Consider the following 230,686-nt stretch of genomic DNA (forward strand, 5'->3'; position numbering starts at 1 on the left):
CTGCCTACCGCAAGCAGTTGCCCGCTGAGATCGGCTCCGACGCGGTGCTGGAGTCCCTGCTGCACATGCACCACAACCGGGTCCTCGGCGTTGATCGCACGAGCGAGGCCGCCTGCCGCCGCATGGCCCGTCAAGCCGCCCTGGCCTGGCACGCCCGAGGTGCTCGGTGACCACGTTGACCAATACCTCGCTGCCAACTGCGCAGCCAGGTTGGGGACAGGACTTGAGCAGGGGAGCGGCAGGAATCGCCCTGCTGCACCTGGAGAACGGCCGGTGGGACACCGCTCAGCCGTGGCTGCGCATGATGACCGAGCACCCCATCACCGCTGAACCCTCTGCCTGCGGCTTGTACCGAGGAGCACCAGCCGTTGCCTTCACCCTGCACGCGGCCCGCCGAGCGGCCGGGAAGCCGGTCTCCCAGACCGCGCTGAACACCCTCGACGAGCACATCACGACCCTCACCCAGCAGCGCCTCGCCGCTGCCCACGACCGCATCGATCGGCGCCGGCTCGCCGAGGTCCGCGAGTTCGACCTGATCAGCGGTCTTACCGGGATCGGTGCGTACCTGCTGCACGCCCACGGCAACACCGAACTGCTGCGCCAGGTCTTGACCTACCTGGTCCGGCTGACCGAACCCGTGGTCGTCGACGGCGAGCAGCTACCCGGCTGGTGGAGCGGCAACGGACCAGCTGGTCGCCCGGGAGACCGCTGGTCGGGCGGGCACGGCAACGTGGGCATCGCCCACGGCATCACCGGCCCACTCGCCTTGCTGGCCACCACCGCGCGACGCGGCATCGCAATACCTGGTCAGCACGAGGCGATGGAGCGGATCTGCACCTGGCTCGACGACCTGCGCCAAGGCCCGGTGGACACCCCGTGGTGGCCAGGCATCGTGTCCCGCGCCGAACACCGGAATCGCGTCGTTCACCAACACGGTCCGCAACGTCCCTCCTGGTGCTACGGCACACCGGGCCTCGCTCGTACCCAGCAGTTGGCCGCCCTCGCCCTGGAGGACCAGGCTCGCCAACACACTGCTGAACAGGCCCTCGTAGGTTGCGTGAACGACGAGCGCCAACTCGCGCAACTGCACGACGCCTCGCTGTGCCACGGCTGGGCCGGACTCCTGCACACCACGCGGTGCACGGCTGCGGACGCCACCGACGATCGCTTGGCCGCCGGCCTGCCCGCGCTGCGCACCCGTCTGCACGACCACCTCGACCGCCACGGTCCGCCGACCTCACCCGGCCTGCTGGAAGGCACCACCGGAGTTCTCCTGACCGACCGAGCTGGTGCCGCGCCGGTCACCCGATGGGATGCCTGCCTGCTGCTCAACGGCTGACATCCACCGCAACCCAGCGCGGTGCCTGGCGCACGCCGCTACCATCCGCCCGCCCGCACCGAAAAGGAACTGATGAACACCACCACCAACTCCTCGCCCGAGGCCCTGCGCGCCGCGATGGTCGACCGCATCAAGGCCGCCGGCCACGCCCGCACCGCCGCGGTGGAGCAGGCCCTGCGCGAGGTTCCCCGGCACCGCTTCGTGCCCGCCGCGCAGCTCACCGACGCCTACGCCAACCAGGCTGTGATCACCAAGCGCGCCGCCGACGGCGCCGCCCTGAGCTGCGCGTCCGTGCCCACCGTGGTCGCCATGATGCTCGACCAGCTCGACGTGCAGCCCGGTCACCGCATCCTGGAGATCGGCGCGGGCACCGGCTACAACGCCGCCCTGCTCGCCACGCTGACCGGCCCGACAGGCCACGTCACCACCGTCGACATCGACCCCGAGGTCACCGCAGGCGCCCGCGCGGGCTTGGACGTCACCGGCTTCGCCGACGTGGAGGTGATCACCGCCGACGGCTCCCTCGGCGCACCCGGCAACGCCCCCTACGACCGGATCATCGTCACCGTCGGCGCGTTCGACATCCCACCAGCTTGGCGCGAACAGCTCGTTCCCGGTGGTCGCCTGGTCGTCCCCCTGGGCTGGCGCGGCCAGACCCGCAGCGTCGCCTTCGTCCGCGACGACGACCGGCTGCGGTCGGACTCGGTCAAGCTGTGCGGCTTCGTGCCCATGATCGGCCAGGACAGCGAGCGCTCCGCCCACCTCGACGACGATGAACAGGTCACCCTGTACTGGGACGCCGACCAGGACATCGACCCCGAACTCCTGCACGGCGTCTTGAGCACACCGAAGACCGAGGTCTGGTCCGAGGTCACCGTGGGCGGCTCCGAACCGTTCGACGGCGTCTGGCTGCGCATGACCGCCACTGAGCCCGCCACCTGCCGCATCGCCGCCGACCAAGCCGCGGTCGACAGCGGCCTGTGTACTCCCGCCATTCCGAGCCGCAGCCCTGCCCTCGCCGAAGCCGACTCCTTGGCCTACTTCACCTACCGCCGCGTGGACCCGGATCAGAGCAGTGGCGTCCGCGCTGAACTCGGCGCGATCGGCCACGGTCAAGCTGGGGAGCGCCTCGCGCAGAGGCTGTGCGATCAGATTCGCGCCTGGGGAATGAATCGCACTGATGAGCCGGTCGTGATCGCCCACTTTGCTGAGCACCCCGTGGAAGGCCCGAACGTCATCAAGCGCTGGATCAATTTGACCATCGCATTCTGAACCGGCGAATTCCTCAGTGTGCAGGTGAGCGGTTTCCGCCTTTGCTGACGGCCCGGTCCGGGCGGTGACGGTGTCGACCGGGCCGTCAGCATCATCTGCGATTCAGGTCAGAACAGCCTGTCCGAGAACTCGCTGTCGCGGGCGGTCGCGCATTGGCGGGCCAGTGGACACCCCTCGCACATCGGTGCTTGCTTGTGGCAGTGGAGCTGGCCGACCAGTCGCAACGCGGCCATGCGCAACGGTGCCTTGGCGTCACCTCCCACCAAGCGGGACAGGTCGACCCTGCCGTCGGTGAGGCTGTTCGCTCGTTCCGAGCTGGTGTTGAGCACGCGTGACGACACGCGGATGACCGGTTGGCTGGTCAACAGGACGTCGTCGCCCGCCAAGAGCTTCAAGAGGACGGTCTTCCCGGGTGGAAGGGCCAAGACCTCCGGCATGTCCTGGGGGTGCAACCAGAGTCTCCGGTCATTCTGCAACTGCCGCAAACGCGTGACCGCCGCAGCGGCCACGCGCCTGACTGCCGCCTGCTCGATGAGGTCCACCGCTTGCTTGGTGACCCGCCTCTTGCTGGCCACTTCACGGAGGCCGGGAGTGTACGCGGCCAGTTCAACGGGTGACGGGTCCAGCATCGCCACGACCGCGGCGACCGGTGGGGTCAACTGCTCCCCGGGGAGCACGCACCAGTAGTTCCCGTCACGCCGCTCCTCGGCCCAAGCGGCCAAGTGGTTGGCGAGAACGCGCCACCGGTTCTGACGGGCTTTGTCGATAACCGGTACCGGGGACAATGCGATGGCTGCGGCCTTGCCCAGCATCGGTGGAACGGCGTTGCCGATCTGCTGGAACGCGTGGCTGCGGCTGCCCGCGAAGCGGAAGTCGTCCGGGAACGTCTGGATGCGGGCGGCCTCGCGAACGGTGAGGGTGCGGTTCTCCGACGGGTGGATGTACCAGTAACCGTCTTTGGCGATGTGCGCTGTGATGGAGCGGCTCAGCTCGTCCCAGTCCAACCGCTTGTACTTGTCGTCGAACGTTTCCGCCGTGTACCTGCGCAAGCTGGGGTCGATGTGCGCGTAGAGCGTCTTGGACGTCATCGAGGCGAAGATCTCGCGATCATCGTCGCGAACAGGTCGGGTCATGTGGTCCCACACCGTCTCCTCATTGGTGCCGCGCCTCATCACCTTGGCGAAATCCGACACCTCACCAGTGGGTGAATAGCTCAGCTCTCGACCGCCCGTGGTGAGGCCGAGGTCGGGTAAGTCGGCGATCGCGTCCCGCACGGTCACCGCTTTGCCGGGGCTGGGCCAGGTGAAGGTGTCGCTGTCCAGGCGGGCGAGCAAGATCAAGCGCTTGCGGTGCTGGGGAACGCCGTACTGCCAGGCGTCGACCAAGCGCAGGTTGGTCCGGTATCCGACGTCTTCCAGCATGTCCACGATCCGTCGCACGACGTGGAAGTCGTCGCCCAAGGCCATGTCGGGGACGTTCTCCATGAGCACCGCACGGGGCTTCACCTTGAGCACGACGTCGACGTACGCCCGCCACAGCTCCTTGCGCTCGTCGAACTCGTCGCGCACACCCGCGTCCACCAGACTGCGGATCTTGCTGCGCCCGGCCCTGCTGAACGGTTGGCACGGTGGTCCACCGGCGATGAGGTCGATGTCGACGCGTTTGAGCCTCCTGATCAACGCGGCGCGCTTCTTCGGGTCTCCCAGGTCCACGTCGAGCGCGAGGCCGGGGAAGTTCGCCCGGTGGGTCTGGAGCGCGAACTTGTTGTGGTCGACCGAGGCCGCGACGGTCCACCCGGCGTCGGTCAAGCCCAGGCTCAACCCACCGCCACCGGAGAACAGGTCGACCGCGAGCCGGGCGCCGTTCGCCACCCGCTCGGCGCACCACTGCTCGAACGTCTCCTCGGTGCACGCGTCGGGGTGCACCGGCAGTTGGAGCAGGTCGCTGCGTTCGAGCTTCACCGCGTAGACCGCCACGTCGCCTCCCGTCCACCGAACAGGGACCCGCGCGGGACCTCCACCACCGACGATCTGGTTCTGCTCAACTTCTTCCATGCCACTTCCCGGGACCGGTCCGCTCGGCCGCCCCGACGCGCGAACGATGAAAACGGGGATGAAGTCGCCTAGCCGGCGAGTACGTCGGAGGGGGGAGCCCAGCCCACGGCGCGGACGCGGTCCCAGCAGGCGGTTTTCTTCGCCCACTCCGTGATGTTCCCCCCGCTCGGGGGAGAGGTGAGCACCCGCCGCACCGCCTTCGCGACATCGGGCACCGCCGTGGCGATCGCCTCGGGCAGCGTCTGCTCGCGCCAGAGCCGGTCCAAGTCGAGTCCACCGAGCGTGTGCACGATCAGCGACACGGTGTGCGCCGCAGTCTGCCCCAGGTAGCCGCCGAAGTTCTGCTTCTGGATGATCGACCTCACCTGGCGGAACAGGATCCCCTTTGCGACCAAGTGGCGGAAGTACACGTCGTCGGGGGCTTCGCGCTCAGCCAAGCCCTCGTCCGACGTCCACGTCCGGAAGCACTTCTCGGCGCCCTGGCACACGACCTCCGGCCGGAGCGAGTAGGCGTACTCGTACTTCGCGGCGTCGGTCTTGCCGAACCGCTGCCGCACGGGGTTCTCGCGGTCGAACTTGCGCCGCGCGGCGGCGGTCGTGAACTTGTTCTTCTCGACGTCGTACTGCCCACGCACGCGTTCGTAGTACCAACGGGTCTGCTCGACGTCGACACCGAGAGGGGTCACCCAGGTGGTGCGGGACCAACGTTCCAGCCCCACGTGGAAGCGGCTGTTGCCCTCGAAGTCGGCCGGGGTGACGGCGTTCTGCGAGTTCGCGTAGCGGGAGATCTCCGGGACCATGCTGTCCAACCGGTCGTCGGGGATCAGGGTGATCTTCGCGGGCACGGTGACCTCGGACAGGTCGATCCCCTTGCGGGCCGCGTGGTGCAGCGAGGCCGTGGTCTGCCCACCGTTGACGATCTGCAACTCGGTCAGGGTCCGCAGCACCAGTCCGTTCGACGTCCGTTCGAGGTCCGCTGCACGAGCGGTGGCCGAGACGCCGTTGTTGTAGGCCAGGAACCGGCCGGGCTGTTCCTTGATCGTCTCCGCGATCCCCTTGTTGACCTTCCCCCGGGCCTGGAGGTAGGCGCGCACGTTGCGCTGGAGCAGGCGGCTGTGGTGCTCGTCGTACAGGTCGGCGAGCAGCTTGCCGGGCAGCATCGCCATCAGGCAGCGGTACCCGTCGGCCTGCTCGGGTGACTCCAAGCACTGCACCTCGTACCCCATCTTCGCGACGTCGATGAGGATGTCCTCCTGCTGGGCCCCCGAGCTGATCAGCTTCTGGAGGCGGCTGACGTCCCACACGTTCACCAGGGTCGGGAGACCGGCGACCGTGGCTTCCTCCGCGCGGCGCAACCCGGTCTTCCCGTCGGTGAAGACGAAGATTTTGATCATCTGGAGCTGGGACCACGCGCTGTGGATGCGCTCGACCATGTCGTACGCCGGACTCGACCGCTCCAGCTGCTCGTGCAGGCCGTTGCGGCAGAACTCCGCGAACGCGCCCACGTAGCGGACCAACTGGGTGAGCCGCTCTCGCTTCAACGGCTCGGCGTCCATGCCGTACTCGGACGTGACGAGGTGCAGGATCGTGCCGTCGCCCGTGATGTCGTACCCGGCGACCTCGACGCGGCGGTTCTGCCAGGGCATGAACAGGTAGCAGGTGTCCAGGTCGTCCAGCGCCCCGTCGTCGATCAGGTGCTCGCCGACCAGGGTCACGAACGCGTCCCGCGCCATCAGCTCCGGTTCGGCCTGGACCCGGTCGTCCACCCTGCGCCGCAACTCGGCTGCGAAGGCGGCGAGCTCACCGTCCGTCACGTCGTCCCCCCAGTTCGGTGTCGTTCGATCACGAGTTCGGACTTGCTGCGCGCTATGCGGGCGAGAGCGGCCAACCTCGGCCGGAGCGGCTCCGGCGGCACGACGGTGGCACCGGGGTGATCTCCACCCCACGTGGCGCGCTGTTCGGGCGGCACCTCGACGAGCACCCTGGCCAGTGCGGTGCCCTCCGCCATGTCCAGGCCGTCGAGCCCGAGCCAGCCGCCGCGGGAGAGGTATCGACCGTCGCACCGCACGTAGAAGCCCTGGCTCATCCGCCAGTCGGAGGGATCGCCCACCGAAGCTGTGTCACCCGCCCGCAGAGCTTCCGGGTGGGGGAGGACGCGAGGGCTCGCCACCACCGACAACCCCGCGGCGGTCACCCGTTCCTCCCCGAGGTGCTGACCGGCCGGGTTGCCCCACAGGAAGGGGTCCTGAGCGGTGACCGCACGTCCGTTGACGTCGATCTCGACCTTTCGCCGCAACAACTCGCCGAACACGACGCCGAGGTCGCGGACGCACCGGTCGAGGACCGCACCGACGCGCGCACGTGCGACCTGGGGCCGCGGGGCCCGGAGCAGCACGACCGACCACCGATCGGACTTCATCCCGGGCAGCAGTCCTGTGGGCAGCCTGCGCGTGGCGCGGTGCAGCCACCAGGCGTCGGTGTGCGCTGCGGAGGTGAGGACCAGGCAGGCCGAGGAGGTGTGGGAGTCCCAGGCGGTGACCTCGTCGTAGAGGGCGGCGGCGACACCGAGGGCCGCGGATCCGCGCGACACCTCCTGCCCTTCGCGGAGGGTCGAGAGCAGCGCGTACCCGGCGAAGGCGGCTCCGTCGTGGACCAGGGCGAGCCTGGAACTCGTGCCTGCGCCCGCGGTTCTGATCCGGATGTGACGGGCACCGGACGACAATGCGCGGTCCGCCAAGGCGATCAGCAGGTGGCCGACAGCGCTGTCCTCACCCGCGGCGCCGAGCCGTTCCACCAAACCTGTCCCCGTGGCGATCTCCGTGCCGAGCGGCCGCCGTTCGCGGACAGGTGTCCGCACGACGCTCAACCGGCGGAGCGAGACCTCCTTCGAGGGAGTGGAGGTCGTTCCGCCGGCGGTGAGTCCCACGTCCGCCAGTTTCCCGACGAGCTTGCTCTTCGCCTTGCTCTCGATCTGCCGTATCCGCTCGCGCGTGACCGAGAAGTGCTCGCCGATCTTCTCCAGCGTACGGTCGTCACCACCGTCGAAGCCGAACCGCAACCTCAGCACCTCGGCCTCGCGCTCCTTCAGCTGCGACAGGGCTTTCCGCACGAGTTCGGCGCCGAGTTCGTTGTCGATCACGTAGTCGGGGTTCGAGTGGTGTTCGAACGGAGCGGGAACCAGTTCCGCGAACGAGATCTCCCCGTCCGCGCCCAGAGGTGCGTCCAGGCTGATCACGCCCCTGGACAACCGCAAGCAGTCCACCACCTTCTCCCGGGAGAACCCGGTGCGCTTGGCGATCTCCGCGATCGGAGCGTCCTCCTGCTCGAGGAGCAGCCTGTTCCGGACGGCGCGGACCTTGCGGACTTCCTCGTACTTGTGGACCGGCAACCGGATCGTCGCGCCTTCGTCGGGAACGGCGCGACCCATGTGCTGGTTGATCCAGTTCACCGCGTAAGTGGAGAACTTCAGCCCCCGCGAGCCGTCCCACTTCTCGATCGCCCGCATCAGGCCCAGCAGCCCGTGCTGGTACAGGTCCTCGTAGTCGAGTCCCGCGCCGAGGTGCCTGCCGATGCACGAACCGACGAGACCGGTGTTGTGCAGCACCATCGCGTCGAACGCTCGGGCCCGCACGTCGTCGTCACGCAGGGTCGAGCGGAAGCCCTTCGGCAGTTCGTCCGACAGGGCTTCGTCGGCTGAACGCATGAGCTGTGCCAACCCGACCTCCTGGTCGGCGGTCAGCAGGCGCTTGGACCGGGCGTTGCTCCGCATCGGGACTGCGAGCAGGGCGCGAGCGCTGTCGACCGCCGACCGGGTGGGCAGAACCGGTTGCTCCGGCACGGCGGCACGAGACGTCGGGAACTCGAAAGTCGGGTCTGCCTCCACCCATTCGCCACCAGGCGCGTCGCGGGTTCGGTCGTCGAGCAAGGCCGGCGTCAGCCCGCTCAACGAGGTGGGTCGTCCGACACCGGAGTAAGAGAGGAACAAATCCGAACGTGCCGTCGGACCGAGTACCCGCAGCGCGTTCTCCAACCGGAAGCGGTCCTCCACGTGGTCGAGTCCCGCCAACACGATGTGGTCGAACCGCATTCCTATGGCGCTGACCCAGGTCAACACCTTCACGCCGGGGTCGGACCAGGTGATCGCGGCGTGCTTCGGGGCCTTGACGCCCGAGAGGTGCCATTGCGTCTTGCCGTCGAACAGGTCTCCGATCCCGTCCTTGAAGACCTGGACCAGTTCCCGGGTCGGGAGGAACACACCGATCTGCCGGTCGCGGTGCGCTGCCGCCTGCTCCACGACGAACCGGATCTCCTCGTCGACGTCTTCGTGGTCGACCAGCACCGGTCGTGGGCCTTCGCGGTGAGGCGCGGCCACCGGGAACGACCTGTCTCCGATGTGCGCCAGCAACTCGTGGATCTGCGCCGTACCGCCGTCAACCTCGTGGGAGGTGGTGGCGGTTCTCGCGCCGAGGAGAGTGGTCAGGTCCTCCAGCGTCGTGCCGGACTCGTCGACCGTCTGCACGGGGTCGACGAATACCGTCGCCTCGATGCTGAGCAGACGGAGCACCGTGTAGAAGTCACGCGGCAGTTGCTGCCCTTGGACGACGATGACGTGCCGTCGGTCCAGAGGTCGGACGTAACGAGCCCGGAGGTGTTGCTTGAACTCCCAGAAGTCGATGTCGTAGTCATCCGCCTGCGGCTGCTTGATCCGCAGCACCGTGCGCCAGACGTTGGCGAAGTACGAGTGGTACGTCATCACGGTGTCGCCGCGGCTCTCGAACGGCATCAGCGTGCGGATGCGGTTCGTCAGCACGCTCGACCGGGTGATGACGTGCAGCTCTTTGCCATGCCCCCGCAGGCGGCGGTAGGCCGCGACGGCTTCGCGTGCCTGGTCGACCGCAGGTGCGGCGACCACCACAGCGTGACGGGGCGCCTCGTGGACCGAGGCGTGTAACGCGGCGCTCACAGGAGGTTCCCCGGGACACCGCCGACGGTTGCGGCCAGGTCCTTGAAGAACCCGAACTCCGGGTCGACCAGCAGGCGTCGGTCCAGCAGCCGGTTCGTCGCCTCACAGCTCGTCTCCGGCGTCAGCGAGCACGCGTGGCACGCGGCCAGCGACAGCCCGTCGGGCCCTTGGCCGGGGTGGTCCGCGCACACCGGGTCGAACGAGCACCACAGGGCGGTGGTGATCGACATGTCGAGGAGTCTGCCCAACCGGGGGAACTCGCCCATCCTGACCAGGCCGCCCAGCGTGCCCTCCGAGTCACCAGCCGCCGTGTAGATCAGCACGCCGGACATGGGGGGACCGCCACCGTTCTTCGTCACGTACAGGCGCTCGCGCAACGAAGATGTCGAGTAGCCGGCTTCGAAGGCGGTGTTGCGCAGGAGCAGGTGCGCGAGGGTGTGCAACAGCACGAAACGCGGCGTGGGCTCGGGGAGCCACGTCGCACCCGTCAGCTCGCGCCGGTCGGCCAATCGCCGGCACCGGGTCACCACCGGAGCGGACTTCTCCCACCGAACGAGGGGCTCCTCGTCGAACCTGAGGAAGAACCCCTCTCCGAACACCTCGACGGCCGGCAGGAAGTCGGGGTCGTCGCTCAGGTTGGACGGCACCTTCTCCTCCATCGCGTAGCGCTCGAAGTGCGTCAGCACCCGAACCTCGCGGAGGCGGTCGACCAGCACGACCTCTGGGATCAGCCGGCTCCAGCCGTTCACGGTCCCACTCGCGGGGCGCAGCGGGCGATCGGCCCGTCGTGAGATGAACTGGTCCTGGTGGTGGTGCTCCTCTTCCCTCGGGTTGATCAGAGCTGCCCACTCGTCCGGGCGGATGTTCTCGGGTCCGCCATCGGGTTGTGCGTGGGATGCGCTCATCTCGTTGGCCAGCGCCGCCTCGACCTCGGCGACGGACAGGCCGTGCTCGTCGGCGATGACCTCGATCATGGCCTTGGCCAACTTGTAGCCCGGGTTGTTGACGAGGAACTTGAAGTCGTCTCTCTTCCTCAAGACCGCCAAAGGCTCGCTGACGGAACTCCAATCCGAGTCGGGTGGGATGTCGATCGCGCTGACCACGTTCGGGAAGTACACGCTCGACGCGCCGCGCTGCATCGCCACCACCTGCTTCGCGCACACCTTCGCGTCTTTTTGGTCCTGCCACGGCTGCCTGCCTGTGCACTTGCTGCCGATGTGCTTCAGCCCGACGCTCGTGGTGAGCCCGTCCAGCGTTCTCTCACCGCCGCAGGGCACGCACCGCACGACGAGGGAGTTGAGGCCGCCGCCGACGTTGGCCTTGCTGAGGAACTTCAGGTCCGATCGCTGGCACTGGTTCTGGTTGCGGTCGCGGCGATCGGCCGAGTGCGCCCAACGGACCCAGTCGACGTCCGACAGGTGCCCGTCGGCGCACACCGCCACGAACCGCATGGGGATGAGTTGCTTTCCGGCGGGGCAGTGCTCGCACTTCGGAGGGGTGTTGGCGACTTCTCTGGTGTACGACCACCGGCTCATGCGCCGACAGGCCGGGCAGAACAACCACTGCGGGAACCTGTAGTAGGGGATTGGCCTGCCCGGCATGGGCGAGGCCAGGGAGTTCACCCCGAGGTACGAGGCGAGCCTGGGGAAGTCGACGGGCACGCGTTGACGGGGCCACCTGCCCGCGTCCTCCACCACGAAGGACTCGCCGACGAGGTCGATGATCGCCCCGGGTCCGAACGGGCTGATGACCTGTGAACGTCGAACCTTGCGCACGGTCACTTGCGAGGCCCCCTCACTTGCACGTGGACCTCGACGTCGACGCTGCGCATCGAGTCGAGCGTCGCCCAACCATCACCCCGCTCGGTGAACCGCTTGAGCAGCTTGGGGCGCTCACGCCCACCTTGGCTGTAGCGCAGCCCGCCGAGGGGTTCCGCGTCGGCCGCCCGCTTCACCCACCTCTCGATCAGGGTGTCCAAGTGGGTCTCGACTCGTTTGAGCTCGGTCGCATCCGCCCGTTCCACGCGGCTGAGGAACCTCCTGAGGAGCGTGGCGAAGCGCTCGTCATCGGGGTCGAACGACGCAGCTTGCTGATCGCCCGACAGGCCGAGCGCGTGGCGTACCAGCACGACCAGGTCAGCGTGGAGGGCGCGCAGTCGCGCCGGCACCGAGAACGGGGTCACCGAACTCGGTTCCACCGAGCGGTAGAGGCTCGCGTGGTAGGGGGTGAACGACTCGTAGTGGGACCGGTCGCGCGGCTTGGACGGCGAGTAGACCGTCACCACGAGGCCGGGGCGGTCGACGTTCCGCCCCACGCGGCTGGTGGCCTGGATGTACTCGGCGGTCGTCTTCGGTTGGCCTACGACGGTCATGATGCCCAGCCGACCGACGTCGACGCCGACGGAGATCATGTTGGTGCTGGCCAGGAAGGCGACGCCACCGGGCGCGTCGTGCGGCTCCTTCAGCCGGTCGAGGCGTTTCGGGATCTGCGCGGAGGCCACGTTGCTGGTCAGCTCCACCACGTTGTCGTCGTGGAGCTGCCGCACGTGGTCCTCGGCCCGTGCGATCACCTTCAACCGCGACGGGATGTCGTCGGCTGCCAAGTTGATCGTCTTGCCCAGCTCGCGGAGGCTGTTGTGGTAGACGACGAGGGTGGAGTACGCGTCCTCGGCCGCGGGCGTCAGCTCGACCTCCAACGGCGCCTGCAACTGCGCCGCGGCGACGTGGATGAGCGCGGTGAGCGGTGTGTGGCCCTGCGGCATGACACCCATGTAGGCGCGCCCGGGTGCTGAGTGGTTCGTGCGCACGAAGTACGAGTCGGTGGCGTCGAGACCTGCGGGTGGGAACAGCGAGACGGACCGCCCGAAGACACCCCTGGTCTGCTCGTCGGCCCGGCGGATGGTGGCTGTGGCGGCAACGATCTTCGGCTTGTTCCCCAGGTGCTCCATCAGCACGTCGAAGGCCGCTTCGTAAAGGCCGACGATGGTACCCAGCGGACCGGAGATGAGGTGGAACTCGTCCTGGATGATCAGCGACGGACCGGGGTCGCGGCCCGCCCCGAAGAACACGCCGGTGTTCTCGTTCCACACCGTGCGGGCGAACTTGTCGACCGTGCCGACCAGCATGGTGGGCGGGTTCTGGTAGAGGTCCTCGTCCACCGACGACATCGGCAGTTCCGTGCGGAACGGGCACTTGTCGTTCAAGCACCGCACCCGGAATGAGTTGTTGGTCGCCGAGATGCCCCACCGCTGTTCGTCGTCCTGGTCGCCGGGGACGATCCGCGTTCCGCACCACGGGCAGGACTCGATCTGGAACCCCTTGTCGCCCGCCGCACCGTCACGCGCTCGCGCGAGTAATCGGCGGGCGTCCACGAAGCTGTTGGGGCTGTTCTCGCCGCCGACCCACAAGCCGATCGACACGGGGCGGCTGCCGAGTCGTCCGTTGGAGTCGCGGCGCACCAGCTCACAGGCGGCGATCATGGTCGCGGCTCGCTGGAACTGCTGGCTGGTGAGCAGCCGCAGGGTGTACCTGGTGATGACGGCGGTGCCCGCTCCGCCCTCCCCCAGGGTCAGCCTCCGGTGGAAGACGGTGAACGCGGCGAGCCCGAGGTACGCCTCGGTCTTGCCACCGCCGGTGGGGAACCAGATCAGGTCGACCAGGTCCCGATCCTCCCCCTCCTGGACCACGCCCTTAACGGTCATAAGCAGGAAACCGAGTTGGAAGGGACGCCAGGTGGGGTTGAGCGAGTCGTAGTCGACCCGCGGGTCCGGCGCTTCCGAGGGGGCGTGCGGTGAGCCGCCGAGGTGCGGCCGGCTGTGCGCCATCTGCATGGCCATCACCCTGTTGGCGAGCGCGAAGGCTTCGAGCGCGTCCGGGTCCTCGCGCAGGAAGTCCAGGCCGGAGAGCATGCGATCCCTGGCCCGGATCGCGCGGTCCCGCAACCGCTCGGCCGCAGGGCGGAGGCGCGGGTCGAGGTCTGCCGGCGCCGCGTCCCAGGTCTTCCCGATCCAGTCGGAGTACCGGTCGACGAAGCGGGTCAGAGCCGCGAACACGGGCTCCGGAGTGGTGGCGATCTCAGCGAGGCCGTTCAAGCGGACGGCGTCCGCCACGTCGGGCAGGTCGAAGGCGACATCCGGCACGACGTGCACAGGGAGGAACGACGTGCCGACCCACTCGGGCCGTTCGCCCGCGGTGTCCCAGCGGGCTGCCGTTCCGTGGCCGACGGCGTACACGGGCACATCGCGGTACTGGAGTTCGAGTTCTTCAGCTTCGTCGTCGCTGTGGGCCCGTGCCTGCGTCGGATAGCGGATGATGGCGCTTCCCGCAACCCGGCAGCGGAGCCCGACTTGGAAGAGGCAGTCCTCCGGAGCCACCGCCCGGCGCTGCTCCTGCACCTTGCGGTTGACCAGGACGACGGTGACGATCACCCCACCCGGATGTGGACGCCAGGTGACCTCGGCGCTGGCGGCCTCGCCCCACAGGTTGACCTTCCGGTGAATCCCGGAGGACGGGGGCTCGACCGTCAGCGCGGCACTTCCCACGAGGTCGAGCGGTTCGCGCTGCCACTCGTCGTCCTCGTCCGAGAAGCGGTGGTACCGCGCGGCCCGCACCTCCACGCTGATCGCGGACCGGTCCGCGATCATGAAGCTGATGCCGGCCGAACTCGGTCGGCTCTGCCCTGCGAGGGTGATGGGATCGTCGTCGTCGTCCTCGATCAGGGCGCCCGCCTGGTCGTCGACCTCCTCCGCGTCATCCGCCGGACCGCTCGCGTCGGCGGTAAGCGGGGCGAGCGACACCGGGTACAGCACGGCAGTCAGGTACCGGTGCTGCGGCGCCTTCTCGTAGAGGACTTCGTCATCCCCGTCGACCGGGCCGACCAGCTGGTCGTGCAGGTACTCGAGCACCCTGTCCCGGTCCGGGAACCCCGTGGTGTGCACCTCCGTCACCCGTCCACTCCCGTTCCACCCGGCTTGAAGACCCACAGGGCGGCCTTGGCCCGGGTCATGCCCACGTACAACTGCGCACGTGCCGCCTTTTCGTCTGCCGTGTCGTCCACTTCCAGGAGGACGTACCGGCTTTCCAGCCCCTTGAAGTCGGCCACTCGGGCGAATCCGACGCGACCTCGACCGGGCCGGCGCATGCGCATCAGGTCCAGCACATCGATGCGTTCGAGCCATTCCGCAGGCAATTCGACGAAGATCGATGCGTTCAACTGGTGCGGTGACAGCAGCACGACCTGCTCCGAAGGCACATCGTGTTCTTCGAGTTCGGTCAAGGCTGCCAACACCGCGGCGACCGCCTTCTCGCGGACCTCCTCGACCACCACGACCTCGCGGCCGTGGCCCGCCTCGGTCACCCCCAGATCGGCTCCTGTGCGCTCCTGGGTGGCGCGGACGATCTCGATGGTGTTCCGGCAGTTGTCCATCAAGTCGACGTTGGTTGGGCGGTGGGAGTCCAGCCTGGCCTTCGCATCGTCCTCGTAGCGACCGACCAGCCCCCGCTGGTTGTTGGAGTCGAGGAAGAACGCCCAGCGGCCGTCCGCCAGGCCGCCCACCAGCACGGTGTCCAGCACGTCGAGGTCGTGCCCGTTGACGACGTCCTGCCCCTCGTCCACCACGACCACGTCGAAGGTGTCCGCGTCGAAAGCCGACACCTGGTCGAACGGGACTGCGGTGATGCCGTCCAAGTCCTGCTGCGAGCGGATGAAGGCGGCGAGGACGTGGCTTCGGCAGGTCAGCAGGACACGTTCGCCGGAGACCCGGGCCCGCCTGCACATCTCGACCGCCAGCATGGTCTTGCCCGTTCCGGCACCGCCCTCGAACACCACCCGCGGGTTCCTGCGGTGCTGGTCCAGGGCCTTGTACTGGCTCTTGGTCAGGGCGACGAGTTCCTTCTCGACCAGGTCGTCGAGACGGCGCAGGGACAGCACGCGGTCGAAGTCGGGGCGGAGGACGTTGAGGTAGCGCTCGATGTCATCGGGTGACAGAGGTCCCCGCCCGCCGAGCTTGTTCTCCCAGAACGCGCCCAACCGGTCGAGGCAGTCCGCCCATCCCTCGGACGCCAGTCGGACCTCGTTGATCACCATTTCCGGAGCCCATTCCACGCTGACCGCGTCGAACTCGCTGTCGGGGAAGACAGCTCCGTACCCGAAGACCGTGCGGTCGACCAAGTCCGGGTCGGCCGTGGTTCGGCGGAGGACCTTCTCCAGGGCGAACATGCTGGTCTGCGCTTGGTCGAGAGGGCTCTCCTTGAGTCGGTGCCGATTGCCCTTGAGGTCGCGCGTGTGCCACACACCCTTCCTCAACAGGATCTCGCCACCTTTGACTTCGAGTACCAGCAGGCCGCGTTCGCCGAGCAAGAGGAAGTCGATCTCGCACACCCGCTTGCGGTCGTGCTCGGGCAAGTTGGTGCTGTGCATGGCATATTCCCACCCAGCCACTTCGAGTGCAGCCAACTGGGAGAAGATCTCCTGCTCGGCCCGGCTGGCACCGGGATGCACCGAATCCGGGATCATGCGCACGGTAACCTGCCTGCTCTGCGACGAGTGGGGGAAGTGGTCGAAAGTGTGTTCGAGCAGTTCAGCGAAGTCCCCCTCTTGGATCACCTAAGCAGTCGTGCGCGAACGATCCATCGCTCGTTCGGGTGACATGGTTACACGGCAAAAAATGTGAGCTTTAGTCACGTGTGCATGTCGGGCTCGTCATTCGATCAGAACACTTTGAGTGTGCCTGCGAACCCGATTTTTGCGGTCTCATGTTGCGTCGTACGAGTGGTGAAACACCCATGTAGGGGCACCTGTGAACAAGCTCGGCGCGCTGAAGTCGGCAGTTGCTCGGACGGGGCTGCTGCTACCAATCGCGCCATGCGGGGCAACCCTGAGACCGCCCTCATTTCGCAAGCGGTCGGTATCCGCGAAGTCATGTCGACCGATGTCGAGGTGGGCCAGGTTGTCGGGGGTCACAGGCAACATGAGGGCGTGTACACCTACCTCGATCCTGGGCCGGCACCTCCTGCAACACGCCAGGCCACCGCGAAGGTGCTGCGCCGCATGAAGCGGTCCGGCACGCGGCCCGAGCTGGCGTTGCGCAGTGCGCTTCACCGCCTGGGTCTGCGCTTCGTCGTGGATCGCGCTCCGCCCGGGACGGATCGCCGCAGGCGCGTTGACATCCTGCTGCGCGGTGCGCAGATCGCCCTGTTCGTCGATGGGTGCTTCTGGCACTCCTGTCCGGTACACGGTCAACTCCCGAGAGCCAACCGCACGTGGTGGCGGCTGAAGTTGCGGGGCGTCGTGTTGCGCGACCGCGACACGGACGCCCGGTTGACCGCAGCCGGGTGGTTGGTGGTCAGGGTGTGGGAGCACGAAAATCCCGCAGAAGCTGCGGAGCGCATACGCGGTCTGGTCGCGATGCGCACCACACATGCGCAGATAGGGGGAGGATGACATCGGGCTTGACTTTCTGATGGCGCCTGCGCACCGCTTGCTGAGGCCAGCAGCGCGGCTCGCGGATCCTCGGTCGACGACTTGGCTCGGGAATGGGCGGTGTCATGAATTCTGGTGCGGTTGAGGCGGTGGTAGCTGCTGCTATCAGGCTTAGGTTGCACGCAGTCCCACGGGTTCTGCACTCGCCGAGACGGCGAGAACTCCTCAACGGGACCGCTGGTCACATCACCCGTTCTGCGTCGCCCAGCTGAGGGATCGTGTGGCCAGTGGTCCACGGGCACAGTGAAGCAGGTGAACGTCCGACGTCTCGAAGTCCTGTTCCCCGCTCACGTGAATACCCGTGAGTACGCCATTGCCTGTGCGGTGTGGAGTGCGCTCGCGCCGACCGGGCCCATCGAGGACAACTCGTTGCGGTCCGACAAGGGCATGGGCGACGTAGAGTCGCGCGAGGTGTTCGACGAGGGTGTTCCTGGTTCCTCGTGAATGCCACAACCGGTGCTTGACTCAGCAGACCGGACAGATGTGTCGAGCTGCAGACCGCGAGGTTGTTCAGCTGTGCTCCGGATCCGCGTCGCTACGGGCGTTGCCACCTGAGCCAGCGGTGCCGACGCAGAAGTCCCGGCTACTGCACGAGGATCGGAGCTTTCACCAGTGGTAGCGCAGTATGGGGCGGCGGTGAGTTGGAGGTGGGTGCGGACTCCCTGTGCCCACCTCCAGCGATGTTCCGGAGGGTTGGAACGAGAGACCTTCGACAGGTCTGCAGGAAGGTGCCGGAGCAACTGCAGTTGCTCCGGCAAGACCGGAACAAGACCTGTTCGAGCAGATCAGAACCTTTTCTTATCGTCCCTGCAGGGTTGAACAGCCAAGTGGGGTCGGCACAACTGTGCCGACCCCGTTCCGGCCTCAGCTGCCGTGGATGGCGGCGCGGATCGTGTCCAGGTCGGCCACGCTGACCGGGTTGTCGTGGCCCGGCATCCGTCGCTTGCCCGCTGAGGGAACTCCGGCGGCGCGCAGTGCCTCACCGAACGCCTTGACCTCCCAACCGATGCGCCCGGCCAGCTCCGATCGAGCTACCAGGCCGTGCTCGTCTTCGCTGATCACGTTGGCCAGCAGCGTCAGCACTTCCGGTGGTTCGCGTCCCGGCTCGGCACCTGTGAGTTCTGGTGTACCGGCGGTGGCGGTGGCGACCTCGGTGGTCAGGCGTGCGGCTGCCGTCGGATCGAGCACCGCCAGGTCGTGCTCTCCGGAGGCGTCCCCGGTCAGCGTCCCGGCCTGCTCGCGCAGCACTCGGCCGCGTTCGCAAGCGGCGCGGATCGCGGTGATGTGCAGCAGGTGCGTGCGCACCGTGACCGCCTCCCTGGCTGACAGCTCGGTCTCACCGTCGGCACCCAGCAGCAGGCCGACGCCCTTGTGGCTGGTCAGCAGCTTGGAGGCGTCCATGCCGGCCTTGTAGGTGCCAGCGCCGAGGATGGTCTCCGATGCCTGCCAGGTCATGGTCTTCAGCGCGAATCGCGTCCCGAGCTGGCCGCGCAGCCCGTCCGGGATGACCTGGGCGTCCGGCTTCTGGGTAGCCAGGACCAGCGAGTAGCCCGCGGCCGGACCGGTCTTGGCGATGTAGGTCAGGAGTTCGCAGATGCGTGCGCCCACCTTCTTGCCCTTGGGGTTGTCATCGTCCAGTGGCACGTCGAGGCCGAGGAAGTTCTGGACCTCATCGATGCCGATCACGGTCAGCGGCATTCGGTGGGTTGGGTCGCGGGTGATCTCCGGGGTGACCTTGGACTCGGGGCACAGTTCGTCGTCCATCTCGGCGAGCCGGTCGAACCGGTCGGCCACGTCCGCCGCGCACTCCTCCAGCACGCTGATCAGCCGGCGGGCGTCGGCCTCCCGGGAGCCTCGGATGAAGCGGTGTGCCACCTGTTCGAACGGTCGGAAGTCCTTGCCGCCCTTGCCGTCGGCGATGATCAGCCGCACGTGAGGGTCCAACGCCGCGGCGGTGAGCGGGAGGCGGGCGACGAACGTCTTGCCTTGGCGAGGGATCGCACCGATCAGCAGGGAAGTCCACACCACCGGCAAGTTCACGGTCGCACCGCGGGCGGTGGTGCCGAAGGGTACTGGCTGCCACAGGTCCCAGCTCGGCGCCGACGCGAGCGGGCTGGGGATCGGGTCGGTGGCGTACGGGTCGGCGTCGCCCACCCACAGCGCCAGCCGTCCGGCGTGGCCGTCGTCGCCCCGGACGCGTTCCACGATCAGCCGCACCTCGTCCACCGCCAGCGCCGAGGCCAGGGCTTCCCGCCTGCCGATCACGTCGGACGCCTTGCGCGACGGTGGCAGGTCGAGTGTCAGCGCCCATCCGGCGCCGTCGTGGCGCGGGGCCTTGACCAGCATCAGCGACTCGTCGCGGCCGATCAGCTTGGCGTCGCGGAACGCGGTGACCAGGTGGTCGCCGTTCATCAGCCACGCCAGCGACCGGGAGCCCAAGCGGGTGCTGCGTCCACCCGCGCCCTCCCGGCTTCGACCGGCCGCCGCCAAGACCGCAGACATCGCGCCAGCAGTGACCAGCAGCGGCAAGGAGCCGACAGCCAGTTCGGCGACCAGGCCGGCAAGGCTGGCCGCGCTCATCCCCACCAGGGAGATCACGCCTCGACGGCGGCGCACGACGGCGATCTCCTGCCACTTGTCGGCCAGCCGGTCGGCGGCCTTGGACGCCTCGTAGAAGTCCGTCACCCGTACCCAAGCCCACCAGGCGCGGGCCGACACCGCCAGGCCGCGCCCGACCGCCGCCGAGTAGCGCATCGGCACCAGCAGCGCTTGGTTCACCAGTTCAACCCCGGCCTGGCGGGCGGACTCGGGGGTCTGCCACTGAGTGGGCAGGCGGGACACCGCCGACTCGGCCAGGCGGCGGACGCGAGAACGCTGGTACTCGGCTTCGGTGATCAGCTCGCCGTCCAAGGCAGGTGCGGTTGCTTCCACCGCACCTGCGTCCTCGGCGTTCCCCTCGACGGGGGCGTTCGGGAACGGAATCAACTCGCCGCCCCTGTCGCCCTGCATCGTCAGGCTCATGCAGCACTCCTGCGGAGGGCATCACGGACCTCGCGGGCCGTGTCGGTTCCGCACCCCAGCGCCTCCCGCAGTCGCGTGGCGGATGGGTCGGCGGACAGGTGGCCGGCGGCGATCATCCAGCGGGCGCGGTCTACCAGTAGGGCCACTCGGTCGCCGGTGGTCCCGCGCTGTGCTGCTGCGGTGCCAGGCGTGTTTTGCCTGTACTCGGGGCTGGTGGGGGTAGGAGTAGGGCCTACCGGTAGGCCGTGGTCGAGGTCGGCGAACGCTGTCCAGATGATCGGCAGCACCGCCACGGCGCCGACCGCGACCAGTGGGCCGATGGCGTGGGCGAGGAGTTGCATCGGGTCGAACCGTGCCCACGGCACCGACACCCACGGCAGGTACGGCCACACGTTGAGGGTCAGCGTCACCGTCAACGCGCCGTACTCGACCACCGCCAGGTGCGGGTGGTGCAGCACCCGGCCGCGGGTCGCCAGGAACGCCCGCGCGCCGACGACCACCAGCAGCACCGTCGAGATCACGGGCTCCACCGCCCAGGCGCCCCACCATGCGGCGGTGCGTTCGACCATGCCCAGGGTGAGCGTGTGGTGAACGCCGGTGGTGGACCACGCCAGTGCCCCGACCAGTGCCGTCAGCGCTGCGGCGGTGAGCACCAGGCGCACCCGTGATGCCTGCCAGGCCCGTGCGGCCGGGTCTTGGGCGAGGGCGTGGAGGCGGGCGGCTTCGGCGGCGCGTTTGCGGCTGCGCCGGACCCGGTCGGTGTCCACCAGCAGCGGCGCGGCGTCGGCCTGCAACTCCAGCAGGAGGTGGGCCTCGTCGACCTCGGCACGGAGGTCGCGGACCCGCTTGGTGGCCGGTGCGGCAGCGGGTGGAGCCGGGTCGGCTGCGGCCGGGGCGTGGGCGGCGACGTAGTTCTCCAGCTCGGCCACGGCGCGCTCCACGTCGTCGTCGTTCGGCTCGGGGAAGGGCGTGGAGGTGTTCATCGCTGCACTCCGCAGTCGTCGCCGGGGCAGTCCACGATGTGCCAGGTGCGGCGCGCGGTGGCGCTGCGGCCAGACAGCAGGTTGGTGGCGTCGCGCAGCCGCTCTGCGGTGGTCCGGTCCTCCAGGCAGTGCGGCGAGGAGCGCCAGCCGTTGGGGTGCGCGATGCTCGGCGGCTCCTTGTAGAAGAGGTGCACCCGGCTCATCGGGCACCCCCGTTTCGCTGCGGCGCGCAGCGCGGGCACGGCACCGACCGCGTGCGGTCCTCGTCCAGCCACAGGACGCGGGCGCTGACCGGGTCGGAGTCGCGGGCGTCGCACTGCCCGCACACCGGTGGCACCGCCGAGCGCCCGGTAGGGGGCGCGCTCGGCGCGGGACGGTTATCTGGACGGTTGAAGGACGGTTTGGGCGTCGTGGTGACGCCCCCGCTGGTCGCTGCTGACGCCCCCAGGCGCTTCTGCTGACGCCCCCTGCTGGTCAGGGGGGCGTCATCCTGACGCCTCTCGTCAGGGGCTGTGGACAACCTGGTGGACAGCGCGAGGTTGTAGACCTGGGGCCGCGAGTTGGCTTCCGGGATCTTGGCGTCGCGCACGTGCGTGTTGCCCGGCTTGATCAGGCCCAACTCCTCCAGCGACCGCAGCGAACGCTGGATGGTCCGTCGGGACAGGCGGGTGTAGCGCATCATCCGCTCGACCGACGGGAACGCGTCGCGGCCGTCGGGACCGGCGTGGTTGGCGAGCGCGATCAGCGTGATCGCCAGCGTCGAGGCATCCTTGCGGTCGGTGGGGATGGGGGCGTGGTTGAGCGCCCAGCTGATGGCTTCGACGCTCACCAGGCACCGTCCACGGCGCGGGCGCGGTAGAGGAGGCTGGCGACGGTGCCGACCACCGAGGTGTCATGGGTAGCCAGCCACTCGATGACCCGCCGGTCGTGCTCACCCAGTTCGACACCGTCCAGCGGCTCCAGGAGAGCGATGACGCGGTCGGCGTGGCGACGAGTGCGCCGCCGGTCAGTGGTCTCGCCCGGCTGCTGGCTGTCGACGGGCCCGCTGTCCTCCATGTCGAAGGGCGGGCGAAGGCGCCGCGGTGGTCGTTGGAGCGGCGTAGTTGAGGTGGGGGAGGGGGTGGTGTTCATCGTGAACAGGACCTCTGGTGCTCGGGTCCCGTCTCACAGGCATCTCACGGACCTGTTGGACGGGGCCGGACTGGAGGCCCTGACCTGGACTGCCGTCGGACTCGACCAGCCACAACGGACCCGACAGGACCACTGTGGACACCCCTTGTCCCGCTGGGGGTCAAGGGGTCGCAGGTTCAAATCCTGTCGTCCCGACGGTCTGAAGAAGCCCGCTGGCTTGGAAAGTTTGCCCAGGTCAGCGGGCTTTTTCGTGTGTTCGCGATGATCTTTGGTTGGTCACGGGACGGTAACTTTCCGATCTTGGTGAACGGTGTATAGGAGCGAAATCGGGAGCGGGCGGCTCCCGATCTTTGACCAACGCCAAGTGGGGTCGCCTCGAACGGGTGAATCCGCCCAACCGACGCCAAACATCACCCGGTGGGGTGAACCATCCTCAAGGTCCGTCAACCGCCCCTGCCTGTCCTGAGCGGCGTCGTAGGCTCGCCGGATGACCGGAACCGACGCGACCGGGCGCAGGCTGAAGGTGACGGCCGAGGTCCTGATCGAGGTCACCGATCCCGCGGCGTTGGAACCGGCCGCGCTGCGTCGCATCGACCAGGCCGACTACTGCCTGGACGACACCGGGCAGACCCTCGAACAGGTGCGCGCCGACGAGCGGGAAGTGGTGCGCGGTGATGTCGAGGCCGCCCTGCTGGAGGTGGTCGACCCCTTCCTGATGGTCGAGGTCGACGGGGTGGAGGTCTCCGGCTCCGAGTGCCAGGTCGCCGAGGTGGACGAGCACGATCGTCCGATCCCGTCGTGGCCGGACTTCGCCTCCCTGTTCGCCGTGTGCGGATGCGGTACCGCGGACTGCGGGGACTGCGCGTCCGATTACGTCACACCGCGCACGGCGGCGGTGCTGTGGGGCATGGCCGGACTGCTGGCCGACCACGCCTACGACGACGTGACCACCCACGGCGACGACCCGGTGGACCCCGACGACGGCACCTGGTCGGTGTTCGACGAGTTCCCGCGGATCACCTGGCGCCAGGACGCGATCTGGCGACGGCGGGCGGCCCGCGCCTTCGACGACCTGGCCGCCGATCTGGCGACGGGCCGGTGGCCGCGACCGACGTGTCCGGCGGAGGAGATGGCGCTGCACCTGATGCTGCGCTACGGCGAGGAACTGACCGACGACGGCGTCTCGGGCCTGGAGACCCACTTCGCCGGCCTGGTCGGCAACTGGGCCGGCGTCCTGGACATCACCGCCGCCTGGACCGGCGCCCGCTGGGGCGAACTCGCCGGACTCCAACGCATCAACACCCACCTCGACGACGGCTGCCTCGTCGTCGCCCCCGACATCGGCGCCCTCCATGAAGTCGACGGACAGCTCGAACTCGGCCCACCCAAACCCCCGAGTCCGCCCGCACCATCACCCTGCCCCCGTTCCTGATCGACCTACTGCGCCACCACCTCGACACCCACGACCACCCCCACGTCTTCGCCACCGCTGACCACCAGCTGCTGCGCCGCTCCAACTACTCCCGCCGCGCCATGCGCCCCGCGGCCGACGGCAACCGCCACCGCTACAACCCCGCCATCCGCCTCAACCCGGTCAAACCCGGCCTGACCTTCCACGGCTTCCGCCACAGCCACAAAACCTGGCTCATCGCCGACGGCATCCCCGAAGTCGCCCAAGCCCGCCGCCTCGGCCACAAACTCCCCGACAAGATCCAGGAGATCTACTCCCACGTCGCCCCCGAAGTCGAACACCGCCTCCTCCACGCCCTGCGGAAGCGGTGGACCGACGCCCTGACCGGGCTCCAACTCACCACCAGCCACACCGCAACCCCATGGCCATCCCCGGCGCTGCCTGCGGCCTGAACATGCAGTCGACAGCGACACGGACCCACGCCCTTCCGTGTACTTCTCGGAAGGCGCCGACGGTGTAGCGGGCAACGCACACCGGACACCGACACAGAACCTGCATGACGAGCAAGTTCACCAACAGGGGAGGGGCGCTCACCCGGCGTCGGACGATCGTAGAGGCAAGACACGTCGCCGCCCGCCCTGCGATCAGTGCAGCCGACGGCATATGGGACCGTGGATGCATGGGAGCCGAGCAGCGGACGATCAACAAAAACGAAGTGAATGAGAAACGCTGTTTTGGTTCGTAAAGCCGCTGGTCGCGAAGCCTCGACCCCGCGCACGCGGGGGTGTTCCGTCCAACTTCTCTTGCTCGATGTCCTTGTCGCTCTCGATCCCGCGCACGCGGGGGTGTTCCTGAGGCTGCGGATGGCTTCGCAGGATGAGTTGCCGTCGGCGAGTTTGCGCCGGTAGTAGGCGCGACACCTGGATGTCGTGGCGGAGTTGCACATTGGCCATGATGTGCAGGACGCGGTTGATGCGGGGTGGTTGCCAGCCTGGGAGAGGCGATGTCGGCGTTGGTCACCGCTGGAGGCGTCGATAGGCGCGGTGCCGTTCCAGCTAGCGAATCGTCCGCGGTCGGGGAGGCGGCTGATGTCGCCGACGTCGCCGAGGATCCTGGCGGCTGGACGAACCGATGTCGTAGAGTTTGCACAGGTCGCTGCCAGCCGTGTCGAGTAGTTCGGCGGGTGCTTGTTGGCGGAGGTCGTCTTCCGGTCGATCGTGGCCAGTTCCGAGATCAATTCGGCGGCGAGCTGTCGTAGGGTCTTGTCAACTACGTCCCGCGGGCGGGACGCCGGTGAGCAGAGCGCGTGCCTGGGGCGCGGACAGGAACTTCTCGGCGTCGGGAATCAGCTCGGTCAGCAGCTTGCGCAGGCGGTTCACCGTGTCGGTGCGAGTTCGTCGCGCCGGTCGACCAGCAGCTGCAGGGCCCCGGTGTGGTCGTCGGCGACGACACGGTTCAGGCCGCGCCGGTGCGCAGTGCGACCAGGGCGATCGAGCGGGCGTCGGTGGTGTCGGTCTTGCGTGCCTGTCGCGTGCCGAACACCCGTGCCCGCGCTGCGAGCTTCGCGGGCACGTCTACGACCGGTTCACCGTCGGCGACGAGGCGCTGCGCCAGGGGCTTGCCAACACCGTTGCAACCCTCGACCGTCCAAACCATGGCCGGCCGGTTGCGTCCTTCTTCAAGCATCCGTCGGTAGCTACCGTTGTCGGTGCCGAACTGTCCTTGTCCGATGGTTCGTTACGGGTCGTCGATGATCTCGGTCGTGCCCGGGTGCTTGTGCGGGTCGACACCGATGACCACGGGACTCACATCGGCTCCTCGCCTGTTCAGGGCACCTGACAGACGGGAGGGCAACGCTACTTCGAACTGGACGGACCCCTCTTGAGTCACAACCCCGCCTCGATGCCCGGCGCGACACACGTCATAGATGAGCCACACCGCCGCATACGCAGGTGGACAGCCGATGAGAGAGCGTCCCGCCCAACATCTCGATCGAGCCTGGTTTGGCATCGGCCGTGGCACCAGTCAACAGGACCAGATGAGCGGACGGTCGGTGATGTCGAACCCTGCCTCCGCTCGGCGCGGAGCTCAACACGCCTACTTGACCATGCGAAAACTGGTGTACGCCGACGACCTACCGGCGCGGCTGCTGTGACCGGCGACCAACCGTGAGGTAGCAGAGATTCCACACTCGGTGGACTCTTCCGCTGTCGGAGCCTCAGCAACACCACGGGCGAGCACCTCCGCCGGTGGATCGGCCACGAGTTCGAGGCCGGCCCGGGTCGCCCGCGTGCACCTGGCAGGTCACCGTCCACAGGAGACGATCGCCGTCCATAGCAGCCTCGGCGACAGCGTCGTAGCGCCTGCGGCCCAACGTACGGCCCGCGGGGCGGACGACGACCACAGCATCCGGACGGTGTTCTCGTCGTCGCCCAGGACTCTTGACGAGCGGCATACGCGGCGTCGCCGGTGGCCGAGCCCGAGGAAGTGCCCCACCTCTTGGTTCACCCCGTAGATCCGGTAGCCGCGCAGGTCGTCGCCGCAGGCAACCGGGGTGCGGGAGGTGCGGCGGACTGGTTCCGGCAGAAGCATGATCAATCGCCGAAAAGTTTCGGAGCATTATTTCTGTGCACTACGCCCAATGTTGCCAGTCTCCGTGCATGATCGACTCACGAAAAACTTTCGGAGATCCGGATTGTTTTCGGCGGTGATGCATGTCACACGAACTGATCTTTCTGCTCATCGGTGACGCCGCTACGGTGGTGACTGACGGTGTTTGCATGGTGTGTCACCGTCATCTATCGGGGGACAATAGATCGGTCCGTTGAGGGCTGGTCATATCTGTGCGCACGGCTGTGCCGTCTGCGCGTAAGCAAGTTGCTTCGGGGGGTAGTTCAGTGTATTCACGCTGGGCAGATTCAGCGAGAACTCTGCAAGTCGGCGGCATTCCGGTTACCATCAAGCCGGACCGGACCCTGCGCGCCAAGGTAACGGACTCCTGCGGTCTGACCTGTACCTTCTGTCACAACGAAGGCACGCCGGTCACGGTCGACAATCGGGGTCGGAGCTCGCGCACTTTCCTTGCGTCGGGGCGTTCCGGGAGGTCGTCCATTTATCTCGGTCGCAATGGGGTGGATTTCCTCGCCGCGACGATGCGCGCGGACGAGGACCTGCGGCAGGCGCTGGAGTCGATGGCCGCCGGCCTGGATCTCGACGAGCTTCACCTCACAGGCGGCGAGCCGACCCTGCACCCGACTATCGCCGACATCGTCGCACTGGGCGCAGCGGCCGGTTACCGCGTCTGCATGACCTCGAACGGTGAGAACGGCGAACGGGTGATGAGGGCCTGCGCGAAGGCGGGTCTCGACCGCGTCAACCTGAGCATCTTCGGGACGACCCCGGAGGAACTCGCCGAGGTCCAGGAAGAGCGCTTCCGGGACGTCCGCCTGGCTGCGAAGAAGATCGAGGCGCTGGAACGAACGATTGACGCTGCCTTGACGCACGGCGTGAGGGTCAGTGCGAATATCGTCGTGCCCGATCGGACCCACATACCGCGGGTGCACCGCCTCTTCGAGGCGTACTCGGATCAACTCTCCATTCGCCTGCTGAACTCACTCGGCGACGGCATGGAGTCCATCCGAAGCATCAACCAGGTGCTCGACGAACTCGGCGCCAGGCCGGTCGCGCACCACGCGACCGCTGGGGCATCCGGTTACCGGACGGAATATGTCCTGCCGAACGGGCGCACCGCCTACTTCAAGAAGATCCGTCCGACCAGGCTTTCAAAAACCTGTGCGACATGCCGCTTCCGTGACCCCGCCACGTGCGAGGAAGGGTATTACGGGCTTCGTCTCTACCGATCCACCGACGGTCGCTACCTGACGGGTGTGTGCATCCAGCGGATGGACTTGTGTCTGCCGGTGGAGGAATTCGTGTCGAGCGCCCTGGCCGACGAGGTCCGCGAACTGAGGGAACGGGAACTCGCCGACCCCGAAGCGATACTCAACCACCTGAGCGTCGAATTCGAGCAAGTCTAGAGCCTCGAGAGGGTTTGTTTAATGTCCAGGAATGAAATCGCGGTCGTCGTCCTCGAGTACAATCGGCACAAGCGTCTGCAGTTGATCCTCGAACGGCTGACCGAGCAGGACATCGGCCAGGACAGGTTCCGCGTCGTCGTCGTCGACAACGGTAGCGCCGAACCACTCCGCCCCGTCGTCGACGACTACGCCTCCAAGCTCTCGATCGAGTACCTCCGCATCGAGAAGCCGGTGAGCAGGGGCAAGGCGAGGAACTGCGGCATCGAAGCTGTGCGAGAGCCTGCGGTGCTCATCCTCGACGGTGACACGCTGCCGGACCGGGACCTGGTGCGACGCCACCTCGAGGTGCTCGCCGACCCTGACGTCGCGGTGAGCCTCGGCTCACGGCGAGAGCGCCGGGTCCGTTCCTTGACGACCCCGGTGCCGCTCGACCACGACTCGCCCACCACCTTCGCGGCGTTGCACGAGCAGGCGGAGCGTGATCTCCGGGTACCCGACATCGACCAGCCGGTGATCCAAGCCAACTTCCGCAGGATCGGCTACTTCTTCTTCTACAGCCACAACATCGCCGTGCGGACGGACATCGCCAAGGCGGCGGGGGGCTTCAACGAGGAGCTGGTCGGCTGGGGGTTGGAAGACCTCGAGTTCGGGTTCAGGATCCGGGAGGTGTTGTCCGGGGGGCAGACGATGAAGTGGTCTCCGCAGGCGGGCTCGGTGCACGTCCCGCACCTGCGTGACTTCGTCAGGAACTTCGGCGACTTGAAGTCGAACCAGGAGAAGCTGCACCAGAGCTACAAGTCGTTCCACTGGGAGGGGCACAAGTTCGCGACTCCGTTGCTCGAGTGTTTGCGCATCATGATGATCGAGGAACTCACCGAAGCGTTGCCGCACGACGCCGTCCTCCCGGAACTGCCGGAGATCGAACGTTGGGTGGGCGACGTCGAGTCGGGCGACTCGTGGCTTCTGGGAATCGGCAGGGTCGCTGGGTGGCGCGGTATTGCGCCGCAACTGCGCTCGTCTCTTGTGGACTGGCGTGATCCCGCCGTGCCGAGTTTCTGTGGCACGCAGTTCCTGCACCAGGACAACACGTTCCGCAATGTGATCAACCTCGATGTGTGGCGCGCACTGCCTTGGCACCACGTGTCGGAGGCACTCGGCGAAGCCAGGCGCGTCTCGCAGTTTCCGATCTTCGTGGCGACCGCGGCACACGACGCGAATGTCGCGGGCCTGGAGTCGAGCCCGGGCCTCGACCGGAGCGTGCCGCGGTTCGTCGAGGACGCCGAATGGCTCGCGGCGGCCGTGCGCGACTTCGGTCTAGCGTGTGAAACCACGCGGACTGCGGAGGCGGTCGCGGTGCGGGTGCTTCCGGTCGGGTACTGACGAACCATGGCCGAGGTGCTGACACCGGCAGGGAAGAGGTCGTGGCCGTTCTACGTGGCGGGGTTCGTGGACTCCGTGGGCTCCGGTCTGTTCCTCCCTGTCTCCATGCTCTACTTCATCCGAGTGGTGGGTCTGCCCGAGTGGCAGGTCGGCACCTTCATCGCGTTGTCGAGCGTGATCGCGCTCGTCGTGCCGGCATTGGTCGGATCGTTGATCGACCGGGTCGGGCCGCTGCGAATCATCGTCATCGGCCAAGTCCTGCAGGCAGTGGGAACGGCGGGCTACCTGCTGGTCGGCAGCCCGTTCGGGGTGCTGGTGGTGACGATGCTGTGCGCGGTCGGGCAGCGTGTGTTCTGGTCCTGTTTCTTCGGCCTGGGCGCTCAACTGGCGGGTGATGGCCCGAAGGAGAAGTGGTTCTCGGTCGCCTCGACCATGCAGGCCGGGGGCGCGGGCATAGGTGGACTTCTGGCGGCGTTGTTGTTCGTTTCCGACACCGCGGCCAGCTACGTGCTCCTGATCGTGCTCAACGCCGCCAGCTTCGCCGTGTCGGCGGCGCTGCTACTCGTCATCCGGGTGGGCAAGACCGGCACATCTCTCGACACAGGCGATGGCGTATCCGGGAACGGGGGATACCGGCTGGTGCTCCGAGACCGGCGATACCTGCTGATCGTCGTACTCGGCACCGTCCTGGCGATTCCGAGCACTTTCTTCGCCTCGGGGCTTCCGGTCTACCTGACCCAGGAACTGGACGCGCCGTCGTGGATCAGCGGCGGGCTGTTGACGACGGTCACCGTGCTGATGGTTGCGTTGCAGATGCTGGCCGTGCGCGTGGTACGAGGCGTCCGGCACACCACCACACTGGCCATCTGCGCCTTCTTGTGGACGGCGTGGGCGATCGCGATGGCGGTGGCCTCGACCGTGGACGACTCCGTGCTGGTGGCGTTCCTGTTCGCGGTGACCGGCTTCTACATCGTGGCCGACCTGCTGCACGGACCGATCGTCAACGCACTCGTCGAGGAGATCGCTCCTGGGGGGATGAAGGGCCGCTACCTGGCCTTCTTCCAGTATTCGTACAACTTCGCCGCAGTGCTGTCGCCGCTGTTGGTGGCGGCGTTCGCCTGGGGCCCCGCGCTGCCGTGGGGGATCTTCGCCGCGCTGAGTGGTGCTTCCGGCTTGCTCTTTCTGATGCTCAACGTGGGGGGACGTCGTGCCAGGAAACCTTGACGAACCACGACGCCGTCGTGCGCTGGTGTATTGCACCTTCGACGGTGTGGCCAATCTCTATCACGGGATCGGAACACAGACCAGGTACCTGATCTCCTGTCTGGGTGGTCACCGCGCCGAACTCGTTGACGCGGTAGGGGAGTTCGACGTGCACCTGCTGGTACCGGACGCGAGCTACTCGCGTCCCGGTTACGCGGTGGACGAAGCGATGCTCGCCGCCAACCGCTTGCGGGTCGAAGCAGCGGACATCACGTTGTGGGAGCTCGCCCACGACGACTCACGGCTGTTCCACATCGACAAATGGCACCAGGTGTCCGCCGAGGCGGCCAGGGTCGTCAGTGTCCTCGCGGAGCGCTACGACGAGGTGCTGGTGGTCGCTGTCGACGCCATCTACTGCGTGGTGGGCGACCACCTGGACCGGCTCCTGACCCCAGGCCAGTGGGAGCGGACGTCGCTGGTCTACACGCTCTACAGCAGTTCCCGTATCCCGGGCACCACTCAGGAGCCGGGACGCGACGAGGGCGAGCTCGCCGCGGTGATGCGGGCGAACACCGACCCGAGGGTGTTCTTCGCCGATGTAGGCACCTATTTCTCCGCGCATCTGGTGGAGGACTTCGGGCTCGACCCCACGCGGCTGCGCCCGTTCATCCAGGCGCTGAGCCTGGACGACCCTGAGCTGCAGCGACGTGATCGCGCCGAAGCGCTCGAAGAGGTCCGGTCCTGGAACATCCCGCTGGACCGGCCGATCGTGCTGTCGATGGGCCGCGCGGATCCGATCAAAGGACTGGATCGGGCGATCAGGGCGGTGACCCCGCTGCGCGAACGGCTCCACTTTGTACTCATCGCGGCGCCGTACACACCCGAGGACGCCGAGATCCGCAAGTACCGGACGCTTCTGGCCGAGTCGGGCCTGCGGCACACGCTGGTCCCCAGGTTCGACAGAACTCTGCCGCGTAGCCTGTGCTCGTTGCATGAGACGGCTGCGGTGCTGTCCGCATCACTCGGCGAACCGTGCGGACAAGTGCCCCAGGAGGCGGCGCTCTGGGCGCAGGGCGGCGGCCCGGTCGTGATCGTGCCCGACGAAGGTGGCCTTGCGGCGCAGATCATCCCGGGCACGACCGGGTTCGTGTTCCCCCAGGGCGACATCGGGGCGATGACCCGCATGGTCGAGACCGTTCTGGACCAGACACCCGAGGAACGGGATCGGATGCGCGCGGCAGCGACGCGGAAGGTCCTGCAGGAACGCGACTTCACTCGGTCGCTGGGCACGTTCCTGAAATCGGTGTGGGGTGTTCGACAGGCGGTGTCGCATGGCTGAGTCGACGGTGTTGGTCGTGGGCGGAGCCGGGTTCATCGGCACGAACCTCGTCCGCTATTGGCTGGACGAGCACCCTCGGGACCGGGTCATCTCGCTGACCAGTCCGCGGCACCGCAAGCACGCGCACGACTCCGCTGTGAACGTCGAGTGCGAGCTGGACAATCCTGTCCGCATCCGAGAGGTCCTGTCCGAGCACGACGTCGACACGGTGATCAACTGTGGTGGTTGGTCGGACAACGCCAGGGCGGTACGTGATCCGCTGGGCTGTTTCCGCGCCAACGTGGCCGACTGCGTGAACGTTCTGGAGGCTTGCCGCACCAGCGGTGTGCGCCGGTATCACCAGGTCTCCTCCGCGGAGGTCTACGGAGACATCGACGACCGGGCCACCGCGGACGTCGACGAGTCGGCGGCGCAGCGCCCGTTCACCCCGTACAGTTCGACGAAGGCGGCCGCGGACCACCTAGCTCTCGCGTATGGCCGGACCTACCGGTTCGACGTGACGATCACGTTGTCCTCAAACAACTACGGGCCGGCCCAGCTACCGGAGAAGTTGATCCCCCGCTTTGTGATCCGGGCACTGCTGGGGCAACAGCTCCCGATCTTCGACTCACCGGGGTCGAGCAGGGAGTGGTTGCACGTCAAGGATCACTGCCGCGCGATCGACCACATTCTCGCTCATGGCACCCCGGGACAGCGGTACAACGTCGGCAGTGGGGAGAGCGCGGATGCGCATCAGATCGCGGACCTGATCCTCGACTACCTCGGCCTGCCTACGGCTTTGAAGACCCTCGTGCCCTCGCGGCCTGTGCTGTTGCGCCGCACGGGTGTGGACTCGGGCAAGCTCCGCACCGAGGTCGGCTGGCGACCGGAGAAGCACTTCGCGACCGCCCTCAAGGAAACGATCGAGTGGTACGTCGACAATCGCACGTGGTGGCTTCCCCACGTCGACCTCGTGGGGGCTCGATGATGATGGCTCGGCTCACTGGCAAGGGGGTGTCCGACGTTGGCTGACACCTCACAGCGCGAGCGCATCGCCGCCTTCGATCCGGCGTACTGGTCGCTGGCTGCCGTGTTTCTCTTCAACGGCTTCCAATTCAGCACCTGGATCAGCCGGGTTCCGGCCCTGACCGACCAGATCGGCGCAGACGTCGGGGGTATCGGCCTCGCGCTCACCATCTCGGGTGCGGGGATGCTGGTCGCCACGCCGTTCGCACCTGGCCTCTGTGGGTGGCTGGGTCTGCGACGGGCGGTCGTCGTTCCCGCGCTGATCGCCGTGCTGCTGCTGCCGGTGGCCGGGCTGACCCGGTCCGTGGTTCAGCTGTCCTGCGTCTTGTTCTTGATGAGCGCTTGCATCGCAGTAATGAACGTGGCGAGTAACCTGAGCGGTCTGGCGCTGGCCCGTCGGCTCGGCCGACAGGTGATGCCGTTCTTCTACGGGGTAGCCGGGCTCGCGGGGCTCGGTGGCGCCGCAGTGGCCTCTGTGCTGTCCGGCGCGGGGTGGTCACCCCTAGCGCACTTCTCGGCCGCCGCGGCGCTCATGGCGCCCGTGTTGCTCATCGCCTCCCGCTTCCTACCGGTCGAGGAGTCGGCGGAGCAGGACCGCACGCCTCACGTCCGGGGACTACCTGTGCGTCGTTTCGCGGGGTACGCGATCGCGGCCTTCGTGATCACCTTGGCGGAGTCCACGACGCTCGACTGGTTCGGACTGCTGCTCACCCGTGAACGCGGAGTGACGGAGGCAGCGACCGCTGCGGGCCTCGCGGTGTTCTCCCTGTCGATCGCCGGGTTGCGGTTGGTCGGCTCATGGGTCGAGGCGGCCGTGCCGGTCAGGGGCCTGCTGGTCGTCGGAGCCGCGTTGGCGGCGTCGGGGATGACCCTGCTGGCCGTCGGCCTGGTGCCCGGATCGGTGTACGTGGTCTACGTGCTGGTCGGCGCCGGACTGGCCTACCTGTACCCGGCGGTCGTCGGACAGGTCGGCAGGAACGACCCGCAGGCGGCTCGGACGAACATGGCGGTCGTAGCCTGGGCTAATTCGCTGGGTTACGCGGTCGGTCCGATCGTGGTCGGAGCGGTCGCCATGGGGTGGTCCATTCCGATCGCGATCATGATGGTCGCCGCACTGCTGATGGGCGGCGTGCTGCTCGCCGTGTCGACGGCGGTGGGGAGATCGGTGAAGTGATACACGGACCACGAACGAGCTTGCTCGACACCGCCACGGGGCGGTACCGGACCCCACGCGGACGCGTGGCGGCGATCGACCGGTTCGAACCGCGCGGAAGCGTCCTGTACTTCGCCGCACCGGAGGTGGACAACCCTCGTCTGCGCTCGCTCGAGTGCTGGGTGCTCCCACACCGGAGTCTCCGCGTCCTCCGCTGGGAACTGCTGGATCCCGCGACAGCCACCGAAGCGGATTTCGACTACTACATCGACTTCTGCCGGATCGACACCTTCCCGGGCAGGGTCGAGATGACCGATGACTACCTCGACGTGAAAGTGTGGCACGGGAAACGGCTCTCGGTGGCCGACGTGGACGAACTGCTCGCCGCGGTCGCTGCGGGGTTCATCGGGTCCGACGAAGCACAACGTGTCATCGAGTCAGCTTTCGAGGTCGCAGTGGCGGTGACCGCCGCTGGTTTCCTCGTGCCCGAGTGGCTGGCGCAGGAGGGAGGGAAGTGATTGTCGTGATGGAAATCCTCGAGAAGTTGCGGTCCATCGCCGTCGACACCGCGCGAAACGCATACGTGCCCTATTCCGAGTTCCCGGTGGGTGCGGCTGCGGCGACGTCGACCGGCGAGATCTACCGCGGGTGCAACATCGAGAACGCCTCGTTCGGCATGACGTTGTGCGCCGAGGCGTCGCTCATCGGCTCCCTCGTGAGCAACGGCGGCGAGGGGATCGAGGTGATCTCCTGCCGCACCGTGGCCGGTGTCGCCCTGGCGCCGTGCGGCCGCTGTCGACAGATGATCATGGAGATCGCCGGGCCGGCCTGCCTGGTCGATCTCGGCGAGGAGTTGGTCAGACTGGACACGCTGCTTCCCGTCGCGTTCACCGGGCGGGACATGGACATCGAGACGACGCTCAAGAACGGAAAATGGAACCCGTCCAATGGCAATTGAGTTCGAAGCAAAAGTGCTCGACGTAGATCCCGTCGCGAGCGAGCAACTGATCCTCGCCCGTGGCGGGGTCAAAGTGGGTGACCGGCTGTTGCGGCGCTTCGTCTACGACATCCAGCCGGGCGACCAGTCGCGCTGGGTGCGCCTGCGCGACACCGGTGACGAGATCACGCTGACCGTGAAAGAGATCCGGTCGGACGCCATCGGCGGAACCATCGAAACGGAAGTCGTGGTGGACGACTTCGACAAGACGAACGAACTTCTGGGTAAACTCGGATACGCGCCGAAGTCGTATCAGGAAAATCGCCGATCCAGCTTCACGCTCGACGAGGCCCGGCTTGAGATCGACCACTGGCCGCTCATTGCTCCGTATCTGGAGATCGAGGCGGATTCAGCGGAAGAGGTCAAACGCGTGGCCACAGCGCTAGGCTACGACGAATCCGAGTTGACCACTGAGAACACTGTCGCGGTGTACGCCCGCTATGGCATCGATCTCGCCACTCTCGCCGAGGTCCGGTTTGAGTGACCTGCCGCGTTTGATCGCCACCGATCTCGACGGCACCCTGCTTAACGACGATTACGCCGTGTCCGCTCGCACTCGCCGCGCATTGGAGGCGGCGGGTGCGGCGGGTATCGAAGTGCTGTTCGTTACGGCGAGGGCGCCACGTGCCGTCCATGACATCGCCGATCAAGCCGGTCACGAGGCGCACGCGGTGTGCAGTAACGGTGCCATCCTCTACGACGTGGGTACCCGGACGATCCTGCTGACCGACTTCATCGCCAAGGATCTGGTGACCCTCGTATGTCGCCGACTTTCCGAGGTGCTGCCGGGCTTGCATTTCGCCGTCGAAACGGGCCAATCCCTCCAGACGCTACCGGGCTTCGTCGTGCCTTGGAACGACGAGTGCTCAACGGTCGACCACTACACCGATTTCGGGCCTGCTGGCAAGCTCTTCGTCCGGCTGGAAGGACTTGACAACGACGCCCTCGTCGCCGTCGTGCGTGATGTGGTCGGCTCGCTGGTGACCTGCACCCACTCGGGTGGTCAGGGGTTCGTGGAACTGACCGCCGCCGGAGTCTCGAAGCTCGACGCCGTCATGGACTATTGTGCAAGCCGCGGGATCGATCGGTCGCAGGTGCTCGCCTTTGGTGACATGCCGAATGACCTTGACTTACTCGGGTGGGCGGGGGGCGCGTACGCGCCACGCAACGCACACACCAGCGTACGCGCGCTGATTCCAGTGATCGACGGCAACAATGAGGACGGGGTCGCCAAAGTCCTCGAAAACCTCTTGAGCGCCACGGACTCGACTGGATAGCGTCATTCCATTTGTCCGTGACCTGGCTTACCGGGTTGAATCAATCACGTTAATCGGACCCTGTGCGACAGATGCGGTATGTCAGGGCCTGAGTTTGGGGGGCAAGTGTCCTTCTATCGAGTTGTGGTGGTCGGGGTCGGCTATGTCGGTCTGACGACGGCGGCGTGCCTGGCCTCGCTGGGCCACCACGTGGTGTGCGCGGACATCGACGAGGCCAAGGTCGCGGCGCTGCGCGAGGGCCGGGTATCCATCCTGGAGCCGGGGCTAACCGAGCTGGTCGCCAAGGGTTTGGCGGCTGGACGGTTGGAGTTCGTGGTGGGCGCGCGGGCGGCGGTGGGGGAGGCCGAGGTGGTATTCCTGTGCCTGCCCACGCCGATGGGCGCGGGCGGCGCGGCGGACCTGTCGGCGGTGGAGGCGGTGATTGCCGAGGTGCGCGGGTTGCTGCCGCCGGGCTGCGTCCTGGTGACGAAGTCGACGGTGCCGGTGGGCACGGCGGCGCGGGTGACGGAGCTGCTGGGCCGTGGGGACGTGGCGGTGGTGTCCAATCCGGAGTTCCTGTGCGAAGGCAGCGCGGTGGATGATTTCATGCACCCGGACCGGATCGTGGTGGGTTCGGACGTGCAGCACGCCGCGGAGCGGGTCGCGGCCTTGTACGCGCGGGTGGGTGTGCCGACGGTGTTGATCGACGCGGCGTCGGCGGAGATGGTGAAGTACGCGGCGAACACGTTCCTGGCGATGAAGCTGTCTTACGTCAACGCGATGGCCGAGCTGTGCGAGCGGTTGGGCGCGGACATCGCGGACGTGGCCGAGGGGATGGGGTTCGACCACCGGATCGGGCAGTCGTTCCTGCGGCCGGGGCCGGGATGGGGCGGGTCGTGCCTGCCCAAAGACACCCATGCGCTGTTGCGGATGTCGGAGGCGGCTGGGTTCGACTTCTCGCTGTTGCGGGCCACGATCGAGACCAACGAGGGGCAGCGCGACCGGGTGGTGGAGAAGGTGCGCGCCGCGGTCGACGGCAGGCTGGACGGCGCCCGCCTGGGGCTGCTGGGGCTGGCGTTCAAGGCGGGCACCGACGATCTGCGCGACTCGCCCGCCCTGGCGGTGGCGCATCGGTTGCGGGAGGAGGGTGCGGAGTTGGTGGCGTTCGACCCGGCCGTGCCCGCGGCGGTGGTCGGTGTGACCGACGACGTGGCGGTGGTGAGTGACGCGGGGCAGGCGGTCAAGGGCGCGGACGCGGTGGTGGTGCTGACCGAGTGGCCCGAGTTCCGCAAGCTGGACTGGGCGGACATGGCTGGGCGGATGTCGGGTCGGGTCGTGGTTGACACGCGCAACGTGCTCGACCAGGACATCCTGGGCTTGGCCAACCTGAGCGTGATCGGCATCGGCCGCTAGGGCCTGTCCTCAAAGCCAGATGAGCAGCGTGGCCAGGTCGAGCATGCCTCGATAGGACACGGCGGTCTTGTCGAAGCGGGTGGCGATGGCGCGGAACTGCTTGAGCCGGTTGAAGCAGCGTTCGACCACGTTGCGGCGCTTGTAGGCAATCGGGTCGAAGGCCGGTGGGCGTCCGCCGGCCCGGCCGCGGCGGCGCCGGTTGGCCTGTTGATCGCGGCGTTCGGGGATGGTGGCCGGGATGTGGCGTCGGCGCAGGTAAGTGCGGATGGCGCGGCTGGAGTACCCCTTGTCCGCGATCACCCGGCTCGGCCTGGTCGCCGGCCGTCCCGGTCCCGGCCGGTCGAACCGGATCCCGGCCAGTACCTCCCCGATTCCGTCAGGGCCTCTGATCGTCGTCTCGACGGATCCGTCCTGCAACGCGTCGGCTGATCGACGAACTGATAATGAGAGAAAGGATCTGCGGTGATGCGAGCGGTAGTCATGGGGGGTGCGGGCTTCATCGGCTCGCACCTGGTTGACCGGCTGGTCGCCGATGGGTGGCGGGTCGTCGTGCTGGACGACCTGTCCTCCGGGCACACCGCGAACATCGCCGGGCACCTGGAGCGGCCGGGCTTCGAGTTCCACGAAGTCGACATCTGCGGCGACTGGGAGGTCGCGGGCGGGGTCGACCTGGTGCTGAACTTCGCGAGCCCGGCCTCGCCGCCACGCTACCTGCAACGGCCGTTGGAGACCTTGGACGTAGGCTCGACCGGCGTGCGGCGGGTCGCGGACTTCGCCGCTGCCAAGGGCGCGCGGTTGGTGCACGCGTCCACCAGCGAGGTCTACGGCGAGCCACAGGTGCACCCGCAGACCGAGACGTACTGGGGCAACGTCAATCCGATCGGCCCGCGCAGCGTCTACGACGAGTCCAAGCGGTTCGCCGAGGCGCTGCTGGCTGCCTACCACCGGCTGGGCCGGGTGGACGTCGGGTTGGTCCGGATCTTCAACACCTATGGGCCGCGACTGCACGCATCCGACGGGCGCGTGGTGTCGAACTTCGTGGACCAGGCGCTGCGGGGCGAGCCGCTGACCGTCTACGGGACCGGGCAGCAGACGCGCAGCTTCTGCTACGTCGACGACCTGGTCCGCGGCATCCTGGCGTTCGCCGCCGCCGGGAGCGAGTTCGGCCCGGTGAACCTGGGAAACCCGCACGAGGTCACCGTGCTGGAGCTGGCGACGTTGGTGGGCGAGCTGACCGGCACCGAGGTGAATCTGGTGCACCACGACCTGCCGGTGGATGACCCAACCCAGCGCCGGCCGGACATCACCCGGGCCAGCGAGCTGTTGGGCTGGAAGCCCGAGCACTCGCTGCGCGACGGCCTCGCGCATACCGTCGACTGGTTCCGCGAACGATCCAACAGCAACGCGGTCAAGGTCTTTGCCGAAGGCGCCAACTGCTCGGGCCACTGATCGAAGATGATGACCTTGCGGGGCTGGATCGTCGTCGACCCGGCGCGCGCACCCGCCGTGCTGGATGTGCTCATTCCAAAAAGACGGTTCACTGACCGCCCACCAGGCATGCCGCCAGTCCGTACCGTGACACAGATGAGCGCCTGGTCAAATAGGTCCGACACCAGGCGTTGGCCGTGCGATCAAACCGCGCATAAACACCTGTGGGGTGTCAAAAGTCGGCCACATGCTCTGACCTGCAGTTAGGCTGCTGCGGGTTCGTACTCGTTGATCAGGTCGCCGAGGACTGGTCGACGGCGTTGTGCCTGTCGAAAACCTCGTCCGTAGGGACTGTACAAATGTCGGCTCTGGCCCGTAGTCGGTGGTAACGGTGAGTAGCCGGTCACGGCCGTGACCTTGCGGTGGAGATCGATCCCCTTGCCGGGAAGGTGCTTTCGGACTGTCGACGCCTTTGTCATCGCAGCGCCGGGCATCGGACGGCACGGCCACAACCCGGACAGGGGACCGCGACCACTGCCCTCCGCCCCGCATCCAACGACCAGAACCGACAGTCCGGAAATGCTGTCCCGCAAGGGGGTCGGCATTCATCATAGATCACGAACCGACCGGCTACTCACCGTTACCACCGAAAGTGCACCAGAGCCGACAACTGGACAGACCCACGAGACTGCCAAGGCGATGGCCAGTCAGGGCATCAGCAAGGAGGACTACGAGCGGGCCCTGGCCGATGCCCACAAGACCAAGTGGGATGTGATCAAGGAGGTCGCCTGGGACGTCCTGAAGGAGATCTCGGGCTGGAACGACATTGTCGACTGCTTCACCAAGGGTGACATCTGGGGTTGCGCCGGCATGGTCGCGGGCTTGGTCCCGTGGGGCAAGGTCGGCAAGATCCTCGAAGCCGGCTGGAACGCCATCAAGGCCGTCGACCGACTCACTTCCATCGTCAGCAAGGCGCAGGGCGTGCTGCGCCGCGTCCAGGGCATCACCGAACGGGTGACTCAGGCTGTCACCGAGAAGTTCCAGAAGCTGGGCTCTCGCGGCGGCGACGTCGGTGAGAGTTGTGTGCTGCACAGCTTCGTCGGCGCGACCCTGGTGCTGATGGCCGACGGCTCGACCAAGCCGATCTCCGAGGTCGAGATCGGGGACGAGGTCAAGGCCACGGACCCGGCCACGGGTGAGACCACCGACCGCGAGGTCGTCGCCACCATCGTCCACAACGACGAAGGCGACATGACCAAACTGACCGTGGCCGGTGAGGACGGCACCACGGGCAGCGTGAGCGCCACCTCCTGGCACCCGGTCTGGGTCGACGCCGAAGGCCGCTTCGTCAACATCGGTGACCTCGAACCTGGCCAGCGCCTCGCCTCGGCCGACGGCGGTGGCGGCGGCGTACCGACCGTCACCGACGTTGACCGCTACACCCACTACGAACCGGTCTACGACCTCACCGTTGAGGGCGTTCACACGTACTACGTGCTGGCGGGGACCACGCCGGTCTTGGTTCACAATTGTGGCAATGCCGTCAGCGTCAAGCAGGTTAAAATGGCGGTGGGCAGGGCTGACATGAGCGTTTCCCAATACGACATAGTGCACGTTCCAGAAATTCGCACCACGGGTGATGGTATTCCTGCCTACGGGAACAGTCCTCACGACGGCAACGGGAGGCCGAATCTGGGCCCGCGAGGACGTCCGGTGATCCAAATCTCAGACATGGGGCTGGCCGACATGGACACGGCAGTGGCGACGATCTTCCACGAGGTCTACCACCATCGGATGTATGCCACTCGGCGAAGCTCCATGGGAGGCACGGAGGCCGACGCAGAGGCATACGGACAGGCTATGCTTGGTGTCTTCAGGCGGAGGACGAGTTGATGAATCGAATTACGCGCTTCACGTCCCAGGAGTTGGAGGCCCTTGGGCGGGAGCGGAACTTTCTCCGGGACCAGTCGGAATGGCTTTGTCCCGCATGTGGCGAGATTTCAGTTCGCACCTATCTCAGGAACGCGCAACACGCAGGTCGTCCTGCGGTGATCGGTTACACGTGGTGTGCTGCTTGCCGCAGGATGTCCGGCTCGACCGGTCCGCTGCCACCCGGGCTGGTCATCTCCGATCCGTGGCGAGAACTGGACAGGGCGGCGTGGGAAGAGTTCGACACGAGCCTGCCCAGGCTCTTCGCCAGGCTTGACCGGCTGTGGGAGGACGGGGTGCTGCCGCAAGGCATCAGTTGGAGCCGGCGGTAGGTCGGCGACGTTATAACCCGAGCAAGCGCAGGTCCCGCCAGGTCCGTCTTGGCGGGACCTCTCGGCCTGAACGTTCCTGATCGGCACACCGCCCCGTCGCATAACGGATCACATCAAGATGCCGCCTGCCCGCCGCGAGGCCGGCACCCCAGTAGCCGGTCCCGCAGCTCCGGTCGGCAGGTCACCAGGTCGGGGATCAGCGGGGCCAGGTTGCCGTACACCATCGACCTACCATCCAACCGGGAGCGTGCGCCCCGGCGGCCTGTGCATGCCGAAAATGTCATCCGCGCAGGTCTGGCAACGTGGTGGTACTCGTTGAGGATGCTGCCCAACCGCCGTTGTTGGCGGAGGCGATGTCGGACAGCGGATACGGGAACAATCGGTCCAGCGCTGCGGCGTTGTGCTTGGGCGGGTCGTCGCCGGACTGAGTGCGGCCTTAGCCACTTGATTTCGTGGTCAAGTGAGCAGGCTCCACCGGGATTAAGCACTTCAGCGACACGGTCATGCCTGTCGTACGGCTCGTGGATGGCGTGACCGACCCGACGTGCCCCGACGCGCTGTGCGTGACGTTCGCTCGCGTCGAGCATCATGCTGTTCCCGCACCCGCTGTCCGGCCGGTTCGACAGCGCCTTCGGCGACGACAGCGGTCGGACAGTACTCTCAACGAGCACCATCATGCTGTCTGACCTGCACGGACGACATTCTCGGCAGGCACAAGCCTTGCGGCTGGCTGGTTCACTTCTGGAGTTCAGGTGCTCTCGCGCGGCGCTACCCAGGTGGCGTTGACAGCGCCGCCCGCTACGGCAACGGGATCCGTCTCGGAACGCGGAGCCCAGGGCTGGTCGGCGCGTCCTCGGCACCGACGAGGCCGAGCTTGGCGAGCGCTCTGGCCAACCGCCGCGAGCCGTGGTCCCCGCCGCCCACGCGTCTCATCAGCGAGAAGAACCGCTGCACCTCCGCCTGCGACCCCAGCCGTGCCTCCAGCGCCACGTGCAGCGGTCGCCACCGTTGGTCGAGGTATGCGTGGATCATGACATCCTCGCCGACCACGCCCGCTAGTTGTTCCACGACGCGGACGTTGCGGTCGTAGGCGTTGCGCACAGTGGCCGCGCCGGACCACCGGCGAGCCAGCCACTCGGTGACGCCCTCGTTCCAATAGGTGCCGAGCAGGACGTTCGTGCCCGACCGCTGCGACGCCCAGTGCAGCATCTCGTGGAACACCTCGTGGTCGGTGGCTCCCGGCGGCAGGTGCAACGCCCCGCGCACGTGCACGACCAACTCCTCACGCGCCCGCGAACGCAACGGACGTTCGCGGAAGAACGCGCCGACGTCTTGCGGCGCCACACCACGTACCGGATCAAGGGCATAGGTCGCCTCGAACGACTCACGTGACGGATGCGCTCGCACGACGCTGCGACTGGGGCCCGGCCTGCGCACCGTGCGGAGGAAGCGTTCCAGCACGCGGTCCACCCGGACGTCGGCAGGCTGTCCCGCCGACGGGGCGGTGGCCTGCGTCCTAGGCACTTCTTGTTCTACCTCCTCGACCTGGTGCAGGACTTGGTCCACTTCGCGCTGGATACGCTGCCGGGAAGCGCCGGTCGACTCGAGCCCGCGGCAGCGGTCGCGAAGCCCGCGGAACACTTGCGGCGTGGACCTGACCATCCGGGCCATCCCGTACACCAGCACCAACTGGTTCACGGTGTCCCAGGCGCGCAGGAACTGCCGACCCTCCGCCGTACACCCCAGGTCGTCGCGCATCTCCCGCACGGCCAGGTCCGCCGCGCCGTACGCGAGGTCCACCGCGGCGACGAGCCTGGCCGCGCGAGACCCGGCGGCGATGACGCCGTGACCGCCCATCGCCAACGCGGCGACGTCGGCCACCGTAGCCATCTCCTGCCGGAACTGCTTGTTACGCAACGAGAACAGGTTCACTGCCGGCAGGTTGACCACGTCACCGGACCGTGCACCGACCTCCGGCTCGGCGGCGAGGAACCGCACCGCGACCAGCTGGAGCGGGTCGAGGTCCCACGTGCGTCGCCACACCCGCACCGGTCCGACAAGGGCGTCCAGGCACAGCCGCAACCGCCCCGCGGACGTCCACTCGAGCACCTCCACGTGCACCCGCTGCCGGAACCGCGCGGCCTGGGACAGAGGAGGATCGGCCCATGGGATCTCGGGCGCGTTCTCGGCCTCGACCAACGCCCGCGCCGGGTCCAGCGCGCCGAACGTCAACCGCCGGAGCTCACTGTGCAGAGCGCTGTTCTCCGTACCGTCGACCACCGCCTCCAACCGGCGCAACAGCGCCGACCCGCCCGATCGGAGCCGGGCGACGAGCGTCGGCCGGTCGGCGGTCCCGGTCGTGGCGAGTAACCGCACGATCTGCCGTTCATCGTCGTCCGCGACGACGACCCCGCCGGCGAGGTCGGAGAGCAGCCGGACCCGGTCATCCAACGGCAGCGAACGCACCTCGTCGTCATTCAGCTGGTCGATGGTGATGAGACCGCGCCGCAGCTGCTCGAGCCTCTCGGCCACGCGTTGCTCCGCCGGAACCGGCCGCCGCCGCACCCACGCCTCGATCCTCAGCAACGCCGAGACCGGGTGGTCGAACACCTGTCGCTGCGCCGCCGCGTCCAGCCGGAACAGCTGGAGCGCGTCCAGACCGGCGAGGTGCCGCTCCTGCTCATCCGCCGTCCACGAGTAGTACAGCGCGGCCGCGCGGTCCCAGGCGCCACCGGCGACCGCCGACGCCCAAGCCGACTCGCCCTGGCCTCGGCTCTGCCGCTGCACCACGGTCTCAGGCCGGCTCCCTGCCCGAATGGCGCGGGCCACGGCCCGGTTGCCCGCCGTGCGCTGCAACGAGTCCCATGCGCCCAACGGCATCCGCTGCACAGGTTGCCCGTCCTGGGTAGGGTCCAGCGCCGACCGCCCGCTGCCAGGCCACCGCCGAGTAACCACGCAGCCATGGTGCTCCGAATGCCGATGCCGCCGTACGCAATGCTGCGGATCGCATGCGACCACACGTATGCGAACCCTTATAGCCGCGCGGCCGTCGTGGGTGACTCCGGTCGTGGTTCTGCTGGTCGAGCGGGGTGATCTGGCCGGCGCGATGGGCGTATGGCGGTGTGCTTGCCGAAAATGTCATCCGCGCAGGTCAGAGAGCATGGTGGTACTTGTTGAGGGTGTCGCCAGACCGCCGTCGTCGGCGGAGGTGCTGTTGGACCGGTCGGACGGCGGGTGGGGGAACAGTTGATTCTGGGCAACATCGCGTGACTGGTCCCAGTGTGCACGAGGTCGAGGTGCTCCACCGGGAACGCTGGCGCTCGGCGGGGGAACACCCCCGCGTGCGCGGGGTCGAGGCAGATGGCAGCCGTGCCCATGGGCGCTTCGAGGTCTTGAGCTCCGCACGCCTTCCACCTGCGTGGACGAAGTTACCGGCAGGCACGAGGCGTAAGGCAAGCCGGAGCAGCACGGTCGGCCATCATGCCGCGTCAGCCGAGGGAACTGCTGAGCTGTGGCCGCACCCGGAAGTTCTTCGACCCCTCATGCTGTGCATAGCTTCAATCTGCATGGATGGAGTTGTCGGCAGGCACAGAGGCGGTGACGGCGATCTGCTGCAGCAGCCGCTGGGCCTCCCTCATCCGTCGACTACGGACCGGAGCCGCTCGTCTTGCAGTCCCGTTCCCGGTGCCGGACACCGCAACCGCGCACTGCGACTGATGGCCGCCGGTCCCGACCGTGCCTGGCGACCCCGCGAACTGGCCAACGCCTCGGGAATCCACGGCACGAAGAGCTTCGGCACGCAGATGCCCACGTGGCCGGCCGAAGGATTCCTCCGCGAAATCCGTCGCGGCACCTACGCCCTCGCCGACGTCTGGCAACCACGCGCGGAGGACTTGACGGCCCCGTCATCCCTCGACTGCGCGGCCTTGGGGCAAGTCCCTCGAGTCGCCGCGACGCGGTCCGCGATGTGGTCGATGACCACGTTGACCGCGCGGCGGTACGGGGTGGCGTCTTGCTGCACCTGGGACAGGAGCATGCCGCCCTGGATCGCGGCCAGCAGCGCGACCGCGAGCGCCGAAACGTCCTCGTCGGCTCCGAGGTCGCCGCGCTCGCGCATGCGAGTGAGCCCGGATTCGATCGCCGCCTGCCACGCGGCGAATCCCGTAGCCAGGCCGAGGCGAGCCGAGGGGTCGATGTCCGACAGCTCGCTCGCGAGCGAGCCGATCTCACACCCTCCGGCGCAGCGCACCGCGTCCAGGCGGACGGCGGCGCGTTCGCACCACTCACGCAGTGCCTCGATGCTGTCGAGGTGGTCGAGCAGGGGCCGCTGCTGTTCGAGCTTCACGGTGTTCTGGTACTCGATCACCGCCGCCGTGAGGCCCTTCTTGTCCCCGAAGTAGTGATAGATCTGCGAGGCACTCACCTGAGCACGGCGTTGCACGTCGGGGATGCTCGTGCCGGCGACGCCCTGCTTGAACATCAGCTCGGCGGCGGCGCGCAGGATGCGGTCCCTCGTGCGACGACCACCCTCGGTACTCGCTGCCTTGACCTGGGCTTCGGCACCGCGTGTCGGCATGGGAGCGAGCCTACCAAGATTGGAATTGACTTTCCAATTTCGCGATGCCTACGGTTGGAGTGTTCATTCCAAGATCGCTCCGGTGCCCGCGAAAGGTGGAGCTCATGGCCCTCAACCCCCAGATCCAGACCGTGCTAGACGGCTTGGCCGCGACCCCCGCGCCCGCGGCCAACACGCTCACCGTGGCGGAGAACCGCGCCGCCGGCCTCGCGTTCGCCTCGTTCGCCGGTGACGTCGTCCCGGTTCGCGAGGTTCGCGACACGACCTTCCGCAACGGCGACCACGACGTCCCGATCCGCATCTACACGCCCGAGACGATCCCGACGAGCTCGCCCGCTCCGGTGACGGTGTTCTTCCACGGCGGCGGCTGGGTGTTCGGCGACCTCGACACCCAGGACCACTTCGCCAGGGTCGTCGCGACGCGCTCGAAGACCATCGTCTTCTCCGTCGGCTACCGGCTGGCGCCGGAGCACCGGTTCCCGGCAGCCGTCGAGGACACCTACGCGGCGCTGCGCTGGGTTGAGCGGAAAGCGAGCACCTTCGGCGGCGATTCGAAGCGCATCGCCCTGTTCGGAGAGAGCGCGGGAGGCAACCTCGCCGCCGTCACCGCACAGGAAGCGAAGCGACGCGGCGGACCCGCCGTCACCTTCCAAGCCCTCGCCTACCCTGCAACCGACCGCTTCGACGACAGCGCATCGATGTACGACCACGCCGCCGGCCCCCTGTTGACGTGGCCTTGGCTCGAGTGGTTCTGGGGCGCCTACCTGAACACCCCCGACGAGGGCGCCGACCCCCGCGTCTCCCCGCTGCGCGCGGGAGACCTCACCGGGCTCCCGGCCACGTTCATCGTCACCGCCGAACTCGACCCACTGCGCGACCAGGGCATCCGGTACGCGGACGCCCTCCGCGAGGCCGGGGTGCCGGTGACGCACCGACCGGTCGAAGGGGTGCCCCACGCATTCCTGTGCTTCACCCGCGACGTCCAGGTCTCGCGTGAAGTGCTGGACGAGATCGGCGACGCCATCGGCGCGGCCTTCGCGTGACGGCCGGCCAACGGTTCGCCGAGGCGCCCGCCGCGGAGCCGATGCCGAGTGGAGCGCCGACCGGCACACCGCGACCACGAGCCACACGACCAGAAACCCGGGCACGTTCGTCACCGTCGTCGAGGCGAGTGGCAGGGTCGAGGTGCTGCGCACCGACCGCCGCGACCGCAGATTGCGCGGCAAGAGCGACACCATCGACGCCGAGAACGCCGCCCGCGCCGTGCTCAACAACACCGCCACCGCAGTACCCAAGACCAACGACGGCACGGTCGAGATGCTGCGTCAGATCAAGGTCGCCAAGGACGTCGCGGTCAAGGCCCGCACCTCCGCCATGATCACCCTCAAAGCCGTGCTCGTTACCGCCGACCCCGAACTGCGCGAACAACTCCAACCACTGACGAAGACGGCGCTGATCCACCGCCGCGCCGGCCTGCGTCCCGGCACGGTCGACAGCGTCACCTCAGCGACCAAACACACCCTGCGCGCCATCGCCCGCCGGTGGCAGCACCTCGACGAGGAGATCAAGGCCCACGAGGCGTTGCCGGGCGAACTCACCACCCGGCTGGTGCCACAGCCGGTCGACGCGTTCGGCATCGGCGCCGACACCGCCTCCGAGATGCTCATCGTCGCCGGCGACAACATCGACCGCGTCCGCTCCGAACCGGCCTGGGCGCGGCTGTGCGGCGTCGCCCCGGTCCCGGCGTCCTCCGGCATGACCCACCATCGTCTACGTCGCCCGACGAACCACAGTAGGAGCGTCTGTGACTGTCGCGGAGGAACCGTGGGACAGCGCGGATGGCCTCCGGCTGCGCCGCGCTATGCAAACCGAGTTGGCCGCCCGGTACGACATGCCCGACCGGGAGACCGAGCCGACCACCGCCGAAACGATCAGCGTGTTCCTCATCGCGCGCGACGCGGGAGGCGACGCGACGGGCTGTGGCGCGCTGCGCCTGCTGGGCGACGGCGGGGCCGAGATCAAACGGATGTACGTGATCCCGGAGGCCCGCGGCACCGGCGTGGCGACCCGCGTCCTGCGTGCGCTGGAGGACCACGCCCGACGGCACGGGACCGGCTCGGTGGTGCTGTCGGCCGGCGTGGAGCAGCCCGATGCGATCCGGTTCTACGAGCGTGAGAGCTATCAGCCGATCGACGGTTGCGGGCCGTACTTCGGCGAACCGCCGGCCAGGTGCCTCACCCTTGAACTCGGCTGAACGAGGCACCCGCCGAGCCGGACCGGCCGGGGGCCGCTCGGAGCCGGAGGCGGGTGCCCCGACGTCGTCAGGTTGGGGAACCTATTCGGAGAACATGGTGAACGAGCGCATCTTGTCGAAGCGCTTGGCCGCGAGGTCCTCGAAGCTGATCAGGAAGCATCCGTAGTGAACGTCGCTCTGCGTGTAGAACTGGGCGAGTGGCACCCACTCCCGGATCAACCGGTGCTCCTCCGCCTGGATCAGGGGAAAATTCCACGTCTCCGCACGGTCGAGGCCCGCTTCAGGTCGGTTCTTGAGGTTCGCCACCGCCATCTGGTGCCACGGGCCGTCGCTACCGCCTATCTCCATGCAATGCCCGCCGATGCGGAGCGTGGACATGCGGCGGCCAGGCCCCGGCCAGAGGCTGTCGACGATTTCACACAGTTGGTCGAAGTGCTTCAAGTCGTTGAACAGCTGCCTCACGTAGCCCGGCTGGAGTTCCATGTCGGACTCGTCGGTTTCCTCCATCCACTCCGGCAGATCCGCCTCGACCCACGCGGAAAGCTCGTACTCGGGAATGAGGAGCGGCATGCCGTAGACGTCCATCCCGTCGAGCTCGGGCGGCAACGGCGCCACCACCGTCTCCGCGCCCGCCGGGACGTACAGAAGCCGCGCGTACTCCGGCTGCTCGTCGGGGCTGAAAGGCTCCAGTGAATCTTCCTCGTACTGCAGGAACAGGAGGAGGGAGCCGTCCGTCGGCAGGGGAAGCCCTTCGACCCGCGGAAGGGCCGCGCAGTCGACGGAGGCGATGAACGGCAACGCGTACCCGTTCCCGTCGGTGGGCCATTCCGTGCCCACCGGCAACCGGGGCAGCCCTCCGGCCTGTCCGACGACCTCCTGGTCGGAGCCCGCGCCGCCCAGCCAGACCGCGAATCGGAGCTGATCCGCGAACTTGCTGATCTCGTCGTTCGGGATACCCTGGCTGGTCGCCGCTTGGCGGAATTGCTCGTAACGGTTCGTGGTCGCATCGTCGTACATCGATGAGAGCGCTCTCTTGGTGGGATCCGCATGGGGATCGTTTTCCTGCCCTGCGGCAGGCGACAGCTTTCTTCGGGAAGGACGGACTTCGGCGGACGGCAGTGCCTCCTCGCGGGGAACGTCCGCCAGGGATCAGGGTCCGAGGTGATCGGTGTTGTTTTCGGTCATGTCAGCGGTCGGGCAGGAGTCGGCCGGTGGCGATGGTGAAGCCGATTGCCGCTCCGCCCCCGGCCCGGTTCCCGGCGAAGGTGGTTCCGTCGTGCGCTTCGGCGATGCCGGCCACGATGGCCAGGCCGAGACCTGAACCGGGTAGTGACCGCGAGGTGTCCGCGCGGTAGAACCGGTCGAAGATCCTGCCGAGGTCGTTGGTGCCGAGTCCGGGTCCGCGGTCCGACACGGTGATCGTGCCCGCGCGAACCTCGACGCCGATCGGGGCGGTGCCGTCGGTGTCGAACTTCGCGGCGTTCTCCAGCAGGTTGCCGACGGCGCGTTCCAGGGCGAGGCGCTGTCCGCGCACCCGCGTCCGGTCGGCGTCGACGGTGATCTCGCGTTCGGTCCGGCGCCGTGCCCGTGCGGCCGCGTTGCGGACGACTTCGGCGAGCTCGACTTCGGCCTCCTCCTCATCGGTCCCTCTCGCGAGTGCCAGGGTGATCAGTTCGTTGACGAGGTGGGAGAGCTCCCTGGTCTCTCCTTCGACGTCGGCGAGCAGGCGCGCGCGGGACTCCGGCGGGAGCTGGTGGAGGCGGTGCAGGACGTGGGCGTTGGTGCGCAGGCTCGTGAGGGGCGTGCGGAGCTCGTGCGCTATGTCCTGGATCAGTCGTTCCTGCGCCTCCCGTGCGTCCGCGAGCCTGCGCAGCATGGTGTTGAACGACGACGACAGCCGAGCCACCTCGTCCCGCCCCTCCACCGGGACCTCACCGGCACCCGGTCCGGTGGCGCTGACGTCCTCGGCGATCGCGGTCAGCCGCACCAGCCGCCGGGTGATCCGGCGGGCCAGCACCCAGCCGAGGCCCGCGGCGACCGCGGTCACGAGCAGGGTGAGCACGGTGATCTCCTTGGCCATGCCGCTCATCACCTGCCGCGACTGGTTGACGTCGATGCCGACCTGCACCGCACCGGCACCGTCTCCCAGCGAGGTGGTCAGCACCCGGTAGGTGTCGTGCTCCACGATCACCTCCGCGGTGTTCGTGGAGCCACGGGCGGATCCGGTGGCGAGGGCGCGGTCGGCCTCGCTGACCGGGAAGACCACAGCCCGTCCGCCGAGCGGTGTGACGCCACCGTCCGGCTCGATGCGCTGTGCGGTCAGCGGCGGGGGCTGCTCCTGTCCCGCGTCGCCGACGACATCGCCGTCCGGGTGGTGCAGTACCCCGTGATGCCCGTCGATGATCGCGGCGGAGGCGGTGTGCAGGCCGCGGTTCACCTCACCGATCACGCGTTCGACCGCGGAGCGGAAGGCGAGCACGCCGACCACCCCGGCGGTGAGTGCGACGACGAGGGCGAAGGCGAGTGCGAGCCGGGTTCCGAGGTTCACGGCTGCCGCACCGCGTAGCCGATGCCGCGCACCGTGTGGATCACGGACGAGGCGCCCGCCGCCGCCAGCTTGCGGCGCAGGTAGCCGACGTAGACCGCGAGGTTCTTCGAGTCACCGCCGAAGTCGAAGCCCCAGATCCGGTCGTAGATCGACGTGTGGTCGAGCACGACCCCCTCGTTGCGCATGAGCAGCTCCAGCAGGTCGAACTCGGTCTTGCTGAGGTTCAGCTCGGTCGTGGCCCACCACGCGCGCCGACTGGCCGGATCGAGCCGCAGCGCCCCGACGGACAGGGCACGATCCCCGGTGCCCTCCGCCGGGACGGCCCTGCGCAGCAAGGCCCGCAGGCGTGCCAGGAGCTCGTCGAGCTCGAAGGGTTTGGGCAGGTAGTCGTCGGCGCCGGCGTCGAGGCCCGCGACCCGGTCGGAGGTCTCGACCCGTGCCGTGAGCATCAGCACCGGCACCCGATCACCTTCCGCTCGCAGGAGCCGGACGACGCCGAGCCCGTCGAGCTCGGGCATCAGCACGTCCAGGATGAGGACGTCGAACCTCTGCCGGCGGACCCGGGTCACCGCCTTCACCCCGTCGTCGACGTCGACGACGGAATAGCCCTCGAGCTCCAGCGCACGGACAAGCGACTCACGAATCGCGCGGTCGTCATCGGCGATCAATACGGTGCACGTCACCCGGTTCCCCTCTCCCGACTCGGCCACTGCGGATGATTCTCGCGGAGCGACACACCGCGCCGCACAAAAGTTCACCCTGAGAAGGGTAGGAACTCGGTGAGAATCCACCGGTGAGGAGCCCTTCGCCGTTGCCGCCGGGTGAGGACGATTCTTACATTCGGTCACGAGCGAGCACTTTCCCGCGGTCCGCGGGTGCCGCACCCCCTCACCCAAGGAGTTTCGTGGATACCACCATGAGCACTCACGCCCCGCCGGGCACGCCACCGCACACGCGGTGGAACCCGCGGCTCGTCGGGCAGATCGCCGCGTTGCTCCTGGCGAACGTCACGGCGGACTCGGTGATCGTCATGCCCCTGTTCGTCCTGCCTCAGATGCTCGACCACTTCGACACCACCCAGGCGGCGTGGATCGGCTCCACCGCGATGCTCGCGGGGGCGATGTGGGCGCCGCTGTTCGGCAGGAGCGCCGACATCCACGGCAAACGCCGGATGCTGGCGGTCGCGTTGCTCGTCGCCTGCGGTGGTGCCGTGGTCTGCCTCGTCGCGCCCAACCTCTGGATCTTCGTGCTGGGGCGAATGCTGCAGGGCGCCGCGGTGGCGGCGGTGTTCCTGACCGTCTCGCTCGTCCGCGACCTGTGCGCACCGCGGATCGCGATGCCCGCGGTCGGTGCGGTGACCACCTGCGCTGGAGTGGTGGGCATCGCCCTGACCTCCAGCGTCGAATCGCTCGTGGCGGAGTTCGGGTTCCAGGTGGTGTTCGTGGCCTCGGCGCTGTCCGCGACCGTCGCGGTGACCTGCATCCGCGCCTTCGTCCCGGAATCGGAGGTGAGGACACCGGGACGGGTCGACGTCAGGGGAACGCTCCTGCTCGGCGGAGGCGTCATCGCGGTGCTCGGCTACATCAGCCTCGGATCGGACATCGGCTGGCTCAGCGCGGGCGCGCTCGCGCTGCTCGCCGCCGGCGTCGCGGCGTTGACCCGGTGGTACCTCGTCCCGAGCCGGGCTCCCGAGTCGGTGATCGACCTCAGGAACCTCGGCAGGCCGATGGTGCTCACACTGCTCGTGGTCGTGCTCGCCACCGGTGCGGGGCAGAGCATGGACCAGCTGCTCAGTCTCATCGCCCAGGTCTCGCCGGACCAAGGGCTCGGCTACGGGCTCGACGCCCAGGGCTCGCTCGCGCTGCTGTTCGGCCTGCCCGCCATCGGGATCATGGCGGGAGGACTGCTCTCGGGCCGGCTCGCGGCCCGTACCGACCCCGCCGTGGCTCTGGCCGCAGGCGTCCTGGTGGGCACCGTGGGAGCCCTCGGCATGTTCCTCGGCGCGTCCTCGTTCCCCGTCGCCGTCTTTTTCGTCCTCTTCCTGAACCTGAGCATGGGATCGCTGCTGGCCTCCGGGTTCAACATGGCGGCCGTCCTCACGGCGCCGCACCGCCAGGGCGCGACCGCGAGCATGGTCTCGGTCACGAGCGCGATCGGGTCGGTGGGGGTGAGCTTCGCCGGTGCGGCAGTCCTCTCCGGCACGAGGGTCACGGTCGACGGCAGAACGGTCAACTCCGCCACGGGCGTGTACAGCTACATCGCAACCTCAGCTGGGCTGTTCGTGATCGCCGCTGTGCTCGCCCTCCTGCTGCTCGCTCAGCGGCGCGCCGAGCAGCCACGGCACTGAGTGACGTGCTCGAGCTGGTGGAGGGCAGGCGGAGCCTGCTCACGGGTGGCCTGATGCTGTCACTGGTCCGACCTCCTACCTGCATGTCGTGTCGGCAGGTGGACTCGACCCGGTCACCGACGTGATCGGTGACGACGTGTTCGTGCACAACGGCACCGGGTGGCTGGGGGCTGCTCCTCCGTCGCCGGCCGCGGTGAGCGGCCTGCTGGTGTGGAGTCTGCGCCACGGCGCCGGGCCGGCGAGGTGGCTGATCGCCATCGCCGCCGACACGTTCCCGCCGGACGCCAACGGTGCGGCGCGTTTCGCCCAGAGCCTCGCCACCGGCCTGGCCGAAAACGGTCGTGATGGCTTCTGCCCGCCGTGGCGGGTCTCCCGCGAGGCCGACGAGCTGCTCGGCGCCTACGCCCGCGCCGACCTGTTCGTCATGTCCGGTGTCGCCGAGTCGCAGGGCCCCGCCACGATGGGGGCGGTGGCCGCGGGCAAGCCGGTGATCGCCGCGAACGCCGTGGCCCCGCCGCCCTCGTGCGCCCCGGCCGGAACGGCCGGCTGTTCGAGCCGGGAGACGTGAACCAGCCGGCCCGGCGCCTGCACACGCTCGTGCACCACGTGCCGATGCGCGCCCGCACGCAGCGGAACCACCTCCCACCACGCGCTCGCTACGACGCTGGAGCGGTTCGACGCCCTGTACGCACGGGCGATGGGCCGCACGGCGCCCGTGAGCACTCCCGCGCCCCGATCTTTCGGGCCTCCCTGGCCCGAGTCACTTCAATCCAGTTGAGGAGTTCCCTTGTCCAACACCGACCCAAGCCACCCGGACGCGAAGATCCTGTCAGTCCACCAACGTCTCGCCACATCCGGCGCCCGCAGCGCACACGTGTTCCGAACCGACCGCGGACTGCATCTCGTCGTTCCCCAGTTGGCTGAGGACGTACCAGGACGGGCGCCGGACATGAACGGTGGCAACGCCGACGTCGACGCGCTCCTCTACCGCTGGGAGGAAGAGCGGTTCGTCGAGGTGAACCGCCTGCCCTGCCCGAGCGGCGAGGACGCGCTGAGCTTCCGCAGCGGAGGGAGGAACTACCTGGCGTTCGCCAACCTCCGCACCGGGAAAGGTCCCTATGAGACCGACGTCAACTCGCTCATCTACCGCGAGGACGAAGACGGGGAGTGGGTCGTGGACGAGGCGCTGCCCACCTTCGGCGCCAAGCAGTGGCACCACTTCTCGATCGACGACCGCGAATTCCTGGCGCTGGCCCAGGGCCTGACCATGCCCGGCCTCACGCCCAAGGGCCACGGACGTTCGGTCATCTTCGAGCGCATCGACGGGCGGTGGAAGGAGTTCCAGGTCCTGGGAGGGCGATGGGGCTACAACTGGACCGACTTCCAGGTCGGCGGACGCCACTTCCTGGCTTATGCCGACCAGGTCACGCCAAGTGTCGTCTACCGCTGGGACGGGGACTCCTTCATCCCTTACCAGACTTTCGCGGAGACGTCCGGACGGAGCTTCCGGCACTTCTCGCAGGACGGCGGGGACTGGCTCGCCTTCGCGTGCATCAGCGGTGACTCGACGCTCTACCGCTGGAACGGCGAGCTCTTCGAGCCGCACCAGTTGCTCGGCGGCCCCGGAGGCCGCGAGTTCGCACTCTTCCGCCACCACGACGACCTGTTCCTCGTCCGGATCTGCTTCGTCCGCGGAAAGCCTCCCGTCGCCAAGACCGATCTGATGTCGCAGCTGTACAGGTGGGACGACGGGAAGTTCGAAGTGATCGAGGAGTTCCCCACCTTCGGCGGCACCGACGCGAGCTTCTTCGAGGCCGACGGCAGAACCTTCCTGGTCGTCGCCAACAGCCTCACCCCGGACGTGCGGTTCCGCCAGGACAGCATCGTCTACGAGCTCTCACTCGACAACGCCTGACCCGTAACGACAAGGAGAATCCGATGCGCTACCAACCCAACCCGCACTTCATGCGGCTGTTCGAGATGTTCACCTCCGCCCCGGACAGCATCGGCCAGAACCTGCAACAGCGACTGGGCGAGGCCCATTCCGACTCGCCGTTGCTGCTGGCGACGGGCACCGACCTGGTGCTGTTCCCCGGCGGCGGACGCCCGCCCACGTCGGTCGACATCAGGAAGGGCACCAAGGGGTTCTTCGAGATCACCGCGGTCTCGCACCTCGGCCTCGCGATCCCCTACCTGGCCCGGCTGCGCGAGCTCGGCGACCTCGGCTGCAAGACGGCCGCCAGGGAGCTGATCGCGCAATGTCGCGTCGTGCAGGACTTCAACAGCGTCTCTTACTGGCGTGACGAGGTCGCGGTCACCGCGTGGCGGGGGCACGAGGAGAAGATCACCGATCTGGTCGACTACACCTGTGCGACCACCGCGGACTACCTGGAACGCGCGGTCGAGAACCCGAAGCTCCTGAACTTCGAGTACATGCGCGCGAACCTGCTCGAAGGCGACGGGGCGGACGCGGTAGCCGTGCCGTTCAACGACATGATGGCGGCGACCTTCGCCCTCTCGGCACTGGACTCGCTGCACCGGAGCCTGAAGTGGCTTCACGAGCAGTCCATCGACTGGGCCCGGCTGATGGTGATCGTCGCCGGTCGTGCCGGACGCCCGAGCGCCGGCCTGACCTGGCAGACCAACAACGTGTGCCCGCTGCTCTACGAAGCGTCGAACCACGAGCTCGATCCGGCCAGGCTCATCATCGCCCCAACCGCCCCGGCCATCGAACTCGAGCAGCTCACCGACAACGAGGCCAGCGCTCGCGCCGAGGCGCAGTACCGCAGGTTCTGGTACGGCTGCTTGTCGTCGGTGGAGATGAGCCGCCTCATGTGGCCGGGCTACCCGGCTTTCCGGAAGGGGATCGACCAGACGCCCGTGGTCGACTCCGACACGGAGGTGGTCGACGCCATGCCGCGTGTCCGGTCGGTCCACGACAAACGAGCCATCGTCACCAGGCTTCGCTACGTCATGGAAGACCCCGGCGCGCAGATCGCGACCGCCGGTATGCAGTTCGTGCTCGACCAGTTGAGCGTCAACGGGAACCGCCCCGAGCTCGTCGAGATCCCGGGTTTCACCTACACCACCTACCCGGTCGGGTCGCGGAGGTAGGACCCGCCCGCGCCGGTGCGGATCGGGCCTCACCCGGTCCGCACCGGCGTGTTGCCGGTCGGCTCGCCTTCGGTGTCCACTTCCGGTGGTTGCCGAGAAGTGGATGACCAACGCGTTCGCCGTGCTCGACGAGGTCCTGCTCCAGTCGGCGGTTCTCCCGCCGCAGCCCGACCAGCTCCTCGCGCTCGTCGCCGGTCAACCCGTCGGTGCGGGTCCACGATCTCGGCCTTGGACTCCGGGGTGAACGACCGCCGAGGCCGCCGCTTCTTCCCGCCCAAGGACTCCATGATGGGACATCCTTCCGGGGACCGGTGTCCCCTGATCCCGGATGATCCTCCCCTGGTTGTTCGGAGTCGGGTTGCTGGATGATCACTCATTTCAGTAGCCGGAGGACAGCACACGATGCCCGGGCGGTACCCACCCGAGTTCCGTCGCAAGGTGCTCGACCTGGTCGCTGATGTCGAGGTCCGCCGCGACCTGGGCGACGCGGCAGACCTCGACATCAGCGACCAGACCACCTACGCCTGGCGCCGCCAGGAGCTCGTCGACACCGGACAGATGCCCGGAACGACCAGCACCGACAACGCCGAGCTGGTCGCCGCGCGTCGAGGGATCGCCGAACTCGAGGCCGAGGTCGCCGTCCACCGCCGTGCCGCCGAACTGCTCAAGGAGGGCAGCACCCCACAAGACGGTACGAGGCGGTCACGGTGATCGCCGCCGAGGGCCGGTCGATCCAGCTCGCCTGCCGCGTGCTCGGGGTGTCGGAATCCGGCTTCTACGACTGGCGAGGGCGTGCGCCCTCGCCGCAGGCGGTCCGACAGGTCTGGCTCGTCGACCTGATCCGCCAAATCCACGTGGAGTCGTTCCAGGTTTGCGGCGCGCCGCGGGGCATGCCGAGCCCACCCTCGGCCGCGGGATCACCGTCGGGCACAACACCATCGCGCTTCTCATGCGCCGCAACGCCAATCAAAGGGCTGCCCAACCGCCGTCGGCCGCGCCCGAAGCACGACACGCCCACCTCGGCGGACCTGGTCGACCGCGACTTCGCCCGCGCCGCGCCGAACCAGTTGCGGGTCACCGACATCACCGAACACCCCACACGTGAAGGAAAGGTGTACCGCGCGGTCGTGCTCGACGTGCACTCCCGCCGCGTCGTCGGGTGGTCGATCGACTCCAGCCAGACCGCCGCCCTGGCCACCAACGCGCTCGGCATGGCGATCTCCAACCGGTCCCCGCTGTCGGACACGGTGATCCACTCCGACCACGGAGTCCAATTCCCATCATGGTCTTTCACCAGACGGGGACTGTAAGACGAGCGGCTCTGGCACACTTTCGGTGGTCACGGTGAGTAGCCGGTCGGTTCGTGATCCTGTGATGGATGCCGATCCCCTCGCGGGGACGGCATTTCCGGGCTGTCGGTTCCGGTCGTCGGGTGCGTGGCGGAGGGCGGTGGTCGCGGTACGTGTCCCGGTTGTGGCCGTGCCGTCCGGTGCCCGGGGCTGCGATGACGAAGGCGTCGACAGTTCGGAAATACCGTCCCGGCAAGGGGGTCGATCTCCGCCGCAAGGTTACGGCCGCGACCGGCTACTCACCGTGACCACCGAAAGTGCGCCAGAGTCGCTCGTTTGACAGACCCCCACCAGATTGGGAACGACTTGGTCATGGAGGCATCTCAGTGGTGGCCGTGGCTGACGAGGGCATCGCCGGTCTCCTGCCGGGCACCGGTTCTCGTCGAAACCGCTCCGGAAGTCCAAGCGGTGTTTCCGGCGTACCGATTGGCACGACGGCATCGGTCGAGGTCGTGCGATTCCTTCCGCCCGCTCCGCGGTGCGGGGGTTCTGGACAGGCGGCGCGCCGGCGCCTCCCGGTCGGGGGCTACACCCCTGTGGCAGCCGTCTCGGCGGCCTCGATCGCCGACTTGAAGTCGGGGGCGGCTCCGATCTGGGCGAGCATCACGCTCGTCGCGTTGTAGCAGTTGAACCTCGCGATCTTCCCCTCACGGAGGTACCAGAGGTCCGCCGCCGGCATGTCGATGCGCCTACCGGTCGGGCGGATGTCGCCGATCGGGGTCGGGAACCCGCCGAGGTGCGTTCCCTGGATTCGCAGTTCGACGGCAACGACATCGCCGAGCGCGCGGACTTCGAGCAGTTCGCGGTGGATGTCGGGAAAAATGCCGGCGAGGCCCGTCAACGCCTGAGGGATCTGGTCCCCGCGGAAGGTCTGGGAATTCGGCACGTCGTTGAACGTCCCGTCCTCGGTGAACAAGGCGCGAAAACCGGCTCCGTCGAGGACGTTCCCTTCCGCCAGCCGGTACGCCTCGCGGACGATCTCTTCGTTGCTCTTCACTTCTGCTCTCCTGTGATCCTTCGCATCGCTGCGGGGAACAAGTCGCCGCCGCCCGGGCGGCGGCGCGGGCCCAGGGGCTCGCGGGCGGCCCGGGGTCGGGCAGGAGTCGGGTGACGATGCCGTCCGCCAGGGCGACGACGCCTCCGACGTGGTCTTTCCGATGCGCGCCCAGTCAAGCTAGCAAGTTTTTGACCATATGGTCAATAACGTAAGCTTGCTCACGTGCCTCGTCCCCGCAAGTTCCGCGAGAGTGATGTCATCAGCAGCGCCGGCGAGGTGTTCGCCGTGCGCGGCCTCGCCGCTGCGACGCTGGATGACCTGGTGCGGGCGACCGGCCTGGGGAAGCAGAGCCTGTACAACGCGTTCGGCGGGAAGCGGGAGTTGTTCTTCCGGGCGCTCTCCGAGGACCGGGAGGAGGCGACGCGCGCCGTCTCGGAAGCGCTCGGGCACGATGGCGCTTCGCCGCTGGAACGAATCCGGGGCCACCTGCTCACGATGGCGATCGAGTTCAGCAGCAGTGATCGGCGGGTCTCGCTCACCACGCGTGCGCTGGTCGAATCGACCGGTGAGGAGGACCCGCTCTCGACGGCCACGAAGGCCGGCATCGAACAGCTCGCCGGGGTCTACGCCCGATGCCTGGAACACGCGCGGGAGAACGGGGATCTCGCGGAGGACGTGAACGTGCAGTCGCTGGCGCTCTACTTCGTCGCCGTCACCCGGGGGATGGAGTTGCTCGGCCGCGCCGGTGTCGGCCGCGGCGTTCTCACCGCGGTCGCACTCGACGCGCTTCGCGCGCTCCGCGGTCAGCGCATGGAAGAGGCCGGTGATCGCCCGTCTGTGCGGGAGTGACCGCCGACGTCCGGCCGCTGCCGAGGTGAACCCCCTGCGACAGGTCCGCACACCCGCCGCCGGGTCGGTTGTCACCGGTCGTGGAAGTCACTGCGATCCGGCTGGATGTCGAGCACCTGCCCCGTACAGCGACACCGAAACCGTTGTGGCTCTGGTGCTCGACGACCGGTCGGGAAGCCACACCCACCGCGGCCCGGATGGATCGGTCGTGGCAGACGTTCCTGCTTCGGTTCGATCCGGAACACACCTTCGGGTCCCTCGAGCAGACCCCGGGTCGGAGCACACGGGACTTGACCCAAGGCCGGGTAGTTGACGTTTTCGCTGGTCACGCGATCGAGTGGCAGGAGTCGCGACGCAGGACAACGGAGTTCGTTGGTACAGGCAGTCGACCAAGACAGCTTGTTCCCGAGGAACTCCGTTGCCCTCTCATTGTGTCCCGCCGCCTGCGCTGACGACCATCACCCGCACGGTCACCGTGGCCGCGGGCCGGTTCGCTCCCGGGTACCTGGGGGAACTGACGCGAGTGGTCCCGTTCGATCTCGTGGACGCGATCCTCGCGGAGACCAGGACGGTCCAGTGGCGGCTGCGTGACCTGCCCTCGCGGGTCGGTGTCTACTTCCTGCTCGCGATGTGCCTGTTCCCCGAGGTCGGCTACCGGCTGGTCTGGCAGAAGCTGATTGGCGGACTGACCGGTCTTATCGCATGGTCTCCTTCGACGGCTGCAGCTCGATCAAGGTCCCCGACACCGCCCGCAACCGGGCCTGGCTCGATTCCCCGGGCAACGGCGGCCACCCCTGATGGAGCGATGACACTGGTCGAGACCGACTACACCAGACGCCTGCTGCACCTTCTCACCCCGGACATGGTGGTGTTGTGGGACAAGGGCTTCGACAGCAACGCCTTCCTCGCCGACGTGCACGCCACCGGCGCGCGGATCCTGGGGACGGCTGCGCGACAACCGGCGCATCCCCGTCCTGGACCGTCTCGTCGACGGCTCCCACCTCTCGACGATCGGCGCCGTGCGGGACCACGTTCACCGGGACCTACCGGCTGGTCACGAGCCTGACCGACGCCCGCCGCCACCCCGCCTCCGCCCTGAACGCCCTCTACCACCAGCGGTGGGAACACGAATCGGCGTACCACGCCCTGCGCCACACGATCACCGCCGGACGCGTCCGGCCGGGCTCGAGCAGGAGATGTGGTCCCCGCTCACGCTCTACCAACTCCTGCGCACCGTCATGGTCGACGCGGCGCAATCCCGGCCCGGCACCGATCCCGACCGCTGCGGGTTCACCATCGCCCTGCACGCCACCCGCGACCAGGTCGTCCAGGCGACCGGAATCACCGTCGACAGCAACGAAGAATCCTGTGGGGTGCCAGAACTCTGCACTGAGGCGCTTGAGCTGCGGCGATCGCGCACCACGAGCTGTAGGAGCATGATCGTGAGGCGTGGTGCTACGACTGCTTTACCTGATCTTCGTCCGGGTCGTCGGCTGATTGGTTCTGTTGGGTCGGTCACCGGCGGCCAAGGACGTGGAGTTGCTGGTGCTGCGGCACGAGGTCGCCGTGCTGCGGCGGGCCAACCCGTGCCCACGACTGGATTGGGCCGATCGTGCGGTGGCACCGGCGCCTGGTCGCGAAGAAGTGGACCTACCCGAACCGCACCGGCCGACCACCGATGGACGATGCCGCGGTGGTGTTGATCGAGCGGATGGCCCGGGAGAACGCCGGCTGGGGCTACCGCCGCATCCAAGGCGAGCTGCTCGAACTCGACCACCGAGTAGCCGCTTCAGCGGTTCGCCGCGTGCTCAAGCGCCTGCGACTTCTTCCACGTCGACTGCGCCGTGACGCTCAAGCGGGCCTACGTGCTCTTCGTGATGGAGTTCGCCACCCGCTACGTCCACATCCTCGGCACCACCGCCAACCCGGACGGAGCATGGACCACGCAACAAGCCCGCAACCTGCTGATGAAGTTCGGCGACCGGGCAGACGACTTCCGGTTCCTCATCCGCGACCGGGCCGGTCAGTTCACCGCCTCGTTCGACGCGGCCTTCTCCGGCGCCGGCATCAAGGTCGTGAAGAGCCCACCACAACCACCGCCGACCCCACCGAGCACTGCAACTCGCACCACCACGACCGGACCGGCCGATCGCAGAGCCGGGCTGTACCTCGATACGCCGCCAGCCGATTCTCGGCGGCCTGATCAACGAGTACGAACCCACAGCCGCTTAACCGCAGGTCAGACCATACGGCCGACTTCTGGCACCCCACAGGGAGCCGGCGTTTGCGGCTGCATCGTTGCGGTCCTTTCCGAGAGATGCGGATCAGCAGTGCCCGGCGCGGACGGATGTGGGCGAGACCGCGCGCACGTTCGCCTTCAGGCCACCGACCTCGATGTGGCGATCCGCGAGCAGGTGAGCGGGATCAGGCTCGAACCCGCTCACCGGGCGAAGTAGCGGAGCTCAGGAATCCAGTCCGGGCAGATAGCCGCCGGCGGCGCCGCGCACGGCACTGTCGACGAGCCTCCTGATCTCGTCGGCGGGAACCGCGGCGCCGGGGTTGTTGACGAACCAGCGGTAGACCTCCTCCGGCTCCGCGTCCTGAGGCCGTTGTCCCGCGAAGTAGGGCTCGACGTAGACCGGGCTGTTGGGCTCGCTGCGCCAGCTGTCCGCGAGGCCGCCGATGTCCACGGCGTCGTAGCCCAGCTTGTCCAGCAGCACGGACACCTCCTTCTTGGCGGCGTCGTCGTCACCTGCGATGGGCAGGGCGCTGCGGTCGGGCGCTCCCGCAGGCCGCGCCCGGCTGCCGAGGCTGGCGTAGACGATGCTGTTGAACGCCTTGACCACAGCGGACCCGGCCAGGTGCCGCTGCACCAGCTGGCTGGACGTCAGCTCGTTCGAGTCCAGTTCCGCGATGCGGCCGTCGCGCTGCGGGTAGTAGTTCATCGCGTCGACCACGATCCTGCCGGCCAACGCCTCCGCCGGAAGCGACCGGTAACCGTGCAGCGGGATGGCGACCACCACCAGGTCACCCGCTCGCGCGGCGTCGGCGGGGGTGCCGGCACGGGCGTGGTCCCCGAGATCGGCGACGAGATCGGCGAGGGTTTCGGGCCCGCGCGAGTTGCTCAGGACGACGTCCAGACCAGCGGCGATGGCCAGGCGGGCCACCGTCGTGCCGATCATGCCGGAACCGATCAAACCGAGGGTTGTGCTCACGTGCTTCCTCCAGTCCACGTTTACCTACATCTGTAGGTTAGCCTACAAATGTAGGAAAGATAGACTGGTGGGTATGGCCAGGACGAAAGGCGGCCCTCCCGTGGTCGATCGCCGGGTGCGGCGCACCCAGGCGGCACTGCAGTGCGCGCTGATCGACCTGGTCGAGGACCGGGAGCTGTCGCAGATCAGCGTCGCCGACGTGGCCGAGCGCGCCGAGGTGAGCCGCTCGACCTTCTACGACCACTACCGGGACGTGCACGAACTGGCCGAGGCCGCCTGCACGGAGATGCTCGACGAGCTGATCAGCCTGGTGAGCGCGATCGGCGGCGATCCGGAAAGAGGGGGACCGACGGGGTCGTTGGAAACCTTCTTCGCCACCCTCGCCAAGCACGCCGGCCTGTACAAGAGCCTGCTCGGACCACAGGGAAGCGCCCGCATCATCGACCACATCCGGCGCCGCATCACCGCGGAAGCGCTCTTGACGTCCACCGGCAAGGCAACGCCAACGAAGGACGATCCAGACAACGTGCACGCCGCGTTCGTCGCGGGCGCGCTCATCGGGCTGGCCGCCGACTGGCTGCAACGCGACTGCGCCCACACGCCGGCGGAGATGGCCGCGCTCGCCTGGCCCCTGCTGTCCAGCTGCCGCTTCGGCGCGGACGGCGTCCGCGCCACACCCGTCTGCGACGGTTCGCACACCTGATCAGCTTTCGCTTGCCGGCCGGAAGATTCCGGCGTGCCGTGTCAGCCGAGGACGCTGCGGACCTGCGGTCGCACTCACGAGCAACTCGGCCCTTCACGCTACGTACGGCTTCAACCTGCATGGACGGGGTTATCGGCAGGCACAGCGTTGCCGCACCTTGAGCACGTGTGGTCCGGTCGGCAGCTCTCCGACGAGGTCGTCGCGGCTGTCGACCGGGTCCAGTGCCACGCGCACCAGCCGTTCTCGTGGGACCGGCCGACGTCCACGGCCGCGGGCGGTCGCCGGCTCACTCCGTTCGGGGATGAACTCCGGATCTCGGGCTGAGGGACTGCGGCCGCAGCCGGGAAGTGCTGGAGCGCACTGACGACGTCCCTCACCCGAACACGTTGCTCATCGCCCGGTACGACGCCGATGCCGTGAGTGGGCTGCCACGCGACCACGGGCACATGCGGCCGGGCCAACCGGCCCGAGCACCGTTCTAACGGTCGTCTCAGGTTCGCTCGGTATGAAATGGGCATCGCCGGGCGACGCGGTCCCGTCCTCGCCGGACATGCGCGCTCCACGGCGGCACGGTCGGCGCCGGTCCCGCACCGGACGGCGGCTGGACCGTCCACGCGACCCCGAAAGGCAGCCGTTCATGATCTCCGTGCTCGTGGTGGACGCCCAGCCGCTGCAGCGCTTCGGGTTTCGCGTGCTGCTGGAGAGCACCCCCGACACCGAGGTCGTCGGCGAGGCCGAGAACGGCGCCGAGGCCGTTCGGCGGACCACCGAGCTGCATCCGGACGTGGTGCTGATGGACATCCGCATGCCGGGCGTCGACGGGATCGAGGCCACCCGGCGCATCGCCGCCGCCGGTGGGCGTTCGCGGATTCTCGTGCTGGCGACGTTCGACGTGGACCGGTACGCGTTCGCCCTGCTGCGGGCCGGGGCGAGCGGTTTCCTGCTCGAGGACACCCGTCCGGAGGAGCTGCTCGCCGGCATCCGGGCCGTCGCCGCCGGGGACGCGGTGATCGCGCCGGCGCTGACCCGGCGGCTGCTCGACACGGTCGCCGACCGGCTCGACGACGACCTCTGCGGGCCCGTGCGGAAGGATCCCCGGCTGGACTCCCTGACCGGCCGCGAGCGCGAGATCCTCGTCGCCGTCGGCCAGGGCCTCACCAACGGTGAGATCGCGCGACGGTTCACGCTGTCGGAGTCGACGGTGAAGACCCACGTCGGGCGGATCCTCGCCAAGATCGGGGCGCGGAACCGGATCCAGGCCGTCATCCTCGCCTACGACCTGAGACTCACCCGGCCGGTTTAGCGCTTCCTCTCGCGGGTTCGAGATCCCGCCGGACCTCGAAGACGTCATCACCGTCGTGGGTCGAGCGACACCGACGAACAACGTCTCCGAGGCCGAGCTGTTCCTCAGGCGAGCACGACCTGGCCCTCGACGACCTCGACCGGGATCTTGACCAGTGGCTCGGGTGCCGGACCTCCGGTCACCTCTCCGTTCCCGCCGTAGGTGGCGCCGTGGCAGGGGCACCGGAATCCGGGGCCGACGTAGGCGACCGGGCAGCCCTGGTGGCTGCAGGTGGCGTTGAACGCCAGGAAGGTGTCCGGCGCCGGGCGCAGGAGATGGGCGGGCGTCCCGTCCGGCATGGTGAAGCTCGCCGACGAGCCGACGGCGATGTCGTCGACGGCGGCGATCACCGGGCCGTGGCCCACCGGGTCCGCCGGCGGCCCGGCGGGGCGCCGGGCGAGCGCCAGGGCGCTGCCGGCGGGAATTCCGGCAGCGGTCGCGGCCCCCGCGATCAGAGCGCCCCGCAGCACGGTGCGCCGCTCGACGTCGTCCCGCACTGTCCCGTCTTCCTCCGGCGTGGGGTGCACCGGCAGGCCGAGCCGGTGCCGCACCTTCGCGCGCAGCCGGGCACTCAGTGACAACACCCCGGCGTCGCCCGCGATCAGCAACGGCGTCCAGGCGAAGGCGAACACGATGTCGGCTCCCAGGTAGTACGGCCGAGTCGTCCAGCTCACCGTCAGGAAGAAGCCGAGCGAGAGCAGGACACCGCCGAGCGCGGCGAGCCGGGTGAACAGCCCGAGCAGGGTGGCGAGCCCGACCGCGACCTCCCCGAGAGCGACCGCCAACCCGATGACGGTCGCGTGGTCGGCGGCCGGCGAGACCAGCGGGCCGATCGGGGAGGTCGCGGCGGCGTTCACCATCTGCGCGTGGACACCGAGCGGGGAGGTGTCGTCCAAGTAGTGCGCGTCGAAGAGCTTGGAGAGACCGGCGTAGGCGAAGGTGCCACCCAGAAAAGCACGCAGCGGCAGCAACACCCAGACCGGCGACCGCCTCGGGGAGTCCAAGCGCAACCGGGTCATGTCGTGGCCGGGTTCACGGTCGTGGCCTGAGGCACCTCAGTGGGTTCACGCATGTCCGACCCCCACCTCAGGACTTGCGGGGGGAGACCGTCATGATGCCCGTGCACATCTCGTCGCTGGTGCCGTCACCCCACACCACGTAGCGCGGCGGCAGCTTGCTCAGCTGCGGCAGCTGTTTGCGCAGCCCCGCGTCGTGCGTGCACGTCACCCGCAGCGTGTCCCCCGGACCGACCTCCACCGGTGACGGCAGCTTCACCAGCCGCTGGTTGTCGAAGTCGAACTGCGGCACGTCCAGCACGACCTCGGCGTTCGGCCTGCCCGGGTTGAGCTCGACCTTGATGGCCCGCCCGAGCAGGTGCATGTGGCCGAAACCGGCGAACAGCGTCACCGGCTCCGACACCTCGTGGTCGCAGGTCTGGGTGTCGCCGGGCTTCGGCGCGCTCTGGCCGCACTCCTCGAGCTGCTCGTCCGCGGTGGCGCCGACCTCCGCCCCGAACCGCTTCGTCACGTCCGCGATCGAGGCCGCCCGGTCGCAGAGCGGACCCGACTCGTCGGCGGCGCAGGGCAGGTCGGTCGGCGCGTCGAGCGGCAACGTGTCGAGCTCCCGGGTCTGCGGCGTGCCGTCCGTCAGCCGCAGCCGCACCGCCGAGCGGTCCGACCCGGCGGGCTTGCCGTCGGTCGCGAGCAGGTTGTAGTGCATCTGGAGGACGATCAGGCTGCCCGGCTCCAGCTTGAAGCCGACGTCCTCGGTGAACAGTGTCTCCGTGGCGCCCGGCGCCCAGGTGTCCACCCACGCCGCCTCCCCCTCTTCCACCTCGGCGCCGGCCACGCCGGTCCCGCCGAAGCACTGCCAGCCGAGGCCGGGGGTCTTCGCGTCCTGCTCGCGCACCGCGGCAGCACCGCCCGGCGGCACCGCGTACACGATGGCGTGGTGCGCGATGGCGACGTTCTCGGGCGTCACCTGGGTCCCGGTCAGGAACGCCGCCTTGGTCAGGCCCGGATCGATCACCTGGCACCGGTACTCGTCCGTGCCGCCGCCCTCCGGCGGCGCGGGCGTGTACGCCTCGGCCATCTTCAGGTCGAGGAACCGCTCGCCGGCGCGCAGCGGCTGCGGCGCGGACGACGGCTGGGCCGCGTGCGCGTTGTGCGAGCCGGCCGGAGGGGGCACCGCACCGTTGCCGGCGTTCGACCCGCAGGCGACGACGGCGAACGCCGTCGCCAGCGCCGTGGTGGCCGTCCCGAGCCTCCACAGTGGACTAGCAGGTTTCGTCATGACCTGAACGCTAGGCCCGATTCCGTCGCTTTTCGTCGTACCGCGGTCGTCACTTCGGGAGAGAGGCGGTACGACGGTACTACGCCGAGAAGTCCCCTTGTGACTGTCGACGGGCCTGAGCGCCGCATTAACGCAGTCAACGCAGCGCCGTCCGGGAAAGCGCCGGCCGGTCGGCCGGCAGTCCACCGAGGTCGCGGTGCTGGAGGACAGCCTCCCCGGCGGGGAGGACGACACGTTCGTCTTCGTGTACCACCGCGACAGCGGCATGACCGACGCCGACCGCGCGACGGTCGAGCGCCACTACGACACCCTTGCCGAGCGGTACCCGCCGAAGGTGGCGGCCCCGACCGGTGAGGAGGACGAGGGCCCGCGGACGAGACCCTCCACCGACGGCAAGGCGATGATGTCCACCCTCGACGTGAGCACGACCTACGGCGCACCGGAGACCATCGTCGTCGTCACGCTCCTGCTCATCACCACCTACCGCAGCCCGGTGTTGTGGCTCGTCCCGCTCGTGGCCGTGGGCGCGGCCGCACTGACCTCGATGGCGACCGTCTACCTGCTCGTCACGGGGTTCGGCATCGTGGTCGACGACCAGAACTCGGCGCTGCTGACGATCCTGGTGTTCGGCGTCGGCACGGACTACGCGCTGCGCGGCGCGGCGCCGGCCATCGTCGCGTCCGCGGCCACCGTGATCGCCGGCCTGTTCTGCCTGCTCGTCGCGGACCTGAACAGCACCAGCGGGTTGGGCCCGATCGGCGCGGCCGGCATCCTGTGCGCGCTGGTGGCCGTGCTGACGCTGTTCCCGGCGATGCTGGTGGTCCTCGGCAGGCGGATCTTCTGGCCGGCCATCCCGCGGTTCGGCACGGCCGTGCGGGAGAAGCCGGGGCTGTGGGTGCGGCTCGGCGCCGCCATCAGCCGCCGCCGGTGGGTGGCGGCGCTCGGCTCGCTCGGAGTCCTGGGCGTGCTCGCCATCGGTTTGACGGGCAGCACCGGCGCCCTGGGGGAGCAGGACCAGTTCGTGTCCGCGCAGGAGTCGGTCACCGGCTTCACCGCAGCCGATGACGATCTTTACGCGGCCGGCGCACCAGGAGCGGGTGCTCGCCGTCGTCAAGGGCACTCCCGGCGTGGCAGTGGCCGTCCCGGGCGAGTCCCGCGGCGGCTGGGCCGACATCTCGGTGTTCCCGACGGACGCGCCGGACACCGCCGCGGAGTACGACACGATCAAGCGGGTGCGCACCGCCGTGCACGCGGTGACCGGCGCCGGGGGACGGTCAGCCCATCGCGGCGTCGTCCCCGGCCGTGAGCCGCGCGATCGGGGCGGCCGGGAGGTCGACCCGGAGCAACGCGCCGCCGCGCGCGGAGCGGCCCACGGTGGCCTGGCCGCCATGGGCGTCGACGACCCGCTGCACGATCGACAGCCCCAGACCGGATCCCGGCAACGCCCTGGCGCTGTCGGCGCGGTAGAACCGGTCGAACACCCGCGGTACGTCGGCGGCGTCGATGCCCGGCCCGGCGTCGTCGACCTCGAGCACCGCCGACGCGCCCCGGGCACGGAGCCGGACCTGGACCGGCTGGTCCGCGGGGGACCACTTGACGGCGTTGTCGACGAGGTTGAGCACCGCCCGTTGGAGCGCGGCGGGACGCCCGCTCACCCACACGGGGGTCACGTCGAGCGCGACCTCGATGTCGGGCGTGCGGGAACGCGCCTGAGTCGCGGCGGCCACCACCACGTCGGCGAGGTCGAGCAGTTCGGTGCTCTCGTCGCTGACGTCACCGCGCGCCAGGTCGGTCAGCTCGGTGGCGAGGGTGCTCAACTCGGCGACCTGGGCGCCGAGATCGTTGAGCAGCCGGGTCCGGCTCTCCGAGGGCAGTGCGCTGTCCAGGGTGCCGCGCCGATCGAGCCGGATCAGCAGTTCGATGTTGAGGCGCAGGCTGGTGAGCGGGGTCTTGAGCTCGTGGGCGGCGTCCTCGGCGAGCAGCCGCTGGGCCTGCCGGGAGTCCCGGAGCGCGGCGAGCATGTCGTTGATCGACTGGATCAGCTGCCGGATCTCCCCACCCCCCTCGTCCGGGATGTCGGCGTCGAGGTCCCGGGTGCGCGCGACGCGGACCGCGGCGGCGGCCAGCCGGTCGATCGGTGCCAGCCCGGTCCGCGCCACGGCCCGCCCGACGAGGGCGCCGCTGGCCACGCAGAACAGCCCGATCAGCAGCATGCCCAACCCGAACCGGTTGATCAGGCTGTCGTCGGCGACGCGGGCCACCTGGACCGCGCCGCCGCCTGCCCGCAGCGTGTAGACGAGGTAGCCGTCCTCGTCGCTGTCGCCCGACTCCATCAGGTCGGCCGACACGCCCCGCGCCACGCGCCCGGCGTGCTCGCTGACAGGCGGCAGCGCGGGTTGGCCGTCCGGCGTCCGGGTCGAGCCGTCGGGCAGGACGACCCGCACCAGCGGACCCGATCCGGGATACGGCGGTAGCCGGACCTGCGCCAGACCGGCGAGCTCCGCGTTCGTCGCCAGGACGCGGCAGTCCACGCGCAGCTGGTCCTTCGCGGTGTCCTGCAGCTCCCAGGCCAGCAGCTCGCTGGCGACCTGGAAGGACGCGAACACGCTGACCGCGATGGCCGTCGCCGCGATCACCGTCAGCCTGGTCCGCAGGGACCGCCGACGCCACCAGCGGGCCGGCCGGCGCGAGCCCCGGCCGGCGGACCCGCTCACGGAGGGGTCTCCCGCAACGTGTACCCCAAGCCGCGCCGCGTGTAGATCAATCGCGGCTCACCCCCGGCCTCCATCTTGCGGCGCAGGTAGCTCACGTACACCTGGAGGTTGTTGGAGGTGACGCTCATGTCGAAGCCCCAGATCGCCTCGAACAGCTCGCCTCGGGTCAACACGCGGTTCGCGTTGCGCACGAGGACCTCCAGCAGGAAGAACTCGGTCCGGGTCAGGCGGAGCGGCCGCCCGCCCCGCCACGCCTCGAACCTGTCGGGATCGACCCGGACGTCGGCGAACGTCAGGACCTGCGACTCGTCGTCACCCGACGCCCGGCGGCGCAGCAGGGCCCGGACCCTGGCCAGCAACTCCTCGGTGGCGAACGGCTTGGGCAGGTAGTCGTCGGCGCCCGCGTCCAGCCCCGCGACCCGGTCGGAGACCTGATCCCGGGCGGTCAGCATCAGCACCGGCAGGTCCCGGCCGGCTGCCCGCAACCGCCGGCAGGTCTCCACCCCGCCGAGGCGGGGCATCATCACGTCGAGGATCAGCAGATCCGGCTCGTCGCCCTCGACCCCGTCGAGCACGGCGAGACCGTTGGCGACGGTGCTGGTGTCGTAACCCTCGACCTGGAGCACCCGCTCCAGCGACTCGCGGATGGCCGCCTCGTCATCCGCGATCATGATCCGCACGCCGCCCCGCCCCCTCCGGTCGATGCTTCAGCCGCTCATCGTCCCGGATCAACCTGAGGCCAGGGTTAGAGCGCCGCCGCTCTGGTGCCCGCGGGTCATGCCCTTGCGAACGCCTGAGCGGTCCGCGCCGTCAGTTCGTCAGGCTGTCCAGACCGCCGGCGTCGATCCGGCTCCGCGTCGACGATCCCGTTGTCGGCTTGGCGGAGGCGACCGGCGCAGAAAGCAGAGGGGCTCAGCGCCCGAACTGAGACTTCACCTGCTCGGGGACGCGCTCGCCCTGGACGTGGTGTGCGGCCACCTCGATGCGGTGCAGGTCGCCGGACGTCGGTTCGACATCGAGCGCCGCGACCACCCAGGTCGTCGCCGCGGTGGTCACGGCCGGCACGATGGCGGTGGTGCCGGTCCTGGTGGTGTTCGTGCCGGCGCAGCGGCGGTTCATCGAAGGGCTGGCGAACACCGGTGTGAAGGGATGACGACCCCGGGCTACCGGCCCAGCACGTCGCGCAGGACGCCGGTCGTCTCGTCCGGGCTCTCCAGCGGCCAGAAGTGCCCGCCGGTCACGTAGCGCACGTCGACGCCGGCCGCGTGCGGGATGTGCTCGGCGGCGTCGGCGAAGAACTCGCGGGGCTGCGTGCGCGAGTCCCAGCCCTGGAGCAGGGTGATCGGGCTCCGCCAGCGCGGGATCAGGTCCCGGCGCCGCTCGAGCCACTCCTTGCGGAAGGTGGACGCCATCGCGTAGCGCGGGACGGCCCGGTCGATCCCGGGGTAGGAGAACTCCTGGATGACGCGGCGCAGGTCCGCTTCGGTGATCGGCAGGCCGCCGACCATGGCATGGGCGCGGACGACGAACTGACCGGGATCCGCCAGCATCCCGGTCCACGGGGCTTCCGCGAGGAGGTCGTCGTGCGGGGAGAGCGCCGGGTGGAAGTGGTGCAGGTGCTGCTCGCCGCGGACGTAGTGGCGGACCCGCGTCGGCTGGGCGGCCGCCACGTGGTCGCCCAGCACGGTGCCGCGGTCGTGGGTGACCAGCGCGAACCGGTCGATACCGAGCGCGTCGAGCAGGTCGACCAGTTGCCGGGCCACGCCCGCCTGCCGGTAGTCGCCCCTGCCCTTCTCCGACTGCCCGTAGCCCTTGAGGTCCACGGCGATGCAGCGATGGGAGCCGGCCAGCGCCGCCATCTGGTGGTGCCACAGGAACCACGAGTCGGGCATGCCGTGCAGGAACACCACCGGGTCGCCGGTCCCGGTCTCGACGTAGTGCCAGCGGACCGTCTCCTGGTCGCCGGGGACCTCGGCGAAGTGGTGGTTGAACACGACCCCGTCGAGCACCTCGGTGTCGCCTTCGCGGTCCGCGGGGCGGGGCCGCACGTCGGCATAGCGCCGCAGGTGCTCGGCCACGAGGGCGTCGGGCGGCAGGAAGTCTTCGATCGCCCGCCGCGCGCGGGCGGGGAGTTCCGTGTACTGCGGGGTGTCGTCGTCACGCATGGGTCCAGTGCACCGGAGTTCGGTCAGCACGTCCAACGATGTCTGCTGATGATCGTCAGCATGATGAGTGATAATCGGCCCGTGGAACTGCGTCACCTCGAACACTTCCTCGCGGTCGCCGACACCGGGAGCTTCACCAGGGCGGCGGCGCGGCTGCACGTCGTCCAGTCCGGGGTGTCCGCGACGGTCCGCGCCCTGGAACGGGAGCTGGGATCGGAGCTGTTCGACCGCAGCGGCCGGCACGTCACGCTCACGGCGGCCGGGAAGGCGTTGCAGCCGCGGGCCCGGGACACCCTCGACGCCGCGCGGGCCGCCAAGGACGCGGTCCACCGGGTCCAGGGTGCCCTGCACGGCACCGTGACGGTCGGCACGCTGACCGCGATCGACGTCGTCGACCTGCCGGGGCTCCTGGCGGAGCTGCGCGCGGAGCACCCCGGCGTCACGGTGCGCCTGCGGGCCGCCATGGCGGGCTCGGCCGGCCTGGCCCAGCACCTGCGCGAGGGCAGGCTCGACGTCGCGTTCCTGGCCCTGCCCGACCCGCGGCCCTCCGACCTCGACACCCGGCTGCTGGCCACCGCGGAGCTGGCCGTCTACGTGCCCGGTTCCCACCCCCTCGCGGGCGAGCACCGGGCGACGCTCGCCCGGCTGGCCGAGTTCCCGTTCGTGGACACCCCCGTCGGGTTCGGCAGCCGCACCGTCGTCGACCGGGCGTTCGCGGCCGCGGGGGTCGAGCGCGAGGTCACGGTGGAGGTCGCCAACGTGGCGACGGCGGTCGACTTCGTCCGGGCCGGCCTGGGCATCGCGTTCCTCGCCGACCGCCTGGTGCCCGACCCGAGCGGCCTGCACGTCGTCCAGGTCGCCGACGGTGACCTGCACTGGCGGTTGACGGTCGCCACCGCCGCGGCACGCCGCCCCAGCGCCGCCACGCGGGCGTTCCTCGACCTGCTCCACGAACGGCATCCCACGCCGGTGACGCCGCGGGGCTGAGGGAGGTCGCATCCTCCTCGTCGAGTTCGCCGCTACCGACCGTTTCGTTTCTGGGTGACGGTTGGTGGTGGTCTGACCGCGAAGCAGCGGGCCCAGCGGGAGCGGGTCCGGTTCGAGGCCGCCGGGATGTTCGCCCGGGGGTGTGGCTCCGCCGCGGGTGGCGCGGCTGTTACGGGTCTCGCGCAAGTCCGCCTACGGCTGGCACGCCCGCTGGCGGACCGGCGGGGTGGAGGTGCCGCGGTCGCGGGGCCCGTGCGGGCGGCGGTCGCGCATGCGCCCAGACCTGGCGGATCCTGCGGCAGATGGGCTTCACCCCGCAGCTGCCGGTCCACCGGGCCGCTGAGCGCGACGAGTCCGGCGTGGCCGCCTGGGTGCGCACCACCCAGGCGGGTCGGGTGTCCCTGGCCGGCACGGTCTGCCGCAAACCCGATTTCGCCGTCCTGCTCGACGCCGCCATGCGCGCACTGATCGCGACACGGCTGTGGTTGACGGTGTTCCGGCTGCCGCCCTACGCCCCGGACCTGAATCCGGCCGAGGGCGTGTGGTCTCACCTGAAACGCAGCCTGGCCAACCTGGCGCCTTTCGCGCTCGACGGGCTGGTCGCGGTGATCCGCAACCGCCTCGGCAGTACCGCCCCGTTCAGCTCGCCGGCGGCATCAGCTTCGTGTTGGAGCGCTGGCGGGTCATCCCGGCGCAGGTGGGGGAACACGAGGCCCTCGATCGTCTGTCGGTGATCACGAAATGGGCGGTTGTTGCCGTACTGCGTCGGCAACAACGGCGTGATCCGCTCCCACGTCTGGTCCGACAACACCTGATCACGGGTCACGCGCCCAGCTCAGCGCCTTGCCGGGGAGTACGCCCCAGTTGACGGCGCAGCCATGCCGCTCGGGCGGCGATGGCGTCCTGCGAGATCACGGCGTGAGGAACCACGACGTCGAACCCGTGGAACCCGCCAGGCCAGACGTGCAGTTCGACGTGGCAGCCCGCCTGCCACATGCGGCTCGCATGGGCAACGTCCTCGTCCCGGAACGTTTCGGCCGACCCGACGTCGACGAACGTGGACGGCAGGCCGGAGAGGTCCGCGGCACGGGCAGGCGCGGCGTACGCGGACACGTCCGGTCCTCCGCGCACGCTGTCGCCGAGGAGCGCGTTCCACCCGGTCTCGTTCGAGGAGCTGTCCCAGATGCCGAGGCCGCGCATCTGCTGGGCGGAGGGCGAGTCGTTGCGGTCGTCGAGCATCGGCGACAGGAGCAGCTGGGCCAGGACGGCCGGGCCGTTGCGGTCGCGCGCCATCAAGGTGACACCTGCTGCGAGGCCGCCGCCGGCGCTCGCACCGGCGATGACGATGCGCCCGGGGTCGATGTCGAGCTCGTGGGCGTGCTCCGACACCCACACCAGGCCCGCGTAGCAGTCCTCGACGGGACCGGGGTGGGGTGTCTCGGGTGCGAGCCGGTACTCGACCGAGACCACGGCCACGCCCATCGGTTCGGCCAAGTCCAGCATCTCGACGAGGCCGAACCGGTTGTCCCCGACGATCATGCCGCCTCCGTGGACGTGGTAGATCACCGGGGTGGGGGTCGCCGCGTGCTTCGGGAGGCAGATCAGCAGCGAGATGTCCGGTTGCCCGTCCGGCCCCGGCACCACCCGCTCCCGCACGCTGTAGGCGCCACCGCGTGAGAGGACCTCGTCGGTCGGGGTCTCCACGCCGGGAACGGGCTCGCGCATCTCCACGATGTTGTCCGGGCGGTACGCGTCCGGTGGGCGCAGGCCGGTCAGCACCTCGAGGACGGGGGCGAGCTCTGGATCGAAAGGTGGTGGCGGTCCGACCGGCTGGGCGGAAGACCGCTCCGTGACTTGCTTGGTCATGGGTTCTCCTTGCGGCAGGAGACGCGATGTCCGCCTGCCGCAGGTCACAGGTCATCGGTGAATGCGGGAGGAGTCCGGCTCAGACGGTCGGCACGGTCCCGCCGTCGATCACGTACTCGGCTCCCACGATCGCCGAGGCGCGGTCCGAGACCAGGAACCCGACCAGGTCCGCGATTTCCGCGGTGTTCGCGAACCGTCCCAGCGGTACTCCTCCCAGGGAGTCGTAGATGGTCTGCTTGGCTTCCTCACGTGTGAGTCCGTTGCCCTCGGCGATCCGGTCCACGAACCTCTCGTACGCCTCGGTCTCGATCCCGCCGGGGCTGATCGCGTTGACCCGTACGCCGCGCGGCGCGAGTTCGTTGGCAAGTCCCTTGCTGTACGTGCGCAGAGCGGCCTTCGCTGCCGCGTACGCCAGGGACGCGTCGTACTGGGGCAGTTCACGCTGGATCGAGGTGAAGTGCAGCACCACGCCCGCCCCGGACTCGATCATCGCCGGGAGAAGCGCTCGATCGAGCCGCACCGCTCCCAGGAAGTTGAGGTTCAGCTCCGTGAGCCACTGGTCATCGGTGATGACCGCGAATCCACCGGCCGGCGTCGACGCGCCTCCGACGACGTGCACCAGGATGTCCAGTGCGCCGCCGACCTCGGCGATTCGAGCGGCCACCGCGTTGGTGCCCTCGACCGTCGTCAGGTCCGCTTCGATGAATCGGTCTGGGTGCTCGTACCCGTCGGGCATCGTTCGCGCCGTCACGTAGACGTCGGCGCCCATCTCTCGCAGCCTCTGCGCGACGGCCTTGCCCGAGCCCTTCGAACCGCCCGTGACCAGCGCCCGGCGACCGTCGAGACGATCGCGGTCGGAACCAGACATCTTTCTCTCCGCTGAAGATCGGTGTGGCACGGGTTCGGTCAGGCGGTGTGGTTGGCGATGACGAGTTCGGCGACGAGGCCGCCCCGCAGTGCGAACCGGTAGTCGAGCTCGGCGACCCCACCCGGGAAGGTGCCTTCGAGCCGCACGGTCACCACCCAGTGGGCGTCATCGACGCGCCGAGCGCCGATCTGCTCGGTCGTGTACTCGAACTCGGACCCGGCGTCCCGCAGGAACGCGTGGACCGCTTCCCGGCCGCGGAAGGTCTCTTCCTGGTCCACGACCACGACGTCCTCGGTGAGGAACGACGAGGCGGTGTCGGCGTCGCGGGCGACGTGGGCGGCGAAGAACTCGCGCACGGTGGCCGGGAGCAGGTCGGACGGAAGATCGGTGTGCTGTGTCATGACCCCACCGTGTGGCCTCACGGCGCGAGAGGGTCAAGCCGTGGACTCTCCCCCGGGGAGAGGGTCCAGAATGCGGGGATGTTGACCATCGGAGAGTTCTCGCGGCTGACCCACCTGAGCGTGCGGACCCTTCGCCGGTACCACGAGGCGGCCCTGCTGGAACCCGCCGTGGTGGACGAGAGCACCGGCTACCGCTACTACGCCGTCGACCAGATCCCGACCGCGCAGGTCATCCACCGGCTCCGCGAACTCGACGTCCCCCTGGGCGATGTGCGGCGAATCCTCCGGACCCCCGACCCCGGTGTCCGGGCGGCCCTGGTCGCGGACCACCTGCAACGCCTGGAGGACGTGCTCGACCGCACCAGGACCGCGGTCGTGTCGCTGCGGCGCCTGCTCCGGCCCGACCCCGCGCCGATCGACGTCGAACTGCGCGCGGAGCCCGCCCGGACGGTCGCGGCGGTGGAGGCCGTGGTCGAGCACCACGAGGTCGCTGCCTGGTTCGCAGGCGCGATGGCAGAACTGGAGGCGGCCGTCGGCTCCGCCGTGACCGGACCGCCGGGCGGCTGCTACGACAACGCTCTCTTCGAACAGGAGCGCGGTCACGCGCTGGTCTACCTGCCGACCGCCGCGCCACCTCGCACCGGACGCGTGCACCCCGTAGTCCTCCCGGCCGCGGAACTGGCCGTCACCACTCACGTCGGCGAGCACAACGGCGTCGATGTCACGTACGGCGAACTCGGGACCTGGGTGGTGGAGAACGCGATGTCGGTGGCCGGACCGGTGCGGGAAGTCTACGCCGTCGGTCCTCGTGACTCGGGCGATCCCGCCGCGTGGCGCACCGAGATCGGCTGGCCGGTCTTTCGCGTCACCTGAAGCGGTCGGCAGAACGACGAGACAACCGCCTTGATCGGGGAACCAACGCCGAGGTGGGCTTCGAGTCATGTTAAAAGGCCAGTGGCGGCGGCATTTCGTCGGTCGGTTAGTGATCTGGGTACGTGCCGCCGCCCTGGCCGGACCTCGCGGAGGGCGCCACCCCACAACGCAATGCCCCTGGGTGCAGGGCGAATAGGCCGCCGCCGACCGCGATGCTCGCGGCGGTCCTGACCGCATCCAGTTGTGCGCCGGCCTTCTTGTCCGCGTCGGCCAAGGTGGCACCGTCCACTGCGCCCGAGTCCTCCGCGAGGTGGCGGGCGGCGACGGCTTGGGCTTGGCGAGGTCATCGGTCGTAGAAGAATCATCGTGTCGAGCGCGAAAAGCGTATCCGCCGCGGCCTTGGCTCGTTCACGCCGAACGCGTGGTACATCGTCATCAATCGTGGCAGCAGCTACCACCTCGGCGCCCTGCTGGCCCGCATCGAACTCCGGACGGCGCTGGATAGGTTCACCAGCCGCCTGCCCGTCCTATGCTCGGTCATCCCACCCGTGTGGCTCGTTGCGCGGGCGACGAGCCCACCGAACGTGTGATGGTCTATTCGGTGGCTTTGGGATGAGCACCTGCGTACTGCACCCACACGGTGTGCTTGTCGGCGTCGAGCAAGTACCAGATGCGGTCGCCGCCGGTGACCTCGATTTGCCAGCGGTGCAGGGTTTTCCCGTTGTGCGTGCCGTGGGCGAGGCTGCCTTTGAGTTGGTGGTGGCGGTTGGTCGGCTTGCCGGGCCCCGGGCCGGGGTTGCCGCGCATGGTCTCCCAGGCTTGGCGCAGGTTGCCCGAGGCTCGGGTTTCGAGGTCCTGCCAGCCCTTGACCGCCTCGGTGGTGCAGTAGCGGATGCGCCACTCGTCCCCGATGGTGGGCGGGGCGACCGGGTCGCCTTTCTTCGGGCTCACGCGGTGGCTGCCCCCGGTGCGGGGACGTCACCGAGGTCTTCGCCGTCCTGGCGGAGGATCGCGAGAAGTCGTGGGTCGGCGTGGACTTCGGCGGTGTGCTGCCACTGGGTGATGAGTTGGGTGACCGGGGCTGGGGTGCCCAGCGAGTCGGCGGCTTGCAGGGTGTCGACGAGTTCGACGACGAACGCCTGCATGTCCTCGCGCGGCAGGAACCGCACCCAGGGGAGGGCCGTGGGCATCACGTCGGTTACCAGGTCCCGGACGCTCTCGCTGTGCTGCATCAGCGCCACGAAGAGGGCGGTGGTGGTCGAGACGACCTCGCGGACCTCCCGTGCCCGGCTGGCCGTGGTGAGGACCAGGTCCTCCTCGTCGCCGCGGCGGTGCACGAGCAGTGTCCGGCTCGGCGACTCCTGGAGCTTGCGGACGGAGTCGGCCGGCTTGTTCGACAGATCGCTGAAGTTGATCTCCGACGCAGCGATGGACATAGTTGCAAGGTACCTTAAAACTCGTCGGCGTGCCAGGTCGTTGCGTCTGTGGCTGTCGAAGCGACCGTCACGGCTCTTGTCCGCGGCGATGTGGCCCTCGTTGATCGAGTTCGCTGGTGCGATGGCCGCTGGCACTGCGGCGCTGGCGGCGTTGGTGAAGGTCGGTCGCTCGATGAGCGCACGAGTGTTCGATGTCCGCACCGGTCGATATCAGCTCGCCGTGGGAGGGGGGTGGGAGGAAATTGGGAGAATTCAACTTGAATGAACTGGCGTGAGTTGCGCCGAAGTGCGTTCAACTGCATCTTCGCTACCTGTCGATTTGCTATTTCCGCAGATCGGGACAGGATTTGGGCAATTCTGGGGGATGAGTCTGTGCGACTTACCACGTGGATAAGTGGTCGTCTCTTCGGATTTGGCTGAGGTCGACCTGGGGAAGTGCGGTCGGATCGTATCGCGGTGCTGTCCGGGACGGCTGTTGGGGTGTTGGGCGACATCGCGCGACTGATTCCCTGCGTGCGCGAGGTCGAGGCGCGTTTGGCTTTGTCGGTGACAAGTGGGTCCTGGCCCGTCTGCGCTGCGGCGACACCTACACCCGTCGCGCCGCCGACTTCGGCATCGGTAACGCCACAGCTCACGATCCTGCCCTGGGGGTCCAGAGGGCAGGATCGCCGCAGCTCAGCAGTTCTGGAGCCCCGCAACCTGCACTACGGCAGCGACTGGTCCGCCATGCCGGTCGACGAGATCGCGCTGGCCGCCGAGGCGCTGGACACCGATCCGGCGCCGGACCACGCCCGACGGGCAGCGGTCAGCCACCACAACACGGCGATGCCTTCCCTCGACCGGCCTGACAGGAGGGCCGGTCGAGCCGGTGGCCGTGCCGACCCCACCCGGACCGCACAGCCCGAGCGCCGAGCGCGTCGCGCAGGCGACGCCATCCACGTGCCCACCGCCGGTCGGGCGCACGGCAGCCGATTGCGTCAGTTGATCTTGCACTGCACCACGTACTGGTCCTTGGCCTCCTGCTCCAGGTTCCACTCTTTCGGCGTCACGGAGTTCAGGATGAGCTTGTCGCCCGCCAGGTCCAGGGAACCCGCGGCGGTGTGGGCGCCGTCCGCCGTCATCTGGATCTTGTCACCGGTCTTCATCTCCACGGTGACGTACTTGCTGGTGCTGTTCCCGGGCTGGAGGGTGAACGTCGCGACCGACACGCCGTCGAGGAACAGCGCCCAGCTCTGGGTCGCGGTGCCGGACAGGTTGGTGAAGCCGAGCTTGAACTTCATCAGGATCTCCCTCGATCGATGGTCGTCGGTCCGGGCACCGCACGACGAACACGACCCGTCGACCACGTCGTGGCGGTGGGCCGTGTGCCGCAGCGCGACGGCGGCCGTGCGGTCGGACCGTGCGGGGAGCGGCGTGTCGGGCGGATGTCGCGAGCCGGGTGCGGTTCGGTCCGGACAGGACTCGGCGGCCCGCGCCCCGGCGCACCGCTTCCAGGGCACGTCGCCCGGTCCCGTGGCCGGGCGGTTCCTGTCGCCTCCTCCGGACCGAAACGGAGGTTATGAAAGACGCGGCGGCGCGACCACGTCCGGAAGGGCACCAATGCGGGCACTGCCGGCTTCACACCGCCGGTCGTAGGGGGTGTCGACGTCGGCAACATGGTCTGACCTGCGGTTAGGTGGCTGCGTGTTCGTACTCGTTGGTCAGGCCGCCGAGGACTGGTCGGCGGCGTATCGGCACGCGGCCCGGTTCTGCGGTCGGGTGGTCCGGTCGTGGTGGCGAGAGTCGCGGTGCTCGGTGTGGTCGGCGGTGGTTGCAGTGGGCCGCGTAGCGGTTCAGCACTGCTCGCAGGTGGTGTTCGTTGATGATGAGCAGTCGGTCGGTGACTTCTCGCCTGGTGGTTCCAACGAACGGCCGGTCCGGTCGCGGATCAGGAACCGCACGTGTCGGCCCTCGTCTTCGAAATCCATGACGAGGTTCCTGGCGGCTGGGGTGATCCAGGAGGTGGTCGGGTGCGCGGTGGCGCCGAGGATCCCGGTTCGGCGGTTGGCGTGTTCGACGACCGCGAATACGTACAGCCGGGTGCCGCTCAAGGTGGTGGTCTCGAAGAAGTCGCAGGCCGGCAGGGCGTCGGCCTGCGAGCTGAGGAAGGCCGGCCAAGTTGTCGAGGCGTGCTCATGTGTTGGGTCGATTCCGGCGTCCTTGAGGATCTGCCACACCGTGGACGCGGCGATCTTGATGCCGGGCGCGAGGAGGCGCCAGTGCAGGACCGTCTTCGGACGCGCCAACAGCCGAAGCTGACGAAGCGCCTATCGTCCTTGGCCCGGGCGCACATGGGCAGCAGGAACAGCGGCGAAGGCGTTGGCCACGGTCAAGTGGGCCGGCCGGACTTCTCCCGGCATGTCGGAACGGAACCATGATCACGAGTGCGGCTGGAACGGGGGAGTTGCCGCTGCCGTTGGTCGTGTCTTCAATCGGCCGACGGTGCCGGGGCGAACGGGACGGGTCAGCGGTCCACCGACCGCAGGTGCTGCCGCCACACCTGACGGGTGTCGCTGCTCGCGCACGTCACCTGCGTGAGCGCCGTGCCGGTCGGCTGGCCGCGCAGGCACTTGCCGCTGTTGACGTTGCGGAGCTGGACGTTGAACGACCCGTTCGGGTTCTCGCTGACCAGCGGCAGTTCCCACACCTGGTGCGCCGCGCCCGTGCAGGTGAGCTGCTGGGCGATCGCGCCGTCCACGAGCGAGCCGCCCTGGATCTGCATGCATTTGCCGCTGTGCATCGCGACCAGTAGGTACCCACCGGTTGTGGCTCGGGTCTGGAACCGCTGGTTGCCCGACCCGCTGGCAACCGGGTTCTTGCACCCGGCCTCCTGCAGGATCGCCCCGTCCGCGCTGGAGCCGCCCGCGACGTCCAGGCACAGGCCGGTGCCGCGGTCGGAGTACTGCAGCCACCAGTCCGACGCCCCGGCCTGGGGTGGAAGGACGAGGGACATGCCGAGAACGCAAACCGCGACGAGCAAGCGCGCGACCATGGCGACCACCACTCCCAGGCACGGGTGAAAGAGGAGAATCCCAAGAATATTGCGGAAACCGGTGTGCGACAGGCTGTCATCAGGTGGCTGTCACTGCGGCGAGCGGCGCAGCCGCCGCGTACCTCGCGGTCAGGAGCTTCTGCTGGTGGACTCCCAACGGCCATGGGGAGTTCGGGATTCCGCTGGTCCTGGGGCCGATCACCTGGTACTGGGATCGCGGGTCACGGCAAGCGGGCAGCTGTACCGGGCGGCGAGCACGGGCGTGTGGAGTGCCCAAAGTCGGCATCCCTGGTCTGATCTGCAAGCCGGCCGCCGCGGTGCCGAACTTGTCGATCGAACCGCGTCGGTGGGAGGTGTCATGGCCGCAGCGTTCTCGGTGCCGGCGGAAACTCCGGTCACTTGATCTGCGCGTCAAGTGCGCACACGTGTGCCTGACGGCGATGGGGCAGGTGGACCAGAACGTGCCGGGTGGCGAGTTCTTCGCCCAGGAGGCCGAGTTCCAGCGGCACGCGGCCTCCGGCGCTGCCCTGGACGACCCGGACCGGGCCTCCCCGCGGCTGAGGGTCGGTGACCGGGCCGTCAGCCGCGAGCGTTTCACCGTGGTTCAAGGTCGTTCGTCCAACTGACTGCCGGATTCGGGGTTAGCCGAAGACCACGGTCCAACCGGTCCCGTGGAAGTGGACGTGGGTGGTCCGGCAGTCGACGGTGTGAACCAGCCCGTCAATGAGTACAGACAAGCCTTGTGACCAGATGCGATGACTTTCCGGGCGGCACAGGATGACCCCGGCGTGCACGGGATCGAGCCGAGCACGGCTCCGTGGCCGGAACCCCGGTGCTGATGGCCGGCGGCACGACCATACCGATCTCCGAGGTCGGGATCGGGGACGAGGTCGAGGCCACCGACCCTGAGACGGGCGAGACCACGGACCGTGAGGCCGTCACCACCATCGTCCATGACGATGAAGGCGACATTACCAAGCTGACCGTCACCGGCCAGGACGGCACCACCGGCAAGGTCGACGCCACCTCCTGGCACCTGGTGCACGATTGTCGAGATGAGGTTTGGGAGCCGTTCCGCGGAGGCGTCGACCAAAGCTTCCAGGGACCTCTTCCGGCAGGTGCAGGGATTTCGCCGGGGTCATCTCCGGTGGAAGGTGGGTGTGCTCGTGGCAGGAACGTTCGACGTCGATGCGGGCGGCATGATTTCCAGGATCGGCAACTTCGCCGGCCATTGCCGTCCGACGGATCTTCCGGGTTCCGCTCCATTGTTGGACATCACGCGCAGTGCATTCCGGTGGCACGGTTGGAGCTTTGGAGACGGTGCTTGGGATTACTGTGCAGGGCTACCGGGTCGCTGAGATGGCGCATGTTCCCGTTGGGTTGGTCTTGTGGGGCTTGCTCCGGGTGGGCTCGGGTGGCGACGGATCTCGCGATATAGCGGTGGTGATGGGAGAACAGGTGTACCCCGGGCCAAGTGTGCTCCTGGCGCGTCTCGTGCGGGCGTGAGAAGATCGTCTTCTGCGGAGTGGGAAGTTTTCGACAGGTGAACTTTCCCCGATTCCTGCTGGGCAACCTCCGGGTGAGGGGTTCCTCCGTCGACTGGCGGAGCAGGTCGGGATGCAGGACCAGGATCTCTACCTCGTGGCAGGTATTCCCGTTCCGGACGACGCGTTGCGCTTCGACGAGGCGGCAGGCCGGGAACTTCCTGAACTGGTACGTCGCGCTCTGTCCCTGCCCGCTTCGGGTAGGCAGCGGTTGCGTGAACTCGCCCAGTCCTTGCCTCTGCTCCCGCGAGCCGCGTCCCCGGGGAATCTGCGCCCTTACGAGCAGTCCTCCCCGGGTTTCGGCTCTCTTCTCGTGAGGGTGCTCGCCCTCCGGAATCTGGGGTGGTCTTCGGCGGCCAAGGTCATGTACCTGATGTCCGGCGTCTACCCGTCAGCGGCGACGATCGGGGCAGTGGGACGCGGGGTGAAGAACCCGATGCCGAGCTTCTCGGCGGATTTTCTGCTGTTCTCGGCATTTCGGTCGAGGTTTTGGGGGGTCTGGTCGGGATGTCTGAACCGGTCGTGAGTGGCGAGCTTCCCGGGGAAACTTCCGACACGGCTGCGCTGCTCTGGGACGTTCGGCACCTGGCCGCAGCGCAGGTGCGTGAAGTTCGTCAGTTGGCGAAGGCATTGGGATGAATCATCGATGCTGATGTCGGGCGGGCGATGCCGTGTCGATTCGGGTGGATGTCGAGGTCGAGCGCAGGTGTGTTGAACGACCTGTCGTTGTAGGAAGCTGGTCGAGTGTTCGAACCGATGACGAGCTGAAGAGAGTTGCGGGACCCGTGGACCGGTGTGCGTCGCTGGTGGGTGAGATCAAGTCGGCGCTGGCGCGGAAGTGGCCTGGGCCGTTGGTGCGCCCTCGCGGGTACCTCCGCGCCCCGCGGGGGCGGTGCCTGGGGGCGACGCTGTCCGGGGCTCGTGTCGAGGTCTTCGAGGCGGTGCACGGCATTCGGTTGCCGCCGCCCTACCGGGCATTCCTGAGCTCGGTGGGGGACGGTGGGGTCGGGCCCGGGTACGGGCTTCAAGGGCTCAGCAGGTGGCGCAGCGTCGAGCTGCCGGGTGGTCTGGCCCGGGTCGAGTTGGGCGACGCGGCGGCCACGGGGCTGCGGGTGGTCGATGCGGGCGGGGTTGAGGCAACCGTCCTGTTGGTGACGGGGCCGCATTCGGGCCGGTTGGTGGACGTGGGGGCGGGTGTGTCCGCGCGCCTGCGGCCTGAGGAGGACTTCCTGTCCTGGTACGCCGCCTGGCTGGAGTCCGCCGATCTGCCGGGTGTCGCACCTCGCGGGGAGTCGGTGCTGGTCGAGGTGCTGTCCACCGCCGATGAGGCGGAGCGGATCCGCGCGGTGCACGAACTCGGGGCGCTCGACGCGCTCTCCGACGACACCGTCGGGTTGGTCGGATCACTGGCCTTGCGCGACCCGAGTTCGAGGGTTCGTTATCAGGCGGTCGAACTGCTCGGGGAGTTGGGAGACGAGGTGGTGGGCGTCCTGGTCGGAGCCGTTCGGGATGGGAAGCGCTCGGTCGGCCGCCGGGCGCTGGTCCACGTCATGCGCCTGGCCGGTGCCACGCCCGCCTGGCAGGAGGCCCTTGGCGCCATGCGCTCGACCGGCGACGACGTCGGTGTGCGGATCGCCGAGGATCTGGAAAGCCGTCGGCTCCTGGGTGCGGTGTTGCCGCCGGGTGGGGCGTGACGCTGATCGAACCGCTGCCGGGTGTTGTGGCGGGAAGGCGATGTTCACGCTCACAAGCTCGGTGTGGTGTGGTGGGGCTTATGCTCGTCCGAACGGGCGAAAATCGACGATGTCGTGAGGGTGACCAGGTTTGTCGAATCGCGATTCGACTGCGTGAAAGCGTTTGCTGCTCAAGTTAGCGCTAACAATTTTAGCATTGACGTCCGACTTCGGTTGTGGCTACGTTGCCCTCGGAACCCGTCCTTGACGACCTCGAACGCGTCGATCGGCCGCCACTTCGGCCGTCCACCGCGAACCCTGGATCACACCAGCTCGGAGGAAGCTCGATGGCGCTGCTCGGTGGTCGAGGTCGGCGGCGAGGGGCCCGCCTGCTGCGCTCTCCACTTCCGGGTCGGGCGGTGGGGGAACTGCGCCGGGTGGTGTCGGATTCCGGGTCGATCGCCGTTCTCGTCGGCGGCTGCGATCGCGGACAGCGCCGTTTGAAGCTTGCCCAACGTCCACAGACGAGGAGATGTCATGTCAGTGCAACGACGCAGCTTCATGACCAGGTTCAGAGCGGCCAACGTCGCCGCCGCGTCGGCGAGTGCCGTGGTGCTGGCTTCGGCGGCGGTCCTCGTGGCGATGCCGGCCGGTGCCGCAGCCGCGGGCTGTTCGGTGAACTACGCCGTGGCGTCGCAGTGGGAGGGTGGATTCGGCGCCAACGTGTCGATCACCAACCTGGGTGATCCGGTGTCCGAGTGGACGTTGACGTGGTCGTTCGGCGCCGGGCAGACGGTGACGCAGTCGTGGAACACGACGTTGACGCAGAGCGGTGCGGCGGTGACCGCGAAGAACGTCAGCTACAACGGGTCGATCGCCACCGGTGCCACGGTGTCGTTCGGGTTCAACGGTTCCTGGACGGGGAGCAACCCGAGTCCTGCCAGTTTCGCCCTGAACGGTGTGGTGTGCACCGGTGGCACGACTACGACGACCACCACGTCCAGCACCACTTCCACGACGACGACCACGTCGACGACCACCACCACGACGACCACCTCGCAGGGTGGTACGTGCTCGCTCCCGTCGCGCTACCGCTGGACGTCCACGGGGTCGTTGGCGAACCCGAGGTCGGGGTGGGTGTCGCTCAAGGACTTCACGCACGTGATGTACAACGGCAAGCACCTGGTCTACGCGACTACGCACGACACGGGGACGTCCTGGGGGTCGATGAACTTCGGGACCTTCACGAACTGGTCGGACATGGCCTCGGCCAGCCAGAACGCGATGAACTCGGGCACGGTGGCGCCGACGCTGCTCTACTTCGCCCCGAAGAACATCTGGGTGCTGGCCTACCAGTGGGGGCCGACCGCGTTCAGCTACCGCACGTCCAACGACCCGACCAACCCGAACGGGTGGTCGGCGGCGCAGCCGCTGTTCACCGGCAGCATCTCCGGTTCGGGCACCGGCCCGATCGACCAGACGCTGATCGGTGACGGCACGAACATGTACCTGTTCTTCGCCGGTGACAACGGCAAGATCTACCGGGCCAGCATGCCGATCGGGAACTTCCCGGGCAACTTCGGCTCGTCGTACACGACGATCATGAGCGACTCGACGAACAACCTGTTCGAGGCGGTCGAGGTCTACAAGGTCCAGGGCCAGAACCAGTACCTGATGATCGTCGAGGCGATCGGGGCCAACGGCCGCTACTTCCGGTCGTTCACCTCCAACAGCCTCAGCGGCTCGTGGACCCCGCAGGCCGCCACCGAGAGCAACCCGTTCGCGGGCAAGGCCAACAGCGGCGCCACCTGGACCAACGACATCAGCCACGGCGACCTGATCCGCACCAACCCCGACCAGACCAAGACCATCGACCCCTGCAACCTCCAGTTCCTCTACCAGGGGCGCAGCCCCAGCTCCGGCGGTGACTACGGCAAGCTGCCCTACCGACCGGGTGTGCTGACGCTCCAGCGCTGACCCCGAGGGGCAACCCCCGGCCCGGCCGCAGCCGCTTCGAGCGAGCTGCGGCCGGGTTTCTTCGTGTTGGGGTCCCGGCTCGCGTCGTGAGGGATGTGGATGTCCGTCTACCTGGTCTGATACACGGTTCCTGGCACGGGGTTCGGTGTGCGGACGTCGGGGCTGCGGGAGTCCTGGGCCGATCGAGTGGCTGTTGTTCCAGGAGACCCGGACGAAGGTGATCCTTGCTCCGAATCGGGTTTCACGGACTTCGAGAGGTTGGGACTCAATGTCGAGAACCGTTCAGCGGGTCGCGTCGGTGGTGTTCATGGTCCTGGCACTGGCCGGGGGCGGTGTGGTGGGCGCGCAGGCGTCGGCGGACTTGGTGGAGCGGGATTTGGTGACCCTGCCGGTGCCACCGCTCAAGCCCGCCGAGGGTGAGGTCGAGGCCGCGTCGGTCTTCTGCGTCTGGCGGTACTCGCCCGGCCGCAACTCCACCGTCTGGGCGGACTGCTACCAGATCGGCGGCGGCGCGTCCGGTTTCTCCGTGTCGGTGTCGTGCAGCGACGGCAGCGTCCACAGCAGCAAGGTGACCCGGTTCGGGACCTCCGCGGTGGCCTACTGCCCCGGGGCGACGACGATGCTCAGCTTCACCCTCCGGGCCCACTACTGACGGTCGCGGCGCCGGTGTCGGAAAGGCGTTTTCGGGCGTCCGCGCCGTGATGACAGGATCCGGGGCATGTTCTCCGGCGATTTCGAGGTGCACCTGACCGGCTCCGCGGAGGAGGCGGACGCCCTGGCCGCGTTCGCCTCCCGGAGGGGCGCGAAGTTCACCCACATCCTGCTCAACCGCGGCGACACCCCTTCCCAGCCGATGCTCACGGTGCGGGGCAGCGGCACGCTGGAGGACCTGCACCGCCTGGCCGAGGGGTGGCGGGCGGACCTGGCCGCGGCGGGGCTGCGGGTGGTCCGGGTCAAGATCGAGGCCGCCCCGTGGAACGAGGGGGTGCCCGCGTCCGACCTGGACGCCTCCGACGAGCTGTACTTCGAGCACCACGTGAAGGTGCTGCTGCCCTCCGACGACCGCGCCGCGGTCGACCGGTTGAGGTGGGCGATCGCCGACAACGGCGCGAACGTGTCGCGCAACGCCCGGCGGCGGCGCGGCCGGCACGAGGAGCGGTTCGTCACGCAGCGGTGCCGCGGGGTGGGTCGGGCCACTGCCCGCGCCCGGCTCGACGCGCTGCTGGCCGCGCTGCGCGACGGCGGGTATGAGGTGCTGGAGGTCGAGGAGGAGTACGTCGTCCACGACGACGCGCTGCACGTCGACAGCGGGTGGCTCGAAGCGAACCGGTGGGGCGATCGGCAGACCGTGCGCGACGACCTGCTCGGCAGCGCGACGTCCCGGGGCCGCGGTCTGCCGTCGACCTTCCGGCCGCTGGTGGCCGAGGGGCGCGACGTCCGGCAGCACCGGGTGTTCGACCCGGCGCTCAAGCACTTCGACCACGCCTTCCGGGCTGGTGAGCCGGTGTTCGGCGACCCGGCGGAAGGCTCCCGCTGGTCGGCCGCCCGACGGGCCGCGATGGCGCACGTGCTCGCGGTCCTGGCCGCCTCGCCGTGGGCGGGGAACCTGGTGCTGCGCGGCAGCGTCGCGCTGCGCGCCTGGCTCGGCGAACTCGCCCGCGAACCCGGCGACCTGGACTTCGTGGTGGTGCCGAAGACCTTCGCCCCGGACGGGCCGCAGGCGCGGGCGATGCTGGAGGGCCTGGTGGCCGCCGTCGCCGCCGATTCCGGTCCGGGCCTGCGCGCCGACCGGGTGGTGGCCGAGCACATCTGGACCTACGAGCGGGTGCCGGGCCGGCGGCTGGTGTTCCCGTTCGACGTCGACGGCCTGCCGCGGGGGGCGGTGCAGGTGGACCTGGTGTTCAACGAGGACCTGCCCGACGCGCCGGTCACCGTCGAGGTCCCGCCGCTGGGCACGCGGGTGCTCGCGGCGTCGCCCGCCCTGTCGCTGGCGTGGAAGCTCCAGTGGCTGGTGACCGACATGTACCCGCAGGGCAAGGACCTGTACGACGCCGTGCTGCTCGCCGAGCGCACCTCGACGTCGCTGGATCTCGTCCGTGAGCTGATCCGCCCCGAACTCGGTGCCGGGGCGGACGACTTCACCTGGGCGTCCGTGCTCGACCTCCACGTCGACTGGGAGAACTTCCGCGCCGAGCTGCCCGGCGTCGACGGCGACGCCGGGCCGTGGCTGCGCAGGCTCGCGGACGCGCTGGGCCGCTCGTGAGCCGGTGACGCGTCCGCGGTTGCTCAGAAGGAGCCGGCGATCGGCTGGTCGCCGACCTCGCCCCAGTTCTCGGCCATGACGGCGCCGTGGCGGTACCAGGTCTTGGTGCTGGGGCGGAAGACGCCGGGTTCGTCGGTGCCGTCGCCGTTCCAGTCGCCGGCGATGGGTTGGTCGCCTGGTTCGCCCCAGCCGGTGAGCATTGCGGCGCCGGGGCGGTACCAGGTTTTGGTCGATGGGCGGAACACGCCTGGTTCGTCGATACCGTCGCCGTTCCAGTCGCCTGCCAGGGCGATGTCGCCTTCGTCGCCCCACCCGGTGAGCAGGGTGGCGCCGTGGCGGTACCAGGTTTTGGTGGACGGGCGGAAGACGCCGGGTTCGTCGGTGCCGTCGCCGTTCCAGTCGCCGACGATGGGTTGGTCGCCTGGTTCACCCCAGCCGGTCAGCATTGCCGCGCCGACGCGGTACCAGGTCTTCGTGGACGGACGGAAGACGCCTGGTTCGTCGATACCGTCGCCGTTCCAGTCGCCCGCCAGGGCGATGTCGCCGGGTTCGCCCCATCCGGTGAGCATTGCGGCGCCGGGGCGGTACCAGGTCTTGGTGCTCGGGCGGAACAGCCCCGGGCCGTCCGGGCGGGTGCCGCAGTTGGCGCTGGTGACGTACCACGTGCCGTTGTTCGACTGGCCGTAGGTCACCCCGTTGAACACGGGGGCCACGCGTTCGTCGTTGGGGTAGCCCCACTCCGCCCGGCCGTCGCCGTTGCGGTCTACGGCCATCTCGAAGTGCAGGTGCGACACGCCGTTCGACGTCTCGCCGGTGTGCCCGACGCGGCCGATCGGCGTGCCCGCGGCCACCTGGGCGCCTACGCCGACCGCGCGGGACTGCAGGTGGATGTAGGTGGTGAACCAGCCGCCGCCGTGGTCGATCTGGATGATGTTCCCGGCTCCGGAGGGGTTGCTGTACGACTGGTTGACCCGTCCTGCTGCCGGTGCGATAAGGGGTTCGCCCTCCGTCGCCGAGGTCGGTACCCGGAAGATGTCCAGTGCGGGGGCGTGGCCGAAGGACTCCATCCGGATCTGGCGCCCGCACTGGAACGGGGCCTGGAAGGCGGGGCGTGCGGCGGCTTGGGCCGGTGGGCCGAGGGGTAACAGCACTACGGCGGCGATGACGGGTGTCAGCGCTCGCGACCACCTTGTGGTGCGGGGCGTGCTCGTCATGGCTGTCCTCCCGGGTCTGGGTACGTCGCGGTTGGCGAGCCTATTGGCAATGTTGGTTACCTGTTGACCTCCAATTGGGGGTGTTCGTGGGTTACTGACGAATCCTGGTCTCTGCCATGATCTGCGCTTCGCCCACTACCACGGGAGGCACCATGACCCGCACCAGCCGGAACACGCTCGGTACGGGGTTGTGGGTCGGGTGCACCGATGGGCGGGTGGTCCGGGCGGCCGCCGGTGGTGGGTTCGACTGGGCGTGCGTGGACGAGCAGCACGGTGGTGCCGCCGGTGGGCGGGAGAACACCGATCTGATCGCGGCCGTGCGTGCGGCGGGTGTGCCGGCTTTCGTCCGGGTGGCCTGGAACCGGCCCGAGCTGATCGGCAGGGCTTTGGACAGCGGGGCCGACGGGGTCATCGTGCCCATGGTCGACGGTGTCGAGCAGGCGCGGGCGGCTGCCGCGGCGGCGCGGTTCGCGCCGCGGGGTACCCGCAGTTTCGGGCCGATCCGGTCCGCCGACGCGGTGACGGTCCCGGTGCCGGAGCGGGCGAACGCGGATGTGCTGTGCCTGGTGATGGTCGAGACGGCGCGTGGTCTGGACGCGGTCGACGACATCGCGGCGGTGGACGGGGTGGACGGCATCTTCGTCGGTCCGTTCGACCTGTCGTTGGCGCTGGGGCTGGAGGTGGCCGAGTTGCTGGCCGATGGTGGTGAGGACGCCCCGCTTCGGCGGGTGGTTCGCGCCTGTCGGGCCAATGGCCTGGTGGCGGGTGCGTACGCGGGGGCGGTGGAACGCGTCGGGCCTCTTCGGGCGGCGGGGTTCACGATGATCGCCGCGGTCGACGACCTGGCGATGATCGCGCGGAGTGCGGGCGAAGCGGCTGCCGCGGCGAAGCTGCGCTGATCACGGCCGGCTGCGGCGACCCCGCTGGCGCCTGCTTCGTCGGGGCTGGGATTCGGCCGCGTGCGCCCGGGATTCCGCTCTGGGTTCACGTGGTGTTGCTGCTGGGGGCGGCCGTGGTGGTGGCCGGTGTGGTGGGTCTGCTGCTGTGGGGTGTGCTGGGAGGACCGGCCGTCGGGGTGCTCGGCGCGTCGACGGCGACGGAGTGGGAGGTCCGAGACCGGCTGGAGGCGGTGAAGGTCGTGCTGGCGGTCGTGGGCGGTGTCGGGGCGGTGGTGGCGTTGGCCGTGGCCTATCGGCGGCAGCGCCTCGACGAGGTGGAGGTCTACCGGGAGGACGCCAAGGTCCTGCTCGACAGCGATCCGCGCACCTGGCGCGGCCACGACTTCGACTTCACCGGCGCCGTCTTCGACGGTGGCGACTTCGTCGGTGCGACGTTCACCGGCACCGGTGTCGTCACCTTCGCCGGTGCCACGATCATCGGGCGGCTGTCGTTCGACGAAGCGACATTTGCTGGTGAGGCATTCGTCTCGTTCGACGGTGCCCGGTTCGTCGAGGGCGGGATCTCCTTTGAGAACGCCAGGTTCAGCGGGGGTGTCGTCGACCTGGAGAAGGTCGATCCGGCACGACCGCCCACGAGGCCCGAACCGTGGCCGTCGGGCACCCCGGCGCCCACCGGCCTGCGATTACCGCCGCCGCGAGTCGCACCGCAGTAGGGGTGAACCGCGTCCCCGCCCAGCGCAGGGGGAACGCGTCCGGTGTCGACGTGCGCGGCTGGGGCGGGCTGCGCGGTGCCGTAATCGGTCCGTAACGCCTCGGGGTGCGGTTGAGGTCGGGGTTTTTGCGGCCGGCAAGGGGTGTGCAAGGCGGTGGCGAGGGCGGGTTCAGCGGCGTGGTGAAACTCGGCCGAACCCGGCCCGGAAGTGGGCCGCACCCGAAACCCCGGAGCCAGTCGTGACCAACCTGAACAGCCCCGTCGTGCCCTTCTCCCGCCGCCCGTCCTCCTCGTCCGAGTTGGCGACCATGCGCTTCCACGTCGACCGCCTCGCCGACCTCGTGGACCGGTTCCCGGGCACCGGTGTGGAGGACGAACCGGTGGAGGAGGTGGTCGACCGGCTCGTCCGCCAGGCCGCGCGGCGATTACCCGAGGTGTGGACCAACTACGCCACCTTCCCGCTGCCCGACGGGCTGCGGGAGTTCCAGCGGTTGCAGGCGGTGCTGCTGGACGGCAACCGGCGGGCCCGCGTGGTGGTCGCGCGGGACCTCGTCGTGGAGGACGTGTTCGGGGCGCTGCCCGACGTGGACGTCCGGGTGCACGGCTCGGCGCTGCCGACGATGACCCTGGTGGACGACCGGGTCGCGCTCGTGGCCACCGGCGGCGGCCTGGCGGTGGTGCGCGACCGGGCAGTGGTCGGCGCGGTCCGGGCGCTGTCGCGGGCCGTGTGGGAGGACGCGGTCGACCTGCGGGCGGTGCGGCGGGCGGAGCTGGCCTGGCCCGAGGGCAGCGCGTCGCGGCAGGTGCTGGAACTGCTGTGCGCCGGGTACATCGACGAGGTGGCCGCGCGGCGGATGGGGTTGTCGGTGCGCACCTACCGGCGGCACGTGGCCGACCTGATGACCGGGTTGGCCGCGCGGTCGCGGTTCCACGCCGGGGTGCTGGCCGCCCGGCTGGGGCTGGTCCGCGGTCACGCGACGGCGGCCAGCAGCGCGTCGATCGCGGCGGAGTAGGCGTGGCCGGGTGGCGTGGCGTACCCGACGACCAGGCTGGGCGGGCGCATTGCGGCGGTACGGCTGTAGGCGCTCAGCGGCTGCACGCTCACCGACGCCGCGCGCAGCCGGGCGGTCAGCTCCGCCTCCCGCGCGCCGGGCAGCTCCAGGATGGCGTGCAGGCCCGCGGCGATGCCGAGCACGCGCGCGGTCGGCACGCGTTCGGCGGTCCTGGCCGTGAACAGGTCGCGTCGCCGCCGGTAGGCGAGCCGGGCCGCCCGCAGGTGCCGGTCGTAGCCGCCGGAGGTGATCAGGTCCGCGAGCGCGAGCTGGTCGAGCGGCGGGGTCTGCCGGTCGGCGAGGCGCTTGGCGGCCACCACGTCGTCGACCAGCGCGGGCGGGCAGGCGATCCAGCCCAGCCGCACGGCCGGGCCCAGGGACTTGCTGGTGGAACCGACGTAGGCGACCCGGTCGGGCGCGTGCGGCTGCAACGCGCCCACCGGGCGGCGGTCGTAGCGGAACTCGCCGTCGTAGTCGTCCTCGACCACCCACGTGCGGCGCGACGCGAGCAGCCGGGCCCGGCGCTCCGGGGACATGCTCACCCCCAGCGGGAACTGGTGGGCCGGCGTGCACACCACCACGTCCGCGCCGCTCACCGCGTCCAGGACCATGCCGTCGCCGTCGACGGGCGCGTCGAGCACCCGCATCCGCTCGGCCAGGATCGCCACGTGGTCGGGCATCGCGGGGTCCTCCACCGCCGCCGTGCCGGCGCCGCGGCCGGCGAGGGCGCGGGCCAGCAGGTTGAGCGCCTGCGTGTAGCCGGAGCAGATCACCAGGTTGGCGGGGTCGACCCGGACGCCGCGCACCCGGGCCAGGTAGCCGGCCAGGGCGTCGCGCAGCTCCGGGCGGCCGCGCGGGTCGGCGTAGCCGAAGACCTCGGTGGGCGCCTCGCGCACGACCCGCGCCACCGCCCGCGCCCAGGCCCCGCGGGGGAACGCCGAGACGTCCGGCCGGCCGGGGAGCAGGTCGTGCCGGGGCGCGGCCTCGGCGGGACGCGGCGCGGTGCGCCCCGGCACCGGGACCGCGGCGCCGGCCACCCTGGTGCCCGCGCCGGCCGCGGCGGTCAGCCAGCCCTCCGCGACCAGCTGCGAGTACGCCTGGGTGACGGTGCCGCGGGACAGGCCGAGCCGGTCGGCCAGGTCGCGGGTGGAGGGCAGCCGGGTGCCGGTGGCCAGGCGACCGGACCGGACCGCCTCGCGCAGCGCGTGCTCGACGGCGTGCCGCAGCCCGCCGGGCCGGTCGACGTCGATGAACAGGTCGGGGGTCGGTGAACTTGGTCCATCGCCACGGGTGCTCACTTGGACCATTGTCGTGTACCAAAGGCCGCTAGCGTAAGGGCGTGACCTCGCCGACCCCCACCGGGACGCAGGCCGCGCCGGGCGCGGGGCTGCGTCGCTCGCTGATGCTGCTCATGGCCGTCGCGTGCGGCGTGGTCGTGGCCAACCTCTACTACATCCAGCCGCTGCTGCCCGACCTCGCGCGGGACTTCGGCGTCGCGCCCGGCGCGGTCGGGTCCGGCGTCGTGGTGACGCAGGTCGGCTACGCGGTCGGGCTGGTGCTGCTGGTGCCGCTGGGCGACCTGGTCGCCCAGCGGGCGCTCGTGGTCACCATGCTCGCCGCGGGCGCGGTGGCGCTGGCCGCGACGGCGCTGGCCGGCGGGCCCGCCGTGCTGCTGGCGTGCCTGGCGGTGGTGGGCCTGGCCAGCACCACCATCAACGTCCTGATCCAGCTCGCCGCCACGCTGGCCCGCCCGCAGGAGCGCGGCAAGGCCGTCGGCACGCTGATGACCGGCCTGTTCCTGGGCGTGCTGCTGGCCCGCACCGCCTCCGGGGCGCTGGGCGACGCGGCCGGGTGGCGGGCGGTCTACGCCGGCGCCGCCGTGCTGCTGGCGCTGCTGGCCGCGGTGATGCGGGTGGCGCTGCCCGACCTGCCCGCGCGGCGCGGCGCGAGCTACCCCCAACTGCTGCTGTCCGTGGTCGCGCTCGTGCGCTCGGAGCGGTTCCTGCGCCGCCGCATGGCCTTCGGGCTGCTCGGTTTCGCCTCGTTCCAGCTGCTGTGGACGTCGCTGCCGTTCCTGCTGTCGGAGGAGCCCTACGGCTACTCGTCCACCGTCATCGGCATGTTCGGCCTGATCGGCGCGGCGGGCGTGCTGTGCGCGCAGGTGTCGGGCCGGCTGCTGGACCGCGGCCTGGCGCACCCGGTGACCGGGGTGCTCGTGCTGCTGCTGGCGGTGGCCTGGGCGGCCAACGCCGCCGGCGCGACGCTGCTCGTGCCGCTGCTGGTGGGGATCGTGCTGCTCGACATCGGCGTGCAGGGCGTGCACGTGCTCAACCAGACCCGGATCTACACCTACCCCGACGCGGTCCGGTCGCGGGTGACCACCGCGTACATGACCTCCTACTTCCTGGGCGGCGCGCTGGGCGGGGGACTGGCGGTGCTGCTGGTGCAGCGCGCGGGCTGGCCGGGCGTGTGCGTCGCGGGCGGCGTGCTGGCCCTGCTGGCGGGCGCGCTGTGGGTCACCGACCGCCGGATCACCCCGGTGCTGACCTGAGGCACCACACCGAAAAGGGCGCCGGGGCGAAAGGCACCGGGACAAAAGGCATACAACAAGGAGAGAGCTGCCCACCATGCGGATCTTCGTTGCCGGCGCGACCGGCGCGATCGGCCGACGCCTCGTCCCGCTGCTGCGCGCGGCCGGGCACCAGGTGACCGGCACGACCCGGACCGAGCGGGGCGTGGCGCTGCTGCGCGACCTGGGCGCCACCGGCGTGCCGGTCGACGTGTTCGACCGCGACGCCCTGATCGCCGCGGTGGCCGCCGCCGCACCCGACGTCGTCGTGCACCAGCTCACCGCGCTGTCCGGCGGGTCTCCGGTGGACAACGCGCTCGTCCGCCGCGAGGGCACCCGCAACCTGGTGGACGCCGCCGGGGCGGCGGGCGTGCGGCGGATCGTGGCGCAGTCCATCGCGTGGGCCTACGAACCCGGTGACGCCCCGGCCGACGAGGGCACGCCGCTGGACCTGTCGGCGGGCGAGCCGCGGTCGGTGTCCGTGGGCGGCGTGCACGCCCTGGAGACCGCGGTCGCGGAGCTGGCCGAGCACGTCGTGCTGCGGTTCGGCGCGTTCTACGGGCCCGGCACCTGGTACGGCCCCGACGACCTGTTCGGCCGCAAGTTCCGGGCGGGCGAGTTCACCGCCAACGAGGGCGTCACGTCGTTCGTGCACGTCGACGACGCCGCCGCGGCCACCGTCGCCGCGCTGGACTGGCCGTCCGGTCCGGTCAACGTGGTGGACGACGAGCCCGCCACCGCCCACGAGTGGGCCCCGGTGTTCGCCGCGGCGGTGGGCGCGCCGGCGCCGCGGCGGGTCACCGGTCGGGCGCCGTGGGAGCGCGGCGCGCGCAACGCCCTGGCCCGCGGTCGCGGCTGGGAGCCGCGCTTCCCGTCGTGGCGCAAGGGTTTCGCCGAGCTGGGATGAGCACGCGGCGGTCCGGGGGCCACCCCGGACCGCCGCGGCGGGCTCAGGTGCCGTAGCGGCGCAGGACCCGGTCGGCCAGGGCTTCGGCGGCCCCGGTGTAGCCCGCCGGGTCGCACAGGGCGCGCCAGTGGTCGGCGCCCCGCTCGTGGCCGCGCTCGCGCAGCGCCGCCGCCAGCACCTCGGGCAGGCGCTCCGGCCGGTCGGCGGTCGCGGCCGTCGCCTCGGCCAGCACGGCCTTGGCCTCGGCCTTGCCCAGGACCGGCGCGAGCACCGCGCCCAGCCGCTCGGACACGATCGCCCCGCCGGTCAGCTCGGCGTTGCGCCGCATCCGCTCGGGGAACACGACCAGCTCCGAGGTCAGCGCGGCCGCGTTGCGCGCCGCGCCGCACACCAGCCGCAGCGCTTCCCGCAGCGGCTGCCACTCGGCGTGCCAGCCGCCCGCCGACCGCTCGTCCTCCACGACCGCGCACTGGTGCAGCACGGCCACCAGGCCGGGCACCTGCCGCGCCGCGGCGGCGATGGCGGTGCTGCGCACCGGGTTGCGCTTCTGCGGCATGGCCGACGACGCGCCCCGACCGGGCGCCGACCCCTCGGCGACCTCGCCGACCTCGGTGCGCGTCAGCACCGCCACGTCCACCGCGATGCGGCCGAGCGCGCCGCCGACCACCGCCAGGGCCGCGGCGACGTCGGCGACGGGCGTGCGGGTGCTGTGCCAGGGCACGTCGGGGGCCGCCAGGCCGAGTTCGGCGGCCAGCGGCCCCACCAGGTCCAGCACCCGGGCCGGGCCGAACTCGGCGTAGGCGGCCAGCGTGCCCGCCGCGCCGCCCAGGGACACCGGCAGGCCGCCGTCGAGCACCCGCTCGACCCGGTCCAGGGCGTCGAGCACCCCGGACAGCCACCCGGCGGCCTTGAGCCCGAACGTGATCGGCACCGCGTGCTGGGTCAGCGTGCGGCCCGCCATCACCGAGCCCCGGTGCGCCCGCACGTGCCCGGCCAGTGCCCCCGCGGTGCTCCGCAGGTCGTCGCGCACGCGCTCGAACGCGTTGCGCACCACCAGCATCGCGGCCGTGTCGAGCACGTCCTGGCTCGTACCGCCCAGGTGCACGTGCTCGGCGGCGGTCGGGTCGACCCGGCGCACCAGGTCGGTCAGCTGGCCGACGAACCCCACCACCGGGTTGCCGGTCTCCCGGACGCCCCGCACCAGCGCGGCCCAGTCGAACCGCTCGGGGTCGCCCGCCTCGGCGATGGCCTCCGCGGTGCCGGGCGGCACCACCCCGGCCTCGGCCTGCACCCTGGCCAGGGCGACCTCGAAGGCGATCATCGCCTCCAGCCAGGCCCGGTCGCCCAGCAGGTCGTCCGGCGCGGTGTCCGCCCAGCCGGGCGAGAGCAGGCCGGTGTCGGCGTGCATGGTGAACCTCCTCGTTCGGTCGTCGCGCGGCGGTCACACCGGCAGCCGGTCCCCGCGCCGCGCGGTCAGCGCCAGGCTCTCGCGGGCCACCGCGTCGGCATCCGCCAGGATCACCGAGTTCACGCCCGGTCGCACGCCCGCCGCCGTCGCCCAGTGCACGCCCTCGGTCGGCACGCCGAACGCGAACCGCCTGGGGTGCGCGCGCCACGAGCGGTCCAGCAGCCGGTAGGGCCGCCCGGTCACCGCCAGGCCGCCGAACTCGCGACCGGCGCCGTCGCGGTCGGCCACCCGGTACGGCGTGCCGTCGCCGCGGTCCAGCAGCCGCCGCAGCAGCGGGTTGGTGGTGCGGCGCACGTCGGTGTCGGGCAGCCGGGCCTCCAGCAGCACCCGCGCCCGGTGCACCGCGCCGCGCACGAGGGGGCTGTGCGCCTCGAACCCGAGCCCGTCGTCGCGGACGCGCACGACCATCCCCGGCCCCACGGCGGTGAGCACGCCCGCTTCCAGCAGCGCCGCCATCTCCTCGATGCGGCGCGCGGGCGGGCCGATGGACAGGAACGCGTTGAACGGGGTGTACCAGCCCTGGAGGTCGGCGCGGTAGGAGTCGCCGGCGAGGCCGCCGTGGTCGACCACCAGGCGGATCTCGTTGCGCAGGTCCCGCAGCACGTCCAGCGCCGCCTTGAGCGGGCCGCGCACGTTGCCCAGCCGGGCCTGCCGCACGTCCTCGCGCAGGTACCCCACCAGCCACCGGCGGAAGTGGTCGGGCCCGGTGAACCGGGTGTCGCGGTGGGGCCGGGCCACCAGGTCCCAGTCCCAGCGCGCGGTGATCCCGTGCTCGTCCAGCAGCGCCTCCTCGGCGGCCCGGTCGCCCGCGACCCGGGCGAACCGGTCGGTGAACCGGGCGCCGTCGCCGGTGCGGGCCCCGACCAGCGCCGCGTAGTACACCGCCCGCACCTCGCGGTCGATCCACGGCCACAGGTCGGCGCGGAAGTCCAGCGGCTCGCCGCGGTCGGCGCGCAGGCGCAGCGCGGCGAGCCGGTCGGGGACGAGGAACAGCGGGGTGTGCCGCCCGAACGCGCCCTTCTGGTTCTCGCCCCGCGCGTGGTGTGGCACGCCCCGGCGCGACCCCGCGACCAGGCGGGGTTCCGCTCCCGAGGCGCGGTAGCGCAGCCACCCGTCGTCGCCGCGCTCGAAGCGGCCACCGCGCCCGGAGGTCAGCAGCGCGAGGTGGTCGAAGAAGTTCAGGCCCAGGCCGCGCAGCAGCACGGTGTCGTGCGGCGCCACGTCGCCCAGGTCGACCTCGGCCGGGCTCGCGGGCGGCAGGTGGCGCAGGCCGCGGGCGTCGGCGAGCGCGCCGAACCGCCGCGCCCCGGGTTCCGGCAGGTGGTCCAGGTGCCCGAGGGTCAGCACGACCGCGGCCAGCCCGGGTATCCGCCGGCCGCCGGCGAGCACCACCGTCTGCGGGCCGTCCGGCTCGTCCTCCAGCACGTCCACCGCCAGGTCGCCGTGGCGCACCACGGTGACGTTGGGCGGTGCGGTGCGCTCCAGGTGCTCGCGCACCCACACCAGGTAGTGGCCGTAGAAGGCGCGGGTGGGGTAGGTGTCGGGGCCGAGCCGGGCGGCCTCGGCGCGGACGTGGTCGGGCGGGCCGGTGATCCGGCCGGCGGCGACCGCGCGCGCCCAGTCGTGCAGGCCCGGCCCGGGCACCACCGGGCCCGCGCACTCCACGCTGTCGTCGAGGAACAGCGTCACCTGGGAGGCGACGGTGTTCATCAGCAGGTGCGGCGACTGGTCGGTGCGCCACACCCGGCCGCCCACCTCCAGGTGCGGGTCGACCAGGTGCAGGCGCAGTGGCGGGTCGGTGGCGTCGGTGTTGGCGCACAGCCGTTCCACCACCGACAGACCTCGGGGGCCCAGGCCGACCACGCAGACCTCGCGGACGTCGTCGGCCGGGTGCACGATCGCGGAGTTCATCACGGTGCCGTTCTCGGTCGGTGCGGACGGGGACGGGGGCGCGTGAACGGGGTCAGACGACGTCGAAGTCGATGGTGACGCGCTCGCTCAGCGGTGTGGCCAGGCACGCCAGGGCGTAGCCCGCGGCCCGCTCCCGCTCGTCCAGCGCCAGTGAACCGGGCATGCGCACCTCGCCCTCCACCACGCGGACGCGGCAGGTGCCGCAGACACCGGTGCGGCACGAGTAGGGCAGTTCCGGGCGGGCGGTGAGCGCGGCGTCCAGCAGGGCGGTGCCCGCGTCGGTGTCGACCCGGGTGCTGCGGCCGTCCAGGCGCACGGTCAGCGCCCGGTCGCCGCCGGTGGTGGCGGGCGGGGGCGCCGGTGCGGCGTGGAACAGCTCGGCGTGCACCGCCTCGGCGGGCACGCCGCGTCCGGCGAGTGCGCGCCGCACCCGGTCCACGACGCCGGCGGGGCCGCAGGTGAACCACTCGTCGACCTGGTGCGGCGGCAGCAGGGTGGTGAGCAGCCCGTCGAGCGCCGCGTCGTCCAGGTGCGTGGCCGCCAGGCCCACGTCGAGGCGTTCGCGGGAGAACAGCCTGGTCAGCGCGAAGCGGGCGGGGTAGCGGTCCTTGAGGTCGGCCAGCTGCTCGGCGAACATCGTCGAGTCGGCGGTGCGGTTGGCCAGCACCGCGGTGAACGTGCTGCCGGGTTCGGCGGCCAGTGCCGCGGTGGCCAGCGCGAGCACGGGGGTGACGCCGGAGCCTGCCACGACGGCGGCGTAGCGCCTGCTGCGCGCCGGGTCCGGCGAGGTGGTGAACGCGCCCAGCGGCGGCATGGCGTGCACCGTCGCGCCCGGCACGAGGGCGCTCGCCGCGTGTCCGGAGTAGACACCGCCGGGCAGCAGCCGGATGCCGATGCGCAGCGTGCCCCGTCCGGTCAGCTCGTCGGGCGGCGAGCACAGCGAGTAGGAGCGGCGGACCTCCGCGCCGTCGACGGTGGCGCGCACCGCCAGGTGCTGGCCCGGGGTGAAGGAGAACAGCTCCCGCAGCGGGGTCGGTACGCGCAGGGTGATCGCCAGCGAGGCGCCGTCGGCCGAGGCGGTGTCGCGGTCGACCACGGTCAGCGGGTGGAACCGGGTCCGCGCGGCGGCGGTGGCGCGGTTCATCAGAACTCCTTGAAGTGGTCGAAGGTCTCGCGGCAGTCCGCGCAGCGGCGCAGGGACTTGCAGGCGGTGGAGCCGAAGCGGGCGATCTCCTCGGTGGCGGTGCCGTCGCACCGCGGGCAGCGGGTGACGGGCCGCGGCAGCGCCAGCGGCACCGCCCCGGCGCGCCGGGCGGGTGGCGAGATGCCCGCTTCGCGCAGCTTGCGCCGGGCGTCGTCGGTCAGCCAGTCCGTCGTCCACGGCGGCGACCAGGACGTGACGACCTCGACGTCGGCGAACCCGGCGTCGCGCACCGCCGCGGCGACGCCGGCGCGGATCGCGTCCATCGCCGGGCAACCCAGGTAGGTGGGGGTGAGCGTGACCGTGACGCGGTCGGCACGGACCTCGACGTCGCGCAGCACGCCCAGTTCCGCGATCGACAGCACGGGCAGCTCCGGGTCGGGCACCGAGCCGGCCGCGGCGCGTGCCCGCGCTTCCGCCTCCGGCGCGCTCACCAGCGGACCCCGGGGTGCGCGCGGTGCAGGACCTGCATCTCGCCGACGAGGTAGCCGAACGCCTCGGTGTGCGCGCCCGCCCGGCCGCCCGCGGGCGCCCAGCCGTCCTCGGGGCGGCGCAGGGTCGCCTCGGCCAGCACCGCCCCGATCCGCCGCGACCAGTCGGGGCGCAGGGCGGCCGGGTCGACCGCGGAGGCGGCGGCGCGGGTCACCTCGTCGGGGGTGAACAGCTCGTGGGTGTAGGGCCACACCTCGTCCACGGCCGCCTGCATCCGGCGGTGCGACTCGTCGGTGCCGTCGCCCAGGCGCACCGCCCACAGCGCGGCGTGCTCGACGTGGTAGGCGGTCTCCTTGACCGCCTTGGCGGCGATCCCGGCCAGCACCGGGTGCGCGACCGCCGACAGGGCCCGGTAGAGCAGGTTCTGGTAGGCGGCGAAGAACAGCAGCTTGGCCGTGGTGACCGCGAAGTCGCCGTTGTCCAGCTCCACCAGCAGCGCGTTGCCGAACTCCGACTCGTCGCGCAGGTAGGCCAGGTCGTCCTCGTCGCGGCCCGCGCCCTCCTCCTGCCCCGCCAGGGCGAGCAGCGCCCGCGCCTGCCCGAGCAGGTCGGCGGCGATGTTGGCCAGCGCCACGTCCTCCTCCAACTCGGGTGCCCTGGTGCACCACTGGACGAGCCGCTGGGCGGCGATGAGCGCGTCGTCACCCAGCCGCAGCACGTACCGCGCGTCGGCGTTCACAGGTGGCGCACCCCCTCGGGCAGCTCGAAGAAGCCGGGGTGGCGGTAGACCTTGTCCGCCGCCGGGTCGAAGAACGGGTCCCGCTCGTCGGGGCTGGAGGCCACCACCGCCGCCGAGGGCACCACCCAGATCGACACGCCCTCGCCGCGCCGGGTGTAGAGGTCGCGGGCGTGCTGCAACGCCATCCGCGCGTCCGCGGCGTGCAGGCTGCCCGCGTGCAGGTGCCCCAGGCCGCGCTTCGCGCGGACGAACACCTCCCACAGCGGCCACTGCGACCTCTCGCTCACCACTGCTCCTCCTCCCGGTGCTTGGCCGCGTACGCGGCGGCGGCTTCGCGCACCCACGCGCCGTCCTCGTGGGCCCGCCTGCGGTGGGCCACCCGCTGCCGGTTGCACGGGCCGTCGCCGGCCACCACGCGCCGCAGCTCCTCGAAGTCGGGCGGGGTGAAGTCGTGGTGCCCGCGCCCGGCGTTCCACCGCAGCGCCGGGTCGGGCAGCGTCACGCCCAGCGCCTCGGCCTGCGGCACGCACACGTCGACGAACCGCTGGCGCAGCTCGTCGTTGGTGTGGCGCTTGATGCGCCAGCGCATCGACCGCTCGGAGTGGGTGGACTGCGCGTGCGGCGGCCCGAACATCGCCAGGGCGGGCCACCACCAGCGGTCGACCGCCTCCTGCGCCATCCGCCGCTGCGCCGCGGAACCGCGGGTGAGCACCCACAGCGCGGCGAAGCCCTGCCGGTGGTGGAAGGACTCCTCCTTGCACACCCGCACCATCGCCCGCGCGTAAGGCCCGTAGGACGACCGGCACAGCGGCACCTGGTTGACGATCGCCGCGCCGTCGGTCAGCCACGCCAGCGCGCCCGCGTCCGCCCACGTCGGCGTCGGGTAGTTGATGAACGACAGGTACTTCTGCCTGCCCTCGTGCAGCGCCCGGAACAGCTCCTCGCGGTCCACGCCCAGCGTCTCCACCGCCGAGTACAGGTAGAGCCCGTGCCCGGCCTCGTCCTGGACCTTGGCCAGCAGGATCGACTTGCGGGCCAGGCTGGGCGCGCGGGTGAGCCAGTTGGCCTCCGGCTGCATCCCCACCACCTCGGAGTGCGCGTGCTGCGACATCTGCCGCACCAGGGCCCGGCGGTAGTCCTCGGGCATCCAGTCGCGCGGCTCGATCTTCTCGTCGGCGTCGATGACCGCCTCGAAGCGCGCCAGCAGCTCCTCCGCCGAGCCGCCGCGCGGCTCCAGCGGTGCCCGCCCGCCGGCGCGGGCACCGGCCTCGGCGGCGCGCACCTCGTCCAGCAGCTCTGCGGACCCCGGTGGCTCCGGTGCCTCGAAACCTCGGTAGCGCAAGGTGTTCCCCTCACCGCGAAGTGACCGCCCCACGGTAGGAACGCGGCGGCCGGCGGTCCGCCCGGCTTGGCAGCAATCTGCCGCGGCCGGGCGGGGGTGACAGGAACGTGCCCGCACGGCCCGCAACGGCGCGGGCCGGCCGCGATGCTCGGTCGCACACAGCTCCCGGCACGAGGGAAGCCCACCCATGAACGAGGTACCGACCTTCTGCATCGGCGAGATGTTCGACCAGGCGGCGGCCGCGCACGGCGCGGCGACGATCGTCCTGGACGCGCCGCTGCAGTTCGCGCCCGAGGACGGCACGACGTTGACCCTGGCGCGCGTCGCCGAGCACGTGCGCACCCTGTCGGCCCGGCTCAAGGCCGCCGGCGTGCGCCGCGGCGACCGCGTGGCGCTCTACAAGACCGACAACTTCGACATCGCCCTGCTGGCAGCCTCGGTGCAGCGCCTCGGCGCGGTGCCCGCGCTGCTGTCGCCCGCGCTGGGCGCCGAGGTCGTGGCGGCCCTGCTGGAACGCCTGGAGCGGCCGTGGCTGCTCACCGACCGCGCCAAGCTCGACGCCTCCGGGTTGGACACCTCCGGTGCCCGCGCGGTGCTGCTGTCGGCGGGCGAGGGGACCGGCGACTGGTCGCCGCTGGCGCGGTTCGACGGCCCGGTCGGGCCACCGACGCCGCCGGACCGGTTCGACCCGGCGCTGATCACCCACACCTCGGGGACCACCGGCCTGCCGAAGCTGGTCGTGCAGACCCCCGACGCCCTGGGCGAGCGGCTGCGCCCGCAGAAGGTCGTGGCCCGCCGCACCTGGCGGCACGAGCGGGTCGCGCTGTGCATGAGCTTCGTGCACGCCCGCTTCTACAGCGCCCTGTACCTGGGCCTGTCCTACGGCAACACCCTGGTCGTCGCGGTCGACCCGGACCCGGACCGGATCGGGCCGCTGTTCACCCGCACCCGGCCCGGCGCGGTGGAGACCCAGCCCAACACGTTCGTCGACTGGGAGGCGCTGGCCGACGCGCCGGGCGCGCCGCTGTCGAGCGTGCGCTACTACAGCGCCACCTTCGACGCCATGCACCCGCGCACGATCCGCGTGCTGCTGGGCGCGTCGCGGCGCAGGCGGCCGTACTTCGTCCAGCTCTACGGCCAGACCGAGACCGGGCCGGTGACCGCGAACCTCTACAGCGCGCGCGGCGCCCACCGGGCCGACGGGCGGTGCGTGGGCTGGGCGTTCCCCGGCGTGGTCAGGCTGCGCGTCGTCGGCGACGACGGCCGGGAGGCGCCCGCGGGCCGCGTCGGGCACATCGAGGTCAAGAGCCGCACCCGGGCCATCACCTACCTCGGCGAGGACGACCGGTTCCGCGCGCAGCTCACCGACGGCTGGTGGCGGATGGGCGACCTGGGCTCGAAGGACCGCTGGGGCCGGGTGAGGCTCTACGACCGCGAGGTCGACCGGGTCGACGACGTGGACAGCAACCTGCGGGTCGAGGACGAGCTGATGTCGCGCCTGCCGGAGCTGCGCGAGGTGGTGATCGTGGCGGGCGAGGGCGGCCGGGCGCTGCCGGTGGTGTGCACCCGCGGCGACGTCGAGCTGGACCCGGGGCGCTGGTCGCGGGCGACCGCCGACCTGCCGCCGATGGCGCCGCCGCGCCGCATCCCGTTCGACCGCGTGCCGCGCACGGCCACCTGGAAGGTCCGCCGCCCGGAGCTGGTGCGCTCGCTGCGGGACGGCGTCTATGACTAGCCCGTCGGTGACCGGGACGTCGGCGACCGGCTCGTCCACGACCGGCTCGTCCACGACCGGCTCGTCCACGACCGGCTCGTCCACGACCGGCTCGTCCACGACCGGCTCGTCCACGACCGGCCCGTCCACGACCGGCCCGTCCACGACCGGCGAGGTCCCGCGCGGCGACCTGGAGAACCGCCTCGGCCTGACCGTCGCCGAGGCCGGCCCCCGGCGGGTGGTCGGCTCGCTGCCCGTGGCGGGCAACACCCAGCCGTTCGGCGTGCTGCACGGCGGCGCGTCCTGCGTGCTGGCCGAAACCCTCGCCTCGGTCGGCGCGTGCCTGCACTTCGCCGCCGACGGCGGCACGGCGGTGGGCACCGAGATCAACGCCACCCACCACCGGCCCGCCACCGCCGGCCTGGTCCGGGGCGTGGCCACCGCCGTCCACCTGGGGCGCGGCCACGCCACCTACGAGGTCGTCATCACCGACGAGCGCGGCAAACGCGTCTGCACGGCGCGGATGACCTGCGTCCGCGTCCCGGCCTGACACATCCCGGAGCTGCCATGCGACCGCTCACGCCCTCCGCGCACATCGACACCTTCGCCCGCGACCGCCTGCCACCGCCGCGGGAGTGGCCGGTGCTGGACCTCGCGGGGCTGCACCACCCCGACCGCCTCAACGCGGCGGTGGAGCTGCTGGACACCACCATCGCCCGGTGGGGCGCGGACCGTCCTTGCCTGCGCGCCGGCGACGGCACGACCCTGACCTACGGGCAGGTGCGCGAGCGGGTCGACCGGATCGCGCACGCCCTGGTGGACGACCTGGGCGTGGTGCCGGGCAACCGGGTGCTGCTGCGGGGCCCGAACAACCCGGCGCTGGTGCTGTGCTGGCTCGCGGCGCTCAAGGCCGGTGCCGTGGTGGTGACCACGATGCCGCTGCTGCGGCGGCACGAGCTGCGCACCGTCGGCCGCGACGCGGCGGTGCGCCTGGCGCTGTGCGACCCCCGGTTCACCGAGGACCTGCTCGCCGCCGGGGTCGACGGACTGCGGGTGGTGACCTTCGGCGACGACACCGCCGAGCTGGAGGGGTTGGCGCGGGCCAAGCCGGCGGAGTTCGCCGCGGTGCCCACCGCCGCCGACGACGTGGCGCTGATCGCGTTCACCTCCGGCACGTCCGGGCAGCCCAAGGCCACCGCGCACTTCCACCGCGACGTGCTGGCCATCGCCGACACGTTCTCCGCGCACGTGCTGCGGCCCACGCCCGACGACGTGTTCGCCGGGAGCCCGCCGCTGGCGTTCACCTACGGGCTGGGCGGCATGGTGGTGTTCCCGCTGCGCGCCGGCGCCTGCTCGGTGCTGCTGGAGCGCGCCGGGCCCGAGGAGCTGTTCGGCGCGGTGGCCCGGCTGGGCGTGACGGTGCTGTTCACCGCGCCCACCGCCTACCGCGCGGTGCTGCCCTCGATCGACCGCCACGACCTGCGGGGGCTGCGGCGGTGCGTGTCGGCGGGCGAGGCGCTGCCCGCCGACACCTGGCACCGCTTCCACGACGCCACCGGCCTGCGGATCGTCGACGGGATCGGCGCGACGGAGATGCTGCACATCTTCATCTCCGCGGCCGAGGACGACATCCGCCCCGGCGCGACCGGCAGGCCGGTGCCCGGCTACACCGCCGTCGTGGTCGACGACGACGGCCTGCCGGTGCCCGACGGGGTGCCGGGCCGGCTCGCGGTGCGCGGGCCGACGGGCTGCCGCTACCTGGCCGACCCGCGGCAGCGCGAGTACGTGCGCGACGGCTGGAACATCACCGGCGACACCTACGTGCGCGACTCGGACGGCTACTTCTGGTACCAGGCCCGCTCCGACGACATGATCGTCTCCGCCGGCTACAACATCGCCGCGCCGGAGGTGGAGAACGCGTTGCTGCGCCACCCGGCGGTGGCCGAGTGCGCGGTGGTCGGCGCGCCCGACCCGGACCGCGGCGCGGTGGTGAAGGCGTACGTGGTGCCGGCCGCGGGCACGGTGCCGTCGCCCGGCCTGGTGGGGGAGTTGCAGGACTTCGCCAAGCGGGAGATCGCGCCCTACAAGTACCCGCGGGTGGTCGAGTTCGTGGACCGGTTGCCGCGCACCGGCACCGGCAAGCTGCAACGCGCGCTCCTCCCCGAACGGCGGACCGACGCCGCTCGCCCGGCCGTGGGTTCGGGCACCGCGCGGGCCGGCACCGCCTGACCCGCCGCCCGACGAACTACTCCCGAGGAGAACGGATGTCCCTGCTCGACCTGGTCCAGTCGCCCGGCTCCGCGCAGCGGTGGCCCACCCGCGCCGGGGTCGCCGTCACCCGCACCACCGAGTGGGCCGCGGGCGCGGCGGCGACGCGGGCCCGCCTGGAGGACGCGCTCGACCACCGGCGCGGGATGCTGCTGTTCCGGGGCGACGACCGCGCGGTGGGCTACGTGGACCCGCCGGTGGAGGTCGTGGTCCGCTCCGGGTGGGTGGCGGTCACCGCGCTCAACGACCGCGGCCTGGTGCTGCTCGACCCGCTGCGGCGGGCGCTGCGCGAGGTGCTGCGCGACCTGCGGGACGACGAGCACGGGTTCCACGGCATCGCGCCGCGCCCGGCGCCCGGTTTCGCCGAGGAGGACCGCACCCGCCACGCCGGGGTGTTCCGGGCCGTGCGGGCGCTGACCGCGGCGCTGGCGTCGCCGCGGGACCCGGTGCTGGGCCTGTACGGCGCGTTCGGCTACGACCTGCTGTTCCAGGTGGAGCCGGTGGAGCTGCGGCAGCCGCGCGACCCGATGGACCGCGACCTGGTGCTGCACCTGCCCGACGAGGTGCTGGACTTCGACTTCGGGCGCGACCGCGTGGCGCTGCACCGCTACGAGTTCACCACCGCCGGCGCCTCCACCGAGGGCCTGCCGCGCGGCACGTCCTCGGCGCCGTTCGTGCCGGCCACGCCGGTCGCGCCGCGCGACCACGAGCCCGGCGAGTACGCGGCGGTGGTGCGCGAGGCGATGCCCCGGTTCGCCGCGGGCGAGCTGTTCGAGGTGGTGCCCAGCCAGGTGTTCCGGCGGTCGTGCCCGCACCCGCCCGCGGAGCTGTTCCGCAGGCTGCGCGACCGCAACCCCGCGCCGCACAGCCTGCTGGCCAACCTGGGCGAGGGCGAGCACCTGGTGGGCGCGTCGCCGGAAATGTTCGTGCGGGTCCACCGCGGCGAGCGCGGCCTGGTGGTGGAGTCCTCGCCGATCAGCGGCACGATCGCGCGGGGCCGGGACGCCCTGGAGGACGCCGCGCGGGTGCGCGAACTCCTCGACTCGGCCAAGGACGAGACCGAGCTGACCATGTGCACCGACGTGGACCGCAACGACAAGGCGCGGGTGTGCGTGCCGGGCACGGTGCGGGTGACCGCGCGGCGGCGCATCGAGACGTACTCGACGCTGATCCACACCGTGGACCGGGTCGAGGGCGTGCTGAGGCCCGGCCTGGACGCCCTGGACGGGTTCCTGGCGCACCTGTGGGCGGTGACCGTGACCGGGGCGCCCAAGCTGGCCGCGGTGGAGTTCGTGGAGCGCCACGAGCGCTCGCCGCGCCGCTGGTACGGCGGCGCGGTGGGCCGGGTCGGCTTCGACGGCGGCCTGGACACGGTGCTGACGCTGCGCACCATCCAGGTGCGCCACGGCGTGGCGATCGTGCGGGCCGGCGCGACGCTGCTGCACGACTCGGTGCCGGAGGCCGAGGAGGCGGAGACGGAGCTGAAGGCCAGGGCGCTGCTGGACGTGCTCGACGACCTGCCCCGCCGCCCGGTGGTCGCGGCGGCGCCGCGCGGCGGGCGGGACCGGCGGGTGCTGCTGGTCGACCACCGCGACTCGTTCGTGCACAACCTCGCCGACTACCTGCGGCAGACCGGCGCGGAGGTGGTGACCTACCGGGCCGGCGCGCACCTGGGTCCGCTCGCCGAGCAGCCGCCGGACCTGGTGGTGCTCTCACCTGGGCCGGGGCGCCCGGACGACTTCGACGTGGCGGGCACCCTGGCGGAGGCCCGGCGGCTGGGCGTGCCGGTGTTCGGGGTGTGCCTGGGGCTGCAGGGCGTCGTGGAGCACCTGGGCGGGTCGCTGGGCGTGCTGGACCGGCCGGTGCACGGCAAGTCGTCGCGGGTGCGGGTGCTCGACGCGGGCAGCCCGCTGTTCCGCGGCGTGCCCGACGGGTTCCGGGTCGGCCGCTACCACTCGCTGCACGCGGTGGCCCTGCCGCCGGGGCTGCGGGTCACGGCGGCCTCCGACGACGGCGTGGTGATGGCCGTGGAGCACCGGGAGCTGCCGTGGGCGGCGGTGCAGTTCCACCCCGAGTCGATCCTGACGTGGGACGGCGGGGCGGGGCACGCGGTGATCGCCAACGCGGTGGCGTCGCTGGCCGGGCGGGGGGCGGGGCGGTGATCGCCACCGAGGCGCCGGCCGTCCTGGACTCCTGGCGCGGCCTGCCCGCCGCGCAGCAGCCGCCGTGGCCCGACGAGGGCGCGTTGCGGGAGGCGGTGGCGTGGCTGTCGGTCGCGCCGCCGCTGGTGACCGCCGAGGAGACCGACCGGTTGACCTCGCTGCTGGGCCGGGCGGCGCGCGGCGAGGCGTTCGTCCTCCAGGGCGGCGACTGCGCCGAGCGGTTCGACCACGTCACGCCGGAGCGGGTGGCCGGCAGGCTGGGGACGCTGGCGCGGATGGCGGAGGTGCTGGAGGCGGCGGCGGGCGTGCCGGTGGTGCGGGTGGGCCGCATCGCCGGGCAGTTCGCCAAGCCGCGCTCGGCGCCGGCGGAGACCCGCGACGGCGTGTCGCTGCCGTCCTACCGGGGCGACATCGTCAACGGGGCGGAGTTCACCGGCGCGGCCCGGACGCCCGACCCGTGGCGGATGGTGCGGGCCCACCGGGCGTCGGCGGCGACGCTGGAGCTGGTGCGCGCCTCGGGTGTGCCGGTGCACACCAGCCACGAGGCGCTGCTGCTGGAGTACGAGGGCGCGTTGACCCGCCGCCGGGCGGGCGGCTGGTACGACACCTCGGCGCACCTGCTGTGGATCGGGGAGCGCACCCGGGACCCGGGCGGGGCGCACGTGGAGTTCGCGGCGCGGATCGCCAACCCGGTCGCGGTGAAGCTGGGGCCGGCGGCCACCGCGCGGGAGGTGCTGGAGCTGGCGGACCGGCTCAACCCGTGGCGGGTGCCCGGCCGGTTGTCGTTCATCGCGCGGATGGGCGCGGACCGGGTGCGCGAGGCGCTGCCGCCGCTGGTGCGGGCGGTGGCGGCGAGCGGCGTGCCGGTGGTGTGGCTGTGCGACCCCATGCACGGCAACACGGAGACCGCGCCCAGCGGGCACAAGACGCGCCCGGTGGCGCGGGTGCTCGCGGAGGTGGCGGGGTTCTTCGAGGTGCACCGGGCGGCGGGCACCCGTCCCGGCGGCCTGCACCTGGAGATGACCGGTGACGACGTGACCGAGTGCGTGGGCGGCGCGGTGTCGGAGCGGGACCTGCCGCTGCGCTACGAGTCGGCGTGCGACCCGCGGTTGAACCGGGAGCAGTCGCTGGAGGTGGCCGCGTACGGGGCGGGGCTGCTGCGCGGCTGACCGTCCCCGTAGGCCGGGTCGGGGTCGGCGGGGACGGGGTCCGGGTCGAGCCGGGCGTGCTGGATGGCGTCGCGCAGCTCGCGCAGCGACCAGCAGGGTTGCAGCCGCATCTCCGCCCACAGCGCCGCGCGGGTGCGCTCGTAGACCTTCAGGGCCTCGGCGCGGCGGTGCGCCCGGTGCAGCGCGCGCATGAGCTGCGCGGCGAACGCCTCGTGCATGGGGTTCTCCGCCACGACCGGGTGCAGGGCGCAGATGACCTCGTCGTTGCGGTGCAGCGCGAGGTTGGCGGTGGCGGCCAGGCCGACGCACTCCAGCCGCAGGGTCTCCGCCCAGTCGGCGAAGCGGGTGACGACCGGGCCGCCGGACACCTCGCCCAGCGGCTGGCCGGGGCACAGCGCGAGCGCGCGCCCGACGTGCCCGACGACGTCCTCGTGGGCGTCGGCCCTGGCCAGGGCGCGTGCCCGGTCGAGCAGGCCGAGCAGCTCCAGCACGTCCAGCTCGTCGTCGCCCAGGGCCAGCAGGTAGCCGGTGTTGCGGGTGACCACGGCGTTGTCGGCGCCGAGGTCGGCGAGCACCTTGCGCAGCCGGGACACGTGCACGTGCAGGGCGGCGGTGACCCGCCGGGGCGGGGAGCCGCCCCAGATCTCGGTGATGAGCTCGTCGGTGCTGACCACTTGGTCGTGCCGGATGAGCAGGGCGGCCAGCAGGACCTGCGCCTTGCGGGTCGGGAGCGCGCCGACCACCCCGTGCGCGCGCACGAGGGGCGACGGTCCGAGGACTTCGTACCTCACGCGCCCCCCGCCGGGGCGATTGGTGGTCATGTCCACCACTTGTACCCGGCACGTCGGAGCGGCGCAGGGAGCCCGCCCGGTGGGATTGCTACTCGACGTCCCCGTTCTGCTCCGACCATGCGGGACGTTGATCCGTCCGGATCAGGTCGAGGGCGATTTCGACCGAATTCGCCACCTGTTCGTGAGCGTGGCGCGACACCGGGTCACCTGCTTGAACCCGTATAGGCGTATGGCATGTCTGCGGACTGACGAAGGGTGACGGTCGTCAAGCGGATTTGTCCTCCGAGAGGGGGAGCGGACGGGACTATGCGCAATCGCGACGAAAAGGACGCGGAATTCGTTGTCCGGTCACTCGGGCCTCGGCCTGGGCGCCCACGCGATCAGGTTCGCGAAGATCCCGCCGAGGACGAGGAGGCCCAGCACGCCGCCCGCCACCAGGTGCGCCTGGTCGTTGTCGGCCAGGGCGGCGGCGACCACCCGGCCGTCCGCCAGGTCGTAGCGGACCGCCACGCGCTCGCCGGGGTGCCGGGCCGGTCCGTTCTCGGACAGGGTCGCGACCTGGCGCGTGCCGTCGGGGAGCGGGTACTCGACCTCGACCGAGTAGCTCCTGCCCGACCGCAGCCGCTCCCGCACGGTCCCCTCGGCACTGGGCCAGGACCGCTGCTCGGCCGACGACCGGAGCACGAGCACCAGCCCGGCGACCGCGCCGGCCAGCACGATCCCGGCCACGACCCGGCCCGGCCGGGACTTCAGCGATTTCGCCACCACGCCTCCTTCGCACACGTCATCGCCGCCGGGTGCCCGGGTGTGACAGGCCGGTCGACGCGCGGCCGGTGCTAAAGGAACCGCCCGCACATTTAGCGGCTCGGGCGCGTTGACGGCCTGAACGGCCCGTGGCTACATTGACGTGCCGATCGAGATTGATCGGTTTAAGTGTCGAAAGTTTCGACCGCCGGTGGGTGCCCACCGCGGTCGCATCCCGATGACGACGCGCCGGGAGTCCCGCGATCCCCGGCCGCGCGGGGGCCCACTTGCCCAGGCGCCCCCGTGCGGCCGGTCCCGACACCGATGTCAGGAGACGACACGATGCCAGCACCAGCAGGACGCGCTCGCCACGTCCTCGCCGCGACGGCGGTCGCCGTCGCGGGCGCGCTCGCCGTCGGCACGGCGGTCGCCGCGCCCTCCCCGGCGGAAGCCGGGTCGACCCTCGGGCGGCTCGCCGCCGCCAAGGGCCGCTACTTCGGCTCGGCGACGGACAACCCGACGTTGGACAACGCCCCCTACACCGCGGTGCTGGGCAGCGAGTTCAACCAGATCACCGTCGGCAACACCCAGAAGTGGCAGTACACCGAGCCCAGCCGCGGGCAGTTCGACTTCACCCAGGCCGACCGGATCGTCGCCTTCGCCCAGGCGCACGACCAGGTCGTGCGCGGCCACACGCTGGTGTGGCACAACCAGTTGCCCGACTGGGTCAACGACGTGCCCGCCGGCGAACTGCTCGGCGTGGTGCGCAACCACATCTCCGCCGTGGCCGGCCACTACCGGGGCCAGGTCGTGCACTGGGACGTGGTCAACGAGGCGTTCGAGGAGGACGGCACCCGGCGGCAGACGGTGTTCCAGCAGAAGATCGGCGACGGCTACATCGCCGAGGCGTTCAAGGCCGCCCGCGCCGCCGACCCGCACGCCAAGCTGTACTACAACGACTACAACATCGACGGCATCGGCGCCAAGAGCGACGCCGTGTACGAGATGGTGAAGTCGTTCAAGCGGCAGGGCATCCCCATCGACGGCGTCGGCCTCCAGGCCCACCTGATCCTCGGCCAGGTGCCGAGCACGGTGGAGCAGAACATCCGGCGCTTCGCCGAACTCGGCGTCGACGTCGCCATCACCGAGCTCGACATCCGGATGCGCACGCCGCGCGACGCCGCCAAGGACGCCCAGCAGGCGCAGGACTACCGGGCCGTCGTCAACGCCTGCCTGGCCGTGACCCGCTGCGTCGGCATCACCGTCTGGGACTTCTCCGACGGCTACTCCTGGATCCCCTCGGTCTTCCCGGGCGAGGGCGCCGCCCTGATCTACGACGAGAACTTCGCCAAGAAGCCCGCCTACTGGGCGGTCTACGAAGCCCTCGGCGGCACCGTCACCACCGACCCGCCCGCCGGCTGCGCCGCCACCTACCGCGTGACCGCCCAGTGGCACGGCGGCTTCCAGGCGGAGGTCACCGTCCGCAACACCGGCACCACCGCCACCACCGGCTGGACGGTCCGCTGGACCCTCGCCCAGGGACAGGCCGTGCGCAGCCTGTGGAACGGCGTGCTCGCCACCAACGGCCAGGAGGCGACCGTGCGCAACGCCCCCTACAACGGCCGGCTCGCCGTCGGCGCCGCCACCACGTTCGGCTTCATCGGCAGCTCCACCGGCACCAACCCCGTGCCCGCCGTCACCTGCGCCACGGCCTGACCGGAGACCGCGGTGGGGCGTGATCGGCCGATCACGCCCCACCCTTCCGGCGGCGGGGCGCGGCCGAGCGGGGCGGTGTCGAGCGCATGTGGTCGCGCACCGGTGCCAGCAGGGCGGCGAGGGTCCTGACGTCGTCGCGCGAGAGCGGTTCGAAGAGCAGGCCGCTGACCACCTCGACGTGGCCGGGCAGCACCCGCGCGAGCAGCGCGCGGCCGGCGTCGGTGATGGTGACGGTGGTGCTCCGCTCGTCGTCCGGCGAGGGCGCGCGCACGACCAGGCCCGCCTTCTCGAGCAGGCTCGCCTGGTAGGTCAGGCCGCTGCGGCTGTAGACGACGCCGTCGGCGAGGTCGGTCATCCGGTGGCTGCCGGTGGGGGAGTCCCCGAGCCGGGCCAGCAGTTGGAACTGCACGTAGCTGAGGTCGCCGGCCTCCTTGAGCTGCTGCTCGACCGCGTGCCGGAGCAGGCTGGTCACCTCGACGAGGGCGAAGTAGGCGCCGAGCTGCACGGGGTCGAGCGAGGGCGGGGAGTCGGGCATGGCGCAAGTCTACTGCTTCGAATTCGAAGGAGTGGTGTCGCACGTCACTTTGCTTCGAATTCAAAGCACCAGTAGCGTGATCGGCAGATGCTTCGAGTTCGAAGCAAACCCGATCCGAGCGAAGGTGTGACCCCCGATGAAGGCAGTGCGCTTCCACGAGTACGGCGACCCCGACGTCCTGCGCCACGAGGACGTGGAGCAGCCGGTCCCCGGCCCCGGGCAGGTCCGCGTCCGCGTCGCCGCGACCTCGTTCAACCCCGTCGACGGCAACATCCGCGCCGGCTTCATGCGCGGCCCCATCCCGGTGGTGCTGCCGCACACCCCCGGCCTCGACGTCGCCGGCACGGTCGACGCGCTCGGCGAGGGCGTGACCGGCGTCGCCGTCGGTGACGAGGTCGTCGGCTTCCTGCCGATGGGCGAGGACGGCGCGGCCGCCGAGTACGCCATCGCGCCGGCCGAGGTGCTGGCGCCGGCGCCCAAGGGCATCCCGCTGCCCGACGCCGCCGCGCTGCCGCTGGTGGGCCTCACCGCGTGGCAGGCGCTCTTCGACCACGCCGGGCTGACGGCCGGGCAACGCGTCCTGGTCAACGGCGCCGGCGGGGCGGTCGGCGGGTACGCCGTGCAGCTCGCCAAGCACGCGGGTGCCCACGTGATCGCCACGGCCGGCCCGCGCAGCCGCGAGGCGGTCGAGTCGGCCGGTGCCGACGAGGTGGTCGACCACACCACCACCGGGGTGACCGGGGCGGTGACCGAACCGGTCGACGTCGTGCTCAACCTCGCGCCGGTCGACCCGGCGGAGCTGGTCGCGCTGGTCACCCTGGTCCGCCCGGGCGGTGTCCTGGTGAACACGACGGTGTGGATGCCCGCGCCCGGCGACGAGGAGCGCAAAGTGCGCGGCATCGACCTCTTCGTCCGCAGCGACGCCGACCAGCTGTCGCGGCTGGTGGCGCTGGTCGACCGCGGCGAGCTGCGCGTGGACGTCGCCGAGCGGGTGCCGCTGGCCGAGCTGCCGGAGGTGCACGCCCGGGCCGCCGCGGGCTCGCTGCGCGGCAAGGTCGTCGTCCTGCCCGCCTGAAACCCCGCCTCACCGGTGCAGGGGCACCGCCGGGGTGGCGGGGCTCCCGCCGGTCGCCTGGCGCAGCAGCGCGAGCGCCGCCGCGGACGGCGAGCCCGGCGCGGTCGTGCACACGATCAGCGACTGGCCGGGGGAGCGGGCGATGGACAGCGTCTGCTGCGTCACGGTCAGCGCGCCCACGACGGGGTGGCGCAGCTCGTGGGTCGCGGCCTCGCACGGCGTCACCCGGTGGTCGGCCCACAGGGCGACGAACTCCGGGCTCCTCATGGTCAGCTCCCCGACCAGCTCCGCGAGCAGCCGGTCCCCGGGGTGCCTGCCCACGGCGATCCGCAGGTTGCCCACGACCGCCCGCGCCTTGCGCCGCCAGTCCGGGTACAGCTCCCGGAAGTGCGGGTCCAGGAACAGCAGCCGGCTCATGTTCGGGCGCCTCGCCGGGTCGCCGGGGCCGTCGGGTGCCAGGTGCCCGGCCAGCAGGGCGTGCCCGAGCGCGTTCCACGCCAGGACGTCCGTGCGCCGGCCGAGGACGAGCGCGGGGGCGTCGTCCAGCACCCGCAGCAGCTCGCGGGTCTCGTCGGCGACCTTCTCCGGCCGGGGGCGGTGGGGCCGGGGCGCCCGGCGGGCGGCGTCGGCGAGCCGGTGGAGGTGGTCGCGCTCGTGGTCGTCCAGGGCCAGGGCCCTGGCGACGGCGTCGAGCACCTCGGCCGACGCCCCTCGGGAAGTCCCCTGTTCGAGCCGGGTGTAGTAGGAGGCGCTGACGCCCGCGAGCTGGGCGATCTCCTCGCGGCGCAGCCCGGCGACCCGCCGCCGCGGGCCGACCAGGCCCAGGCCGACGTCCTCCGGGCGCAGCCGCGCCCGCCGTGCCCGCAGGAAGTCCCCGAGCGGTCCAGGTCCGTCCACCCCGCCAGTATTCGGCCGCCGCGGTCGGGTCAGCCACACCCCGCGAGGGCTAGGACCGGGCGGGGCTGGTCCGTCGCGCCGGTCCCGCCGCAGGCTCGGGAGCGATCCCGTGCCGAGACGTGAGGACCGCGATGCCCGACCAGATCACCCTGGGGGACGTCACCGTCACCCGCATCCCCGAGTACTGCGGCCCGGTGGGGATGACCCCGGCCGAGTTCTTCCCCGACAGCCCGGGGGCGTCCTGGGCGGCCAACCGGGACTGGCTGGCCCCCGACTTCTGGGACCCCCGGACCGACGGGTGCCGCTCGGCGGTCCAGACGTGGCTGCTGCGCAGCGAGGGCCGCACGATCCTCGTCGACACCGGTGTCGGCAAGCACAAGGAGCGGCCCTACGCCCCGGTCTGGAGCCGGCTCGACACCGGGTTCCTCGACACCCTGGAGGCCGCCGGGGTGCGGCCCGAGGAGGTCGACGTCGTGGTCAACACCCACCTGCACCTCGACCACGTCGGCTGGAACACCCGCCTGGACGGCCGCACCTGGGTCCCGACCTTCCCCAACGCGACCTACCTGGTGCCCCGCCGGGACTTCGACTTCTGGGACCCGGCGGGCGGGCACCCGTCCCGCCTCGGCCGCGGCAACCAGAACGTCTTCGAGGACAGCGTCGCCCCCGTGCACGAGGCCGGCCTGACCCTGCTGTGGGACGACTCCCACCGCATCGACGCCAACCTGCGGCTGGAGCTCGCGCCCGGCCACACGCCGGGGTCGTCGGTGCTGCGGCTGGAGTCGGGCGGTGACCGGGCGCTGTTCGTCGGCGACCTCGTGCACACCGCCCTGCAGGTCGTCGAGCCGGACACCAACTCGTGCTTCTGCGAGGACCCCGCCGCCGCCCGCGCCACCCGCCGCAGGCTGCTCGGCGAGGCGGCCGACCGCACCGCCCTCGTCTTCCCCGCGCACTTCGGCGGTCACGGCGCCGTCCAGGTCAAGCGCGCCGGCACCGGGTTCGCCATCGAGGGGTGGGCGGGCTTCCCGCGCCTCGCCTCCGCATCGTGAAGGAGAACGCCTTGTCCCACCAGGGAGATCCGGTCGTGCGGACGCCCGCGGGCGCCGTGCGCGGGGTCCGTGACGCGGCCGGGGAGCTGTACCGCGCCATCCCGTACGCGCAGGCACCCGCCGGCGCCGGCAGGTTCCGCGAGCCCGCGCCCCACCCGGGGTGGTCCGGCGTCCGCGACGGCACCCGGCCGGGACCGACCGCGCCCCAGCCGACGCGCGACTTCGGCCGGCTCGACCTGACCCCCTTCTTCGGGCCAGGCTGGGTCCGCGGCACCGACCACCTCACCGTCGACGTCCGCACGCCCGCGGCCGACGGCGGGGAGCGCCCGGTGATGGTCTTCGTGCACGGCGGCGGTTTCGTCACCGGGTCCACCCGCGCGGCGCTCTACGACGGCCGCGCCTTCGCCCGGGACGGCGTCGTCCTCGTCACCGTCGGCTACCGGCTCGGCATCCCGGGGTTCCTGGCCCTGGACGGCGCGCCCGACAACCGCGGCCTGCTCGACGTGCTGGCGGCCCTGCGCTGGGTGCGCGACACGATCCCCCTGTTCGGCGGCGACCCCGGCGCGGTGACGGTGTTCGGCCAGTCGGCGGGCGCCACGCTCGTCGGCGCCCTCCTCGCCGACCCGCGGGCGAGGGGCCTGTTCCGCCGCGCGATCGTGCAGAGCGGCAGCGGCACCGGCGCGTTCACCCCGGAACAGGCACGGCGGGTCACCACCGCGGCCGCCACCGCCCTCAGTGTCGACGGCACCTCCGACGCGTTCGCGGACATCCCCGACGAGCGCTTCCTCGAAGTGCTGCCGGCACTGTCCGGTGTGGACCTGCGCACGGACACCGCCACCGACCCCCTGGTGGGCCTGAGCCCGTTCGGCCTCGTGCTGCCCGCACAACCGGCCGACTCCCTGGCCGCGGGCCCCGCCGCCGAGGTGGACCTGCTGATCGGCACCAACACCGAGGAGGGCAACCTCTACCTCGTCCCGCAGGGGGCGTTCGAGCGCTCCACCGACGCCGACGTGCTCGCCGTCGCCGCCGCGACCCACCCGGACCCGCACGCCGCCGTCGAAGCGCTCCGCGCGAGCCGCCCGGCGGCGACGGCCGGGGAGCTGCGCTCGGCACTGCTGGGGGAGGCCCTGTTCGGGGCCGGGTCGGCACGCCTGGCCGACGCCCACGCCCGCCTCGCGGACGGCCGGACGCACGTCTACTCGTTCGCCCACCGGTCGACCGCCCTGGGCGGCCGGCTCGGCGCCGCGCACACCGTCGAACTGCCGTTCGTGTTCGACCTGGCCGACGAACCGTCGCTGCACGGCGACACGGGCCTGCTCGGTCCCGACCCCGCGCCGGCGGGCCTGGCCGAACACGTGCACGGTGCCTGGATCGGGTTCGCGCGCACGGGCGAACCGGGGTGGGCGCCCCACCCGGAGGTGCACCGGTTCGGCTCGTGAACCGGGGTCACCCGGCAGGCGGCCGCCGGGGCGTCCGCAGCACCACCACCGTCGCGGTGAGCGAGGTTCCCAGCAGTACGGCCGCGCAGCCGGCGGCGACGGCGACCAGCGCGCCCCATGGCAGGTCGAGCGGGACGTCGAGCCCGGTCGCGCGCAGCGCCTGCCACAGGCCGCCGACCGCCAGCGCGGTGGCCGCCGCGCCGAGGACCAGCCCGGTGGCGGCGATGCCGACGGCCTCCCACAGCGCCACTCGCAGCACCTGACCCGGGCTCGCGCCCAGCACGCGCAGCCGGGCGAACTCGGCCGAGCGCCGCGCGAACGACATGACGACCGTGTTGGCGACCGCGAAGAGCGTGTAGAGCAGCGCGAACCAGGACAGCAGTTCGGCGCCGAGCCGCATCCCGTCCTCGCGACGCCCGGCCGAGGAGGCCAACCAGTCCTGTGTGGACACAACAGTGGCACCCGGCACGTCCGGCCGTCCGCCCCGCACGAGCAGCGCGGGCGGTGGCCCGCTCCCCGCGCCGACCAGGTCGGCGGGCAGCAGCACCGGCCCGGTCAGCGGCGGCCCCTCGTAGAGGGCGACCACGCGAACCCCCAGCCGGGTCCCGTCCGCCAGGGCCAGGTCCAGCACGCCACCCAGCGGCACGCCGAACGCCGCCGCCTGCCGGGCGGGCAGCGCGGCGGTGTCGCCGGTCAGGGCGTCCAGGTCGCCGGTCACCGCGCCGAGCCCCAGCACGTCGGCGAGGTGCTCCCGGGTGACGCCCAGCGCGGCCACCGACCGCGAGCCCCGGTTGACGAACGCGGTCACCGAGGAGTCGACGGCCGGCACCGAGCCGGGCACGGCCGCCGGGTCGAGGCGCGGGCCGGTGACCCGGTAGTCGGACGTGTGGAGCAGCGCCGCGTCCGCCCGGCTCGCCGCGCCCAGCAGGTCGGTGCCCGCGAGCAGCGAGCCGGTGATCCCGATGGTGGCCAGCACGGGCGCGGCGCACGAGGCGGTGCGGCGCACGGCGGTGCGCAGGTTCTGGCGGGCGACCAGGGCCGTCACCCCGGCGAACCGCTCCAGCGGCGCCACCGCCAGCGCGGTCGCCCCGGGCACCACGGCGGGGCCGATCAGCGCGAGCCCCACCACCAGCGGCTGCGCCACGAACAGCGCCAGCGGCAGGCGCCCTTCGACGGGGACCCGCGGCAGCAGTGCGAGCAGCCCGAGACCCGCGCCCAGCGCCAGCAGGCCCAGCACCCAGCGCCCGAGCGGTACCGGCCGGGTGTCCGCACCCGCTTCGCGGAACGCCTCGACCGGGCTGATCGCACCGGCCCGGCGCGCCGCCGGCCACGCGCCCAGCACCGCCACCACCAGGCCGAGCCCGAACGCCAGCAGCAGCGGCCCGGCCACCCCGGTCACCGGCAGCTCCACGCCGCCGGGCACCACGCCCCGCGCCTTCAGCACCGCCACCAGCACCGACCTCGCGGGCAGCCCGAGCACCGCGCCGACCAGCGCGGCCGCCGCGCCCAGCACCAGCGCCTCCGCCTGCACCACCCGGAACACCTGCCCCGGGTCCGCACCGGCCATGCGCAGCAGCGCGAACTCCTTGCGGCGCAACGACACCGTGAACCCGACCGTGCTCGCCACCACGAACACGGTGAGGAACGCGCCGAGCCCCGCGAACAGCGCCAGCAGGCTGCCCGCCTCGGACCACGCCGGGTCGTCCCCGGCGGCCGAGACCACCAGCCCCGCCGCCGACACCAGGGTCACGCCGAACACCAGGGTCAGGAACGCGCCCGCGAACGACACCCGGCGCTCGCGCAGCGACGCGAGGGCCACGAGCAGCACGTCACCCCACCTCCGACGCCGTCATCAGCTCCGCCACCGCGCGCGGGGTCGGCGCGTCGAGGTGCCCGGAGACCCGGCCGTCGGCCAGGAACGTCACCCGGTCGGCGAACGAGGCGGCCACCGGGTCGTGCGTCACCACCACCACGGTCTGCCCGCGCTCGTTGACCAGCGACCGCAGCAGCCCCAGCACCTGCCGACCGGTGGCGCTGTCCAGCGCGCCGGTCGGCTCGTCGGCGAACAGCACCTCGGGCGAGGTGGCCAGGGCGCGGGCGATCGCCACCCGCTGCCGCTGCCCGCCGGACAGCTCCCCGGGCCGGTGCCGCAACCGGTCGCCCAGGCCGACGTCGGCCAGCAGTCGGCGGACCGTGCCGGGGTCCACGCGCCGCCCGGCCAGCCGCGGTGGCAGCGACGCGTTCTGCTCGGCGGTGAGCGACGTCAGCAGGTTGGCGCCCTGGAAGACGAACCCGACGCGGCCCCGGCGCAGCCGGGTCAACTCGCGCTCGGACAAGCCGTCGATCCGCGTGCCACCCAGCCGGATTTCGCCGCCGGTCGGCCGGTCCAGCCCGGCCATGCACTGGAGCAGCGTGGTCTTGCCCGACCCGGACGGGCCCGTGATCGCGGTGAACGTGCCCCGGTGGAGCACCAGGTCGACCTCGTCCAGCGCGACCACGTGGTGGGGCGGGCGGCCGTGCACCTTGCTCAGGCGGGTCACCCGGATCGCCTCGGCGGATGTCATGGCCCCAGGCAACCGGTCCCGGCGCGGCATGTCACCAGTGCCCGGTCCACCGCGGGGGTAGAGCCCGCGCTACCCCCGGTCGGGTCAACCGCGCCCGGGGGCGGCCCGCTTGCCTAGGCTGGGGGAGTGGACACCTCGCGGCTGCTCGGGACGTCCCGACCGTGGCGGTCGCTCGCCTACCTGGCCTCCGGTGTGCCGGTGGGGTTGGCCTGCTTCGTGGTGATCGTCGTGCTGGCCGTGCCGGGCGTGCTGCTGCTGCCGGTGCTGCTGGGCGTGGCACCGCTGGCGGTGTTGGGGCAGTTGGGCATCCCGGTCGCGGTGCTGGAACGGGCCCGGTGCCGGTGGGTCGACCCGCGCCCCGCGCCCGGCCCGCACCCCGTGCTGCCGGACGTCGGGTGGTCCCGCCGGGCGAGGATCCGGTTGCGGGAGCCGGCCACGTGGCAGGAGTTCGCCTACGCGGTGCTCACGGCGACCCTGCTGTGGGTGGTCGACCTGGTGGTGGTGCTGGCGGCCGTCGTGGTGCCCGGGATCATGCTGCTCGCCCCCGTCCTCGTGCCGTCGCTGCCGCCGGAGGCGGTGCCGGCGGGCACCGCGATGGCGCGGGCCGGGCTGCTGTGGACCACGATCCCGCTCGGGCTGGTCGCGCTGGTGGCCGCCGCGTACCTGGTGACGCTGGTGGCGTGGGGCCGGTCCCGGCTGGCCCGCGCGCTGCTGGTGCCCGGGAAGGCCGCGCCCGCCGGGGAGCTGGTGGAGGTGCGGAGGTCGCGGGCGCGGGTGGTGGACCGGTACGAGGCGGAGCGGCGGCGCATCGAGCGGGACCTGCACGACGGGGCGCAGCAGCGGCTGACCTCGGTGACCATGCTGCTGGGGCTGGCGCGGGCGCAGCTCGACCCCGACCACCCGGCGGCCGAACCGGTGGCCCGCGCGCACACCGAGGTGACCAACGCGCTGGCCGAGCTGCGGGACCTGGTCAACGGCATCCACCCGAAGATCCTGGCCGACCGCGGGCTGGACGCGGCCCTGGGCGGGCTGGCCGACCGGTGCGCGGTGCCGGTGCGGGTGGACGCGGCGGTGGGGCGCAGGCTGCCCGACGCCGTGGAGAGCGCGGCCTACTACGTGGTCAGCGAGGCGCTGGCCAACGTGGTCAAGCACAGCGGAGCGCGGCGGGTGCGGGTCGGCGCGCGGTGCGAGGACGGGGTGCTGCGGGTGGAGGTGCGCGATGACGGGCGCGGTGGTGCGGACCCGGCGCGCGGGGCCGGGCTGACCGGGCTGGCCGACCGGGCGGCCGCGGTCGGCGGCACGGTGGCGCTGGCCAGCCCGCCCGGCGGGCCCACCGTGCTGCGGGTCGCCATCCCGGTCGAGCGGTCGTCGTGAGCGGGCTGCGGATCGCGGTCGCCGAGGACTCGGTGCTGCTGCGCGAAGGACTGGTGCGCATCCTGGAGTTCTTCGGGCACCGGGTGGTGGTGTCCGTCGGCACGGCCGTCGAGCTGGTCGCGGGCGTGCGCGGGACCGGGGTGGACCTGGTGGTGACCGACGTCCGGATGCCGCCGGGCCACGGCGACGAGGGCCTGCGGGCCGCGCTGGAGCTGCGCCGGGAACGCCCCGACCTGCCGGTGCTGGTGCTCAGCCAGTACGTCGAGCAGACCTACGCCGCCGAACTGCTCCGGTCCGACTCGGCGGGCGTCGGCTACCTGCTCAAGGACCGGGTGGGCGACCTGGAGGCGCTGGCGTCGGCGGTGCGGCAGGTCGCGGGCGGCGGCACGGTCGTCGACCCGCAGGTGGTGCGGCAACTGCTGGCGCGCAACCGGGAGCGCCCGGCGCTGGGCAGGCTCACCGCCCGCGAGGTCGAGGTGCTCGGCCTGATGGCGCAGGGCCACAGCAACACCGCGATCGCGCACGACCTCGCGGTGAGCGAGGCGGCGGTGGCCAAGCACATCGGCAACGTGTTCGCCAAGCTCGACCTGCCGGTCGCGCCGCAGACCCACCGCCGGGTGCTGGCGGTGCTGGCCTACCTGCGCGAGGCGCCCTGACCTCGGGTTTCCCGGCCGTGTCAGCGCCGTGTTCGTCCCGTGTGAGCGGCCCGTCCCAGCCTTCACGTGTCACAGCACCACGAACGACGGAGGCAGCAATGACCGGGACGGACGACGGCTGGGTGCGGAGCTGGGGCGCGTCGCCCCAGGCGGCCCACGACGGGCTCGGCTCGTTCGACGGCCACCCACCCCTCGCCGACGTGACCCTGCGCCAGGTGGTGCGGATCAGCGGTGGCGGGGGACGGGTGCGGGTGCGCTTCACCAACGAGTTCGGGACCACGCCCCTCACCATCGGCGCGGCGCGGGTGGGGCTGGCGGAGCCCGGCGGCGGGGTGCGGGCGGGCAGCGAGCGCGTGCTGACCTTCTCCGGCGCGCCGGGCGTCACGGTCCCGGCGGGCGCGCCGGTCCTCAGCGACCCGGTCGACCTGTGCCTGCCCGCCCTCGCCAAGCTGTCGATCAGCCTCCACGTGCCGGGGCGGGTGGAGACCTGCACCTGTCACGACCCCGCCCTGGAGACCGGCTGGGCGATCCCGGGTGACGCCGTCGCCGCCCCCGCCCTGCCGGGCGACGCCGTGCCCCTGCCGGTGCGGGCCCTGCTCTCCGCCGTCGAGCTGGTGCCCGACGTGCCGGCCAGGACCGTCGTCGTGGTCGGCGACTCCCGCGTCGACGGTGCCGGGTCGACCCCGGGCGCCAACCGCAGTTGGCCGGAGCTGCTGGCGGAGCGCGGTGTGGCCGTTCACGTCTCCAACCAGGGGATCAGCGGCAACCGGATGCTCAACAACGGCATCGGCCCCGCCGTCCTGGCCCGCTTCGACCGCGACGTGCTGGCGACGCCCGGTCTCGGCTACGTGGTGCTCTCCGTGGGCGGCAACGACATCGGCATCTCCTTCGCGCCGCGCGACGCCTCCCTGGCCGACTTCCTGGCGATGTTCCCCGGTGCGCCGGTGACGGTCGACGACGTCATCGCCGGCTACCGGCAGTTGGTCGGCCGTGCGCGCGAACGCGGCGTGAAGGTCTACGCCACCACGATCGCGCCTTACGGGGGTTCGGAGATCTACAGCCTGGAGGGCGAGAGCGCGCGTCGGGCGGTCAACGAGTGGATCCGCACCGGCGGTGCGTTCGACGCCGTGCTGGACTTCGACGCCGTCTGGCGCGACCCGGACCACCCGAGCCGGATCAGGGAGGACTTCCACGCCGGCGACCACCTGCACGGCAACGACGCGGGGTACCGGGCGCTGGCCGACTCGGTGGACCTGTCGCTGTTCGGCTGAACCGGCCGGGACCGGTCCGCCCGCCGGTGCCGCCTCCCGGGCGGGCGGTACCGGTACTACCGTGGTTCCCGGGTCGACGCGCGGGGGTGCTGCTGGATGTCCGATCAGGAGAACGGCGTGCGGGTCGAGCTGTTGGGGCCGGTGCGCCTGTGGGTCGGGTCGCGCGCGGTGGACCCGGGGGCGCCCCGGCCGCGCGCCGTGCTGGCCGTGCTGGCGTCGCACCCCGGCTCGGTGGTGCCGCGCGACGACCTGGTCGCGGCCGTGTGGGACGCGGGCGCGCCGGCCACCGCCGTCGGGAACCTGCACACCTACGTGTCGGCCCTGCGCAAGGCGCTGGAACCCGGGCGGGGACGGGGTGAGCCGTGGCGGCTGCTGACCTCCACCGGTGCCGGCTACCGGCTGCGGGTGGCGCCCGGCGCGGTGGACTCGGTGGAGTTCGCGCGGCTGGTGGAGCAGGCGCGGGGGCGGTTCGCCGAGGCCGACGTGCACGGCGCGTTCGCCTCGGCCGACGCCGCGCTGGCGCTGTGGCGCGGCGAGGTGATGCCCGGGTTGCCCGGTCCGTTCGTGACGGCGCAGCGGGCCAGGCTGGAGGAGCTGCGGACCGCCGTCGTCGAGCTGCGGGCCGAGGCCGGGCTCGCGGCGGGGCGCCACGCCGAGCTGGTGGACGGGCTGGCCGCGCTGGTCGCCGAGCACCCGCTGCGCGGGCGCCCGCGCGAGCTGCTGATGCGGGCCCTGCACGCGTGCGGGCGCGGTGCCGAGGCCGTGGACACCTACCGGGAGTTCCGGGCCGCCCTGGTGGACGCGCTGGGCATCGAGCCGGGGCCCGAGCTGCGCCGGCTGCACGACCGCATCCTCGCCGACGACCCCGCCCCGCTCATCTCGGCACCCGGCCCGGCCGCGCCGAGGAGCGGGGTGCCGAGGACGGCCGTGACGGGAGCGGGGGCGCCGAGAGCGGGGTTGTCGGTGGTCGGGTTGTCGCGAGCGGGCTTACCGGGGACCGCGGCGCCCCGAGTCGTGTCGCGGGCGGCCGCGGTGCCGGCCGCGCCGGTGCTCGCGGGTCGCGCGGCGGAGCTGGCGGTCGTCGAGGAGCTGGTCCGCGACCTCGGGTGGGGGCGCGGCGGGCGGCTGTGGGTCGAGGGCGAGCCGGGCATCGGCAAGTCCGCCCTGGTCGCCACGGTCCTGGACCGCGCGGCGCGGGCGGGCGCGCGGGTCGCCCACGGCGTCGCCGAGGAGCTGGGCAGGCGCTTCCCGCTCGGCCTGGCGCTGGACTGCCTGGACATCACCGGCCGGTCCACCGACGAGCGCGGCGCGGCGATCTGGCGCGCGCTGCGGGACGACCGGGCGGGCCAGTCGGTCCTGGTGTCGATCGACCCCGTCTTCAGCGTGATCGAGGACATGGTGGCCCTGGTCGCCGCCCGGTGCGCGGACGGACCGGTGGTGCTCGCGCTCGACGACCTCCAGTGGTCCGACGACGCGAGCGTCGTGCTGTGGCACCGCCTGCTGCGGCTGACCGAGCACCTGCCGCTGCTGCTGGTCGGCGCGACCCGGCCGCTGCCGAACCGGTCCGACCTGCGCAGGCTGCGCCGGGACGTCGACGCTTCCGGCGGCGCGCTGTTCGACCTGGCCCCGCTGGACGACCACGCCGTCGCCGCCGTCATCGGCGACGTGGTCGGCGCGCCGCCGGGTGCCGGGCTGCGCCGGGTCGCCGAGCGGGCGGCGGGCAACCCGCTGTACGTGCGGGAGATCGCCGACGCGCTGCTGCGCGACGGCGTGGTGCGCCTGGACGAGGGCGTGGCCGACGTGGCCGCGGACTCCCTCGACCGGGCGCCGCGGTCCCTGGTCTCCGCGGTCACCAGCCGGTTGGGGTACCTGACCGACGCCACCCGCGACGTGCTGCGCTGGGCGGCCCTGCTCGGCGGCGAGTTCACCGTGGGCGACGTGGCCGCCGTGCTGGGCAAGCCGGTCACCGACGTGGTCGAGCCGCTGGACGAGGCCATCGCGGCGGGCGTGCTGCGCGACGCCGGGCTGCGGCTGGCCTTCCGCCACCCGGTGATCCGGCAGGCGCTCTACGAGGGCACGCCGCTGGCGCTGCGGGTGGCGCTGCACCAGCAGGCGGCCCGGACCCTGGCGCGGTCCGGCGCGCCGGTCGAGCACGTCGCCGGCCAACTGCTGGCCGCGGACGGCGGGTCCGGCGCCTGGGTGGGCCGCTGGCTGGCGGGCGCGGTGCCGCTGCTGACCTACCGCGCGCCGCTGGTCGCGGTGGAGCTGCTGCGCCGCGCGGTCGAGCCGGGCGTGGACCTCGGGGACCCGGCGCGGGGCGCGGTGCTGACGGCCCAGCTGGCGAGCGTGCTGTTCCGCATCGGCCGCGACGCCGAGGCCGAGTCCTGCGCGCGGCGCGCCCTGCCGCTGCTGGCCGACCCGGACCTGGCCGCGCAGACCCGGTGGATCCTCGCCTACGTGCCCTACCGGGCCTCGCGCGCCGAGGAGGCGCTGGTCATCCTGGACGACGCGCTGGCCGACCCGGCCCTGCCGGAGGCGTGGCGGGCGCGGCTGGTGTCGCTGGTGGCGCTGGTGCAGCGGGCGGGCGTCGGCGAGGTCGAGCGCTCCGCGGCCAGCGCCCGCGAGGCGATCGCCCTGGGCGAGGCCGCGGGCGACCGGTTCGCCGTCGGCCAGGCGCTGGAGGTGCTGTGGCAGGTCGACGCGGTGCGGCGGGACTACGCCGGCGCGGTCGGCCACCTGGACCGCGCCCTGGACGTTGTGGGCGTCGACGTCGGCCTGACCGACCTGCGGCTGGTGCTGCTGGACAACCGGGCGTTCACCCTCCAGTGCCTCGACCGGCTCGACGACGCGACCGCCGACCTGCGCCTGGCCGCCGAGATCGCGGGCCAGGGCGCCCCGGCGGCGGGCGTGCAGGTGGCCGGCGCCGTGCACGACTTCTGGCTGGGGCGCTGGGACGACGCCACCGCGCGACTGTCCGCCGTGCTCGACGACGACCCCGCGTTCACCGGCTTCGGCCTGCGCGAGGGCGGCCCCGTCCTGCTGCTGCACGGCGTGGGCGCCCTCATCGCCGCGCACCGCGACGACCAGGCCGCCCTGGACCGGCACCTGGAGGCGGGCACGACCCTGCCGCTGGTCACCGCCGCCGACCGGGAGAACTGCGACTTCCTCATGGCCGCCCGCGCGGTGGCCTGCGCGCGGCGCGGTGACGTCGCCGAGGCGATGGCCGTGCTGCGCACCATCCTGGACGCCAGGTACGCGCAGATGATGCTGCGCCACCAGTGGCTGCCCGACCTGGTGCGGCTGGCGCTGGACCACGGCGACGACGCCACCGCGCGCGCCGCCACCGAGGCGTGCGAGGAGGAGGCCGCCGTGGAGACCCGCCCGGCACGGGCGGCGACCGCGGCCCTGCGCTGCCGGGCCCTGCTCGACGGCGACCCGGACGGCATGGCCGAGGTCGTGCGCCGCTACCGCGCGGTGGGGCGGCTGTTCGAGCTGGCGCAGTCCGTCGAGGACCACGCGGTGCTGCTCGGCCGGGCCGGTCGGGCCGAGGAGTCGGCGGACGTGCTGCGCGAGGCGGTCGCGCTGCACCTGCGGCTGGGCGCGCGGTGGGACGCCCGGTGCGCGGCCGAGCGGGTCCGGGGGCGCGGGCTCGGCGCCGGGGCCGGCCGCGCCCTGGAGCGCAGCAGGGCCCGCTGGTCGCCCAACCGCTCGTAGCCGTTGCGCGGACCTCCCCGCGGTCGACCCGGGCGGTGCGCGCCACCGCCGCGTCGACCGGGAGGCCGGCGACCGCCCGGACCCCGATCACGCCGAGCAGGTCCGCGGCTCGCGGCGTGGTCGGCGGTGGCCCCGGGCGGCTGATCCGTTTTGGCGTTCACCCCTCCGGGTAAGGATTCCGAGGCCGCTGTACCAAGTCGGCGTTCTGGCTCGCCGGCTGCGATACGACGGATGGAGAGACGGATGACCGAAGCGAACCGGCCGCCCCTGTCGATGGCCGAACTCGCCGCCGAGGGCGGCACGGCGTTGCCGGACAAGGAGGTCTACTCCCTGCTCGACCTCAACGTCGACCTGGACCTCGGGCTCGACCTGGCCGCCCCGATCGACCTCGCGCTGGCGGCGAACGCCAACGTGGCCGCGCCGATCGACGCCGCGGTCGGCGCGAACGTGCTGTCCGACGGCTCCACCGCGCAGGCGCTGTCCGACCAGGGCGTCCTGATCGACCAGGGCATCACCGGCGAGGCGATCGCGAACTCCACCCAGGACAGCACGATCGACCAGACCGAACCCGCGCCGCAGGTCCCCCCGGCCGGCAACGCGGGCCAGGTCGAGGCGCTGCCGGACGACACGGCCGCGGCGCTCGACGGCGGCCTGCTCAACATCGACGTGGACGTCGCGGCCGACCTGGACCTGGCGGCCCCGATCAACGGCGCGGTGGCGCTCAACGCGAACATCGCGGCACCCATCGACGCCGCCGTGGCCGCGAACATCGGCTCGATCGGCTCGGAGGCGACCGCGGTCGCCCAGCAGGACGCCATCATCAACCAGGACATCGACGCCATCGCCGAGGCCAACGCCGACCAGAGGTCCGACATCGCGCAGTGAAGGGGCCGTTGATGAGCGTCACCTCCGGTCCCGGCACGTCACCGGGGCGGGGCACCGCGGTGCCCCGCCCCGGCGGTGCGGACCCGACCACGCCGGACCCGACCACCGCGGACCCGGGCGGTGCCGACGTGCCGCACCTCGCCGACGGCGTGGAGCTGATCGGCGAGGTGCCGGGCTCCGGCCACCGGCGCCCCCCGGCGCTCGTCCGCCGCGGCGACGGGCAGGTCGTCCAGCTGACGCCGCTGCTGTACCGGGTCCTGGCCGCCGTCGACGGGCAGCGCGATTACGAGCGGATCGCCGCGGTGGTCGGTGCGTCGGTCGGGCGTCACGTGACGGCGTCCGACGTGCGCCTGCTCGTCGAGGACAAGCTCGCACCGCTCGGCCTGCTGCGCGGGGCCGACGGTGCGCAGCCCCGCGCCGCCAAGGCCGGGCCGCTGCTCGGGCTGCGACTGCGCTGCGTGGTGTCCCGCCCCGAGGTGACCCGCCGCGTCACCGCCCCGTTCGCCCGGCTGTTCCACCCGTTCGCGGTCGTCGCGTTCGTGCTCGCGTTCGCGGTCGTGTCGTTCCGGGTCCTGTTCGAGGTGGGTTTGGCGGGTGCGACGCGCCACGCCTTCGAGCGGCCGGAACTGCTGCTCCTCGTCTTCGCGGTGACAATCGTCTCCGCCGGCTTCCACGAGTTCGGGCACGCCGCCGCCGCGCGCTACGGCGGCGCGACGCCCGGCGCCATGGGTTTCGGCCTGTACCTGCTGTGGCCGGTGTTCTACACCGACGTCACCGACAGCTACCGGCTCGGCCGCGCCGGCAGGCTGCGCACCGACCTGGGCGGCCTGTACTTCAACGCGATCGTCGCGGTGGCGACCTACGGCGCCTGGTTGGCCTCCGGGTGGGACGCGCTGCTGCTGGTGGTCGCGACCCAGCTCGTGCAGATGGTCCGCCAGCTCACGCCGGTCGTCCGGTTCGACGGCTACCACGTGCTCGCCGACCTCACCGGGGTGCCCGACCTGTTCCGCCACGTCAAGCCCACGCTCGCGGGGCTGCTGCCGCACCGCTGGGGCTCGCCCGAGTCGAAGGTGCTCAAGCCGTGGGCGCGCGTGGTGGTGACCACCTGGGTGCTCCTCGTCGTCCCGCTCCTGGTGCTGTCCACGGCGCTGGTCGTGATCGCGCTGCCCCGGATCGTGGGCACGGCCTGGCACCAGGTGGCGGAGCGCTGGAGGTCGGCGGGCGCCGACCTCGGCGAGGGCGACCTCGCGTCCCTGCTGCTGCGGCTGCTCTCGATCGCGGCCATCACCCTGCCGCTGGTGGGCCTCGGCTACCTGCTGGTGCGGCTGGTCGGGCGCGCGGTCGCGCGCGTCCGGGGCGCGACCGGCGGCAAGCCCGCGCACCGGTTGGTCGCCGGCGTGGTCGCGGTCGCCGTCGTGCTCGGGCTGGCCTGGGCGTGGTGGCCCGAACCCGACCGGTACCGCCCGATCCGGCCCGGTGAGCGCGGCACCGTGGCCGACGTCGTGCGCAACGCCCGGAGCACGCCCCCGGTGGTCCCGGACGGCGTCGCGCAGGCCACGCCCGACGCCGCGGTCCGGACGGTGTGGCCCGCCGGGACGGCGTTGCCGACCCGGGACCGGCCCGCCCTGGCCATGGTGCTCGTGCCCGTGGAGCAGCCGGCCGGCACCGACGCGCCGACGTGGGTCTTCCCGTTCGACCGCCCCGAAGCGCCCGGGCCGGGCGACAACCAGGCGCTCGCCGTGAACACCACCGACGGCGGGGTGCGCTACGAGGTGTCGTTCGCGCTGGTCTGGGTCACCGACGGCGTCGTGGACAACCGGAACGAGGCGTACGCGCTGGCCAGTTGCCGGGGGTGCACGACCGTGGCGGTGGCGTTCCAGGTGGTGCTCGTCGTCGGTCGGGCGAACGTGGTGGTGCCGGAGAACGCGGCCGTCGCGGTCAACCACTCCTGCGTCGACTGCCTGACCTACGCGTTGGCCTCGCAGCTCGTGGTGAGCCTCCCGGACGGGTTGAGCGCGCGGGCGACCGCCGAACTGGCCGAGGTCTGGGCCCGCCTCGCCGACCTCGCCCGCAACCTCCGCGGCATGTCCGCCCAGCAGGTCCAGGCGGCGCTGGAGGGCGTCAAGTCCGACATCCTCGACGTGCTGGGCGAGGAGGGCGCGGCGATCGGGACCCCGACGCCGACCGGTGCGCCCGGCACGACCGCGACGAGCCCGCCGCAACCCCCGCAACCCCCGTCACCCGCGCCGACCGTCCCCGGTTCGACCACCGCCGGTTCGACCGCCCCCGCGCCCTCCGCGACGAGCACGGCGCCGACCACCGGGACGACCGCGCCCGACCCCACGACGTCCGCCCCGTCGCCGTCCGGCGGAACGACGGTGCCACCGCCGGAGTAGGTCTCCGGCGGTGGCACCCCGTCAGGAACGGGCCAGTCGGTAGCGGCGGGCCAGCGGGACCACGTTGAGCGCCAGGCCGACCACCGCGACCGCGGTGACCAGGTTGACGCCGGGGTGGAACTGGCCGAAGTCGGCGGCGTGCGGGGTGCCGGCCACCAGCGCGGTCACCCCGGCCAGCACGAGGGCGGCGCCCACCTGGCCCGAGGTCTGGACCAGCCCGGACGCCAGCCCCTGCTCGTGGTCGGCGATGCCGTCGGTCGCCTGCGCCATGATCGAGCTGAAGCCGAAGGCGAAGCCGCCGCCCAGCAGGATCATGGTGGGCAGCACCGAGACCGCGTAGTCGGGCGCGGTGCCGGCGGTGAGCAGGAACCACGCGTAGCCGAGGCTCAGGGAGACCATCGAGGTCAGGATGAGCGGCGCGGTGCCGTAGCGGTCGATGAGCCTGCCCACGAACGGGGAGCCGACGGCCACCAGGACGCCCGCGGGCAGCAGGGCCAGGGCCATCTGGAGCGGGGACCAGCGCAGGACGTCCTGCAGGTAGATCGTCATCATGAACTGGAAGCTCAGGTACGAGCCGAACAGCGCCACGAGGCTGAGGTTGGCCCGGACGACGCTGCCGACGCGCAGGATGCCCAGGCGGATGAGGGGGTGCCTGATCCTGCTCTCGGTGATGAAGAACGTCGTCAGCAGCGCGGCCGCCAGCAGGGCCGAGGCGATGGTGGTGAGGCTCAGCCAGCCCTGCTCGGGTGCCGCCACCACGGTGTAGACGGCCAGCAGCATGCCGCCGGTCAGGGTCGCCGCGCCGATGAGGTCGTGGCCGCCCTCCGCCTCCGGGCGGTCCCTCGGGATCAGGCGGTGGCCCACGGCCAGCGCCAGCAGCGCCAGCGGGACCGGGGTGAGGAACGTCCAGCGCCAGCCCGCCGTGGTGAGCAGGCCGCCCAGGATCAGGCCGGAGGAGTAGCCGCTCGCGCCGAACACGGTGAAGATCGACAGCGCCCGGTTGCGGGCCGGGCCCTCGGCGAAGGTCGTGGTGAGGATGGACATGGCCGTCGGCGCGGTGAAGGCCGCGGCCACGCCCTTGACGAAGCGCGTGACGATCAGCAGGGTGCCGTCGTCGACGAGGGCGCCGACCAGTGACGCGGCCGCGAAGACGGCCAGGGCCACCAGGAACACGCGCCGGCGGCCGAGCAGGTCCGCGGTGCGGCCGCCGAGGAGCAGCAGGCCGCCGTAGCCGAGGACGTAGCCGTTGACCAGCCACTGCAGGGACGTGGTCGTCATGCCGAGCTCGGCGCCGATGGAGGGCAGGGCGACGCCGACCATCGAGACGTCGAGGCCGTCGAGGAACAGGACCAGGCACAGCACCGCCAGCACGCCCCACAGGCGCGGCGACCAGCACTGCGCGGACGTCGGTGCGGGGACTGCGAGGTGATCGGTCGTGGACACGCCGGCGAAGCTACATGCGGCGGCATTTTATGCACAAGCATTAATCCCAGAAGCACTTAATGCTTTGACATATTTTGTCGACGCATGGTACGGTGCCCGGCATGTCCGCGGAGTCTCGCCTCGTCGACCGGTGGCGGGAGCTGTCGAGCTGCTACCACGACCTCGCCGGGCGCCTCGACCGCGCCCTGGAGGACGGGCACGGGGTGAGCCTCAACGAGTTCGAGACCCTGGACCGGCTGGCCGCCCACGACGGCGAGAGCTGCCGGATGCTCGACCTCGGCGGGGTCATCCACCTGAGCCAGAGCGCCCTGTCGCGCACCGTCGCCCGGCTGGAGCGCGACGGCCTGGTCGAGCGCGCGATGTGCGCCGAGGACCGGCGCGGCGTGTTCGTCCGGATCACCGAGCAGGGGCGCGCCCGGCACGCCGAGGCCCGCCGGACCCACCTCGCGATCCTCGCCGACTGCCTGGGGGCGCGCGGCTGACCGCGGCCGCTACAGGTCGGAGCGGAACTCGGCGGCCGGTCGGTCGGGGCCGAAGTGCGGGCCGGTGGCCAGGTGCGCGCCCGCGTCCCGCCACCGGGCCGCCTGCCCGACCGCGGTGATGCCGTCGACGGTGACGACCACGCCGCTGTCGCGCAGGGCGGGCACCAGGGCGCCCGCGGTCGCCGCCCGGAGGTCCGCCAGGCGCCCGGCCACGCGGACCGCGTCCACCTCCAGGGCCCGCGCGGCGGCCAGGTCGTCCGGGCCGAGGCCGAAGTCGTCCAGCGAGGTCCGCACGCCCATCTCGGCCAGCACGCCGAGGTTGTCCGCCGCCTCGGGCACCGCCGCCGCGGCCACCGGGATGCCCACCACGAGGCGGTCCGCCGGCAGGCCGGTGCGCTCCAGGACCCGGACCACCCGCGACACCAGGTCCGCGTCGGACGCCTGGTGCGCGGTCAGCGCGACGGTCAGCGGTCCCGTGAAACCGTTGCGCCACCACTGGACCCGGTGACCGGCGGTGTCGAGCAGCCACTCGCCCAGCGGCAGGATCAGCCCCGTCTTCTCGGCCAGCTCCACGATGCGCCCGTGCGGCACCTCCCCGCCCTCGCGGTCCCAGTGCAGCACCGCCTCCACGCCCGCGACGGCGCCGTCGGCCAGGCGCACCACCGGGCGGTAGCGGACGGTGATCTCGCCCTGCTCCCACGCGCCCGGCATGCCGACGGCCAGGGCGTGCGCGGTGCGGTCCGCCAGGTCGCGGCCCGGGTCGAACAGCTCCCACTGGCCGCGCCTGCCGGTCCTGGCCCGACGCAGCGCCTGGTCGGCCGCCCGCAGCAGCTCGGTCGGGTCCTGGTCGCGCGACGTGCCCCGCGCCACCCCGATCGACGCGGACAGCGCCAGGCCGTGCCCGTCGACGTACACGGGTTCGGCCAGCTCCCGGTTGACGGCGGCGGCGATCGTGGCGATGTCCGGTGTGCCCGCCGTGTTCTCCACCAGGATGCCGAACTCGTCGCCGTCGAAGCGGGCGACCATCGCCTTCTCCAGTGCCACCACGGACTTCAGCCGCCGCGCCACGTGCACCAGCAGCTGCTCGCCCGCGCGCCGGCCGAGGCCGTCGCACACCATGCCGAACGCGTCGAGGTCCAGGTGCAGCAGCGTCACGCCGTGCGCCGGGTCGGCCCGCCGCACCGCGCTCTCCAGGTGGGTGCCGAAGAACTGGCGGTTCGGCAGGCCGGTGAGCACGTCGTGCAGCGCCTGCCGGTTCAGCTCGCCCTGCAGCAGCATCAGCTCGGTGCCGTCCTCGACGACCGCGACGAAGTGGCTCGGCGCGCCCTCGGCGTCGCGCAGCAGGGACGCGGTCAGCGAGATCCGCGCGACGTCGCCGTTGCGGCGCAGCAGCCGCTGCGACTGCCGGACGCGGTCCAGCCTGCCCTCGACCGCGGCCCGCATCGCCTGGCGCAGCATCCCGACCGTGTCGGGGTGGACGAGGTCGAACAGGGACGCGTCGACCAGCTCGGCGGCTTCGAGGCCGAGGATGTCGCCGAGCGCGCGGTTGGTCCGCACCAGCCGCCCGTCCAGGTCCACGACCATGACGCCGCTCGCCGAGGACGTGACCACCTCGTCGAACCGCGCCTGGGTCTGCCTGAGGTTCCACCGGGCGTCGCGCACGGCCTTGAGCAGCGACAGCTGCATCCGCTCCTGCTGCTCGAACACGGCCCGCCGGTTGGCGGTCAGGAAACCGGTGGCCAGCGCGCCGATCACGAGGGCGATGCGTTCCGCGTGCGCGTCGACGGGCTGGAACTCGGGCAGTGCGGGGAGCCCCTTGCCGAGGACTTCGGCGGTGCGGCGCAAACCGTCCTCGCCGACGTAACCCAGTGCGACGACGCGTTCGCCGACCAGCTCGACCGCGGCGGCGTCGAGGGGATCACCGGTCACGGCCGAGCACAGGGCGTCGAGACAACCGCGCAGTTCCGCGTCCAGTTCCTCCGCGGACAGCGGGATCACCGCGACGCCGCTGAGCAGGTACGCCCATTTGCGCGCCAGGAGTTCCCGGGCGCGCCCGGCGTGCCGGGAATCCGGTCGGGAATCGGGTACGGGATCCGGCTGCGACATCGGTTCAGTCCTGCTCCGCATCGGTTGCGCGGCAGCTTACCCGCCGAAAGGCGGTGTGCGTCCGCGCACAAGGGTGAAACCCGGTCCGGTTCGGTGATCCGCGGGAACGAAAAAGGTGATCTCCGCGAACGCGGGGGATGATCCGCGCGAACGGTGTGCGCGCCGTCAGCGTTTTCGGGCGACACCGCCGTAGATCACCATGTTCATCTGCGGGGTGTCGGAGATGTCCCCCGGCCCGGTGGGCCGCCACCCCGCGCACCCCACCAGCCCCGGCTCGGCCAGCTCGAAGTCGCCGAACAGCTCCAGCACCTCGTCGTGCGAGCGCTCGGTGAGCTGGTCGGCGCTGCGGCTTTGCCTGATCAGGCCGGTCACCTCGGTCAGCCGGCGCTGGTCCTGGTTGTCCGCGGTGACGTGGGTGATCGCCAGGTGGCTGCCGGGGGCCAGCGCGTCGCGGTAGCGCGCCACCAGCTCGCGGGGACCGGCCTCGTCCGGCAGCCAGTGCAGCATCATCAGCATCAGCAGGCCGATCGGCCGGTCGAAGTCGAGCAGCCGCCGGGTCTCCGGGTGGTCCAGGACCGAGTCGGGGTCGCGCATGTCGGCGTGCACGACGGTGGTGCGGTCGTCGTCGGCGAGCATCAGCTCGCTGTGCGCCACCGCGATCGGGTCCTTGTCCACGTACACCACCCGGCACGCCGGGTCCTGCGCCTGCGCGACCTCGTGCACGTTGGCCACGGTCGGGATGCCGGAACCGATGTCGAGGAACTGCCGGACGCCCTGGTCGACCATGAACCGGACGGCCCGGCCGAGGAACGCCCGGTTCACGCGCGCCGCGGAACGCGCGTCGGGCATGACGCGCTCGACGTGCACGGCGAGTTCGCGGTCCACTGCGAAGTTGTGCGCGCCGCCGAGCAGGAAATCGTAGGTGCGGGCCATGCTCGGAACGGAAACGTCGACGCTGTCCGGAATCCATTCCCGTTGCACCACCGCGAACACCCCTTCGGTAGGAGGGCGTCATCCTAACCACCGCGGGCGCCCGCGTTGCACCACCGGAAGTGGTCGTGAGTCACCCGATCGGGCGCTGTCGGCTTCGTCCGAACGGCTTCTATCGTAACTCGTCCCCGAAAACTCGGCGAGGAGCGGATATGTCCGTCCCGGTGGCTCCGGGTCGCCTCCCCCTGTTCGGTCACGCCCTGCCGATGTTGCGTCGGCGACACGAGTTCACCGCATCGCTGCGGGCGCGGGGCGACATCGTCCGGATCGATCTCGGCACGATGCGCACCTATTTCGTGACGAATCCTCGACTTGTCCACGAACTGCTGGTCACCAAGGGCTCGTTAGTGCGGAAAGGGGCGTTGTTCGACAAGTTCCGCCCCTTCTTCGGCAACGGCCTGGCCACCTCCGACGGCGCGTTCCACCGCCGCCAGCGGCGGATGGTGCGGCCCGCCTTCCACGGTGCCCGGATCGCCGGCTACGCCGACATCATGGCCCGCGCGGCGGCCGACCTGACCGCGACGTGGCGCCCCGGGCAGGTGCGCGTGGTCGAGGAGGACGCCCAGGCGCTCGCGGTCACCGTCGTCGGCGAGGCGCTGTTCTCCACCGAGCTGGGCCGACCCGTGATCGACGAGGTGCGCCGGTCCATCTTCACCGTGCTCAGGCACGGCATGGTCCGCGTGCTGTCGCCGTCGTTCGTCGAGAAGCTGCCCCTGCCGGGCAACCGCGAGTTCGACGAGGCCATCGGGCGCATCCGCGCGATCGTGCTCGACGTGGTGCGCGGGTGGCGGGAGGAGGGCGTCGACCGCGGCGACCTGCTCTCGACGCTGCTGCTGGCCCGGGACCCGGAGACCGGCGAGGGCATGTCCGACCGGCAGGTCCATGACGAGGTGCTGACCCTGCTGGTGGGCGGCATCGAGACCACCGCGCTGGCGCTGGCCTGGACGTTCCACGAGCTGGCCCGGCACCCGGAGGTCGAGCGCCGCGTGCACGCCGAGGTGGACGAGGTGCTGGGCGGGCGCGTGCCGACCTCCGCCGACGTCGGGAAGCTGGTCTACCTCAACCGGGTCGTCAACGAGGTGCTGCGCCTGTACCCGGTCTGGTTCCTGATGCGGCGCACCCTCGCGCCGGTCGAGCTGGGCGGGGTGGTGCTGCCCGAGGGCGCCGAGGTGATCTTCAGCCCGCACGCCCTGCACCACGACCCGGCGTCGTTCGAGGACCCCCACCGCTTCGACCCCGACCGCTGGACGCCCGAGCGCGCCGCGCGGATACCCAAGGGCGCGTTCATCCCGTTCGGCGCGGGCGTGCGCCAGTGCGTCGGGAACGTGTTCGCCCAGACCGAGATCGTCATCACGCTGGCCACCGTCGCGGCGAGGTGGCGGCTGGTCCCCGTGCCCGGCAAGCCCGTGCGCGTCAAGTTCACGTCCGCCGCCTACCCCAGCGGCCTGCTGATGACGGCGGTCCCCCGCAATTGAGCCTGGAGGTAGTTCCCCGTGGGTTGGTCGCGTTTCCACCGGTTCGGCGCCGTCGTGCTGCTCGCCGCCGGGGCCTGCCTCGCGCCCGGCACGGCCGGCGCGGTGCAGACCGCGTGCCAGGACGTCCGGGTGCCGGTGGTGGTTACCCTGACGGTGCAGTCGGTGTACGGCAGGCTGTGCGTGCCGGAGGGCGCCACGACGCTCCAGGTGCTGGTGCCCGGCGGCACGTACAACAGCGCGTACTGGGACATCGGCTACGCCCCGGAGACCCGGTCGTACCGGCTGGCGATGAACAACGCGGGCATCGCCACCGTCGCGATCGACCGGCTCGGCAGCGGGCGCAGCTCCAAGCCGCCGAGCGCGCTGGTCACCGTGCCCGTGCAGGCGAAGGCGGTGCACGAGGTGATCCGCTCGCTGCGGCCGCGGTTCGACCGGGTGGTGCTCGTCGGGCACTCCATCGGGTCGGCGGTGGCCACGGTCGAGGCGGCGACGTACCGCGACGTGGACGGCGTGGTGATCACCGGGCTCACCCACCGGATCAACCTGCCGGGCGCCGTGCCCGTGTTCACCACGCTGGTCCCGGCGCTGCTCGACGACCGGCTCAAGTCCTACGGCCTCGACCTCGGCTACCTGACCACGATCGCCGGGTCGCGGTACTCGTCGTTCCACGCGCCCGGCGCGACCGAGCCGGGGGCGCTCGCCTTCGACGAGGCCACCAAGGACGTGGTCACGCCGACGGAGACGGTGGACACCGTGCTGGTCGGCAGCCTGGTCCCGGTGTCGCGGGCGATCAAGGTGCCGGTCATGCTCGTGATGGGCGGCGGTGACGGCAACTTCTGCGGGCCGCCGCTGGGCGCGGACTGCTCGTCGGACGAGGCGTTGCGAGTGTCGGAGGGGCCGTTCTACGCGCCCGAGGCCCGGTTGCGCACGCACGTCGTGCCGGGGTACGGGCACTCGCTGAACTTCTCGGCGAACGCGCCGGACTACCACCGGGCGGTCGTGGAGTGGACTCGCGGGATCGGGTGACCGCGGCGGCCGGCGGGCGTGAGTGGAGGAGGACCGGTGTCGCTGCTCGGCGTCGTGGCCGTCGTCGGGCCCCGCGGCGACCGCATCCGCGTCACCGGCCGCTGCCACCGGGGACCCGTCGCCGTCGGCGACACCTTCACCGCGATCCTCGCGGGCGACACCTCCCGCCCCGCCGCGCTGCGCGTGGAAGCGCTCTTCTTCTACGGTGAGCCCGTCACCCGGCTCGACGAGGGCGACACCGCCGAACTGCACCTGACCGGCGACCCCGCCCACGTCGTCCCCGGTGAGGACGCCGACCCGGGTCACCGCGACGGTTCGACGGCGTCGTGCACGACGAGCGGGAAGGAGTCCTCGGCCAGGAACTCGTGCCCGGGGAACCCCTCCAGGTGCACGTGCCCCTCCGGGTCGCCGGACTCGGCGCTGTCGCGCAGGATCAGCCCCAGCGTGGCCAGGTGCCGCACCGGGCCGCGGATCACCAGGTCGAGCGTCGCGCGGTCGACGACGAGGCGGACCTCCGGGGTCTCCGCGGCCTCGACGGTCAGGGTGCGCAGCGCGGCGTCGTAGGGGGCGACGTCCCGCGTCGTCACCAGCTCGAACCTGCCGTGCCCGCGTTCGAGCGCCGCGGCGAGTTCGGCGTACTCGTGCGGTGTGCCGGACAGCGCGGCCTCGTCGGTCTTCCCGGACAGCGCGATGATCATCTTCGTCGTCACGGTATGTCGCCCGGCCGGGTGGTGGACGGGTCGATGGGGATGTGCGGGTCGCTGTAGGGCCCCGAGCGTATCGGTCTGCCGTTGACCTGGGTCTTCAGGTTCAGGTGCGGGCCGAGCTGCTGCACGTGCGGGGTGTTCGGGTTGATGTCGAAGCGGGCGATGCTGTCGGTGGCGCAGCGGGCGGTTTCCGGGTCGCAGTAGCGCAGGTAGTTGCAGTGCGGGTCCGATTCGGGGTCGTGGTGCCGACCGGGGAACCGCAGCGGCGTGGCCCCGTGCCCCTGGACCGACGCCCCCCGCAGCGCGGTGCGCGCCTGCCGCACCGCCGCGCCGTCGGGCGCGACCAGCTCGGTGGGCGTGCCCACGAGGTCGGTGACGACCTCGTGGAACTCCCGGTCGACCCACGCCGCGTCGGGGGATGGGTGTCCGCCTGCGCTGCGCCACCGGTCACGTCGTGGTCCCACGTCAGCGCCTGACCGGGCTCGACCTGCTCGGCCAGGAGCGTGCCGCCCCGGGCGGAGTCGACCCGCGCCGGCACGTCGCCACACCTCCGGTTTGCGCGACAGCCGGCGCCGGACGCGCTGCACGACCCGGCCGCGCCGGTCGTGGTCGAACGTCGTCCGCCCGGCCCCTCGGCTCCCGCGAGGTTGTCCGCCGGGTCGTAGGCGTAGCGCTCCCGCCACCGCGGGCCGTGCACGGACACGACCCGGCCCAGGGGGGCGAGGTCGTAGGTCCGCGGGCCGGCGGGTTCCGCGACGGCGCGCAGGTAGCCGTCGGCCCGGTAGTGGTGCCGGCGCTGCGCGATCGACCGCGTCGCACCCGCAGGGCCCGTCGCGGACAGGTCCCGCCGGGCGCGGCGGTCTCACGCGTCGCCCAGTTCGGCGGTCGGGCGGCCCGTCACCACGGCGAAGCGCGCGGCGGTCAGGCGGGCCAGCCTGGCCGCCTGCACGGCCAGCGCCCGCCTCGTCGCCTCGCCGTCGCCGCGGCCGGCCAGCACCGCCGCGGACAGGCGGGCCAGGCCCTCGGCCTGGCGGGCGATCCGCACGTCGCCGTCGTGCCTGGCGCGCTCGTCCAGCAGCGGGAAGCGGGCGGACGGCGGCAGGTCGTCGTCGCCGCCCAGGGCGCGTCGCCAGACGGCGCGCTCCAGCCGGTCGAGCGCGGGCTGGTCGGGTGCTCCCCAGGCGGGCCACAGCTCCAGCTCGGCGACCTCCTGCGCCTCCAGCAGCCGGGCCGTGCCGGGGTCGGCCAGGTGTTCGCGCACGGCCGCGGCCAGGGTGCGGTCGGTCTGTCCGATGTGGACCGCGTTGCCGTCGGGGTCGTAGAGGGCCCAGCAGCCGTGCCGCGCCTCGGACCAGCGGCGGCCGCGGGCGTCGCGGGCGGACAGGGCGCGGTCGAGCAGCACGCGGTCCACCGGGTTCGGGTCCCACCGGATCGGGTCGGCCGCGGCGGGGTCGACCGGGTGCGGGTCGGCGAGGGCCGGGTCGACCGGGTGCGGGTCGGCAAGGGGTGGGTCGACCGGGTGCGGGTTGGCGGGGGCGACCGGCTGCCGGGTGGTCGGCGGTACCCGGGCCGGTGGTTCGCGGTCCGCCGGGCGCGCGGACGGCCGGCCGCGCGGGGGACGGCACGCCCTGGGCGCCAACTGGGCCTGCTGCCACCGCAACCGCCACCGGCGCACCTCCGCGTCGTGCCGGGGGCCGAGGTCCGCCCCGTCCCGGTGCCGCAGCACGGCCCGCACGAACGACACCACGAACTCGACCTTCGGCATCCGCTTGCCGTTCAGCACCTCGCTGATGGTGGGCGGCGACAGGGCGTGCCCGCGGGCGAGCCCGCAGATCTTCGCGTAGCTCGGCTTGCCGCACGTGACGTGCAGCTCCCGGAGGCTTTCCGCGAATTCCTGTACCGAAACGTTTCGCACGACGCTCTCCCCTTTTTCCACGGCGCGGCGGCGCGCTGGGTACAACTGGTCGGGTGCGTCCCGGGGTTCGGTCGACCTGAATGGGTGTTCCGCCAACCGCCCGCCGCGTTCCGGAACATTCGGCGCCGTTCGGCGGGCCGTCGGCAAAAGCCCTCGTTAACGCGGTCCCGGGAGGCACGCGTTACGCCGTTCGGTGGAAGTTGCGCTGTGCCCGGTGGCGTCCCACTCCTTGGTCTGCCGATTGACAGCCTTTCCGGCACCTCGACACGATCCAGGCCATGAGCACCGCTGTCGCCCTGGTCGGGCGCCTGCACGTGGACCTGCGCCGGCAGGCGGCCGCGCTCTGTCCCGGCCGCTGAGGCCCCTCTTTTCCCGCACCCCCCTAAAAGGCTCCCGGTAACGCCGGGGATCCCGCCGCGCACACGCGCCCGGCGGGTGTTTCGCGCACCCGGGAAATCGGGCGCGCGACGATCCACAGGAGTGCCCATGTTGTCGAACTCGCCGCGCCGGCGAAAAGTGCTGACCTCGACGGTGGCCGCGGTGCTGGCCGTCGGCGCGGTCACCTACACCGGTGGCAGCACCGCCGCCTACGCCGACGTCCGGACCACCACCGATTCGCGCACCGCGTCCGACGGCAAGCAGTACTGGGTGAAGAACCACCTGGTGACGGGCGCCGTCGAGCGTGCCGCCGAACCGGGGCAGCGCAAGAAGTGGCTGCTGGTGTGGGCCGGTGACGAGAACATCGCCGACACCCTCGTCAAGGACGTCAAGAACCTGCCGGGCTCGCTGACCGGCGGCCTCGGCAAGGTGGTCAACGCCCTGCCCGGCCCCGACTTCCTGGCCGTCATCGACGCCACCGAGGGCTCGCCGTCCTACGGCAAGGTGGTCAACACCGCCACCGTCGGCCCGCTGGTGGAGAACGAGCCGCACCACATGCAGTACGTGTGGCACAAGGGCGACACCGTCTACGCGGGCGCGCTGTTCGCGGCGGCCACCTACGCGTTCGACGTGTCCGCCCTGCCGGAGCTGAAGCTCAAGGGCATCAGCCTGCCCACCAACACGCTCGGCGGCTCGGTGCCCGACGCGTACTGGACGCTGAAGGACGGCACCGCCTACGGCACCTACATGGGCGGCCCGGTCGTGCCCGGCCCGTACCTGTACGCCAACGGGCAGACCGTTGTCGGCAACGGGTTCGCGGGCAGCCCGGGTGCGCTGATCCGGTTCGACCGGGACGGCCGGGTGCTGTCGCAGACCTCCGCCGCCACGCCGCAGGGCGACAACGCCAAGCTGTGCGCGAACCTGCCGCAGCTGGCCCAGCCGACCTGCGCCAACCCGCACGGCATCCAGGCGCGCGAGGACCTGAACACCCTCATCACCAGCGACTACGCCGAGCCGCGCAACATCATCCTGGACCCGGTCAAGCAGCCCTCGCCCTACCTGCGCCGGCCGACCGTGCGCACGTGGGACATCACCGACCGGGACAACCCGAGGCTGCGCGCGGTGTCCTACCTCCAGGACGGCCCCCGCGCCGACCCGGCCGACCCGCTGCACGCGGAGAGCCGGGCGGTCATGGAGACCACGGTGACCAACCTGCCCGGCCACAAGGGCGCGTTCGCCCAGACCATGCAGGGCGGCGCGGTGCACTACACGCCGGACATCACCGCGCCCGAGCCCAGGTGGGTCGAGGTGTTCGACGACGGCGCCGCGTCGAAGGCGATCTTCGCCGGCAACGACTCCAACGGCGGCGGCTCGAACGGCGGTTGGATCCAGACCAGCCCGGACGACAGGTTCCTGTACCGGGCGATCTCCGGTCGGGGCAAGGGCGCGCTCGGCCCGAACGACCCCGGCGCGACCGGCGGCGTGTACGTGCTCAACATCGAGAAGCTGCTCGCGGCGGGCACGGACTTCAAGTGCCGCATCGACACCCTCGCCGAGGCGCAGAACGGCGGCGCCGAGGCGGACTGCCCGACCGTGGCGGGCGCGGTGCCGATCAACGCGGGCACGCCCGCGGCCGGCCCGCACTGGGGCGCCTACGACAACTTCGAGCTGGGCGAGGACGGCTTCTACCACGAGACCTCCTCGCCGCGGCGGCTCGCGGTGTCGAACTACTTCGTCGCCCGGTCCGGTTTGGACGGTGACCACAAGGTCAACGTGGTGAAGGTGGCGCCGGACGGGAAGCTGACCGTCGACCAGGACTTCCGCGACGAGTTCAGCGGCCAGGTCGGCATCAACTTCAACCGCCGCGACTGGCCGCACGGCGCGTTCGGCAACGCCAAGCCGCACTCGGAGCTGTTCGTCGTCGCGGATGCGGACGTGAAGTAGTGGAGCACTCCCACGGCGGTCTCGACGCGGGCCCGGTCGACGGGTCGGCCTGGTTCCTGGTGCTGCGGCTCGTGCTGCTGCTCGCCACGGCGCTCGTCGCCGGGGCGGGGCTGGTGCGGCCGCGGGTGGAGCCGCTGCCGGGGCGGGCGCGGTCGGCGGTGGTGGCGGCCGCCGCGGTGTCGGCCGGCCTGGCGCTGGTGTCGGTGGCGGTGCTGGACGTCAACGTCGTCGGTGCGGCGGCGCACGTGCTGCTGGTGCTCGCGGTGCCGATGCTGTTCGTCCGGCCGGTGGCGGCCCGGTGGGCCTCGGTGGCCCTGGTGCTGCTGCTGGTGCTGGAGACCGCCGTGGGGCGTTCGGGGGCGCAGCTCCTGGTGGACGGCGCCTACGTGGCCGCCTCGGTGGCGTGGTTCGGTGCCGCCTTCGCCCGCGAGGCGGGGGCGGCCCGGGGCCCGCGGCCCGGTCTGCCGGTCCTGGGCGCGGTGCTCGTGCTGGCGGGCGGTGCGCGGCTGCTGACCTCGGGCGTCGCGTTCGACCGCCGGCTGGTCGACACCGCGCTCGGGCTGGTGCTGCTGGCCGCGGTGGCGCTGCCGCCGGTGGCGGTCCTGCTGTCCACCAAGGGCCGCCGGTACGGCACGGCGGTCGTCGTGGCGGCGTTCACGGCCTGGGGCGCGCTGGCGGCGGTGCCCCAGCCGGCCGAGTTGCCCGTGCCGGGGGTCCCGGTGCTGGCCGACGCGACCCTGGCGGGCCGGCACGTGCCGGTGCTGGTCAGCCCGCACCGGCCGGGCCGCAACCTGGTGCACCTCCCGGCGGGCGCGGGCACCGGCCTGGTGGTGGCCGTCGGCGACCGGGAGGTGCCCGCCGTGCCGGTCGAGGGCGCGGAGGGCACGTGGGCGGAGGTCGACCTGCCCGCCGGGCGCGGTGCGATCACCGTCCGCGCCGGTGGCGACTCGGCCTCGGTCGACGTCGACCCCGGCACCGAACCGGGGCCCGGCCTCGGCGCGGACGCGCCGGAGTGCGCCTCCGCCGCGCTGGGCGGCCTGCTGGCCGGGCGGCGCGAGGTCCTGGCGGCCTGCCCGGCCGACGGGCTGGCCCCGGAGGACGAGGCGGCGCTGGGGCGGCTGGTGTCGTTCCTCGGGGAGCGCGGCGCGGGCGGCATCGTGCTGGCCGCCGACGACTCGCCGCGCGGGACCCGGGCCGCGCGGGTGGTCCGCGAGGCGGCGGCCGGGATCGGGCTGCGCGTCGACGACGAGGCGGGGCCCGACACCGCGCTGGTCGCGGTGTCCGGGTGGGCGGTGGCGCACCGGGCGCTGTCCGCCGCGGCGGCGGCGCAGGCCGAACGCCCCGTGCACGGGCACGGCCTGTACCTGGCGCCGTGGCTGCTCACCACGCCCCTGGCGACCGCGGCCACCACGGTCAGCGCACCGCTGGGCTTCGACCCGCGCGAGCCGCTGCCGGTCGGGTACGCGGTGGCCGTGGGCAACGGGTTCGGCGGCGAGAACCCCACCCCGGCGGGGTTCCGCTCGTGGCTGGGCGGGCGGGAGCCGTCGTCCGGCGGCGTGCGGCTGTACGCCGTGGCGCAGGTGACGGCCATGCCCATGGGGCCGGACGAGGTGCACGCGCCCGGCATGCCCATGACGGAGGAACTGGCGGGTCAGTGGATCCCCAAGGCGACGGTGGTCCCGGTCAGCGGGCCGCTGGTCTGAGGTTTTTCGAAGGAGGAGGACGGATGAAGACGACGACGAGGGTGGTGGTCACCGCGCTCGCGGTGGCGGCGCTCGGGGTCGGCACGGGCGGCGTGGCCTTCGCGGACACGCCGGTCTGGGTGCTGCCCGGCGTGGACCTGGGCGGCCCGCTCGGCCCCACCACCGGGGTGCCGGGCGCGCTGGCACCCCTGTTCGACCTGTTCAAGCTCATCGGTGCATGAGGAGTTGGTGGAGATGAAGAAGTCCCTCGCCCGCGCGGTCGTGGCGGCCGCCCTGTCCGGTCTGGTGCTCACCGGCGCGGCCGCGCCCGCGCTGGCCGACCCGGTGATCGTGGACGAGCCCGACACCGGCGGGCTGGAGAACATCTGGACGTTCACCCCGGTGCTCGGCATCCCGGTGATCGGCCTGGTGCAGCAGCTCGTCAAGGCCCCCAACGGGCTCATCCCGAACTGACCACCGCGCCCCGGCCGCTCCCGGCGGCCGGGGCCCCACCCCCTTGGAGGCCCGCGTGACCACGACGTCCAGACCACCGTCGGGGAGGTTCCTCGACTTCCCGACCTCCTGCCCCGCACCGGCCCCCCGGCCGGAGGAACCCGTGCGGTGGGTCCCGCTGCTGGTGGCGGGCCTGCTGGGGATCGGGTTGACCACGTACGTGTGGTCCTCGTACGGCGGGAAGAACGGCGCGCTGCTCGCGCTGGGCCTCGGCCTGGGCCTGGCGCTGTTCCACTCCCGGTTCGGCTTCACCTCCGCGTGGCGGCAGCTCGTGGCCGTCGGCAACGGCCAGGGGCTGCGCGCGCACACCCTGCTGCTGGGCACGGCGGCGACGCTGGTCGCCCTGGTCGCCTCCACCGGCTCGGGCCTGTTCGGGTCGGTGCCGAAGGCGACTGCCGGGCCGCTCGGGCTCGCGCTGCTCGTCGGCGCCACCCTGTTCGCCATCGGCATGCAGCTGGGCGGCGCGTGCGCGTCCGGCACCCTGTTCGCGGTCGGCGCGGGTCAGTCCGCGATCGTGCTGACCCTCGGCGGTTTCGTGCTCGGCTCGGTGCTCTACACGTGGGCGTTCCCGCTGTTCGACGGGTGGCCCGCGGTGCCGGGCGTGCTGCTGTCCGACCACGTCGGCTGGTTCGGCTCGTGGCTGGTGACGGTCCTGGTGCTGGTGGCCATCGTGCTGGTCACGCGGGTCGTGCAGGCGCGGCGCAACCCACCGCCGGTGGACGCGGTGCCGACCGCGCGCGGCGTGGCCCGGGTGTTCCGCGGGTCGTGGCCGGTGCTGGTGGGCGCGGTGGTGCTCGGCGTGCTGGCGGGCGCGGTGTTCCTGGTGTCCGGCGGCACCTGGGGCGTGACGTTCGCGTTCGCGCTGTGGGGCGCCAAGCTGCTCCAGCTGGTCGGGCTGCACCCGGAGGCGTGGGAGTTCTGGCAGGCGCAGTCCAACGCCAGGGCGCTGGCCTCGCCGGTGTGGGTGGACCGGACGACGCTGACCAACGTCGGCATCATGATCGGCGCGGCGGTCGCGGCCGCGGCGGCGGGCGCCTGGAGGCTCCACCGCGGCATCCCGTGGCGCACGGCCCTGGCCGCGGTGCTCGGCGGGGTGCTGATGGGCATCGGCGCGCGGCTGGCCGGCGGCTGCAACATCGGCGCGTACCTGGGCGGCATCTCGGTCGGCAGCCTCCACGGCTGGCTGTGGGGGGTGTTCGCGCTGGGCGGCACGTGGGTCGGCCTGAAGCTGCGGCCGCTGTTCGGGCTGGCCAACCCGAAGCCGGGTGACGGCGTCTGCTGAAAAGGGCCCGGCCGCCGGACCGCCGATCGGGTTCGGGGGCCGGGCGCCCCGGTGCAGTCGACAATGTTCGAAGCCGAATGCGGTCGAATTCCGGAATCCCGCTATTCCGGCCTCCCGGCCGCGCCGTCTGGAATATCCGCAACAATGATCCATTGGCGACGAAAGCTCTTCACGGTTGGTCACGGGCGTGCTACGGTCCGATTTCTGGGAGCGTTCCCAGGAATCCGCCGCCCGAATGTGTGATCCACATACCAGGGAGCCGAAGATGCCACTGAAGTCATCACCAGGCCCGATCGGGAGGCGGAGGCCGCGCCGCGGGCTCGCCGCGACGGCGGCGTTCGCGTTCGCCGCGGCCACGGCGCTGGGCACCGGGCCGGCCGCCGCGGACGTGACCGCCGCCGCGCGCGTGGACAACCCGTACGCCGGTGCGTCGGTGTACGTGAACCCGGAGTGGTCCGACAAGGCGCGCGCCGACGGCGGGTCGGCCATCGCCAACCAGCCCACGTTCGTCTGGCTGGACCGGATCGCCGCGATCAACGGCGTGAACGGCGGCCGCGGCCTGCGCTCGCACCTGGACAACGCGGTGAGCCAGGCGGGCGGGCGCCCGATGGTGGTCCAGTTCGTCATCTACAACCTGCCCGGTCGAGACTGCTCGGCGCTGGCGTCCAACGGCGAGTTGGGTCCCGACGACCTGCCCCGCTACAAGACCGAGTACATCGACCCGATCGCCGCGATCATGGGCGACTCGAAGTACGCGAACCTGCGCATCGTGACGGTCATCGAGATCGACTCGCTGCCCAACCTCGTGACCAACGTCGGCAGCCGGCCGACCGCCACGGCCGCGTGCGACCGGATGCTGCAGAACGGCAACTACGTCAACGGCGTCGGGTACGCGCTGGCCAAGCTCGGCGCGATCGGGAACGTCTACAACTACATCGACGCCGCTCACCACGGGTGGATCGGGTGGGACGACAACTTCAACGCCTCCGCGACGCTGTTCGCCCAGGCCGCCCGCGCCTCGGGCAGCACGGTCAACAACGTCACCGGGTTCATCTCGAACACCGCGAACTACGGTGTCCTGAAAGAGGACAACTTCACCATCAACGACAACGTGAACGGCACTTCCGTGCGCCAGTCGAAGTGGGTCGACTGGAACCGGTACGTCGACGAGCTGTCGTTCGCCCAGGCGTTCCGCACGCAATTGATCAGCGCCGGGTTCCCGTCGAACATCGGAATGCTGATCGACACCTCGCGCAACGGCTGGGGCGGCGCCCAGCGCCCGACGGGCAAGGGCCCGACCACGAGCGTGGACGCGTACGTCGACGGCGGCCGTTACGACCGCCGCATCCACCTCGGAAACTGGTGCAACCAGTCCGGGGCGGGCATCGGTGAGCGGCCGAAGGCGAGCCCGGCCGCCGGCATCGACGCCTACGTGTGGGCCAAGCCGCCGGGCGAGTCGGACGGCGCGAGCCGCGAGATCCCGAACGACGAGGGCAAGGGCTTCGACCGGATGTGCGACCCGACCTACAGCGGCAACCCGCGCAACAACAACAACATGTCCGGTGCGCTGGCCGATGCGCCGCTGTCCGGGCACTGGTTCTCGGCCCAGTTCCGCCAGCTCGTGGCCAACGCCTACCCGCGGCTCTAGGACCGGCACCGCGGGGTGCCCCGGGGCCGCCGGCCCGGGGCACCCCGTCGTCACGCCGCCGTGCGGTCGGGGGAGTCGCCGACCAGCGTCGGCGGCCGGTGCTCGCGCAGCCACGCCGGGTAGGCCCCGACGTGGTGGTGGTCGTAGGCCGGCCGGTCGGGAAGGACTGGTCGGGCAACCACCCCTCGGACCGGGCCCGGGTCGCGTCGGGCGTGAACGGTGATCCCCTCCACGGTGCCGGCAAGGCGGTGGGCGGCCCGAGCGGGCACGTCATGCGCCTGCCCGGCCAGATGCCGCGCCGACCCCCTCGCCGAGGTCGGTCAGGAATCGAGAAGCACGGCCCGGCGGCCCGCGCCTAGCCTGATCGCCATGGACATCACCATCCACACCACCGTCCTCCCGCACGAGGACCCGGAAGCGTCCCTGGCCTTCTACCGCGACACCCTCGGCTTCGAGGTCCGCAGCGACGTCGGGCAGGGGCGGATGCGCTGGATCACGGTCGGCCCCGTCGGCCAGCCGGGCACCTCCATCCTCCTGGCGCCGCCGGCCGCGGACCCCGGGATCACCGAGGACGAGCGCCGCACCATCGCCGAGATGATGGCCAAGGGCACCTACGGCTGGATCCTGCTGGCCACCCCCGACCTGGACGGCACGTTCGAGAAGGTCCAGGCGGGCGACGCCGAGGTCGTCCAGGAGCCGACCGAGCAGCCGTACGGCGTGCGCGACTGCGCCTTCCGCGACCCCGCGGGCAACCTGGTCCGCATCCAGGAACTCCGCTGAGGAAGGGGGCCTCCCGTGTGCCACACCTCGTGGGGGCGCGCCCGCGCCGAGGCGCAGCGCCTGGGCGACCTGGCGCGGTTGCGCCGCGTGCGCGACCGGATCGACCGCGACCACGCCCAGCCGCTCGACGTGGAGGCGCTGGCCCGCGGCGTGAACATGTCGGCCGGGCACCTCAGCCGCCAGTTCCGGCTGGCCTACGGCGAGTCGCCCTACAGCTACCTGATGACCCGGCGCATCGAGCGCGCCACCGCCCTGCTCCGGCGCGGCGACCTCAGCGTCACCGAGGTCTGCTTCGCGGTCGGCTGCTCCTCGCTGGGCACCTTCAGCACCCGCTTCACCGAACTGGTCGGCATGTCGCCCAGCGCCTACCGCAAGCAGGCCGCGCTCGCCACCGCCGGCATGCCCTCGTGCATCGCCAAGCAGGTCACCAGACCGGTCAGGAAGCGGGAGGTGCCGGTCGGTGCGGGGAAGCCCGGCGGTCGCGTCGCCGCGCGGGTTTGAGACCACCCCTGTCGCCGCTGTGCGGCCAACCGTGCTGCGCGGTCGGGCAGCTCGCGGATGTGATCAGCTCCTACGCGTGCAGGCCGGTTTCCACCGACCCCGACGCGTACGGCGAGGAGAAGTGGCGGCTGAACAACCCGGGCACCGACCCGCGCACCGACCCGCGCACCGCGGTGAGCCCCGGTCACGGGAGGCTCCCGCCGTTCCTGCTGCCGCACCAGGCCGAGACCAGGCGCTGGGGCTTCGTGTGCTCGGGTGCGCCGGCTCCGGGGCGGGTCTCTCAGCCGTGCTTCGACACCCGTCGAGCCGGGTCGGGCGGCGAAGTGCCCCGGTTGCCGTGACGACGGCCGTCGTCACGGCAACCGGGGGTGGTGCACCTGCGGCTCGCGGCCGGGGGGGCGGTCGGATCGCGGGCCGCAGGGGACCGCCGCGGGTCTCCTTGGCGTGGGGCGCAGGACGGCCGGGGCGGAGTCCTCCGGTCCGGGGGTCGCCCGCCGGCTTCGTCGGCGGTGGGCGACCGACCCGTCAGAACGCGGCGAGCAGGCGGACCGGGCCGCCGGTGCCGCCCTTGGTCTTGAGCAGGCCCACGACGGCGATGGCGCCGCTGTCGGGGGCGGTGTTGAGGTTGGCGGTGATCTCCAGGCCGTACTTGTTGGCGCCCAGGAAGTAGCGGTGGGCGTTGGGGTTGCTCACCGAGTTCGGGCCGTTGTCCATGCTCGGGGTGTCGACGGCGATGCCGGCCACGCTGCGCTTGCTGAGCAGCCACTCGCAGGCGGCGTGGCTGAAGCCCGGGAAGTGCGGGACGTTGTCGGCGTCGCGGTTGACCATGGCCTCGCCGCCCTGCAGGACGCGGCTGGTCCAGCCCGAGTCCATGGCCACCAGGGCGTTGTCCGGGATGCGGCCGTAGCGGCGCTCCCAGTTCTCCAGGTCCGCGATGGTGACCTCGGCGTCGAGGTTGGTCCGGGCGCGGTCGGCGATGCGGATGACCACGAGCGGGCAGACCAGGTTCTCCGGGCGGATCCGGTCGGAGGTCAGGGCCTCGGCCGTGTCGACGAAGTGCCACGGCGCGTCCATGTGCGTGCCGGTGTGCTCGTCGATCTCCAGCTTCAGCGCGTTGTAGCCGTCCTGCGGGACGAACGAGCTCTGGAAGATGTTGGGCTCCAGCACGTACGGCGAGTACACCGGGAAGTCGGTGTGGATGGCGTGGCTGAGGTCGCGCACCCGGAACGAGGACGCGCTGCGCGTGGCCAGCGCCTCGGCGGCCGCGACGGGGGTCCGGCCCAGCGCTCCGATGCCGGCGAGGGTGGCGCCGAGCACGGCGCCCATGCCGAGCGCCCGGCGGCGGTTGACGTCGGCGCGCGGCCTGACCTCCTCGACGGGCTCGGGGTCGGGCGCCACGGCCACTGTGGACGCCGTGGACGCCGTGGCGGAGTCCTTGGCGAGGTTCATGAGCTCGGGTCCGCACATCCTGCGGCTCCTCTCGTGCTCTTGCGGTGGGGTGCCATGACTATAAGCCGTCTTACATACATATTGGAACTGAGAGATCTAAGAGATCTTCGGTTATCCGAGCCACAGCAGGGTGGCGGCGCCGACGAGCAGGCCCGGCACCGTGGTCAGGACCGTCGCCAGGGCCGCGGGCCGCCGGTTGCGGGCCAGCAGGGGCAGCAGCGCGTCGCCGTCCTGGCTGATCGCGTTGGCCACCAGCGTCGGCAGCGGTGCGGCGCCGGCCAGGTAGAGCGAGGTGAAGGCGATCTGCACGGCGCAGCCCGGTACCAGGCCGACCAGGGCGCCGACCACCACGCCGGTCAGGCCGTGCAGGGGCAGCTGGGAGCCGTCGAAACCGGTGGTGCGCACGACGACCTCCCACGTCAGGTAGATCGCCGCGACCCACACCACGATCCCGGCCACCTCCCGGGCCCCGGTCGTCAGCGCGTCCGCGTGCCGGTGGGGGTGCCTGCGCCCGTCGATCGCGACCGCCGCGGACAGCACCGTGCCGGCCGCGCCCAGCACCAGGTACGGGTCCGCGCCCGGGAACCCCGCCAGGAACTCCGGTGGGACGAGCTGGAACGCCGTGGGCACCGCGACGACCGCGGCCAGCGCCGTGGTCACCCAGAAGGCCACCGGCAGCGGGGTGGTCGTCCGCGCGGCCAGCGCGACCCCGCCGGGCGACGCGGCCGGCCCGGGTGCCGGCAGGGGCTCCGGGGCCCGGCGCGGCGCGATGCCGAAGGCGTCCACCAGGTAGCCCGCCGCCAGGCCGGTGGCGAACAGCAGCGCGTGGATCCGCAGCGCGACCAGCGGCTGTGCCGCGAAGATCACCCACGACGAGTCGCCCATGGTGGCGGCCAGCGCCGCCACGACCGTCCCGAACGAGACGCTGCCCCTGGTGTAGAGCGGCATCACCATCAGCGCGCCGGCGCAGCCCGGCGACACGCCCAGGGCGGCGCCGATCAGCGGCCCCAGGCGGGCCCGGCGCTCCAGCAGCCCGGTCAACCGGTCGCCGTGGCGCGACCGCAACCGGGTGAACGCGGCGACGAGCACCGCGACGAACACGCCGACCTGCATGAACGCGTCGGCCAGTGGACGGATCACGATGTCCGGCATCGCCGTTCCCCCATCGTCAAGGCGCGAACCATCAGATATCGTAGGTGCGTACGAGAACGTACGTTGAACCGTTACCTGACGGCAAGGGTGAGGGAATGTCTCTGGCGAGCAGGACCCTGGGCGAGACCGGGATGAACATCACGAGGGTCGGCTTCGGCGCGTGGGCCATCGGCGGCGGTGGCTGGCGCTACGCGTGGGGCGACCAGGACGACGCCGAGTCGATCGCCGCGATCCGGCACGCCGTGGAGTCCGGGATCAACTGGATCGACACGGCCGCGGTCTACGGGCTGGGCCACTCCGAGGAGGTCGTCGGCCGGGCGATCCGCGACCTGCCCGAGGCCGACCGCCCGTACGTGTTCACGAAGTGCGGCCTGGTGTGGGACGAGCGCAACCCCGACGCCCCGCCGCACCGGATCATGCGGCCGGACAGCGTCCGCCGCGAGGTCGAGGCGTCGCTGCGCCGGCTCGGCGTGGAGCGGATCGACCTCTACCAGGTGCACTGGCCCGACACGGGCGCGTCCCTGGAGTACGACGGCACCTCCTCCGACGGGCCGGCCCCGCAGGCGACGCCGGTGGAGGAGTACTGGGCGGTGATGGCCAAGCTCAAGGCGGAGGGCAAGGTGCGGGCCATCGGCCTGTCCAACCACGACCTCGGGCTGCTGGAACGGGCGCGGGAGGTCGCGCCGGTTGACGCGCTGCAGCCGCCGTTCTCCGCGATCAACCGCTCCAACGCGGCCGAGATCGCCTGGTGCGCGGAGCAGGGCGGTGGCGTGATCGTCTACTCGCCCATGCAGTCCGGCCTGCTGACGGGCTCCTTCTCCGCGGAGCGGGCGGCGAACCTGCCGGACAACGACTGGCGGCGCGGGCACGTCGACTTCACCGCCAACCTCGACCGCAACCTGGCGCTGGCCGAGGCGCTGCGGCCGGTCGCGCGGCGGCACGGGACCACGGTCGCCGCGGTGGCCGTGGCGTGGGCGCTGGCGTGGCCCGGCGTCACCGGCGCCATCGTCGGCGCGCGCAACCCCCGGCAGGTCGACGGCTGGCTCCCGGCCGCTTCGCTGGAGCTGACCGGGGAAGACCTCGCCGAGGTGGCCTCCGCCACCGCCAGCCTCGGCGCGGGTGAGGGGCCGGTGCGGCCCTAGCGCCCACCGGCACGCACACCGAGGGGCCGGCATCCAGGCGATGTCGGCCCCTCGGCCTGTCCGCGGGGTGTGCGACGCCCATCCCGCAGGCGTACGCCCACCGGCGCACACGCCGGGAGGCCGGCATCCAGGCGATGCCGGCCTCCCGGGTCTTGCGCGCGAACGTGCCTCAGTCGGTGAGCTGGGTGCCCTTGACCAGCCACTTCGGGCCCTCCTGGCCCCAGGTGCCCAGCACGTCGAAGAAGGTCTTGAAGTGCGGCCCCTCGCAGTGCGCCTGGAAGGCGGCCTCGTCCTCGTAGGCTTCGACCAGGTAGAAGCGGTTGGCCTCCTCCGGGTCCTCGATCAGGTTGAACGCCAGGGTGCCCGGCTCGTCGGCGTTGGAGTTGCGGCCGTCCTCCAGCGCGGCGGCGATGAACTTCTCCCGGTGCTCGGCGGGCACGTCGAACTGGACAGCGATGTGGTACGCCACGGTGTTTCTCCTAGGTGAGGGTTTGGTGTTGCGGGTCAAGCGACGGCGTCGGCGACCCTGAGGGTCTTCGACGCCGGGTCCTCGGGCCCGGACGCGCTCGGCTCCGGGGTCAGCACGTCGGCCAGGAAGCGGCGCAGGCCGTCGACGTGCTCGCGGTGCCCCCGGGCGGCCACGAAGCCGTCGGGGCGGATCAGGACGAACGCGGTGCTCGGGCAGCCGCCGGGGGCGAGGGCGCCCGCGTCGACCGGCACGGTCCGGACCGACGAAGGCACGTTGATCCGGACCGCCCGGTCGACCAGGAGCCGCCACGAGCGGTGTTCGGCGGACCGCGGGGAGGTCTCGCCGAATCGGGCGGCCAGGTCGAGCGGTGCGGCGGTGCCCACGCGCAGCGTTCCCCGGTCCTCGCACCGGGCGGGCGCCGCCAGCAGGCCGGTCGACGAGTCGACCGGGTACTTGATGCGCCGGCCCGCCAGCACGGGCAGGTAGTCGCGGCCCAGGAGCCCGCTGTGGTGGGCCACCCGGAACGCGGTGTTGCGCAGGGCGATCGACGCCGGGTGGCGCACCATCCAGGCGCGGGTCTGGAAGTCGGTGTCGCGGATGACCTGGGCGGCCACCTTGTCGCGCTCGGGCGTGTAGCTGTCGAGCAGCCCGTAGCCGGCCTCGCGGTGGACCACGGCGGCGAGCTTCCAGGCGAGGTTGTGGGCGTCCTGGAGGCCGGTGTTGAGGCCCTGGCCGCCCGCGGGGCTGTGGGCGTGGGCCGCGTCGCCGACGAGGAACACGCGGCCGAGCTGGAACCGGTCGGCCTTGCGGCGGTGGATGCGGAAGGCGCTGACCCACTCGGGGTCGACCAGCCGCACGCCGCGCGGGCCGCGCTCGTCGGTCAGGCGCTGCAGCAGCGGCAGGTCCACCTGCGGGCGGCCGCGCTTCGGGATCACGCCGGGCGGCGCGCTGGCGAAGAAGCGGTACAGCCCGTTCGGCAGCGCCACGATGACCAGGACGCCCCGGGTCGACTGGTAGTAGTGCGCTTCGTCGGGCCGGAGCACGTCGCCCTCGACGTACGCGTCGGCGAGCACGAAGTGGTTCTCGTAGGTGGCGCCGGTGAAGCCGACGCCGATCTGGGCGCGCACCGCGCTGCCCGCGCCGTCGGCGCCGACGAGCCACGGCGTGGTGGCCCGCTCCACCCGGCCGTCCGGGTGCTCCAGGATCGCCGTGACCGACTCGCTGTTGCCCGGGTCGCCGGAGAAGTCCAGGCGCTCCAGGGCGAGCAGGCGGACCCCGCGCTCGACGCGGCCGCCGAGCGCGGTGAACCGCTCGTGCAGCAGGCGCTCGGTGGACGCCTGGGGTAACGACCAGGGGGCCAGGGCCTCCGGGAAGCCGACCCGGACCAGCGGCTTGCCGTTGGTGTAGTAGCGGAAGGCGTCGATGCGCACGGCGTTGCGGGGTACCTCGTCGGCCAGCCCCAGCTCCGCGAACAGGTCGAGCGTGCGCGGCCAGAGCAGCAGTGCCTTGGAATAGGGGACGGGCTCCGCCAGGGCGTCGACGACGCGCACGGACACGCCCCTGCGGAGCAGTTCGCACGCGGCCATCAGGCCGCTCGGTCCCGCACCCACGATCAGGACGTCGGCGTTCGGGTCGGTGTTGGGCATCGTTTACCTCCCTGGCCGAGGGAACGCAGTGGTCGCCGATTCCTTCGGCTTACTAGCATCATAAGAGACCTTACACCATTGCGACAGTGCTCTGGTTGTCACATGGTCTTACGTGACCGATGGACTGTAAGATATCGTATGCTCCATCGAGGTCATACGCCAGAGGTGCGGCGCGGTGGCCTGGCCGGATCGTCGAGGAGGGTTTTCAGATGGCACTGGACACGTCCACCGCCGGCGCGGCGGCGCGGACCGACCGGCGGGGCGGTGGCCTGGTCGTCGCGCTCGCGGTGGCGCTGGCGAGCCTCACGCTGCCGCTCGCGGTCACCCCGCCGGGGGTGGCGCTCAACGCCATGGCCGCCGATCTCGGGGCCTCACCGGGCGCCGCCCAGTGGATGCTCAACGCCTACAACGTCACGTTCGCGGCCTTCATGCTGGCCGCGGGCGGGCTCGCCGACCTGTTCGGGCGCAAGCGGGTGCTGACGATCGGCCTGTGGGTCTTCGGCGCGATGTCGCTGCTGTGCGCGGTGCTGACCGACATGGTGCTGATCGACGTCGCCCGCGGTCTGCAGGGCATCGGCGCCGCGGGCGTGCTCACCAGCGGCGCGGCCGTCCTGGCCGCCCACTACACCGGCCCCGCGCGCACCCGGGCCTTCGGCATGCTCGGCGCCTCGTTCGGCTTCGGCCTGGCCCTGGGACCGCTGGTCGCGGGCTTCCTGGTCGACGCCGCCGGCTGGCAGTCGGTGTTCTGGATGAACGTCGTGATCGTGGCCGCGGCGCTGCTGCTGTCCCGGCGCGTCCCCGAGTCGTCCGACCCGGGCGCCGAGCGCGTCGACTGGGCCGGTGTGGTCACCTTCACGCTGAGCCTGTTCCTGCTCACCCTGGCCTTCGTCCAGGGCCCGGCGACCGGCTGGACCTCGTGGCAGGCGCTGGGCGCGATCGCCGGGTTCCTGCTCTTCCTGGCCCTGTTCGTGGTGGTGGAGCTGCGCCAGCGGCGGCCGCTGTTCGACCTGTCGCTGTTCCGCCGGCCGACCTTCATCGCCGTGGTGTGCCAGCCCTTCACCATCACCTTCGGCTTCGTGGTGCTGCTGGTGTTCCTGCCGCCCTACTTCCAGGGCGTCGGCGGGGTGGGCGCGGCCGAGTCCGCCGCGGTGCTGCTGCCGCTCACGCTGCCGGTGCTGCTGATCCCGCTCGTGGCGGGCTCGGTGGCGGCCCGCGTGCCGCTGCGGGTCATGCTGGGCACCAGCTCCCTGCTGATCGCCGCCGGCTCGCTGTGGCTGGTCGTGCTCGACCCGGCCGGCGGCATCACCCGGGTCGTGGCCCCGCTGCTGGTCGTGGGCATCGGCGTGGGCAGTGCCTTCGGCGTGATGGACAACGCCGCGGTGAGCGTCGTGCCGCCGGAGCGCGCGGGCATGGCCTCCGGCATCTTCAACACGATGCGCATCACCGGCGAGGGCATCGCCATCGCCGGCGCGGCCTCGCTGCTGGCCACGCTCACCGCCTCGGGCCTCGGCTCGCGGCTGCCGGGCGTCGGGGCGCGGGACGCGGGCGCCGCCGGCGGCGAGGTCGTCCAGGGCCACGTCGACGTCGCGGTGCGCGAGCTGGCCGGCTCGCCCGCCGGCGACGTGGAGAAGGCGACGGCGCTCGCCGACTCGCTGACCTCCGCCATGCACACCACCTTCATCGTGCTCGCCCTGCTGGCCCTGGCCGGCTCGGTGGCCACGTTCCTCGTCATCCGGGACCGCGACCTCAACCCGCGGGCGTGACCCGGCACCACCGCAACACCCGGTACCACCGAACAACCCGACGCCGGCAACGGCAGAGGAGGGGGCACGAAGTGCAACAGCGCAAACTCGGCTCGACCGGCCTGGTGGTCGGTGCCATCGGCCTCGGCTGCATGGGCATGAGCTTCGCCTACAACCAGAGCCGCCGCGACGACCGCGAGTCCGTCGCGGTGATCAACAAGGCGATCGACGAGGGCATCACCCTGATCGACACCGCCGACGTGTACGGCCCGTTCACCAACGAGGCGCTGGTGGGCCGCGCGATCCGGGACCGGCGCGACGAGATCGTCCTGGCCAGCAAGTGCGGCCTGGTGGTCCGCGACGGCGAGATCGTGCCCAGCGGCCACCCCGACTACATCAGGCAGGCGGTGTCCGGGTCGCTGTACCGGCTCGGCGTCGACGTCATCGACCTCTACCAGCTCCACCGGGTCGACCCCGCCATCCCGCTCGCGGAGACGTGGGGCGCGATGGCCGAGCTGGTGCAGTCGGGCCTGGTGCGGGCGATCGGCATGTCCGAGGCCGACGTCGCCCAGCTCGACACCGCGCACGCCATCCACCCGGTGGCCACCGTGCAGACCGAGCTGTCGCTGTGGAGCCGCGACGTGCTCGCCGAGGTCCTGCCGTGGTGCCGGGCCAACGGCGCCGGGTTCATCGCCTACTCGCCGCTGGGCCGGGGCTTCCTGGCCGGTGCCCTGGCCGAGGCGGAGGACCTGGAGGACACCGACTGGCGCCGGGGCAACCCCCGGTTCCAGCCCGAGGCCGTGCGGGAGAACCAGCGCCTGGTGCGCATCGTCAGGTCGGTCGCCGAGCGCAAGGGCGTCACGCCCGCTCAGGTCGCCCTGGCGTGGGTGCTGGCCGTGGGCGACGACGTGGTGCCCATCCCGGGCACGACGCGGCTGTCCCACCTCGCCGACAACATCGCCGCGCAGGACGTCCGGCTCACCGAGGAGGACCTCGCGGAGCTGACCGTGATCGCCGACCAGGTGGTCGGCTCGCGTTACTGAAGAACAACCCACACCACCACGAGGAGACGGGAAACCGTGAAGTACCGCTACCTGGGCGACACCGGCCTGGCAGTGTCCGAACTGTGCTTCGGCGTCATGACCTTCGGCGGCGGGGCGTCGTTCCTCGGCGCGCCGGACCGCAACTGGGCCGAGTTCGGCACCGTGCCGGACGACACCGCCCACAACATGATCCGCATGGCGCTGGACGCCGGCATCAACTTCTTCGACACCGCCGACGTCTACAAGAACGGTGTGGGCGAGGCGATGCTGGGCACCGCGCTCGGCACGGACCGCGACCGCGTCATCATCGGCACCAAGGGCCGGTGGCGGATCACCGACGACCCCAACGACATCGGCGCCACCCGGCACCACCTGTACGCCGCGGTCGAGAGCAGCCTGCGCCGGCTGCGCACCGACTACATCGACGTCTACCACATCCACGGCCCCGACCCCCGCACCTCGATCGACGAGACGCTGCGCGTGCTCGACGACCTGGTGCACTCGGGCAAGGTGCGCTACATCGGCGTGTCCAACTTCGCCGCCTGGCAGCTGATGAAGGGGCTGTCGGTGTCGGAGCGCCGCAACCTCAACCGCTTCGTGTGCTACCAGGGCTACTACAACCTGGGCGCGCGCGAGCTGGAGCGGGAGATCGTGCCGCTGTGCGTGGACCAGAACGTCGGCATCACCGCGTGGAGCCCGCTGGGCGGCGGTTTCTTCACCGGCAAGTACAAGCGCGGCGAGGCCATGCCCGAGGGCAGCCGGCTGGCGCAGCGGACGCCGTCGGAGTCGGCCCCGCTGACCCACCCGGAGCCGCACGACATCATCGACGTGATGGGCAAGATCGCGGCCGAGCGCGGCGTGACCATCGCGCAGGTGGCGCTGAACTGGGTGCTGCGCAAGCCGGGCATCACCTCGCTGGTCATCGGCGCCACCAAGCCGCACCAGCTGGAGGACAACCTCCAGGCGGTCGAGTGGGAGCTGTCCGCGGACGAGCTGGCGCAGCTCGACGAGGTCAGCGACGTGCCGCCGCACTACCCCTACTGGCACATCCGCGACGTGGCCGGCGACCGCAGGCTGCCGACCGACATCTACCCGTGACCGGGTGCGCGGTCCCGCGTCGTCGCGGGACCGCGCACCTCGGCGGTTCCAGGGCGCTTCTGACGATCAGGTGGAGGGGGCGCCCATTACTCGCGGACGGAGGGCGCCCGGTGGTCCGGGCGCCCTCCGCTTCGTGCTGTCGGTGAACCGATCCCCCAAGTCAATCGGCCGCCACCGGCGTCACCTCGTCGGCGCCGCCTTCATCTCCACCATGTGCTTGGACAGCACCGCGCCGCAGCGCGCCAGCAGCTGCTGGAGGGTGGTGCGCTCCTGCGCGGTGAACTCGTCGCCCAGCTTCTGCTCGACCTCGATCGCGGCGACGTCCGCCCGGTTGAGCAGGCTGCGCCCCTTCCGGGTCAGCCGGGCCTCGTGGATGTGGGTGTGGATGGGGTGGTTCTGGCGGATCACCAGCTCCTTCGACTCCAGGGTGTTCAGCACCGTGGACATCGTCTGCGGTGTCACCAGGCAGCGCCTGGCCAGCGCGGCGCCCGACAGGCCGGGCTCCTCGGCGAGCACCAGCAGGACGGTGTACTGCGGGACGTTGAGGCCGAGCGGGCGCAGCACCGCGTTCTTCACGGCGATCAGCTCCTGCTCGACCCGCTTGATGTGGTGACCCAGCCGGTCGTCTATGGGGAGGCTCATGTATCCATCATATGACGACATGGGCTCAGAGGGCGTGACACCCTTCGCATACTTATACCTAAATCGCCCTGGTGGCAGCACTGCGGAGGCGGTTGGTCACGCTGCGTTCCCCCGTTTCGTCGAGTGCCAAACAAGATGCCCACTACGGACACCGGGTCGGCGGGCACTTCGGCGGGCGTCCCCGGTGATCTGCCGGGATCACCGTCTGCGACCGCGGGACCGAAGCCAGGTTCACGGTCCGTTCATGTGACCTGCACCACCAGTGAAGAGGGCTCCTTGACGACAGTGAACTGACGGCAGACAGTTGTCTTAGGGTTATCCGAGCACGATCAGTGCGAAGAAACCTTCTCGTTCGGGGGGACAGTTCGACCGCCGGGACCGCGGGATGGGCGCCCCGGCATCGGCAGAGAGGAACCGAGAAGTTGTCCGAGTCCAGTATCCTCAGCCCCGGCCGCTTACGCGGCGACGACGGGCGGATCGACACGCGATCGGTCGTGAGCTTCAGCCGTACGGTTGACCGTGAACTGGTGCACCGGGAGGCCCTGGGGGAGGTCTTCATCACCGACGTGACGCAGTTCGCCGGTGGTGAGTTCCGCGTCGGAGCCCAACTTCCCCGCCTGCACGCCTACTACGGCGACCACCTGCACCACCGGCCCCTGGTCGACCCGGTGCTGCTGCTGGAGACCGCGCGCCAGGCCGGTCTGTGCCTGGCCCACAAGTTCTTCGCGGTCCCGCAGGACCACAAGTTCATCCTCACCCGGCTCGACCTGAGGCTCGGCGACCTGGCGCGGCTGGTCATCGGTCCCCGCCCGGTCGAGCTGGAGCTGCGCGGGACGATCCTGGACCGCAAGGACCGGGACGGCGCCGTCGTCGGCCTGGACTACCGCTTCCAGATCGTCGCGGAGGGCCACGAGCTGGGCGAGGCCGTCGTCGGCCTGCGCTTCCGCTCCCCGCAGAGCTACAACGACCTGCGGATGAGGAACCGGCAGAGCCGGGCGCTGCCGTCCTCGGCCAGCTACCGGCCCGCGCTGACCGGGCTGCCCGCCCAGCCGCGGCGGGTCGGCAGGCGCGACGAGCGCAACGTCGTGATCACCGAGCCGGTGGCGGTCAACGGCACCGTCGTGGCCGACTTCCGGCTCCCGTTCAACCACCCGTCGATGTTCGACCACCCGCAGGACCACCTGCCGGGCATGGTGCTCGCCGAGGCCGCGCGGCAGCTCGCCGTCGCCGCGGTCGTGGAGCGCCACGGGTACGCGCCGGAGAAGATGGTGCTGCGCGCCGTGTCCACCCGGTTCGTCAAGTTCGGCGAGCTGGAGCCGATCACGCGCCTGGTCGCCGTGACCGGCGCGCGGGGCGGTGCGGCGGAGCCGGAGGTCGTCTACACGGCGGCCGGCGAGTTCACCCCGCCGGACGACCTGGGCTGGCCGGCGTCCGGCAGCGAGGTCGTCGTGCTGGTGGACGCGCTCCAGGACGGCGAGTCGATCTGCAGGTTCACCGTCGTGATGAGCACCATCGTCGACGGTGGGGAGCAGGCCCGATGATCAGGGTGGACAGGATCACGCCGGAGTCGCGGGTGCGCGCGGTGTGGACCGACTTCGACGGCGTCGTCACGCCGCCGGTCGACCTCGCCCTGGCCGAGGTCAGCAGGCGGGTGGGCCGCGGCCTCACCCCGGACCTGCTGCGGTCCGCCATGGAGGCGGTCGGGCGGTCGATGGGCACCGACGCGATGGCCCCGCTGGACACCCCGCTGCTCACCGAGGAGCAGTGGGCCCGGCAGGTCGAGCAGGTGCTGCTGGAGCGCCACGAGCTGCGCGTGGACCTGTCGGACTTCGGCGGCAAGTGGTTCGCCGACCGGCCGGCGGACGAGCACTGGGTGGAGTTCCTGATGGCGCTGCGCCGGTCCGGCTTCTTCGTCGGCCTGCTGTCGAACACGCCGCCGGCGTGGGAGCGGCACTGGCGCCGGCTGGTCGCGGCCGACCTGCTCTTCGACGCGGTCGTCTCGTCCCACCAGGTCCGGTGCCGCAAGCCCGAGGCGGCGATCTTCGACCTCGCCGCGGCGCGCGCCGGCCTGGCGCCGGACCAGTGCGTGCTGGTCGACGACCAGGAGGTCCACTGCGAGGGCGCCCGGGCCGCCGGGTGGCACGCGGTCCACTTCACCGACGTCCCGCGGGCGGCGTCCGCGCTCAACGAGCTGCTGAGCAGGCAGCCGGTTCGGTCGGTGGTCCGGTGAACGCGAACCTGGGGGTCATCGGGACGGGTTCCTACCTGCCCGAGCTGGTCGTGGGCAACGACGAGGTCGGCGCCGCCGCGGGGGTCGGCGGCGAGTGGATCCGGCAGCGCACGGGCATCACGGCCCGGCGCCGCGCCGCACCGCACGAGGCCGCCTCGGACCTCGCGGCCAACGCGGCGCTGCGGGCGCTGGAGAGCGCCGGGGTCAAGCCGGCGCAGCTGCGCTACATCGTGGTGGCGACCTCGACGCCGGACCACCCGCAGCCGGCGACGGCCTGCCTGGTCCAGCACAGGATCGGCGCGGTGCACGCGGCGGCGTTCGACGTCAACGCGGTGTGCAGCGGGTTCGTCTTCGCCCTGGGGGTCATGCACCGGATGCTGTCGGTCGAACCCGACGGCTACGGCCTGGTCATCGGCGCGGACGTGTACTCCCGCATCCTCGACGGCGCCGACCGCAAGACCGCGATCCTGTTCGGCGACGGTGCCGGCGCGGTCGTGGTCGGGCCGACCGAGCTGGACCAGGGCCTGCTCGGGCTGTCGCTGATCAGCGACGGGTCGGCGCACGAGATCATCCGGGTGCCCGCCGGTGGCAGCCGGCTGCCCGCCTCGCCCGCGACGCTGGCGGACGGCGAGCACTTCTTCAAGATGGACGGCCGCGCGGTGCGCGACTTCGTCTCCGACCGGGTGCCCCCGATCCTGCGCCAGCTGCTCCGCGGCGCCGGTGTCGTGCCCTCGGCCGTGGACCACTTCATCCCGCACCAGGCCAACGGGGTGATGCTCGACGGTTTGGCGCGCGAACTGGGGTTGCGCGCGCAGATGCGCCTCACGGTGCACAAGTACGGCAACACGGGCGCGGCGTCGGTCCCGATCACGCTGGACGAGGCCGTGCGCTCGGGCTCGATCCGACGGGGTGACCTGGTGCTGATGGCCGGGTTCGGCGGCGGCATGGCCGTGGGGGCGGCACTGCTGCGCTGGGCGGGGGTGGGCCAGGGGAACGTCGACGCGGACGTCGTCCCGGCTCCGCGGTCCCGCGTGCACATCGGCTGATCCGGTGTTCCGGCCCCCGCCCGCCGCGGCCTCCCGCCGCGGTGGGCGGGGGCCGGCCGGTGAGCCGCGATTACCGGCTCGTGAGCACCGATCCGTGACCATCGATCAGCGAATTCGTGACCACCGAACTCGCGACCGTGAGGAGCACCCGTGACGACCGCCGAGGAACGCCTGCTGGACGACATCGCGCTGGAGCACGTGCTGGACGGGCTCGTCGCCGGACCGGCCGGACCGGTCGGGCCGGCCGGTCCGGTTGACGACGCGCCGTTCGACCGTGCCGCGGCCGAGCGCACCGCGTCCGACCTGGCCGCGTTCGCCAAGGCGTGGTTCGACGACGGCGAGGACCACATCGTGCGCGGGATCGACTGACCCGCGCCCCGGTTGCGCCGGTCGGCCGTACCGGGGTGCCGCCGACCGGCGCGTCCGGGTGGACCACCGTTCGACCGAACTTCGCCGCAGAATCAGACATATGGGTGGAGTTAGTTTTGCGATTGGCATCAGACTTCGTATAGTCATCAGTGTCATTGCTACTCGCACCCGTCGCCGGTTCCGGTGGCGATCAGGCGGAGGATTCCCGTGACCGCTCGTCCTGACGTCCGCGCGACGTCGAACCTGTTGTGGACCGCCGTGGGGTTGGTGCTGCTGGCCATCAACCTGCGGCCCGCCATCGGCAGCGTGTCCCCACTGCTGTCGGATGTCCAGCGCGACCTGGGCCTTTCCGGTGCCGCGGTCAGCGTGCTGACCACGCTGCCGGTCCTGTGCCTCGGCCTGTTCGCGACGATCGCGCCCGCGCTGGCGCGTCGGGTCGGCGTCGGCCGGGCCCTCGTGCTCGCCCTGGCGCTGATCGTGATCGGCCTGCTCGTCCGGCTCGCGCCGGCGGTGTTCCCGCTGTTCCTGGGCACGCTGCTGGCCGGTGTCGGCCTGGCCATCGGCAACGTGCTCGTGCCGGCGGTCATCAAGACCACGTTCCCGACCAGGATCCGGCTCTACACCGGCATCTCGACCGCCCTGCTCAGCGGTGGCGCGGCGCTCTCGTCCGGCGTCACCGTCCCGCTGCGCGAGGCGTTCGGCACCAACTGGTCCACCTCGCTGGCGCTGTGGGCCGTGCCCGCGGTGCTCGCCCTGGTGGTGTGGCTGGTCCTGGCCGCCCGCTCGGGCAAGCCGACCGCCGCGGCGGCGGCCCCGTCGGTGATGGGCGCGCTGCTCCGCGACGCGACCGCCTGGCAGGCCACGGTCTACCTGGCGCTGCGCGCGCTGGCGTTCTTCACCGCGCTGGGCTGGCTGCCGACCGTGCTGGTGACCTACGGCTACGGCCGCGCCGAGGCCGGCGCGATGCTGTCGCTGGTGATGCTCGTCAGCATCCCGGCGGCGGTGCTCGCCCCGGTGTTCGCCGGCAAGGTCACGCCCCGGCCGGTGATCGTGCTGATCGTGCTGCTCGGCGCGGTGAGCAACCTCGGGCTCGTCATCGTGCCGGACGCGGTCACGCTGTGGGCCGTGCTGCTCGGCGTGGCCCTCGGCGGCGGCTTCGCCATGGCCATGACGTTCATCGGCCTGCGCTCGCCGGACCCGGCCACCGCCGCCCAGCTGTCGGGCATGGTGCAGACGATCGGCTACCTGGTCGGCGCGGTCGGCGGCCCGTTCGCCTTCGGCCTGCTCAACACGGCCACCGGTGGCTGGACCGTCCCGCTGGTCGTGGCGGCCGTCCTGACCGTGCCGGAGCTGGTCGTCGGCCTGCTGGTCAGCCGTGACCGGCAGGTGCTCCAGCCCGCCCCGCGCCGCGCGGCGGAGGGCGGGGCGTTGTTGGAGGGCGCGGCGACCCGCTGAACCGCGGGCGCGAAACCCCGTCGTCCCCCCGGGAACCGAGCGGTTTTCGGGGGGACGGCCGTGAGATCAGGAGGAGGAAGGCATGGTGGCGGGGGAGTTGCTCGTCCTCGCGGGCCTGGTGAGCGCGGCGGGGTGCGCGTTGGCCGCCTTCGCGCTCGACCGGGCGGGCCCGCCCCCGCTGCCGCCCCGGCTCGACCGCCGCGTGCGCGCGTGGGGCCGCCGGGCGCCGTGGTTCGTCGCCGCGGGCTTGGCCGTCGCCGCCGGCGGCATCCTCCTGCTGTTGCTGCGGCCGTGAGGTCGTGGCGCGTGAGACGAGCCGCGAGCCGCCCATGATGGCCGGTCGGGTGGCGGCTCGCGGCCGGCGGCGGGTGGGGCGTGCTCCTTCTCCACGCCCCACCCGCCGCGTCCCGCTGGTCCCACCTCCCTTGGTCGGGCTGCGGGATGGCGGTCCGCCAGTCCTCGCCGCTCTGGTGGCGGGCGGCGAGTTCCCGGCACTGCTCGTCGGCGGGCACGTCGGCGAAGTCGGGGGACGCGATCACCGCGACCGAGCGGGCGAAGCACGTGCCGGGGACCGGGTACCGGCCGACGTGCCCTTGAGGTCTTCCGGGGTGCCTCAGGGGAATCCCCGATGTCCGGGGGTGATCGCGTGGCTATGTTGCGAACATGCCAGTTGAGCGGAAGACGCCGGAGACCGGAGCCGAGCAGGCCGCGCTGCGGGAAGCCCTCGTGAACGGCGAGCAGTACCGGGTTTCCCTGGACGTCGTCGTCACGGTGCTGGACCGCGACGCGGTCCGGTCGGCCGCGCAGCGCAGGCTCGACTCCGCGCGGTTCGACAGCGAGGACGCCCGACGCCGGGTGGCGGACGCCCTGGAGGGCGACTTCTCCGAAGCGCTGCAGTTCATCGTCGACGCGGGCGGTGTCTTCGCCGGGCAGGACGCGCTGCACGTGCGGTCGGCCGGCGTCCGGGTGCGGCCGCACGACGCTTGAGCGGGCTCGCATCTTCGCGGCGCTGCGCCTGATCGCCTCGTGGTGCACGCCTTGCAGGCGTCGATGCCGCGGCGGCGACGTCGGTGTGCCGTTGCGCGTGGCCGAAGGCCGACGACGAACCCGACCCCCGCCGCCGCGGCCCCCCGGCAACCGGTACCGGCCGCCCGGAGACCGGTTGGCCAGTGCCCGTCCTCGTGTTCTGAATCGATGCGGTCACCCGTTGTTCACCCGAACGGTTTGGCGGTTCGCCCGTGCGGGGTAGTCATCACCGGGCCTTGAAACCACAGGGCGTTGCGGACCCCGGGGACGGGGAAGAGGCGGCGATGACGGCATGACGCACGTGGACGTGGATGTCGACGAGGTCCTGTTGCAAGGGGTGCGGGGTTACGCCCGATCGGTGACCGACGCGCTGGGTTTGCGCGGCGAGTGCTCGTACGTGCAGGTCGAAAGACCCGTCACGGCGTACCTGGCGGTGGACGGGCGGTTGCCGGGCTTCCCGGACCGCGACACCGCGCTGCTGTGGGACGAGGACCGCGGCTGGTCGGCGGCCGTCGAGACGCACAGCGGCGAGGACCTGCTGGTGGTGGCCCACCTGGAGGGTGACGTGCTCCCGCCGCCCGCGGTGGTGGCCGAGTGGGCCCGGTCGCTGTTCCGCGGCGACCGGCGGGTCCCGCCGGCCCGGCCGGCCGGTGCCGGGGAGCTGGCGCACCGGCTGGGCGCCTACGTGGGCGGGATGTCCGTGCCGGAGCCCAGGAGGGCCTGAACGGGGTGGTTCGACCGGGTTGCGGCGGACCACGGCCGAGCGCACCCACGCCGAGTGCGGGGGTGCGTCCGGTACGAGCGGCCGCGCCCGGGTGAAGCGCCCACCGATGCCCGAGCGGCCCTGGTGACACGTCTAGGCTGACCGCATGATCTTCTACACGGACGCGGAGAGCCGGGTCCTGCGCACGGCTGTCTTCGGTGTGATGGTGCTGGTGTCCCACGCCGACCCCGGCCCCGTGATCCAGGAGCGCTACGCCGGCCTCCAGGCCCTGGGCAACCTCTCGCCGGACCTGCGCCACGCCCTGCACGCGTCGCGGATCGACCTCTCCCCGATCCCCGAGGCCGAGCTGGAGGAGCGGGTGCTGGAGGCCCTCCGGGCGTCCGTGGAGATCCTGAACGCGAAGGCACCGGCCGAGGCCGCCACCTTCCCGGCCGCGGTGGAGGCGATCTGCCACCAGGTGGCCGCGGCCGACGGCCAGGTGGCCGAGGTGGAGCGAGCGGTGATCGAGAAGGTGCGGGCCGCGCTGGGCGGGTGAGGTGCCCGGCGGAACCGCCGCGGGCGTGCCGGCGTCGCACCGGTGTGGGCGAAGGGCGCTGGTGGGTGATCCTGGAAGAGATCCGCGGCATGGGCGACGGGCGGGAGTGGACGCTCTCGCACACGCGGGCGGCCGGTGATCGCGAGGCGGCCCGTGCGGAGGCGCTGCGCCTGGCACGCGAGTACGCGCCCGCCTACCCGTGGTCGCTGCGGTCGCGCAAGGTGCTGCGGGTGTCGGAGGACTCGTACGTGGTGATCGCGAACGGGCTCACGTCCACCTTCCACTTCCGGGTGCAGGTGGGCGAACTGCTCGACTGAAGCGGTTCACCGTCCCGGGTGGACCCGTTCCCGCGAACACCGCCGACCCCGCCCCACCGGTCACGCCCCTCCCACGAGCAGGTCGCGCACCGCGCCCGCGGCCTTGAGCCCCGACCCGCCGAGCATGACCACGGTCGTCTCGCCCGGCGCGATCCGCCCCTCGTCGAGCAGGCGGGTGACCGCGGCCGCGGCGGTCGCGCTGGTGGGTTCCACGAACAGCCCCCGCGCGCACAGCCCGCGCAGCGCGTCGACGATCTCCCGCTCGGGCACCGCCACGGTCGCGCCACCGGTGTCGCGCAACGCCGCCAGCACCTCGCGCAACCGCAGGGGCGCGCGGATGGCGGTGCCCTCGGCGACGGTCGGCCGCACCTCGCGGTCGGCCGACCCGGTGGTGAACGCGGCGTCGACGGGCGAGCAGTTGAGCGGCTGCGCCGCGAACAGGCGGGGCGCGCGGGGGATCTGCCCGGCGGCGACCAGCTCGCGGAACCCCAGGTGGCACCCCAGCAGGCCGCTGCCCGCGCCGACCGGCACGACGACGTTGTCCGGCGCCCGGAACCCCAGGTCCTCCCACAGCTCGTAGGCCAGGGTCTTGACGCCCTCCAGGAACAGCGCCTGCCAGTTGTGGCCGGCGTAGAAGGCGCGGTCGGACCAGCGGATCGCCTCGGCCTGCGACTCCTCGCGCGGCCCCTCGACCGGGTGGACCCGCGCGCCGTACGCCTCGACCTGGGCGATCTTCGCCGGGGAGGTGCGCGCGGGCACGAAGATCCGCACCTCCAGCCCGCCCGCCGCGCCGTACCCGGCGATCGACGAGCCGCCGTTGCCGGAGCTGTCCTCGAGGACCGAGGTGACGCCGTGCTGGCGCAGGTAGGACAGCATCACGCTGCTGCCGCGGTCCTTGAAGCTGCCGGTCGGGCTGAACCACTCCAGCTTGAACAGCGGCCGCGCCCGGCCCCACGGTCGCTCCACCAGCGGGGTGCGGCCCTCGCCCAGCGAGATCGGGTCCGCGATGGGCACCGGCAGGCACGCGCGGTAGCGCCACAGCGAGCGGTCGCCGGTCTCGACGTCGTCGCGGGAGATGCCGGGCTGCGGCGTGACCATCAGCGGCCGGCCGGCGTCCGAGCGCCAGCGGGGGACGCCCAGCGGGTACTCGCTGCCGTCGACGGGGTCGACGTACCGGGCCATCCCGACCACCACCTCGGGGCGAAGCGTCAGAAACCGGACCCAGTGTTCCACGGCGCTGCGGTCCGGCGCCGAGGGCTCCGAAAGGCTCAACATGTGGGACCGTCACGGCGCGTGTTGACCCCATAGCGCTGTGCTGCTGGAGTGGGTGGCGTGCAGCGACCGATGTTGACCAGGCGCCGGCACGTGGACTTCGTCCGCGTCGCCGGTCAGGGCTGTAGCCCCCGGTAGTCCGCTCCACCGTCACGCCCGTCCACTCCGGACGGTCCGCCGCTCGCCACCTCCCACAGCTTGGAGTTCCACCGTGCCCGAGAACCGGGGACGGGAGCCGCTGAAGTTCGCCTACTGGGTGCCGAACGTCAGCGGTGGCCTCGTCGTCAGCGACATCGAACAGCGGACCGACTGGTCCTACGACTACAACCGCGAGCTCGCCGTCCTCGCCGAGGACAACGGGTTCGAGTACGCGCTGAGCCAGGTGCGCTACATGGCCAGCTACGGCGCCGCCTACCAGCACGAGTCCACCAGCTTCAGCCTGGCACTGCTGCTGGCCACGCAGCGCCTCAAGGTCATCGCCGCGGTCCACCCCGGGCTGTGGCACCCCGCCGTCCTGGCCAAGCTCCTGGCCACCGTCGACCACGTCTCCGGCGGCCGGGCCGCGGTCAACGTGGTCAGCGGCTGGTTCAAGGGCGAGTTCACCGCGCTGGGCGAGCCGTGGCTGGAGCACGACGAGCGCTACCGCCGCGCCGAGGAGTTCATCCGCGTGCTGCGCAAGAGCTGGACCGAGGAGCCCGCGGAGTTCGCGGGCGACTTCTACCGGCTGCGCGGCTACGACCTCAGGCCCAAGCCGCTCGACCTGCCCGGCCGCGCGCACCCCGAGGTCTTCCAGGGCGGCAACTCCACCGCCGCCCGCGCCATGGCCGGCCGCGTGTCGGACTGGTACTTCAGCAACGGCAAGGATTTCGACGGCGTCACCGAGCAGGTGGAGGAGGTGAACCGGACCGCCGCGGCGCACGGGCGCCGGGTGCGCTTCGGGCTCAACGGGTTCCTCATCGCCCGCGACACCGAGGCCGAGGCCCGCGACACCCTGCGCGAGATCGTCGCCAAGGCCGATGTCCAAGCGGTGCAGGGGTTCCGCGACGCCGTGCGGCAGGCCGGCGGCTCGACGGCCGACAAGAAGGGCATGTGGGCCGACTCGTCGTTCGACGACCTCGTGCAGTACAACGACGGCTTCCGGTCCAGGCTCATCGGCACGCCCGAGCAGGTCGCCACCCGGATCGTGGAGTACAAGCGGCGCGGGGTCGACCTGCTGCTGCTCGGTTTCCTGCACTACCACGAGGAAGTGGCCTACTTCGGCGAGCACGTGCTGCCCGTCGTCCGTGAGCTCGAAGCCTCCCTCGACGCCTCCGCCGCCACCCCGGAACCGATCGGAGCCCGACCGTGACCACTTCCGCGCAGCAGACCTGGACCACCACCCCCACCGACCCCGACGGGTGGGTCGCCCGCGCCCGCGAGGTCGCCGCCCTCCTCGCCACCGACGCGGTGGCCCGCGACCGCGCCGGCGCCACCCCGCACGCCGAGGTCGCGCTCCTCAAGGACGCCGGCCTCGTCACGCTGCTCGGCCCGCCCGAGCACGGCGGCGGGGGCCAGAACTGGACCACGGCCTACCGCGTGATCCGCGAGGTCGCCGCAGGCGACGGGTCGATCGGCCAGCTCATCGGCTACCACTACCTGTGGGCCTGGGCCGCGCGGCTGGTCGCCACGCCCGAGCAGGTCGCCGCGGTGGAGGAGCGGGCCACCCGCGAGCGCTGGTTCTTCGGCGGCGCGGTCAACCCGCGCGACAACGACCTCGTGATCACCGACGAGGGCGACGAGATCGTGTTCACCGGCCGCAAGTCGTTCTCCACCGGCAGCAAGGTCTCGGACGTCACCGTGCTGGAGGGCGTGCTGGAGGGCACGGACAAGCACGTCTTCGCCATCGTGCCGTCGAACCAGGACGGCATCGTGTTCAACGACGACTGGGACAACCTGGGCCAGCGCCTCACCGAGAGCGGCAGCGTCGAGGTGCGCGGCGTGCGCGTGCCGTGGGAGCAGGCCGCCGGGTACGTGGGCAAGGAGTTCCGGCCCCGCACCTACAACACCCTCAACGTGCCGCTGATCCAGTTGGTGTTCACCAACTTCTACCTCGGCATCGCCAAGGGCGCGCTCGCCACGGCCACCGCCTACACCCGGGAGCGGACCAGGCCCTGGCCGTACGGCGGCGACAACAAGGAGTCGGCGTCCGAGGAGTTCCACGTCCTGGAGACCTACGGCGACCTCCAGGCCAAGCTGTGGGCCGCCGAGGCGCTGGCCGAGCGCGCCGCCGGGCTGATCGAGCTGATCAACGACCACCCCGACGAGGTGACGGAGCGGGAGCGCGGCGAGGCGGCGGTGGTGATCGCGGCGGCCAAGCAGCGCGCGGTCGACACCGGCCTGGAGATCGGCACCCGGATCTTCGAGGTGACCGGGGCGCGGGCCAGCGCCAACGCGGTGGGGCTGGACATCTTCTGGCGCAACATCCGCACGCACAGCCTGCACGACCCGATCGCCTACAAGCGGGCCGAGGTCGGGCGCTACGCCCTGCTCGGGGAGGTGCCCGAACCCACCTGGTACACCTGATCACCCGGGACGCCGAAGCGCTCCGGACGGCTGCCGAGCCGTCCGGAGCGCTTCGCCGCTCGTGGCAGCCACCGCCCGCGTGCGGGAGGGGCCGGTGACGCGGTCAGCCCGGCTGGAAGTCGCTGAACAGCACGACCGCCAGGCCCAGGGCGGCCAGCAGGTTCACCGCCGTCGCGGCGGCGAACACGCCGACCGGGCGCCAGCCCGCCTCGCGCAGGTCGCGGGCCCGGAACTCCAGCCCGATGCTGACGAAGGCCAGGATCAGGAACCACGTGCGCAGGTCGTTGACCACGCCGACGGCCGCCTTGCCGGTGGCCGCGTCGACGGTGTTGAGGTAGACCGTGGCCGCGATCGAGGTGGCCAGGAACCCCAGCACGAACTTCGGGAACCGCTGCCACAGCTGCCCGGCCGCCGAGGTGCCCGTGGTGGCGCGCCGCTCGACCTTGAGCGCGAAGTACGCGGTCAGCGCGACCGCGACCACGCCCAGCAGCGCGTTCTGGGTGACCTTGACGATCGTGGCGATCTGCAGCGACTCCTCGCCCGCGATCGCGCCCGCCGCCGTGACCGCGGCCGTGGTGTCGATGTTGCCGCCCAGCCAGGCGCCGGTGACCACCGGGTCGAGCCCGAGGACGCCCGCCGCCCACGGCAGCACGAAGATCGACGGCAGGGCGAACGCGATGACGAGGCTGGCGCTGTAGGCCAGCTGCTCGCGCCTGGCCTGCACCGCGCCCGCCGCGGCGATGGCCGCGCTGACCCCGCAGATCGCCACCGCCGCCGACAGCAGCGCCCGCAGCTTGTCGTCCAGGCCGAGCCGCCCGCCCAGCCACCAGCTGAAGCCGAACACGACGCTGATCAGCACGACCGACTGCGCCACGGCCGGGCCGGCGGCCTTGACGATGACCGCCAGGTTGATCGACGCGCCCAGCAGGACCAGGCCGGTCTTGATGAAGAACTCGGTGCGGAAGCCGCCGGCGAGCCGGTCGCGCAGCCCGGTGGCGGACAGCACGGCGTTGCCCAGCAGGCCGAGCAGGATCGCGTACACCGGGAACTCCAGCGCCGCGCCAACGCCCTCCCACGACGTGCCCTCGGTCGCCTCGGGCACCGCTTTGCCCAGCCAGCGCGTGACGGCGGCCAGCACCAGCACGACGAGCACGCCGGCCACCGCCCACGCCCACGGCGGGCGTTCTGCCGCGTCGGCCCCGCGCACCCGGGCCTCGCCCCCGGCGCTCACGGCCTCGCCCCCGGCGCTCACGGCACCAGCCCCGGCGGGATGACGCCCAGCAGGGCGAGGGCGAACAGCACCAGGCCGACCGCCACGGCCAACCAGTCCTCGTTCACCGCTCTTCGGTTGCGCTGTCCGACGTCCTGTTCCTCGCTCATGGCGCTCTCCGCTGTCCGCGACGGGATTCGGGGGGATTCGGGGGCTGCGGCGTCTTCAGGCCGTACAGGAGGCCGACCACACCCGACCGAGGTCGATGTGGTCGCGGGTGACCAGCCGCACCGGGTTCACGGGGGCAGTGGAGCAGCGGCGCGGGCGCGGCGTCAACGACGTCCACCACGCGGACACCCGGGCGTGGACACCCGGGCGCGGACACCCGGGCGCGGACACCCAGGCGCGGGCACCGGGGCGCGGGCACTCAGATCCGGCCCGACCCGGCCCGACTTGTCCCCGTGAGCCCTGCGCTACCCTCTGCAAGACGATAGATACCTATTGACTTTCGATAGCCACCTATCGAGAATCGATAGCATGTTGGCAGAGCATCGGGCCGTTGGCCCGCTCCGGGTGTTCCTCGTGCTGCTGTTCGGCGTCCTGGTCCTGTTCCAGACCATGTCGCTGCCCGGCCAGTTCGCGCACATGGCCGAGGAGTCGCCGGACCTGGCGTACCTCAGGTGGCCGCTGACCGCCGTGACGATCTTCTGGGTGCTGTGCGTCCAGGTGGTCGTCGTGGCCACGTGGAAGCTGCTCACCCTGGTCAAGCACGACTGCATCTTCAGCGAGGCGGCCCTGAGGTGGGTGGACGCGATCGTGTGGGCCGTCGCCGCCGCGTGGGTGGTGCTCGTGGCCGTCTTCCTCTACGTCGGCTTCAACGCCGACGACCCCGGCCTGCCCCTGCTGCTGTTCCTGCTGACGACCGGCCTCACCGTGCTGGGCCTGCTGATGGTCGTGATGCGCGCGCTGCTGCGCCAGGCGACCACGCTGCGCACCGACATGGAAGCGGTGATCTGATGCCGATCGTCGTGCGCATCGACGTCGAGCTGGCCAAGCGCAAGATGAGCGTCGGCGAGTTCTGCGAGCGGGTCGGGCTCACGCCGGCGAACGTGGCGGTGCTCAAGAACGGCCGGGCCAAGGCGGTGCGGTTCAGCACCCTGGAGGCCATGTGCCGGGTGCTGGGCTGCCAGCCCGGCGACCTGCTGGAGTGGGTCGACGACGAGAGCACCGGCGAGGTGGGCCGCGGATGATCCGGGTGCGCGGGCTGACCAGGCGTTACGGCGACGTGCTCGCCGTGGACGACCTGACCTTCGACGTCGAGCCGGGGAAGGTCACCGGGTTCCTGGGGCCGAACGGGGCCGGGAAGTCCACGACCATGCGGGTGGTGCTCGGCCTGGACCGCCCCACGTCGGGCGAGGCGCTGGTGAACGGGCGCCCGTACGCGGCGTTCGGGCAACCGCTGCGGGAGGTCGGCGCCCTGCTCGACCCCGGCTCGGCGCACCCCGGCCGCACCGGGCGCGACCACCTCCGGGTGGCCGCCCGGACCAACGGCATCCCGTCGCGGCGGGTGGACGAGGTGGTCGAGCAGGTCGGCCTCGACCGCGCGGCCCGCCGCCGGGTCAAGGGCTACTCGCTGGGCATGCGGCAGCGCCTCGGCATCGCGGCGGCCCTGCTCGGCGACCCCGGCGTGCTGCTGTTCGACGAGCCGGTCAACGGCCTGGACCTCGACGGCGTCCGGTGGATCCGCGGCCTGCTGCGCCACCTGGCCGACGAGGGCCGCGCCGTGCTGGTCTCCAGCCACCTGATGAGCGAGGTGGAGCAGGTCGCCGACCGCCTGGTCGTCATCGGCCGCGGCCGGCTGATCGCCGACGCCACGACGGAGGAGGTCGTCGGCGGGCTGGGGCACGTCCGGGTGCGGGTCCGCGTCGCCGAGCCGGACCGGCTGCTGGCCGGGCTCCGGGCGCACGGCTGCGAAGCCCACCGGGCCGACGACCGGGAGTTGCTGGTCACCGGCTGCGCCGCCGACGAGGTCGGCCGGCTCGCCCACGCCCTGGGCATCCCGCTCCGGCACCTGTCCGAGGTGCGCCAGTCCCTGGAGGACGCCTACCTGGAACTGACCGGCGGCAGCGTGGAGCACCACGGCCGCCAGGCGGAGGCGGCCCGGTGAGGCGCGTGTTCGCCCGCGCCTGCGCCGCCGAGTGGACGCGCCTGTGGACGGTCCGGACCACCTGGTGGTTCCTGGCCGCGGCCGGCGCGACGATGGTGGGCATCGCCACCGTCGCCGGGGTCGAGGCGGCCGGGGACCCGGAGCCGTCGCCGGGCGCCTCGGCGTGGGTGGCGGCGAGCGTCCCCGCCCTGCCGGGCCAGTTCGCGCTCCTCGCCCTGGCCCTGACCGCGGTGACGGCCGACTACGCCACCGGCGGGATCGTGCCGAGCCTCCAGTGGACGCCGCGGCGCGGGGTGTTCCTGCTGGCCCGCACGACCGTGGCGGCGGGGGTGGCCGCGGTGGCCGGCGCGCTGCTGGCGGCCGCCGCCGGCCTCGCCGCGTTCATCGCGGCCCGACCGCTGCTCGGGCTGCCCGCGGCCGGGGCGCTGGAGGTGCTGCCCACCGTCGCGCTCGTGTTCGCGGCCGGGGCCGTGTTCGCGGTCGGGCTCGGCTTCCTGCTGCGCAGCACGGCCGGTGCGCTGGTCGCGGTGTTCCTGCTGATGCTGGTGCTGCCGCTGATGCTGCCCAACTTCGGCTACGGGTGGACCACCGGCCTCGCCCGGGCGCTGCCCGGTTCCGGTGCGGCGTTCCTGCTGATCGGGCAGGTGCCGGGGATGACGTGGACGTCCTCGGTGGTCACCCTGCTCGGCTGGGCCGGCGGCGTGCTGCTGCTCGGGTGGCTGAGGCTGGCGCGCGACGACGCCACCCGGTGAGGGACCGCCGGCCCGGTGCGGCTACCGGGCCTGGAGGGCGTCCAGCGCGACGGACTGCGCGATCACCACGCGGCGGTCGACCTGCGGGTCGGTGATGCGGATGAGGTAGTGGTCGCGGACCCAGGTCTTCTTGTCCACGCTGAACACCGGTTGGCCGCCGCGGGTGAAGTCGAAGTGGTAGCGGAACGGGAACGGGATGTTGTTGACGAACGGCAGCAGGTCCCACACGCGGCGCAGGATGGCCAGCCCGGCGTTGCGCTCGCTGCCGGTGGCGGTGGGCGCGCCCGGCTGGTCGAGGTGCCAGGTGGAGTTGGTCAGGGACTTGCCGAAGTCCTTGCGGAACGCGCCGATGGGCTGCCCGCTGCCGTCGGTGACGTCGTAGCCGCTGCCGAGGTCGATGACCTTGCGCGCGCGGAAACCGGCGAGCACCTGGTTCTTGTCGGGGCCGGTGTAGATGGTCACCTGCTCCTTCATGGTCATCCGCTTCTGCTCGGCGAACGCCACGAGCTGACCGGGCTCGCCGTTGGCGTCGTCGAAGATCTCGTAGCGGTTCACCATCAAGGTGACCTTCTGGTGCATGTGCAGCACGCTCGTGGCCGGTGTGAGCACGGTTCCCCCTGGTTCGTCGGTGGCCCGAAGTTTCTCACCCAACCGGGTGAAAGACCGGTGGGGGTCGTGGAACAGCCGCGACCACTTCCCGGCGACCGCGGCCGGTGCGGTGCCCGTGACCGGCGTGGACGACTTCGGTGACCTGCGGCTTTCCCGTCAGCCGTGCCGGCACCGGCGGCGGGTGGGTGGGCGGGAGGGCCGTGCCGGTCTGGCCCTAGACTCCGGCGGACGGGAACACCTGCGCGTCGCCTGATGCATCGAAACGATCAAGGAGTCGAGCACCCCCATGCGAACCGCACTGGTCACCGGCATCTCCGGTCAGGACGGCGCCTACCTCGCGCAGCTGCTGCTGGAGAAGGACTACCGGGTCTACGGCGCCTACCGCCGCACGAGCTCCACCAACTTCTGGCGGATCGCCGAACTGGGCATCGCGGAGCACCCGAACCTGCACCTGGTCGAGTACGACCTCACCGACCTGGGCAACAGCATCCGGCTGCTGGACTCCACCGGTGCGGACGAGATCTACAACCTGGCCGCGCAGAGCTTCGTCAGCGTCTCGTTCGACCAGCCCGTGACGACCGCCCAGATCACCGGCATCGGCGCGCTGAACCTGCTGGAGGCGATGCGCGCGGTCAACCCGCGGGCGCGCTTCTACCAGGCGTCGACCTCGGAGATGTTCGGCAAGGTGCAGGCCGTGCCGCAGACCGAGACGACCTCGTTCTACCCGCGCAGCCCGTACGGCGTGGCCAAGCTGTTCGCGCACTGGACGACGGTGAACTACCGCGAGTCCTACGACCTGTTCGGCGCCAGCGGCATCCTGTTCAACCACGAGTCGCCGCTGCGCGGCCGGGAGTTCGTGACGCGCAAGGTCACCGACTCGGTCGCCAAGATCAAGCTGGGCAAGCTCGACGTGCTGGAGCTGGGCAACCTCGACGCCAAGCGCGACTGGGGCTACGCCAAGGAGTACGTCGACGGCATGTGGCGGATGCTCCAGGCCGACGAGCCGGACACCTTCGTGCTGGCCACCAACCGCACGGTGACCGTGCGCGACTTCGTCGCCCTGTCGTTCAGGGCCGCGGGCATCGAGCTGAACTGGGAGGGCTCGGGCGAGTCCGAGCGTGGCGTGGACGCCGAGACCGGCCGGGTGCTGGTCCGGGTCAACCCGAGGTTCTACCGCCCCGCCGAGGTCGACCTGCTCGTCGGCGACGCCTCGAAGGCCCGGGACGCGCTCGGCTGGGAGCCCACGACCACCCTGGAGGAGCTGGCCCGGATGATGGTCGAGGCGGACGTCGAGAGGAACGGGCGTGGGTTCTCCTGCTGAGCGGGGCCGGGTCCTGGTCACCGGCGTGTCCGGCTTCACCGGGCGGCACGTCGCCGCCGAGCTGGTCGGGGCCGGGTACGAGGTGGTCGGGCTCGCGCGCCGGGGCGCCGGCGAGGTGCCCGGGGTGGTCACCCACCGGGCCGATCTGCTCGACCGCGCGGCCCTGCGCGCCGCGGTCGCCGAGGTCCGGCCGGACGCGGTGGTGCACCTGGCGGCCGTCTCGTTCGTGGCGCACGGCGACGCCGACGAGCTGTACCGGACCAACGTCGTGGGCACCCGCAACCTGCTCGACGCGTTGTGCGGGACGGGCGCGCGACCGCGCATCGTGGTGCTGGCCGGCAGCGCGAACGTCTACGGCAACACGACCGTCGAGCCCGTCCACGAGGACGTCCCGCCCGCGCCGGCCAACGACTACGCGATCAGCAAGGTCGCCGTGGAGCACCTGGCGGGGCTGTGGGCGGACCGCCTGCCGATCGCGATCACCCGGCCGTTCAACTACACCGGGGTCGGGCAGCACGCGAAGTTCCTGATCCCGAAGGTCGTCGACCACTTCCGCCGCGGTGCGCGGAGGATCGAGCTGGGCAACACCGGGGTCTGGCGCGACTTCGGCGACGTGCGCACCGTCGCCCGCTACTACCGCAGGCTGGTCGAGGTGGCCCCGGCGGGCGCCACGCTCAACCTGTGCTCGGGGGTGGCGCACTCGCTGGCCGAGGTGCTGAAGATGATGGCGGCCATCGCCGGGTACGAGATCGAGGTCGAGGTCAACCCGGCGTTCGTCCGGGCCAACGAGGTGGTCCGCCTGGTCGGCAGCCGCGAGCGGCTGGTCGCGACCCTGGGCGAGGAACCGGTGATCCCGTTCGAGAAGACGCTGGAGTGGATGTACTCGGCGTGAATTGGCGCTGCCGCACCGGGTGTTGACGCACCCGGCGCTGACGCACCCGGCGCGGCGCCCCCCGGGAGAACGCCGCACCGGGTACCGGTCACAGCAGGGACACCGCCTTGTCCAGCCCCGGGTCGCGCCCGGCGGACAGGTCGGCGGCGGTCGTCGGGGCGTTGTGGTCCGGTGCGACGCCCACGGTGTTCACGACCTCCTTGTTCGCGCCCACCTCGTGGTACTTCGGCAGCCCGAGCACGCTCCCGTTGTCCAGCAGGTACGGCGACCCCGGCCCGGACACCGCGCCGGCGGTGCGCGTGCCGACCAGCGTGCCGAGCCCGAGGTCCTTGACCGTGCTGGAGAACGAGTCGCACGCCGAGGCGCAGCGGCGGTCGGTGAGCGCGACGAGCGGCAGGTTCAGCAGCTCGACCGAGTCGTCCGTCCGGTTGGGCGTGCAGCGGCCCTTCACGTCGCACCAGTAGCTGGTGGTCCTGCCGTGCGCGAGCGCGCCGAGCAGCCTGCTCACCGCCACCGGGCTGCCGCCGCCGTTGCCGCGCAGGTCCAGGACCACGCCGCGCAGCCGGGTCTGCCCGCGCAGCTCGGCGATGGCGGCCAGGACCCGGTCGACCAGCTCCGGGGCGAAGCCCGGCAGGCTGACGTAGGCGATGTCGCCTGCCACGAGCCGGGACTCGACGTCCCGGCGCGGCGGCTGGAACTCGGCGGCGGTCACGGTGGTGGTGAACGTCCGGCCGGTGGCGGGGCGCCGCACGGTCAGCTCGACCCGCGAGCCCGGCCCGCCGTTGGTGAAGTACGACAGCACGCCCCTGGTGAGGACGCCGTTGACGAACACCGGGACGCCGTTGACCGCCAGGACCTCGTCACCGAGTTCGAGGCCCGCGGCGTCGGCCGGGCTGCCCGTGACGATGCCGTTGACGTGAGCGGGTTCGGCGGCCACCGGGTCGATGTCGCCGGGGCCGACGACCACGGACAGGTCCAGGCCGTACAAGTTCCGCGTGAACCCGTTGAGCCACCGCGCGTGGTTGTCGTCCAGCGCGTCCACCATGGCCTTGATGGCGGCGGTGGCGATGGCGGCGCGGGCCCCGTCGTCCGGCAGCGCGTCCGCGATCCGCCGGTAGACCCGGCTGAACGCGGTCCAGTCGGCGTCCCGGCGGCCGGTCAGGGCGGGCAGGGTGGCGTCGGGCCGGTCGAGGCCGCGGCGCTGGAGCTCCTGGGTGAGGGCGGCGAACGCGGGCACGAGCAGCGTGCGGCTGTCGAGCACCGGACCGCTGTAGTAGTTGTCGAAGATGCAGTGGTACGCCTGCCCGACCGTGGTGGCGGTGGGCGGCGTCGGCGTCGGCGGCTGCGTCCCGGGCTGGGGCTGGGTGCAGGCCGGCGGCCGCTCGGGCGCGGCGGTGCCGGTGCCGTTGCCCACCCCGACGAGCACGGCCGTCGCGGCGAGTGCCCCGACGAGCGGGCGCCATCTGTGCTTCACGGTGATCCCCTGGTGTTCGCTGGTCGTGCGGACGGTGGGGAGTTCTACGGGCCGGGCGGTTTCGGCGCGGTATCGCCCGCGATGAGACCCCGCCGAAACCGGTGGCCGGCGATACTGGTGCGCGTGCGGGTGCTGGTGGTCGAGGACGACGAGGAGATGGCGCACGCGGTGGCGACCGGGCTGCGGCGGGCCCGGATGGCCGTCGACGTGGCGCTGGACGGGACCGGCGGGCTCGAACGCGCGCTGTGCACCGACTACGACGTGGTCGTGCTGGACCGGGACCTGCCCGGCACGCACGGCGACGACGTGTGCGCGGAGCTGATCGCGGCCGGCTGCCGCAGCCGGATCCTGATGCTGACCGCGGCGGCCACCACCGAGGACCTGGTGGACGGGCTCGGCCTCGGCGCGGACGACTACCTGCCCAAGCCGTTCGACTTCCGCGCGCTCGTGGCGCGGATCGGGGCGCTGGCGCGGCGGGCGCACCCGGCCGTGCCGCCGGTGCTGCGCCACGACGACCTGGTGGTCGACACCGCGCGGCGCCGGGCCACCCGCGGCGGCCGGCCGCTGGGGCTGGCGCCCAAGGAGTTCGGCGTGCTGGAGCTGCTGCTGGCCGCCGGCGGCCGGGCGGTGTCGGCGGAGGAACTGCTGGAGCGGGTGTGGGACGAGGCGACCGACCCGTTCACCAACGCGGTCAAGATCACCGTCAGCAGGCTGCGGGCCAAGCTCGGCGACCCGCCGCTGGTGGAGACCGTGGCCAAGAGCGGGTACCGGATCTGATGCGCGCACCGCGCCGCACCGTGCGGCTGCGCCTGACCCTGCTCTACGGCGGGCTGTTCCTGGTCTGCGGGGCCGCCGTGCTGACCGTCACCTACCTGCTCGTGCGGCACGCGGTGACGCCGTCGGCCGACGTGCGGCTGTTCTCCTACCCCGGTGACGCGGCCCCGATCGGCCCGCCGCCGCCCGGCGAGGTCCAGCGGGTCGCGCTGCGGGCCGAGCAGGCGCTGGCCGAGCAGCGGCGGGACGTGCTGGACCAGCTGCTGGCCCAGTCCGGGATCGCGCTGGCCATGACGGTGGTGCTGGTGCTCGGGCTCAGCTGGTGGGTGGCGGGCCGCGTGCTGCGCAGGCTGCGCACGATCACCGCGGCCGCGCGGGAGATCTCGGCGACCAACCTGCACCGCCGGCTGGCCCTGGCCGGCCCGGACGACGAGCTGAAGGAGCTGGGCGACACCTTCGACGAGCTGCTGGGGCGGCTGGAGGCGTCGTTCGAGGCGCAGCGCCGGTTCGTCGCCAACGCCTCCCACGAGCTGCGCACGCCGCTCGCCCGCCAGCGCACGATCGGGCAGGTGGCGCTGGAGGACCCGGACGCGACGGTGGAGTCCCTGCGCGCGGCGCACGAGCGGGTCCTCGCGGCGGGCGCGCAGCAGGAGCGGCTGATCGAGGCCATGCTCACGCTGACCCGCGGCCACGCCGGCATCGACGTCCGCCACCCCTTCGACCTCGGCGAGGTGGTGACCGACGTGGTCGACGTCCGCGGGCCCGCGGGGGTGGAGCTGCGGGCGTCGGTCGGGCCGTGCCCCGTGTCCGGGCACCGCGCGCTCGCCGAGCGGCTGGTGGTGAACCTGGTGGACAACGCGATCCGGCACAACGTGCCCGGCGGGTGGGTGGAGGTGACGTGCGGCGCCGGCGTGCTGACCGTGGCCAACACGGGTCCGGTCGTGCCGGAGGCCGAGGTCGACCGGCTGTTCCAGCCGTTCCAGCGGCTCGGGCAGGCCCGGACGGGGCCGGGGCCGGGGCTGGGGTTGGGGCTGTCGATCGTGGCGGCGATCGCGACCGCGCACGACGCGCGGGTCACCACGACGCCGCGCCGGGAGGGCGGCCTGGTGGTGCGGGTGGCGTTCGGCTGAAGCGGGCCGGGGCCCCGCGAGCCCCGGCCCCCGCGGTCACTCGAAGCTGGCGCCGTACACGTGCTCGACCGTCACCTTCACCAGCACCCGCCGCTCGGACACCATGACCGAGCGGTACTCGTCCCAGTCGGGGTGCTCGCCCGCGGCGGCGCGGTAGTAGCCCACCAGCTCCTCCACCTCGGGCCCGTGGGGGTCGGTGCCGGGCCCGACCAGCGCCGCGGTGCCCTCGGCGGTGGCCCACGCCCCGCCGTCGGCGCTGGTGACCTCCAGCGCGCAGCGCGGGTCGCGGCGCAGGTTCGCCGCCTTGACGCTGCCGGCGTCGATCGCGACGTAGAGGACGTTCGCCTGCTCGTCGTAGTACGGCAGCACGGGGGTGAGCTGCGGGCGCCCGTCCGCCTTGAGGGTCGCGAGGACGCCGAGCCTGCTCTTCGCGAGCAGCGTGCGGGGGTTGAACGGTGTGGTGCTCATGGCCCCATCATCGACCTTCACACCGGTGTGGAGGTCAAGGGAACCGGCCGCGCCGATCGGGGAACCGAAGCCGTTCGGCCCAGCCAGGCGGACACCTCGCGCAGCAGCGCGCGGTAGTCGTCGAGCACGCCGTCCAGCAGGGTGAAGGCGTGGACGGTCCCGGGCATCCGCAGGTGCCGCACGGGCACGCCGGCCGCGGCCAGCGCCTCGGCGTACCGCTCGCCGTCCGAGCGCACCGGGTCGTGCTCGGCGGTCGCCACGAAGGTCGGCGGCAGCCCGGCGAACGACCGCGCGCGCAGCGGGGCGGCCAGTTCGGAGGGTTCCCGGTCGCCCAGGTACTGCGCCCAGAACCACCGCATGGCAGCGGTATCCAGGCCGAATCCCTCGCCGCTGTCCACATGGGACTCGGTGGTGAAGTCGCGGTCCAGGGCGGGCACCACCAGCACCTGGAAGGCGAGGGCCGGCCCGCCGTCCCGCGCCTTCGCCGCCACCGCGGCGGCGAGGTTGCCGCCCGCGCTGTCGCCCATGACCCCGATCCGGTCGGGCCGCACGCCCAGCGCCCCGGCGTGCGCGAAGAACCACCCGGTGGCGGCGTAGGAGTCGTCGAGGGGAACCGGGAACGGGTGCTCCGGCGCCTTCTGGTAGTTCACCGCGAACACGGCGTGCCCGGTGGCGTTGGCCAGCGCGCGCAGCGCCACGTCGTAGACGTCGAGGTTGCAGGTCACCCAGCCGCTGCCGTGCAGGAAGACGATGCCGGGGAAGGGGCCCCCGCCCTCCGCCGGGTAGTAGACGCGGGCGGGGAGGTCGGCCGTGGGGCCCGGCACGAACAGGTGCTCGACGCGCGCGGGCTCCGGTTCGCCCTGGAACTGCAGGTACCCCAGCGCCGCCTGGCGCGCGGCGAAGGGGGTGGACTCCTCGACCCGCGGCCCGCCGGCCATCTTCTCCAGCACGGCCCGGACTTGCTCGTTCACTGCCATGAGCCCATGGTTCGACGATCGACGGCATAAGTCCAAGCCATAGATCTTGTGACACCCATAAACTGCGTTCATGACACTGCGGCAGTTCGAGTACCTGGTCACGGTCGTGGACGAGGGCTCCTTCACCCGCGCCGCCGAGCTGCTGCACGTCACCCAGCCCGCGCTGTCGCACCAGATCAGGGCGCTGGAGCGGACCGTGGGCACGCCGCTGCTGGACCGCCTGCCGCGCGGGGTGCGGCTCACCCCGGCCGGGCGCGCCTGGCTGCCGCACGCCCGCGCCGCCCTCGCCGACGCCGACCGCGCCACGACGGCCGCCCGCCGCGCCGCCGGCCTGGAGTGCGGTGAGCTGCGCGTGGCCGCGGTGTACTCGCTGACCCTCGGCGTGCTCCCGCCGGTGCTGCGCCGGTGGCGGGCGCGCCACCCGGACGTCCGGGTCCGGCTGTTCGAGCACCGCCACGCCGACGAGCTGCGCGCGGCCATGCTCGACGGCCTGGCCGACGTGGCGGTCGGGCCGGGACCCGCGGGCTGGCCCGGGTTCTCGGTGGAGCTGGGGGAGGAGGAGTTCGTGGTGGTCCTGCCGCCCGGCTCGCCGCACCCCGACCCCGTCGACCTGGGCGACCTCGCCGACGAGGGCTGGGTGCACTACGCGCCCGGCAACGGCCTCGCCGACGTGGTGGACGCGGCGTGCGCGGCGCGCGGGTTCCGGCCGAGGGCGGTGGTGCGGACCGAGCAGACCGCGGCCGCGCCCGTGCTCGCCGCCGCCGGGCTCGGGCCCGCGCTGGTGCCGCGCAACGTGCTGCCCGCGCGGTTCGACGGGGTGGTGCGGCGCACCGACCCGCCGGTCCGCCGCCGGCTGGTGGCCTACGGGCACCGGGAGCCGGACCCGTTCACCGCGGCGTTCGTGGAGCTGTTGGTCGAGGCCGGGTGGGGTGGGTGAGACCGGTCCGGCAACGGCCGGCGTGCGGGAGCCGGCCGGTGTCGCCTGGACCCCGGCACCGCACGCGCCGGGTGCCGCGGTGTGGGCGGTGGACGTCAACGACCGGGCGGGTGGCCCACCACCCGCACCGCCTCGCGCAAGGGGTTCCGGGTCCCGCGCTGCGGCCACCGGGGCGCCTGAGGGGTCCGGTCGACCGGTACCGAAGGGTCGGCCGCGGAATTCGTCCGATTCATTGCCGGCGCTTTGGTGAAGCCATACGCTGGCGTTGCAGCTGCGTTTCAGCGGGCGGAACCGCGGTCCGGCCGATCCGGTCGAACGAGGAGTGTGCCTTGAGGTCGAGGGGAATGTCCGAGCGAGTTCTTCTGCGCGTCGCGGTGGCCGCGGCGGCGACGGCGGGCCTGGTGTTCGCGGGTCCCGCCGGCGCGTCGGCCGAGGGCGTCGGCGCTGCGGCGACCTGTGAGTTCTCCAACACGTTGTGCGCCTGGGACCAGCAGGGCTTCACCGGCGCGAAGTTCAACGTGAAGTCGCTGGTGCCGCAGGGGACGTGCGTGGACCTGGCGGCCCACGGCTGGGGCGCCGGGCGGATCAAGTCGGCGATCAACACCCACTCGCAGTCGGCGAGGTTCTACACCAACACCAACTGCACCGGGTCTTCGCAGGTCATCTCCGGTGGCGCGAGTGTGAGCCCGGTCACGCTGGTGTCGAACAGCGTCTACGTCTACTGATCGACCCGGACCGCGCGGCGGCGGCCCCGTCGTCGCCGCGCGGCACCGCGCCGTGTCCACTCGGTGCCGGGCAACTTGTTGCCGGCGGCATTGCCTGGACAGTGGCGCACCACGTGCGGGAAAGTGGTGGGAATTGCCCTCGACAATTCACCGCGAGGGTGTGCGAAGCATTTCCGACAATCGCCGGCGTGATCGTTCCCCGGCGGGTGCGGTGACGGGGTCCGCCGTTGTCCGGAGTACGGGAAAATGGAACATGACGCGAGCGGACGTGCGCATCGGCGCCGTGGTGGTGCACCACCCCTCGCGCGGGCCGGCAACAGCCGACCTGCTGCGCTCGGCCGCCGCGTCGTCCCCGACCCCGAACCCGACGGGCCGCCCAGCCCGCTGCGCACCGCCAAGCGCGCCCGGGCCGCGGTCGCCGAGGGGCGACCCACCACCTGGTGCTCCAGGATGACGTGGAGCTGTGCGCGTTCGCCGAGCACCTGCGGCACGCCGTGGCCGCGCGCCCGGACGACGCCATCGCGCTGGGCGTGTTCTCCACCGCCGGCTGCAACTCCTAGCACGCCTCGGCCAGCGCGGTCACCTCGTAGCCGGCCCGCCGGCAGGCCACGGCCGGCTGACCGCCGATGAACCCGGCGGCCCCGGTGACCAGCACCTCGCCGGCCGCTGAGCCGGCTCCCGCGCCAATCCCCTCACCGGCTCCCGCGCCGGCCGCCGCTCCGTTCACCGGGCCGTCCCCCCGACCCATTCGCCAACCCGGTCACCGAGCGTCCCCCGCCCTGGTGTGCAACAGCACCTCGCGCACCTTGGCCGTCTTGGCCGCGGCCTCCTCCGGCGTGTCCAGCACAGGTACCTCGCCCAGCGTGCCGAGGTATCCGTTCACCACCCTCACGCTCAGCGCGACCGCCCGGGACAACAGGGCTTGGTCAAGCGTCCAAAGTGGACTTGTCCAGCCCCTCGCGCACCACGGCCGCCAGCGCGCGGTCGAGCTTGCACACCTGGGCCAGGCCCAGGGCGGCGGCCGGCTCGTGCATCCGCAGGTTCGGGCCCACCCGCGACCCGTCCTCGACCAGGCCCGCGCGGTCGGGCGCGAACCCGTGGTCGTGGAAGGCGCAGCCCTGCCGGTGCGCCTCGGGCGAGTTGGTGGCCGGCCGCCAGGTGGGCCGACATCAGCGCGTCGAACCCGTCGCGGGTGCGGCTGGCCTCCAGCTGGTACCGGTTGATCGCGGCCTCCGGCGGCAGCATCGTCTCGGCCGGCGCCGCGTCGGGGTGGACCGCACTACCGTCGGGCAGCTCCCGCAGCAGCCGCCGGCCCATCAGCGCCTCGCCCGGCCGTGGGCCGGCGCCCGGTCGTAGACCTGGTAGGCCCGTGCGCCCGGCGACGGCGGCAACAGGGTGTCCACGGCGGTGTCGCCCGTCGACGGTTGACGGGCCGGGTTGTGTTCCTCCGTCATTCCCCGCCATGTATTTCCGGTCCCCGGAATTGCTTTTGTCGCTTACCGCGGCGCCGGTGCGGTCGCGGGGAGCGGTTGCCGGTCGAGCGGCTCCGTGAATGTGGTTCCGGACCTCCGTCGGGCATCCCGGGAGTAGCGCGGAACGGGCCGGTGCGGGGTCGCGCCGGTCATTTCCGCTGTATTCGTTGGTACCGTCGCCGGTTGCTCCCGGCGACCGCGGTCGCACCTGCCGGTGACGCCTCCTGGCGGTACCGGGAGGTCCGGCCACCCGGTAGGTTCCCGGTTATTCCCGGTCGCGGGGCCCGGAGCACGCCGTGCGGAGCCCTCGGAAAGCCGGTGCGCGCCGTATGTCCTGATTTTTCGGTTTAGCGGTGTTCTCCCGGGAGTGCGGCCGATGTTAACTGCCCCACACGGGCGGGTCAATATTGTGCGCAGTGGTCCCGAACCGCTTCGTTCGGTGGTTACGCACGGTCACGTGGAAATGCGCTTGCCGACGATCGGGTGATATTCTTGACGGCCGCCGGGGGTGTGGTTAGGGTCCGAATTGGGGCGGCTAACCGGCCTGTTCGGGGGGATAATCTTTGTTTTCCGAGCCGGAACTGGACGAAAAAGCGCGCGGGGCGGCCGACCGGCCGCCGACAACGTTGTCGGCGGCGGTGGGTCCGGCGGAGGTGGGGCCGGACCGAGCCGCGGACCACCTGGGCCAAGCCTCGGACCATGCGCCGAGCCGAACCGGGGGCCAAGCGCCAAGCCAAACCCCCAGCCACGCCAAGCGCCAGGCGCCAGGCCGCGCCGCGGACCTGCCCCTGAGCCGGGAGCCGGCCCACGTCCCGCCCCCGCCCCCACCCCCGCGCTCCCGGGACTTCCCCCTGTTCTGGGCGGCCCAGACGGCGAGCTTCGTCGGCGACCGGCTGACCGGCTTCACCGCCCCGACCGCGGCCATCCTCCTGCTCGACGCCTCGACCGCCGAGGTGGGCCTGGTCTCGGCGGCCGGGTGGCTGGCCTACCCGGCGGTCGGCCTGCTCGCCGGCGCCCTGCTCGTGCGGGCCAGGGTGCGACGGGTCGCCGTCTGCGCCGAACTGGTCCGGTTCGGCGCGTTCGCCCTGCTCGCCGCGGCCGTGGCCGCGGGCCTGGTCACCTCGGTCGCCCCGCTGGTGGTGGCGGTCGCGGTGGCGGGCGTGGCCACGGTGTTCAGCGACCTCTCCGGCCAGGTGCAACTGCCCGCGTTGGTCCCGGCCGGGCGGCTGGTGGGCGCCAACTCCCGGTTGCAGGTCTCGGACAGCGCCTCGAAGCTGGCGGGACCGGCGCTGGGCGGCGCGGTCGTCGGCGCGTTCGGCGCGGTGGCCGCGTCGGCGCTGGGCGCCCTGCCGTTCCTGGCCTCCGCCCTCTGCCGGCTCGGCGTCCGCGCGCCGGCGCCGCCGACCGCCGACCGGGGGTCGCTGTGGGCGCGGGTGCGCGACGGCCTGCGCTACGCCCGGCACCACCCCGTGCTGGGCCCGCTGGTGCTCAGCTCCGCGGTCCGGGCGTTCGGCACCGGCGCGGTGGACGCCGTCCTGCTGCTGTTCGCCTACCGGGTGCTGGGCCTCTCCAGCGCCACCGCGGGCCTGCTGCTCGCCGCGGGCGCGGCGGGCGCGCTGGTCGGCGTGCTCTGCGTCGGACCGCTGACGCGCGCCCTGGGCACGCGCGGCGCCCTGCTCGCCACGGGCCTGGAGGGGCTGGCGTGGTGCGCGGTCCCGCTGTGCCTGGCCCTGTCCGCACCCGTGCCCGCGCTGTTCGCGATCAGGGTGTTCTCCGCCCTGTGGATCCCGGTCTGGGGCGTGCTCGGCACCAGCGCCCGGCAGCGGGTCGCGCCGCCCGACCGGCAGGCCACCGTCCACGCCACGGCGCGCGTGCTGACCTCGTCGGCGATCCCGCTGGGCTCGCTGACCGGCGGCGCGGTCGCGGGCCTGGCCACCGGCGTCCTGGGGCAACCGCTCGCGCTCGCCGCCGTCATCGCGGCCGGCGGCCTGTGCTCGGCCTGCGCCGTGCTGCTGCTCCCCGGCCGGCTGCCGGACCACGTCACCCGTTGAAGTCCGCAAGAGGAGGAAGCGTGCACCCCACCACGACCCGGCGGTTGAACGCCAAGGAGTTCGCGGACATCAAGCACACGGTGTCCATCCGCTCGGCGGCGCGCAAGAACCTGCGCACCGACCCCGGCTACGCGGCGGCCCTGCCGCAGGAGGTCAGCCTCCAGCTCACCTACCGCTGCAACCTGCGGTGCGTGCACTGCTACCAGTGGAACGAGCAGGGGTTCTTCCGCGACTTCAGCGCCCAGAAGCAGCGCACCGAGCTGGACCTCTCGGTGGTGGAGGAAGTCCTGCGGGTCACCGCGCCCCGCCGCTCCAAGCTGTTCCTGTGGGGCGGCGAACCCCTGATGCACAGCCGGTTCGGCGAGGTGGCCGAGCTGCTGGAGCGCTACCCGCGCACGGTCAACATGTGCACCAACGGGCTGCTGTTCAAGCGCAGGCTCGACGACCTGCTGCGCATCGGCGAGAACCTCAACCTGCTCGTCAGCCTCGACGGCCTGGGCGAGGACCACGAGGCGCTGCGCGGCCGGGGCACCTTCGCCAAGACCACCGGGAACATCCGGCGGATGCTGGACCTCAAGCGCGACGGCGAGTTCGGCGGCGAGGTCTCGCTGTCCTGCATGGTCTCCCACGTCACCGTCGGCAAGATGTACGAGTTCATGGAGTGGGCCGAGGAGCTGGGCGTCAACACCGTCTACTTCCAGTTCCCCTGGTACATCAGCCCCGAGGTCGCGCGGGCCATGGACGAGCTGTACGAGAAGTCCTTCGCGTGGCTGGCCAACGACACCGGCACCAGCAAGCCCACCTGGCACTCCTACACCTACCGGTTGCCGCCCGAGCAGCTGCCCGTGCTGCGGGAGTCCATGGCGCGGCTGGCGTCGCGGCCGTGGCGGGTGCGCGTGCGGTACCAGCCGCAGCTGGAGGCCGACGAGGTGGAGGACTTCATCCTCGGCACCTCGCGCCCGGCGCAGCACCGCAGCAGGTGCCTGGCGGTGTCCAACCGGATGGAGGTCCACGCCGACGGCAACGTCAGCTCGTGCAAGTTCTTCCCCGAGTTCGTGGTCGGCAACCTCTACGACACCGGTGTGGCCGAGCTGTGGGGCGGGGAGCCGTTCCGCGAGGTCCGCAAGATCCTGTCGGCCGGCGGCATGATGCCGGTCTGCTCGAAGTGCATCCTCCTCTACCTGAACGGAGTGTGAGCAGTGGACGAGGTCTACTCGAAGGTCAAGGTCGTGCTCGCGGCGGTGCTGGCGAACGGGACCACCGCGGCCGACATCCCCACCGACGCCGACCTGGTCGAGGAGTACGGGCTCGACTCGCTCCAGATGATCTCCTTCCTGCTCGGGGTGGAGGACGCCTTCGACGTGGAACTGGACTACGAGTCGCTGGACCTGGAGCACCTGAGGTCGGTGCGCCAGTTCGGCACGTGGCTGGCGGCGCTGGACGGTGCGGCTCCGGACGGCGCGGTGGTGCGGTGAGGGCGGCCCTCCGGCTCGGCGCGTTCGACGCCGAGCGCTCGTGGCGGCCGCCGGAACTGGCGCGGCTGCCCGCGGCACCGGCGGCGGCGGACCACGTCGAGGTGATGGACGAACTGCTCGCGGGCCTGTGCGCGCCGGGCGACACCCTGGTCACCCGGCGGCCGGTCGACCCGGACCTGCTCGCCGCGCTGCGCGGCGCTGGCCTGGCGTTCGCCCACCACGTGGTCGCCGACGGGCCGGGGGGCGCGGTGGAGGAGCTGTTCGCCCGGGACCCGGCGGCGCCCGCCCTGCTGCGGGACCACCGCCTCGTGCCGTACGCGGTCACGCCGCACGTCGCCGCGCTGGCCTCGTCGACGCCCCTGCCCGCCGTCGCGGACGTGGCCCGGGTCAACTCCAAGACCTGGTCCAACGACCTGGTGGTCGACCTGGGGCTGCCCGGCGCCGGCGTGGTGGTCCGGTCGACCGCGGAGCTGGCGCGGGCCGTGGCCGACGCCGGGTTCCCCGCCGTGGTGAAGGACCCGTACGGCGTGTCCGGCAGCGGTGCGCTGGAGGTCGGCACGCCCGGTGTGCTGCGGGCGGTCACCCGCGTGCTGGACCGCCAGGTGGCCGGCGGCGCCCGGGTGGAGCTGCTGGTGCAGCCCCGGTACGACAAGGCGCACGACCTGTCCGGGCACGGCGAGCTGGCCGAGGACGGCACCTGGCGCTGGCTGGGCGTGCGGGCGGTGCACAACCGCGGCTTCCGGTACGCGGGCGCGGGTCCGGCGGACGGTGCGCGGGCGCGGTTCGAACCGGCCCTGCGGGACGCGGCCGCGGAGGTGGCGCGGCGGGCGTTCGCCGAGGGGTACTGGGGACCGCTGTCGATCGACGCGATGGTGCTGGCCGACGGGGCGCTGGTCCCGGTGCTGGAGGTCAACGCCCGGACCTCGCTGGGGCGCCTGGCGCTGGAACTGGACCGGGTGCTGGGCGACGGCGCGCTGCGCTGCCACCTGTGGCAGGTCGAGCTGGCCGTGCCGCCGGGTACGACCACCGGGCACCTGGTGCGCGCGCTGCGCCGTGGCGGTCTGCTGCTGGGGGCTGGGAGCGGTGCGGGGTGTTCGGTGCTCGGCGGAGGTGTGGTGGGGCCGCCGACCGCCCGGCTGCACTGCGCGCTGCGCTGCGGGCCTGGGGAGCTGGACGCCGTGCGGGCGCGCGTGCTGGCCTCGTTCGAGGCGGCGGGTGCCCGGCCGAGGGGGACGGTCCATGCGGCTTGAGACCGAGCGGGCCGGGAGCGGGCGGCCCGAAACCGGGCATGCCGGGACCGGGCGGCCCGAAATCGGGCGGGCCGACACCGGGCGACCCGAAACGGAACCGAACGGGGAGCGGCGTGACACCAAGCCGCTGCGCATCGGCCTGATCGGCGCCACGGGCATCGCGGAGCGGGCCGTCATCGGGCCCAGCCGGGCGGAACCCGGCGTGGTGCCTGCCGCGATCGCGGCGAGCGACCCGGAGCGGGCGCGGGCGTTCGCGCGGCGGCACGGCGTGCCCCGCGTGCACCCCGACTACGCCGCGCTGGTGGCGGACCCGGACCTGGACGCGGTGTACGTGTCACTGCACAACTCCGCCCACCACCGGTGGGCCGCGGCCGCCGCGCGGGCTGGCAGGCACGTGCTGGTGGAGAAACCGCTGTGCCTGACCGCGGCCGAGGCGGCCGACCTCATCACGGCGGCCGAGGCCGGTGGCGTGCACGTGGTGGAGGCCGTGCCGGCCGCCGGGCACCCGTGGCAGGACTCGGTGCGGGCGATGGTCGCCGACGGCCGGTGGGGCCCGCTGGAGGCGGTCACGACGACGATCCGGTTCGCCCCGCCCGCCGACGGCTACCGGCTGCGCCCGGAGCTGGGCGGCGGCATCTTCCGCGACGCTGCGAGCTACTGGTTGCAGGCCGTCCAGGCGACCGTCGGCCTCACCGGGGCGCGCGGCGGCGGCCGGCGGATCCGCACCGCGGCCGGCGGGGTCGACGTGGAGTTCGCCGCCCGGCTCGACCTGCCCGGCGGGGTGCGGGCCGAGCTGGCGTGCGCGTTCGACCCCCAGCACGCCGCCGAGCACGAGTTCCGGTTCGCCGGGGCGCGCGTGCGCGTGCGGGCCTTCCTCCGGCCCGTCGCGGGCGCGCTGCCGCTCAACCTCGCCGTGCGGCGCGCCGACGGGACCACCGAGATCCGCTCGTTCCCGCCGATCTCCTACTACGACCGGCAGCTGCGCGGGTTCCGGGACCTCGTCACCGCCGGTGCGCGCGGCGCGGAGCTGTCCGCCGCGGTCGAGCGCATCGGCCTGATGGCCGCCATCCACGACGACGCCGAGGGGGGTTCGTGACCGACGACGCGAAGGTGCGGCCGGACCGCGACCGGTTGACCGAGGTGCTGCGCCGCGCCGGCGTGCCCGACCCCGAGGGGGCCCGGGTGGAGGAGGTGCACGGCGGCACCTTCAACACCGCCTACCGCGTGATGGCGGGCGACCGGCGCCTGGTGCTCAAGGTGGCGCCGCTGCCCGAGACCGCCGGCCTGACCTACGAGCGCGGGCTGCTGACCACCGAGGCCGTGTTCCACCGCGCCGCGGCCGGCGTGCTGCCCGTGCCCGAGGTGGTGCACCTCGACGCCGGCGGCGACCTGCTGCCGTCCGAGTGGCTGCTGATGACCGAGCTGCCCGGCGTCAACTGGCACGAGCACCGCGAGCGGTTCGACCCCGACCGCCGGGCGGCGCTGCGGCGCCGGCTCGGCGAGGCCGCGGCCGGGCTGCACCGGGTGGTCGGCGAGGGGTTCGGCTACCCCCAGCTCGGCCTGGCCGCGGACTGGCCCACCGCGTTCACCGGCATGGTGGAGGCCGTGCTCGCCGACGCCGACCGCTACCGCGTGGAGCTGCCGGTGCCCGCCGACCGGCTGCGCGCCCGGCTCGCCGCCTCGCGGGGCGCGCTGGCCGAGGTCCGCGAACCGGCCCTGGTCCACTTCGACCTGTGGGCGGGCAACGTGCTGGTCGACCCGGGTGCGCCGCGCCTGACCGGCGTGGTCGACGGCGAGCGCGCGTTCTGGGGCGACCCGCTGGCGGACATGCCGTCGCTCGGCCTGTTCGGGCTGGCCGAGGACGACGCGGACCTGGTGGCCGGCTACCGGGGCGCGGGCGGCGTGCTCGACCCCACCCCGGCCACCCGGTGCCGGCTGGACCTGTACCGCTGCTACCTCTACCTGGTCATGACCGTGGAGGCGGTGCCGCGCGGCGCGACCGGGCCCGAGGACCGGCCGTTCGCCCGGCTGATCGCCGCGCACCTGCGCCGCGCCGCGGACCGGCTGGACGGTGGCGCGCCGTGATCGAGGTGCTCACCTCCGGGGTCGCCCTCGGCGTGCACGTCCCCGGCCTGCTGCTGGCCGACCGGCTCCGCGAGCGCGGCGCGCGGGCCGGCGTGACCGTGCTGGAACGGCTGCTGCCGGCCGCGAAGCTGGCCACCACCGCGGCCATGCGCACCGCCTTCCACCGGGACTTCCGGGTCGCGCTGGTGGGGCAGCGGGTCGCGACCAACCCGTTCGGCGCGGTGCCGGGCGACCGGCTCGACGAGCTGTTCGCCGAGTGGGACGAGCGGGGCGTGCGGCGGTTCGTCGTGCTCTCCGGCTACTGGCTGCCGGTGCTGGAGCGGTACGCCGGCGACGCGGACGTGGTGGTGTGCCACGTCGACTCGGTGGCCTCGCCGTCGTTCAAGGGCGACACCGGTTTCGGTGCGCGGGTGTGGCTGGCCGACGCCGAGCGGGTGGCGCTGCCCGCCACGATCCCGGTGTCGCGGGAGCCCCAGGTCCCGTGGGCCGACCGGGCGAAGTCCCTGCTGCTGCACGGCGGCGGCTGGGGCATGGGCACCTACCGCGAGCGGGTCGGCGAGCTGCTGGGCGCGGGGTTCGAGCTGGACGTGGTGGCGCACGAGGAGGCCGACGCGGAGGTGGTCGACCCGGCGGTCCGCTACCACCTGATCGACCCGGCGTGGCACCCGTGGGTCGACGACGGCTACCCGCCGTTCGGCAGGCTGCGCCCGGGCACCCCGACGACCTACGCGCGCGGCGTCGGCCACCACGCGTCCTTCGACCTCATGCGCACGTCCGCGGCGGCGGTGAGCAAACCCGGCGGCGGCACCCTGCTCGACTCGCTGTGGTCGGCCACGCCGCTGGTGCTCCTGGAACCCTTCGGCGCGCACGAGCAGCGCAACAGCGAGCTGTGGCAGCGCCTCGGCTTCGGCATCACCGTCGAGGCGTGGCGCGAGCGCGGGTACGCCCTGGAGGTGCTGGCCGAACTGCACGAAGCGTTGTCGGGCGTGGCGCGCCGAGTGCCGGATTTGAGTGGGATGCTGCTGTCGGGGGGTGCGTGAATGAGCACGGTTCGGCCCGCTTCGCTGTGGCAGCGGTTCGCGCTCTGGCTGGAGGACGAGCGCCCCGGCGTCGCCACCGGCCCGTGGTTCGCGGTCAACGCGGTGCTGCGCGTCGAGGGGGAGTTCGACCCGGACCTGCTGGTCGCCGCGGCCGGCGACCTGCTCGCGCGGCACGAGCTGCTGCGCTCCCGCCTCGACCCGGACGCGGTGGTGCAGGTGGTCGAGGACGCGGTGCGGCCGTGCGTCGAGGTCGGCGGTGACGAGTCGCCGCACCACCCCGTGCCGTCGACCGCGCCCACCCCGCTGGTGCTGCGCGTGGTCCGGCGGTCGGCGCGTGAGCACGTGCTGTCGGCACACCTGCACCACCTGTTCGGCGACCCGGCCACGCTGTGGCGGGTCCTGCGCGACCTGGGCGAGCTGTACGCGGCGCGCCTCGGCGGGCCCGAACCCGCCCCGCCGACCGCCCAGTACGGCGAGTACGCGGCCCACGAGGCGGAACTCGCCCGCGACCCCGGCACGGCGCGCTGGTGGCGGGAGGAGCTGGGCGGCCTGCGCTTCGCCGCACCACCGCCGGACGCCCGCGACGCCCCCTTCGCGCTGCGCCGCCCCGTGCTCCCGGCCGACGACACGGCGCTGCTGGAGACCTGGGCCCGCCGCCGGCTGAGCACGCCGTTCGCGGCCGTGCTCGCGCTGCTGACCGAGGAGCTGGCCGGGCACGTCGCCACCGGCGACCACGTGCTCTACAACACGCTGTTCCTGCGCCGCGACCAGCCGCGCTGGCGCACCGTCGCGGGCCCCTGCATCACCCCGGCGTACGCGGCGGTGCCGCTGGACGCGACCGCCGACCTGCGGGCGTTGACGGTGCACCTGGCCGCGGCCGAGCGGCACTCCCGCTGCCCGGTGTGGGAGCTGGAACCGGTGGCGGGCGCCCCGTCCGCCCCGTTCGTCGAGCTGATCCCGCAGCTGCGCCCCGACGAGGTCCCGTTCGGCCCGGCGCGGGCGTTCGTCGAGGCGGCGGCCGGTCCGCGCGACACCGGGCAGGCCGCCGGGCTGGGCATCAGGTTCCGCAAGGCGGTCGACGGCGCGCTGGTCGCGCACGTCAGCGGCAACGGCAGGGGGTGGACCGGTAGTGCCGTGCACGCCGCGCTGGACGGGCTGCCGGACCGCGTGGGCCGGCTACCGGCCCGGGCCGGGTGATCAGGGGGGATTCGGATGGACACACCAGCGGTGCTCTCGACCGACCGGGCGGCGCTGCGCCGGGAACTGGCGGAGCTGGCGCAGCGCATGGCGCGTGAGTGCGACCGGGCGGACCCGGCCGCCGAGGCGGGGTTGGCGTGCCTGGAGGCGGCGCTGACGGCGTGGGACGCGTGGTGCCGCCCCGGCCGGGTGCCGCTGGGCGACGCCCTGGACGCGACCCGCGCGGCGACGCTCGCGCTCAGGTTCGCCGCGGTGGAGCAGGCCGATCGCGACCGCCTCGCGGGGCGGGTGGGTGACGCGGTCGGGCGCGGGGCGGCGCGGTCGTAGGGCAGGCGCTCGTCGATCACCGGGGGTCGGCCCGCGCCTCGCTCGCCGGGCGGGTCCGGCCGCGGTTGGACTACGCTCGGTGGTGCCGGAGGGAGGGCACGTGACGGACGAGGAGCTGGTCGTCGAGTTCGCCCTGGCCCGCCTGGACAACCCCGGCCTCGACCTGGAGGAGGTCGCCGCGCTCGTGGTCCGGCGGCTGGGGTCCGAGCGCATGCTGGAGTTCGCCTCGCGCACCCTCGCCTCGCGCGACGAGCTGCGCGGCGCGGTGTTCCCCGCCGCGGTCGAGCACGTGCTGCGGGTGGTGCTCACCCTGCGCGGCCCCGTCGACTAGCGCGACCCCTACCTCTCGCCCCGGCGGTTGATCCGCCCGCCGGGTACCGCCATGATGGGCCCTCGTCGGTGCTCAACCAACAATGGGGGTAATCCGGTGAAGAAGTACCGAAGGCTGGTCGTCGGCCTGGTCGCGGGCCTGGCGGCGGCCCTCCTGCCCGCCGTGCCCGCCCAGGCGGCGACCGCGCTGCCCGCGGCGAACTTCCGCCTCAAGGCCACCGCCTACTCGGGCCTGATCGACGACCTGGACGCCGCCCTGCCCAACGTCAGCGTGCCGACCGTCGTCGCCGACGGCAACCGCGCCGCCACCTCCTGCTCACCGGCCGCGGCCAACCGGGTCGCCTCGTTCTGCTGGAACAGCGGGGACGACGACGTCGCCTACTGGGTGCCGCAGGGCATCACCACGACCGCGGACGCCTACGGCGAGGCCACCTACGAGGGCGCCACGGCCGTGCTGGTCAGCTGGTACGACAACGGCACCGACGGCGTCGACCGGGGCGTGCGGGTCTCGTTCGTCGACTACTCCACCCCGTCCGCGCCCACCTACCGCCACGTCCTGCTGGTCGAGCCGTACACCAACGGCTCTGGCCAGGCGTCGTTCCGCGCGGTGAACCTGCACGCCGGCGGCATCTTCTGGTACGGCCATTACCTCTACCTGGCCGCCACGGGCACCGGCTTCCGCGTGTTCGACCTGCGCCACCTCTGGCAGACCAGCACCACCAACGGCTCGGCGATCGGCCGCCAGTCCGACGGCAGCTACCAGGCGTACGGCTACAAGTACGTGTTGCCGCAGGCTTTCGCCTACAACCAGTCGACCACCAACGGGTACGCGAACATCCGCTTCTCGTTCGCGTCCCTCGACCGCACCAGCACCCCGGACAGCGTCGTGGTCGGCGAGTACGCCAACCCGGGCGCGGGCAGCCGGATCTTCCGCTTCCCGATCGACTACACCGACCGGATGCTGACCGAGAGCTCCGACGGCTACGCCAAGGCCACCCAGGCGTACGACGTGTCCGTGCAGAGCATGCAGGGCGCCACCTCGGTCAACGGCAAGTTCTACCTGTCGACCAGCGACGGCAGCGGCAACGCGGGCGACCTGGCCACGTTCACGCCCGGCGGTTCGGTGGTGATGCACCACGACGTGCTGCCGGTCGGCCCGGAGGACCTGTCGTACTGGCCGGCCAAGGGGCAGTTGTGGTCGTTGACCGAGTACGCGGGCAACCGCTCGGTGTTCGCCGTGCGCGCCTCCGCGTACTGAGCAGGGTCCCCCGGCGGCCGGAACCGCCGGGGGACCCTGCGGCGGGGCGGTGTGCGCCGCAGCGGCGGCGGGCGTCCGGTCATCACCCGTCGGATCACCGGCTGTGCCGCAGCAGGCGGAACAGCTCGGGGTCGCGCGGGTAGCCGCCCGGCGCCGCCGCCACGGCGTCCACCCCGGCGGCGAACACCACCCTCCCGAACCCCAGCAGGGCGGCCAGGCGCTCGGTGTTGAGCAGCAGCCGCCGGAGGAGGTCGTGGTGGGCCCCGCCGACCTCCGCCACGCGCAGTTCGTCCACATCGGACCAGCCGAACCGCACCGCGCCCCCGCTGCCCAGCGCCACGTCGACCGCGCCGCTGCCGTCCGGGTGCAGCGCCACGCGCGCCCGCGCCCCCGCCAGGCCCCGCAGCAGCGTCCCGGCGAACACCGCCGGGGCGACCGGCACCCGGGACCGCCAGGACGACGCGAACGAGTCGTCGAGCCCCACGACCGTCAACCCCGGCTCCAGGCGCCGGAAGTCCGCGACCGCCGCGCCGCCCTCCTCCGGCGGGCCGGCCAGGACCAGCTCGTCCCACACCGGGTCGGCCCGGAACGGCGGCAGCGGCACGTCACCGCCGACCGCGGCCCAGGCCCGCTGCCACCACCCGGCGCCCCGCACCGGCCGCAGCCCGACCAGCGTGGCGCCGACGATGAAGCACCGGACCAGCAGCAGCGCGGCGCCCAGCCCGGACAGCTCGGCCAGCCCCGGCCGCTCGCCGTCCAGCGCCAGCCGCTCGGCGGCCCGCTCCATCTCCGAGTACGCGACGAGGTGGGGCGCGCTGCCCACCCGGTGCTCCGGCGCGGGGACCAGCACCGCCCGCGGGCCCGCCGGCCGGTAGACCACGTCGGTCGAGGTGACGATCAGCGGCCAGGTCCCGTGCTCGTCACCCAGGGTGAACTCCACCGCGGGCGACCCGTCGGGCGCCCGGATCGGCTCGTGCCGCCGGATCGCGGCGACGTCGACGCGGACGGCGTCACCGATGGCGGGCACGTGCACCCACACCCGGTCGGCCAGTGCGGTGACCCGCACCCCCGGGACGCCCTCCAGCGCTCGGCAGACCTCCGCGATCGCCACCCACGCCCCCGATCCCTCTCCCCCCGGGGACCATCGTAAGCCTCGTCGGCGGGGGAGCGGCCGTCGGTGCGCGCCCGGGCGCGACCGGGAGCGGTCCCGGAGAACGGGCTCGGTCCGCATGGCCCCCACGGCCGCGACTTCCCCTCGGGTAGTCCGTCCTTTGTGGTCTGGAGAAGAGGGAATTCCCAGCTCCGGGGCCATTTCAGATCCAATGTGGATCGCGTGAAGAGGTCTCGACCAGACTCGCGACCAGGACGGGTTGCCGGGACGAGCGAGCGGGGTGGGACGTGACGCCGGAGATGACGGCGACCGCTGCGGGGGCGGTGGTGCGGGCCGAGGACCCGGTCAGCCGGGCCGGCCTGGTCAGCCACCTGGAGGCGGCGGGCATCCCGGTGCTGCCCGACCAGGAGTGGCACCGGGCCGACGTGGCCGTCCTGGTGGTGGAGCGGTTCATCGGCGAGGTGGTCGCCGGCCTGCGCCGGGAGGTCGGCCGGACCGGCACCCCGGTGGTGCTGGTCGCCGACGAGCTGAGCACCGAGGAGTTCCTGATCGCGGTCGACTGCGGGATCACCGCGGTGGTGCCCAGGACCGCGGCGGGCGGCGACCTGGTCGTGCGGGCGGTGCGGGCCGCCGCGGTCGGCGACGGGCTCCTGCCGCCCAGGCTGGTCGGTGAGGCGCTCCGCCGCCTGCAGACCGCCCGGCGCGAGGCCCAGCCGCGGGGCGCCTCGTCGCCGAACGCGCAGTTGAGCAAGCGGGAGGTGGAGGTGCTGAGGCTGATGGCCGACGGCCTGGACACCGCCGAGGTCGCCGAGCGGCTGTCCTGCTCGCAGCGCACGGTCAAGAACGTCGTGTACGGGATCACGGTGCGGTTGAACCTGCGCAACCGGTCGCACGCGGTCGCCTACGCGGTCCGCTGCGGGCTCATCTGACCAGGCTCGTCCGCCCCGGCTCCCGCCCCGCGATCCGCCCCGCGATCCGCCCCGGCCCTGTGATCCGCCCCGTCTGCCCCGGCTCCTGCCCCCCGATCCGCCCCTGCCCGCCCCCCGATCCGCCCTCCACCCGCCTCCGACCTGTCCCGGCTCGCCCCCACCCGCCCTACCAGGCAACCCGCGAACCGGCCCGCGCCAACCCCACCCCCAGCCGCTCCATCCGCGCGGCGGCCCGCCGCAGGTCCCAGTGCGCCCCGAGGGCCCGGTACCCGTCCACGGCCTCCGCGTACACCACCGCGGCCTGCGCCCCCCTCCCCGCATCCGCCAACAGCGCCGCCGCGTCCTCCAGCGCCGTCGCCAGCTCCACCGGCCGCCCGACCGCCCGGTGGTGACCGGCCGCCCGCAGCACCGGTTCCGGGTCACCCGACAGCAGCCCGCGGCAGTGGTCGGCCGCCGCCGCGGCGGCCCCGGGCACCACCTCGGCCGCCGCCTCGCCCTCGCTCGCCGCGAGCACCGCGCGCGCCTCGTTGGGCCAGTCGGCGTCCAGGGCGAGGCGCGCGGCGAACGGCAGCCACCGGTACCGCGGCAACCGCGGCCGGGCGGGCGCGACCAGCGGCGCCAGCGCCTCCAGCGCCGCACCGACCCGGCCCCGCCGCTCGGCCGCGACGGCGGAGGCGACCAGCAGCAGGTCGCGGTCCTCGTCGGCGTGCGCGTAGGTCATGGCCAGGTCCAGGTGCACGGCCGTGGTCGCCTCCTCGTCGCGCCGGGCGGCGATCAGCGCGGCCAGCCCGTGCAGCCGCAGCAGGGCCGCGTCCAGCTCCCGCACGCCGTGGAAGGTCAGGCCGGGGGAGTCCCGCGTCACGCCGTGCAGCTCCACCAGCGCGCTGTCCCACCGCCCGGTCCAGTAGTGGTGCACCGCCACCGGCAGCTGCATGCTCGGCGGCAACCCGTGCTCGGCCGCCAGCTCGCGCGCCTCGCGCAGCGCCTCCCACGCCTCGTCGACCCGGTCGAGGTGGTGCAGCGACGTGGCCCGGTTGTCGAGCACGTCGCACCGCGACTCGACGGCGCCGCTGCGGCGCTTGAACAGCTCGTGCGCCTCGTCGGCGCAGCGCAGCGCCTGCTCGTGGTCGCCGCGCATGGTCGCCACGATCCACTTGGTCTGCATCGCGTACGCCGCCGCGCAGGTGTTGCCCACCACCATCGCGCGCGTGTACTGCCGGGTCGCCGCGGCCTCCGCCTCGTCCAGGTCGAGCAGCCCGCCGCGGAGGATCGTCGCGATCAGCGAGCGGTGCCTGGCGCGCCACTCGTTGGGCGCGTCCGGTTCCTTGAGCGCGGCCTCCAGCTGGCTGACCGCCTCCGCCGTGTCGCCCTGCCGGTGCCGCAGCAGTGCCAGCAGGTGCCGCATCTCGGCGGCCAGGGCCGGGTCCTCGGCCAGCACCAGCGCCTCCTGGGCCGCCGCCTCGGCCTCGCCGTCGCGCGCCAGCCGGAACCGCACGCCGGCCAGCGTGGCGAGCAGGTCCGGGCGCGCCTCGCCCGCGACGCCCGAGTCCAGCACCCGCTCGGCCAGCCGCGCGGCGAGCAGCGGCGCCCGGCCCGCGAGCGCCTCGCGGTTGGCCACCAGCCAGGACGCCGTCCACCCGTCGGCGGCCGGCTGCGCGGCCAGCAGCTGCCCGGCGACCCGCTCCACCGGCGCGCCGGCGCGGGCCAGGGCCTCGGCGGCCTGCCGGTGCAGCGCCAGCCGGACCGGCACGGCGATCTTGCCGTGCACGACCTCGCGCAGCACCGGGTGCCGGAACGCCAGCGCGCCACCGGCCTCGACCACCACGCCCGCCGCCATCGCCTCGTCGAGCGCGGTCAGCAGGTGCCGCGCCGGACCCGCCACCGCCACCAGGTCGCCCACGGCGAACCGCACGCCCAGCAGCGCGGCCCACCGCAGCACGTCGCGGGCCGCGTCGGTCAGGTGGGCCAGCACGCCGTCCACCGGGCCGTCCAGCGACGGCGGGACGTCGTCCCCGGTGGCGCGCCGCGCGCCCTCGCGGGTGAACGCCTCGGCCAGCACCCTGGCGTACAGGGGGTTGCCGCCGGAACGCGCCGCCACGTCGCGCACCACGTCGGCCTCGACCGCGTCGCCGACCAGGTCGCGCACCACCTGCTCGGTGTCGCGCTGCCCCAGCGGCTTCAGCTCCAGCTCGCGGCCACCCGCCGCGGCCGCCGCCGCGCGCAGCGAGGACTGCTCGCCCGTGCCCGCGCCGGGCCGGCACGCGGCCACCAGCAGCAGCGGGTGCCGCCGGGTCACCTCGACCAGCTTGCGCCACAGCAGCAGGCTCGCGTCGTCGGCCCACTGGATGTCGTCCACGACCAGCACCAGCGGCGCCGCCGCGCAGACCTCGACCACGAACGCCAGCAGCCGGTCCACCGTGGCGGTGTGGTGCCACCAGCGCTGGCGGTGCTTCTGGAGCTGTTCGCCCAGGTCGGCCAGGCGCGGGTCCGGCGACGTCGGCGTGGCGCCGCAGCACTCCACGAACACCTGGAGCGGGAAGCGGCCGCTGAACTCGTCGGCCACGCCCCAGGTGAGCTGGAAACCGCGCGCCCCGACCCCGGCCAGCGCCGCCCGCAGCAGCGCGGACTTGCCGATGCCCGCCTCGCCCTCGACCCAGACCACCCCGCCGCAGTCCTCGCCGACCCCGTCGACGGCCGCGGCCAGCTCCGCCAGCTCGCCGTCGCGGCCGACCAGCCGCCCGGGCGCCTCCCGGGTGACCTCGCTGGGCACCACGTAGAGCAGGGGCGTGGGCTCCCGGGACGGCTCGGGCGGTGCCAGCACGCGGTCGTGCAGCTCGCGCAGCGCGGGACCGGGCCGCAGGCCGAAGCGCGCCAGCGCCGCGCGCGCCGTGCCCAGCGCCTCCACGGCCTCGGCGTGGCGGCCGGCGCGGTGCAGGGCGAGCACGACCACCTCGTGCAGCGCCTCGTCGGCGGGGTGCTCGCGCACCAGCGCGGTCAGCTCCGCGACGAGGTCGGCCAGGTCGCCGCGCCCCGCGTCGTCGAGGCCGAGCCGGGCGCGGGCGCGCAGCACCACCGCCGCCAGCCGCGCCTCGGCGAGCCCGGCGCGGGCCGCGTCGGCGAAGGGGCAGTCCACGTCCGCGTACGCCTCGCCACGCCACAGCGCCAGGGCCTCGTCCAGCACCGACAGCGCGCCGTCGAGGTCGCCCGCGGCGTAGCGGCGGCGCGCGTCGGCGTGCGCGGCGGTGAACACCTCGCGGTCCACCGCGGTGGCCGGCAGCCGCAGCGAGTAGCCCGTGCCGGTTGAGCGCAGCAGGTCACGGGCCTGGCCGAGGGCGGAGCGCAGCCCGGACACGTACGTGTGCAGGTTGCCGACGGCGCTCGCGGGCGCGTCCTCGCCCCACACGCCGTCGACCAGCTCGGCGCGGGTGACGTTGCGGTCGGGGCGGGAGGCCAGCAGCGCCAGCACGGCCCGCTGCCGGTTCGAGCCCACGGCGACCTCCTCGTCGCCCGACCACACCCGCAACGCACCCAGCACCTGTACTCGCAGTGCTCCTCGCGCGGTCGATGGCATCTGGTCCTCCGTTCGCGGCGGGAGTGGGTTCGACCGGTGCACGTAGGGGTTCGGCCATCGGTTCACCGGTGTCTTCGGTGGCGGGTCGGCGCACCTTCGGGCAGCCGGGGCCGGGCGTTTCGCGCAGCGCGGCGCCCGCGGCGCTGCCCCGGGGCGCGGGGGTGGTCCATGATCGGGTGCGCAGCGGTCGCGGGACCGGCGGGCGGACTCGGGACCGGGAGGCGGGCATGCGCGGACGGCGACGCGCCCGGTGCGCGGCCGGGGTCCCCGGTGCCGGGGTCCCCGGTGCCGCGGGCGGTGTGCTCATACCCGTGGTAGTCGTTCGAGGCGCCGCTGGGGTTCCCGGTGCGGCGGAGGTGCCCGAAGAGGTCGGGATTCCCGAAGGGGCGGCGGTCGCCGGGCCCCGGCCCCGCCGGCGCGCACCGGCCCGCCGCGCCCCGGTCCACCCCGTCCCGACCCGCCGCGCTTCCCCCGGCCGTGCCGACCTCCCGGCCGGGTAGCCGTGCGGGAGCCGCGACCGAGCCCCCCGCGTCACCCGGCACGGTGCTCCGCGGCCTCGGCACCCAGCGCCGAGCGCGAGGTGTGCCCGGTCTTCTCCAGTATCCGGCTGATGATGGCGCGCACCACCTCGTGCGGCAGCCCCAGCAGGTCCGCGATGTCGGAGTTCGACCGCTCCGCGCCGACCAGCCACGCGACCTCGCGCTCCCAGTGCGTCAGCGCCGGCCAGCCGGACGTCGGCCGCGGCGCGGTGGGCGGCCCGGCCAGCCCGTACCGGTTCAGCCGGTACTGGGCCCGCCGCACGTCGCGCGCGGCGCCGAGGTCGGTGAACAGGGCCACCGCCTCCCGGAAGGCGGTTTCCGCCCCGGCCCGGTCACCGGACCGGGCGAGCAGCACGGACAGGTCCTCCAACGCGTCCGCCAGCTCCACCGGCCGCCGGGTCGCGCGGTAGTACGCCACGGCCTCCCGCACCGACGCCGGGTCGTCCTCCACCAGCCCGCGGACCCGGGCCAGCGCGGCGGCCGCCCGGCCGGGCACGCGTTCCAGCGCCGCCTCCCGCGCGCACACCTCGTACGCGCGTTCGGCCAGCTCGCGCGCGCCGGTGTCGATCGCGGCCCGCGTCGCGTTGGGCACCCACTGGTACCGCAGGTCCAGGTGGTCGGTCCCGTCCAGCAGCGCCGCCAGCACCATGAACACCTCTTCGGCGCCCCCGCCCGCGCGCTTGACCAGGTACGCCCGGGTGGCCAGCAGGAAGCCCGAGTGCTCCCGGTCGGCCGCGTTGAGCACCGGCAGCTCCGCGGCGGCGCGCAGGTGCTCCAGGGCGACCTCCACCCGGTCGCGCTTGACCTCGATCAGCGCGGCCACGCCGTGCATCAGCAGCGCGGGCGGCCGCTCGCGCAGGCCGTGGTACCCGTGCTTGGACAGCCGCTGGGTCACCGCGTCCAGCTCGGCCAGGGCGTGGTCCCACCGGCCGGCCCAGTAGTCGCGCAGCGCGGTGGCGATGTGCACGCCGCCCGGCGCCATGCCGGTGCCGACCAGGTCCCGCGCCACCCGCAGGCACTCGTCGGCCTCGGCGTGCCGGTCCAGGTTCTGCAGCGTGCCCGCCCGCTCGCTGAGCAGCTCCAGGTGCAGGTCGGCCAGGATGGACTTCCACTCGCCGTCGAGCGAGGCCAGGGCGCGCGCGGACGCCTCCAGCGCGGCGGCGTGGTCGCGCCGCACCGTCTCGACCTGCCACAGCACCTGGTGGGCCAGGGCCGAGGTGAACGGGTCGTCCGGCGCCAGGCGCAGCGCCTCGCGCGCGTTGGCCTCCGCCGCCACCACGTCGCCGTTGCCCTCGCGGCACACCCGCGCGTACAGCGGCCGCAGGCGCGCCCGCCACACCACCGGGGTGGCATCGTCGTCGATCGCCGCCCGCAGCACCTCCCCGGCGGCCTCCACGCGCCCGTCCACGAAGTACATGTAGCCCAGGCAGTAGCGCATGTGCGCCGCGTACGCGGGGTTGCGGGTGCGGGCCAGCACGCGGCGCGCCTCCGCCTCCGGCCGCCTGCCGGTCCGCAGCATCAGCTGCACGAGCTGCACGGTGAGCGGTTCCAGCCGCTCCTCGTCCTCGGGGCAGTGGTCCAGCGGTGCGCGCAGCAGCCCGATCGCCAGGTCGGGGGAGCGCCGCGCGACCTCCAGCGCGTTGGCCGCCAACCAGTCGACCACCCACGCGTCGGCCTCGGGCGGGCCCGCCGCCACCTGCTGGGCGACCGCCTCCACCGGCGCGCCCGCGGCGGCCAGCGCCTCGGCGGCCTGCCGGTGCAGCATCGGCCGCAGCGCGGCGGGCAGGCCCTGGTAGAGCGCGTGCCGGAGCAGCGGGTGCCGGAAGGTCAGGTTGGCGCCCGCGTCCACCAGCACCGACGCGGCGGTGGCCTCCTCGACCGCGGCCACCAGCTCCGAGGCGGGGCGGCCCAGCACGACCGCCACGTCGTTCACCGCGAACTCGGTGCCCAGCAGGGCGCCCCAGCGCAGGACCTCCAGGCAGGGCTCGGACAGGAAGCCCAGCCGGCGCGCCACCGCCGACCCCAGCGAGCGGGGCACCTCGTGCTCGCCGCCGACCAGCTCGGCCGTGCCGCCCTCGACCCGGACCGCGCCCTCGCGCACCAGCGCGTCGACCAGCTCGCCGGTGTAGAGCGGGTTGCCGCCCGCCTGCGCCACCATCCGCAGCAGCGCCGGGGAGGGCGCCGCGCCGAGCTGCCCGGCCACCACCTCGGCCACCACGGGCTCGGGCAGCGGTTCCAGGGCGACCAGCGCGCCGCCCGCGTCGAGCACCGCGCGGCGGATGCGCGTCACGTCGCCGCGCCGCGGCACCGGGCGCGCGGCGGCGACCAGGAGCAGCGGGAGCTGCCGCGTCAGCCGGGTGAGCCGGTGCCACAGCAGCAGGCTCGCCTCGTCCACCCACTGGAGGTCGTCCAGGACGACCACCAGCGGCGCCTCCGCGCACAGCTGCTCCACCAGCTCCAGCAGGCCGTCGATCGCGGTCAGCGCGGGGTCGCCGGTGCGCACCGGGTCGAGCAGCGCCTCGGCCAGCGCGGCCCGGCGCGGGTCGGCCGAGGACATGCCCACGTCGAGGCAGTCGAACACCACGCGCAGCGGGAAGCGCATGCCCAGCTCGTCACCCGCCGCCCAGGCGACCTCGCAGCCCCGCCCGGCGGCGTCGGCCAGCACGGCGGTCAGCAGCGTGGACTTGCCCACGCCCGGCTCGCCCTCCAGCCACACGCACCCGCCGCGCCCGTCCGCCACGGCGGAGACGACCTCGCGCAGCCGCGCCAGTTCCGCGTCGCGCCCGAAGACCCTCGGCGCGGGCGGCAGCTCCCTGGCCGGCGCCGCGGGCCGCTGGGGCGTGCCGCGCAGGATGCGCTGGTGCAGCTCCTGCAGCGCCGGGCCGGGGTCCATGCCCAGCTCCTCGACCACGGTGCGGCGCGCGTCCTCGTAGACCTCCAGCGCCTCGACCGTGCGGCCGCCGCGGTGCAGCGCCGTCATCAGCAGCAGGCGGGCCTGCTCGCGCAGCGGGTACCGGGCCACCAGCCCGGTCAGCTCGGCGACGACCTCCGCGTGGCGGCCCAGCTCCAGCGCCAGCTCCGCGCGCCGCTCGACGGTGGCCAGCCGCAGCTCGGCCAGCCGGGCGCGCTGCGCCTCGGCGAACGGTCCCGGTATCCCGGCCAGGGCCTCGCCGCGCCACAGCGCCAGCGCGGCGTCCAGCTCGGCCAGCGCCCGCCCGGGCGGCAGGTGCAGCGCCGCCTGGCGGTGGCGCTCGAACGCCTCCACGTCGCTGTGGCCGGGTTCGAGCCGCAGCGAGTAGCCCGCGTCGGTGGAGACCAGCACGGACGGCGCCGCGCGCCCGGTGCGCTGCGGTTCCAGCGCCCGGCGCAGCCCGGAGACGTAGGTGTAGACGCTCGCCGCGACGCTGGCGGGCGGGTGGTCGCCCCACACGCCGTCGACCAGGTCCTCCCGCGACACGACCTGGTTGGCCCGCACGGCCAGCACGGCGAACACGGCCCGTTGTCGCGCGGCGCCCAAACCGATCTCCCGCTCACCGCGCGCAGCGCGCACCGGCCCCAGCAACTGCACGGAGATGGACGAACCACTGGTCAACGAGAATCCCGTGTGTGAAATGTGCAAAACATTTGGCAGCACCTCTCGGGGTGTTGCCGGCAAACGCGAGTCTAGCACGTGATCCATATCAATCGAAGTGTGCGCGAGTGTGCGCCATTCGAAGCCCCATTGGGCACGGGTGGCGCTTTCCGCCGGGGGATGAGCCGATGATCGGGCGGGTGGGGGGCGTTCGGGCAGGCCGAGGGCCACGTCGGGGCGGGCTGCGGGTGCGGCTTCCCGCAACGGATGTCGGTTCGCTGTCTAATCCGGGCGACCTTAATGGAATGTAAAGAATTGGCGAGTAGGATTCACAAAGCCGGCCGCACTTCGTCTCAATTGGCAGGTCCGCGCCGATCGCCTTTCGCGATCCCCGGAATGGCGCGCGAGCGCCACCGGTGCTCCCGTGCCGCACGAGGTCCAACGTGGACGGAGAAGCCGTGACGCGCGCTACAACAGGCGTTTCGCGCGCGTTGCGTTCCCGTTGCCCGTTCGTGCAGAGCTTGTCCCGCGGGTGCGGGGCATGGGAGAAAAGGGACGATCCGTCCCAGGGAGAACCGCTGCCGTGACCGCCGCCGTCCAGATGCCGCCCGCCGCCGAGGTGCCCCGCCCGCTGGGGGTGGCCTACGAGGTGCACCGCCACCGGACGACCATCCGCCGCGTGCTCGACGGCGAGGACGACCGGCTCGTCGTGGTGGCCGGCCCGAACCCGCTGCGCGGCACGGCCGCGCTGCTCGACTACGCCCGGCAGCTCGCCGAGGCCGCGGTCCCGTACACGCAGCAGTTGCTGGTCGTGCTGCGCGTGCTGCCGGAGGTGCCCGGTGGCGGGGGACTGGTCGGCGGCATGGACTTCCCCGCCCTGCGCCGGTTCCTGCTCGACGCGGGCCGGATCGGCCTGCCGGTGGCGACCGAGCACCACCACCCCGCCGCGGCCGCGGCGACGGCCGACCTGGTGGCGCACGCGGTGGTGCGGTCCCGGCGGGTGCCGGTGGCTGTGCTGCCGATGCCGGCGGGGGTGGCCTGCGACAGCCCGGAGGACATCGCCGCCGCGGTCCGCGCCGCTGCTGTTCCGGCCGACCGGTCACCCGGCCACGGCACTCCCGACGCCGTCGCGGTTCGCGCTGCCGGCTCGGCCCGGCCAACCGGATACTCCACTCCCGATGCCGTCGCGGTCCGTGCCACCGGCTCGGCCCGGCCAACCGGGTACCCCGCCCCTGACGCCGTCGCGGTCCGTGCCACCGGCTCGGCCCGGCCAACCGGGTACTCCACCCCTGACGCCGTCGCGGTCAGCGCCACCGGCCCCACCGGCACACCACTCGGCCACGACACCCGGGCCTGGTGCCCCCGACCGCACGCGGTGGTGCGCCCGTCGGCGGCGGGGGTGCTGCCCGTCCGCGCGACCGTCGACCGGCTCCGCGGCACGGGCCTCGCCGGGCGGCTGCTGGTCGACCTCACCCCTCGCGCCGACCACGAGCGCGGCCAGTGGGCCGGCGGCGCGGAGGTGGCGCGCCTGCTCGCGGCCGGCCACACCGGACCGGCGGGCGTGCTCGTGGAGTCGTCCCTGCACGGCGCCGGCGCCCGCCTGAGCCTGCCCGACACCGTGGCGTTGCTGGACACCCTGGCCATCGCCGTGGAGCGGCGCCGGATGCGCCTGCGCTGACCGCGCCCTCCCGCCCGACCCGACGGGTGCTCGCGGTGCACCCGCCCTTGGGGTGGCCGGGCGGAAGGACGGGACGGCGGCCACTGGGGGGAGGGCCGCACCACCCCAGGTTGCCCCAGCGGAACCGCCGAAAGCGTGCAACGGCGGCCGATGTGCTCGAAAGGTCCGGGGCCGGTGCACTAGGAGGCATCCAGGGTCGCGCCGCCCCGTGCTCCCCGCGTCAGCCGAAGAACAGCGACCCGGGGCCGTGGGGGAAGCCGAGCGCGGTCACGTCGCGGACGTCGTCGGTGACGACCAGCGAGGTGCCCTTGCAGCCGGGCTCGGACCACAGCTTGACCGACCCGCCGGGGACGAGCGACAGGAAGGTGCCGCGGACGTCCTGGCAACCCGGGCCCTGGAGGCTGGTGGCGAAGTTGTTCCCGGAGAAGTCGTCGAAGTCCTTGCCGGAGAACAGCACGACGTTGGTGGCGGGCCCGGCCGCGGGGTCGGTGGCGGGCGGCTGCGGCGCCGCGCCCAGGGCCTTCCGCCCGTCGGGGGTCACGCCGAACCACGTGCCGCCCACGCCCTGGCCCAGGGTGTCACCGGGTTCGGCGTCCTTGGCGAAGCGGTAGACCGGCCAGCCGCCGACGGTGAGCTGGAGCTGTCCGTCGTCCCGGCGCACGAACCCGACGTCGGCCTTCCTGATGCCGGTGAGGAAGACCTTGCCGCCCGCGTTGACGGTCACCGGCGGCCAGGTCTTGGCGCAGTCGCCGTTGCAGTTGGACTTCGAGGGCTTGGCGGTGTCCTTGTCGAACCGGTACAGCGTCAGGCCCCTGCCGTCGACGACGACCGGGTCGAGGGCGCCCGCGGACGCGGCCCGCAGCTGGACCCACCTGCCCTTGACGTCCCGGGGCGCGGCGGCGGGGGCGAGGTCGCCGCTGCTCTCGTCGGCCTTGTTGGACCTGGCCGAGCCCGAGAACAGGGAGGGCTCGCCGTCGGCGGCCCCCGCGGCCTGCTCCTGCGCGGTACTGGTGGGTGCGGGGGCACTGCCCGCGGTGCTGCCGCCACAGGCGGTCAGCGCCAGGGCGCCGAGGGCGAAAAGGGCGGCAAGGGGTGCGACATGCTTGCGCAGCATGGTTGTTTCTCCGTTTGGTTGGCTCAACTGCCGAAGTCGGACAGGCACCACACGGACGCGGGCGCCGACCGGTTCAGCCGGTCGCCGGGTGACCGCGGTTACGGCTCCGCCGCCGGGCCGGTGGAACCGGCGCGGCCCCGCCCGCGTCGATCGCACCACAGGCGCAGTGGGAGAACGCGGGGCACATGGCTGACGAGATGTTCGGTCCGTACCGGATCGGGCCGCTGATCGGGCGCGGCGGGATGGGCGAGGTCCACCGGGCGCACGACACCGCGCACGACCGGGCGGTGGCGCTCAAGCGGCTCGCGCCCGCCTTCCACGACGACGCCGCGTTCCGGGCCCGCTTCCGCCGCGAGGCGCAGGTGGTCGCCCGGCTGCGCGAACCGCACGTCATCCCCATCCACGCCTACGGCGAGATCGACGGGCGCCTCTACCTCGACATGCGCCTGGTCGAGGGCGAGGACCTCAACGACCTGGTCGCGCGCGGGCCGCTGGAGCCGGAGCGGGCGGTGCGGATCGTGGAGCAGGTGGCGGGCGCCCTCGACGCCGCCCACGCCGACGGGCTCGTGCACCGCGACGTGAAGCCGTCCAACGTGCTGGTCGCGCCGGGGGACTTCGTGTACCTGGTCGACTTCGGCATCGCCCGCAGCTCCTCGCCGGCCGCCACCGGCATCACCGCGTCCGGCGAGGTCATCGGGACCGTCGACTACATGGCGCCCGAGCGGTTCGCCGACGGCCCGGTGGGCGCGGCGGCCGACACGTACGCGCTGGCCTGCGTGCTGTTCGCCTGCCTGACCGGGCGAAGGCCCTTCGAGGTCGACGGCACCGCCGCCCAGATCTACGCCCACCTCCAGGAACCGCCGCCGAAGGCCCGCGCCCTCAACCCGGCGGTGCCACCGGCCCTGGACCACGTGATCGCCCGCGGCATGGCCAAGGACCCGGCCGCCCGGCACGAGAGCGCGGGCGCCCTGGCCGCCGCCGCCCGCGCCGCGCTCGCCGCGGCACCCCCGCAGGGCGGGGCACCGAACCCGCCCGGCCCGGTCACGCCCGCGAACCCGGCCTCCGGACCGAACCCGGTTCCCGGCGCGGCGGCCTCCAGGCCAGTGGCTCCCGGGGCAGTGGCTCTTGGGGCAGTGGCTGGAGGGGCAGTGGCTGGAGGGGCAGGGGCTGGAGGGGCAGGGGCTGGAGGGGCAGGGGCTGGAGGGGCAGGGGCTGGAGGGGCAGGGGCTGGAGGGGCAGGGGCTGGAGGGGCAAGGGCTTCGGGGTCGGCGGCTTCGGGGTCGGCGGCGACTCCCGGATCCCCCTCAGCCCCCAGCCGGCTCCCCGCACCGACACCGGCACCGACCCACCCGGCACCGACACCGGCACCAACCCACCCGGCACCAACCCACCCGGCACCAACCCACCCGGCACCAACCCACCCGGAACCCGCCACCCCGAGCGGCGGCACGCGGTTCCCCGCCCCGCCGAACAGGCGCCCGTCCCACCCCGCCTCACCAACCGCCCGCCGAGCCGCCATTGCCGCGGTGGCCGCCGCGGTGGTGGCGCTGACGGTCGTCGCCTACCTGGTGTTCGACGGCAGGTCCGAGCTGATGACCGGCCAACCCGGCCCGGCCACGAGCACCGCCACCAGGACCACCGGCACCACAACCACCCGCTCGACCACCAAACCCCTCCCCACCTCGATCAGCATCGTCACCCCGACCACCACCGGCGTGAACCCCGGGGAACGGGCCCTGCTCGACGCCCTGCCCCAGGTCTACCGCGGCAACCCCTCCTGCACCCCGGAGCACGCCGACGGCCCGGGCGTCACCGCGAAGGTCGTCTGCACCGAGCCCAACGACACCTACGAGCGGGCCGTGCGGCCCACCCGCGCCGAGTTCCGCCTCTTCGCCGACCGCGCCGCCCAGGACGCCCACTTCCAGTCCGTGGTCACCGGCCGCGGCATCCCGCGCGACGACTCGCAGGGCGGCTGCCGGCCGAAGACGCAGCCGATCCACTACTCCTCGTACTGGCGCGACACCTCGGGCCCGCTCGACGGCGACTTCACCACCTGCTACCTGGACGGCGGCGTGGGCGTGCTGTGGTGGACCGACTCCCGCACCACCACGACCGGCACCTTCGCCACCGCGCCCGGCGCCGACAACGACACCCTCGACAAGCTGGACCTGTGGTGGAACACCATGGTCCTCAGCGCCATGTGACGGTCAGCGGTCAGCGGACGGGGTGCCGGTGCGCAGCAGGAAGACCACGACCTCGAAGGGCAGGTTCTCCTCGACGGCCTGGTCGACGTAGTGCAGCACGCGCCGGGCCTCCCGGCCCAGCGGCTCGGGCGCCCCGTCCGGCGCGTCGGTCATGGCCTCCATCGCGGCCATCCGGGCGGTCCACCTGGCCGCGCGCACGGCGTTGCGCAGCCGCTTGACCGCCTCCACCGGCGGGTTCCCGGCGGAGGCCAGCACCACGTCGAGCGCCTTGCGGACCGCGGGGTCGTCGGCGACGACCTGCTGGCGGCCGACCCAGTCGCCGACGCGGCGGTCCACCGGCCTGCGGCGCGGCCGCCCGACCGGCTCCACCTGCACCGGCTCGGCACCGGGGATCAGCAGGTCGTCCAGCACGTCCTGGCGCTGCCGCCCCTTGGCGCGGGCCATGGCCACGGCGTCGCGGCCGCTGCCGCGCGCCCGGGCGCGCACGTCCTGGCGGGCCCGCCGGCCCTCGGCGCCGAGGGGCCGGTGCTCGCGCGGCCGGTTGACCCGCTCGTTGCGGCGGCTGATCGCCCACCACCGCTCCATGGTCATGCCCGGCACGGGAGGGGGCAGCGGGTCGGTGGCGCTGTCGCCGTCGTGGTCGGCGAACCACCACCGCAGCCGGTCCTTGAGGAACGCGTGGGGGGCCTGCCGGTCGCTCTTGCGGCGCTGGAGCCTGCCGTCGGGGGTCAGGTCCACCGCGCGCAGCACGGCGTCGACGCACCAGCCGCGGTCGAACCAGCGGCGCAGCACCGAGGTGACCCCGGCGCGGTCGGCGTCGGGCCACTGGGCGCGCAGGCACAGCGACGCCACGGCGGCGGCGACCTCGGCGTCGCTCTCGGGCACCACGCGCCCGGGCCACTGCCGCGGGTCGATCGTCGCGTGCATCGCCTGCCCCCTTCGCCGGACGGTCCTGCTCGGGAACCGAGCGCACATGATCCCAGAGCCGTCCGCCCGCTCCGACGAGGGCGTAAAGAACTTCCCTATCGATCCTCAACTGCCGTACAGTCCGGTCCGATGAGTAACGAAATGTACTCGGTCGAGCAGGTCGCCGACCGGCTGGGCCTGCACGTGCGCACCGTGCGCGGGTACATCCGGTCCGGTCGCCTCAAGGCCGTGCGGATCGGTAAGCAGTACCGGGTCGCCAGGGCCGACCTCGACGAGCTGACCGGTCGGCCACCGGTCCCGGCCGCCGGCGGTCCGCTGGTGGAGGTGTCGAGCATCGTGCAGGTCGACGGGGTGGACCGGCTCGCCGCCGACCGGCTGAGCACGCTCGTGGTGGCCGGGGTGAACGCGGGCCACGACCCGGCGGCGCCGCCGCTGCGCGTCCAGACCGTCTACGACGAGGAGCGACGGCGCATGAAGGTCGTGCTGCTGGGCGGCCCGGCGGAGACGGCGGAGGTGCTGCGGGTGCTCGACGCCGTGCTGAACGGCGACAACGGGTTGCTGGGGGAGGGGAGTCGTGGCTGACGAGCTGGAGGAGCGGGCCGGGGTGACCGTGCTGGTGTGCGACCCGGGCGGGCCGCCGCTGACCACCGGGGCGGACCTGGTCGACCTGGTCGGCGCGGTCTTCCTCGGCGCGGAGGCGGTGGCGGTGCCCGCGAGCCGGTTGGGCGACGACTTCTTCGCCCTGCGCACCGGGATCGCCGGCGAGGTGATGCAGAAGTTCGTCAACTACCGGCTGCGCCTGGTCGTCGTCGGCGACATCTCCGGGCACCTGGAGGCCAGCTCCGCGCTGCGCGCCCTGGTCCGGGAGTCCAACCGGGGCGAGCACGTGTGGTTCCTCCCCGACCTCGACGCGCTCGACGCCCGGCTGCGGGCGGGCCGGGCGGTGTGACGCGCCCGGCCCGCCCGCTCAGGCCCGGTCGTGCCAGCTCGGCTCCCGGGCGATCAGCTCGTCCCAGGTCGGCCAGCCGCGCCCGGTGGCCTGCCGCACCAGCTCGCCCGGGAAGGTGAAGGGCGGCGCCTTGTGCGGCTTCTCCAGCGCCTGGGCCACGATCGCGTCCCGGATGCCGGGCCCCACGCCCAGGCGCGGCAGCACGGCGTGGACGCGCTCGGCGTACCCGGGCGGCAGCGGGTGCTTCGGGCTCGGCGCCAGGTCGTAGCCCGCGCCCGCGGTCACCAGGGCGATCTCCGGCCGCTTGCGGGCGGCGACCTCGACGCACAGGTGCAGGGCGATCGCGTCCCAGACGACCTCCACCCGGTCGGCCGCCACGCCCCGCCCGGTCAGGAACCGCGCGGCGAGGTCGGCGCCGTCGAGGTCGAAGGACTGGTCGCCGTCGCCCTCGGCGCTGAGCCCGGCGTCGTGCAGCACGCACCCGAGGAACAGCAGTTCGTCGTCGTAGTCGAGGTCCGGTCGCAGGCCGCGCCGCTCGCCGACGAAGCGGCCGTAGAGGTAGGTGCGCATGCTGTGGTTGAAGATGTCCGGCTGCTCGATGTCGCGGGCGAAGCGCATCGCGGCGAGAGCCGTCGCGGTGCGGGGGAACGGCAGGTCGCCGTACTCGTCCAAGGTGGTCACCCTTCGTGCGTCGACGGGATCCGGTGGCGTCGGAGGGCGAGCAGCCCGCCGACGCCGGGGATGAACGCGCGCCACCGGGCGCCCGGCGCGGGCAGCGCGAACGCGAAGCCGATGACGGCGACGTAGGCCAGGCCGTGCACCGGACCGCCGACCGACGTGACGAGTCCGTTGTGGACGGTCACGAGGTTGACCAGCAGCACGGCCAGCGAGCCGGCCTCCGCGGCGGCCGCGACGCGCAGCGCGGTCACGCCTCCACCGACCCCGGCCGGACGACCATCAGCACGACCACGGCGACCCACAGCAGGTTGTAGGCGCCCGCGAACGCGGAGAGCGCCCGCAGCCGGCGCCCGTCGTCGGGGCGGGCGAGCGCGTCGCGCTGCCGCGGGTGGACCTGGGTGGCGAGCAGCAGGCCCGCCGCGGCGGTGAGCACCACGGCGACGGTGATCCACACCTCGCCCACCCGGCCCTGGACGACGGCCAGCGCGAGGCCGACCAGGGGCACCAGGATGCCGAACGCGGCGTAGCCGCCGGTGATGCGGTGCAGCGCGGCGGCGACGGCCCGGTTGCGCTGCGACCCCTCCGGCGCGGGGACGACCGGCGCGTAGCGGGGGAACAGGCTCGCGGCGACCGCGGAGCCGCCGACGAACACGATGCCGGCGACCACGTGGATCGACAGCAGGACGTGGTCCATGGAACCTCCAACCTTCAGGTTGCCTGAAGCGTAGCCCATGCTTCAGTCAACCTGAAGGTTGGTCCGCGGGATCAGCCCGTGAACGCCGCGCGCACCGCCGCGCCGAACCTCTGGTGAACGGGGTCGGCGCCCGACCCGAACAGCCGCTCGTCCACCTCGGCCACCACCTGCCGGGCCGCCTGGAGCAGCCGCGCGCCCTCGGGCGTCAGCTCGATCGTCGACGCGGACCCCGGCCGCGCGTTCAGGTCCCGCACCAGCCCGGCGGCCACGAGCGCCTTCACCGCGCCGTGCACGGACTGCACCGAGATCCCGGACATCCGGGCCAGGTCGCTGAACGAGGCACCCGGCACCCCGCCGATGTGCCCGAGCAGCCCCAGCCTGCTCACCGTCAGGTCCAGCGGGGCGAGGGCGGCGCCGAGCTCGGCCTCCACCCGGCGGGCCACCGTCAGCACGAGGACGGAGGTGCTGGTCAGGGGCGGTCGGGTCGGGTCGTCCTCGGCGGTCACGGCCCCAGTTTCCCGCACCGGTGCGGCCGACGCCCCACGGGCTGACCAGCACGTCGCCCTTTTCGGCGCCGGGATCGGCGATCGGGCCGGCCGGCATCGCGGCGTCCTCCCGACGGTTCCGCACCCGGGGCGTAGGTTCGCCACCATGCGCGTGCTCTTCGTCGCCCTGGGCTCCGTGGGCCACACCTACCCGCTCATCCCCCTCGCCACCGCCGCCCGGGACGCCGGTCACGAGGTCCACTTCGCCACCGGCGAGGAGGTCCACGCACCCCTCGCCGCGAACGGCCTGCGCCCCTTCCGCCCCGCCGACGTCTTCTACGAGGTCTACGCCGAGGACCTGGCCCCGGAACTGGACCGGCTGCGCCCCGACCTCGTGGTCCACGAGTGGGGCGTCCCCGGGGCGGCGGTCGCCGCGCACCGCGCCGGCATCCCCGGCCTCTGGCACGGTTTCGGCCGCATGGTCCCGAAGGGCATCGGCCTCGAACTCCCCACCGAGACCACCGGGGTCCCCGCGCTCCCGCACGTCGACATCTGCCCGCCCTCCCTCCAGGACCGCGACTTCCTGTCCTCGCAGGAGCGGGTCGAACTGCGCCCGGTCCCGTTCGCCGAACCGGCGGGACCACCGGTGCGCCGCACCTCGCGCCCCCTGGTGCACCTGACCCTGGGCACCGCGTTCGGCACCCCGGAGCTGCTGACCGCCGCGATCACCGGACTGGCGGCGCTCGACGTGGACGTGGTGGTCGCCACCGGCCGCGTGCGCCCGGACCTGCTCACCGCCGTCCCCGACCACGTCGACGTGCGCCGCTGGGTGCCGCAGGCGCACCTGCTGCCGCACGTCGACCTGGTCGTCCACCACGGCGGCAGCGGCACCACCCTCGGCGCGCTCGCCTTCGGCGTCCCCCAGCTCCTCCTGCCCCAGGGGGCCGACCAGTTCGCCAACGCCGACGCCGTCAGCGCGGCCGGCGCGGGCCTGCGCCTGCTCCCCGGTGAACAGGACGCGGGGGCCGTCGCCGAGCACGCCCGCAGGCTGCTGGCGGCCGACGGCGACCACCGCGACGCCGCCCGGGGGATCGCCGAGGAGATCGCCCGCATGCCCTCCCCGGACGACGTCGCCCGCCGGCTCCCGGAATACGCCTGAGCCGGCCCCGGCTCCCCACTAGGGTGCCGCCATGCGAGCGATGACGGCGGCGGTCGTGGCCGTGGTGCTGGTCCTGTCGGGCACGACCCCGGCGGTGGCCGCGGCGGAGCAGCGGTGCCCCGACCTGGTGCCGCCGGGGCGGTCCGCGGACGACCCGGCCTGGTACGACTTCGTGATGACCTACCGGTCCCGGTGCGCGGCCCAGGACAACCACGGGCACCCCTACCCGGACGTGACCGTGTCGACGCTGGTGGACGGCCGGGTGGACCTGTCGGTCACCACGTCCACCGCCCTGGCCGGGGCGATCGGGTCGCTGAAGGTCGCGGGCAAGGAGTACGTCGACAGCGGCGGTCACGGGTCGGCGCTCCAGTACGCCTTCCACGCGTGGCGGGACGGCGCCGGGCCGTCGGAGTGCTACAACCCGACCCAGGCGGGTGCGCGCGTGGACGACGACGGCGCCTACGCCCCGTTCCACGAGGCGAGCACGAGCAAGGTGCTGTCCGTGACCCGACCGGGCACCTCGTCGGTGCGGTACGTCTCGCAGCCCGCCATGTTCGTCACGCTCGACGACCCGCGCACCGGCCACGGCGGCTGTCGCGCGGCCGGGCACCAGGACCCGGTCGAGCCGTTCACCGCCGGGCTGTCCAGGGCGACCCTGACCGCGTCGGTCCACCTGGGAGCCGACAACGGCCTGCCCGGCCTGGAGAACGTCGTCAAGCTGGCCGCCGCGTACGACACGAACGACGTGCCCTACGACTGGTTCGACGGCCTGCTCATCGCGTACCTGCAGAAGGACTTCACCGCCGCGTACAGCTACGTCGACGGCCGGCTCGTCCCGCCGGCGGACGTCTACGCCCCGACGGCCCGCTGCACCGCCGCCGGCGACTACTGCCTGGGCCTGTACTTCCCGCCGCACGTCATGCCCGGGGCGTACTACTACCTGATGGACCGCCACACCCCGGGTGCGTTCGGCGAGCAGACCACCCAGGTGACGTGGGAGGTCCGGGACGTGCCCGAACGCGGGCGGGTCTCCTACGAGGTGTACCTCGCGGTGGGCAACCGGGACCGGGTCGCCTGGACGCTGGGCGAGCTGTCCCGCCGGTTGGCCCCCGCGCGGTAGGGCGGCCGGGCACGACCGGCGGCGGGTGGGGGAGTTCGCGGCGCGCGGGTCGCCACCGGGGCGCGCAGCCGCCTCCTCCGCACCCGCGACGCCCCCTCCGCCGGCGTCCCGCGCCAAAAAGCCGGCGATCGGGCATGGCGCCGGAGCGGTTCGCGGAGTACAAATAGCCAACCCCCGCCAGCCGCCGCCCGACCTCGAACGACACCCGAGAGAGCGCTCTCGCGGCCGGCCCGGCGTGGGCATCGGGCGTCCCTACCCTCCCGAAGGCAGGTCAATGAGGATCATGCGCCACGCACGTCGTGAGAGCGCTCACACGCGTCCCGGCCGGGTGTTCGTGCTCGGTCTCGTCCTGGCCGCCACCGCCGCGGCGACCGCACCGGCCGCGAACGCCGACCCGCCCCGCCGCGGCCCCGCGGACCTGGGCGCGAACGTCACCGTCTTCGACCCGGCCATGCCGGTCGCCGAGATCCAGGCGACCCTGGACGCGGCGCACGCCGCCCAGGTCGACGACGAGATGGGCACCCGGCGGCACGCCTACCTGTTCAAGCCCGGCCGCTACGGCACCGCCGAGCAGCCGCTGCAGATCAAGGTCGGCTACTACACCGAGATCGCCGGCCTCGGCGCCTCGCCCACCGACGTCGTCATCAACGGCAAGGTCGAGGTCTACAACCGCTGCCTGGCCGACAACGGCACCGGCAACTGCCTGGCCCTGGTGAACTTCTGGCGCACCCTGTCCAACCTGACCGTGGACGTCAACGGCGCGGGCCAGGACGGCTGCCGGTCGACGGCCAACTTCTGGGCGGTGTCGCAGGCGGTGTCCCTGCGGCGCCTCAACGTCACCGGCGGCACGCTGTCCCTGATGGACTACTGCACCGCCGGCCCGCAGTACGCCAGCGGCGGGTTCATCGCCGACTCCAGGCTGCCCGCGGTGACCAACGGGTCGCAGCAGCAGTGGCTGACCCGCAACAGCGAGGTCGCCGGCTGGTCCAACGGCGTGTGGAACCAGGTCTTCTCCGGCGTCGTGGGCGCCCCGGACGACGCGGCGTTCCCCAACCCGCCGTACACCACGCTCGACACCACCCCGCTCAGCCGCGAGAAGCCGTACCTGTTCGTCGACGCCTCGGGCGCCTACCAGGTCCGCGTCCCGTCGGCGCGCGCGAACACCAGGGGCGTCTCGTGGGCCGACGGCCTGACGCCCGGCCGCACGATCCCGCTGCGGGACTTCTTCGTGGCCCGGCCCGGCGACTCGGTGCGCGAGATCAACAGCCAGTTGGCGCGCGGCAAGCACCTGCTGCTGACCCCCGGCGTGTACGACGTCGAGCGCAGCATCGAGGTCAAGCGCCCCGACGCGGTGGTGCTCGGCCTCGGCCACGCCACCCTCACCGCGGTCAACGGCTCGACCCCGCTGGACGTCGCCGACGTGCCGGGCGTCGTCGTCGCGGGCATCACGGTCGACGCGGGCACGAAGCTGTCGCCGGTGCTGCTGCGCGTGGGCAAGGAGCACGGCAAGCGCCCCGGCTCGCCGCTCAACCCGACCACGCTGTCCGACGTCTACTTCCGGGTCGGCGGCCCGCACGTGGGCAAGACCGACACCGCGCTGGAGGTCAACAGCGACAACGTGCTCATCGACCACACCTGGGTGTGGCGCGGCGACCACGGCGTCGAGGGCTTCACCGACACCCAGCGGTGGAACACCAACACCGGCCGCACCGGTGTCGTGGTCAACGGCGACCACGTGACGGCCACCGGCCTGTTCGTCGAGCACTTCCAGCGGCACAACACCGTCTGGAACGGCGAGCACGGCGTCACCGTGCTGTACCAGAACGAGCTGCCCTACGACCCGCCGACGCAGGCGGACTGGATGAAGGGGTCCGTCGAGGGCTGGGCGGGCTACAAGGTCGGCGACCGCGTGCGCGAGCACGACCTGTACGGCGGCGGTGTCTACGTGTTCAACCAGAACAACCCGGCGATCCACACCGAGAACGGCTTCGAGGTGCCCCGGGCGCCCGGTGTCCGGCTGCACCACGTCATGACCGTCAACCTCGGCGCGGGCACGGTCGACCACGTGGTCAACGGCGTCGGCGACCCGGCCGACACCAGCCGGGTCGGCACCCCGGTGTACGTCGCGGAGTACCCGGCGCCGTGACGGCGGTCCGCGCGGACGGCGCCCGGTCCCACCGGGTGCCGTCCGCGCGAACCTCCCCCTGCCGTCAGGCTTCCCGCTCGGCCCGACCGAGCAGGGCACGCCGCTCCGCCTCGCCCCGCGCCAGGGAGGCGGCCTGCCGGAACAGCTCCGCGGCCCGGACCCGGTCACCCGCACGGGCGGTGAGGTCGGCCTCCGCGGCCACGGCGTGCGGGTGCCCGTCGAGCGCGCCGCCCGCCCGGACCTCGGCCAGCAGGGCCAACCCGGCCGCCGGGCCGTGCGCGTACCCGTGCGCCACGGCCCGGTTGAGCCCGACCACCGGTGACGGCTGGAGGCGGACCAGTTCGTCGTAGCACCGGGCGATCCGGTGCCAGTCGGTGGTCTCGTGGCGGGAGGCCGTGGCGTGGCAGGCCGCGATGCGGGCCTGCCAGGCGTACGGCCCGGCCGACCGCACCCCGTCCAGGATCGCCACGGCCTCGGCGATCGCCGCGCGGTCCCAGCGGGACCGGTCCTGCCGGTCGAGGGTGAGCAGGTCGCCCCCGGCGTCCCGGCGGGCGGCGCGGCGCGAGTGCTGGAGCAGGAACAGCGCCAGCAGCGCCGAGACCTCCGGCTGGTCCGGCACCAGCCGGACCAGCAGCCGGGCCAGCCGGATCGCCTCCGCGGCGAACGCCGGTTCGCCGTCGGCGTCGTAGCCGCGGGTGAACAGCAGGTACAGCACGGCGAGCACACCCGGCAGGCGCTCGGCCAGCGCGTCGCCCTCCGGCACCCGGTACGGGATGCCGGCCTTCGCGATCTTGGTCTTGGCCCTGGTCAGCCGCCGCGTCATGGTGGGCTCCCCGACCAGGAAGGCCCGGGCCACCTCGGCCGTCGGCACCCCGCAGACCGTGCGCAGGGTCAGCGCCACCCGCGCCTCCGGCGACAGCGCCGGGTGGCAGCACGTGAAGATCAGCCGCAACCGGTCGTCCACGACCTCCTCCTGCCCACCACCCGGCGCCGCGGTGCGGTCGGGACCGGTCAGCGCGAGCACCGCCAGCTCCCGCAGCTTGACCCGCTCCACCCCGGCCCGCCGCAGCACGTCGAGCGCGCGGTTGCGGGCCGCGGTCATCAGCCAGCCGCCGGGGTTGGCCGGCACGCCCCGCACCGGCCAGGTCTCCAGGGCCAGCCGCGCGGCCTCCTGCGCGCAGTCCTCGGCCAGCCCCCAGTCCCCGGTGACCCGGATCAGGTGGGCCGTGATGCGCGGGTGCGCGTCGGCGACCGCGGCCGCGACGGCCGCGCCGACGGTGCCGTCGGCCACCGCCGCGCGGCCGCCACCGCCGGTGGTCACCGCCCGGGCTCGGCGAGCGGGCGGACCTCCAGCCGACCGGCGTGGGCCATGGGGTGGGTCCGGGCCACCTCGATCGCCTCGTCCAGGTCGGCGCACTCCAGCAGGTCGAAGCCGACCACGACCTCCGCGGTCTCGGCGAACGGCCCGTCGGTCAGCAGCAGCTCGCCGCCGCGGACGCGGACCGTCGTGGCGGTGGAGGCGGGTGCCAGCTCCGAGCCCAGCAGCCGGCGGCCGGCGCCGTCGTTCTCGGCCACCCACCGGTCGACGTCCGGCCAGGACCCCGGGTCGGTGTCCGGCTCCGGGTCGGTGCAGACGAGCATCAGGTACTTCATCGGGATCCTCCTCGTGGACGGTTCACCATGGTGACGAACGGGCGGACCGCATCCGGACACCCCCGGGCCACCGGATCGGGGCGGGGGAGGAGGACCACCGGCCGGCCGGGCATTCCGGTGCCCGCGAAAACCGGTGGGAGCGGCCATTGTTTCCCGCCCCCGAACGCGCGACAACCCCTATCGGAATGCCTGGGGAACCACGGCTCCGTAGGGGTTGTCGGCCTGCTGAGCAGGTCACTAGCGTGACGCGGGTCGAACTGCTCGAATTCGCGAACGAGGGGGAGATGAATGTCCGAGAACAAATTTGCGGAGATGCGGCGGCTCGTCGTCCGGCTGCGCACCCAGGTCGATTCGCTCCGCTCGGACGCGAACACCCCCGCCGCGCGCCGGGTCGCCAACAGCGTGGAGCGGCTGGAGATCGACCTCGCCGAGCTGGCCCGCTCGGTCCCGGCCGCGTCGGACCAGCGCGCCGTGGTGGTCGTGCCCGACACCCCGTACGACCCGGCCCTCTGGTCCGGCGCCGACGACGAGGGCGTGGGCGGCCACCGGCGCGACCACGCCTGAGCCGGCCGGGCCGCGCTCGACCGACCGCGAGCCGACCGACCTCGAACCGGTCACCGCGCCCGCCCGGCGTCGACCAGCGGCGGCGACAGCTCCACCTCCCGCCGCGCGTCGCGCAGCTCCGGGAACGGGTAGCGCACCCGCGAGGCCAGGTACTCCGCACCCGTGGTGCCCCCGGTCCCCCGGGCCGCCCCCAGCATCCGCACCACGCACGCCAGGTGGGCCGCCTTCCAGCGCCAGTACGACCCGGAGATCTCCAGCAGCAGGTCCACCACGGCCAGGAACCGGTCGTCCCGGAGGCACGCCTCGGCCAGCCCCCGGTCACCCGCGGCGCGGCGCAGCGCGGCGACCACCGGCGCCTCGCCCGACCCGAACCCCATCACCCGCTCCACCTCGGCGAACTGCACCGACTGCGCACCGCTGGCCGTGCCGAGGTAGGGCCGGAACCGGGTGAAGCAGTCCGGTGGCAGGCGGTCCAGCACCTCGATGTGCGCCTGGAGCAGCCCGAAGACGTGGCTGACCCGGGCCAGGTACTCGGCGGCCGCGTCCAGCCGGCCGCCGGCCACCGCGTCGACCGCGCGGTCGAGGTCGAGCAGCAGTTGGCGCAGCCACAGCTCGCTGGCCTGGTGCACCACGATGAAGAAGTGCTCGGCCAGGTGCACGCGGTCCGGTTCCCGGCCCTCGGCCCGGGGGCGCTGGAGCGACAGCAGCGTGTCCAGCTCCAGGTAGCGCTGGTAGTCCAAGCCCTGGTCGACGACCTGTCGGTTCATCGTCGGTCCCTTCAGGAGGAGGTGACGGGCAGCAGGCGGTGCTCCGCGAAGACCTCGTGCGCGCCGGGCACGTCCAGCACGCCCGCGGAGCGGAACACGCGCACGGTCGCCCGGCAGACGTGGGCGATGCGGTCGGCCCCGGCGTCGCCGCCGTAGGTGTCCGCGACCACCCCCCGGGCCGTGTCGGGATCGAGGCCGGCCCGCTCCAGCGAGCCGATGATCGGCACCACGTCCCAGTTCAGGCAGGCGCGCACCAGCGCGGGCAGGGCGTGGGCGACCGGGCCGCGCAGGGACGGGTCGAGCTGCGTCCACAGGCGGTGGAAGAAGTCGGCGAAGAACCGGTGGTGGTGGCCCTCGTCCTTGGCGTGGTCGCGGGTGAGGTCCCGCACCACGGTGAGCACGGTCGGGTCGTTCGGTATCTCGTTGAGGACCGCGGTCACCAGCGTCTCGAACACCACCACCTGGAGCAGGGGCACGAGCGCGGGCACGTCCGGCAGCAGGCGGGCCCCGGCGGACTCCAGGGCGTCGACGAACCCGCCGTAGTCCCACGGCGGCACCTCGACCCCGGTCTCCCGCGCGATCTGGTCGGCCAGGTCGAGGCTGTAGAGCGAGTGGTAGCCCTCGTCGCAGTAGACCTTGAACGCGTCGAGCCTGGCCCGCACGGGCAGCTCGACCCCGGACCGGTCGTTGGCGATCAGCTCCGCGGCCCGGTTGACAATGCGGGTCTCCAAGTGCGCGGTGGACAGCAGGAACTGGTAGAGGTGGCGGATGGTCAGGTCCCGCCGCGCCCGCTCGGGCAGCGCGGCCACCGCCTCGTGCGCCAGGTACGGCACCTGGTCGGCCGGGTAGAACACCTTGCCCTGGTCGGTCTCGTCGTGGAACAGCCGCCGCGCGCCGGAGCGCACGCCCGCGGTCTCGTACCAGGTCCCGAACGGTTCGCTCACGGCTTCCTCCCGGCGGTCGCCTCGGCCACGCGGGCGACCCCGGTGGCGACCAGCGCCGCGTCCACGGCGTGGCACAGCCGGAACCACCCGGGTTCGGGCGACGCGAACGCGCCGCCCGGCAGGACGTTGACCCGGCCCTGGTCGAGCACGTGCCGCCACAGCCGCCGCTCGGCGGTGAACGTGGGCTCCGCCAGCCGGTCGCGCAGGTCCAGCCAGATGCTGAACCCGGCGGTCGCGGGCAGGTACCCGATGCCGTGCTCGGTCAGCCGGGCGGTGGTGTGGGTGTAGGACCGCAGCAGCCGGCGCCGGTTCTCCGCCAGCAGCCGCGCCACGCCGTCCCGGTCGGCCAGCAGGTCGGCCAGCAGCGCCTGGGTGTCGGTCGACACGGTCGCGAAGTAGGCCAGGGCGCGGGCCGCGGCGCGCGGCGCGCCGGAGGTGCGCAGCACGCCCACCTTGAGCCCGGACAGCCCGAAGTCCTTGGCGAAGCCCCACACCACGTGCAGCCGGTCCGGGTCGAACTCGGGCACGCCGCCCAGCACGTCCGGGTCGAGCACGCCGGTGAACGGCTCGGGCCCGAACACCGAGTGCGCGTACACCTCGTCGGAGATGACGTCGAGGTCGTGGGCGGCGGCCAGGCGCAGCAGGTCGCGCAGCACCGCGGGCGGGTGCGTGGTGCCCTGCGGGTTCGTGGGCGAGGTGATCGCCACGGCCCGCACGGTGGCGCCGTCGCGCCGCAGGCCGGCCAGCGCGCGCTCCACGGCGTCCGGGTCGAGCGCGAAGCCCGCGCCGGGGTCGGTCGGCACCGGCACCAGCCGGGCACCGGACCGGCCGGTCAGGTCGGTGTCGAACGCCGAGTAGTAGGGCGCGGGGACCAGGATGACGTCGCCGGGGTCGCACGCGGTGGTGGCGGCGATGTCCAGCGCGGCGGTGGCGCCCGCGGTCACCACCAGGTCCTCGGGGTCGACGGCGGTGCGCCAGGGGCCGCCGAGCAGCCGGGCGACCGCCTCGCGCAGCTCCGGCGTGCCGTGCGGCAGGCCGTAGTGGGCGTGCTCCGGGCGGCGCCGGCGGGTCCCGGTCAGCAGGGGCTCCAGCAGGTCCCACCCGAGCCGGTTCTCGGCGGTGCCGAGGTTGACGTAGCCGCGGGGGTTTTCCTCGGGGTGGAAGCGATCGGCTTCGGCGGCGAAGTGCGCGGCGGCGATCACCGGGACGTCGTCGGCGAGCCGGGCGGCGGTGCGCGAGACCACGTCAGACCACGCTCCGCTCGACCGGGCGCTTGGCGACCAGGCCGGGGTGGACGCCCAGGCCCATCGACGCGTCGATCACCGCGCCGTGCAGCAGGGCCGCGCCGGGCAGGGTGAGCCAGTGGACCAGCTCGGCGACCTCCTCGGCCTCGATGAGCCGGCCGCCGGGCAGCCCGCCGACCAGCGACGCGCGCGCGTCGTCGTCCAGGTGGGACAGCGTGCTGGCGCGGAACATCGTGGTGTCCACGGCGCCGGGGCACACCGCGACCACCCGCACCCGCTCGTGCGCCAGCTCCGCGGCCAGGTGCCGGGTGAGGTAGGCCAGCGCGGCCTTGCTCATGCCGTCGGCGACGTGGAACCCGGGGAACACCGAGACTCCGCCGCCGACGCTGGCGACGTTGACCACCACGCCGCCGCGCTCCAGCATGTCCGGCAGCACCTGCTGGACCAGCCACAGCGGGCCGACGCTGTTGATCCGCAGGAACGCCTCGGCCCGCTCGACCTCGCCGCCCTCGACGTGCCACTCGACCGTGCGCGACCCGACCGCGGCGTTGTTGACCAGCACGTCCACCGGACCGGGTAAGTCGGCGAACAACCGCTGGTGCGAGGACCAGTTCCCCTGGTCGAAGGGGAACGCGGCCACGTCGGCGCCCGCGGCCGAGAGCTCGGCCACCAGCTTCTCGGCCCGCTCCTGACCGGTCCGGTAGGTGAACCACACCCGGTCACCGGCGGCGGCGAAGCGGGCGGCGGTCGCCCGTCCTATGCCGTCCGAACCACCGGTGACCAGCACTGTCCGCGTCATCTCGTCCTCCTGCGACGGTTGTGGCCTGGGTTGCTCTGGGGAACCGACCGCGCCGGGCGAACGACGCGGGGACGCAGGCGGGGCCCGCCGGGGTGGTTGTGCCACAACGGGATTCGGCTGCGGGGTGCGGTCGGTGGGCAGCGTGCGCCCGGGGCGCGACCGCGGTCGGGAGCGGTCGCCGCCGGGGCGGGTGGGGGGCGCGGGGGCGGCTGGTGCCTGCTCAGCCCGCGTGGACCGGGGATGTGCGCGTGCGCCCGCGCCGACCGGCCGATCTCGGTGTCGCGCCGGGTGTCGCGTCGCCGGGCGTCGCGCCGTTGTGCGCCAAGGGGATGCGGCGCGCGGATCTCAGGCCGCGGCCGGCTTCGGCCATCCGAAGCGCGCGGGCGGTGGTGCCCGAGACGTGCTCCCCGGTGTCGCGGCCGGCGCCGGGTACGGCCGGCTCCTCGTGGCGCGGACCGGGGGTGCGTCCGCGCCGACCGCGGAGAACCACGTCATCGGGCGATAACCGCGCTCGCCTGCCGGACGGCGAGCCCCGTAACGCCTCGCGCCATCGCGGCGGGCTCGTAGTGGTCACGAAGCCACTATAAGTGCGCCCTCCCCGCCGTCGCCGCATGATCAAAGAGTCGTGGCGCGGCAATGATTCGGGTTCCTGAAGGTCCCGTCCCGCACCGCCCGACCTCGCAGCACGAAGGCCCCTCAACGGCAAGGTGAACATGACTTTGTCCCGCCCCCTTTGTTTTTCCGCCTTTTCCGGCGACGGTCCACGACCGCGGCGCGTCCGACAACCATCAGTACTCTAATGGGTATCAGGCGTGATATCACTGCTTGACAGTGCGGGCCGCGAGCCGGCATGGACGCGCGAACGGCGGCCCGGCGTGGTGCCGGACCGCCGTTCGCGGAAGGGGCGCGGTACCCGGTGCGGGGGTGCCCCGCACCGGGTCGGGTGGGTTATCGGGCGGAGCAGGTCGGGGAGAGGCCGGTGCCGACGCCGGTGCCCTGGAAGCCGAACTCGGTGGACTGGCCGGCTGCGACGTTGCCGTTGTAGCTGACGTTGGTCCACTGGATGGTGCCGGTGTTGCCGCTGCGGTTGGCGTTCCAGGAGCCGGTGACGGTGGAGCCGGAGGGCAGGGTGAGGGTGACGGTCCAGCCGTTGAGGGGGGTGGAGCCGGCGGTGACCCGGATGGTGGCGACGAAGCCTTCGGCCCAGGAGTTCACCGAGGCCGACGCGGTGCAGCCACCCGGACCCGACGTCGTCGTGGTGGTGGTCGTCGTGGTCGTCGTGGTCGTGGTCGTCGACGTGGTGGTGCCCGTCGTCGTGGTGGTGCTGGTCGTCGTCGTGCCACCCGCGTTCAGGGCGTCGAGGACCGCGGTGTAGGCGGCCTTCTTGTTGCCCGAGCCGTCGAACAGCAGCGGGGTGCCCGAGGAGCGCCACGAGTCGCTGTCACGGATGCCCCACACCGTGATGCCGGCGCAGCGGGCGACGGCCAGGCACGCCTGGGTGACGCGCTGGTAGTTCTGCGCCTGCGCGCTGCCCGAGCCCTCGATGTCCAGCTCGGTGATCTGCACGTCCACGCCGAGGTTGGCGAAGTTCTGCAGGGTCGTCTGGTAGTTCGACGGCACCGGGGACTGCGGGTTGAAGTGGGACTGGAAGCCGACGCAGTCGATCGGCACGCCGCGCTGCTTGAAGTCCTGGACCATCCGGTAGACGCCCTGGGTCTTGGCGTGGGTCCAGTCGTCGGTGTTGTAGTCGTTGTAGCAGAGCTTGGCGTTCGGGTCGGCGGCGCGGGCGGTCCGGAAGGCGACCTCGATCCAGTCGTTGCCGGTCCGCTGGAGGTTCGAGTCGCGCCGACCGCCGGAGCTGCCGTCGGCGAACGCCTCGTTGACCACGTCCCAGGCGTAGATCTTGCCCTTGTAGTAGCTCGCGACCTGGGTGATGTGGTTGATCATGGCCTGCCGCAGGGCGGAGCCCTCCATGCGCTGCATCCAGCCGGGCTGCTGGGAGTACCAGGCCAGCGTGTGGCCGCGCACCCGCTTGCCCTGGCTGATCGCGTGGTTGACGATCCGGTCCGCGTTGCCGAACGAGAACTGGTTCTGGTTCGGCTCGGTCGCGTCGATCTTCATCTCGTTCTCGGCCGTGACCATGTCGAACTCGCGGTTGAGGATTCCGACGTAGGTCGAGTCCGAGAGCTTGTTCGCGGCCACGGCCGTGCCGAAGTAGCGGCCGCTCTGCTGCGCCGACGCGCCGAGCGTGGTCGCGGCCCCGGCGGGCGACGCGGCGAGCAGCACGGCACCGGCCGTGGCCGCCACGAGCGTCGACGCGAGCGCGACTCGTGAGACTGACTTCGCTGTCAGCTTCATGTTGGACACCTTCTGGGGAGCACTGGGGATTCGGGCAGGGGGTCGGACCTGGTGGTCCGGGCCGCCGACGCCGGGGCCGGTTGCGGCACGGCGTCGCCGCGGCGGGTTCAGGTGGCCGGGTGCGCGCGCCGGTCGGCGGCGCACCCCCGCGCCCGGTGCGGTCCGGGCGTGCCGGCGCGTCCCGTGGTGTTCGGTCTCATCTGGTCGGATCCTCCGGGGCGTGCGGCGCAGGGGGAGACCGTCGAGGGCGGTACCCGACGTATCCGGGCCTGAAACTTTCAGCAGTATTGACCGAAACAGATATGCGTGGCAAGCACGGAAGCGGGGGAATTTCACGGGTTCTCCCCGGCGGTGCCCGGTGCCGGCTTCGCTCCCCGATCACCGCACCCCGGCGGGAAGTGACGTGCCGGAGCCGGTTTCCAAGACCAAAACCGCACTTGAAGACGTGTGGGTTCGATCCAGGTGCGACGGTCGCGGGAGGGGTGTCTCGGGTGGTTCACCGACCCCGCTCGGTCGAAAGACTTTCGAAACTGTAGGCGAAGTTTTCGACTGCGCGGCGTCGATCCCCGGCCCTGGATCGATGCCGACCGGCCGAGTGCGGCGGCATCCGCCCGGCACGTGCCGCACCTCCGGGGGAGCGCGGCGGGTGTGGCGGCCCGTCCGCACCGCTCCGCCGCGCGTCCGACCGGGGTCACCCGTATGCGCTGGGGTAAGTCCTCCGGCCGCAGCAACGGACCACGAGTAGTCCACTGTGGATGTACAAATGTATGAGAGCGCGACCATTGCGATCCGGCAGCGTTTCTGGCCACTCTTCACCTCTGCCGCACCGGAATTGCGCTACCTTCGCCGACGACGGGGAGACTGCCTACGCTGGGAGTTCCGGGCGACGGATGTTGACCATGGTGGATCCTGTTGACGCGGCCGAACTGCTGATCGCGCTGGTGCGGGAGAACGAGGACATCGCCAACCACGGTGACGGGTGCGACGAGGCGGCGCTGGCGGTGGTGGAGGACCAGCTCGGCCGGCCGCTGCCCCCGTCCTACCGGCGCCTGATCGAGGAGTTCGGGACCTGGGACCTCGCCGGCCAGGAGTTCCTGGGCGTGTACCGGGGCGAGGCCCCCGGGGGCGCGGTGCTCGGCTCCGGGGTGGAGACGCTGGTCGCGCGCGCCCAGTACGGCCTGCCCGCGGACCTGGTCATCACCGCGCTCGACGGCGCGGGCGGCCTGGTGGTGCTGGACGCGGCCGCGCCCTGGGGGCGCGGCGAGTACCCGGTGCTGGGGTGGACGCCGGGGACGACCGGGCGCGACCTGCCCCGGCTGGCCGACGACTTCGGCAACTACGCGCTGTGGGCCTCGCGGCGGGCGGTCGCCCGCAGGCGCGGCCTGGCGCCGTCGGA

General features: G+C 72.3%; 211 protein-coding genes and 4 pseudogenes (2 of these 215 only partly in view). 126 read left to right on the forward strand and 89 right to left on the reverse strand.

Going from position 1 to position 230,686, the window contains the following annotated elements:
- From EKG83_RS09720 to fxlM, 3 genes are all read left to right on the forward strand, one after another.
- Positions 1-170 carry the 3' portion of a lantibiotic dehydratase gene (locus EKG83_RS09720; RefSeq protein WP_033433688.1) on the forward strand. The gene continues 2,887 nt to the left of window position 1, outside the view, so only the last 170 of its 3,057 coding nucleotides appear in the window; its start codon lies off the left edge, out of view; the stop codon is at positions 168-170.
- Positions 167-1,339: a lanthionine synthetase C family protein gene (locus EKG83_RS09725; RefSeq protein WP_084716863.1), complete on the forward strand. Its 1,173-nt coding sequence runs from the start codon at positions 167-169 to the stop codon at positions 1,337-1,339. Before EKG83_RS09720 ends, EKG83_RS09725 begins: the two co-directional genes overlap by 4 nt.
- Positions 1,340-1,411: 72 nt before the next feature.
- On the forward strand, positions 1,412-2,611 hold the full coding sequence (gene fxlM / locus EKG83_RS09730; protein ID WP_033433655.1) for a methyltransferase, FxLD system: 1,200 nt from the start codon (positions 1,412-1,414) through the stop codon (positions 2,609-2,611).
- 107 nt (positions 2,612-2,718) lie between these two features.
- Here fxlM and EKG83_RS09735 read toward each other — a convergent pair whose 3' ends face one another.
- From EKG83_RS09735 to EKG83_RS09760, 6 genes are all read right to left on the reverse strand, one after another.
- Positions 2,719-4,587, reverse strand: a complete 1,869-nt coding sequence (locus EKG83_RS09735; RefSeq protein ID WP_211269195.1) for a DNA cytosine methyltransferase — start codon at positions 4,585-4,587, stop codon at positions 2,719-2,721.
- A gap of 146 nt (positions 4,588-4,733) precedes the next feature.
- Positions 4,734-6,479 carry an AIPR family protein gene (locus tag EKG83_RS09740; RefSeq protein WP_033433656.1) on the reverse strand — a complete coding sequence of 582 codons (1,746 nt, stop codon included), beginning with the start codon at positions 6,477-6,479 and terminating at the stop codon, positions 4,734-4,736.
- Complete coding sequence (locus tag EKG83_RS09745; RefSeq protein ID WP_051766524.1) at positions 6,476-9,628, reverse strand: sigma-70 family RNA polymerase sigma factor; 3,153 nt, start codon at positions 9,626-9,628, stop codon at positions 6,476-6,478. Before EKG83_RS09745 ends, EKG83_RS09740 begins: the two co-directional genes overlap by 4 nt.
- Positions 9,625-11,409 (reverse strand): DUF1998 domain-containing protein, encoded by a 1,785-nt coding sequence (gene drmB / locus EKG83_RS09750; protein ID WP_033433657.1) that lies wholly within the window; start codon positions 11,407-11,409, stop codon positions 9,625-9,627. Before drmB ends, EKG83_RS09745 begins: the two co-directional genes overlap by 4 nt.
- Positions 11,406-14,573 (reverse strand): helicase-related protein, encoded by a 3,168-nt coding sequence (locus tag EKG83_RS09755; RefSeq protein WP_063741421.1) that lies wholly within the window; start codon positions 14,571-14,573, stop codon positions 11,406-11,408. The genes drmB and EKG83_RS09755 overlap by 4 nt, the downstream gene beginning before the upstream one ends.
- Positions 14,570-16,231 carry a nuclease-related domain-containing DEAD/DEAH box helicase gene (locus EKG83_RS09760; protein ID WP_033433658.1) on the reverse strand — a complete coding sequence of 554 codons (1,662 nt, stop codon included), beginning with the start codon at positions 16,229-16,231 and terminating at the stop codon, positions 14,570-14,572. The genes EKG83_RS09755 and EKG83_RS09760 overlap by 4 nt, the downstream gene beginning before the upstream one ends.
- Positions 16,232-16,603: 372 nt before the next feature.
- Here EKG83_RS09760 and EKG83_RS09765 point away from each other — a divergent pair, with 372 nt between their 5' ends.
- Positions 16,604-17,068: a very short patch repair endonuclease gene (locus EKG83_RS09765; protein ID WP_033433693.1), complete on the forward strand. Its 465-nt coding sequence runs from the start codon at positions 16,604-16,606 to the stop codon at positions 17,066-17,068.
- 291 nt (positions 17,069-17,359) lie between these two features.
- The gene (locus EKG83_RS09770) at positions 17,360-17,551 is read left to right on the forward strand and encodes a hypothetical protein (RefSeq protein ID WP_153277969.1); all 192 of its coding nucleotides are present in this window, start codon (positions 17,360-17,362) and stop codon (positions 17,549-17,551) included.
- Between the two features lie 420 nt (positions 17,552-17,971).
- Here the strand turns inward: EKG83_RS09770 and EKG83_RS09775 are convergent, their stop codons facing one another.
- From EKG83_RS09775 to EKG83_RS09795, 5 genes are read right to left on the reverse strand one after another with little or no spacing between them, the layout of a single operon-like run.
- The gene (locus EKG83_RS09775; protein ID WP_153277970.1) at positions 17,972-20,128 is read right to left on the reverse strand and encodes a cell division protein FtsK; all 2,157 of its coding nucleotides are present in this window, start codon (positions 20,126-20,128) and stop codon (positions 17,972-17,974) included.
- Positions 20,125-21,111, reverse strand: coding sequence for a hypothetical protein (locus EKG83_RS09780; protein WP_033433660.1), 987 nt, complete (start codon positions 21,109-21,111; stop codon positions 20,125-20,127). Before EKG83_RS09780 ends, EKG83_RS09775 begins: the two co-directional genes overlap by 4 nt.
- Positions 21,108-21,314 carry a hypothetical protein gene (locus EKG83_RS09785; RefSeq protein WP_153277971.1) on the reverse strand — a complete coding sequence of 69 codons (207 nt, stop codon included), beginning with the start codon at positions 21,312-21,314 and terminating at the stop codon, positions 21,108-21,110. Before EKG83_RS09785 ends, EKG83_RS09780 begins: the two co-directional genes overlap by 4 nt.
- Positions 21,311-21,940 (reverse strand): helix-turn-helix domain-containing protein, encoded by a 630-nt coding sequence (locus tag EKG83_RS09790; protein WP_051766526.1) that lies wholly within the window; start codon positions 21,938-21,940, stop codon positions 21,311-21,313. The genes EKG83_RS09785 and EKG83_RS09790 overlap by 4 nt, the downstream gene beginning before the upstream one ends.
- On the reverse strand, positions 21,937-22,167 hold the full coding sequence (locus EKG83_RS09795) for a hypothetical protein (RefSeq protein ID WP_033433662.1): 231 nt from the start codon (positions 22,165-22,167) through the stop codon (positions 21,937-21,939). The genes EKG83_RS09790 and EKG83_RS09795 overlap by 4 nt, the downstream gene beginning before the upstream one ends.
- A gap of 562 nt (positions 22,168-22,729) precedes the next feature.
- On the opposite strand from EKG83_RS09795, the gene EKG83_RS47580 reads away from it, so the two are divergent.
- A complete protein-coding gene (locus EKG83_RS47580; protein WP_051766527.1) occupies positions 22,730-23,674 on the forward strand; it encodes a hypothetical protein in 945 nt (314 codons plus the stop codon).
- Between the two features lie 8 nt (positions 23,675-23,682).
- Positions 23,683-24,105, forward strand: a complete 423-nt coding sequence (locus EKG83_RS47585; RefSeq protein WP_248782430.1) for a site-specific integrase — start codon at positions 23,683-23,685, stop codon at positions 24,103-24,105.
- Positions 24,106-24,569: 464 nt separating this feature from the next.
- On the opposite strand, the pseudogene EKG83_RS49535 reads toward EKG83_RS47585, so the two are convergent.
- Positions 24,570-24,890 (reverse strand): annotated as a pseudogene (locus EKG83_RS49535) (transposase); the annotation flags it as partial.
- Positions 24,891-25,108: 218 nt separating this feature from the next.
- The gene (locus EKG83_RS09810; protein WP_228122846.1) at positions 25,109-25,384 is read right to left on the reverse strand and encodes an IS110 family transposase; all 276 of its coding nucleotides are present in this window, start codon (positions 25,382-25,384) and stop codon (positions 25,109-25,111) included.
- A gap of 1,166 nt (positions 25,385-26,550) precedes the next feature.
- On the opposite strand from EKG83_RS09810, the gene EKG83_RS09815 reads away from it, so the two are divergent.
- From EKG83_RS09815 to EKG83_RS09865, 11 genes are all read left to right on the forward strand, one after another.
- On the forward strand, positions 26,551-27,690 hold the full coding sequence (locus EKG83_RS09815) for a radical SAM protein (protein WP_228122546.1): 1,140 nt from the start codon (positions 26,551-26,553) through the stop codon (positions 27,688-27,690).
- Between the two features lie 21 nt (positions 27,691-27,711).
- Positions 27,712-29,070, forward strand: coding sequence for a glycosyltransferase (locus EKG83_RS09820; RefSeq protein ID WP_033433663.1), 1,359 nt, complete (start codon positions 27,712-27,714; stop codon positions 29,068-29,070).
- A gap of 6 nt (positions 29,071-29,076) precedes the next feature.
- On the forward strand, positions 29,077-30,294 hold the full coding sequence (locus EKG83_RS09825; RefSeq protein WP_033433664.1) for an MFS transporter: 1,218 nt from the start codon (positions 29,077-29,079) through the stop codon (positions 30,292-30,294).
- Between the two features lie 46 nt (positions 30,295-30,340).
- A complete protein-coding gene (locus EKG83_RS09830; RefSeq protein ID WP_153277973.1) occupies positions 30,341-31,612 on the forward strand; it encodes a glycosyltransferase family 4 protein in 1,272 nt (423 codons plus the stop codon).
- Positions 31,605-32,579, forward strand: a complete 975-nt coding sequence (locus tag EKG83_RS09835; protein WP_033433666.1) for a dTDP-glucose 4,6-dehydratase — start codon at positions 31,605-31,607, stop codon at positions 32,577-32,579. Before EKG83_RS09830 ends, EKG83_RS09835 begins: the two co-directional genes overlap by 8 nt.
- Positions 32,580-32,615: 36 nt before the next feature.
- A complete protein-coding gene (locus EKG83_RS09840; protein ID WP_033433667.1) occupies positions 32,616-33,791 on the forward strand; it encodes an MFS transporter in 1,176 nt (391 codons plus the stop codon).
- A gap of 65 nt (positions 33,792-33,856) precedes the next feature.
- On the forward strand, positions 33,857-34,288 hold the full coding sequence (locus tag EKG83_RS09845; protein ID WP_051766530.1) for a DUF402 domain-containing protein: 432 nt from the start codon (positions 33,857-33,859) through the stop codon (positions 34,286-34,288).
- Entirely contained in the window at positions 34,285-34,728 is a 444-nt protein-coding gene (locus tag EKG83_RS09850; RefSeq protein ID WP_063741422.1) for a cytidine deaminase, read from the forward strand. Before EKG83_RS09845 ends, EKG83_RS09850 begins: the two co-directional genes overlap by 4 nt.
- Complete coding sequence (locus EKG83_RS09855; protein WP_033433668.1) at positions 34,718-35,251, forward strand: class IV adenylate cyclase; 534 nt, start codon at positions 34,718-34,720, stop codon at positions 35,249-35,251. The genes EKG83_RS09850 and EKG83_RS09855 overlap by 11 nt, the downstream gene beginning before the upstream one ends.
- On the forward strand, positions 35,244-36,044 hold the full coding sequence (locus EKG83_RS09860; RefSeq protein WP_170191916.1) for an HAD family hydrolase: 801 nt from the start codon (positions 35,244-35,246) through the stop codon (positions 36,042-36,044). Before EKG83_RS09855 ends, EKG83_RS09860 begins: the two co-directional genes overlap by 8 nt.
- A 78-nt stretch (positions 36,045-36,122) precedes the next feature.
- Entirely contained in the window at positions 36,123-37,436 is a 1,314-nt protein-coding gene (locus EKG83_RS09865; RefSeq protein ID WP_051766531.1) for a UDP-glucose dehydrogenase family protein, read from the forward strand.
- Between the two features lie 9 nt (positions 37,437-37,445).
- Here the strand turns inward: EKG83_RS09865 and EKG83_RS09870 are convergent.
- A pseudogene (locus EKG83_RS09870) lies at positions 37,446-37,802 on the reverse strand (transposase); the annotation flags it as partial.
- Between the two features lie 99 nt (positions 37,803-37,901).
- Between EKG83_RS09870 and EKG83_RS09875 the strand changes: the two are divergent.
- Together EKG83_RS09875 and EKG83_RS09880 are read left to right on the forward strand one after the other, a co-directional pair.
- Complete coding sequence (locus EKG83_RS09875) at positions 37,902-38,885, forward strand: UDP-glucuronic acid decarboxylase family protein (protein ID WP_033433670.1); 984 nt, start codon at positions 37,902-37,904, stop codon at positions 38,883-38,885.
- Positions 38,886-39,443: 558 nt separating this feature from the next.
- Entirely contained in the window at positions 39,444-40,757 is a 1,314-nt protein-coding gene (locus tag EKG83_RS09880; protein ID WP_084716869.1) for a Hint domain-containing protein, read from the forward strand.
- A gap of 1,166 nt (positions 40,758-41,923) precedes the next feature.
- Here the strand turns inward: EKG83_RS09880 and EKG83_RS09885 are convergent.
- Together EKG83_RS09885 and EKG83_RS09890 are read right to left on the reverse strand one after the other, a co-directional pair.
- On the reverse strand, positions 41,924-43,915 hold the full coding sequence (locus EKG83_RS09885; protein ID WP_153277975.1) for a hypothetical protein: 1,992 nt from the start codon (positions 43,913-43,915) through the stop codon (positions 41,924-41,926).
- 1,063 nt (positions 43,916-44,978) lie between these two features.
- Entirely contained in the window at positions 44,979-45,701 is a 723-nt protein-coding gene (locus EKG83_RS09890) for a TetR/AcrR family transcriptional regulator (protein WP_084716870.1), read from the reverse strand.
- Positions 45,702-45,883: 182 nt separating this feature from the next.
- On the opposite strand from EKG83_RS09890, the gene EKG83_RS09895 reads away from it, so the two are divergent.
- The 3 genes and pseudogenes from EKG83_RS09895 to EKG83_RS09905 all read left to right on the forward strand — a co-directional run bounded on the left by EKG83_RS09895 (position 45,884) and on the right by EKG83_RS09905 (position 47,955).
- Positions 45,884-46,744 carry an alpha/beta hydrolase gene (locus tag EKG83_RS09895; RefSeq protein ID WP_228122547.1) on the forward strand — a complete coding sequence of 287 codons (861 nt, stop codon included), beginning with the start codon at positions 45,884-45,886 and terminating at the stop codon, positions 46,742-46,744.
- Between the two features lie 616 nt (positions 46,745-47,360).
- Positions 47,361-47,426, forward strand: a pseudogene (locus EKG83_RS49540) (hypothetical protein); the annotation flags it as partial.
- 79 nt (positions 47,427-47,505) lie between these two features.
- Complete coding sequence (locus EKG83_RS09905; protein ID WP_033435210.1) at positions 47,506-47,955, forward strand: GNAT family N-acetyltransferase; 450 nt, start codon at positions 47,506-47,508, stop codon at positions 47,953-47,955.
- Positions 47,956-48,036: 81 nt separating this feature from the next.
- Here the strand turns inward: EKG83_RS09905 and EKG83_RS09910 are convergent, their stop codons facing one another.
- The 3 genes from EKG83_RS09910 to EKG83_RS09920 all read right to left on the reverse strand — a co-directional run bounded on the left by EKG83_RS09910 (position 48,037) and on the right by EKG83_RS09920 (position 51,186).
- Positions 48,037-48,972: a DUF1963 domain-containing protein gene (locus tag EKG83_RS09910; RefSeq protein WP_051766917.1), complete on the reverse strand. Its 936-nt coding sequence runs from the start codon at positions 48,970-48,972 to the stop codon at positions 48,037-48,039.
- A gap of 169 nt (positions 48,973-49,141) precedes the next feature.
- Positions 49,142-50,503: a sensor histidine kinase gene (locus tag EKG83_RS09915; RefSeq protein WP_033435209.1), complete on the reverse strand. Its 1,362-nt coding sequence runs from the start codon at positions 50,501-50,503 to the stop codon at positions 49,142-49,144.
- On the reverse strand, positions 50,500-51,186 hold the full coding sequence (locus tag EKG83_RS09920) for a response regulator transcription factor (RefSeq protein ID WP_033435208.1): 687 nt from the start codon (positions 51,184-51,186) through the stop codon (positions 50,500-50,502). The genes EKG83_RS09915 and EKG83_RS09920 overlap by 4 nt, the downstream gene beginning before the upstream one ends.
- A gap of 221 nt (positions 51,187-51,407) precedes the next feature.
- Here EKG83_RS09920 and EKG83_RS09925 point away from each other — a divergent pair, with 221 nt between their 5' ends.
- The 6 genes from EKG83_RS09925 to EKG83_RS09950 all read left to right on the forward strand — a co-directional run bounded on the left by EKG83_RS09925 (position 51,408) and on the right by EKG83_RS09950 (position 57,274).
- A complete protein-coding gene (locus EKG83_RS09925; RefSeq protein ID WP_228122549.1) occupies positions 51,408-52,850 on the forward strand; it encodes an MFS transporter in 1,443 nt (480 codons plus the stop codon).
- Between the two features lie 88 nt (positions 52,851-52,938).
- Positions 52,939-53,418, forward strand: a complete 480-nt coding sequence (locus EKG83_RS09930) for a hypothetical protein (protein WP_153277976.1) — start codon at positions 52,939-52,941, stop codon at positions 53,416-53,418.
- Between the two features lie 219 nt (positions 53,419-53,637).
- Positions 53,638-54,765 carry a hypothetical protein gene (locus EKG83_RS09935; protein WP_063741522.1) on the forward strand — a complete coding sequence of 376 codons (1,128 nt, stop codon included), beginning with the start codon at positions 53,638-53,640 and terminating at the stop codon, positions 54,763-54,765.
- A 23-nt stretch (positions 54,766-54,788) separates the two neighbouring features.
- The gene (locus EKG83_RS09940) at positions 54,789-55,964 is read left to right on the forward strand and encodes a DUF5624 domain-containing protein (protein WP_051766915.1); all 1,176 of its coding nucleotides are present in this window, start codon (positions 54,789-54,791) and stop codon (positions 55,962-55,964) included.
- Between the two features lie 402 nt (positions 55,965-56,366).
- Positions 56,367-56,675, forward strand: coding sequence for a transposase (locus EKG83_RS09945; protein WP_033435206.1), 309 nt, complete (start codon positions 56,367-56,369; stop codon positions 56,673-56,675).
- Positions 56,672-57,274: a DDE-type integrase/transposase/recombinase gene (locus EKG83_RS09950; protein ID WP_051766914.1), complete on the forward strand. Its 603-nt coding sequence runs from the start codon at positions 56,672-56,674 to the stop codon at positions 57,272-57,274. The genes EKG83_RS09945 and EKG83_RS09950 overlap by 4 nt, the downstream gene beginning before the upstream one ends.
- A 565-nt stretch (positions 57,275-57,839) precedes the next feature.
- Here the strand turns inward: EKG83_RS09950 and EKG83_RS09955 are convergent.
- Complete coding sequence (locus EKG83_RS09955; protein WP_033435205.1) at positions 57,840-58,310, reverse strand: nuclear transport factor 2 family protein; 471 nt, start codon at positions 58,308-58,310, stop codon at positions 57,840-57,842.
- A gap of 222 nt (positions 58,311-58,532) precedes the next feature.
- On the opposite strand from EKG83_RS09955, the gene EKG83_RS09960 reads away from it, so the two are divergent.
- From EKG83_RS09960 to EKG83_RS47595, 3 genes are all read left to right on the forward strand, one after another.
- A complete protein-coding gene (locus EKG83_RS09960) occupies positions 58,533-59,159 on the forward strand; it encodes a TetR/AcrR family transcriptional regulator (protein WP_033435204.1) in 627 nt (208 codons plus the stop codon).
- A gap of 475 nt (positions 59,160-59,634) precedes the next feature.
- Positions 59,635-60,225, forward strand: coding sequence for a transposase domain-containing protein (locus EKG83_RS09965; protein ID WP_228122550.1), 591 nt, complete (start codon positions 59,635-59,637; stop codon positions 60,223-60,225).
- Positions 60,226-61,003: 778 nt separating this feature from the next.
- Entirely contained in the window at positions 61,004-61,615 is a 612-nt protein-coding gene (locus EKG83_RS47595) for a hypothetical protein (RefSeq protein ID WP_228122551.1), read from the forward strand.
- Between the two features lie 6 nt (positions 61,616-61,621).
- Here the strand turns inward: EKG83_RS47595 and EKG83_RS09975 are convergent, their stop codons facing one another.
- Positions 61,622-62,374 (reverse strand): NADPH-dependent F420 reductase, encoded by a 753-nt coding sequence (locus EKG83_RS09975; RefSeq protein ID WP_033435203.1) that lies wholly within the window; start codon positions 62,372-62,374, stop codon positions 61,622-61,624.
- Positions 62,375-62,447: 73 nt separating this feature from the next.
- Here EKG83_RS09975 and EKG83_RS09980 point away from each other — a divergent pair, with 73 nt between their 5' ends.
- Both EKG83_RS09980 and EKG83_RS09985 read left to right on the forward strand, forming a co-directional pair.
- Positions 62,448-63,077, forward strand: coding sequence for a TetR/AcrR family transcriptional regulator (locus EKG83_RS09980; protein ID WP_051766913.1), 630 nt, complete (start codon positions 62,448-62,450; stop codon positions 63,075-63,077).
- 637 nt (positions 63,078-63,714) lie between these two features.
- Complete coding sequence (locus EKG83_RS09985; RefSeq protein ID WP_033435202.1) at positions 63,715-64,380, forward strand: response regulator; 666 nt, start codon at positions 63,715-63,717, stop codon at positions 64,378-64,380.
- Positions 64,381-64,484: 104 nt separating this feature from the next.
- Here the strand turns inward: EKG83_RS09985 and EKG83_RS09990 are convergent, their stop codons facing one another.
- Entirely contained in the window at positions 64,485-65,438 is a 954-nt protein-coding gene (locus tag EKG83_RS09990) for a Rieske 2Fe-2S domain-containing protein (protein WP_051766912.1), read from the reverse strand.
- 67 nt (positions 65,439-65,505) lie between these two features.
- Positions 65,506-66,711 (reverse strand): monooxygenase, encoded by a 1,206-nt coding sequence (locus EKG83_RS09995; protein ID WP_051766911.1) that lies wholly within the window; start codon positions 66,709-66,711, stop codon positions 65,506-65,508.
- Positions 66,712-66,907: 196 nt separating this feature from the next.
- Here EKG83_RS09995 and EKG83_RS10000 point away from each other — a divergent pair, with 196 nt between their 5' ends.
- The gene (locus EKG83_RS10000; RefSeq protein ID WP_051766910.1) at positions 66,908-68,017 is read left to right on the forward strand and encodes an MMPL family transporter; all 1,110 of its coding nucleotides are present in this window, start codon (positions 66,908-66,910) and stop codon (positions 68,015-68,017) included.
- Here the strand turns inward: EKG83_RS10000 and EKG83_RS10005 are convergent.
- From EKG83_RS10005 to EKG83_RS10025, 4 genes are all read right to left on the reverse strand, one after another.
- Positions 67,986-69,425 carry a HAMP domain-containing sensor histidine kinase gene (locus tag EKG83_RS10005; RefSeq protein ID WP_033435201.1) on the reverse strand — a complete coding sequence of 480 codons (1,440 nt, stop codon included), beginning with the start codon at positions 69,423-69,425 and terminating at the stop codon, positions 67,986-67,988. The two genes, EKG83_RS10000 and EKG83_RS10005, sit on opposite strands and share 32 nt — an antisense overlap.
- A complete protein-coding gene (locus EKG83_RS10010) occupies positions 69,422-70,105 on the reverse strand; it encodes a response regulator transcription factor (RefSeq protein WP_033435200.1) in 684 nt (227 codons plus the stop codon). Before EKG83_RS10010 ends, EKG83_RS10005 begins: the two co-directional genes overlap by 4 nt.
- Positions 70,106-70,337: 232 nt before the next feature.
- Positions 70,338-70,481: a hypothetical protein gene (locus EKG83_RS10015; RefSeq protein WP_153277977.1), complete on the reverse strand. Its 144-nt coding sequence runs from the start codon at positions 70,479-70,481 to the stop codon at positions 70,338-70,340.
- 107 nt (positions 70,482-70,588) lie between these two features.
- Positions 70,589-71,590, reverse strand: a complete 1,002-nt coding sequence (locus tag EKG83_RS10025; RefSeq protein WP_033435199.1) for an alpha/beta fold hydrolase — start codon at positions 71,588-71,590, stop codon at positions 70,589-70,591.
- Between the two features lie 81 nt (positions 71,591-71,671).
- On the opposite strand from EKG83_RS10025, the gene EKG83_RS10030 reads away from it, so the two are divergent.
- From EKG83_RS10030 to EKG83_RS47600, 3 genes are all read left to right on the forward strand, one after another.
- Positions 71,672-72,577 (forward strand): LysR family transcriptional regulator, encoded by a 906-nt coding sequence (locus tag EKG83_RS10030; protein ID WP_033435198.1) that lies wholly within the window; start codon positions 71,672-71,674, stop codon positions 72,575-72,577.
- A gap of 142 nt (positions 72,578-72,719) precedes the next feature.
- Complete coding sequence (locus EKG83_RS49545; RefSeq protein ID WP_153277978.1) at positions 72,720-72,920, forward strand: helix-turn-helix domain-containing protein; 201 nt, start codon at positions 72,720-72,722, stop codon at positions 72,918-72,920.
- Positions 72,868-73,311, forward strand: a complete 444-nt coding sequence (locus tag EKG83_RS47600; RefSeq protein ID WP_407690779.1) for a transposase — start codon at positions 72,868-72,870, stop codon at positions 73,309-73,311. The genes EKG83_RS49545 and EKG83_RS47600 overlap by 53 nt, the downstream gene beginning before the upstream one ends.
- An 88-nt stretch (positions 73,312-73,399) precedes the next feature.
- Here EKG83_RS47600 and EKG83_RS10050 read toward each other — a convergent pair whose 3' ends face one another.
- The 3 genes from EKG83_RS10050 to EKG83_RS10060 all read right to left on the reverse strand — a co-directional run bounded on the left by EKG83_RS10050 (position 73,400) and on the right by EKG83_RS10060 (position 75,712).
- Complete coding sequence (locus tag EKG83_RS10050; RefSeq protein ID WP_033435197.1) at positions 73,400-74,443, reverse strand: alpha/beta hydrolase; 1,044 nt, start codon at positions 74,441-74,443, stop codon at positions 73,400-73,402.
- Positions 74,444-74,522: 79 nt separating this feature from the next.
- The gene (locus tag EKG83_RS10055; RefSeq protein ID WP_084717114.1) at positions 74,523-75,311 is read right to left on the reverse strand and encodes an SDR family oxidoreductase; all 789 of its coding nucleotides are present in this window, start codon (positions 75,309-75,311) and stop codon (positions 74,523-74,525) included.
- A gap of 38 nt (positions 75,312-75,349) precedes the next feature.
- On the reverse strand, positions 75,350-75,712 hold the full coding sequence (locus tag EKG83_RS10060; protein ID WP_033435196.1) for a nuclear transport factor 2 family protein: 363 nt from the start codon (positions 75,710-75,712) through the stop codon (positions 75,350-75,352).
- A gap of 78 nt (positions 75,713-75,790) precedes the next feature.
- On the opposite strand from EKG83_RS10060, the gene EKG83_RS10065 reads away from it, so the two are divergent.
- On the forward strand, positions 75,791-76,585 hold the full coding sequence (locus EKG83_RS10065) for a MerR family transcriptional regulator (protein WP_033435195.1): 795 nt from the start codon (positions 75,791-75,793) through the stop codon (positions 76,583-76,585).
- A gap of 594 nt (positions 76,586-77,179) precedes the next feature.
- On the opposite strand, the gene EKG83_RS10070 is transcribed toward EKG83_RS10065, so the two are convergent.
- The 5 genes from EKG83_RS10070 to EKG83_RS10095 all read right to left on the reverse strand — a co-directional run bounded on the left by EKG83_RS10070 (position 77,180) and on the right by EKG83_RS10095 (position 81,013).
- Entirely contained in the window at positions 77,180-77,536 is a 357-nt protein-coding gene (locus EKG83_RS10070; RefSeq protein WP_033435193.1) for a hypothetical protein, read from the reverse strand.
- On the reverse strand, positions 77,533-78,021 hold the full coding sequence (locus tag EKG83_RS10075) for a hypothetical protein (RefSeq protein ID WP_033435192.1): 489 nt from the start codon (positions 78,019-78,021) through the stop codon (positions 77,533-77,535). Before EKG83_RS10075 ends, EKG83_RS10070 begins: the two co-directional genes overlap by 4 nt.
- Positions 78,022-78,998: 977 nt before the next feature.
- Positions 78,999-79,301 (reverse strand): hypothetical protein, encoded by a 303-nt coding sequence (locus EKG83_RS10085; protein WP_033435191.1) that lies wholly within the window; start codon positions 79,299-79,301, stop codon positions 78,999-79,001.
- 552 nt (positions 79,302-79,853) lie between these two features.
- Positions 79,854-80,306: a hypothetical protein gene (locus EKG83_RS10090; RefSeq protein ID WP_051766909.1), complete on the reverse strand. Its 453-nt coding sequence runs from the start codon at positions 80,304-80,306 to the stop codon at positions 79,854-79,856.
- A gap of 218 nt (positions 80,307-80,524) precedes the next feature.
- Positions 80,525-81,013 carry an RICIN domain-containing protein gene (locus EKG83_RS10095; protein ID WP_033435190.1) on the reverse strand — a complete coding sequence of 163 codons (489 nt, stop codon included), beginning with the start codon at positions 81,011-81,013 and terminating at the stop codon, positions 80,525-80,527.
- A gap of 479 nt (positions 81,014-81,492) precedes the next feature.
- Here EKG83_RS10095 and EKG83_RS10100 point away from each other — a divergent pair, with 479 nt between their 5' ends.
- From EKG83_RS10100 to EKG83_RS10125, 6 genes are all read left to right on the forward strand, one after another.
- Positions 81,493-81,678: a hypothetical protein gene (locus EKG83_RS10100; RefSeq protein ID WP_153277983.1), complete on the forward strand. Its 186-nt coding sequence runs from the start codon at positions 81,493-81,495 to the stop codon at positions 81,676-81,678.
- Between the two features lie 1,260 nt (positions 81,679-82,938).
- Positions 82,939-83,235: a hypothetical protein gene (locus tag EKG83_RS10105; protein WP_153277984.1), complete on the forward strand. Its 297-nt coding sequence runs from the start codon at positions 82,939-82,941 to the stop codon at positions 83,233-83,235.
- A 302-nt stretch (positions 83,236-83,537) separates the two neighbouring features.
- Complete coding sequence (locus tag EKG83_RS10110; RefSeq protein ID WP_153277985.1) at positions 83,538-84,290, forward strand: HEAT repeat domain-containing protein; 753 nt, start codon at positions 83,538-83,540, stop codon at positions 84,288-84,290.
- 516 nt (positions 84,291-84,806) lie between these two features.
- The gene (locus tag EKG83_RS10115) at positions 84,807-86,246 is read left to right on the forward strand and encodes a non-reducing end alpha-L-arabinofuranosidase family hydrolase (protein ID WP_228122552.1); all 1,440 of its coding nucleotides are present in this window, start codon (positions 84,807-84,809) and stop codon (positions 86,244-86,246) included.
- Between the two features lie 268 nt (positions 86,247-86,514).
- Complete coding sequence (locus EKG83_RS10120; RefSeq protein ID WP_153277986.1) at positions 86,515-86,898, forward strand: hypothetical protein; 384 nt, start codon at positions 86,515-86,517, stop codon at positions 86,896-86,898.
- A 66-nt stretch (positions 86,899-86,964) separates the two neighbouring features.
- Complete coding sequence (locus EKG83_RS10125) at positions 86,965-88,509, forward strand: nucleotidyl transferase AbiEii/AbiGii toxin family protein (RefSeq protein ID WP_033435186.1); 1,545 nt, start codon at positions 86,965-86,967, stop codon at positions 88,507-88,509.
- 23 nt (positions 88,510-88,532) lie between these two features.
- Here the strand turns inward: EKG83_RS10125 and EKG83_RS10130 are convergent, their stop codons facing one another.
- Positions 88,533-89,660 (reverse strand): M23 family metallopeptidase, encoded by a 1,128-nt coding sequence (locus EKG83_RS10130; RefSeq protein WP_170191960.1) that lies wholly within the window; start codon positions 89,658-89,660, stop codon positions 88,533-88,535.
- Positions 89,661-89,875: 215 nt separating this feature from the next.
- Between EKG83_RS10130 and EKG83_RS10135 the strand changes: the two genes are divergently transcribed.
- From EKG83_RS10135 to EKG83_RS10145, 3 genes are all read left to right on the forward strand, one after another.
- Positions 89,876-90,622: an HpcH/HpaI aldolase family protein gene (locus EKG83_RS10135; RefSeq protein ID WP_051766905.1), complete on the forward strand. Its 747-nt coding sequence runs from the start codon at positions 89,876-89,878 to the stop codon at positions 90,620-90,622.
- A gap of 92 nt (positions 90,623-90,714) precedes the next feature.
- Positions 90,715-91,335, forward strand: a complete 621-nt coding sequence (locus EKG83_RS10140) for a pentapeptide repeat-containing protein (RefSeq protein WP_153277987.1) — start codon at positions 90,715-90,717, stop codon at positions 91,333-91,335.
- A gap of 238 nt (positions 91,336-91,573) precedes the next feature.
- On the forward strand, positions 91,574-92,347 hold the full coding sequence (locus tag EKG83_RS10145) for a helix-turn-helix transcriptional regulator (protein ID WP_051766903.1): 774 nt from the start codon (positions 91,574-91,576) through the stop codon (positions 92,345-92,347).
- On the opposite strand, the gene pdxR is transcribed toward EKG83_RS10145, so the two are convergent.
- Positions 92,305-93,693, reverse strand: a complete 1,389-nt coding sequence (gene pdxR / locus EKG83_RS10150) for a MocR-like pyridoxine biosynthesis transcription factor PdxR (RefSeq protein WP_051766902.1) — start codon at positions 93,691-93,693, stop codon at positions 92,305-92,307. The two genes, EKG83_RS10145 and pdxR, sit on opposite strands and share 43 nt — an antisense overlap.
- 32 nt (positions 93,694-93,725) lie before the next feature.
- On the opposite strand from pdxR, the gene EKG83_RS10155 reads away from it, so the two are divergent.
- Entirely contained in the window at positions 93,726-94,937 is a 1,212-nt protein-coding gene (locus EKG83_RS10155; protein ID WP_051766901.1) for an MFS transporter, read from the forward strand.
- Between the two features lie 76 nt (positions 94,938-95,013).
- Positions 95,014-95,862: an NAD-dependent epimerase/dehydratase family protein gene (locus EKG83_RS10160; RefSeq protein WP_033435185.1), complete on the forward strand. Its 849-nt coding sequence runs from the start codon at positions 95,014-95,016 to the stop codon at positions 95,860-95,862.
- 43 nt (positions 95,863-95,905) lie between these two features.
- Here EKG83_RS10160 and pcaB read toward each other — a convergent pair whose 3' ends face one another.
- The 7 genes from pcaB to paaA are packed head-to-tail and all read right to left on the reverse strand — an operon-like array spanning position 95,906 to position 102,820.
- Positions 95,906-97,270 (reverse strand): 3-carboxy-cis,cis-muconate cycloisomerase, encoded by a 1,365-nt coding sequence (pcaB, locus tag EKG83_RS10165; RefSeq protein WP_033435184.1) that lies wholly within the window; start codon positions 97,268-97,270, stop codon positions 95,906-95,908.
- Positions 97,271-97,303: 33 nt separating this feature from the next.
- Positions 97,304-99,241, reverse strand: a complete 1,938-nt coding sequence (locus EKG83_RS10170; RefSeq protein WP_051766900.1) for an FAD/NAD(P)-binding protein — start codon at positions 99,239-99,241, stop codon at positions 97,304-97,306.
- 52 nt (positions 99,242-99,293) lie between these two features.
- Positions 99,294-100,385, reverse strand: coding sequence for a 2Fe-2S iron-sulfur cluster-binding protein (locus EKG83_RS10175; protein WP_033435183.1), 1,092 nt, complete (start codon positions 100,383-100,385; stop codon positions 99,294-99,296).
- Positions 100,385-100,876, reverse strand: a complete 492-nt coding sequence (paaD, locus tag EKG83_RS10180; RefSeq protein WP_033435182.1) for a 1,2-phenylacetyl-CoA epoxidase subunit PaaD — start codon at positions 100,874-100,876, stop codon at positions 100,385-100,387. The genes EKG83_RS10175 and paaD overlap by 1 nt, the downstream gene beginning before the upstream one ends.
- Positions 100,873-101,613 (reverse strand): 1,2-phenylacetyl-CoA epoxidase subunit PaaC, encoded by a 741-nt coding sequence (paaC, locus tag EKG83_RS10185; protein WP_033435181.1) that lies wholly within the window; start codon positions 101,611-101,613, stop codon positions 100,873-100,875. Before paaC ends, paaD begins: the two co-directional genes overlap by 4 nt.
- Positions 101,610-101,900 carry a 1,2-phenylacetyl-CoA epoxidase subunit PaaB gene (paaB, locus tag EKG83_RS10190; protein WP_033435225.1) on the reverse strand — a complete coding sequence of 97 codons (291 nt, stop codon included), beginning with the start codon at positions 101,898-101,900 and terminating at the stop codon, positions 101,610-101,612. Before paaB ends, paaC begins: the two co-directional genes overlap by 4 nt.
- Positions 101,897-102,820, reverse strand: coding sequence for a 1,2-phenylacetyl-CoA epoxidase subunit PaaA (gene paaA / locus EKG83_RS10195; protein WP_228122848.1), 924 nt, complete (start codon positions 102,818-102,820; stop codon positions 101,897-101,899). Before paaA ends, paaB begins: the two co-directional genes overlap by 4 nt.
- Positions 102,821-103,142: 322 nt before the next feature.
- Between paaA and EKG83_RS10200 the strand changes: the two genes are divergently transcribed.
- Genes EKG83_RS10200 through EKG83_RS10220 form a run of 5 tightly spaced genes read left to right on the forward strand, consistent with a single transcriptional unit; the run spans position 103,143 to position 110,268 of the window.
- Positions 103,143-104,690, forward strand: a complete 1,548-nt coding sequence (locus tag EKG83_RS10200) for a class I adenylate-forming enzyme family protein (protein ID WP_033435180.1) — start codon at positions 103,143-103,145, stop codon at positions 104,688-104,690.
- Positions 104,683-105,219, forward strand: a complete 537-nt coding sequence (locus tag EKG83_RS10205) for a hotdog fold thioesterase (RefSeq protein ID WP_153277988.1) — start codon at positions 104,683-104,685, stop codon at positions 105,217-105,219. Before EKG83_RS10200 ends, EKG83_RS10205 begins: the two co-directional genes overlap by 8 nt.
- A gap of 17 nt (positions 105,220-105,236) precedes the next feature.
- The gene (locus tag EKG83_RS10210; RefSeq protein WP_033435179.1) at positions 105,237-106,898 is read left to right on the forward strand and encodes an AMP-binding protein; all 1,662 of its coding nucleotides are present in this window, start codon (positions 105,237-105,239) and stop codon (positions 106,896-106,898) included.
- Positions 106,899-106,933: 35 nt separating this feature from the next.
- Positions 106,934-109,099, forward strand: coding sequence for an anthranilate synthase component I (locus EKG83_RS10215; protein ID WP_033435178.1), 2,166 nt, complete (start codon positions 106,934-106,936; stop codon positions 109,097-109,099).
- Complete coding sequence (locus EKG83_RS10220; protein WP_170191959.1) at positions 109,096-110,268, forward strand: 3-deoxy-7-phosphoheptulonate synthase; 1,173 nt, start codon at positions 109,096-109,098, stop codon at positions 110,266-110,268. Before EKG83_RS10215 ends, EKG83_RS10220 begins: the two co-directional genes overlap by 4 nt.
- Here EKG83_RS10220 and EKG83_RS10225 read toward each other — a convergent pair.
- A complete protein-coding gene (locus EKG83_RS10225; RefSeq protein WP_170191958.1) occupies positions 110,184-111,059 on the reverse strand; it encodes an AfsR/SARP family transcriptional regulator in 876 nt (291 codons plus the stop codon). The two genes, EKG83_RS10220 and EKG83_RS10225, sit on opposite strands and share 85 nt — an antisense overlap.
- 348 nt (positions 111,060-111,407) lie before the next feature.
- Entirely contained in the window at positions 111,408-111,824 is a 417-nt protein-coding gene (locus tag EKG83_RS10230) for a DUF3592 domain-containing protein (RefSeq protein WP_170191957.1), read from the reverse strand.
- Between the two features lie 321 nt (positions 111,825-112,145).
- Here EKG83_RS10230 and EKG83_RS10235 point away from each other — a divergent pair, with 321 nt between their 5' ends.
- Entirely contained in the window at positions 112,146-113,519 is a 1,374-nt protein-coding gene (locus tag EKG83_RS10235; RefSeq protein ID WP_033435176.1) for an endo-1,4-beta-xylanase, read from the forward strand.
- Between the two features lie 31 nt (positions 113,520-113,550).
- On the opposite strand, the gene EKG83_RS10240 is transcribed toward EKG83_RS10235, so the two are convergent.
- The gene (locus tag EKG83_RS10240) at positions 113,551-114,054 is read right to left on the reverse strand and encodes a MarR family winged helix-turn-helix transcriptional regulator (RefSeq protein ID WP_033435175.1); all 504 of its coding nucleotides are present in this window, start codon (positions 114,052-114,054) and stop codon (positions 113,551-113,553) included.
- A 136-nt stretch (positions 114,055-114,190) separates the two neighbouring features.
- On the opposite strand from EKG83_RS10240, the gene EKG83_RS10245 reads away from it, so the two are divergent.
- Complete coding sequence (locus EKG83_RS10245) at positions 114,191-115,129, forward strand: NADP-dependent oxidoreductase (protein ID WP_033435174.1); 939 nt, start codon at positions 114,191-114,193, stop codon at positions 115,127-115,129.
- Between the two features lie 9 nt (positions 115,130-115,138).
- Here the strand turns inward: EKG83_RS10245 and EKG83_RS10250 are convergent, their stop codons facing one another.
- A complete protein-coding gene (locus EKG83_RS10250) occupies positions 115,139-116,026 on the reverse strand; it encodes a helix-turn-helix transcriptional regulator (RefSeq protein ID WP_051766898.1) in 888 nt (295 codons plus the stop codon).
- A gap of 131 nt (positions 116,027-116,157) precedes the next feature.
- Here EKG83_RS10250 and EKG83_RS10255 point away from each other — a divergent pair, with 131 nt between their 5' ends.
- Positions 116,158-117,075, forward strand: a complete 918-nt coding sequence (locus EKG83_RS10255) for an MBL fold metallo-hydrolase (RefSeq protein WP_033435173.1) — start codon at positions 116,158-116,160, stop codon at positions 117,073-117,075.
- Positions 117,076-117,086: 11 nt separating this feature from the next.
- Entirely contained in the window at positions 117,087-118,514 is a 1,428-nt protein-coding gene (locus tag EKG83_RS10260; RefSeq protein ID WP_033435219.1) for a carboxylesterase/lipase family protein, read from the forward strand.
- A 7-nt stretch (positions 118,515-118,521) separates the two neighbouring features.
- On the opposite strand, the gene EKG83_RS10265 is transcribed toward EKG83_RS10260, so the two are convergent.
- Together EKG83_RS10265 and EKG83_RS10270 are read right to left on the reverse strand one after the other, a co-directional pair.
- A complete protein-coding gene (locus EKG83_RS10265) occupies positions 118,522-120,342 on the reverse strand; it encodes an FtsX-like permease family protein (RefSeq protein WP_033435172.1) in 1,821 nt (606 codons plus the stop codon).
- Between the two features lies 1 nt (position 120,343).
- On the reverse strand, positions 120,344-121,078 hold the full coding sequence (locus EKG83_RS10270) for an ABC transporter ATP-binding protein (RefSeq protein ID WP_084717106.1): 735 nt from the start codon (positions 121,076-121,078) through the stop codon (positions 120,344-120,346).
- Between the two features lie 126 nt (positions 121,079-121,204).
- Between EKG83_RS10270 and EKG83_RS10275 the strand changes: the two genes are divergently transcribed.
- From EKG83_RS10275 to EKG83_RS10300, 6 genes are all read left to right on the forward strand, one after another.
- The gene (locus tag EKG83_RS10275; RefSeq protein ID WP_033435171.1) at positions 121,205-122,452 is read left to right on the forward strand and encodes a sensor histidine kinase; all 1,248 of its coding nucleotides are present in this window, start codon (positions 121,205-121,207) and stop codon (positions 122,450-122,452) included.
- Positions 122,453-122,457: 5 nt separating this feature from the next.
- Positions 122,458-123,108, forward strand: a complete 651-nt coding sequence (locus EKG83_RS10280; RefSeq protein ID WP_051766919.1) for a response regulator transcription factor — start codon at positions 122,458-122,460, stop codon at positions 123,106-123,108.
- Between the two features lie 98 nt (positions 123,109-123,206).
- Positions 123,207-124,379: an SGNH/GDSL hydrolase family protein gene (locus tag EKG83_RS10285; protein ID WP_033435170.1), complete on the forward strand. Its 1,173-nt coding sequence runs from the start codon at positions 123,207-123,209 to the stop codon at positions 124,377-124,379.
- A 96-nt stretch (positions 124,380-124,475) separates the two neighbouring features.
- Complete coding sequence (locus EKG83_RS10290) at positions 124,476-128,093, forward strand: BTAD domain-containing putative transcriptional regulator (protein WP_153277990.1); 3,618 nt, start codon at positions 124,476-124,478, stop codon at positions 128,091-128,093.
- 243 nt (positions 128,094-128,336) lie between these two features.
- A complete protein-coding gene (locus tag EKG83_RS10295) occupies positions 128,337-128,978 on the forward strand; it encodes a hypothetical protein (protein ID WP_033435169.1) in 642 nt (213 codons plus the stop codon).
- An 11-nt stretch (positions 128,979-128,989) separates the two neighbouring features.
- Positions 128,990-131,374, forward strand: a complete 2,385-nt coding sequence (locus tag EKG83_RS10300) for a hypothetical protein (protein ID WP_051766896.1) — start codon at positions 128,990-128,992, stop codon at positions 131,372-131,374.
- Between the two features lie 21 nt (positions 131,375-131,395).
- On the opposite strand, the gene EKG83_RS10305 is transcribed toward EKG83_RS10300, so the two are convergent.
- A complete protein-coding gene (locus tag EKG83_RS10305) occupies positions 131,396-132,817 on the reverse strand; it encodes an MFS transporter (protein WP_033435168.1) in 1,422 nt (473 codons plus the stop codon).
- Positions 132,818-132,918: 101 nt separating this feature from the next.
- On the opposite strand from EKG83_RS10305, the gene EKG83_RS10310 reads away from it, so the two are divergent.
- Entirely contained in the window at positions 132,919-133,299 is a 381-nt protein-coding gene (locus EKG83_RS10310) for a MarR family winged helix-turn-helix transcriptional regulator (RefSeq protein WP_033435215.1), read from the forward strand.
- A 9-nt stretch (positions 133,300-133,308) separates the two neighbouring features.
- On the opposite strand, the gene EKG83_RS10315 is transcribed toward EKG83_RS10310, so the two are convergent.
- Together EKG83_RS10315 and EKG83_RS10320 are read right to left on the reverse strand one after the other, a co-directional pair.
- On the reverse strand, positions 133,309-135,405 hold the full coding sequence (locus EKG83_RS10315; RefSeq protein WP_228122554.1) for a putative bifunctional diguanylate cyclase/phosphodiesterase: 2,097 nt from the start codon (positions 135,403-135,405) through the stop codon (positions 133,309-133,311).
- Between the two features lie 165 nt (positions 135,406-135,570).
- Complete coding sequence (locus tag EKG83_RS10320; RefSeq protein WP_265590347.1) at positions 135,571-136,371, reverse strand: SAM-dependent methyltransferase; 801 nt, start codon at positions 136,369-136,371, stop codon at positions 135,571-135,573.
- Between the two features lie 176 nt (positions 136,372-136,547).
- On the opposite strand from EKG83_RS10320, the gene EKG83_RS10325 reads away from it, so the two are divergent.
- Complete coding sequence (locus tag EKG83_RS10325; protein WP_033435166.1) at positions 136,548-137,870, forward strand: cytochrome P450; 1,323 nt, start codon at positions 136,548-136,550, stop codon at positions 137,868-137,870.
- 18 nt (positions 137,871-137,888) lie between these two features.
- Entirely contained in the window at positions 137,889-138,896 is a 1,008-nt protein-coding gene (locus EKG83_RS10330; RefSeq protein WP_033435165.1) for an alpha/beta hydrolase, read from the forward strand.
- A 302-nt stretch (positions 138,897-139,198) separates the two neighbouring features.
- Here the strand turns inward: EKG83_RS10330 and EKG83_RS10335 are convergent, their stop codons facing one another.
- The 3 genes from EKG83_RS10335 to EKG83_RS10350 all read right to left on the reverse strand — a co-directional run bounded on the left by EKG83_RS10335 (position 139,199) and on the right by EKG83_RS10350 (position 141,518).
- On the reverse strand, positions 139,199-139,606 hold the full coding sequence (locus EKG83_RS10335) for an Imm32 family immunity protein (protein ID WP_153277991.1): 408 nt from the start codon (positions 139,604-139,606) through the stop codon (positions 139,199-139,201).
- Positions 139,603-140,067, reverse strand: coding sequence for an RHS repeat-associated core domain-containing protein (locus EKG83_RS47605; RefSeq protein ID WP_153277992.1), 465 nt, complete (start codon positions 140,065-140,067; stop codon positions 139,603-139,605). The genes EKG83_RS10335 and EKG83_RS47605 overlap by 4 nt, the downstream gene beginning before the upstream one ends.
- A gap of 398 nt (positions 140,068-140,465) precedes the next feature.
- Positions 140,466-141,518: a GIY-YIG nuclease family protein gene (locus EKG83_RS10350; protein WP_033435162.1), complete on the reverse strand. Its 1,053-nt coding sequence runs from the start codon at positions 141,516-141,518 to the stop codon at positions 140,466-140,468.
- A gap of 278 nt (positions 141,519-141,796) precedes the next feature.
- Here EKG83_RS10350 and EKG83_RS49550 point away from each other — a divergent pair, with 278 nt between their 5' ends.
- The 7 genes from EKG83_RS49550 (at position 141,797) to EKG83_RS10385 (ending at position 148,965) form a co-directional block, all read left to right on the forward strand.
- On the forward strand, positions 141,797-141,877 hold the full coding sequence (locus EKG83_RS49550; RefSeq protein ID WP_153278885.1) for a putative leader peptide: 81 nt from the start codon (positions 141,797-141,799) through the stop codon (positions 141,875-141,877).
- Between the two features lie 127 nt (positions 141,878-142,004).
- A complete protein-coding gene (locus EKG83_RS10360; protein WP_194283010.1) occupies positions 142,005-143,840 on the forward strand; it encodes a hypothetical protein in 1,836 nt (611 codons plus the stop codon).
- Positions 143,840-145,543, forward strand: a complete 1,704-nt coding sequence (locus EKG83_RS10365) for a hypothetical protein (RefSeq protein ID WP_033435161.1) — start codon at positions 143,840-143,842, stop codon at positions 145,541-145,543. Before EKG83_RS10360 ends, EKG83_RS10365 begins: the two co-directional genes overlap by 1 nt.
- Before the next feature lie 23 nt (positions 145,544-145,566).
- The gene (locus EKG83_RS10370) at positions 145,567-145,764 is read left to right on the forward strand and encodes a hypothetical protein (protein WP_033435160.1); all 198 of its coding nucleotides are present in this window, start codon (positions 145,567-145,569) and stop codon (positions 145,762-145,764) included.
- A gap of 13 nt (positions 145,765-145,777) precedes the next feature.
- Positions 145,778-145,996 (forward strand): hypothetical protein, encoded by a 219-nt coding sequence (locus EKG83_RS10375; RefSeq protein WP_033435212.1) that lies wholly within the window; start codon positions 145,778-145,780, stop codon positions 145,994-145,996.
- 55 nt (positions 145,997-146,051) lie between these two features.
- Positions 146,052-147,317 (forward strand): YeeE/YedE family protein, encoded by a 1,266-nt coding sequence (locus EKG83_RS10380; protein WP_033435159.1) that lies wholly within the window; start codon positions 146,052-146,054, stop codon positions 147,315-147,317.
- A gap of 265 nt (positions 147,318-147,582) precedes the next feature.
- Positions 147,583-148,965, forward strand: coding sequence for a glycoside hydrolase family 6 protein (locus EKG83_RS10385; RefSeq protein WP_084717105.1), 1,383 nt, complete (start codon positions 147,583-147,585; stop codon positions 148,963-148,965).
- Between the two features lie 50 nt (positions 148,966-149,015).
- Here the strand turns inward: EKG83_RS10385 and EKG83_RS48950 are convergent, their stop codons facing one another.
- Positions 149,016-149,147 (reverse strand): hypothetical protein, encoded by a 132-nt coding sequence (locus tag EKG83_RS48950; protein ID WP_265590324.1) that lies wholly within the window; start codon positions 149,145-149,147, stop codon positions 149,016-149,018.
- Between the two features lie 187 nt (positions 149,148-149,334).
- Here EKG83_RS48950 and EKG83_RS10390 point away from each other — a divergent pair, with 187 nt between their 5' ends.
- From EKG83_RS10390 to EKG83_RS10400, 3 genes are read left to right on the forward strand one after another with little or no spacing between them, the layout of a single operon-like run.
- Positions 149,335-149,745 (forward strand): VOC family protein, encoded by a 411-nt coding sequence (locus tag EKG83_RS10390; RefSeq protein WP_033435158.1) that lies wholly within the window; start codon positions 149,335-149,337, stop codon positions 149,743-149,745.
- A gap of 15 nt (positions 149,746-149,760) precedes the next feature.
- Positions 149,761-150,246, forward strand: coding sequence for a helix-turn-helix transcriptional regulator (locus EKG83_RS10395; protein ID WP_153277994.1), 486 nt, complete (start codon positions 149,761-149,763; stop codon positions 150,244-150,246).
- A 59-nt stretch (positions 150,247-150,305) separates the two neighbouring features.
- Positions 150,306-150,587 carry a hypothetical protein gene (locus EKG83_RS10400; protein WP_033434794.1) on the forward strand — a complete coding sequence of 94 codons (282 nt, stop codon included), beginning with the start codon at positions 150,306-150,308 and terminating at the stop codon, positions 150,585-150,587.
- A 184-nt stretch (positions 150,588-150,771) separates the two neighbouring features.
- Here EKG83_RS10400 and EKG83_RS10405 read toward each other — a convergent pair whose 3' ends face one another.
- Together EKG83_RS10405 and EKG83_RS10410 are read right to left on the reverse strand one after the other, a co-directional pair.
- Positions 150,772-151,713, reverse strand: coding sequence for a cyclase family protein (locus EKG83_RS10405; RefSeq protein WP_051766821.1), 942 nt, complete (start codon positions 151,711-151,713; stop codon positions 150,772-150,774).
- A 93-nt stretch (positions 151,714-151,806) separates the two neighbouring features.
- Entirely contained in the window at positions 151,807-152,847 is a 1,041-nt protein-coding gene (locus EKG83_RS10410; RefSeq protein ID WP_033434795.1) for a putative manganese transporter, read from the reverse strand.
- Between the two features lie 95 nt (positions 152,848-152,942).
- On the opposite strand from EKG83_RS10410, the gene EKG83_RS10415 reads away from it, so the two are divergent.
- Positions 152,943-153,989, forward strand: coding sequence for an aldo/keto reductase (locus EKG83_RS10415; RefSeq protein WP_033434796.1), 1,047 nt, complete (start codon positions 152,943-152,945; stop codon positions 153,987-153,989).
- Between the two features lie 169 nt (positions 153,990-154,158).
- Here the strand turns inward: EKG83_RS10415 and EKG83_RS10420 are convergent, their stop codons facing one another.
- Positions 154,159-154,458, reverse strand: coding sequence for a putative quinol monooxygenase (locus EKG83_RS10420; protein WP_033434797.1), 300 nt, complete (start codon positions 154,456-154,458; stop codon positions 154,159-154,161).
- Positions 154,459-154,493: 35 nt separating this feature from the next.
- The gene (locus tag EKG83_RS10425) at positions 154,494-156,104 is read right to left on the reverse strand and encodes an FAD-dependent monooxygenase (RefSeq protein WP_063741496.1); all 1,611 of its coding nucleotides are present in this window, start codon (positions 156,102-156,104) and stop codon (positions 154,494-154,496) included.
- A gap of 209 nt (positions 156,105-156,313) precedes the next feature.
- Between EKG83_RS10425 and EKG83_RS10430 the strand changes: the two genes are divergently transcribed.
- From EKG83_RS10430 to EKG83_RS10440, 3 genes are all read left to right on the forward strand, one after another.
- Positions 156,314-157,867 (forward strand): MFS transporter, encoded by a 1,554-nt coding sequence (locus EKG83_RS10430; RefSeq protein WP_084717040.1) that lies wholly within the window; start codon positions 156,314-156,316, stop codon positions 157,865-157,867.
- 71 nt (positions 157,868-157,938) lie between these two features.
- A complete protein-coding gene (locus tag EKG83_RS10435; RefSeq protein ID WP_033434798.1) occupies positions 157,939-158,889 on the forward strand; it encodes an aldo/keto reductase in 951 nt (316 codons plus the stop codon).
- Between the two features lie 36 nt (positions 158,890-158,925).
- A complete protein-coding gene (locus EKG83_RS10440; protein WP_033434799.1) occupies positions 158,926-159,987 on the forward strand; it encodes an aldo/keto reductase in 1,062 nt (353 codons plus the stop codon).
- 180 nt (positions 159,988-160,167) lie between these two features.
- Here EKG83_RS10440 and EKG83_RS10445 read toward each other — a convergent pair whose 3' ends face one another.
- The gene (locus EKG83_RS10445) at positions 160,168-160,629 is read right to left on the reverse strand and encodes a MarR family winged helix-turn-helix transcriptional regulator (protein ID WP_033434800.1); all 462 of its coding nucleotides are present in this window, start codon (positions 160,627-160,629) and stop codon (positions 160,168-160,170) included.
- 494 nt (positions 160,630-161,123) lie between these two features.
- Here EKG83_RS10445 and EKG83_RS10450 point away from each other — a divergent pair, with 494 nt between their 5' ends.
- The 10 genes from EKG83_RS10450 (at position 161,124) to EKG83_RS10495 (ending at position 168,331) form a co-directional block, all read left to right on the forward strand.
- Positions 161,124-162,170: a ScbA/BarX family gamma-butyrolactone biosynthesis protein gene (locus EKG83_RS10450; RefSeq protein WP_265590325.1), complete on the forward strand. Its 1,047-nt coding sequence runs from the start codon at positions 161,124-161,126 to the stop codon at positions 162,168-162,170.
- Positions 162,167-162,859 (forward strand): HAD family hydrolase, encoded by a 693-nt coding sequence (locus tag EKG83_RS10455; protein WP_063741500.1) that lies wholly within the window; start codon positions 162,167-162,169, stop codon positions 162,857-162,859. Before EKG83_RS10450 ends, EKG83_RS10455 begins: the two co-directional genes overlap by 4 nt.
- Positions 162,856-163,905, forward strand: coding sequence for a 3-oxoacyl-ACP synthase III family protein (locus EKG83_RS10460; protein WP_033434801.1), 1,050 nt, complete (start codon positions 162,856-162,858; stop codon positions 163,903-163,905). Before EKG83_RS10455 ends, EKG83_RS10460 begins: the two co-directional genes overlap by 4 nt.
- A gap of 150 nt (positions 163,906-164,055) precedes the next feature.
- The gene (locus EKG83_RS10465) at positions 164,056-164,274 is read left to right on the forward strand and encodes a hypothetical protein (protein ID WP_033434802.1); all 219 of its coding nucleotides are present in this window, start codon (positions 164,056-164,058) and stop codon (positions 164,272-164,274) included.
- A 207-nt stretch (positions 164,275-164,481) separates the two neighbouring features.
- The gene (locus EKG83_RS10470; RefSeq protein WP_211269254.1) at positions 164,482-165,729 is read left to right on the forward strand and encodes a CynX/NimT family MFS transporter; all 1,248 of its coding nucleotides are present in this window, start codon (positions 164,482-164,484) and stop codon (positions 165,727-165,729) included.
- Positions 165,730-165,811: 82 nt separating this feature from the next.
- A complete protein-coding gene (locus EKG83_RS10475) occupies positions 165,812-166,024 on the forward strand; it encodes a hypothetical protein (RefSeq protein ID WP_033434803.1) in 213 nt (70 codons plus the stop codon).
- Between the two features lie 368 nt (positions 166,025-166,392).
- A complete protein-coding gene (locus EKG83_RS10480; RefSeq protein WP_153277995.1) occupies positions 166,393-166,716 on the forward strand; it encodes a hypothetical protein in 324 nt (107 codons plus the stop codon).
- A 331-nt stretch (positions 166,717-167,047) separates the two neighbouring features.
- Positions 167,048-167,479, forward strand: a complete 432-nt coding sequence (locus tag EKG83_RS10485) for a DUF6292 family protein (RefSeq protein WP_051766824.1) — start codon at positions 167,048-167,050, stop codon at positions 167,477-167,479.
- A 145-nt stretch (positions 167,480-167,624) separates the two neighbouring features.
- Positions 167,625-168,014 (forward strand): tellurite resistance TerB family protein, encoded by a 390-nt coding sequence (locus EKG83_RS10490; protein WP_033434805.1) that lies wholly within the window; start codon positions 167,625-167,627, stop codon positions 168,012-168,014.
- Positions 168,015-168,079: 65 nt separating this feature from the next.
- Complete coding sequence (locus EKG83_RS10495; protein WP_228122557.1) at positions 168,080-168,331, forward strand: hypothetical protein; 252 nt, start codon at positions 168,080-168,082, stop codon at positions 168,329-168,331.
- 60 nt (positions 168,332-168,391) lie between these two features.
- Here EKG83_RS10495 and EKG83_RS10500 read toward each other — a convergent pair whose 3' ends face one another.
- Complete coding sequence (locus tag EKG83_RS10500; protein ID WP_033434833.1) at positions 168,392-169,513, reverse strand: threonine synthase; 1,122 nt, start codon at positions 169,511-169,513, stop codon at positions 168,392-168,394.
- 150 nt (positions 169,514-169,663) lie between these two features.
- On the opposite strand from EKG83_RS10500, the gene EKG83_RS49555 reads away from it, so the two are divergent.
- The 3 genes from EKG83_RS49555 (at position 169,664) to EKG83_RS10510 (ending at position 172,165) form a co-directional block, all read left to right on the forward strand.
- Positions 169,664-169,741, forward strand: coding sequence for a putative leader peptide (locus tag EKG83_RS49555; protein ID WP_407690780.1), 78 nt, complete (start codon positions 169,664-169,666; stop codon positions 169,739-169,741).
- A 73-nt stretch (positions 169,742-169,814) separates the two neighbouring features.
- Complete coding sequence (gene sfnG, locus EKG83_RS10505; protein ID WP_033434807.1) at positions 169,815-170,951, forward strand: dimethylsulfone monooxygenase SfnG; 1,137 nt, start codon at positions 169,815-169,817, stop codon at positions 170,949-170,951.
- Positions 170,948-172,165, forward strand: a complete 1,218-nt coding sequence (locus EKG83_RS10510) for an acyl-CoA dehydrogenase family protein (RefSeq protein WP_033434808.1) — start codon at positions 170,948-170,950, stop codon at positions 172,163-172,165. Before sfnG ends, EKG83_RS10510 begins: the two co-directional genes overlap by 4 nt.
- A gap of 103 nt (positions 172,166-172,268) precedes the next feature.
- Here EKG83_RS10510 and EKG83_RS10515 read toward each other — a convergent pair whose 3' ends face one another.
- Together EKG83_RS10515 and EKG83_RS48955 are read right to left on the reverse strand one after the other, a co-directional pair.
- The gene (locus EKG83_RS10515; protein WP_228122558.1) at positions 172,269-173,417 is read right to left on the reverse strand and encodes a YeiH family protein; all 1,149 of its coding nucleotides are present in this window, start codon (positions 173,415-173,417) and stop codon (positions 172,269-172,271) included.
- Entirely contained in the window at positions 173,414-173,545 is a 132-nt protein-coding gene (locus EKG83_RS48955) for a hypothetical protein (protein WP_265590326.1), read from the reverse strand. Before EKG83_RS48955 ends, EKG83_RS10515 begins: the two co-directional genes overlap by 4 nt.
- A 367-nt stretch (positions 173,546-173,912) precedes the next feature.
- Here EKG83_RS48955 and EKG83_RS10520 point away from each other — a divergent pair, with 367 nt between their 5' ends.
- From EKG83_RS10520 to EKG83_RS10535, 4 genes are read left to right on the forward strand one after another with little or no spacing between them, the layout of a single operon-like run.
- The gene (locus EKG83_RS10520) at positions 173,913-174,392 is read left to right on the forward strand and encodes a DUF2975 domain-containing protein (protein WP_033434809.1); all 480 of its coding nucleotides are present in this window, start codon (positions 173,913-173,915) and stop codon (positions 174,390-174,392) included.
- Positions 174,392-174,625, forward strand: a complete 234-nt coding sequence (locus tag EKG83_RS10525) for a helix-turn-helix domain-containing protein (protein WP_033434810.1) — start codon at positions 174,392-174,394, stop codon at positions 174,623-174,625. Before EKG83_RS10520 ends, EKG83_RS10525 begins: the two co-directional genes overlap by 1 nt.
- Complete coding sequence (locus EKG83_RS10530; RefSeq protein WP_033434811.1) at positions 174,622-175,542, forward strand: ABC transporter ATP-binding protein; 921 nt, start codon at positions 174,622-174,624, stop codon at positions 175,540-175,542. The genes EKG83_RS10525 and EKG83_RS10530 overlap by 4 nt, the downstream gene beginning before the upstream one ends.
- Complete coding sequence (locus tag EKG83_RS10535; RefSeq protein WP_033434812.1) at positions 175,539-176,294, forward strand: hypothetical protein; 756 nt, start codon at positions 175,539-175,541, stop codon at positions 176,292-176,294. The genes EKG83_RS10530 and EKG83_RS10535 overlap by 4 nt, the downstream gene beginning before the upstream one ends.
- A 21-nt stretch (positions 176,295-176,315) precedes the next feature.
- Here EKG83_RS10535 and EKG83_RS10540 read toward each other — a convergent pair whose 3' ends face one another.
- On the reverse strand, positions 176,316-176,903 hold the full coding sequence (locus EKG83_RS10540; RefSeq protein ID WP_228122559.1) for an LURP-one-related/scramblase family protein: 588 nt from the start codon (positions 176,901-176,903) through the stop codon (positions 176,316-176,318).
- 286 nt (positions 176,904-177,189) lie between these two features.
- Here EKG83_RS10540 and gmd point away from each other — a divergent pair, with 286 nt between their 5' ends.
- On the forward strand, positions 177,190-178,224 hold the full coding sequence (gmd, locus tag EKG83_RS10545; RefSeq protein WP_033434813.1) for a GDP-mannose 4,6-dehydratase: 1,035 nt from the start codon (positions 177,190-177,192) through the stop codon (positions 178,222-178,224).
- Positions 178,208-179,116 (forward strand): NAD-dependent epimerase/dehydratase family protein, encoded by a 909-nt coding sequence (locus tag EKG83_RS10550; RefSeq protein ID WP_033434814.1) that lies wholly within the window; start codon positions 178,208-178,210, stop codon positions 179,114-179,116. Before gmd ends, EKG83_RS10550 begins: the two co-directional genes overlap by 17 nt.
- Before the next feature lie 88 nt (positions 179,117-179,204).
- Here EKG83_RS10550 and EKG83_RS10555 read toward each other — a convergent pair whose 3' ends face one another.
- On the reverse strand, positions 179,205-180,590 hold the full coding sequence (locus tag EKG83_RS10555) for a S41 family peptidase (protein ID WP_051766825.1): 1,386 nt from the start codon (positions 180,588-180,590) through the stop codon (positions 179,205-179,207).
- A gap of 123 nt (positions 180,591-180,713) precedes the next feature.
- Between EKG83_RS10555 and EKG83_RS10560 the strand changes: the two genes are divergently transcribed.
- Both EKG83_RS10560 and EKG83_RS10565 read left to right on the forward strand, forming a co-directional pair.
- Positions 180,714-181,367: a response regulator transcription factor gene (locus tag EKG83_RS10560; RefSeq protein ID WP_033434837.1), complete on the forward strand. Its 654-nt coding sequence runs from the start codon at positions 180,714-180,716 to the stop codon at positions 181,365-181,367.
- On the forward strand, positions 181,367-182,494 hold the full coding sequence (locus tag EKG83_RS10565; protein WP_051766826.1) for a sensor histidine kinase: 1,128 nt from the start codon (positions 181,367-181,369) through the stop codon (positions 182,492-182,494). The genes EKG83_RS10560 and EKG83_RS10565 overlap by 1 nt, the downstream gene beginning before the upstream one ends.
- A 36-nt stretch (positions 182,495-182,530) precedes the next feature.
- Here EKG83_RS10565 and EKG83_RS10570 read toward each other — a convergent pair whose 3' ends face one another.
- The gene (locus tag EKG83_RS10570; protein WP_033434815.1) at positions 182,531-182,962 is read right to left on the reverse strand and encodes a PPOX class F420-dependent oxidoreductase; all 432 of its coding nucleotides are present in this window, start codon (positions 182,960-182,962) and stop codon (positions 182,531-182,533) included.
- A gap of 17 nt (positions 182,963-182,979) precedes the next feature.
- Positions 182,980-183,939, reverse strand: a complete 960-nt coding sequence (locus EKG83_RS10575; RefSeq protein WP_063741503.1) for an alpha/beta hydrolase — start codon at positions 183,937-183,939, stop codon at positions 182,980-182,982.
- Positions 183,940-184,009: 70 nt separating this feature from the next.
- Here EKG83_RS10575 and EKG83_RS10580 point away from each other — a divergent pair, with 70 nt between their 5' ends.
- Entirely contained in the window at positions 184,010-184,876 is an 867-nt protein-coding gene (locus EKG83_RS10580; RefSeq protein ID WP_033434816.1) for a LysR family transcriptional regulator, read from the forward strand.
- Between the two features lie 344 nt (positions 184,877-185,220).
- Positions 185,221-185,601: a peptidase inhibitor family I36 protein gene (locus EKG83_RS10585; RefSeq protein WP_084717044.1), complete on the forward strand. Its 381-nt coding sequence runs from the start codon at positions 185,221-185,223 to the stop codon at positions 185,599-185,601.
- Between the two features lie 556 nt (positions 185,602-186,157).
- Here the strand turns inward: EKG83_RS10585 and EKG83_RS10590 are convergent.
- The 4 genes and pseudogenes from EKG83_RS10590 to EKG83_RS10600 form a co-directional block, all read right to left on the reverse strand.
- Entirely contained in the window at positions 186,158-186,328 is a 171-nt protein-coding gene (locus tag EKG83_RS10590; RefSeq protein WP_153277997.1) for an NAD-dependent epimerase/dehydratase family protein, read from the reverse strand.
- 33 nt (positions 186,329-186,361) lie between these two features.
- Positions 186,362-186,484 carry a hypothetical protein gene (locus EKG83_RS48960; protein WP_265590327.1) on the reverse strand — a complete coding sequence of 41 codons (123 nt, stop codon included), beginning with the start codon at positions 186,482-186,484 and terminating at the stop codon, positions 186,362-186,364.
- Between the two features lie 43 nt (positions 186,485-186,527).
- Positions 186,528-186,734: pseudogene (locus tag EKG83_RS46795) on the reverse strand (DegT/DnrJ/EryC1/StrS family aminotransferase); the annotation flags it as partial.
- A 183-nt stretch (positions 186,735-186,917) separates the two neighbouring features.
- Complete coding sequence (locus EKG83_RS10600) at positions 186,918-187,055, reverse strand: hypothetical protein (protein WP_153277999.1); 138 nt, start codon at positions 187,053-187,055, stop codon at positions 186,918-186,920.
- 671 nt (positions 187,056-187,726) lie between these two features.
- Between EKG83_RS10600 and EKG83_RS10605 the strand changes: the two genes are divergently transcribed.
- The 11 genes from EKG83_RS10605 (at position 187,727) to EKG83_RS10655 (ending at position 198,086) form a co-directional block, all read left to right on the forward strand.
- Complete coding sequence (locus tag EKG83_RS10605) at positions 187,727-189,124, forward strand: MFS transporter (RefSeq protein WP_153278000.1); 1,398 nt, start codon at positions 187,727-187,729, stop codon at positions 189,122-189,124.
- A gap of 20 nt (positions 189,125-189,144) precedes the next feature.
- Positions 189,145-190,320, forward strand: a complete 1,176-nt coding sequence (locus tag EKG83_RS10610; protein WP_051766827.1) for a radical SAM protein — start codon at positions 189,145-189,147, stop codon at positions 190,318-190,320.
- A gap of 3 nt (positions 190,321-190,323) precedes the next feature.
- Entirely contained in the window at positions 190,324-190,599 is a 276-nt protein-coding gene (locus EKG83_RS10615) for an acyl carrier protein (RefSeq protein WP_033434819.1), read from the forward strand.
- Entirely contained in the window at positions 190,596-191,849 is a 1,254-nt protein-coding gene (locus tag EKG83_RS10620) for a hypothetical protein (RefSeq protein WP_033434820.1), read from the forward strand. Before EKG83_RS10615 ends, EKG83_RS10620 begins: the two co-directional genes overlap by 4 nt.
- A complete protein-coding gene (locus tag EKG83_RS10625) occupies positions 191,839-192,945 on the forward strand; it encodes a Gfo/Idh/MocA family protein (RefSeq protein ID WP_084717046.1) in 1,107 nt (368 codons plus the stop codon). The genes EKG83_RS10620 and EKG83_RS10625 overlap by 11 nt, the downstream gene beginning before the upstream one ends.
- Positions 192,942-193,934: a phosphotransferase family protein gene (locus EKG83_RS10630; protein WP_084717047.1), complete on the forward strand. Its 993-nt coding sequence runs from the start codon at positions 192,942-192,944 to the stop codon at positions 193,932-193,934. Before EKG83_RS10625 ends, EKG83_RS10630 begins: the two co-directional genes overlap by 4 nt.
- Positions 193,931-194,974, forward strand: coding sequence for a hypothetical protein (locus EKG83_RS10635; protein WP_033434821.1), 1,044 nt, complete (start codon positions 193,931-193,933; stop codon positions 194,972-194,974). Before EKG83_RS10630 ends, EKG83_RS10635 begins: the two co-directional genes overlap by 4 nt.
- Positions 194,975-196,171, forward strand: a complete 1,197-nt coding sequence (locus EKG83_RS10640) for a condensation domain-containing protein (protein WP_033434822.1) — start codon at positions 194,975-194,977, stop codon at positions 196,169-196,171. It begins immediately after the preceding gene.
- A gap of 15 nt (positions 196,172-196,186) precedes the next feature.
- On the forward strand, positions 196,187-196,498 hold the full coding sequence (locus EKG83_RS10645) for a hypothetical protein (protein ID WP_153278001.1): 312 nt from the start codon (positions 196,187-196,189) through the stop codon (positions 196,496-196,498).
- A 100-nt stretch (positions 196,499-196,598) separates the two neighbouring features.
- Entirely contained in the window at positions 196,599-196,829 is a 231-nt protein-coding gene (locus EKG83_RS10650) for a hypothetical protein (protein ID WP_033434824.1), read from the forward strand.
- A 96-nt stretch (positions 196,830-196,925) separates the two neighbouring features.
- Positions 196,926-198,086: a hypothetical protein gene (locus EKG83_RS10655; RefSeq protein ID WP_033434825.1), complete on the forward strand. Its 1,161-nt coding sequence runs from the start codon at positions 196,926-196,928 to the stop codon at positions 198,084-198,086.
- Positions 198,087-198,180: 94 nt separating this feature from the next.
- Here the strand turns inward: EKG83_RS10655 and EKG83_RS10660 are convergent, their stop codons facing one another.
- The gene (locus EKG83_RS10660; RefSeq protein ID WP_051766828.1) at positions 198,181-199,197 is read right to left on the reverse strand and encodes a hypothetical protein; all 1,017 of its coding nucleotides are present in this window, start codon (positions 199,195-199,197) and stop codon (positions 198,181-198,183) included.
- A 299-nt stretch (positions 199,198-199,496) separates the two neighbouring features.
- Here EKG83_RS10660 and EKG83_RS48965 point away from each other — a divergent pair, with 299 nt between their 5' ends.
- Positions 199,497-200,126 (forward strand): helix-turn-helix transcriptional regulator, encoded by a 630-nt coding sequence (locus tag EKG83_RS48965; protein WP_033434844.1) that lies wholly within the window; start codon positions 199,497-199,499, stop codon positions 200,124-200,126.
- Positions 200,127-200,292: 166 nt separating this feature from the next.
- Here the strand turns inward: EKG83_RS48965 and EKG83_RS48970 are convergent, their stop codons facing one another.
- Both EKG83_RS48970 and EKG83_RS10675 read right to left on the reverse strand, forming a co-directional pair.
- The gene (locus tag EKG83_RS48970; protein WP_051767039.1) at positions 200,293-203,661 is read right to left on the reverse strand and encodes a BTAD domain-containing putative transcriptional regulator; all 3,369 of its coding nucleotides are present in this window, start codon (positions 203,659-203,661) and stop codon (positions 200,293-200,295) included.
- Between the two features lie 567 nt (positions 203,662-204,228).
- The gene (locus EKG83_RS10675) at positions 204,229-207,828 is read right to left on the reverse strand and encodes a BTAD domain-containing putative transcriptional regulator (RefSeq protein WP_170191984.1); all 3,600 of its coding nucleotides are present in this window, start codon (positions 207,826-207,828) and stop codon (positions 204,229-204,231) included.
- A gap of 562 nt (positions 207,829-208,390) precedes the next feature.
- Here EKG83_RS10675 and EKG83_RS10680 point away from each other — a divergent pair.
- A complete protein-coding gene (locus EKG83_RS10680; protein ID WP_051767038.1) occupies positions 208,391-209,485 on the forward strand; it encodes a DAHP synthetase I family protein in 1,095 nt (364 codons plus the stop codon).
- A gap of 220 nt (positions 209,486-209,705) precedes the next feature.
- On the opposite strand, the gene EKG83_RS10685 is transcribed toward EKG83_RS10680, so the two are convergent.
- Complete coding sequence (locus EKG83_RS10685; RefSeq protein ID WP_033435742.1) at positions 209,706-210,599, reverse strand: lipoprotein; 894 nt, start codon at positions 210,597-210,599, stop codon at positions 209,706-209,708.
- Positions 210,600-210,784: 185 nt separating this feature from the next.
- Here EKG83_RS10685 and EKG83_RS48975 point away from each other — a divergent pair, with 185 nt between their 5' ends.
- Entirely contained in the window at positions 210,785-212,803 is a 2,019-nt protein-coding gene (locus EKG83_RS48975; RefSeq protein ID WP_265590328.1) for a serine/threonine-protein kinase, read from the forward strand.
- A 3-nt stretch (positions 212,804-212,806) separates the two neighbouring features.
- On the opposite strand, the gene EKG83_RS10695 is transcribed toward EKG83_RS48975, so the two are convergent.
- Positions 212,807-213,730 (reverse strand): hypothetical protein, encoded by a 924-nt coding sequence (locus EKG83_RS10695; RefSeq protein WP_051767037.1) that lies wholly within the window; start codon positions 213,728-213,730, stop codon positions 212,807-212,809.
- A 129-nt stretch (positions 213,731-213,859) separates the two neighbouring features.
- On the opposite strand from EKG83_RS10695, the gene EKG83_RS10700 reads away from it, so the two are divergent.
- Entirely contained in the window at positions 213,860-214,312 is a 453-nt protein-coding gene (locus tag EKG83_RS10700) for a helix-turn-helix domain-containing protein (RefSeq protein WP_228122560.1), read from the forward strand.
- Positions 214,305-214,679: a DUF4180 domain-containing protein gene (locus tag EKG83_RS10705; protein ID WP_033435740.1), complete on the forward strand. Its 375-nt coding sequence runs from the start codon at positions 214,305-214,307 to the stop codon at positions 214,677-214,679. Before EKG83_RS10700 ends, EKG83_RS10705 begins: the two co-directional genes overlap by 8 nt.
- 18 nt (positions 214,680-214,697) lie before the next feature.
- On the opposite strand, the gene EKG83_RS10710 is transcribed toward EKG83_RS10705, so the two are convergent.
- The 4 genes from EKG83_RS10710 to EKG83_RS10725 form a co-directional block, all read right to left on the reverse strand.
- Entirely contained in the window at positions 214,698-215,360 is a 663-nt protein-coding gene (locus EKG83_RS10710; RefSeq protein WP_051767036.1) for an HD domain-containing protein, read from the reverse strand.
- The gene (locus EKG83_RS10715; RefSeq protein WP_033435739.1) at positions 215,357-215,608 is read right to left on the reverse strand and encodes a DUF3817 domain-containing protein; all 252 of its coding nucleotides are present in this window, start codon (positions 215,606-215,608) and stop codon (positions 215,357-215,359) included. The genes EKG83_RS10710 and EKG83_RS10715 overlap by 4 nt, the downstream gene beginning before the upstream one ends.
- Positions 215,605-216,051, reverse strand: a complete 447-nt coding sequence (locus tag EKG83_RS10720; protein WP_033435738.1) for a membrane protein — start codon at positions 216,049-216,051, stop codon at positions 215,605-215,607. Before EKG83_RS10720 ends, EKG83_RS10715 begins: the two co-directional genes overlap by 4 nt.
- 71 nt (positions 216,052-216,122) lie before the next feature.
- Entirely contained in the window at positions 216,123-216,557 is a 435-nt protein-coding gene (locus EKG83_RS10725; protein ID WP_033435737.1) for a MarR family winged helix-turn-helix transcriptional regulator, read from the reverse strand.
- Between the two features lie 145 nt (positions 216,558-216,702).
- Between EKG83_RS10725 and EKG83_RS10730 the strand changes: the two genes are divergently transcribed.
- The 3 genes from EKG83_RS10730 to EKG83_RS10740 all read left to right on the forward strand — a co-directional run bounded on the left by EKG83_RS10730 (position 216,703) and on the right by EKG83_RS10740 (position 220,961).
- On the forward strand, positions 216,703-217,695 hold the full coding sequence (locus EKG83_RS10730; protein ID WP_033435736.1) for a glycosyltransferase: 993 nt from the start codon (positions 216,703-216,705) through the stop codon (positions 217,693-217,695).
- Positions 217,696-217,726: 31 nt separating this feature from the next.
- Positions 217,727-218,815: a hypothetical protein gene (locus EKG83_RS10735; RefSeq protein ID WP_153278003.1), complete on the forward strand. Its 1,089-nt coding sequence runs from the start codon at positions 217,727-217,729 to the stop codon at positions 218,813-218,815.
- A 334-nt stretch (positions 218,816-219,149) separates the two neighbouring features.
- Complete coding sequence (locus EKG83_RS10740) at positions 219,150-220,961, forward strand: hypothetical protein (protein WP_228122561.1); 1,812 nt, start codon at positions 219,150-219,152, stop codon at positions 220,959-220,961.
- 64 nt (positions 220,962-221,025) lie between these two features.
- On the opposite strand, the gene EKG83_RS10745 is transcribed toward EKG83_RS10740, so the two are convergent.
- Complete coding sequence (locus EKG83_RS10745; protein WP_228122562.1) at positions 221,026-222,282, reverse strand: RNA polymerase sigma factor; 1,257 nt, start codon at positions 222,280-222,282, stop codon at positions 221,026-221,028.
- Entirely contained in the window at positions 222,279-222,614 is a 336-nt protein-coding gene (locus EKG83_RS10750) for a YciI family protein (protein ID WP_033435733.1), read from the reverse strand. The genes EKG83_RS10745 and EKG83_RS10750 overlap by 4 nt, the downstream gene beginning before the upstream one ends.
- Positions 222,615-222,902: 288 nt before the next feature.
- Here EKG83_RS10750 and EKG83_RS10755 point away from each other — a divergent pair, with 288 nt between their 5' ends.
- Positions 222,903-223,178: a hypothetical protein gene (locus EKG83_RS10755; protein WP_033435732.1), complete on the forward strand. Its 276-nt coding sequence runs from the start codon at positions 222,903-222,905 to the stop codon at positions 223,176-223,178.
- Between the two features lie 50 nt (positions 223,179-223,228).
- Here EKG83_RS10755 and EKG83_RS10760 read toward each other — a convergent pair whose 3' ends face one another.
- The 5 genes from EKG83_RS10760 to EKG83_RS10780 all read right to left on the reverse strand — a co-directional run bounded on the left by EKG83_RS10760 (position 223,229) and on the right by EKG83_RS10780 (position 229,290).
- The gene (locus tag EKG83_RS10760; protein WP_033435731.1) at positions 223,229-223,945 is read right to left on the reverse strand and encodes a tryptophan 2,3-dioxygenase family protein; all 717 of its coding nucleotides are present in this window, start codon (positions 223,943-223,945) and stop codon (positions 223,229-223,231) included.
- 11 nt (positions 223,946-223,956) lie between these two features.
- Positions 223,957-224,889, reverse strand: a complete 933-nt coding sequence (locus tag EKG83_RS10765) for a diiron oxygenase (protein ID WP_084717176.1) — start codon at positions 224,887-224,889, stop codon at positions 223,957-223,959.
- Complete coding sequence (locus EKG83_RS10770) at positions 224,886-226,133, reverse strand: aminotransferase class I/II-fold pyridoxal phosphate-dependent enzyme (RefSeq protein ID WP_033435730.1); 1,248 nt, start codon at positions 226,131-226,133, stop codon at positions 224,886-224,888. The genes EKG83_RS10765 and EKG83_RS10770 overlap by 4 nt, the downstream gene beginning before the upstream one ends.
- Before the next feature lies 1 nt (position 226,134).
- On the reverse strand, positions 226,135-226,932 hold the full coding sequence (locus EKG83_RS10775; protein ID WP_033435729.1) for an SDR family NAD(P)-dependent oxidoreductase: 798 nt from the start codon (positions 226,930-226,932) through the stop codon (positions 226,135-226,137).
- 948 nt (positions 226,933-227,880) lie between these two features.
- Complete coding sequence (locus tag EKG83_RS10780; protein WP_153278004.1) at positions 227,881-229,290, reverse strand: endo-1,4-beta-xylanase; 1,410 nt, start codon at positions 229,288-229,290, stop codon at positions 227,881-227,883.
- 899 nt (positions 229,291-230,189) lie between these two features.
- On the opposite strand from EKG83_RS10780, the gene EKG83_RS10785 reads away from it, so the two are divergent.
- A protein-coding gene (locus EKG83_RS10785) for an SMI1/KNR4 family protein (RefSeq protein WP_170191986.1) crosses the window boundary here: on the forward strand, positions 230,190-230,686 show its 5' portion. It continues 7 nt past the right edge of the window; only the first 497 of its 504 coding nucleotides appear in the window; its start codon is at positions 230,190-230,192; its stop codon lies beyond the right edge, outside the window.

The organism is Saccharothrix syringae, assembly GCF_009498035.1.
Lineage (GTDB): Bacteria > Actinomycetota > Actinomycetes > Mycobacteriales > Pseudonocardiaceae > Actinosynnema > Actinosynnema syringae.

Coding starts and splice junctions, on each gene's coding strand:
- EKG83_RS10200 (WP_033435180.1), top strand. CDS start 103,143: ATGAACGAGGTACCGACCTTCTGCATCGGCGAGATGTTCGACCAGGCG.
- EKG83_RS10750 (WP_033435733.1), bottom strand. CDS start 222,614: ATGAAGTACCTGATGCTCGTCTGCACCGACCCGGAGCCGGACACCGAC.
- EKG83_RS10700 (WP_228122560.1), top strand. CDS start 213,860: ATGAGTAACGAAATGTACTCGGTCGAGCAGGTCGCCGACCGGCTGGGC.
- EKG83_RS10525 (WP_033434810.1), top strand. CDS start 174,392: ATGCCGATCGTCGTGCGCATCGACGTCGAGCTGGCCAAGCGCAAGATG.
- EKG83_RS10055 (WP_084717114.1), bottom strand. CDS start 75,311: ATGTCTGGTTCCGACCGCGATCGTCTCGACGGTCGCCGGGCGCTGGTC.
- EKG83_RS10075 (WP_033435192.1), bottom strand. CDS start 78,021: ATGTCCATCGCTGCGTCGGAGATCAACTTCAGCGATCTGTCGAACAAG.
- EKG83_RS09990 (WP_051766912.1), bottom strand. CDS start 65,438: ATGACCCGGTTGCGCTTGGACTCCCCGAGGCGGTCGCCGGTCTGGGTG.
- EKG83_RS10760 (WP_033435731.1), bottom strand. CDS start 223,945: ATGAACCGACAGGTCGTCGACCAGGGCTTGGACTACCAGCGCTACCTG.
- EKG83_RS10160 (WP_033435185.1), top strand. CDS start 95,014: ATGCGGATCTTCGTTGCCGGCGCGACCGGCGCGATCGGCCGACGCCTC.
- EKG83_RS09875 (WP_033433670.1), top strand. CDS start 37,902: ATGCGAGCGGTAGTCATGGGGGGTGCGGGCTTCATCGGCTCGCACCTG.
- EKG83_RS10685 (WP_033435742.1), bottom strand. CDS start 210,599: ATGCTGCGCAAGCATGTCGCACCCCTTGCCGCCCTTTTCGCCCTCGGC.
- EKG83_RS47580 (WP_051766527.1), top strand. CDS start 22,730: ATGACCGGAACCGACGCGACCGGGCGCAGGCTGAAGGTGACGGCCGAG.
- EKG83_RS09775 (WP_153277970.1), bottom strand. CDS start 20,128: ATGAGCCTGACGATGCAGGGCGACAGGGGCGGCGAGTTGATTCCGTTC.
- EKG83_RS10300 (WP_051766896.1), top strand. CDS start 128,990: ATGAGCGTCACCTCCGGTCCCGGCACGTCACCGGGGCGGGGCACCGCG.
- EKG83_RS10530 (WP_033434811.1), top strand. CDS start 174,622: ATGATCCGGGTGCGCGGGCTGACCAGGCGTTACGGCGACGTGCTCGCC.
- EKG83_RS10025 (WP_033435199.1), bottom strand. CDS start 71,590: ATGCGTGACGACGACACCCCGCAGTACACGGAACTCCCCGCCCGCGCG.
- EKG83_RS10500 (WP_033434833.1), bottom strand. CDS start 169,513: ATGGCCCGGTACGTCGACCCCGTCGACGGCAGCGAGTACCCGCTGGGC.
- EKG83_RS10475 (WP_033434803.1), top strand. CDS start 165,812: ATGGTGGCGGGGGAGTTGCTCGTCCTCGCGGGCCTGGTGAGCGCGGCG.
- EKG83_RS10215 (WP_033435178.1), top strand. CDS start 106,934: ATGTCCCTGCTCGACCTGGTCCAGTCGCCCGGCTCCGCGCAGCGGTGG.
- EKG83_RS09880 (WP_084716869.1), top strand. CDS start 39,444: ATGCTGTCCCGCAAGGGGGTCGGCATTCATCATAGATCACGAACCGAC.
- EKG83_RS10695 (WP_051767037.1), bottom strand. CDS start 213,730: ATGCACGCGACGATCGACCCGCGGCAGTGGCCCGGGCGCGTGGTGCCC.
- EKG83_RS10520 (WP_033434809.1), top strand. CDS start 173,913: ATGTTGGCAGAGCATCGGGCCGTTGGCCCGCTCCGGGTGTTCCTCGTG.
- EKG83_RS10490 (WP_033434805.1), top strand. CDS start 167,625: ATGATCTTCTACACGGACGCGGAGAGCCGGGTCCTGCGCACGGCTGTC.
- EKG83_RS10295 (WP_033435169.1), top strand. CDS start 128,337: ATGACCGAAGCGAACCGGCCGCCCCTGTCGATGGCCGAACTCGCCGCC.
- EKG83_RS10585 (WP_084717044.1), top strand. CDS start 185,221: ATGTCCGAGCGAGTTCTTCTGCGCGTCGCGGTGGCCGCGGCGGCGACG.
- EKG83_RS09995 (WP_051766911.1), bottom strand. CDS start 66,711: ATGACGAAACCTGCTAGTCCACTGTGGAGGCTCGGGACGGCCACCACG.
- EKG83_RS10175 (WP_033435183.1), bottom strand. CDS start 100,385: ATGAACCGCGCCACCGCCGCCGCGCGGACCCGGTTCCACCCGCTGACC.
- fxlM (WP_033433655.1), top strand. CDS start 1,412: ATGAACACCACCACCAACTCCTCGCCCGAGGCCCTGCGCGCCGCGATG.
- EKG83_RS10050 (WP_033435197.1), bottom strand. CDS start 74,443: ATGACCAAGCAAGTCACGGAGCGGTCTTCCGCCCAGCCGGTCGGACCG.
- EKG83_RS09865 (WP_051766531.1), top strand. CDS start 36,123: ATGTCAGGGCCTGAGTTTGGGGGGCAAGTGTCCTTCTATCGAGTTGTG.
- EKG83_RS10285 (WP_033435170.1), top strand. CDS start 123,207: ATGACCGGGACGGACGACGGCTGGGTGCGGAGCTGGGGCGCGTCGCCC.
- EKG83_RS10730 (WP_033435736.1), top strand. CDS start 216,703: ATGCGCGTGCTCTTCGTCGCCCTGGGCTCCGTGGGCCACACCTACCCG.
- EKG83_RS10210 (WP_033435179.1), top strand. CDS start 105,237: ATGCGACCGCTCACGCCCTCCGCGCACATCGACACCTTCGCCCGCGAC.
- EKG83_RS10735 (WP_153278003.1), top strand. CDS start 217,727: ATGCGAGCGATGACGGCGGCGGTCGTGGCCGTGGTGCTGGTCCTGTCG.
- EKG83_RS10360 (WP_194283010.1), top strand. CDS start 142,005: ATGTTGTCGAACTCGCCGCGCCGGCGAAAAGTGCTGACCTCGACGGTG.
- EKG83_RS10415 (WP_033434796.1), top strand. CDS start 152,943: ATGTCTCTGGCGAGCAGGACCCTGGGCGAGACCGGGATGAACATCACG.
- EKG83_RS10085 (WP_033435191.1), bottom strand. CDS start 79,301: ATGAAGTTCAAGCTCGGCTTCACCAACCTGTCCGGCACCGCGACCCAG.
- EKG83_RS09940 (WP_051766915.1), top strand. CDS start 54,789: ATGCGCTACCAACCCAACCCGCACTTCATGCGGCTGTTCGAGATGTTC.
- EKG83_RS10060 (WP_033435196.1), bottom strand. CDS start 75,712: ATGACACAGCACACCGATCTTCCGTCCGACCTGCTCCCGGCCACCGTG.
- EKG83_RS48965 (WP_033434844.1), top strand. CDS start 199,497: ATGACGGCGACCGCTGCGGGGGCGGTGGTGCGGGCCGAGGACCCGGTC.
- EKG83_RS09945 (WP_033435206.1), top strand. CDS start 56,367: ATGCCCGGGCGGTACCCACCCGAGTTCCGTCGCAAGGTGCTCGACCTG.
- EKG83_RS09855 (WP_033433668.1), top strand. CDS start 34,718: ATGGCAATTGAGTTCGAAGCAAAAGTGCTCGACGTAGATCCCGTCGCG.
- EKG83_RS10065 (WP_033435195.1), top strand. CDS start 75,791: ATGTTGACCATCGGAGAGTTCTCGCGGCTGACCCACCTGAGCGTGCGG.
- EKG83_RS10205 (WP_153277988.1), top strand. CDS start 104,683: ATGACTAGCCCGTCGGTGACCGGGACGTCGGCGACCGGCTCGTCCACG.
- EKG83_RS09825 (WP_033433664.1), top strand. CDS start 29,077: ATGGCCGAGGTGCTGACACCGGCAGGGAAGAGGTCGTGGCCGTTCTAC.
- EKG83_RS10245 (WP_033435174.1), top strand. CDS start 114,191: ATGAAGGCAGTGCGCTTCCACGAGTACGGCGACCCCGACGTCCTGCGC.
- EKG83_RS10310 (WP_033435215.1), top strand. CDS start 132,919: ATGTCCGCGGAGTCTCGCCTCGTCGACCGGTGGCGGGAGCTGTCGAGC.
- EKG83_RS09820 (WP_033433663.1), top strand. CDS start 27,712: ATGTCCAGGAATGAAATCGCGGTCGTCGTCCTCGAGTACAATCGGCAC.
- EKG83_RS10135 (WP_051766905.1), top strand. CDS start 89,876: ATGACCCGCACCAGCCGGAACACGCTCGGTACGGGGTTGTGGGTCGGG.
- EKG83_RS10640 (WP_033434822.1), top strand. CDS start 194,975: ATGAGCACGGTTCGGCCCGCTTCGCTGTGGCAGCGGTTCGCGCTCTGG.
- EKG83_RS10100 (WP_153277983.1), top strand. CDS start 81,493: ATGGGGCAGGTGGACCAGAACGTGCCGGGTGGCGAGTTCTTCGCCCAG.
- EKG83_RS10780 (WP_153278004.1), bottom strand. CDS start 229,290: ATGAAGCTGACAGCGAAGTCAGTCTCACGAGTCGCGCTCGCGTCGACG.
- EKG83_RS10755 (WP_033435732.1), top strand. CDS start 222,903: ATGTCCGAGAACAAATTTGCGGAGATGCGGCGGCTCGTCGTCCGGCTG.
- EKG83_RS10645 (WP_153278001.1), top strand. CDS start 196,187: ATGGACACACCAGCGGTGCTCTCGACCGACCGGGCGGCGCTGCGCCGG.
- EKG83_RS10480 (WP_153277995.1), top strand. CDS start 166,393: ATGCCAGTTGAGCGGAAGACGCCGGAGACCGGAGCCGAGCAGGCCGCG.
- EKG83_RS10430 (WP_084717040.1), top strand. CDS start 156,314: ATGGCACTGGACACGTCCACCGCCGGCGCGGCGGCGCGGACCGACCGG.
- EKG83_RS10775 (WP_033435729.1), bottom strand. CDS start 226,932: ATGACGCGGACAGTGCTGGTCACCGGTGGTTCGGACGGCATAGGACGG.
- EKG83_RS10720 (WP_033435738.1), bottom strand. CDS start 216,051: ATGGACCACGTCCTGCTGTCGATCCACGTGGTCGCCGGCATCGTGTTC.
- gmd (WP_033434813.1), top strand. CDS start 177,190: ATGCGAACCGCACTGGTCACCGGCATCTCCGGTCAGGACGGCGCCTAC.
- EKG83_RS10410 (WP_033434795.1), bottom strand. CDS start 152,847: ATGCCGGACATCGTGATCCGTCCACTGGCCGACGCGTTCATGCAGGTC.
- EKG83_RS10390 (WP_033435158.1), top strand. CDS start 149,335: ATGGACATCACCATCCACACCACCGTCCTCCCGCACGAGGACCCGGAA.
- EKG83_RS48975 (WP_265590328.1), top strand. CDS start 210,785: ATGGCTGACGAGATGTTCGGTCCGTACCGGATCGGGCCGCTGATCGGG.
- EKG83_RS10095 (WP_033435190.1), bottom strand. CDS start 81,013: ATGTCCCTCGTCCTTCCACCCCAGGCCGGGGCGTCGGACTGGTGGCTG.
- EKG83_RS10625 (WP_084717046.1), top strand. CDS start 191,839: ATGCGGCTTGAGACCGAGCGGGCCGGGAGCGGGCGGCCCGAAACCGGG.
- EKG83_RS10425 (WP_063741496.1), bottom strand. CDS start 156,104: ATGCCCAACACCGACCCGAACGCCGACGTCCTGATCGTGGGTGCGGGA.
- EKG83_RS09785 (WP_153277971.1), bottom strand. CDS start 21,314: ATGAGCCGGGTGCACCTCTTCTACAAGGAGCCGCCGAGCATCGCGCAC.
- EKG83_RS10455 (WP_063741500.1), top strand. CDS start 162,167: ATGATCAGGGTGGACAGGATCACGCCGGAGTCGCGGGTGCGCGCGGTG.
- EKG83_RS48955 (WP_265590326.1), bottom strand. CDS start 173,545: ATGAGCGAGGAACAGGACGTCGGACAGCGCAACCGAAGAGCGGTGAAC.
- EKG83_RS10580 (WP_033434816.1), top strand. CDS start 184,010: ATGACACTGCGGCAGTTCGAGTACCTGGTCACGGTCGTGGACGAGGGC.
- EKG83_RS10115 (WP_228122552.1), top strand. CDS start 84,807: ATGTCAGTGCAACGACGCAGCTTCATGACCAGGTTCAGAGCGGCCAAC.
- EKG83_RS10125 (WP_033435186.1), top strand. CDS start 86,965: ATGTTCTCCGGCGATTTCGAGGTGCACCTGACCGGCTCCGCGGAGGAG.
- EKG83_RS09985 (WP_033435202.1), top strand. CDS start 63,715: ATGATCTCCGTGCTCGTGGTGGACGCCCAGCCGCTGCAGCGCTTCGGG.
- pdxR (WP_051766902.1), bottom strand. CDS start 93,693: ATGGTCCAAGTGAGCACCCGTGGCGATGGACCAAGTTCACCGACCCCC.
- EKG83_RS10570 (WP_033434815.1), bottom strand. CDS start 182,962: ATGAGCACCACACCGTTCAACCCCCGCACGCTGCTCGCGAAGAGCAGG.
- EKG83_RS10270 (WP_084717106.1), bottom strand. CDS start 121,078: ATGACATCCGCCGAGGCGATCCGGGTGACCCGCCTGAGCAAGGTGCAC.
- EKG83_RS09910 (WP_051766917.1), bottom strand. CDS start 48,972: ATGTACGACGATGCGACCACGAACCGTTACGAGCAATTCCGCCAAGCG.
- EKG83_RS10385 (WP_084717105.1), top strand. CDS start 147,583: ATGCCACTGAAGTCATCACCAGGCCCGATCGGGAGGCGGAGGCCGCGC.
- EKG83_RS10315 (WP_228122554.1), bottom strand. CDS start 135,405: ATGTCGCAGCCGGATCCCGTACCCGATTCCCGACCGGATTCCCGGCAC.
- EKG83_RS10120 (WP_153277986.1), top strand. CDS start 86,515: ATGTCGAGAACCGTTCAGCGGGTCGCGTCGGTGGTGTTCATGGTCCTG.
- EKG83_RS10565 (WP_051766826.1), top strand. CDS start 181,367: ATGCGCGCACCGCGCCGCACCGTGCGGCTGCGCCTGACCCTGCTCTAC.
- EKG83_RS10405 (WP_051766821.1), bottom strand. CDS start 151,713: ATGTGCGGACCCGAGCTCATGAACCTCGCCAAGGACTCCGCCACGGCG.
- EKG83_RS49550 (WP_153278885.1), top strand. CDS start 141,797: ATGAGCACCGCTGTCGCCCTGGTCGGGCGCCTGCACGTGGACCTGCGC.
- EKG83_RS10170 (WP_051766900.1), bottom strand. CDS start 99,241: ATGAACTCCGCGATCGTGCACCCGGCCGACGACGTCCGCGAGGTCTGC.
- EKG83_RS09980 (WP_051766913.1), top strand. CDS start 62,448: ATGGCCAGGACGAAAGGCGGCCCTCCCGTGGTCGATCGCCGGGTGCGG.
- EKG83_RS10240 (WP_033435175.1), bottom strand. CDS start 114,054: ATGCCCGACTCCCCGCCCTCGCTCGACCCCGTGCAGCTCGGCGCCTAC.
- EKG83_RS10575 (WP_063741503.1), bottom strand. CDS start 183,939: ATGGCAGTGAACGAGCAAGTCCGGGCCGTGCTGGAGAAGATGGCCGGC.
- EKG83_RS09890 (WP_084716870.1), bottom strand. CDS start 45,701: ATGCCGACACGCGGTGCCGAAGCCCAGGTCAAGGCAGCGAGTACCGAG.
- EKG83_RS09795 (WP_033433662.1), bottom strand. CDS start 22,167: ATGGAGGACAGCGGGCCCGTCGACAGCCAGCAGCCGGGCGAGACCACT.
- EKG83_RS10370 (WP_033435160.1), top strand. CDS start 145,567: ATGAAGACGACGACGAGGGTGGTGGTCACCGCGCTCGCGGTGGCGGCG.
- EKG83_RS09780 (WP_033433660.1), bottom strand. CDS start 21,111: ATGAACACCTCCACGCCCTTCCCCGAGCCGAACGACGACGACGTGGAG.
- EKG83_RS10445 (WP_033434800.1), bottom strand. CDS start 160,629: ATGAGCCTCCCCATAGACGACCGGCTGGGTCACCACATCAAGCGGGTC.
- pcaB (WP_033435184.1), bottom strand. CDS start 97,270: ATGCACGCCGACACCGGCCTGCTCTCGCCCGGCTGGGCGGACACCGCG.
- EKG83_RS09835 (WP_033433666.1), top strand. CDS start 31,605: ATGGCTGAGTCGACGGTGTTGGTCGTGGGCGGAGCCGGGTTCATCGGC.
- EKG83_RS10485 (WP_051766824.1), top strand. CDS start 167,048: ATGACGCACGTGGACGTGGATGTCGACGAGGTCCTGTTGCAAGGGGTG.
- EKG83_RS10255 (WP_033435173.1), top strand. CDS start 116,158: ATGCCCGACCAGATCACCCTGGGGGACGTCACCGTCACCCGCATCCCC.
- EKG83_RS10375 (WP_033435212.1), top strand. CDS start 145,778: ATGAAGAAGTCCCTCGCCCGCGCGGTCGTGGCGGCCGCCCTGTCCGGT.
- EKG83_RS10600 (WP_153277999.1), bottom strand. CDS start 187,055: ATGACGGAGGAACACAACCCGGCCCGTCAACCGTCGACGGGCGACACC.
- EKG83_RS10235 (WP_033435176.1), top strand. CDS start 112,146: ATGCCAGCACCAGCAGGACGCGCTCGCCACGTCCTCGCCGCGACGGCG.
- EKG83_RS10325 (WP_033435166.1), top strand. CDS start 136,548: ATGTCCGTCCCGGTGGCTCCGGGTCGCCTCCCCCTGTTCGGTCACGCC.
- EKG83_RS10290 (WP_153277990.1), top strand. CDS start 124,476: ATGTCCGATCAGGAGAACGGCGTGCGGGTCGAGCTGTTGGGGCCGGTG.